The organism is Pseudarthrobacter sp. NIBRBAC000502770 (assembly GCF_006517815.1).
Taxonomy (GTDB): domain Bacteria; phylum Actinomycetota; class Actinomycetes; order Actinomycetales; family Micrococcaceae; genus Arthrobacter; species Arthrobacter niigatensis.
The window spans coordinates 2,280,266-2,507,168 of sequence record NZ_CP041198.1 but is presented as its reverse complement, the minus strand read 5'-3'; the positions used below and the strand labels follow the sequence as shown (position 1 = coordinate 2,507,168).

Genomic DNA, 226,903 nt, shown 5'->3' with positions numbered 1-226,903 from the left:
AAGGCGACGCCGCCGCAGCTGTCGGCATCGTCCGCCGCGCACTGGTGCAGCCGCTGCGCTGGATTGCCCAGAACGCCGGCTTCGATGGCTACGTTGTCACCTCCAAGGTTGCCGACCTGGAGACCAACAACGGCTTCAACGCCAAGTCCGGCGAGTACGAGGACCTGATCGCCGCGGGCGTCATCGACCCCGTCAAGGTCACCCGTGCAGCCCTCCGCAACGCGGCCTCCATCGCCGCCCTGGTTCTCACCACCGAGACCCTGGTCGTGGAGAAGCCGGCCGAAGAGGACGAGCACGCAGGCCACAGCCACTAGGGCTGCACCTTAGCGGCTTTCCGCTGAAAAGGCTGGTCCGGCATCTGCCGGGCCAGCCTTTTTCATGCCCTTCACAGGATGCCAGGCTAGGTTGCTGGGCCCACGCCGCCAGGGTCCCTGGCCGAGCGAAGCGAGGTTAGGTTGCGGCCATCTCGGACGTCTGCACTTCTCCTCCGCGTTCGTACACCAGCGAGACCGCCCCTTTCGGGAAGCTGCGGGCCGGCTCGGCCAGCGTGAAGGTGGAGGGCACCGTTCCAGTGCCGAACAGGCGCTTTCCCTGGCCCAGGACCACCGGATACAGCCAGAAATGGAGCCGGTCCAGCACATTGGCCGCCATGAGGGACCGGATCAGTACCCCGCTGCCGAACATATGGATCTGCCCAAACCCGTCCCGTAGGCCGCCCGCGGCCGCGGCATCCGGCAGGACAGTGGTGCCGGCCCAGTCCGGGTCCGCCATTGTGCCGGAGACAACGAACTTGGGGACCCGGTTGAGGGCATCGGCTATGTCACCGGACTGGTGGGGCCAGTAGGACGCAAAGATGTCGTAGGTCTTCCGGCCGAGGAGGAGGGCATCCATCCGGCTGATCTCGTCCGCTATCGAGGCGCCGGCCTCGTCGTCGGACACCGGCGCCTGCCAGCCGCCGAACGCGAATTCGCCTTCAGGGTCTTCTTCACGGCCGCCCGGCGCCTGGTACACGCCGTCGAGGGTGATGAACAGGTTTGCCACGATGATCCCCACGCGCACATTGTGGACCCGCGCCTGCACGCTGTCCAGTACTCCGATCCAGGGTGCCGGTGCAGTGCCCGTGGCAGGATGGTGCCATGCTGCTCCTTGAGCTCGTGGAAACCACTAAAGCCGTCGCATCAACCCGGTCCCGGCTGGCAAAGGTGGACGCCCTGGCCCACCTGCTGCGCCGGCTGGAACCGGCGGAGATTCCGACGGCGGTGGGCTTGCTCAGTGCCAAGCCCCGCCAGGGCCGGGTTGGGGTTGGCTGGAGCGCCGTGGCTGCGGCCAAGGCGGAACCGGCAGCGGAGCCACGCCTCACCGTGTCGGATTTCGATGCCGCGCTGGACCGGCTCCTGGCAACAGCGGGCAGCGGGTCGGGTGCGGAACGGGCCGCCATCCTCCGGATGCTCATGGCTGCCGCCACCGAACCCGAGCAGTCGTTCATCGCCGGCGTCCTGCTTGGGGAACTGCGCACCGGCGCCCTGGAAGGAGTGCTGACGGACGCCGTCGCACGCGCCTCGGACCGGCCCGTCGACGCAGTGCGGCGTGCGGCCATGCTCTCCGGCGACCTCGGCGGTACGGCGCTTCTTGCACTGACGGGCACCCCCGCGGAACTTGACACCGTCGGCCTGGTGGTGGGCCGGCCGGTGCAGCCCATGCTCGCGGCCAGCGCCGGCAGCGCGGGCGCGGCCCTTGAAGCCACCGGGGAGGCTTCGGTGGAATATAAGCTCGACGGCGCCCGCATCCAGGTGCACCGGTCCGGCAGCGACGTGCGCATCTTCACCCGCAACCTTGCCGATGTAACGCACCGCCTGCCCGAGGTGGTGGACCTGGTCCGCGGGTTGCCGGTACAGGACATTATCCTCGATGGCGAAACCCTCGCCCTGGATGAAGAGGGCGCCCCGCGGCCCTTCCAGGAAACCATGTCCCGCTTTGGCGCAGGCGCAGTCCGGGAGACGCTGCTGCACCCCTGGTTCTTCGACGTGCTGCACATCGACGGCCGTGACCTGCTGGATGAACCGCTGGCCACCCGCATCGACATCCTCAACCGCGTGGCCCCTGCACACCGGATCCCGGGGGAGGTCACCGCCGACCCCGCCGTCGCCGAGCGCGTTTCGCAGGATGCGCTGGCCGCGGGCCATGAGGGCGTGGTGGTGAAGGCGATCGACTCGGTCTACGCCGCCGGCCGGCGCGGATCCAATTGGGTGAAAGTAAAGCCGGTGCATACCTACGACCTGGTGGTGCTTGCCTGCGAATGGGGCTCGGGACGCCGGACAGGGATGCTGTCCAACCTGCACCTCGGGGCATTGGATCCCGGCGGCGACTTCGGCGAACCCGGCGGCTACGTGATGGTGGGCAAGACGTTCAAGGGCCTTACCGATGAACTGCTGCGCTGGCAGACGGCCAGGTTCCAGGAAACTGAGGTGCGGCGCACCGCCGGCACCGTATGGGTTGAGCCGAAGACCGTCGTCGAAATAGCCATTGACGGCGTGCAGCAGTCGCCGCGCTACCCGGGCGGGATCGCCTTGAGGTTTGCCCGGGTCAAGCGCTACCGGGAGGACAAGGCCCCGGCCGAAGCGGACACCATCCAGACCCTCCGCTCCCTGCTGCGCCCGTAGTCGAAAGGAACCGTTGTCCGTCAGTTGCGGCTTCTGCTGCCCTGGCGCAGTAGGGTCCGGGCCTCACCATCCGGCAGGCGCTTGGAGATCATGCGGTAGAAGAGCAGGACGGCAACGGCGGCCACCACGATGCCTACAAGGTTGAGCAGCAGTTGGAGCGCGGAGCCTGCAGCCTTCGGGTATTCGCCCAGTACCAAAGCTACCGCCACGTATCCGGCCGCCGGCACGGTGGTCACGGAGATGAAGACACCGATCAGGGCGGCCGAGCGGCGGCCGATGATGGACAGCATCCCGGCGATTCCGGCCAGGATGGCAACGATCAACGAATACGGGCCGGGGTGGTAGATGAACTCCACTGCCGAGCCTTTGTCCAGGGCATCGCGCGGAAAGAGGCCCAGCGGGATCGACAGCCACGCCGTCAGTGCGGCCAGCAGCATCGCAACCGGGAAGCCCACGGCCAGGGCTACTGCGGCACGGCGGCCAAGCCTCCACTTTCGGGTGGCGATCGAAACCGCGAGGGCGGCCAGTGGCCCGAACTCAGGACCCACTGCCATGGCGCCCACAATGGCAATGGGGGAGTCGGTCACAATACCGATTCCGGCGAGTTGGGTTGCCAGGACCAGGAAGGCAAGGAAGTTCCAGGTCAAACGGGAGTCCTCGCCGGTCTGCCGGGTGACGTCCTCCCAGATCACGGCGTCTGCGCCCTCACCCGGGGCGGCGCGCTCAGCCTGGTCGGCGTTCCGGGACAGCACGAATTCGGGTGTGGACATGGAAATGGACCCAACATCGCGGACCTTCAGGATGCTGAGCTTCTCCAGAAGTTCCTCCACTGATTCCCGGGCGACCAGGACTTCAATGACATCGCCCTCTGGCACCACGGAGGCACCCCGGACCACAGTGACCTCTGCCGTTCCACGCTGGTCGCGGCAGGTCTGCACGGTCACGTCGGACAGCTCCCCGGGCACACAAATCCGCAGCTGGACAACCACGCCCGCTCCCTTCCACGACTGGGCCCAGCATAGTCTGAACCGGCGGCGTGATTGGCTGTTGGACAGCGCGTTGGCTAGGCTTGATGCTTTGGCTGGCGGCTGTTGTGAGGGGTTCTAGTGTCCGTAACGGAAGCCCCGAAGGCACCCGGATCCGGCCCCGCTGAACGCCCGCGGAAGCCCACTTTCCGTCCGGAGGTCCAGGGGCTCCGGGCGCTGGCTGTCCTGATGGTGGTGGCCTACCACGTGTGGCTGGGCCGGGTGTCCGGCGGAGTCGATGTCTTCCTGCTCATCTCGGCCTTCCTGCTCACGTTGTCGTTCGTCCGGAAAGCCCAGTCAGGCAAACCCTTCAAGCTGCCGGCGCACTGGCTGCACCTGTTAAAGCGGCTGCTGCCAGCCGCCGTCGTGGTGATCCTCGGCGTGCTCGCCGGCACCTGGCTGATCCTGCCGCAGGGCCGCTGGCCGCAGGTACTGGACCAGGCCTGGGCGTCCCTGCTGTACAGCCAGAACTGGCTCCTGGCGGACTTATCTGTGGACTATTACGCGCAGGACCACGCCGGTGCCAGCCCGCTGCAGCACTTCTGGTCCCTGTCCATCCAAGGGCAGGTCTTCATCCTGTGGCCGCTGGTCTTTGCCGCCGCGGCAGCCGTTCTGGCCGGGCTGCGCAGGGTATCCCGCCTGCAAGGGCTGACGTACCGCGGCCTGCTGGCCGTGGTTTTCGGTGCAGTCTTCGCGGTGTCACTGGCCTACTCCGTTGGCCAGACAGCCACCAACCAGGCCTACGCCTACTTCGACACCCGTGCCCGGCTCTGGGAGTTTGCACTGGGCTCCCTGCTGGCGCTGGCGCTGCCGTACCTGCGGCCCGGACGCATGGTGCGCATTGCCCTGGGCTGGGCCGGACTGGCCGCGATGATTTCCTGCGGACTGGTGCTGACCGTTGACCGGTCCTTCCCGGGGTACGTGGCACTGTGGCCTACGCTTGCGGCCGCCGCGATCATCGTCGCCGGGCAGACCGGCAGCCCTTTCGGCGTTGACCGCCTGCTCAGCAGCCGGGCCGCCGTGGCCCTGGGCGACAACTCCTATGCCCTTTATCTGTGGCACTGGCCCGTCCTGGTGCTGGCGCTCGCAGCCACCGGCGTCGAAGCGCCGAACCTCATGCAGGGCCTCGGCATCGTTGGAGCCGCCATCGTCCTCGCCGTCCTGACCACGCGCTTCGTGGAAAAGCCGTTGCGGGACTGGCACTGGCCCAAGCTCCGAACGTGGCGGACCGCCGTCGTCGTTGTTGCCTGTGGCGCTGTCCTGGCCGGGCCCGTCGCGGTCTGGCAGACATCACTCACCGCTGAGGAAAGTGCGACGGCGGCACAACCGAGGGAGCTCACGCCCGGGGCGCTGGCGCTCACCCCGGAGAACGAAGACTCGCCCGCGCCGAGAGCCCGCACCATCCCCGGGCCCACGGCCCTGGACAACGATTGGGCCGGCATCGACTCGCCCTGCACCGGTGCCAACGCCACGGCCGACCCCATCCTGGAGGGCTGCCGGCAGGAGCTTCCGGAGGAACCGGCCACCCGGCGCATCGTGGTCCTGGGCGACTCCCACGCCCAGCAGTACCTCGCCGCCCTGGCGCCGGTGGCAGCGGCCCGTGGCTGGGAACTGGTAACGCTGCTGATGCCTGCCTGCCGCTTCGGAGCCGAATCGGACGCCAGGAACGCCGAATGCAACGCCTACAACCGCGCCAGCTCCGCCTACGTCCTGGAACACCGGCCGGACGCCGTGTTCACCGTGGCGTCGCTGACCCACGAGGACGCCCCGTTCGAAACTGAGGTTCCGGGATACCTCGATGGTGTGAAGCCGTTCGCGGATGCGGGAATCGAGATCGTGGGCATTCGGGACAACCCGCGCTTCACCTTCAATATGCCGCAGTGCGCCCAACGGAACGGGGCTGGCGCACCGGCTTGCAACCCGCCGTTGGCCGAGTCCCTGGTGGAGCCGTCGCCGCTGGAAAACTACCGCGGCAAGCTTCCGGGGCTTCACCTGATGGACATGAGCGACTTCATCTGCGCACGGGGCGTCTGCCCGGCCGTGGTGGGGAACGTGTACGTCTACAAGGATGACAACCACCTCACCAGGACCTATGTCGAGTCCATGATTCCCATGTTCGAACAGCGGCTGCTGGCTGCCACCGGCTGGAGCTGAGCCATCCGGGCTGCCGGGCCGCGGGTGGGGTTGCTCACATTGTCGGCGTGGAATAGGGGGATCGGCGCCGAGGTTCTAATATTTACTCAACACTTTCTGCCCCCGGAACGCCGCCTTGCGCGGTGCTCCCGCAGGATCGTCTGCACAGGCCAGTTCCGTAATCACGGGCTGGTCATCGGCTGCAACCCCTACCCGTGACCCAGCAACCAAGGTAAGAGGCGCACTCATGACCGAGCCCGAACACAATCCCTTTGGCTTCATCGGCCTGACCTACGACGACGTCCTGCTCCTGCCGGGGCACACGGACGTCATCCCGTCCGAGGCCGACACGTCCTCGCGGATTTCCAAGCGGATCACGGTCCAGACCCCGCTGCTCTCCGCGGCCATGGACACGGTCACGGAATCCCGGATGGCCATCGCCATGGCCCGCCAGGGCGGCCTGGGCGTGGTGCACCGCAACCTGTCCATCGCCGACCAGGCGGACCAGGTTGACCGGGTGAAGCGGAGCGAGTCCGGGATGATCACCAACCCGCTGACCATCCGGCCCGAGGCAACGCTGCGCGAGCTCGATGATCTCTGCGCCCACTACCGCGTGTCCGGCCTTCCCGTGGTGGATGAGGACAACCGGCTGCTGGGCATCGTCACCAACCGCGATACCCGCTTTGTGCCGGAGTCCGATTTCCCGCTGCGGCTGGTCAGCGACGTCATGACCAAGATGCCCCTGGTCACCGGGCATGTAGGCATCAGCCGCGAGGAAGCCTCGCACAAGCTGGCTACCAACAAGATCGAGAAGCTCCCGCTCGTGGACGAGCAGGGCCGGCTCAAGGGCCTGATCACCACCAAGGACTTCACCAAGGCCGAGCAGTACCCCCTTGCCACCAAGGACGATGAGGGCCGCCTCCGCGTGGGTGCCGCGATCGGCTTCTTCGGCGACGGCTGGGAGCGCGCCATGACCCTGGTGGACGCCGGCGTCGACGCCCTGTTCGTGGACACCGCGAACGGCCACTCCCAGGGTGTCCTGGACATGATCCGCAGGCTGAAGTCCGACCCCGTCGCCGCCCACGTGGACATCATCGGCGGCCAGGCCGCCACCCGCGAAGGCGCCCAGGCCCTGATCGACGCCGGTGCCGACGGCATCAAGGTGGGCGTTGGTCCCGGGTCCATCTGCACCACCCGCGTCGTGGCCGGTGTCGGCGTCCCCCAGATCACGGCCATCTACGAATCCGCCAAGGCTGCCATTCCGGCAGGCGTTCCGCTGATCGCCGACGGCGGCCTGCAGTACTCCGGCGACATCGGCAAAGCCCTGGTGGCCGGAGCCGACACCGTGATGCTGGGTTCGCTCCTGGCAGGCTGCGACGAGTCCCCTGGCGACCTGATCTTCGTCAACGGCAAGCAGTTCAAGTCCTACCGTGGAATGGGTTCCCTGGGCGCCATGCAGTCGCGCGGCAAGAACACGTCCTACTCCAAGGACCGCTACTTCCAGGCTGACGTCTCCGGTGACGACAAGTTGATCCCTGAAGGCATCGAAGGCCGCGTGGCGTACCGTGGTCCGCTGTCCTCCGTGGCGTACCAGCTGGTGGGCGGCCTGCGCCAGACCATGTTCTACACCGGTGCACCCACAGTCCCCGAGCTGAAGGTCCGGGGCAAGTTCGTTCGGATCACCTCCGCCGGGCTGAAGGAATCGCACCCGCACGATATCCAGATGACCGTCGAGGCGCCGAACTACGGCTCGCGCTAGACACAGGACTGAATAGAGGAGGCAAGGTTTTTGACCTTGCCTCCTCTTCTTTTCCTCCGCGGAGCCCTTCTCGTCCTTGAATGTCGGACCCCCGCTGGATGATGTGGGTATGGGAATCGGCGGTGGTGTTGCGGTGGCGTTGGAGGGTGTTCGTGCCTCTGTTGCTGCCCTGGATGCGCTGGAGCGGGAGGACGCTTCCCTGGGATTTGGTTTGGATGTTGATGCCGGTGTCGGTGCTGGTGTGGATGTTTTGCAGCGGCGGTATGAGATCCGGTTGGAGCGGCTGGAGCTTACGTCCCGGCTGGAGGCGCAGCTTGCAGGGATGAAGGCACGGGACGCCGCCGACGCCGCCGGGTTCCAGGAGGCGATGACCCCGCCGGACGCCTCGGTCCAGGACCGCACGTACGCGCAGATGTCGGTGGTGGAGGAGATCGCAGGGGTCCTCACCATCAGCTCCGCCGCAGCCGGGGCGCTGGTGGAGCAGTCCCGCCGGATCTGTTCCCTACCGCCGGTGTTCCAGGCCCTGTCCACCGGGGCCATGTCCTGGCAGCACGCCCGCGTCGTCGCGGACGAGACCGAGGGCCTTGACGCTGTCGGGGCTGCCGGGCTGGTGGCGCACTTCTTCGACCCCGCCACGTCCGAGCCGGCCCGGGGTGCCGCGCCCGGTGAACTGGTCCCGTCCCGGTTCCGGGCCAAGATCCGGGGCTGGCGGGAACGCCACCACCCCGAATCGATCCAAAAGCGCCATGCGAAAGGGGTGGCTGACCGTCGGATGGAATACACCCCGGACCGGGACGGCATGGCCTGGGTCTCCCTCTACCTTCCCGGCGATACCGCGTGCGCGATCTGGAACCGGACCACCGCGACCGCCCGCGGCCTCCAGGGCCCCAACGAACCCCGCACGCTTACGCAACTCCGCCCCGACATCGCCGCATCCCTGTTGCTGGGGGCTGGAACCGCCACCGACCTTGCTGAAATTCCCACCCCACGGGCCGACGTGCTGGTCACCGTGCCCGTGTTCTCGCTCCTCGGCCTCACTGACGAACCCGCAGTGCTGGATGGTTTGGGGCCGATCCCGGCATCGATGGCACGGAAACTCGTCGCCGGTGGGGCGGAGTCGTTCTACCGGGTCCTCGTCGACCCGCGGGACGGGGCGCCCCTGGAGATCGGCAGGAAGAACTACCGGCTCACGGGGGCCATCAAACGCTGGATCAGGCTGCGCGATGCCCAATGCACGTTCCCCGGCTGCACCAACCGCACCCCCGACAACGAAACCGACCACCTCACCGCGTGGCAAGACGGTGGCACCACCAACGTCAGCAACCTGGCCCAGCTCTGCCGCAAGCATCATCGGCTCAAACATCACAGCCAATGGACCCCGGGCCCGGCCACGAGCAAGGACCCACCGGGCTGGACCTCACCCACCGGGCGCTTCTACAACCCGGAACACCAGGATTCAGAACCAACCCACTGGCCACCAGGAAGCCTGCCAGGGCAAAGAAGCATTCTGGAGGAAGCACTCGTGCTGCGTCTCGCTGGCTAGCGGCCGTCTTTCATGTCCAGTCCGGCGCTAGGCTGATTCCATGTCCCAACCGCGCCATCCGGCGGAACTGGCCCCTAAACGCGACCCGCAAAAGCGGCTGGCGCTGCGTCCCTATGCCAAGGCCGTGGCCCAGGTTCTCCGGGTGAGTTTCCGCGCCTCCCCGGGCGCGGTGGTCATGAAAGTGCTTGGCTCGCTGATTTCGGCCGTGCTGCCGCTGGTCACCACCTACTTCGCGTCCCTCACCACCACGGCTTTGGCGGCAGCCTACGCGGGCGACGCCGCGGCGGGGCGCCTTGCGATCGTCTACGTCGTCGTCACTGCCGCGCTGGGTCTCTTCTGGGGCGCCTTCAACAGCATCGACCGGTATATCCAGCAGTTGATGAGCTTCAAGGTGGGGGCCATCGTCGGTGACCAGATGTACGAACGCTTCCTTGCCCTCGAGTTCTGGCGGTACGACGACAAGGAGACAGTGGACCTCTACGACCGTGCCAAACGGTTTTCGGATTCGTATGCGCGCGTCCTGGACCGCATCGCAGCAATCTTCACCCAGTTGATCTCAGTCATCCTGGCCATCGGCGCCCTGCTGCTGGTCAGCTGGTGGATCGCCGTCATCGTCCTGGTGGCCATCGTCCCCAGCGTGTACCTGCAGTTCAAGCTGTCCAGGGAGCAGATCGCGCACTGGAACACGCAGGTTGATTCACGCCGCCAGCGCCGCATGATCGAGACCAACCTCCTCCGGCCGCAGCACATTGCCGAAATGCGGCTTTACGGCATCGTCAGTTTCCTCATGGACCTTCGCTCGCGCCTTCGTGATGCGGACGAGCGTCGCCGGCTGGACTACCAGCGCCGGTACATTCCCAGGCAGTTGGCTGCGGACGCCCTGCAGTACGGTGCCGAGGTGGTGTCCTTGATTTGGGTGGTGGGGCAGATCATTGCCCGCGCAGCCCCGGTGGGCCAGTTCCTCTACGTACAGCAGATCGTCAGCCGTGCATTGTCCACGGCCAATAACCTGGTGTCCTCGCTCAGCTCCATTGACGAAGACCTCGCGAACCTGAAGGACTACGAGCTGTTCATGGCGATGCCCGTGCACTCTGAGCATGCCCCGCCGCTGCTGGAAGCCCCGCGGGAAATTGAGCTGAAGGACATCCGCTTCACCTACACCGGAAGCGACATCGAAGTCATCCGGGGCATCAGCCTCACTATCCGGCGGGGCCAGCACATCGCCATCGTGGGTGAGAACGGGGCCGGGAAGTCGACGCTGATCCGCATCCTCGCCGGGCTCTACCGGCCTGACTCCGGCCAGGTCCTGCTCGGCGGCGTGGACCTCGCCGCCGTCGACGTCACCTCCTGGCACCGGCACTTGGCCGTGCTCAGCCAGGAGTTCCTCAAGTATGAGTTCGCCACGGCGGCCGAGAACATCTACTTCGGGGACGTCGACTCGGCCCGGGATGATGAACGCATCCGCAGGGCGGCCTCGGACGCGGAGGCCCTGGAATTCATCAACAGGTTGCCCAACGGCCTGGACAACCACGTCAGCAACTGGATGGAGGATCCACGGGGGCGGAAGGGGAGCGGCCTTTCGGGAGGCCAGTGGCAGCGCCTTGCCATGGCCAGGAACTTCTACCGGGACGCGTCCTTCATGGTGATGGACGAGCCCACCTCCGCCATCGACGCCCTCGCCGAGCACCGCATCTTCACCCGGCTCTTTGCGGACCGCAGCAGCACCATCATCGCTATCAGCCACCGGCTCGCCACCATCGAGAAGGCGGACGTCGTGTACATGCTGGAGGACGGGGAAGTGGTGGAGCAGGGCACGCACAAGGAGTTGGTTGCCCTGCGCGGCCGCTACTTCAGGATGTTCGAATCGCAGCTGACGGTCGATGAACCTGAAGAAGTCTGACGCGGCTGCCCGTCATGCCTCCACAACTGTGGTTCGGACACGGGCAAGGCTTGGCCGCGGCGGCACGCTGCTGAAGCCGAACGTGACGGCGGGCCGGATGGGAGCCAGCGCCCCGGCGTCGGATCCTTCCCAGCTGACGACGGCGGAGGTCACGTGGTGCAGGTCAGTCACCCCGTAGAACTCAGCCCTGCCGCTGCCGGCAGTGCCGTACGTGCGGGCGCCGGGTGCCGCGAGGGCGGCGAGCGGATTGACCGCGGCGAGCCACCGGGGATGGACCGCAAGGCGCCGGGGCACTGCCCGCAGCGCTGTTCCGAGAAGGGTACGCGGTCCGGTGGCAGCCCGGATGGCCAGCGGGCCGGCGTCGACCGTCAACACCTGTCCGGCGAGCGAGGCGTGAACCTCCCCGACCTGTACCTCGTCAAAGCTGTATGTGGCCGATATGAAGCCAGCCACTTCGGGTGAGGGAGCCAGCAGCATCCGGTGCCCCGAAGGCTGCTGCACCATGACATCGGCAAATGAACCAAAGGGGGAGTCCTGCCAGATGCCCACGACGGTGCGCAGCCCGGAGGCAGTGCCAATCCCGGCGATGTGCCCGTCGAAAATCCAGCGTGCGCCCATCACGCCACTCTAATGGGAGGCCAGGACGGGTCCGCCTTCGATGGCAACGCTCCAACCGGCAGCGCTACCCGGACGGACACAGCCGGGCCAGTTCACCGAAGCCGCTGGGATAACCTAGAGCAGTGACTTATGAGATCGAGATCGGCCGTGGCAAGCGTGGGCGTCGTGCCTACTCCCTGGATGACATTGCAATCGTCCCCAACCGTCGCACCCGCGACCCCAAGGACGTCTCCGTCTCCTGGCAGATCGACGCCTATCAGTTCGAGATGCCGGTGATCGCCGCGCCGATGGACTCGGCCATGTCCCCGGCCACCGCAATCGCCCTCGGCAAGCTGGGCGGCCTTGGCGTGCTGGACCTGGAAGGCCTCTGGACCCGGTACGAGGATCCGCAGTCGGTCCTGGACGAAATTGCGGCGCTGGAGGACGAAACCAACAGCCCCGCCGTGACCGGGCGCATGCAGGAGCTTTACCGGGCCCCCATCCAGCCGGAGCTCATCACCTCCCGCCTGGCTGAGATCCGCGAGGCCGGCGTCACCGTTGCCGGGTCACTGACACCGCAGCGCACCCAGGAACACTACAAGACCGTCCTGGCGGCCGGCGTCGATATCTTCGTCATCCGCGGCACCACCGTGTCCGCCGAGCACGTCTCCAAGGACCACGAGCCGCTGAACCTCAAGCAGTTCATCTACGAACTCGACGTCCCGGTGATCGTGGGCGGCGCAGCAGGCTACACCCCGGCGCTGCACCTCATGCGCACCGGCGCCGCAGGCGTCCTGGTCGGCTTCGGCGGCGGCGCCACCACCACCACCCGCCGCGCCCTGGGCATCCACTCGCCCATGGCCTCCGCCATCTCCGACGTCGCAGCCGCCCGCCGCGACTACATGGACGAGTCCGGCGGCCGCTACGTCCACGTCATTGCCGACGGCGGGATGGGCACCTCGGGCGACATCGTCAAGGCAATCGCCATGGGCGCCGACGCCGTCATGCTGGGGAGTGCCTTGGCCCGGGCAGAAGAAGCACCGGGCAAGGGATGGCACTGGGGCCAGGAAGCGCACCACACCGAACTGCCCCGCGGAGACCGCGCCAACGTGGGCACCGTCGGCCCGCTGCAGGAGGTCCTCTTTGGGCCCGGCCACCACACCAACGGCACGTCCAACCTCATTGGCGCCCTGCGGCGCTCCATGGCCACCACCGGATATTCCGACCTGAAGGAATTCCAGCGGGTCGACGTCGTGGTGTCGCCTTACGCCGGCAACTAAGGCTCCGCGGCAGGGCGGGCGCTGGCCCGCCCTGCCCAAGCACGCCACGAGCAAGTAGTGTGGGTTTACTACCGGCACTAGAGGCACTGGAGGCGTTCAATGAAGAGTGTTCCTGCAAACGGCGGGGTCCTTGGCCCCGAAGCCAGGGAAGCATCCATCCAGCGGCTGCGCGCCACCACGGAACCCGGCCAGGAACTCGACATCCTGATTGTGGGCGGCGGCATCGTCGGCACGGGAGCCGCCCTTGACGCCGTGACCCGGGGGTTGAGCGTCGGCATCGTCGAGGCAAGCGACTGGGCTGCGGGGACGTCATCCCGGTCTTCAAAACTTATCCACGGTGGCTTGCGCTACCTGGAAATGCTGGACTTTGCCCTGGTCAAGGAGGCCCTGCAGGAACGCGGGCTGCTCCTCTCCGAGATTGCCCCCCACCTGGCCCGGCCGGTGCCGTTCCTGTATCCGCTGACCAAACCCTTCATCGAGCGGCCCTATGTTGGTGCCGGCATCGCCCTCTATGACGCCATGTCCATCTCCAGTGGGCACAGCCGCGGCGTCCCGTTCCACAAGCACCTGAGCAGGCGGGGCACCCTGCGCGCCGCGCCCAGCCTGAAGGACGACGCATTCGTGGGGTCCATCCGGTACTACGACGGGCAGGTGGACGACGCCAAATACTGCGCCAACCTGGTCCGCACTGCTGCCTACTACGGCGCCCATGCCGTGAACCAGATGAAAGTGGTGGACTTCCTCCGCGAAGGCGAGCGGGTGGTCGGTGCCAAAGTGGAAAACCGCGAAGACGGGAGCCAGTTCAGCATCCGCGCCAAACAGGTCATCAATGCCACCGGCGTATGGACCGACGAAACCCAGGCCATGGTCACCGACCGCGGCCAGCTGAAGGTCCGCGCCTCCAAGGGCATCCACCTTGTGGTGCCCCGCGACCGCTTCCAGTCCACGGTTGGCCTGATCCTGCGCACCGAGAAATCGGTCCTGTTCGTCATCCCGTGGGGACGGCACTGGATCATCGGCACCACCGACACGGACTGGCACCTGGACAAGGCCCACCCTGCCGCTTCCAGCAAGGACATCGACTACGTCCTGGAACACGTCAACCAGGTGCTGAAACGGCCCCTGACCAGGGAAGACGTCGAAGGAGTCTACGCGGGGCTGCGGCCCCTGCTGGCCGGCGAAAACGACTCCACCGCCAAGCTCTCCCGCGAACACGTCGTGGCGCACCCCGTCCCCGGGCTGGTGGTGGTTGCCGGTGGAAAATGGACCACTTACCGGGTCATGGCCAAAGATGCCGTCGACGAGGCCACCCGCACCATGGATGAGCGGGTCCCGCCGAGCTGCACCGAGACCATCCCGTTGCTGGGTGCCAGCGGTTTCCGGGCGGCCTGGAACCGCCGGAACCGCACCGCGGAGGAATCCGGTGTCCACGTGGCGCGGATCGAGCACCTGCTCAACCGGTACGGCTCCATGACGCCTGAGGTCCTGGCCATTATTGAGCAGAACCCGGAGCTGGCGGAGCCACTCCCCGGCGCCGACGATTACTTGCAGGCAGAGGCGGTCTACGCCGCAAGCCATGAAGGTGCCCGCCATGTCCAGGACGTCCTCACCCGCCGCACCAGGATCTCCATCGAATCCTGGGACCGCGGAGTGTCGGCCGCTCCCGTTGTCGCTAAACTGATGGGTGACGTCCTCGGCTGGAGTGACACGCAGCGTGAAAACGAAGTCCGCCACTACCTTGCCCGCGTGGAGGCCGAACGCCTTAGCCAGCAACAGCCGGACGACGAATCCGCAGACGCCGCCCGCCTGGGCGCGGAAGACATCGTGCCCTTGCGTTGAGGGGCCGTTCGCCCCACTGCTGACCGAAGGGATACGCCTTGGCGGAACCACTGGACCCGTATGACGCCCACCTGACCACCGCCGACATGGTGATCCTGGAAATGGAGGCGAAGGACAAGACCGACGCCACCAACCAACTGGCAGAGCGGCTCTACGCCGCCGGGCGGATCTCGGATCTTGACGGGTTCCTGAAGAACGTCAACGCCCGGGAGCATCAGCTGGCCACGGGGCTCCCGGGCGGCATCGGGCTGCCGCATGCCCGCAGCGAGTTCGTATCGCAAACCTCCATCGCCGTCGGCATTGCCAAGTACGGCCACGCGCTGGATTTCGGAGCCGCCGACGGCCCCGCCACGGTCATCCTGCTGATCGCCACCCCGGCCAGCTCGTTCTCCGACCATCTGGAAGTCCTGGCCACCCTGGCCCGGTCACTCTCCAAGGAGTCATTCCGCGAGTCGCTTCGGCGTGCCTATGACGCAGAAGTAATCGCCGAGCTCATCAACTCCAGCCTGGTGTTCTTCGACCACTAGGCGCCTCCCCGGTCCCGCCTCCGAGCCCGGACGCCCTTGGCGTTTAGTTGTTCTACAGAAGTACGAAGTACGGTTAAGACGTGTGGAAAACAGCCCTTAAGCCCCGATGGATCGCAGGCTTTATCTTCGCGATCGCTCTCTCCGGGGTCTTCGTGCTGCTGAGCCAGTGGCAGTTCGGCCGCTCCACCCAGCCCGAGGTTCCGGTCAACCCCGCCACTGAACAGGTACAGCCACTCACCACCACCCTGCAGCCGGGTGAATTCTTCCACGGCAGCGTTGCCGACCAAATGGTCACCGCGCAGGGGACGTACAGCCCGGACAAGCAGGTCCTGGTTCCCGGCAGGCTCCACGACGGCAAGACCGGCTACTGGGTCGTTTCAGCCTTCGCCGTCAAAGATGCCCCGGCCCTGGCCGGTGCAGGCGCCTCACCGCAGACCTGGATCCCGGTGGCACGCGGGTGGGTCGCGGAACCCGGGGACGCGGCAGCACCGCCGTCGGGCCTTGTTGAACTGACCGGGCGGCTGCTGCCGTCCGAAGCGCCGGTGGCCGGGAAAGCACCCAAAGCGGGGGAGGCCTCCGCCGTCTCCGTGGCGGAACTCATCAACTACTGGGAGGTGAGCAGCTATCCCGGCTTCGTCTCCGCCACCGCAGAGGTGGTGGGCGGCCAGGATGTGAGCGCCTCCGCGGTGCCAGGGAACCTCCTTCCATTGGACATCGGACCCCAGCCGCCCGCCCAGCACATCAACTGGCTCAACCTCTTCTACTCCATCGAGTGGGTTGTCTTCGCCGGCTTCGCGCTTTTCATCTGGTGGCGCCTGGTCAAGGATGACTACCACCGGGACCTCGAGGAGGCCCTTGACGACGCCGACGATGACGGGCACGACGAACAGCACCAGCTTCCACAGCAGGCCAAACAGCACCAGCAGCCTGACCAGCACCAGCAGAAGGTACAGCCATGATTGATCCGAAACCGGCCACCCCCTCATCGCAGGCCTCCGGCAAGAGCTCCGGGAAGAAACGCCGTTTCGGCGGTACCGAGGCCCAGATCCGGTCGGCCCTGAAGTTCTACAAGGTCATGGCCTACCTCACCGGCACCATGCTCCTGCTGCTGTGTGCGGAACTGGTGGCACGCTACGGCTTCGGGCAGTACCTGTTCGCCGGGGGGACCAACGCGGTGACCGGGCACCCGTTCGGCTTCGGGTTTGCCGACGCCGAACCGGCGGGGGTGCTCAACGGCATGAACGTCTCCGTCACCGTGCTGATCGTCCACGGCTGGATGTACGTTGTGTACCTGATCTCGAACTTCCGGCTCTGGTCCCTGATGCGCTGGCCGTTCCTGAAACTTGTCCTGCTGGCACTGGGCGGCGTGGTGCCGTTCCTGTCCTTCATCGTCGAAAAGAAGTTCCACGCCGAGGTGGAGGCCGAGCTGGCCGCCAACCCGCAGGCACCTCAGCGCTACTGAAACGTGCCTCGCGCCCGCCGGCCACCCGCCGTCGGACGTCTGCTCCGTCACAGCCGGGCCTCTCAAGGTGCGCCGGTGCAAGGGCGCAAAGTAGGCTATTACGGTGACTACTCCCACTGCATCCCAGACTTCCCAGAAGCCGGTGCTGGTTGTTGATTACGGTGCCCAGTACGCGCAGCTGATTGCCCGCCGCGTCAGGGAAGCGAACGTGTATTCGGAAGTGGTTCCGCATACCTGGTCCACCGAGCAGCTCCTGGCCAAGAATCCCGCCGCCATCATCCTTTCCGGCGGACCTTCCAGCGTCTATGCCGACGGCGCCCCCAGCGTGGGTGCCGACCTCTTCGAAGCGGGTGTTCCCGTCTTTGGCATCTGCTATGGCTTCCAGGCCATGGCCAACGCCCTGGGCGGCAAGGTGGACAAGACCGGGCTGCGGGAGTACGGATCCACGGAAACCACCATCCTGGGCGAGGGGCGCTCCGTGCTGGAGGGCATGCCCCAGCACCAGAAGACCTGGATGAGCCACGGCGACTCCGTCCACCGGGCGCCGGAAGGCTTCGAAGTCCTGGCCACGACGGCGGGCGCGGAAGTGGCCGCTTTCGCCAACGAGGAAAAGGGCCTCTTCGGTGTGCAGTGGCACCCTGAGGTCAAGCACTCCGCCTACGGCCAGCAGGTGCTCGAAAACTTCCTGTTCAACTGCGCCAAGATCGAACCCAACTGGACCACCGGCAACATCCTCGAAGAACAGGTGGAGCGCATCCGCCGGCAGATCGGGGATGCCCGTGTCATTTGCGGCCTCTCCGGCGGCGTCGATTCCGCCGTGGCGGCAGCCCTGGTCCAGCGCGCTGTGGGCGACCAGCTCACTTGCGTGTTTGTGGACCACGGCCTCCTGCGCGAAGGCGAAGCCGAACAGGTGGAGCGCGACTTCGTGGCCGCCACCGGCGTGAAGCTGTACGTGGCCAACGAACAGGAACGCTTCCTGTCCGCGCTGGCCGGCGTCAGCGATCCCGAGACCAAGCGCAAGATCATTGGCCGGGAGTTCATCCGCGCCTTCGAAGAAGCAGAACTGGCCATCATCGCCGAGGCCGCAGCCCACGGCGAGAAGATCAAGTTCCTGGTCCAGGGCACGCTTTACCCGGACGTCGTCGAATCCGGCGGCGGCGAAGGTGCAGCCAACATCAAGAGCCACCACAATGTGGGCGGCCTCCCTGAGGACCTGCAGTTCGAGCTCGTTGAGCCGCTGCGCGCACTGTTCAAAGATGAGGTCCGTGCCGTGGGCGCCCAGCTCGGCCTGCCGCAGGAAATTGTCGGCCGCCAGCCGTTCCCCGGCCCAGGCCTCGGCATCCGGATCGTCGGCGACATCACCAAGGAGCGGCTGGAACTGCTCCGCAAGGCCGACGCCATCGCCCGCGCCGAACTGACCGCAGCCGGGCTGGACAACGAAGTATGGCAGATGCCCGTGGTCCTGCTCGCGGAGGTCCGCAGCGTGGGCGTCATGGGCGACGGCCGCACCTACGGCCACCCCATCGTGCTCCGTCCGGTGTCCTCCGAAGACGCGATGACCGCCGACTGGTCACGCCTGCCGTACGACCTGCTGGCCCGCATCTCCAACCGGATCACCAACGAGGTTGACGGCGTCAACCGGGTGGTGCTGGACGTTACCAGCAAGCCGCCGGGAACCATCGAGTGGGAATAGCGTCCTAGTGGCCGGCCTCCGTCAGCGGAGGCCGGCCACTGCCTTTTCCCAGCGAATTCCCCGGCAATTTCCCGTGCCCCAGTGTTGCGGTCTCTCAAGTCCGGCGCCGGAGCGGCTACTCTCGAATCTATGCCGGTATGGTCCAGGGCGTCACGTGCAAACGCAGAAAAGAAGGCAGAAGTGTCAGTTGGTCAAGGCCACCCGGAAGGCTCCGAAGAGCTTCGTAAATGGCTCTCCGGGCTCAAACCCGTCACCGGCGCGGACACGATGCTGCGCTTCACCAAGACGCCGGAAGGTTCCATCGACCTCACTTCGGCGCACCCCTCAGGCCTCGCCCAGCTCATGGCCGGGCGCCGCACACGCCTGTCCACCCTGATTCGTGACCGGCAGCAGTATGTCGTGGCCGCCAGGGCGTCGCGCAACATCCGGTCCAAGATCTTCGAACTCGCCAACGACCGCGGCATCGATGCCGGGTACCTGTCCGCAGGCACCGTAGTGTGGACGTCCGCCGTCGGCGGCAAACCCCAGCGCGTCTCCGCTCCGGTCATGCTGACCGCCATCTCCCTCACGGTCCGGCCGGGAGAGGATGACTTCGAACTGCAACTCACCGAACAGGCCCAGATCAATCCCGCCCTGGTCCGGCACCTGAAAAACATCCACGGGATCGTTTTCGACGTCAATGCCGTGACCCGCCTGGCCTACAGCACCGCCCGGTTCGACCCCCAGCCCGTCCTGGACCGGCTGGCCACCCTTATCCGGCCCATCCACGGCGCCGAAACCCAGCACAACCTGCTGGTGTCCACCTTTGCCGACCTGTCCGGCAACCTGGACGACCCCTGGATCAACGATTCCAACCCCATCGTCTCCGCCCTGGCCACCGCTGCCGGAGGTGAAGTGATAGATGTTGAGGATCCGGACCCGTCCCGCTTCCCGCACCTGGACAACCGGCACCCCAAAGACGAACTGCTGCTGCTGGACGCCGATACGGACCAGCAGTACGTGGTCGACGCCGCCCGGGCGGGCGACTCCCTGGTGGTCAGCACCCCGCCGGGAACCGGCCAGACCCAGACCGCCATTAACACCATCGGCGCGCTGGTGGATGCCGGCAAGACGGTGCTGGTGGTGGGCGACCGCCGCGCCAGCCTCAATGAGGTCTCCGGACACCTGGAGTCGTTGGGACTGGAATCCATCCTGTTCCAGCTGACCGGAAACGTCACGGCCCAACAGCTGAAGGGCCAACTGGTCCGGGCAATCGTTCGCAACGAAAAGTCGTTGGAACCGCAGCTTGGAAACCTCCACACCACCCTGACCGAACACCGGCATGCCCTCATGGACCACGTGGCATCGCTCCACAACGTCCGCGAGCGGTGGGGCTGCTCGCCCTACCAGGCCATGCAGTCGCTTGCCGAACTCACCTCCATCCACCCTGCGCCGGCCACCACCGTCCGGCTCAAGCGAAGCGTCCTGGACAGCATCCGGGACCGTGAAGAACTGGCCGGCCGCCTCCGCCGCGCGGCCGAACTGGGCAGCTTCAGCAAGGCCGCCACCACCAGCCCGTGGCACGGCGCCAGGCTGCTGACCCGCAAGGAAACCGAGGAAGCCCAGGACCTGGTCCGCTCCGTGGCCAAGAGCCTTCCCGCCCTGCGCGACCGCATGGACGCCGTAGCGGAGCACGCCGAAATCCGACTGGGCGAATCCTTCGCCGAGTGGGGCGAACAGCTTGAACTGCTGGTGGCCGTCCGCGGCAGCCTGGACAAGTTCACCCCTGACATCTTCGACCGGCCGGTGACCGACCTCATCTCCGCCACGGCGCCGTCCGCCTGGCGGCGTGAGCGCGGCATTGAACTGACCGCCATGCAGCGTTCCAGGCTGCGCCGGGTGGCCAAGGAGTACGTCCGTCCGGGTGTCCACATCGCCGACCTGCACTCGTCCCTGGTGCTGGTCCAGGAACAGCGTGCCCTCTGGGCGGCCTACGCCACTACGCAGCGCCATCCCGCTGTTCCCTCAGGCCTGGCCGAGATGATTGCCATGTACCGGTCCCTTGACCAGGAGCTGGCACAGCTAGGCGAGGCACTGCGGCACACGGAGGACGGCGGGGCACTTTCCACCGTTCCCTACGCGCAGCTGATGGAGCGCCTGGAACGCCTGGTAGCGGACACCGACACGCTCAAGACGCTGCCCGAACGCACGCTCCTCATCGAGAACATGCGCGAACACGGGCTGGGTGAACTTCTTGCCGACCTCGCCGAACGGGAAGTTCCGGAACGATCCGTCGCCGCGGAGCTGGAGCTGGCCTGGTGGCAGTCCGCCCTGGAAGCGATGATCAGCGGCGACGACTATCTGGCCATGTCCGACGGCGATGCCCTCCGCCAGCTCGAGGCAGAGTACCGGCTGGCTGACAACGCGCATATTGCCAGCGGCGCCGCCCGGTTGCGGTGGGACCTCGCGGAACGGTGGCGCACAGCCATCTCTGCCCAGCCGCGCCAGGCAGCCCTCCTGCGCAGCCTGCTCAAGGACGGCCGGGTTTCCCTGGCGTCCCTGACTGCCCAGGCACCGGAGCTGATAGGCACCTTGGTTCCGGTGTGGTCGGTCAGCCCCTACCTGATGACCGGACTGCTACCGGCCGAACAGCACTTTGACGCCGTCGTCATCCTTGACGCCGAGGCCACTTCGCTGCAGGCTGTCCTGCCCTCCATTGCCCGGGCACGGCAGGTGATTGCGTTCGGCGATCCCCGCATTGCCACGCCGCGGACGTTCACGGTAGGGGTGGAGCGGCTGGCCGCCGGAGAGCCCGCCCATCACCGCGTCGAGAGCGCATTCACCGCGCTCTCTGCAGTGCTGCCGGTGTGGCGGCTCAACGTGGTGTACCGGGCAGTGGACGAGGACCTGGTCCTGCAGCTCAGCAAGAATTTTTACGACGGCGGCCTGCGACGTCTGCCCGAAGGCCAGTCAGCCACGGGCTTGGACCGGTCCCTGCTGGTGGAATACCTGCCGGACGGCACCGGCCTTCCCAGCGCTGACCACGAGGGTGTGGAGTCCGTGGTGGCGGAGGTCAACAGGGTAGTGGAGCTGGTGTTCGAACACGCCCGCCTGCGTCCGCGGACCTCCCTGGCGGTCGTTACCGCCAGCCTGCGGCACGCCGCCAGGATCGGCGAGTCCATCAGGCTGCAGCTGTCCAACCAGCCGGGCCTGGCCGGGTTCTTCGGCGCCGGCCCGGAGTCCTTCCGCGTGGTGGACCTGGAACGCGCCCAGGGCCTGGTCCGCGACCACGTCATCTTCTCGCCCGGATTCGGGCGGACCCCGCACGGCCGTGCGCTCCACAACTTTGGGCCGCTGTCCGCTGAAGGCGGCCGGGAGAAGTTCGCCCTGGCCATGACCCGGGCCCGCCGTTCCCTGCACGTGCTCACCTGCTTCCGGCCCGAAGACCTGGACCACACCCGGCTTACCCACGGCGCGGTGGACCTGTATGCGCTTTTGGACCGGGAAATCTCCGGCAATACTGACCTCGGTACCCCCGCGTCCCGTGCTGCGGCCAGTGAACAGGCACTTGGCGCGGACCCGTTGGTGGCGGACCTGGGCGACCGTTTGCGCGCCCGTGGCGCCAGGGTCTGGCACCAATACGACGGTGCCATTGACGTGGTTGCGGCCGCGGACCCCCTGAACACGATGGGCCAGGATGATTCCGACATTCCGCGGCCCGTAGCGATCGAGTCCGACGGAACTGCGCAGTACCGCACCATGAGCGTGCGTGAGCGCAGCAGGCTGCGCCCGCAACTGCTGGAACGCCTCGGCTGGCGGTACATGCCTCTGTGGACCATCGAGGTCTTCACGGACCCCTCGTCCTGCGCGGACCGCATTGCCGGCTACCTGGGCCTGGAAAAGATGGTGCTTCCGGGCCGCGCCAGCCAGTCCGTGGGGTTCCTTGACGACGACGTTGACCAGGCGCTCAATGGAATTGATTCTGCGCCGGCCGCGGGGGCTTCCTACCTGCCCCGGGATTCCGGCGCAGGACGGGACGGCGGCGGTGGACGCCAGGAGGCGGACCCCATGACTGAGGAAAAGAAGCCTGCAGACGGCAGGCCTGAGGAAAACGGCCGCGAGGAAGAGATGCGCCAGGACGAGAACGTGAACGGGCAGCCGGAAACAGCAGCTGATGGCGGAGTCCCTGCGGAGCCGGCCGCAGCCACCCCAGCGTCCCGGACGGCTCCGGGTGGTACCGGGGCGGTCCTCCCCACCAAGGCCGCGGAGGACGATGCCCGCAGCTGGGGTGACCGCGAGGAGGACCACGACGCGTGGCTGAAGGAACAGAAGCCGCCGCACTGGGGCTGACCGCCACCAAGTCACTGCGGGCCGACCAAAACAAAGAACAGCCTGCCTTGGGTGGAGGCTCCGGCCAGGCGGGATGATTGTTCGGCCGTGGCTGCCACCACGATGAGGCCATCCGTCTCCGAGGTACCCAGCCATTGTCCGCTCTGGCCGCCCTTGTTGGAGGTCCACAGTACCGGGACGGCGGACGCCAATACTTCGGAGGGACCCTGCTGGTCGAACCCGTTGGCTGATGTGAGCACCACATTGACCAGCTGGCCGGGGGAGACCAGTTGGATGGACGAAGGGTCAGCCATTCGCAGTGGCACAGCGGCAGACCCCGGCGGCGTACCTGCTAGGAGCCCAGGGCCCACCAGCTGGGCATCGGACAAAAGTTGGCCCTTCCGCATCGGCGCGGCCAGCTGCTTGCCCTTGGCGGCGGCCTCATCCTGGAGGAAGCCATCGGCGACCATGCCGGGCGGCACCTGGACCCGCGCCACGTCCGCTTCGGTCACCGCTGTCCCCGCGGCCAGGTCGCGGGCAGCGGCCAGCGCAGTAGCTGTGGAGAGCGGGGCGGGGGTGACCTGCTGGACGGCGACAGCGGCGGCTGCTGACAGCAGCAGGGCAGCGGCAAGCCTGCGGTTGCGGTTCAGCCAGGCGGCGAGCCGGGCGGCAGGCGGACGCTTCCCGGGGCTGCGGCCGACGCCGCCAGTGTTCGTTGGATACCTGATGCCGGTGCGGCCACGGCGGGGGAATAGGGGCATGCGCCCACGCTAGCTGTAGCCGCAACCGCCCGGGAGCCGGGACTGCGGCTATGTGGACAAAAGCGGCCGGCGCTGGAACGCGCCGGCCGCCGTCGAAAGAATTTGCCCGTTAGCTCGCGGCAGCTGCCGGTGCCGCCGCGGCGGGGGCGGCAGCGGGTGCGGACGGAGCCGAAGCCGGGGCGGGGGAGACGGAGCTGCCCTTGGAATCGCGGGAGTCCGTGCGGTAGAAGCCGGAGCCCTTGAAGACCACGCCAACGCTATTGAACTTCTTGCGCAACGTGCCCTGGCATTCAGGGCAGGATGTCAGGCTGCTGTCCGAAAACGACTGCACGATGTCGAAGGCGTGGCCGCAGTCCTTGCAGGCGTAAGCATATGTTGGCACTGGTGCTCCTCCTCTTGGGCAAACGAGAGGTCCCGTGCTGCCACATGGTTAACCATTAGCAGTCGCAGGGCCTGAGTGCTAATTCTATCACTGCGCCGCCGGCCGTGTGCTCAGGCCGCCCCGAACAGGGGCCGGTGCCCGGAGGGCGAAAGAACGGCCGGAACGGGCCTGTCGAACTCCTCTGCTGGGATGCTGCCGGCGGGCAGTAATTCATCGTCGTAGATAACAGCGGACAAAGGGATTTCCTTCCCGGCCGTGGCCAGGTGCCCCAGGAATTTGTCGTAGTAACCGCCGCCTTGGCCAATCCTGTTGCCGGCAAGGTCCACCGCTGTGGCCGGAATAAAAAGCACCGACGCATCGCCCGCGGTTTCGGGGCCATGGCGGTGCCCCGCAGGCTCCAAAATGGGGGCATACCTGCTGCGTTCGAAGCCGGTGTCCGGCGTCCAGAAAACCCAGCTCAGCTCCCGTGCGGGTTCGCACACCGGCAGCAGGACCTTGTGCCCGCTGCGGTACAGGGCGTTGATCAGCGGCAGGGTGGGTGGCTCCTGGCCCACGCCAAGGTAGACGCACGCAATGCCAGGGCGGCCCTCCGTTACCGATCCGGCCCACGCGTCCCCGTGGGTGGCCAGAGCCAGGCCCGCTGCTTCAAGCTGGGCCGGCGCGAGGCCTGCCCGCCTGCGGCGATGACTGGCCCGGATCCCGTCCTTGATGGCGTTCGACTCCTGCAGCATGTTGTCCTCCCTGCGTCGCCCCGTGGTCCGCAGCCTGCAGCCCGGGTGCCGGCCCGTCGCATCGGTAGTTACTGAAATACTTGACGCTGACGTTAGATTAGTCCGGTGAACACCAGTAATCCCAGAGTCCGCAAAGCCGTCATTCCCGCAGCGGGCCTGGGCACCAGGTTCCTCCCTGCCACCAAGGCTATGCCCAAGGAAATGCTTCCCGTCGTGGACAAGCCTGCCATCCAGTACGTCGTGGAGGAAGCCGTCCACGTGGGCCTCAGCGACGTGCTGATGATTACCGGCCGCAACAAGCGGGCCCTTGAGGACCACTTCGACAGGGTGCCATCCCTCGAATCGACCCTCCGGGAAAAGGGCGACACCGAAAAGCTCGCGTCCGTTCAGGCAGCGAGCCAGCTGGGCGATATCCACTACGTGCGGCAGGGCGATCCGCACGGGCTGGGGCACGCAGTGCTCCGGGCAAAGCAGCATGTGGGCAATGAAGCCTTCGCTGTCCTGCTGGGCGATGACCTCATCGACGCCCGCGACGAACTCCTCAGCACCATGATCGACGTGCAGGCCCAAACCGGAGGGTCCGTCGTCGCCCTCATCGAAGTGGAACCGTCCCAGATCAGCGCCTACGGTTGCGCCGACGTCCAGGAGATCGACGGCGGAGACTACGTTCGGGTCAACCGGTTGGTGGAGAAGCCCTCGCCCGAGGAAGCGCCGTCCAACCTTGCACTGATCGGACGCTATGTCCTGCACCCCGCCGTGTTCGAAGTCCTCGAGCACACGAAGCCCGGCCGTGGCGGCGAAATCCAGTTGACCGATGCCCTCCAGGAACTGGCCACCGGTGACGGCGAGGGGCACGGAGTGTACGGCGTGGTGTTCCGTGGCCGCCGCTACGACACCGGCGACAAGCTGAGCTACCTCAAGGCCTGCGTCCAGCTGGCCATCGACAGCGAGGACCTTGGCCCGGGCCTGCGGGAATGGCTTCCGGGCTTCACCGCCGGCCTTTCCCGGTAGCGCCGTGCGCACTGGAACCATCTGGCCGGTCACCCTTGAGTGCGGCGACCTGGTCCTGCGGCCCATCCGGTACCGCGACAAAAAAGAGTGGACCGAAGTTCGGTACCGGAACAGCGAGTGGCTGGCGCCGTGGGAGGCCTCCAACCCGGACCCGCAGGGCGGACTTCCTGACTACCGGCACATGGTGCGGTCCCTGAATATCCAGGCCGCCCAGGCCACCGCGCTTCCCTTCCTCATCACCGAGTGGAGGCAGGGTCTGCGGAGCCCGGCCATCGTGGGCCAGTTGACAGTGTCTTCGATCGTCTGGGGTTCGGCGATGATGGCTACGTTGGGCTATTGGGTGGACCAGTCCCGGGCCGGGCGCGGGATAGCCCCCACATCCGTGGCGCTGGTAACGGACCACTGCTTCCGGGCGCTCGGGCTGCACCGGATGGAAATCAACATCCGGCCCGAGAACGGCCCGAGCCTGCGGGTGGTGGAGAAGCTGGGGTTCAGGGACGAGGGCTACCGGCCCCGTTTCCTGCACATCAACGGCAAATGGGCTGACCACAGGTCGTTTGCGCTCACCTCGGAAGAGGTCCCGGAAGGCCTGCTGGGCCCGTGGCTGGCATCGCGCCGGTCATAAATCCAACGGTTTGCCTATGCGGACACGACACACCGCTGCTAATGCGGCCTGAGCAGGCATGATGCTCATACGGTTTTGAGTGTGGACTTCCCCCTTAGCAGCTCAGTGATCCTTGTGGTTGCCGTCGCGCTCTGGATTGTGTGGGTTGCCCCCTACGTCCTCCGGAACCGCCGGCAAAAGTTCCAGCCCGCCGTCGATTTCCTCGCAGACGCCCCCGCCGATGAGAGGCCGGACCCCCAGTCCGGCCTGGTCCGAAACGTCGCCGCCCAGCAGGAGAAAGCCATGGAACCCAGGAAGAGCGCCGCATCCGCTGCCGGCACTGCAAGTACTCCACCTGCGGCGCCGTTCCGCATCCGCTACGGCCGGACATCGTTGGCTCTCGTGGGGCTGCTGTCACTCGTCACCGCCTTCATCTCCGGCGTGATTCTTCTTTTCGGCATCGGTTCGCCCGCCCTTCCGCTTACCTGCACCCTGCTGACGGTTGCGTCCGTGGCACTGCTGCGCTGGCTCGCCGTCCGTGACCGCAAGGCGAAGGTGGACGCCGCCTTCCGCTCCGCGATGAGCGCCCCGGCGCGCCGTCCCGACACCGCCGAGGCAATCCCGCCGAAGCCCGAAAGCGCCCCCACACGGCGTGACAGCCCGCTTTTCGACGCCGAGGCAGGAGAGCCGAAGGCCAAGCCACTGACCGCTGTGGAGCTGCGGGAAGCAGCCCTCGCCGTCGCCATTGCGGCCGGCGACACCAGCGCAGGCGCGTCCGCACCTGCCGTTCCCTTGAACACCCCATGGGAGCCCGTAGAGGTTCCCAAGCCCGTCTATGTTGAGGCTCCCAAGGCCGAGCGTCCCGAACCGAAGCCGCTGGAGCTCCCGGAAGCACCAAAGGCAGTGGGGAAGCCCTCGCTGAAACAGGGCGCCACTTCCGCTCCGGCCGTTGAGGCAGCTGCCGCAACGGAAGCGCAGCAGCTGTCCAAAGCCCAAAGCGCCCTCAGCAACCTCGACGACGTCCTGCAGCGCCGCCGCGCATAGGGTTGCGGGGCGCCGCCCCAGCTCCCGCGCGTCAATTGGCGTTGGGCTACGAAAATTTGTAGCCTAGGGACACCGGTTCCGCACCGGCAGGCAGCAAACCTGCAGGACGCGGATTCGTCCGGGGCTATAGCTCAGTTGGTAGAGCGCTTCGTTCGCATCGAAGAGGTCAGGAGTTCGAATCTCCTTAGCTCCACAGTTTGCAAGGGTTTTTGAGCCTTGCTAGTGACCGAATAAACACTTTGGTAACACTTTCGGCCACATCCGTGCAGCAGTTCGATGCTTTGGATGAGCTTCATAGTGAACATCTTAGGTGGGATGCCGCCCTGTGGCTCCGAGTAGAGGGGGCTGGCCAGCCTCGGGTGGCCTGTTCAGGCGGAGGCGTGCATTTTGTAGGACGACAGGGGAACTTCCTCTTCCCTCCCAAACGCGCCCAGCTGAGTTGTGGATTCGTCGCTCCCTTTACGGGATGAGTCGGCCAACCGGTAACCGAGAATGGAAAACCGGCTGAGTTCGGTTTGCTTGCAATGACACCGCCAAAGAGCCGCTTGGCCCGGGGGGATCGGCCCGAAGGTCTGAGTCCCGGCTCCGGAGGGGAAGCTGAAGGCCAACGGTCTGGCACGGCACCGTCGTGCGGAGGGGCATCCTGTCCGACGTCGAGACTGCGATTGCTCGGGCCCAGGCCGCCTGCCCGATGCGGATCCAGGCCGGGGCACCGGCTCTGCCCGGGCATCGATCTGGGACGAGAACTTCAACCCGGGAATCGATCACCCGTCAGACAACCAGCCGCGGAACACTCCTCAACACGGTTCGGGTCTCGCTCGGAACCGGTGCCGGCAGGATCCGCCACAGCGGTGTGCCGATCTTGGTGGTCGCCATCCTTAGCGGCGGGGTAACCGCTCATGAGGGATACTCGTGGACTAGGCCCTGGACGCCCCCTGCAGGGACGTTAAAGCCACGTCGTGCTGACAAGTGCCTTGGGCTTTCGCGCGTCTGGGAGAGAGACAGGAGGGGCTAACGATGCGGTCATGGGACGGCGGCGTCGATAGATTTTTCGGCGTGTCTCCCGGCGTGTCCACAAGTGAGAGCAAGCTGGCCCTAGTCCTGACGTCATTCCGCTCCTAGCATCACTCGTACACCCGCGGCTGCTGGGAGCTGCCGAACCGGTGAAGAACGGCGGAAGACATGCAGTTCCCGCACCCTCCCCAGCAGCCGAGCCAAAAGCTGCCGCGCATCGGAACAAGAGCAAAGAGATGGTTCGCGAGAATGGCAGGATTGTCCGTCATCGCTGCCGCCCTGGTTGCTCCCGTGGCCGTCCTTGCACCCGCTTCTGCGGAGGCCGCAGAACCTTGCTCGAATAGCATTCAAGTTATCGGCCTGGCAGGTAGCGGTGATCTGGCCAACAACCGGGCTGCTCCATTTCTCGGCCCAACCCTCCAAAGCTTCTTCGACAATCTGAAAGCTTCGTTCGCAGGAACCTCCACCTTCATTGAGCCGCATGGCATTGACTACCAGGACATAGGATTCCCAGACTTTTTATCGAAGTCGCTATACACAGGCAGCTTTGAAGATGGCGTCACCAAAACCACCCAGTATCTGGCTTCACGCTGCAAGAGCGAAACCTATGTCCTTGCCGGGTATTCGCAAGGTGCGGACGCCATGATGGCTGTCTACGACCGGATGACCCTTGCGCAGAAGAACCGCGTCGTGGGCGTTGCGCTGTTCGGCGATCCCAACTTCAATCCCAAAGCTTCCCCTCTCGATGAGGGGACGTACTATATGCGACCGGCCGGCCACGGGATATTTGGAACGAGACCAGTCCCTACCGCAGATTTCCAGGCAAAGGCACGCAGCTACTGTCTGGTCAATGACGTGATCTGCAATTCGACTCTGACTAATCCCATTCAAGTGGTCAAGTGCGCCGCTGCCCTTCGGACTGTGCTGGGGCGGTGCTTGGGGGAACCAAGGCCTGCCCCGACCTCGCCGGGATGTCTGTGTGTGCTCTGATAATGAAGCAGATACTGACAATGGGCTGTCCGCACTTCGATTACCCAAAGGGAAGTACGGCCCAGGCTGCAGCCTTCATTCATGACCTCATCAGTCCTCCGGCAAGGTTCCCCAGCGGAACGGTCGCCGCTGGGCTGATGTCCTCCCCTCACGACGGTGGGACTGCAACCAAGCTCCAAAACGGAGACGTGCTTGTGGCAGGAGGGGACGGGGTGCTTGAATCTCCTACATCCATCGCTGAGATTTACCATCCTTCCTCGAACTCTTGGACGACGGTATCTCCGATGTCGGTAGAGAGGGGCCAGAACCACACCGCCACCTGGCTGCCGGACAACAGAGTCCTGCTCCTAGGAGGAAACCTAGGGTTTCAAGGTACGGCGGATACTGCCGAAATTTTCGATCCAGCCACCGGCAGTTGGTCACCGGCCGCCCACACCCTGAGCCCCTCGCGGAATGGTCACACTGCAGTCCTACTTTCCAGTGGTAAAGTGCTTGTCGCCGGAGGTTACGGCGATGCGGCGGCCACCGCTGAGCTTTATGACCCGTCGACCAACACATGGTCATATACGGGAGCCCTGACTACCCCGCGCTCCGGAGCTAAGGCGACGCTTTTGCACGGAGGCAAAGTGTTGCTATCCGGAGGACAACTCGCTTCTGGAGGCTTGACGGGTAGCGCCGAGATCTATGACCCTTCAAAGGGCACATGGACCGCCACAGGAAGTATGTCCATGCCCCGATGGGCCTTTACGAGCGCGATCCTTCCCGATGGCCGCATCCTTGTAGCGGGCGGACTCAACGGGTCCCAATCGTCGGGTACCACACAGGCCAGTGTCGAACTCTACGATCCCAAAAAGGGGAGCTGGACAGCCGCCCAAAGCATGGCATCGGGACGGGTGGAACCCGCTGCCGTCACCCTGCCTAACGGCCAAGTACTCATCTCAGGTGGCATCGACCCGTACGGTCACCTTCTCTCGACAGCGGAATCGTACGACCCAGCGTCGGGATTATGGCACCTCGCCGCCGTTATGACCGCTGGAAGATCGATTCATATGATGACAGTCTTGAACAGCGGGAAGGTGTTGATTGCGGGCGGTGACGGAGGACTGACAGCCGAACTCTACGGGTAGGGTTTTCTGACTTTTCAAGATCCCAGTCTCAGAAAGTCCCGTCGTACCTCATCGTGCGGCGGGGCTTTCCCGTGCCCGCGAGTCGGGCAGCGATGGTCCGGAAAAGCTGCGGCGATTGTGCCTCCCGGCTGTGTGCGGGATCAGCTGTTGCCGGTGACTTCCGCCCAATCCCCGTGGGCCTGCCGGACCACAGGGTGGTCGCGTTGCTCGCCAGTCGAAATCGTTGGCGAAGACACTGGCCTCCGTGCTGTCCGCCTCGTAAATTGTGATGCCGGTGTGCCTTCCGTGTACGCCTGCCGGTTGGCCTCCACCCTTCAACGGTATAGGCGGGATCCGCCGGCCCGGGCGCCCGGAACAGGGAGCGCAGAGCTGCTGTAAGGGCGCGGAGAACTTTTGCGACCGTTTTCGGTGCGGCTATGGCCGACCATGACCGACCACCTGGTCGGTCATAAAGATCCGTGCCAGCACTGGGAAGCAGGGCCCTTATGTACATATCCACCCTGATCACGTTCGCGGCGAAGGAGGCGTCGTTTGTCAGGCCGGTCGCGGCCCGTCCGTAGCTGCCGTTCATGCTCAGTGCCAGACCAGGGAGACGACAAACCAGATCCCCAGGGCGATCATGGCCAGCGCCATGACCTTGCCGCCGTCACCGTTCAACCAGCCCTCGATGACCCGCTTGTTGTCGTTCTTTTTCGGGGCTTTAGCCTATCCGCTCATGTCACTGAACATGCGTAGACCCGGGCCGCACGGCGGGCCGACAGACCCTTTATTTTCGGCGCCGCAGGACGTACAACAATGGGAATTGGTTGGCTGGGGCCGCCGGATGAAGGAGGGCCCGTGGGCTTGAGGGACGACGCGGAGAAGTTGATCAAGGAGGGCCGGGCTGCTGCGGCTGAGGCTGCCCGAATCTACCGCGATGAGGTGCTCGCCGGGGTGCCTAACGCTATCACCAGATGGTGCAGCGAAGCCCTCGACATGAGCGCCTTTGAGTCGTACACGGTGCTTAACGACTATTGGAAGTCAGAGGAGACTTACCAGTGGTACGTGGTGGAGGTGGAGTTCCAGCTGGAGGACATTACCTTCTATGGGTACGTGCAGGCATACGACCGCTCAACCATCGGACGCCTTGACCAAGTTCGCGTACGGAAGCCCGGAGGATTCCCGGGGCCATTTGTCACAAATAAAGAAACCCTCGCCAAGGCGCTCGAGTTTCACGAGAAGTGGTGACCCAGCGATGCTCGTCTCCGGCCGGAGAGCAGTTTTTGCGCCGGACCCATTGACCACCCGGAAGTGGCGAGCAGAACCGCATGCTAACATGCAAAGGAAGCGACGTGGGACTACGCGACGAGGCAGAGAAGATCAACGCTGAGAGGTCGGCCCAGGAAGCTGTGGCAAGGGCTGATCCCCTCGTTGCAGCCAAGGCCAGGGTCAGGGGTGCTCTCAAGAACTGGTGCGCATCAAGAGGGCTGTATCAGACCCCCGACTACGTCATAACTGATGTGTCCAAGCGATTGCAAAGCTATGGTGATGACTACCCCATTCCGTGTGTCTCCTTCTCCTTCGAGGTCGAGGGGATCGAGTTTCGAGCAGAGCTGTGGGTGCGACTCGTATCGCACGAACTGCTCGTAAGGGCTCCGGCCGCGCCAGGTGTCAGGCAGGTGCGGGGTATCCAAGATGTCGCCGCAGTCATTTGGGAAATGGAGAACCGGGGCGGGAAGGGGTCCCCTCCACAAACCTGATCAGTATTCGACGCGGAGCCGGGGAGGGAGTTTGGCGCGGCCGCCGTTGCCGACGGCGCCGCCGAGCGGGCGGCCCTTCACCGTCTCGGGCCGGACCGGTGCCGGGTGCGGGACACCGGTCCGGGCGCGTCCCATCGGGGATCCGATCAGGTGGGTGTGGTCGCCCTGGCGCATCCAGTGCGGGGTCGCGGCGAGCATCGGGGCGTTGTCCACGACGGCCATCGGGTCGAACGTGTCCCACGGGGTGAAGTCGTAGTCGGAGAGCAGGTCGCGCTGGACCCACCGGTCCGGGCCGGTGCCGGAGCCGAGGGCGAAGTCGGCGGTGAGGTTCAGGAACTCTTCGGACAGGACGTGCTCGGCCGGGAAGTATTCCTCCCAGTGCGCGATCCCTATCCGGGCGGCGGGGGAGTCCGTACCGGTGGACGGGAATTCGCGCAGGACCTTGGCCATGCGCTTGTAGATCTCGTGCCGCGGATCCGCAGAGGTGTGCCGTGACCGGTCGGGGTGCGGGGCGGCGATGAACAGAACGGTCAACCCGGAGGTCTCCAGCGGCCGGTCGTTGATCAGCTGTGCCCAGCGGCGGATCTTGTTCTCGAATCCGGTCGACGCCGAGGCGGTCAGTTCGTAGGCGATGCGCATCCCGTCGGGACGGATGAGGACGCCGTCGGCGCGGCGGTTGTCCGGATTCTTCACCGTCTTACGCAGCCCGGTGCCGGCGAGCAGGTCAACGGTGGCGAACTTCTCGCCCATGACCGCACCCAGCTGCAGGAACTCTGCCGCGCGCAGCGCCAGCTCGGCGGCAAGGACATTGTGCCGGTCGTACTGGCCGCCGGAGGACCAGGGCATGCCGCCGGTCACCGACGCCCACTCCGGCCAGGTCAGGGTCGGTGCGATGAGCTTGTCGAAGACGGCCGAGTTCGCCGGCCGGTACACGCTGTTGCGGGCCAGCCCGAACCTCGACAGCGGGTGGGAGTAGGTGCCCAGGTCCAGCAGCCCGAGGGCGAAGGACGCGGAGAGCGTGGAGTATGCCGGGTCCAGGAAGAGGGTGGAGCCGGTGAACGCGGCGACCTGTTCGGCGGTCGCGGTCCGCCAGGAATCCAGCACCGCCCAGACGGCCAGGCGATCGGCCCGGCCCCGCGGGGAGGTGAGCTGGCGCAGCGCGGTTTCCTCGTCCGGGAGCAGCTTCTTGTTCACGGCACCAACCGTCTCGTTGCGCCGGCGGGCCATCGCCTGGGTGAACCAGAGTGCTTGGGACCCGGGCGCCCACAGCTGGCCCCAGTACGGGTCCTGCCGGTTGTGGCAGGCGACCGCGGCGGCGGTGCAGGCGGACGGGACCGAGGAGGCGTGGGCGGTGGACGTGGCGGCGTGAATGGCGGCTACCATGTCGGTCCACCGGTGGTCGCGGGTGCGTAGCCCTGGGCCGCGGGGAAGGTCGCGGTGCCCATGTTGGCGACCGCGGGAGCAAAAGTCCCGGCCCGTTGGGTGTAGGTTGTGGGGTTTGTATCGATGCCGCCGGCGCGGGCAAGGCGGTAGATCAGCTGTTCCATGCCCCGGAACATGCGCAGATTTCTGGAGGACAGCCCCCTAGCACCCCGCATGGGCTATTTGGGGCGCATGCGATCGGGAAAAACACTGGGAAAACGACCCAAAACCCCGGAAGCCGGGTTTCGTGCCCCGCGGGCTCTTCTCACCTCTACACCTGAAGATTTGAGGCTCGTCATTTTGCAGGCATCATTGGTCTAGCCTGTCCATCCTTACAGTGTGCGGCTGGATTCCAAATCGGTCAGGGTTGGGGAAATTTTCTGCCAACAGGGCTGGCGCAGCCGGGTCTTCGCCTGCGGCGGGCCTTCAATGCCTGCCGGCGGCCGTCCCGGAGGTGGTGACGCCTGTGGGTTGGCGTCAGTGGGGTGGCGCCTGGCGGCGGGCCTTTAACGCGGCGGCGCCGGTGCTGCGTGCATGTCACCTGTGTTGGGGATGCTGTCCCTGCCGGGGCGGACGCCTGCCTGGCTGGCTCTGCAATGTTGGTCCAGCAGCGTGGTGGTTGGAGGCGCTCCGCGCCGGGGGAGTGCCCACAGAGTCAGCGGATTGTTCACCGTCCCGTCAGCTGAACGCATCCCGGGACCATGAAGCTTTCTGCGGCGCAGCCGCTCCCGACGAACACACCGCCAGCGAAAAGCATGACCGTACCGCCAGCTCCCCCAGGGCGAAGCCCTGCACCAGCGACACCGCCCCCAAGACAAGACACCGCCGGCCTGGAGCACCCCACCTGCGGCGTAGCCGCACGCCAGCAAGAAGCACCAACGAGAAGTCAGCGGAACGTGCCAACGGCGCGAGCAACGAGCAGGGAAACTCGACGAGGGGACGCTCCGCGTCCCAGCCAACGAAACGTGCACCGCAGCGCACCACGGACCGGTCCCGTCGTGAGCGCAGCGAACCAGGGCAAGGCCGACGCCGGGCACAAGCACCCCGGCCGGCCACGCAGGCGTCCGCGCGCGCAGCGCGCAGCGCCCGCGGCACGCGGGAGCAGGCGGCGCAGCCGCCAGGGAAACACGAAGCGGAACGATTCGCAGGGAAACATTCAGCCCCTCGGAACGGGAAGCAACCCGCTACACGAAGGGGCGAGGGGCGAGGCCCCGAGTCCTCTTAATATGCCCACACCCGGACCAGCCAGACAGAAAACCTGACCGGCACCGCGGCTATCGCCGGCCACACCGCACGGCCTGACGGCGGCGCGAGGGTGACGGGGTTTGCGCTATCGCGCGGGCTGGTCCGTCCACTGAGCTACTCTCATTGGGTCGGATCTCGGAGTGGGCCTACCGGCATCGAAGGATTCGGCAGGGACCATGAAGAGAGGGACGTGTGAGCAGGAAACACGATGAGGCGAAAGCTGCCCGCCGGGCGCAAAAACAACGTCCGACGCTGATTCCGTCCGCTCCGCAACGCCACCGTGATGACGGCTCGCCCGTGGCCGGCGAGGGCCAGGTGTACGGGACCAGGACGGGCAAGAAGTATCACAGCCAGTGGTGCGGGGTCATGGCGGCGCAGTGGCGGGACCGCCCGGGGACGCCCTCGCATCAAAGGTGAGCCCGGCTGATCTCCGGGACGACGGCTCGCCGATCGCCGGCGAAGAGCAGGTGTACCTGACCCGGTCCGGCAGGCAGTACCACACCCAGTGGTGCCCAAGCATCGAGGGCCGCTGGCGGACCAGCCCCGATCGGGTCTTCGTGTCGGCATTGACTGATGTTGGTGAGCGCACCGTCTGCCCACAGTGTGAGCACCCGGAGGCCGGCAGTGCCCTGCGTCCTCTGATCACGGTTGAGACGACCAACGTGAGGGAGGACGGCTCGCCGATTGCAGGTGAAGGCCAGGTGTACGTGACCCGGACGGGCAAGCGGTACCACCCCATTTGGTGCTCGGTCTTGGCGGGCCATTGGCGGGACAACCCGGGGAAGGTCTTCGTGTCCGCGCTGGCGGACGTTGGTGGGCGTACGAGTTGCCCCAACTGTGAGCAGACGGGGCAGCAGTCCGGATCCGGTCGGGCGGAGTGGCGGCGGCTCAATGGCGAGTTGGATCGCCTCGGCAGGGTCATTGCCCGCATCCTCGTGGCGAACGGACCGGAAGGGGGTCAACCAGTTGGGGCCACACGTGATCCGCTTTCAGGGAAACGGAGGCGGAGCTGAACAAATTGTCCTTGCGGGTCAACGGCAGGCTCCCGGATTCAGACGAGTCTCCGGACCCGTAGGCTATGCCGGCGGGGTCAGTCGATGGCGGCCATGATGGTGGCCAGGGCGTCGTCGGCGGTGGCGCCGGGAACGTTGCTGACCCGCACGCTGTAGAACTGGTCGTGCGTGCAGAGGACGGCCTCGCTCAAGACCGGGTCGTGCTGTGCGATCCATGCCGACCAGCCGTGGTCCGTGACCCAGCCCGCGGTGATCCGGGTGCTGCCGGGGCCAATGTTTCCGTCATGACATTGTTCGGTGAAGACGGCGCGGTCATCGTCGTTGTTGAGGGCCTGTGCCTCCAGGTTGACCCCTTTCAGGGGGTCAAGAATGTCCGAGGTATACCAGCAGCTGAGGGTGTTCATGGCGTCCGGCTCCGGCGGGTCAGGCCGGTACAAGGGGACGTCAGGAAACCTGGCCAGGTAGGCCTCGGCCTTGTCGCAGAACTGAGCCGAGGGCTGGCCGGTGACGGGGGTCTTGCCCGCCGGACCGGTCAAGGTTGGGCTCGGTGGTGGTCCGTGCGTGACCAAGGGCAGCCATGGCGCGCAGCCGGAGAGCCCCAGCGTGAGGACCACCAGTCCGGCGGCGACGTGACACGACTGCATGGCATCCCCCTTGCTTCAGCGATGGTTCACAGTAGCAGCCTGTCCGCCCCGGACGGGAGCCTATTTTGGGCGCGGGTACCGGCGCCGCACCCCGTAGTCGGAGGCCGCGCAGTTGTATTCGGGCAGGTCCACCGACAGGACACCGTCCACGATCACCAGGTCCTGCTCGGCCGGCACCCCAGGTTCGGGGAACCGCTTGAGCAGCGTCACCAGATGGGTCTTGGTGATGGCTCCGGGCGTGCTGATGGAGGCCTGGAGAGCGCTGTGAAGGCTTGCTGGGTTTCTCACGGCACCCATGTGTGCGGACCACCTGGGCAATGTCCCCATGTTGCCTCCGGGGTCCATGTTGTTAGAGTCATCGCGTGGGCATACGACAGCAGAGCATCCAATGGGTTCTTCAGGCAGCACAACCGGCAGCAACGACGCACATCCTGGAAGCGGCCGAGGCGCTCAAATTCAAGGCCAGCGCAACTGCAGACAAGATCCTGGTTGAGTCACCCTACTCCATTCGGGCGAACACTTTCGCCGGAAAATACACCGGAAGCGTGGTGCCCGACGGTGATGGCACTGTTGTCGTCTGGGAGATCGAGGGCCAGGGGAGCAACCAGCCGAGGAACATTGAAAAGCTTGCCGAAAAACTTCCCGCCGGCCTGCTCGTCAGTGCCGGGCCCGTCCTGGCCCCTGTCGCCGGGGCGTCGGCGGCTCCAGGTGATGCCGACTACCGGGCAAAGCACGGCATCCCGGCCGACTCCGTCCTCGCGGTCGGTGTAGCTGGCTACTGCGCCTTCGACGGTCAGTTCGTCACCATCCAGCACGTCGGCGCGCTCGGCCGTATGACGGTCGGAAAGGGTGCCAAGAGGGTTCCTCTGGCCTCGATTACGGGAGTCCAGATCAAACCGGCCGGACCTTTGGTGAATGGGTTCATCCAATTCACCCTGCCGGGCGGCAACGAGCGACGCAGCTCGTTCGGAAGACAGACCACGGATGCTGCCAGTGATGAAAACTCGATCGTCTTCAACCGCAGCCAGGAGGCGAGCTTCTTGGCTTTCCGTGACGCGGTGGAGCAGGCCATTACTGCTCGGCACAATCCAGCCACGCCTGCGACCACGGCTGCCACGGCCCCGTCTATTCTGGACCAGATCGCGCAGATGGCCAGCTTGCGTGACGCAGGAGTATTGACGGATGAGGAGTTTGAGGCCAAGAAGGCGGAGTTGCTCAAGCGCCTCTGAGCGGAGCCGGCCGTCGGAACGGTCGCCGAATTTCACGGCTCGGTGTCCGGGACGTTGTGCTTGAACACCAGGTCAGCGCCGGCGGGCGATGTCATGTGGGGTCTCCGTTGTTGATAAGTCGGACGATCTTGTCCAGCGGAACGGACAGGGGCATGCCCTGGGGTGTGCCGCGGAACGTGACCGGGATGGCGACGAGCAGGTCCCCGGTCCGGGTGCTGCGGCGCATGTTGACGGTGTCGGCGTCCTCCATGGCGGTCCAGTGCTTGCCGCCGCGGCCCTGGACGAAGGTCTGTCCGGCCTTGAGGTCCTGGGCCAGGGCGTAGTGGGGAGCGGTCGAATCAGGCATGGCACCCATGTGTGCGGCCTCCGATTAGGCGCTCCCCACGCCCTGGATGATCACTCGTAGTTGACTCGGTCAACCAGCTTGTTGTCGCCGGTAACAGTCATTTTGAGGGTGAAGGTTCTCTCTGGACGGGTCATCGGGATGCGAACGATGCTCGCCCCGTTCTCGCCGGGGGCTGAGCTGGGGTCGCCGAGCTTGCACTCAGGCGGCATTTTGCTGTTGTTGCCAAGGATCTCGCCGCCGGTCAGATCATGGGCACGCTGCTGCTCCTCCGGGGTCATGAGCTTGGCCGCTGCGGCGGTGTCCCGGGCAAGAAGGTCCTTGGCGACTTCCTTGCTGTTGGACTCAGCGGAAGGCGCACCGCATGCGGTCAGCGTCAGGACGGCGGCGGTGATGAGGATGGCGGCGGAACTGGAGTGTTTCATGGAATTCCTATTCGGTTGAGGTTGCGCGGACGGAGTGGTGGTCGGCTCAGGCATGCTGCGCCAACTTCTCCGGGCCGGGGTAGGGGTTTGCCCGGTTGGGGCCGACCCGGCCGTAGCCGGAGTGCTCGAAGTCGATGGCTTCCGCGTGGGCTTCGTCCTCGGCGCCCTGGATGTAGCCTTCGCGCCAGACGGCGGCGAAATAGCCGGCGGCGTCGGTGGCATGCCGGAGGCCGGCGAGATGCGCGGTGAGCTGCGAGGAGATGACGGCGGTCGCTGTGACCAGGGTCAGGAGGATCATGGGCCTAATGTGTACGGAGCTCGCCCGGATCCTTCCCGCACCCGATGACAGGCCCTCCCGTCGGTCCTAGAATTCACTGACCATTTCTCTCCAGACCGGACCGGGAGGTGCTCGATGGGCCTCGAGGAAGAAGCGATCGCTGCAGCGCGACGGCAAGATGCTTTAGAGAGCTAGCGATCAGATGAGCAGCGATACTGGTAACGGAAGCGCGATGCTGCTCGCGAGCAGCACTTGCTCGATCTTGCATGGCGTGAGTTGCAGAAATGGTGTGAGGGGTTGGGTCTCACTACCTGGCCGCAATCGCTGTCCTATGATTTCTCCTGGACCGGTTGGAGAATCACGAATGACGAAGAAGGCCGGGCGCTGACCTGCGAAATCGAATGGGACCTCCAAGGCCACAGGTTTGAGGGGACCATCCGGCACCTCTACACGGACAGCTACGCCGCATCAGATGAGACGCGATGGCTCCGTATCGTAGACGCGTATCGCTTTCCCAATGGTCACTTCAATGTCCGAATCTACGTGGATGGAAGTGAACCGCCAGCGGACGGGTATCCTGCAAACTCGTTGGCCGAGATAGGGCAGTCAATCATGAAGGCGCGGGATGGTGTCTGAACGGTCGTGCTGGTGCCGCTCGAACCGTAGCCCTAGGGGTTCTCCCGCATCCACTGCATTGGCTTGCGCGTTGACTCCTTCTCGTCCTTCACTGACTGTCGGTACCTTGCACTGGCCCGGGGCCAGGTTGATGTCCACGGCGACCTTGTCGGGGGAGTGGACGGTCTTCACGGCCGCTGCGGTGCCCGGCATCGGACCAGCCGGGATGGCAGCCACGGTCTGAGCGGCCCCCTCGGCCGTGTCCTGGCCCTCGGTGCTGTCCTCGTCATCACCTTGCGCTGACGGAGCCGCGGAGGCGCTCGGTGCCGGTGCGGCTGACGGGTGCTTCTGGGAGTTGGTGTAGAGGAAGCCGACGACCACCAGGAGGGCGATCAATGCAGCGGCGAAGAGGGCGAGGCGGGAGCGGGAGTAGGTCATGACCTTCATGTGTACGGCGGATCGGCAGGCCGTCCCCGGTGTCCCGGGAGCAGCCCGCTCAGTTCTACCCCGCCCGCGCCCCTGGAGCCGTGCGGCGCGCCGGTCAGGCGGCCACGGAGGTGCTCGCAGAGGTGTCGAGCTGGGCGAGCAGGGCACTGTCCGACGGCATGTGAATGGCGGTTCGCCAGGGGTTGCCCAGCGGGTCATTTCCGGCGGGGACGACGACGCTGTCCAGGACGTGCTTGCCGTTCATGTAGCGGGTCAGTTTGATGGCGATGCGCTGCCCGTCCTCCATCAGCCGGGCCTCCTGGAAGTGCCCGGTGACCAGGCGGCCGTTGTGGTCCACCGAACCGGTCTGGATGTACAGGCCGTTCAGCTGCGGGGCGAGAGCGACAAGGTTGTCGCTGGGGATGGCACGGATCTGGATGCTCATGCTGTCCCATGTGTACGGACGATGCGGCAGCGGTTCCCGGTCAAAGACCAGCACCCCTCCCCGCGGCGGCAGGAAGGGGTGCTGGTGTTCTGGTCCTAGTAGGAGATGCCGGTGCCGGAGGGGCCCCAGTGGATGACGCCGTTCTGGAAGTTGTGCGCGACGTTGCCGCCCGGTCCGGTCGGGTATTCACCGCTGGTGGCGAATCCCAGCCGCCCCGCTGGTCCGCCGGCGCCGCGGTACAGGCTGCCGATGCCGCCGAAGACGAAGGTCCCGCCGGAGGAGGGGAGCCAGCCGTGTTCAGGACAGGGGTCGTGGGAACCACCAGCTCGGGATCGTTCTTTCGCCCAAAGCCCGGCCAGCGCAGCCGGAACAGCTTGTTGGGGGAGTCGCCCGGGACGTAGAGGCGACGCGTAGGCACTGGGGGACCCTCAGCCCACTCAGGCCCGCTAGTCATTGACCGCTCCTTCTCCGTGTTCGGGGCAGGAGTCGTGGGCGTAGGCCACCGGATCGCCGGGGACGGCGACTCCAACGTCGGAGGCGCGGTGGCAGAGGCCATTGCAGCCAGGTTCGTCACCGGGAAGGTCGTCCCGGATCCCGAGCAGGTAGTCGTTCCGTGCGGCTTCCTCTTCGAGCCTGGCGATCCGGTCCTTCTTGGCCTGGAGGCTGTTCTCGAACGACGCGAGGTCTTCGCGGGCGTCATCGAGCCGGTGCAGGAGATCACTGCGGTCTGCCACGGCCATGCGGAGGAGTTGCCTTTCGACGGCCGGCGCGAAGACGTCGTCCTTGCCCGTGCGCCGCAGGTACTCGACCCTCATCCGGTTGGCGGCCTCCTCGTCGGATATGCGTTGCATCGAGGGACCCTGGACGGGAGCATTGTCGGATTTCCCCCTGAAGCTTTGAGTATCGAGGCAAGACTAGCGGCCGGCGCGGTCCAAGGCCTGGCGCGCCTCGCGCAGCGCCTGGCCTTGTGCACCGCTGAACACCGCGCCGGCAGGGCTTCGTCCAACTTCAGCGATGAGCGCTGAAACGCTGAAAACGCGTGAAATCGCTGATTTTTGCCGTTTTGGGCCGCCCGATGACCGACCTGACCGACCTGTGACCGATCAGTTGACCACCTCTACTTCCCAGTGCTGGCGCGGAAAAACGGGAATGGGCGACCTGGCGAGCATTTCGGGGGTATGCCTATAGGGGAGAAGAGGAGTACGAAGGGGAAGCAAGGGCCCTTATATGTAGTAGTAGTTAAATGATTGGTTAAGTCGCCATATATATATAAAGGGGCCTGCTTCCCAGTACTGGCGCGGATTTTTGTGGGCGACCACCTGATCGCCATGTGGTCGCCATGGTCGCCATCGGCCGTTCCTTACGGGACCCGTCGATTGTGCACGTGCCAGCGCGCTTTGCTCACCAATTCAAAATGCTCGACGCAGCCGCTGGTGATAAGTGGTTCCGTCCCCGCAGGCCAGCCCGGTAGGGCCGTCGCGGTAAGAGGGAAAGCCCGTTGCGGTGCTTTCATCTATCACCTAGGGTTTTGAACCGAGAGGCTTCAAATACCCGGCAACAGACGTCCGGGCTACGAGGCGGGGTTGCCAGCAACATTCGGTAGGACTCCATCCCAAGGGCTAGCCCCAAGGGTAAATCGTAATTTCATATGACGACCAGCACTATCCGCTGGTGTATGCCGTCCCACGCCTCACCGGGAGCATCTGTCGTTCGTCAATAGGAGTGTCGGGTTTAACCGCGCACCTCGGCGGTCAAAGGAAGCCCCGTGCATCAAAACCGCTTGGGATGGGTTGGAACCTTTCTTGGCCTTTGGCTGCGCTACGCGGAACTGCTAGGGATGTTGCCCCGCAATGTTGGGTATGTTCAAGTTCGATTGTCCTTGGGCCCACCAATTCCGTCTGTCGGCCAACTGCCGCCGCCTTTTCGTGTGGGACGTGGGCTCATACATGCATCGCGTTGGTTCCTTTGCGCTCCGCGCGGATGAACTTGGCGAGGCACGCATGTCATCAAAATGCATAGGGTAACGTCCCCTCGGGGGGCCGACATCAACTACCACGGAAGCTTCGACGAACCTTGGCCGAGGTGTCTCGCCGCCTGGGCTTCGGCCAGGACACGTGCGACCGTGGTCTTTGAAATCCCCAGGCGCGCGGCAATGGTTCGCTGGCTGAGCTTGTCCCTCTCGGCTAGTTCCCGGATGGCATGACGGTCCACTCGAGCACGTCCTTTCTGAGTGGTCCGCAGGTGGTCCTTTTGGGTGGTCCAGAGGTGATCCTTTTGGTGTTCCATAGCTGGTCCATTCGAGTTGGCCCACCGGTCCATCGTGTGGTCCTTTTCGCCGACGAGGACCATTTTCTTGGTCGCCCGACGCCGGCGCTGGGCGACCGATCCGTACACCGGGGCGACCGCCAGCTTGACCGTCGTCTCGGTGGCGAAGAGGAGGCTGATGGGCATGATCGAGGCCAGGAAGGCGCCGAACAAGACAGCGCCGTTCAGCTCGGTGACGACTCCTCCGGGTGCGAGAACGTGGGCGGCGTTCGCGGTCACGGAAACGGCCGTGAAGAAGCCGACAGCGACCCAGGAAAGGGTCGTCGATTCCCCGCGGGCCCTTTGAACACTGGCTGCCATGGCATATACTAGGATCGTGGCGTCCACCACGATGGGCACAAGCCAGCGGAGCTGCTCGGGGATGCCGGCCCACGACGCGGCTTGGATCAACCCCAGGAACGAGAGGGTGAAACTGGCTACCGCCAGCACTGCCACCAACCCCAGCGACAAAAGCATCATCGTCCCGCCGTCGGGCTCAATACGTGCGCTCACAGCTGTCCTTCCTGCTCTCTAACCACGGTCTGGCCGTCCTGGATGCCCAGTGTAGAGGTGGTCCACGACAGTGAAAGGACCAGGGAAAAGGACCAGCACCGGTTTTGAAATGGACCGCCAAATTGACCACCCCTGTGGACCAGCAAAACGAACCACCCCTGAACCACCAAAAAGGACCACCCTCCGGAGGGCATGATTCGGCACCCAGGGTGAGGCTCCCGGGCACCTCTTTCCGGCGTCGCGGGAGGGCCGCCGACAGGACACATCGGGCCATCCCAAATGCCGGTTAGAAGAAACTTTGCCCAGGTCTGCGCGTTTTTGAAATCAGCCGCACACGGACGGCATGGGCATCTCGAAAGCACACCGCCTGGCCCTCCTTCGGGCAACGTTCGCCCAGATCGCAGGCCACGGGAGGGTGAGTGGGGCTACGCCAGCCTCACCGAGATCGAGAAGCTCCGGGGACAGTTCGGCCTGCCCATCGAACGGGAGCTGGACTTCAAGCCCGGCACCCTGGCCAAGGAATGCATCCCCCAGTACGTCGCTGAGGAGGCGGAACGGAAGGCCGAAGCCGAGGCTAATGAGGCGTCGGCAGCAGCACTGGCCGCTGCGGCGGCAACGGCCGGCACTGCCCAGGCACACGAGGACGACGATGACCGGGACTTCGACTGGCCCGAGGACGAAGGTGACCCGCTCAGCCCCGAGGACCGCGAGAAGTGGGACTCCCACCACCGCTGGGCCTACATCGGCGCCATTGACCTCTCGGTACGAAAGGGTTTGAGGACCGCGACCAGGCGGAGCGGTTCGCCGGCTTCGCAGCCAACGTCTACATGGAATCAGGCTGGGACGGAATGATGGACATCCACGGCGTCATCGACGACTGGCACGCCCAGGAATACCCCAACGGCTAAAGCCTCAGAGCACCCCTGTGACTTCAAAGCTGTAGGGGATTTCTATTCATCCCCCGTATTGGTGCCCGGGGGTGATTTACCTCTTGACAAGAAAGTGCAAAAGATCAAAATTGATTCTGCGCTAGTTCTGGGGACGGACTGTCAGGTCGCTGGGGACCGATCGGGCATATGCGATAAGACCGCCATGTGCTGCTAATCGAGGCGACGATCTCGGAAATTGGTCTCCACCGTGAACTCAGGTAAAGGACCTGGACCCATGGCAACAAAATTCCGCGTGGAAGCACTGAATATCTACTGCGTCACCCCGGAGCATGGGTGGCCTACGGACAACGACCAAATATATCTGATGGGAGCCATGTCGAACGGCGATAAATCGACGCCCATACTGGTCGGTGACCCGATAAAAATTAAGAACCCGGAGGACACATTCGAGCCCTTGACGTGCAAATTGGGCGACGTCATCGACCTTACTGTTGCTGCGGCGAGCATGTTCCAGTTTGAACTGGACGTAGACGAAACAGACACCATAGGCATCGCCTTGGGCGGTTACAGTCAAAGTCTCCTACACACGTGGGCCAGCTACGAGAAGTTGGCAGGAGACATCGCTGCTGCGGCCGGCAGCGTCCTTTCTAGCGGCGATAATCCGCTCAGCAAGGCCATCGGCAGCTTTCTCCAGCAATTGCCGACCCTGATAAAGGACGTCTCCGATCTGGATAAGGATACGGTATTGGGGAGTTTGTTGGCACCGCTTCAGATGACTGACCTATTTCCTGGCAACGCCTTCTACTCAGTCCCCATGACGAACGGGGGCCACTACGTTGTGGACTTGAGGCTTACTCGAGATGACCGCGACTACAGGGCAGCCGGCAAGGTACTTCAATACCCCAGAGATACCCTCCCGGAGGGCGTGCCGGGGTCAGTCAGTTTCGTCCTGCACAACACCGGTCGACAAACTATTCCGTCTGGCAGGACTCAACTTACGACAGTAACAGTGGACACGAGTCAATCGCCGCACGCCTACAAAGAGACCGGCAACGGTTGGTTTGATCCCGTTCCGATTACAACCGACGTGCAGCCCGGGCAGGACTACAGCTACACCTTCGGCATCAAGGCACCTCCCTCTGTTGGTAGTCACGAGTTCGAACTTGCCTTGAATATCGAGGGGATCGGAATTGTGCCGCTGAATGGAGATCACTACATCTGGCTATCCTCTGGGGGATCGATGGAGGTGACCGCAAGCAGGCTGCATCCAATCCCAATTCTTCATGGAATGAGGTTCAATGTCCTTTTCTCAGCAGTGGACAGCTTCACTAAACAGATAGTGGCACCGTCCACGATTCAGGTATACGCGGACGGGAAGCTCGTAGGGGACGCGACGAAAACGTATCCGGAATCTGTGACTTTCCTAGCTAAGACTGCCGCTGTCAGCTATTTCCCGCACTATGAACTGAGAGCGGACGGATATGTTCCGGCCCCTTGGGAACCTTAACTTACAAGGTGACAGCGATGCCTGATGACACTATTCCCACAAGCGAACTTTATTCTGGAGATCCCCTTGCCGATGGCGCCACAGGAGCAAGCCCGCCGGCCAGGGAGACTACAGCGTCCGGGAGCGGAGGACCTCTGCCCGCGACAACCTTGTCCAACCTTGATAATCCCACGGGTCCACTCTCGCCCTTGAAGACATCGGAGGCAGCCGCGACAGGCGGCGTGTTCATATCCTCCGACTCGTTGACATTCCCGACGGCAGCTGCGGTGTGCGCCGCCCTAGCGAACAGTTTCGGGGTCTTCTGGGCCTCGGCGCCGCATAACGTGTGGGTTGCTCTGGGGGTTTCTGCACTGGTTGGCGCAATAATCATCGTGGTCGGATGGCCCGCCCACGGAGCCACCAGCAGACAGGTAATCGTCTATTCGGTAACCGGCATTCTCAACATCCTTTTGCTGTTCGCGAGCGTGATGGGCCTTCTGTCCATGGCCACGCAAAAAGTTCCCGGCCTACCCACTTGACGGCGAACGGCAGATTCGAGGGACCCCGGCAACACAAAGATGTCGGGGTCTTTCTTTGTGAATCTGGGGTCTACCGTCCCAGGGAAGCGGGGCGAACGACGTCCATCCATTTCAGGAACTCGGCAACGGTGCCGATCCTGGCGATGCGTTCGTGGATGGCCTTCTGGTCGTGGCCGGGGATGAACTCGCCGGCGGTCGTCATTTCTCCGCAACCGCACGCGCACAACTGGCCGGCCTCGCCATCGAACTCGGGATCGTCGAAGTAGCGGACGGGGTTGCGGGAAGCGCTGACGGGGGATTCCTTGCCGACGTATTTGTCGAAGACGGGGTGGCCCTTCTCAAGGACCTTGCCGTTGATCGTGTAGCGGTCGTCGCGTTTCTCGTTCGGGTCACCGCTGTAGATGGTGGTCCGTTCCAGGTTGTCGATCTCGATGGCCTGGATGACTGTACGGCCGAAGGAGAACAGGGCGTAGCGTTCCTTCTGGGCCCGGGCTCCGATGGCCCATTCGCCATGGTTCGCCGCGTACATCTCGTCCTGGGTCATGCCCTCTTCGTATCCGACATAGGGGCGGCCGAGCCCGTCATGCTCAGGGTTGACGGGTTTCTTGGCGGTGACGGTGATGTGCAGCATTGGTGCTCCTTGACTTTTAGGTCAATAGTTGAGGTGCCCGGGTGCTCTAAGTATTGTTCCGGCTTTCTATAGTTGTCAATGCCGGGAGGCTCAACTATCAGATGGCCGGGAAGATGAGTCTGTTCCGCCGCACACATGGAGCCCATGGAACCGACCCCCGGACTGACCTTCACCGCCATCGACTTCGAGGCTGCCAACTCCGACCGCGCCTCCGCCGGCGCTGTCGGACTGGCTGTGGTCCGGGACGGCACCATCACGCGCACCAGGTCCTGGCTGATTAGGCCGCACACCGGCATCGACTCTTTTGACCCGAATGCTGGCCGCATCCATGGCATCGACGCCCAAATAATGGCCGGGGCGCCCTCCCTGGAGGAATCCATGCACACTCTTGCGGGCATCATCGGTGACGGGCCGGTGCTGGCCCACAACATCGGCTACGGCGCCGGAGTGATGCGCAGGTCCTTCTGAGATCGCGGGGCTACCGCAGCCGCGCAACGAATTCCGCTGCACAGAGAAGCTCGCCCCGCCGCCTTCAGATTGCCCCAAGAACAAGCTGATCCAGTGGCTGAACACTTGGGCCTTCCGGGATTCGCCGCCCACAACGCAGGCGACGACGCCCTCACATGCGCCCGGATAGCCCGGGCCATCGCCCGCCAACGGGACGCCGGCATCATCCGAAAGCTGTACGCAGGCCTTGGCGTCGCCTGACACGGTTCAAGGAGGTTATGAAGCGAGTCCAGGAGCCTCAACCCAATTTGTTGGTACAGTCCTAGGCGCGAACCGGGGGCCGCCCTGGTTGAAGCGGCAGAGCGGGGCCAAACGTGACCCTGCATATACATCCGGGTTGGAAGCTAGGTTATCCGAGGAACGCAGATCAGCACAGCGGAGCCCTTGAAGCTCCTTCATGAGGATTTCGTCTCGCAGGTAGCTGAGACCCGCAAGGCGCGAAGGCTCAACAGGGAACCGCAGCAGCGCGACCGCCTCATCAACGAACACTTGGCCCCGTATAGGTCGACATTTGGTGCCTCGACCGACCAAGATGCCTTGGCCATCAGCATCCGGGGCGCGGCCATCTCTAGGTCCACCAGCCCGATCATGAACAGACTCGCGGTTCGCATTCCGTTTAAGGCCGTCCCAAGCTGGTGGTCGGCCCGGTCTACGGTGGACCAGAACCGGCGCTACGTGGGGGCGTCGGCTTCCGGGTGTCTTTTTAGGTCGGCTGGGCGTCGGAAGGCCTCACTCAGGCCGGGGCAGTCCGACAAGGCCTCGCAGCCAGATCGTCGGACGACATAAACCCTGTTCGTCGATCAAAACGACATTGGCGGCGCTACGCTATTGCGCAGCGGCTTGGGCCGCACAGGGCAAAAGGGGAGAGCATGGCGGGGGACCAGGGCATCGTTGCCCAGCTGGAGCGGGCAGCGCGCCGCCACCTGGTATGGGCGTGGCTCAACGTCGGAATCGCTGTCGTCGGAGTCGTTTTGAGTCTCTCCTCGTACAACACGGCGACCCCAGGAAGCCGGTACGTCGTGTTCGGAGGAGCAATCGGCGGCGGCATACTCTTCGCCATCGTTAACACGGTCAGATACTTCCGCGCCATGAACCTCCTTATCCGCATCGCCGAGGCGGCGGAGGGGTCCCAACCGCCTGCTACGGCGAGTCCGGCACCGCAGCCGGCGCCCAGCGCCAACCATGCCAATGGACAGAAGCTTCAGGTCTTCAACCCGCCTCCCGGTTGGCCAAAAACACCAGAGGGGTGGAGGCCGGGGCCCGGCTGGGAGCCCGACCCATCCTGGCCCGCGCCGCCCGCAGGCTGGAGTTTCCTGGTTGACCCGGACCTTCAGATGGCACCGGTCGACCTCAGTGCCGACCTGTACCTGGGAGCGCCGGCCGGCGTGACAAAGCAACGCCTCGACGACATCTCAGACCGCGCCGCTGATGCAATTGCCTGGCAAGTCAGCACGGTGGCTGGCGAGAGACGCGAGAATCCCCTGACCACCCTGGCGACGTCTCCGCAGCACGTAGGGACAGCGGTTGTGAAGGCCAAAGAAAGAATCTTCACGCGGCTTCTGGCTGAAGCGAATTCCTGGACGCAGGAGTCCCAGGGGAATATCCACCAGTGGGAAGCCGCACTGCAGCACACCCGGATGATCATGGAGCGGCGCGAAGCCTTCGAAGTCCGGGCCCACAGGAGAATTAACGCGGTTCTTTCGGCTGCCACCGCGCCGCCACAGCAGGCACCCGCAGCGCCACCACGGACGCCGGGAGCACGTCCGACGCCGGCCTATAGTCCTCCACCCCGGAAGGAAGGCCACGCCGGCCTTATCGCCCTCGCCGCCGCCCTGGTCATCCTCATAGCTGGCGGGCTCGCCGTCGGGATTTCCCAGACCGGGACGTCATCGTCCAGATCCGACACTTCGTCCGCGGTGAATCCCAGCTTTAACCCGGCTGTCGTAAAAGCCTTGGAGGGGCAGGGTGACTGGTTTCAGAGTGGCTCCTTTTACGTGAAATGGGTCCCGCACGAGCAGTACACCTGCAACCCGGGAGTGGCCTGTACGGAGATCTTGCTGGAGACCCCCCTCTACTCCGGGTGCGGGTCCGCGGAGGCCATGGTCGACCTGCTTCAGAACGGGAAGGCCATTGGCACCGCACGCGGCCGGGCGAACAACATGACCACCGGTGTGCCGCAGAGAGTCCACATCCAGGCGGCCCCGGGTTTGAATCCCGACAAGGTCCAGGTGAACCACGTGAGCTGCACCGGCTAGGACCGAACCGCCTGGCAAAAGAGAAGCACCCCACCGCCGGCGGGGTGCTTCTCCATATGATGTCCCTGCTAAGGGGCGGGAACAGGAACCGCGCCGGGCTGGAGCGTGTTCAGCTGGGTCGCGGGGGCAACCACGTTGGCCGTAACCAATGCCGTGTCAGCGGCTTCCTTGGCACCACCCCGGCTCCAGGGTCATCTCGTCCTTGGCGCTTCAGACAACTCTCCCTGATGGTCGGGCCAAAGGAGCAGCATGATTCGGACCCACGGCAGGATCGACACCACTTGGCTGCACGCCGTTGAACCGGCAGGGTGACGGGTCATCGCACCACTGGAGTGCTCGTCTCGAGCGGTGTCCAGTGCATGACGGTGTGGGCCGGGAATGTGATGGCTGACCCGCCGGCTTCGATGCCGGCTTGATGCACTGGGACAGCACCGCCTTGGGTCAAAGACGCCGGGCCTATGCCCCGGAGACGCCGGTTCGAAACCGGCGCGCCCACCGCGAAGAGAACCCAGTCACCCGGTTAGGACGCAGGAAACCGGACGACGGGGGAGACCTTGAACGGCAAGCAGGACGACCGTCCCACCGAGGAGGAACTGAAGTTCCTCGCCGAGATGGGCATGACCGAAGTTGAGCCCGGCAGGTGGGCTTCCGGCTGGCAGGGCAGCGACCCCGGCATGCAGGAATGGTTCGACAACCTGGGCAGTGAGGGCGAAGAGCAGCTGGACCTGCTGATGCGTGCCGGCCGGGTGCAGAACGAGTTCGACATGGAGCGCTCCGGCGCCTCAAGCGCCGCCAGCGTCCAGATGATCAACGCCGGCCCGCTGGCCACCACCCCGCCTCCCGTGGAGGAAGAGGAAGAACATGGCGCTGTCCTGACTGCGTTCATTGCCATCCGCAACGACGCCCAGGAAGCTTTCGACGCGCTGGACGGCCAGGCCATCGAGGCGGCCTTCAACCAGATGTACGAGAAGTACGAAACCATGCCACCCCAGGACGCCCTGGCGGCCGCGCTCCGGTCCCTGGGCATCAAATGCAAGACCATCAACCTGGACGCCATGACCGCAGGCCCTGAAGGGCCTGACCCCAGCGACTACCCCGGTTTACGCGGGGCCGTCGTCCACATCGAAGGCGGCATCCGGAGATGGATCGACCCGGCTTAGGAGGGGCTTTTTAGGTCTTCGGAGCAGTCGGTTGCGCGGCGAGACTCCGGTAGAGGTCAGAATCGAGCGTCGTATGACCCTGGTCGTCGGTGACGTACACCTCGAAAGTGAAGGTGGTGTCGTCGTGGTCCAGGGTGAACTCGATGGTGGGATTCTCAGCGGAGATCGTCCCTTCGGAGACGATTCGCCCGTACTTTTGCTCCGGTCCTGTGAGTTCGGCGCCGTGTTGGGATGGGTCACGAATGAAGTATCGGACCGTGTAAGGCGCGGAGGGCAGCGACCGCAGGGTCGGGAAGAAGGTGAAGTCCCGGGTTCCGGGCTGAATCTCTTTGGCACGCCACTGGTACGCGGTCATGGGCGGCGTGAGATGGTCGTCAAGGTCCCTTGTGCCGGTGCGGTTTGTTTGGGCGTCGGCGCTGCGCGTTAGCCCCAAGGCCTTGGACGCCGGAGCCAGCCCGAAGCCGAGGCCCAGTCCCAACCCGATGGAGACGAGGGGTATGAGGATGGCCACGAGGCGCGCGCGTCGCAGCAGCCCTGTCCGCACGGATTGCCGGTGCATCTCAAGTACGCCCGGCACAACCCCGATCATGACGGCTCTCGAATAGGGGCTGCTGACCGCACGCGCCCATGCCTCGATGAACGCGGCACAGGGCGGCAGGGCCGCCTCCGTACCGCCGACGGGGTTCCAGTAGGAAAGGCATGGCAGCGGAACGTCCCGAAGCCGGTCTCGGGTGTCCCGCACGGTAAAGGTCGGCACCATCCGGTACTGCGGACCACCTCGGCTGGGTATCCGGTGGAGGTACGGATGAAAATCTTCCAGCTGGGAGCGATCGACCCGGGATCGGATGAAGAAGGCAGTCGTTACAAAGGCCGCTTCCCTGGTGAGTGTCACCCACTCCCCGGCGTACCACAGCAGGACGGCGCCGAAGACCGCAAAGACGATCGCCGCGCCTAAAATCAAGCCCTCGACCCGGGACGAGATGATCGTGCTGTCGTACTCGTTGACCAGGATCGAACCGGCAACAGCCGCAACGGCGATCACCAGGAACCCCAGGGCCGCGGTCACGACCGCCCAGGGCCTGCGCAGCTTACGGATCCGCGCCGGCAGGCTATCCTCGCGGAACTGATCACCGTCGTTTGGAACAAACACCCCATACCCCCAAGACTTCGCTCAGCCGCCCGCAGGAAGGTGAGACGTTCAATCGGATCACAGGCGCCACACCGGTTTATCCGACCGGCGCCAGCGACATCGACGTGCTCATCGTACGGCCCGGTAAACCCGGGACGGGGAATTTTGAGCCATTCTTTGTCCATGACCTTCGGCGCCACGGTCTTGGTGGAATTCCCTCCACGCCGCGTCAGATCATTTGTGAAGGCGCGCCGCCGCGGAAGCCAAACCGATACCGCCCGCGGTGGGATCATCGGAGCATGAGCGCAACCAAAACGTCCGGCGGCCCATCCGCCCGCTTCAATACGCCCGCCCACCACTCCCGGTTGCGGGTCATCGTGATGGTCATCGTCGGTGTTGCGGTGGCAGTAGCCGTCGGCACCCTCAAGTCGTGGGCCTACGCGCCCGCCATGGGCTGGGCTGCAGCGTCCCTGACATACCTCATCTGGGTGTGGTCGGTCATCGGCCGGCTGCAGCCGGAAGCGACGGCAGCACACGCGCTGCGCGAGGATCCGGGCCGGGGTCCAGCCGACGCGCTGGTGCTGGTTGCCACCGTGGCGAGCTTCAGCGGTGTGGCACTGATCCTTCTGGATGCCGCCGACGCTCAGGGCGGTACGAAAGCAGGGATCATCGCGATGGCCCTTGGCAGCGTTGCCCTGTCCTGGTTCCTGGTCCACACACTCTTTACCCTCCGATACGCCTCCATCTACTACCGGGACAAGGCAGGGGTTGATTTCAATGAGGACAAGCAGCCCCGGTATATGGACTTCGCGTATCTCGCCTTCACCGTCGGTATGACCTACCAAGTCTCCGACACCGACCTGAAGACGGACGCGATCCGCACGACCGTGCTCCGTCAGGCGCTTCTGTCGTTCTTGCTGGGGACGATCGTCTTGGCCACCACCATCAATCTCGTTGCCGGTCTTATTCACTAACGACGAAGCGCGGCGACAGCCGCAACGGCCTCCTGAATGCTGCCCCAGCCCCGCTGTGCTGCGGCCGCAGTCGCCGGCGGCAGCGCGGTGCCCTTGTTCTGCAGGATGGCCACGAGGGTCGCGTTCACGACGTCCTCGCGCAGTTCGGCCAGCCAGGGGCCGCGGATGTTCGGCATCACCGGGACGCGGGCACGGATGGTGAGGAAGTGCCCGCCGACCAGAGCGGCAATGGTGCAGATGATGCCGGCGATGACCAGCTTCAGGACATCGGTCTGGTTGGTGGCCACGATGTAGGCCGGCGGAGCGATCAGGGCGATGACGAGTCCCAGGCGCAGGGCCAGGATCTCCCGGGCGCTGCCGCTGGCTTTCCGGCGGGCCATGAGGCCGGCCAGCTGCCTGTCGCGGACAGCCTGGGCTTTCATCCGCCACTGCCGCTGGGTGCCCAGATGCAGCTTCACAAGCGCGCGGGCCGCGGCCAGCTCCTCCGGGTTCTGCTCCCGCAGGGTTGTCACTGACGTGTCGGGCTTGTCGGCCCAGGAGCTGGCCAGGCGCTTGTCAATGGCGGCGGCCATCTCGTCGAGGCCGAGCCGGGCGGCTCCTTCGGCGGCTTCCTCGACGCGGATGGCGGTGGTTGCCGGGACGTCGGTTTCTTCGGTGCGGTGGCCGTAGCGTGGCGAGCCGTCAGCGAGGTGGTATTCGTTGCTCATAAAGATCCCCATAGGTAGTACGCCCGGAATGCTGGCCGGGCTGGGCGGCGCTGCCCGGAACTATTGTGTGGGTCCGCTCAGCGTGGTGGAAATTCGGCCGCTTTCATGACGTTCCGCCGGTGGCGGCGTCGCCTGGGCGGTCACGAAGGACCGGCGGCGTTCCCACCCACCATGTGTGCGGCTACCGCCGGAAAGGGCGCCGGGCCGGGGTTCAATCTCCGCAGAGACGGCCGTCGGGACTTGGGACGCATAGTAAAGAGTGCAGACCGGATTACGCGACAGCGCCGGGGCCGAGGGGGTCGGTCGGATAGGGCTCCCGGGACTCATACTGTCCGGCCGTGGGGGCCCGGTGCCACGGAGGGCCGGGCGGTCATGCTCGCTCCCACTGGCGTGCTGATGATGGGCCATTAGCGCCCCGGAATTGTCGCCGGCAAGGACGTCTGGTAGGAAAGAGTCCTGATCGCGGCCGCGTCCGTGACCTGGTTGTTGATCTGCCAGACGACGTTCGGGAGCCTGGGCGCCTAAGATCCCTCGTGAATTGGGAAAATTGTTACTATTGCTCTGGCTGTTTCTCCCCTGATTGCCCGTAAGATCAGCCTGTCTCATCACTCTGGCACCTTGGGGGAATACCTTTGAGCTACCCGCAATATCCGTCGCAGCAGCCCTACCAGGCACCGCAGCAGTACCCGCCCCAGCAGTCCTGGCCCAGCGGGGAACCGCCCCTGTGGGCTCCCTACTACGGCGCCCCGTTCGCGGCAGCCGTCAAGCGGTTCTTCAAGAAGTACGCCGACTTCTCCGGCCGCGCCAGCCGCAGCGAATACTGGTGGTGGACCCTGGTGTCCTCCGTTGTCGGTATCATCCTGAACATCATGGTTCAGAGTGGTGTTCACTACACCGCCTACGGCTCCACCGCGGGCCCGGGAACCTTCATCGGGGGCATCCTGGCGCTGATCTTCTTGTTGGCCACCTTCATCCCGTCGCTGGCACTGATCGTCCGACGCCTGCATGACAGCAACAAGAGCGGCTGGATGATCCTGCTCGGCCTGATCCCGTTCGCCGGCGCCATCATCCTGCTGGTGTTCATGCTGCTCGGCCCTGACCCGCACGGCCAGCAGTACGACCAGCCCACTGCATAGCGGACCCAAGGAAGAGGGGAAGGCCATACCGTCCTTCCCCTCTTTCGCGTCTCATCCCACCTGGCGACGAAGAGGCCGCCGAACCGTGACTTCTTCACTCTCGGAGGGTTGCTTTGACGCTCATCGGGCTATCCCTTATCGGGCGTCTTATGGGGGAGCGACTTAGGCGTTGGAGGACGCTGCACGCTCCCCGAAGCGGTCGGCTGCTGCTTCAAGTGCAACCAGTACAAGGCTGACCGGACACCGGCCGAGGCCGGCATGAAGTTGCTCCTGACCCCTTACGCCCCCAAGGACCGGCCCCCGGTTCTGCCTTCCTTCGACTTCGCGGAACTGATGTAGAAAAGGCCCCGGACGCCCGGGGCCTTTTCGCGTTCGTAACCTCAGGCAACCGATTTGTGACAGACGTCTGACATCAAAAGTCTGACTGGTGCCCCTGTGACTTGAGTGGAAGGTGTATCCTCACCCTTGTTGGGGGACGCTTATGCATATGGTGGCCGCCAGCATCACTCGCGGAACAGAAAGACACCATGAAGAAGAACCTCGCACTCATTGCGCTCATCGCCGTACCCCTGCTCGCCGGTTGCGGAAGCTCCACCAGCTCCTCTGCCCCGGCCGCCGGCGGCTCTAGCGCTGCCCCGGCTGCTGCCGCTGCCGAGACCAAAGCTGCGGAGCCGACGGTCGGCACCCCGTTCACGGCTGACATGGGCAACGGCAACGTCGCCAAGATCACCATCGTCTCGGCCAAGTTCGTCGACAAGGTCAGCGCCAACCAATACGCCCCCGCCGCGAAGAACGGCAAGTTCCTGCAGTTGGATGTCCTCTGGGAAACCGAGAAGGGCACCACCAGCTCGAACCCGATGTACTTTGAGGCCAAGGACGCCGACGGGCGCAAGGCTGACATGACGATCGTCGGCGACGGCATCATCGGCTCCAGCAAGGTCGCTGTCGGCGACAAGAACCGCGGCTTCGTCGACTTCGACGTAGCCCCCGGCCCCATCAAGGTGACCATCAGCAATCCGATCCTGCAGCCGGTCGCGTCCCTGACGATCACCCCGTAGGCAGGTCAACGACAGCAGCCCCGGACCGCATCGGTCCGGGGCTGCTCTGCCGCCTGGCCTGCCTGTTGGGGGAAACGGACTGTTCGCGCCTATGCAGTCGCATGACTGATTGGCTCGTCTGGGCGGCCTGCTGCAATCCCAAAACAGGTCCCGGCCTCTTGATGTTCAAAGCCCGGGATACCTCCGATCACCTGAAGGACGGCCCTATTGTTGTCCGGGGCCTTACCCGCGCTGGGAGTACTCTGCCGCAAGCGTCTGTGTTCTGCTCCGGGGGACTTACTGCCACTCGCACCGGTCACCGGTCCCCGCGAGTCTCAAGCAGCGGGACGCACCTACGCTCACACTTTTGAAATCGGGGACATGAAGCACTATCTCTCTGCCCTTTTGGCAGTAACACTCATGGCGGCCCTGACCGCCTGCGGCGGAGGATCGCCCGCAGCGCAAGTCTCATCGAGGCCTGCGGCCACTGAATCAGCGATGCCCACGCCCACACCAACGCCCAGCCACAAGACGCGGGCCGTGCCGGACGTCACCGGGAAGCAATTCGGTGAGGCGCGCAAACTGCTCTACGACGCGGATTTCTTCGGCTATCCCTGGGGCAAGGATGGAAAGAAGTGGGCAGGTATGGCCCCCGATGACGCCATCGTCACTTCCACAGTCCCGGCAGCAGGAACAGTCACTGATACCAGCGATATAAAGATCAACGTCAACACCTCGGAAGCGGAACGTCTGGCAGCGGCCAAGCTGGCCAAGCGCTATGAGTTCATCTGTGGCGGAATCTGGACCTCGTCGAATTCCGACACCTACCACTCCCTCAAGGAAGTCTGGGCAAGTAAGTCTTATTCCAACGCTGACACGTGCTCGGTGAAAATTGATGGCGATTACGTCGACTACTCCAAACCAACGTTGCTTCCGGCGGAGCAGGCCATTGTGGACATCGTCGCAGCCAACGGAGGAGACGTGAGCAGCGTGCCGGCCAAGACCTTCGACACGGAGCTTAGGCTCTGCGCCAAGCCCGCACCTGACTTTGCCACTCTGATCTGGGCGAAACCGGAATGGAAGAAGGCCCAGGCCAAGGCTGCCCTGGCGCTCTGCCCGGAAGCCCCGCATGCGGCAATGCTGCAAGAGGTCGTGAACACGGTGAAGCTCGGCGACGGAACACACGTCGTCGGCAAAGAAATGGAACCCGGGACATACCGGACCAATCCGAGTACGAAGGACTGCTACTGGTCCCGCACAACCGGCGGCGGCAACATCATCGCCAACGACTTCGTTGGATTCGCGCCTGACGGGGTCACGGTGACCGTCTATCCCGGAGAAGGCTTCGAGTCCCAGCGATGTGGAGCCTGGACGAAGATCGGGTAGTTCTCCAGCAACACAAACGCCCCGGCCCGTCACCCATGGCGGACCGGGGCTTTTCCCGTCTCCGGGGAGGCAGGGCTGCTAACACCTGCTGCCGAGTCAGCGCCCGGGTAACAGCCACGCGGGTGGGCGGCGGGTGCTCTGCTTGCCGGCACCGCTGGCGCCGTTCTTGGTGCCTCGCCAAGAAGCCATCTATACGACGCTCCTAACGCCCGACGACATGTTCTTGGAGAAGGTATCGGGCCTCGATGAGGCCAAGTCTGGGAAGTTCGCGATGAAGGTGAAGCGGGCGGCCATGCCGCAGACCCGCGCATCCGAAGCACAGGCCCCGATGCCTGCACCAGAGGCAGAGTTGGTTGTCCCTACAGTTCCGGCACCGCCGCCCCTTGGCGTGCCGGCAGGCTGGTACCGTGTGCAGAAGTCCAAGAATACTGGGACGGGCACACTTGGCCTCTCGTACCGTAAGCAGGAAGAAGCACGGGGCTATCTCAGACAGGATTCCGGGGTGGCTGGGGAGTAAGCATGCGGCATCCAGTCCCGTCATGTCTTGCCGGTTCGCTAACCGTGTCGCGCCGCAGGTGGCCGCGGCCCTGCTGGCAGACGTTTCAGGCTGAGCCGGGGTCGATCTGGCTAGAAGCCCAGGGGGATACAGCCGAAAGGCTTTGGGGGCGGAACAGGAAAGCCGTCCGGCCAGCGCGTCGCGGCGTTGCAAGTGTCCTGCAAGTTGGCTTTATCGAGGTTTCGGGCGCCTGAAAGGTTGGCACCACCGAGATCGGAGTGTGAAAAGTCTGCTCCAGTGAGATCGGCGTCGGTGAAGTCGGCCCAGGACAAGTCCATCAGGGACATGTCGGTGTGCCTGAGGTTGGCGCCGGAGAAGTCGGCTAAATCAAAGCATCTTTCCACGACTTCCTTGTCCTTACATGCAAAATTCAATCCTTTCAGGCTCATGCCTTCGAGGTCAACGCCATGGAAGGGCATACGGGTGGACCCCTGGATGTAGACGTCCCTGACGAACCGCAAATCGTCGGCGCGCTGTTGGCGGGTCGCTATATTGCTGTCCCACGAAAGCGCAACGGCCGAAAGGACGGCGCCGCTCACGAGGCCTCCGATGATGCCGGCTACGACGTCGTGCAGCAGAGTGTCTTTTCTGATCCTGTTTCGGAATCGACGCCACAATGAAAGTCGGCCTGGATCATTCATGGTTTGGCCAACTTATGCACCGACATGGCGCCGGCAATTCAAGCCCTGGGAGTTTCCAGGGGCTAGTGTGATCAGTCAACATCGACTCTGCCCTCTCACCGAGTCCCCAGCGGTATGGATCATGCTCCCACTGAAGGTCTTGGAGGTCGAGAGATTCGTAACGGCCAAACAGTCATTTTCCGGTCGGTAGGGGTGTTGCGCAGTTCCACCGGGCGGCCGACCATCTCGGAAGCCCAAGTGACTGAGCTCGAGATGATCTGCGTGACGCCGATCGCTCCAGCGGACGAGGTGACGTTCTGGTGGAAGCTGAGTTCCTGCTCAGCGAACGCCAGGGCCATCACCGGGTCCAAGCCCATGGACTGGGCGATGGCGGGGAGGACCTCAATGCCAGCTCCTAGGCGCTCGACCCTGCCGGTCCCGACGGCTGCCGCACCTGGTACGGAAGCACTCCGTCCTGTTCTCCGGCGGCGGGTCGGTGTACGCAACAAGACTCGGGATCGGCTTCCAGACCAATTCATAGACCACCGATGACGGCTATCAGCCGGTCGCACAGGAGCCTACGCGCTGACGTGGTCTGGTGGCGGCGGCCTTCTGCAGCTCATCGGCGGGCACCGCCCCGGTTTGGCCGGCCCTGTACGAGATCCCGTCCAGCTAAGCGGCGCTGAACTACGTGGCAAGCACGAATCACTCGTGACGTTCACTGATAAGGCCTCTCAGCCGCCAGCCGCCTCACCCACTCCGGGGTCTCCTTGCCCAGGCGCCGGTCGGTAACGAGCCGAAGCTGCGCTGCGGCGATTTGCATGGCGCGAGCGTCGCGATCGACGTTTTGCGGGCGTTCAGAATCCGGGCCTGCAGTCCTGCGTTTTTGTGGCTCCTTAGGAGTTGCTGAGTTCATCTCGTTCCTCGGTGACTCACCACGGCCAGTGTTTCCAATAGTTTCCCAAAAGCGTGCGCTCACCGTCCATCTTCATCTAGGGGAGCTGTGTGGGCGTTGGCGGGCCACTGGAACTCGGAGAGCTTCAATCCAACGTCTGCTCACCAATTGGGGGAACCGATGAAGCGCTCAAAGACGTCAAAGCGTCACAGTACGTGCTGCTGGACATGGAGACTGGGCGGCTCACTAAGGAGAGCGTCGGGCTTCCCGACGGCACCAGCCAGGTTCCGGATATTTACACCGGCCGTCCCATCGAGGTCATCATCGAAGCACCATACAAAGCGATCACCGCGACCTAGGACCGGATCCGGCTGAACGGAATGAACACCGGCCTGGACTTCACCGAGGTCGCCAATTTCCTCACCGCTAAGTCCCTGGATGAGTTTGCCGAGCTGATCCGGTACGGTGTGGGCAGGTACGGCGCCGACAACACTTCGACCGAGGATTGGATCGGGTCGGTCTCGGCAAGGCCGGATCAGAAGAGCAGCTTCGCGATCGGCGCCGGCACCTGGACCGGCGTTCAGGTCACCTACGACCTGCGCTACAACGGATCGAAGGACACCCAGGTCATCATCGTGCACGTCAACCCGCTCCCCCTCGACGACGGGCGGACGATGTTCGGGAGGGGACTGGGTGGAACCTGCGGAATCCTTGATTGAAAACTCTCCCGCCCAGAACCAGTGCACATGTAATCTGACCTCAACATCACTACGTCCTGGGGGATCCGATGACCGAGAATTACCCGCCCGTGCCACCTGCACCGCAGCAGCCGGACAACCAGCCCTTCGTGGCGCCCGCCCAGTTCCAAGGCCAGCCGCCGCAGTACAACCAGGGCCTACCAGCCCAGTACGGCCAGCAGCCGTACCCTCCCCAGCAGCCCTACGGTCAGCCGCAGTATGGCCAGCCGCACTACGCGCCCTACCCGCCACAGCAGTACGCTTCGCAGTGGGGCCAGGCGCCCGCCAAGCCCAAGTCGTCCGGATTCCGGATCGCGGCCGGCATCATCGGCATCGTCCTTGGATTCTTCATGCTGATTGAAGCGGGACCCGGCTTTGGCCACAACGCCTTCATCGCGCTGCTCCTGCTGATCGCGGCCCTGGGCAACGCCACCGCGGGCATCCTGCTGCTGGCCAACCAGCGTGGAACGACCCGAGGCGTACCGATCACGGCGATCAGCTTCGCGGGCTTTGCCCTGCTGTCGAGCCTCATGGCGATAGCAGTGCCCTACTACGGAGGGGCGCCGTTGCTCATCGACCTTCTGCTGGCCACTCCGGTCATCGTCCTCTTGGGGATCGGCCTGTCCAGGGAAAGCCGACCCGTCTGAGCCCGACAGCAGAAAGGCCCATATCCGCGTGATGAACCGGGGCCTTTCCGCTGCTAGAAGTTCTCCGCCACCAGCTCTGCCGTGAGGCAGGTCAACCCGGCGCTGCTCGGCGTCGAAGTCCTCCAGCAGCAATTCCGGGTGGGTCATGTAGCCTCGCGGCGTCGTCGACTTCGCCATCACGGGCCTACCGGCTCTTAACATCCGGTTCCCCCGCCCGGTGAGGAAGCCGCCGAGCTCGTAAGTCCCTTGGTTCAGGGCGCGGTTGAACACGAATCCAACGGGGACACTTGGCCGCCGTTGTCTGCGTGACATGTTCCCGTCGAATCCCGCCCGGCGGGCAGAGTTAGAGCGCATGGCGGCGCGGCGCTGGACTGGGCCTCAGCGCCCTCTGGTCGGCCGCCATAGCAACGGGTGCGTTTTCTCGGCCTATCGGGCTTTCTTTCATCCGCTCCGTGCTGCTTGGCGGTCAGCTGCCCGAGCCGATGCTTGCCTCGTAGCCGCCGAGCAGTTGATTCTGAGTGACTTCGACGGGGTCGCGATGACCGAACGTCAGCGTGTAGGTGGTCTGGTCCGACGGCACGCCGTCCACCTCCCACGATAAGGTGCAGGACTCAGGTGTCGTCGATTGCTTGCCGCCTCGGATGCGACCTTCTGCCACGACCGCTCCACCGTTGCCCGTGATTGTGACGGTGGAATCGAGTGCAAGGTCCTTGTAACCCCCGATGGGCTGGCAGTTGTCGTTGCTCTTGTCGTAGACGTTATGCAGCCCGCGCTGGATGCTCGTGGCTGACTTCACCACAAGAGTCCCTTTCGCATCGAACGGAGGGTGATGGACTGGAATTGGGGTGGCTGAGGTCTGGCTGCTGGCTGCGGTCATGGCGTTGCAGCCAGCGACGACAGCGATCAGTACTGCCCCGACCAATCCAGCGATAATCATCCCGCGCTTCTTTTCGAAGGCGGGCACGCGCTGCACATTGCACGTCCCATTGCTCCATTCACTGACTCGCCGGAACCCAGCAGACCCAATATGTCGATCTGCGTCGCGTGGAGTGTCGGCGGTCCTTGTGGCGTGAAGCACCTTCCCTGATTCATCGGTGATGATGAGAGGCCGCGTGGGTGCAGCAGAGGTTGTGTGTGAGAACCCGTCGGGACTTGGTTCGTTCAACTCACTCAAGCGCGCAAAATATGACTCTCGACTCAAAAGGTCCCCCATGTAGGAACGGAAGCCGGCACAACGCCGGCCAGCTTACTGTACTTGTTCGGCGAACGTCGCTGTCAGGCGAGGACCAACTGTGACTTGTTGACGGCGATCGGTTGGTCCAAAGGGAACGTGCGCCGACGACCTGGTGGGCGCAGTTCGCGGCCGGCGGTTCAGCCTCGACTAGGGCTCCGATGGCCAGGCCTTCCTACTGGTCGTAGTGGTCGGCTTCGACGACGGTGTATGGGCGGCTCTTCGTCAGGGATCAACGGCGTGCCGGGCTCAGACGCCAAGGCCTGGGCTGCCGGGCATGACCAGCCGGTCCGTCTGGAGCAACCCCACCCCGAGTCGGGTCTCACTGCGGAGCACGTCGAGCGGGACGAAGCGTTTCTCGCCCGCACATAGTATGGCTGGGTGACCGACGAACCCAAGCACCGTTTCCTGACACCCACCCAGGTAGCCGAAGAGCTGAACGTGAAGCCGAACCAGGTCCATGCGCTGATCAAAGCCGGTGACCTGCGCGCTTTTCAGGTCGGTGGCCGCGGCATGTGGCGCATCGGCCGGCAGGACCTTGAGGACTACATCGCCGAGGCGTACAGGCGCACCGCCGAACGGATCGCCGCCGGCGAGCTGGAGGATGCGGGGTCGGACGCCGAGGAGGCGTAGCGGAAGCACGGGGTCGTCCCTAGACTCTCGCCATGAGGAAGTGGTGGCGTGATCTGCCTCCAGGGCTGCGGGTGGCGATCATCGCCGTCGTCGTCTTTGCCTTCTACACAGGTGGCGGCTTGATCTTTGGAGAGAAGTTCATCAGCGCCCTGTTCAGTGGACTGTTCTACGCGCTTATTTTGGCCGGAGGGACCTACTTCGCCCAGAAGCGCTTCCGTAGGACCGCGGCAAGGCTCGAAGAGCATGGCCAGTCGCTGATGTTCCTGCGATACCCCAATGTCCTGCCGGGTTCCTTGAGCGGCGTCTGGCAGATGGGTGTGGCCACGCCCTCGCCAGGCCGGTTCGACTTCCAGCCGGCCGTCTACGACGAATTCATTCCCAGCGGCCGCAGCAGGGCTCTCACCGGCCTCGGGACCACCGGACTGCCGCCACGGACAGCCGGCCGCGACGACGAGAAGCAGGCCGTGCCGTTCGACTTCGAGGTCATCACCTTGGTCTCCGACGGGGGAGTCATCGAGATCGCCGCGAGTCCTGCGACGGTCAAGAAGATCCTGGAAGCCGTCGGGCCGGCATCTTCATAGGCTCCGGGAGCAAGATCCGGTCAAGCCCTTGCTCGGAGGCTTGGGTGGTGATTCAGTTCAGCCATGGCAGCAACTCCGACAGGACGGAGGGGAGAAGAACAACCCCTGTCAGCCGCGAAGCAGGCTGCTACGCGTCGGCTCCGCAGGCTGAACTATTTCTCATTGCCCGCACTGGCCGTTGCACTGGTCCTCACCTTCATCCCGAATCCGCCGTTGCCGCTACTGATCGCCAAACTGGCACTCATGGCCATCCTGGTCGTGGTCCTCGGGTTCGTGTCGATCCGATTCTCGCTCTGGCAGCGCGACGAATACTGGCGCGAGCGGGGCAGGGACCCCAAGCACCCGGAACGCTTCCCGGGGGACCCGCCGGCTGCGAAGTAGCGGCAGGCCCAGAAACCTTCTACCGGCATGACCCTTACCCGCCCAGGTCGAAGTCCAGGTCCAGGTCCTCGGGGGAGTGCAGCTCCCGCCATGTCGAGGTTACCCGGGCGCTGGGCAGCTCGGACGCGATCGGCATCCGGTCCACAGCCACCAGCTGGCCAAGGTCCAGCCCGGTGAGAGCGGCGATGTCACGGATGGGTACTTGGAATGTCCGGAATGGACCAAGCGGCGGAGCCTCGTCCGTGACGGCGGGCCTGGGCACGTCCGGCAGGTCAGCCAGCTCGGGTGTCTGGTCCACGACGTAGCCGGTTGCCGCCAGCTTCCCGCCCTGAACGAACACTGCGACCTTGAAGAACTTCAGTGGAATGTCCACGCCGCGGTATAAGGGGTCTTGGCGGCCGAAGACGGGCCCGGTGAAGACAACGATTCGCCTGCTGTTGTCGGCGGCGTTCTCCTGCAGGTAGGACTCCAGTCCCAGCCAGAGCTCGATGCCCTGGTTGAACTTCGCCGCCTGCGGGGCCGCGTTCGTGTAGTGGAACGTGTCCTCGTTTGCCTGCTCGGCCTCGGCGCGGGTATCGCCCCACACGGCGGACGCGCGGCGGACCAGGTGCCCGCGGTCAATGTCGTTGCCCACATACACCCGTTCCCCGGTCTGCTGGTCTTCCGGCAGGCGGGGATCGACGCGCCACGGGATCCCGGCCCGCGCGAGGTCCATCAGCTTCTTCCCGTCCATCGCCAGAGCGGTGACTGCGGCAAGGCGCTTGTCCGGACGCATCACGACCGAGAAGTGGGTGTAGTGCAGCAGCACGGTTTTCACACCGGCCAGTGTCGGAATCGGGACAGGGACGCCCAGGAATCCGGGGTTGTAGCCTGCCCGGCCGGCCAAGTCCCTGACAGCAGCGGCCAAGGCCTGGTCTGTCGTCAGCTCATCCATGACCGGACACTACCAGCCGCACATGACGGCGGGATGAAGTTTCGGCTACCACGGCGCAACATCTGGCAGGGGCTCCGCCTTGGTGCTTATAGTGCTCTCTTGTGTCGTACCGGGCCGAGCACGCCCCGGCCCTGGCCCGCGCGATCCTCGAAGCAGTGGGCCTGGACCCCCGGATGGTGTTCGCTGGCGATCTGCCGGAGCTGGACCCGTAGTCCTGCTAGATCCTTTATCCGCCTTGCCGGCGGCTGTTCGCCCTCATCCCTTTGACCGTCCCCGCCGCCACCCCGGAGGGACGTCGCTGAGATGGGTCACCTTGACCGTTCCGGAGGGTAGGGAACCATTGAGGCCGCCCGAGGCATTGTCATGTCCGCCGTCCGGAGGCAAGCGATGCTCCCTAGCTAAAGCGTCTCAAAGCCTTCAGCAACTTCCCGTTTTCTCTTTGCAGAGGAAGTCGGCCGCAAAGGAGAGCAGGATGGGCAACTTTGTATTGGTCCATCCAGCTTGGTTTGGTGGGTGGTGCTGGGACAAACTGGCACCCCAACTCCGCGCCTACGGACACCAGGTTACACGCCAACGCTAACGGGCCTGTCGGAGCGTGCCCATCTGGCTGGCCCGGATGTCGGGCTGCTGACAAATGTGGAGGACGTCATGGCTGTCGTGCTTTTCGATGACCTGCGCGAGTCGGATGCATTTCCTCCGGTACCGTCATCACCGCCGTGGCTGCTCGGATACCTGATCGTGTTGTCTCGCTCGTCTACTTGGACGCCTCGTACCGTCCGACGGCCAGTGCACCCGAGACCTGCTATCGCCCGAGCGGCGGGCGACCCTCGACTCGCTTGTGGAGACCGAAGGCGGCGGCTGGCTCCTCCCACGGGTTGCCCCACCTCCTTGGCTGACGATCGTGCGCGACATGTGGGGAATCACCAATGAGGCTGACCTCGAATGGGTTCTGCCTCGGCTGCGGCCTACCCCGTATCGTCACTTCACCGATCCCGTATCCCTTGCCGGCACCGACCTCAGTGCCATTGATCGGCTCTACGTTCGGTGCCCGCGCCAGCCGGCGCCTTTCGACACTTTCGCCGAGGCTGCGCGTTCGAGCAGGGTGTGGAGATATGCCGAGCTCGACGCCCCACACCTGCCCTACGTGACTCATCCCGATCTGGTCACTGACGTGCTCCTGGATACGGCGTCAAGCTAAACGGCAACCCGGTGCTGTTCCTGGACACCCGGCCGGTGGACGATCCCTTCTGCCACGATCTGCTGGGGCCTGATGACCAGGCCGGCTTCTTTACGCTGCCGGAGTGAAAGCTGTAGGGGCTAGTGGTGGTCAGCGGGTCGTAGGCCTTGAACCCAGTCCGGTGAGGACAGCTGCCGGCTTGAATCCCTTGAAGGTCAGGTAGAGCCCCAATGACAGTTCCCAGAGGAAGATGGGAAGCGTCGCAACCGCCGACAGCACGGAAACTTGGTCGTTGATTCCGAACACGGTCGTTATTGCCGAGATGAGCAGTAGCGGGGCGCCGATGAGACCCATCACCGGAATGAGGCGCGGGTACGAGCAGCAGTTAGCCCAGCAGCAGAGCATTGATGGCCGGGACCATCCCGGGTCCTATGAGGAACGTCCAGTCCCGCACGTCCACGAGTGCCCGGGCGGCGGCGATCAGGGAGCTGTGGTCTGTTCCGGAAGTTCCTGTCCGCCTCAAGGTCACCACCGCCAGGAGGCTGACGACGCAGATGGCGATAACGGCGCTTCGAACATGCGCGAGGTGACAAAGCCCAGCGCGAGGCTCTCATTTTGCCGCCTAACCACTGGGAACAGGGCCACTGTGGTGCCCACGCAGGCTGCGGCGTTGACCAGGTCGAGCAGGCGGCCCCAGACCACGCTGGTGTCATTGCCGGTGCTGGTGACGTAGTTGGGGTCGCTCAGCACCGGTCCCAGAAGGAAGACGGCGGGAATGGAGCTGGCGAATGTCACGAGGTAAAACACACCGGCCGCAAGCGCTGCTCTTCTTGCTGAATCCAAGGGTCCCCCATCTGCATTTTCCGGTCATTCAAGCGAATGGCCACAGCCTAGCCGCCCGCAGCTGAGCGCAGACAGGGGCCTGTGGACGGTTGACCTACCTGGCCGGTCCAAGCAACGGCTCCAGGATGACCTCCGCGACCAGCTCCGGCAGGTTGAAGAGGGCAAAGTGATCAGTGTCGATGTCCCGGACATCGGCGACCGCTTCGCGCGCCCAGGCTCTTTGATCTGCCCCCGTCAGGTTGTCCCGGGCGCCGAGAAGCACCGTCGTGGGGATCTCCCTCCAGGCCTCGGCCGGGACCGGATCGGTGCGGGTCTTCTTCGTGGCGTACCGGCGGGGATGCTCCTTCAAGCTTGCGCGGACCTCGTCGGCGAGCCGTCGGCCGGCGTCGTCCTCGTTGAGCCACCAGTCGCCGTCCAGGGCGAACCGGCCGTGCTCGTCCCGGAGCATGTGCTCCATCGTGTCCACATAGCTGGCATCGCGTTCATCCGGCTGGGCCTTGATGGGCGGCGAGGAAACATACACGAGCCGGGCGACGTTCGGCATGCCATGGGCGGCTAGACCTACGACGTCGGTGCCATAGGACCAGCCAACCACCACTGTCGGCGCCGGGATTGCCACGATTGCTTCGCGGACTTCGACCGCATCAGCCAGCAGCCCCGCGTCCGGGAGGCGGTGCGAAGGCAGGTCCGGTACCTCCACCTGGACATCCGGGCGCCTGCGTTCGAGCTCCCGCCTGACCCAGGTCCAGTCTTCCGGAACGCCCCATAGGCCGTGGACCAGAACGACACCCTGCGGCAACGATTCTCTGCTCATGGGTAGAATGCTGTCCCGGGAAGGGCGGCGATACAAGTGCCAAATGGACCGTTTGGGGACAACGGCTACTGAAGCGAAGCGCCGGACCGGCTGGTGCCTCCCCGCCGCACCGGGCCCTGCCGCCACCCGGGGACGTCCTCGTTCAGCTTCTGCTCCTTGGACTCGCTCAACTCCCCGGCCCGTAGTCGATGGCGGGCACGACCCTTTGACCATGAGGCCGTGACACCTTAAGGCTTCGGCGGTGACAGGCGTTCAGTCGGCGTTCAGAGATTTCGGAGCCGGAGGATCCGCGCCCGACGAATGGCAGCGAGGGCCACGGCGCTGGCCGTGAGCCTCAGGGCGTGGACCCTGTACCACCGGGTTAGCAAGGGTCGGCGTTCCTCTTCACTGAGTGGCTCAGGGCTGAAGAACAGCCTCGGGTTGAGGGCCCGGACCACGTAGGCAGGCGCTGCGGCGCCCACGGCAGAGCTGGCGGCGGCCATGACCAACGAAGTTCTGGCCCGGGGATGGTTCCATCCCGTCAGCAGCGCACCGATGGCCGCGGGCGTGTTGAGCGGGGCGAGTGGCACGTAATACCGGCCGGGGCTGCCTGCACCAAAAGGAGACCGAGACAGTTCAGGGGTCGTCTCCGACCCGGCCACCCGGTGCGGAATATTGACGAGGACCTCGTAGAGGTTGCCGAAAAACCCGTGCGCGTGGGTGAACTCTGCAACACCGAGCAGGCGATCTGCGAAGACATCTCGCCGGGATTCTCAGGTGCTTGTCATGGCGACAATCTACAGCCATCAGCTTCCGGCCGGGAGGGGTCGCTGACTGTGGCAGCAGCTCATCAGCGCGGCACTACACCAGGGGGCGGACCCCTAGGGGTTTTGTGGACAACATTGCCTCGAGACTGCGGAAGCGGCGGGGCGGTGCCTTTCGCGCGAGTGCTTCACCACTCGACGTTGAAGGACTGGATGGCAGCGTCAATCACGGCGGCAGGGCTCTCAAGCAGATCAACTGGTCGGGCACCGTCCAGATAGCCGGTGGCGGAGACCATCCAGAGAGCCAGGCTGGCTCCACTGCGGCCGGCGCCTCGAGCAACCTTCAGCAGGTCTTGCATCACGGGACGGATCGCGTGCCTCTGTCGGTCTACCTGGAAGCCTGGGTACCTGAGGCCTTCGGGTCGTTCGATGGCTAGGAGCCTGCGGGCAGGCATCTCGTCTAAAGCGAACTGTGGGCCCGCGGATGGCACGGCTAAAACTGCAGAGAGTTCGGTCTCCGTGAGTAGCCCGAACTCCGCCGCCATCTCCCGCCAAACATTCTCAGTTGCCTTCTGGGCGCGGGCGTACTGGGGAGAAGAGTCGTCACCCATGACGACCTTCACGCGTTGACGTGCGAACTTCTTCTGCGGAGAAAGACGCACCTCGGCTCATGTCTTCAAGCCCCTCGCTGATAGTCCCGAGAAGTTCGCTGTCCGAAAGCACCGCAAGGGTCTCGGAGCTGGAGCCGTAGGCTTCCATCCCTGAAGGGTTTGCCATGGGGAAATTCTTGCAGACTGGCCAGAGGGTTGGACCGCGTAACGTGATGTTGTGAAGGATATGAACTAATCAGGGAGTATCGGTGGCACCAGGAAACGATGCCCACGAGCGGTCAGTCGCTGCCCAAAGACGGTGGCAGGCCGAGCTCGCGAAGGAGACCTCAGCATCCAGGAAGTAGCGGCGCTCCTGGACCCAGGGCAGCCAGACCCCGCCCGCGTCGCTCAACTCGCTGAAGCTGGGGAGCTGCTCGGCGTCCTGCATGAAGGCGTCCTCAAATTCCCCAAGTACCAGTTCAGCGGGGCAGACATCCGCGAAGCTATCCCTGAGCTTATGGCACTGGCTAAGCACGATGCGATCCCACCATGGGATGTGGCCTACTGGATGATTTCGCCCAGCAGTCTCTTGCCGCCCAGGACCGCCCGATGGACCACCTGGACGACCCCGACGAGCTCCTAACTGCTGCGCGGTACGAGTTCGAAACAATTTGGTAGCTGCCAACAGGTTCACTAGGCAGCGAGGAATTGATCAACCCGCCGGATCTCCCCGTCGGTGAGACCTTCATAGCAGTCCGGCTGAATCAACAGGAGATCCTCCAACAGCGGATAAGCCGCCCTCAGTTCTTCCCCATAGACCACGGAGAAAGAATCATCATCGAGCCAGGCAACCCTGAAGGGAGACCTATGCTGCTCAAGGAGTTCGGCCAGCATGGGCTTCTTCCACGAAAGTCGGGAGCGGTTCCAGAAGAAGATCTCACCGGGTTCCGGGGAGTACAGGACAGGGAGCGGAGGCAGGCCGACCTGGTCGAGCAACTTCGTCTTCCAACCCCAGGAGGACAACCATTGCACGTCGGCTTCGGAGGCAGCCCACCGCTTGACCGCCTCGCCGGCCTGAACGCCACTTTTGCCGGAACCCGCGGTGGAACAGCGATGGCTGTCGTGACCTGGTCGTGCGCCGGGGTGACCTTGCGGTGCGGCAGCGGGAAGACGGTGCCGTCGACGTCGAGAAGAAGAAACGTGTGGGTCATGCCACTCCTTAGCTGCGGGCCTAAACGACGTTCTTCTCTCTGTGCTCGCTCTTTTCCAGACAAACGTGCGCGAAGACCACGTCCCGATCGTACTGGCCGACCGAGTCCGGCGAGCTTCCGAAGGTGACTGATCGTGATTCGTTGGGCAACGTTATCGTGCCAGCCCTTGGAGCCCTCGAACAGGGCGCCGTCGAGTTCCTTACGCCCAACATCGGTGAAGTTCGGCGACATTACATCCGCGTCACCACGTTGTAACCACCAATAAGCCGAGCCCACCCTTCGTTCAATCCAGTAGGCCACTCGACAACTATGGCGATGCTTTTCTCCATGGGCTCGACTTTGCCCATCACTTGCTATGGTCCCCAATACCAGTAGGTGCCATCTTCATGTATCTGAAGGGCTCATAGCTTCGATGCGAACGACAGGCGAGGTAGTCCTGAGAGTAACGACGTGGTCAGCACGGACATGGATCCAGTAGCGGGCGGAGGCGCCGACAGCACACTTTTCGAGCATGAGTAGCTCGACCGCTTCCCCGTCGCGGCGCAGCTGTGAAAACCCGGCGTCGAGATAGTCGACCAGAGGCTCGGTTGCGGCCATTAGCCGCTTCACGGTTTTGGCTGCGAAATCTAGCAGATATTCGCTGCCTGTGGCTGTCGTTACGCGGTAGAGGCCTGTGTCGTCGTTGTGTAGCTCGTTCACCATGGAGAGAGTGTAGGTCTTGCCTCTGACACAAGTTGCCCAGAATCTCAGCGTCTAAAGGGTATGGCGCTTAAGTTCTGACGTCCGCTCCCCTATGCAGCGGACTAACTCGGGTGTAGCGAATGCTTGTTTGTCTTAGTCCTGTACCACCCCTTCTGCGCCGCTTAAAAACCCTCGGCCGGGTGTCTCCGCAGGGCGTTGATTCCGGCAGGAGATCCTACGACGAGGAGACCCACTGGGAGGCCGCGGGAGATATTCAATTGGTGTGCACCAATGGAACTAGCACCGCGCGGCGGCTACCACCCCCGAGGCGCCCGCCGCCAAGCACGTGTCCTACCAGCCGGCCCGCTACGGAGACCGCTGGGCACCTGTGCTGATCGCCTGGGAAACCACCACCGAAGAGCCCCGCTTCACCAACCCCGAGTACGGCTCCACCGTCTTGGGCCTGGGCGGCAGCGAAGCGGTCAGCGTCGGCGCCATCCCCTTCCCCTACGTCAGCGGCCAGCTCGAACTGAACGGACCCGCCCTGGGCCGGATGCTCACCCGCGACGGCACCGCGGCCGCACGAGGGGTCATCGAACATGAACTCGGCCACGTCGTCGGCCTGGACCACGTCAACGACGCCACCCAGCTGATGAACCCGTCCGAAACCCCGACCGTGACCGGCTACGCAGCCGGCGACCTGTCCGGGCTGGCGATCCTCGGCGAAGGCCAATGCACCCGGGCCTGTAGTACCCCGGGCCGCTCACTCGATCGGCATGCCCGCCCAGTTGTGAGGTATCCAGTCCACGGGATAACCACACTCCTCCATGGTGAGGAGGACCGGGCCGGTGTCGTGGGGTGACCAGAACGTCCACCACACGCTGGGGTCCGTCGTGACGATCTCGACCTCCCAGATGACGGGAGGGATCAGGCGGCGCAGCCGCTTGGAGAAGACTTCTTTGACCTCGCTCCGCGGCACGATCCAGGGACCAATGCGGAACAGGTTCAAGCCGCGGGCGTGAAACTCCAGCTGCTCCGGGGTGACGACGAAACGGATCCAGGGAGGACCGGCCTGGAACCGGTAGTTGCTGTACCCGCCGCCGATGAACTCATACCGGCGTGCCGGCTGATCGTTGCCGCCCTGGTGGTGCTCCACAAATGTCAGCCTAGCCCCAGTCCCGGCGGGGGAGCGGGAGGGGTGCCGCCGCACACATAGGGTCCATGACGAACCCGACCATCACCGTCCGCCCCGGCGGCACCACCATCATCGCCAGCCACCCCGATGGCTTCCCCATGGACGGCGACGCCCTGCACGGCAGCTCCCTCGCCGACCGGGCACGGAAGATCATCGGCACTGACCCGGAGCTGCTCGACGCCGCCGTCACCTGGCTGGGCGGACCCTTGGACCCGAGCGACCCGCCCCTGACCCCGGTGCACGTCACCCGGCTCGTGGACCGGCTCTACACCGGCGGTGCTGCCCGCTTCGTCACCGACCAGGCCCTGCGTGCGGCATGAAGACGCTGAAGAAGTTCCGCCGCTACCAGCAGGCCATCGCCGCCGACGGCGTCGCCCCCATCACCTTCACCGAGTGGTACCTCGGCCGCCTGGCAGGGAAGATCGGCACCGCCACCGCCGCGATGGCGATGCACCGCGGGGACCACACCTCCTTGAACCACGCCCTGCTGTCCACCTGGGCCGGCAACCAGACCCACGGCGGTCACCTGGCCGGCGCCCTGAAGCCGTGGGAATTGAGCAAAGCGATCCGTGAAAACCGGGTCCGCATCGTCGTCGACGAACCCGCCCCGTCCACCACCCAGGCCCACTGGAAGGCACCGCCATGCAGATAGCAGTCATCCCCGCCGACCCGGCCCTGGACATCACCTTTCGTGACGTCGACAAGGACCACCGATACCTCCAAGCCCTTCAGGAGATCGTCTCCGGCGACATCGAAGTGGTGGGCCTGCACCGGTACGCCATGAACATGTACCTCAACGAAAACGGCAAGATCGAAGGCCGTCCAGCCAACCACCGTGCCACCATGCTGGCCCACTGGGCGGCGGCCGTCCGGGCTGATGACATCATCGTCGGCGACGTCGTCCTGACCGGGCCGGTCGATGCCGCCGGGGAGGACACTCCGATCGTGGCCAACCACAAGTGGTGGCTGCTCCAGCTGAACGACGAAGCCGCTCCCCGGGAAGGCCACTCATGACCCGTCACCACCGCAACATCCACCCCGCCCACGAAGCCGTCGTCGCCCGGCTGGAGGCGAAGTATGCCCACTTGGGCCTGCGCTTCTACAACGGCTTCGGCGGCTCTGTCCCGGTCCAGGCCTGGGGCCGGATCGGCCGCCGGTTCTTCTACTTCCGCTTCCGCGGCGACTGCGCTTCACTGACCATCGGGTCCCCGGACCGCCGCGGCGATGCCGCCCGTTACAAGGCCCGGCGCGTCAAGGCGCTGCGCACGCTGCGCCGCAAGGATGACTCCGGGTTCTTTGGTCTCTTCGGCGCCGAGCGGGACCTCCGCCGGGACACCGGCCAGGAGTGGTACCCGTCGATCCCGGTCCGCTACGCGGTCATCAATGACGTCACCGGGGATCGCTACGCCGGGTCCCTGGAACAGGACGAGGCCGAAGCGTTGTTCATCCGGCTGATAGAGGACCTGGTCCCGGCCCGGAGGACGCCCCGGCCCGGTCGCTATTACCGCCTGGTGCTCAAGGGCCAGCGGTCGTGGCCCATGGACTCCAGCGGCGTCATCCGGAAGCCCTCCAAGCGTCGGCCCTGAGCGGTACTCTGCGCAGACACGCAGAGAACCGAGGGGGACCCGATGGATGTCACGAGCATGGCGGTGCTATACGCAGGACCGCCGACCCTGACCGAGGCGATCAACGCGGCCGCGCTGCTGAACACTGCCCTCGGGGATGGCTTCACGGCCGACGTGCTGCAGACCATGCGCTCAGAGGACTCCATCCTGGTGAGAGCCGAGTCCGACGGCGCGCTCCTCGGCGCGGCGACCGCGCACGTCCTCGGTGACGCCGCCAGGGAACGGCTGGCCGTCCGGCTTCAGACAGCGAACTACCTTGTCGAGGGACTGGCCGGCCTGCAGGTCGGGGAACTGAAAGCCTCCGCTGTTGCCCCGCACGCCCGCCGGCGCGGCATCGGCACGGCCCTGGTCGAGGCACGGATGGACTTCCTGCGCGAGGCCGGCTGCAGCATCGTCACGGTCGCCTCCTGGATCACCCCCGCCCCGAAAAGCTCATCGCAGGGGCTGCTCGCCCGCTACGGCTTTGAACCGGTCGTGCGGATCCGCGGCTTCTGGTCGAAGGGCTCTTTCACCGAATACCCGTGCCCCGACTGCGGGCTCGCCTGCCTCTGCTCGGCCATGATCATGGTCAAGGACCTGCGTTAGCAGCAGGGCTGTGGCCAGGGCGCGTAACTCGCGCGGCCGGTGATGGATACCGCCGTCTCCGGGACCCACCCGCTCCAGGTGCCGCCGGCGGGAACCATCCCCAGCCGGCGCAGCAGCTCCGTCAGGGTTTCGGGCGGGTTTTCGGCAGAGATGGCCCAGGCACGGTCGTGGCGTTGGGCGAGCACGTCCACGAAATGCCCCTCCATGGTTCCCTGAACGACCGTGGTGTGGACGTCGGTGACCTCGGTGCGGGGAACGTTGAGTTCCCACCGCAAGGACTCGCCATAGAAGTCATCCGGTGTCCGGTGCGCCCAGTCGGGCCCCGGCGCCTCTTCCGCGCTCATCACCAGCGTCATGATCTCCGCCTCAGCATTGACCAGCTCGTACGATCGCCCGGACCAGGTTCCGTAGACGCCCGTCAACTCCAGACCAGTCAAATCCCACATCCATTGTCCTCAAAACAGGATGGGGTGCAGTCGGATTCCCGGTTTGCTCCAGGAAAATCGGGACCATCACCCCCCGTACGTGATCCCGATACCTGAATACTAGGGCTACCAGACGCGACGTGCACACAAGCCCCTGCGCATCTCACAGGTTGGCCACTATTCGCCCATTTCCCTTAGGCCCTGTAAGGGCCATCATTGATGGTGCCGGATTCGCGGATCGGAGAAGGCCATGCTGCAGATCCTGATGTGCAAACTGAATATTCGGCACGAATGGCATGTCGAGCACGCCGACGACGGCCGTCTCTACAGGCGCTGCCGGCGCTGCGGCAAAGACGACGATGAACGCACCGTCGGTGGAGGCAATTTCAGCCATTGGGCAGGAGGGTAGAGCCGGCCACGGTTCGGCGCGGGCCACGTGTCCACCACCACTGGCCCGGACAGCCCAGGCATGCTTATAGTGCTCTCTTGCCCATTTTCAGGAGGAGACCGCCATGACCGCTGAGGACTACTTCGTGCACCGGCACCGGGACACCGTGATCCCGGATGACCACCTCAAGGTGTGGAAGCCCATTCACACCTCGGACGCCTGCATCCAGATTGACCAGGCCAACGGCGTCAGCGCATCGGTGGAGTACCGGGCCGAGCATGCGCCAGCCTTGGCTCGGGCGATCCTCGAGGCAGTCGGCCTGGATCCCCGGACGGTCTTCGCCGGCGAGCTGCCGGATCTGGATCCCTAGCCCACCCCTGCTTAGCGGGTGCGGCTGTTTGCTCCGCGCCGCGGTCGGCCGTGCTGCCAGCCCGGGATGACATCGTTGAGCCGGGCTTCCTTGGACTCGTCGAGTTTGCCGGCCCGCCGGGTGATGCGCTGGGTGTGGAGCCAGATGCCCAGGGTGCGTTCCTCCCGGTCATCGGTCTTGTTGTGCAGGGGCCATTCACGCCTGGCAGCCAGGTAGGCGGCGACTTCATCGAGGCGCTGCGCCCAGCGGGCCTCATCGGCGTCGTGCTTCGTGGCCTGGTCCCGCCAGCCAGGAATCGTATCGAGGACCCGGGCGTACGCGGGGGATAGGGACCCGACGGTGGCCTCCTTGCGACGGCGCGCCAGCCACCCGGCCAACTTCGACTCCCGGGCATCCCGGCCGGCAACTGGCAACCGCTTCTCGGCGTCCCAGAACGCCAGAAGGTCGTTCAGGGTCCGCTGGCCGGCAGCTGTCAGCCGGGTCGGCGCTGGCGGCAGAGCCTTGCGATGCTCTTCGCGCAGGCCCGGGTCCTGCTTCCCGGCCAGCGTCAGTTGATACCTCACCACCGATCCGGCGACGCCCGCGCCGGCGGCGATCTTCGCAGCCGGGATACCTTGCCGGTACATCAGGACCCACTCCGGGTCGGGTGCCTGGCGTTTGGTCTGGCTCATGGTTGCGTTCCCTGCAGTGGGCTGGTCAGTTCCTGAACGTTCTCCGCCTGATGGGACATCTCATCCCCGGCGGTGGGGCCAGTCCCGGTCAGGTGTGTGCGTTTGGGCTTTGCCCTGGCCAGGGCCACCAGCAGTATCAGGGTGGTCGCCATCCATCCGAGCCCGGTGAGGAACACCAGGCCGATTGCCGCCAAGGGGTGCATGACCCCGAGTCTAGGACCGCGACCGCGGACGACCCCGCTGAAACTCCGGGGCGGCCGGCCAACAACGGAGGCGCACACAGGAAAGGGTGCGCCCCATTCGCTGAGCGCACCCGTTCATTTCCCATTCCCCAAAAGCCGTCCCCTCCGGCTGGAACCATACTAAGCCTGGTGATAGTTAGTCTGGCAAGCCTTTTTCAGCACGAAAAAGGCGCGCCCCGTTCGCTGAGCGCGCCCCTCGATGAGCAGTAATGCTTGGGTCCGATCCTGGGGACTACTCGTTCGGTTGGTGTTTTGGCGATGCCCGTGTGGATGACCAAGCGGACACTCAGAAGATGGACCACCCGGTGCGGTTGGTGAATTCGTCCAGGGCGGCGACACCCGCGACGGAATTTCCGGACTTTCCCAGTCCCGGACTCCACACGCTGATGGCGCATTTTCCTGGGACGATGGCGAGTATTCCGCCGCCGACTCCACTTTTGGCGGGCAGTCCTACCCTGTATGCGAATTCCCCGGCGGCGTCGTAGAGGCCGCAGGTCAGCATGAGCGCGTTTACCCGTTTTGCGTGTGATGCCGAGAGGACCATGTGGCCGTTGGCGTCCCTACCGTTTGAGGCGAGAAAGCGTGCGGAGACGGCGAGGTCGCGGCAGTTCATTGTGAGGGCGCAGTGCTGGATGTATTCGTGCAGAACGGTTTCGACCGGGTTGTCCAGGTTGCCGTAGCTGGACAGCAGGTGCGCGAGTGCGGCGTTGCGGTGGCCATGCGCGGCTTCAGAAGCGGCGATGTTGGGGTCCGGGTCCACGGTGCTTCCGCTTTCTGCTCGAAGCAGGTCCCTCACCGTGCTGCTGGCGTTTCCGGTGAGGGTGTGGAGGCGGTCGGTGATGACAAGAGCGCCGGCGTTGATAAACGGGTTGCGCGGGATGCCGGCTTCGTGCTCGAGCTGCAGGAGGGAGTTGAAGGCGTTTCCGGAGGGTTCCCGGAAGACGCGCCGCCATAGGTCCTCGCCATCGGCGGCGAGCACAAGCGCCAGGGTGAAGACCTTTGAGATGCTTTGGATGGAGAACGGTGTGGTCCAGTTCCCTGCGCCATAAACTTCGCCGTTGACTGTTGCCACGGCTATGCCGAATTGGCTGGGGTCAATGGCCTTCAGGCCCGGGATGTAGTCAGCTGGCGGGTACTGGCCGACGATCGGTGCAACCTTCGCCACGATGTCATCGGTTATCCGCTGGAGGTCCATCGGGGGGTCGTAATCGTTTAGTCCGCTGCGTGTTCTGCGTTCCACGAATGCTCCCTTGCGATTCGTTGATGTGCCGAGGCTTGGGCCTCGGTGGGCCGTGCGGAGGAGGGGGTTCTGCACGAGTCGAGCTATGCCTCGATTTCGTAATGAACAGTACCAAATTTATTAGAAGGGTTTCTTTTCGTAACGTTTGCGTCTATGGTCTAAGTCACATGAACTTCCGGGATTCCGGGACGGACGAAATCAGCCTCAACGGCCGAGGCCGTTGCCGGGTCCCGGGCCTGGCACTGAAAAGACAAGGAATATTGATGCGCGTTATTGACATCGCCCCCGCGGCCAGCGGATTCGCGCTGGTCCTGCATGGTGGGGCCGGTGGCCGGGATTCTGAACTGTCCCTTGAAGAGGAGGGGCAGTACTCCGAGGGCCTCGCCGGCGCCTACCGCGCCGGCCACGCCGTTCTGGCGGCCGGAGGTTCTGCGCTGGATGCCGTGTGCGCGGCTGTGGAGGAACTTGAAAACTGTGTCCTCTTCAACGCCGGGCGCGGCGCGGCGTTGACCGCTCAGGGCGAGGCCGAACTGGATGCCTCGGTCATGACCGGGGACGGCCGCGCCGGGGCCGTTGCGGTCACACGAAATGCCAAAAACCCTGTCTTCGCTGCCAGGAAGGTCCTGGAGGAGACAGCCCACGTACTCCTCGTGGCCCCCGACGAGCAGCTGCTCGCAGGGTGGGGACTTGAAACCGTAGAGCCCACTTATTTCGTGACGGAATCCCGCCGGCAGCAGCTGGCGAAAGTCCAAGCCAAGGAACTGGCCCAGTCACGCCACGGCACTGTCGGCGCCGTTGCGGTCGACAGCCAGGGGAGGGTCGCCGCCGCAACCTCCACCGGCGGCATGGTTAACCAGCACGAAGGCCGCGTCGGGGACACCCCGGTAATCGGTGCCGGTACCTACGCCCATGACGGAGTCGTCGCCGTGTCCTGCACAGGGGAGGGCGAGGCCTTCATCCAGGGCGTAGTCGCCCATGACGTGTACGCGCGGATGAACTACGCCGGGGCATCCCTGCCCGACGCAGTACGGGGAACCATCGATGCCGAACTGAACGGCCGCGGCGCCGATGGCGGGCTGATTGCGGTGGGAGCAGATGGCCGGGTGGTCGTTGCCTACAACTCCTCGGCCATGTTTGCCGCCTATGAGGAATCCGGTGAATTGGTGACCCTGACATGAAGACGATGCTGTGATCCGGGTTAAGAACGAGATTTTCGCCCGGATGGAGGAGATGGCCCCTTCCGAACGTAAAGTGGCGCGCACGCTGCTGGCTGATTACCCCAGCATCGGCCTGGCCAGTGCGAATACATTGGCCAAGGCTGCGGGGACAAGCGCGCCGACGGTGCTGCGATTGGTAGCGCGCCTGGGAATGGACAGCTATGCCGATTTCCAGAAGCACCTGCGTGACGAGATCATGCACGAGCTGAGCGCCCCGGTCCATCGTGCCGAGCGGGTCGTTGACGGCGACGAGGAGATGACCGGCTTTGGCCGCATCGTCGCCGAACGCCGGGAGCTCGTGGACCGGCTGCATTCAACAGTGGCCACCGGGGAGTTCGACCGGGCAGCCAAGCTGCTGGCGGCCGACGCACGTGCTGTCCTGATCGCCGGAGGCTACTACTCGCGATTCGTCGCCGAGATCCTCGCCCGTCAGCTCGACCAGATCATCCCGAACGTGGACTTCCTGGCCGACCCTCTGGGCTATGACATCGGCAAGCTCTACACCGCACGCAAGAACACGGTCGTCATCCTCTTCGACCTGCGCCGCTACCAGCAGCCGGCACGGCAAGTGGCAGCGCTGGCCAAGAAGGAAGGCGCGTCCCTGATCGTGATCACCGACGAGGGCCTGTCACCGAGCGCCGACGACGCCGACGTCGTGCTCGCCGTTCCAGTGGGAGGGATCCCGTTTGATTCCTTCGCACCCTTGATGGTCCTGATCGAAGCTCTTGTGGAATCTGTCCTTGTCCAGACCGGCTCCAAGGGCATCAACAGAATGAAGCTTTGGGAAGAACGATCGCTCATTCAACGCGCAGCCGCGGCACGACCCCGGCTCGAGGAGGAATCATGATGAAACCGATAAATTCCACTGTTAGTCAGGCCTCGGTCATGAGCCCGTCCCGGGACAATAACCCGGATCGGGTTCCCATGGTCAGCCTCAAAGGCGTCGACAAACACTTCGGTGCCCTGCACGTGCTGCGGAACATTGACCTGACCGTCATGGCCGGGGAAGTGATCGTCGTTGTGGGGCCTTCCGGATCGGGCAAATCCACGCTCTGCCGGACCATCAACAGGCTTGAAACCATCGACGGCGGAGAAATCCACATCGACGGGCGGACTCTCCCGGCCGAAGGCCCCGGCCTGGCCGAGCTTCGTTCCGACGTCGGAATGGTCTTCCAGTCCTTCAACCTCTTCGCCCATCGCACCATCCTGGACAACCTCACCCTCGCACCAATGAAGGTGCGCAAAATCAACCGCAAGGATGCCGAAACGGAGGCGATGCGACTGCTCGAACGCGTCGGCATCGGACAGAAAGCCCATGCCTACCCGGCTGAGCTCTCCGGCGGCCAACAACAGCGGGCAGCCATCGCCCGGGCACTGGCCATGAACCCCAAAGTCATGCTCTTTGATGAACCAACATCGGCGCTGGATCCCGAAATGGTCAACGAGGTCCTGAATGTCATGACGTCCCTTGCCGCGGAGGGCATGACCATGGTCGTGGTCACCCACGAGATGGGCTTCGCCCGTCGAGCCGCGGACCGGGTGATTTTCATGGACCAGGGCGCGATCGTCGAGCAGGACGCACCGGATGCGTTCTTCGACAGCCCGAAAACCGAACGAGCACGTTCATTCCTGGCTTCGGTCCTCTCCCACTGAGCGGTGGCTTCACCGCGCAATTCTTTCCCCTCCCTGGGGTACACCCGTCCCTCCAGCAAAACCCCTGAAAGGTACCACCATGTTCAACAATGCCGTTGTACGCCGGCGCACAGCCATCGCCGGGGCACTCCTCACCTCGGCGGCCCTTGCCCTGAGTGCCTGCTCCAGCGAACCGGTCAACATTCCCGGAGCGGCCGGTTCCATGACCTCCGCCGCCAACGATTCCACCATCAGCAGCGCGCCGGTGGCCGGAAATGATTTGATCATCCCCGGTTCCACCATGGAAAAGATCAAGCAGCGTGGCAAGCTCATTGTCGCCACCGCGCTGGACGCTCCGCTGGTTTCCCAGCAGGATCCCTCGGACCCACAGAAGGTCAACGGGCTCGACGCGGACCTTGCCAAGATGCTGGCCGTCTACATCCTGGGCAAGCCAAACGTGGAATGGGTGCCCTCGGCATCCGAAACCCGCGAAGCCCTGCTCGCCAATGGCACCGTTGACGTCGTCTTCTCCACGTACACGATCACCACCAAGCGTGCGGAGCAGGTTGACTTCGCCGGACCTTACTTCATGTCCGGGCTCGCTGTCGCCGTGAAGGCGGACAACACGACCATCAAGGGCATTGATGACCTCAACGGCAAGAACGTGATCGTGCAGACCGGAACACCGTCTGTCTCTGAGGTTCCCGCAAAGCAGCCCGGCGCAAAGCTCATGCCATTTGCCACAACCCCCGAGGGTGTCCAGGCGCTCACGCAGGGCCGTGGCGACGCCTACGTCCAGGACTACGTCCTGCTCGCCAGCCAGTCGGCAACGAACAAGGACATCAAGGTTGTCGGTGCCCCCTTCACCGCCGAGCCTTACGGCATCGGGCTGAAGCACAACGATTCCGCGTTCAAGACTTTCGTCAACAATTGGCTGAAGACGATCGAGACCAAGGGACTCTGGACCCAGGTCTGGAAGAACACGCTGGGCTCGGTCGGCGATTCACCGGCCCCGACACCGCCGGCCATCGGCTCCGTTCCCGGTTCCTGACCACGCAAAACAGGCAACAGCGCCAGTGAGAAGACCAACATGAACATTGCAATCGACAATCTCGAGCCTCTCCTGCAGGGGCTGGGACTGACCCTCCTGATGACCCTGGTCGCCGGCATCGGCTCCCTGATCCTCGGAGTGTTCGTCACCGTGGCACGCATCAGCCCCGTGCCGTCCCTGCGGGCAGCAGCCTTTGCCTACGTGCAGTTCTTTATCAACGTTCCCCTCCTGGCGCTGTTGATCCTGGCAGTTTTTGCGCTACCTGCCGCCGGGCTGATCCTTCCGGTAGTACCGACCGTGATCATCGTCCTGACCGTTTATGAAGCCGCGTACGTCTCCGAAGCCGTGCGGAGCGGGGTCAACACCGTTTCGCGCGGCCAGATTGAAGCGGCCCGGGCGCTCGGGCTCACACTGCCCCAGTCCCTTCGCTGGGTGATCGTGCCCCAGGCGTTCCGTTCCGTCGTCCAGCCACTGGGCAACATCATGATCGCCCTGGCCATGAACACGTCCCTCGCGGCCGTCGTCGGGGTTCTGGACCTGACGGCCCGCATTAACAGCATCAACCTCGTCTACGCCCAGCCCGTCCTTTTCTACACCACCGGAGGCCTCGTCTACATGGCGATTGCCCTGGTCATTGGACTGGTTACCGGCCGGATCGAACGAAAGGTGGCGATCATCCGATGAGTTTCATCTATGACGCACCGGGACCCCGCACACGCCGCAACGTCCGCATTGCCTCGGTGATCAGCGCGCTTGCGCTGGTCGCTCTTGTCGCCGCCGGATTGTGGCAGTTCGGCTCCCACGACCAGCTCAACCCCCAACGCTGGGCGCCCTTCACCCAATGGGTGGTCTGGCAGTACCTGCTCACCGGACTGCTCGGCACCCTTCAGTCGGCCGGCATCGTCGCCGTTCTTGGCTCCGTCCTCGGGACCCTTCTGGCACTGGGGCGGCTAAGCCGGCGCCGCCCGGTCCGCTGGGTCTGCATCGCCTACATAGAAGTCGCCCGGACGGTCCCGGTCCTGCTGCTCATCTACTTAATGCTGTTTGGACTTCCCCAACTCGGGATCAACGTGCCGACGTTGTGGAAGATGGTCATCCCGCTGACGTTCGTTACGGCTGCTGTCTTCGCCGAAATCGTCCGGGCAGGTATCACCAGCCTCCCTTCCGGGCAAGCCGAAGCAGCGTTGAGCCTAGGCCTGAAGCATTCCCAGACCATGCGTCTCGTTGTCCTGCCTCAAGCCCTGCGCAATGTTGCACCTTCGCTGCTGACACAGTTTGTCAGCCTGCTCAAAGACACCACACTGGGATACATCGTCGCCTACACCGAGCTGCTCTACCGCGGCCAACTGCTCACGTCGTACATCAACCAGCTGATCCCCACCTACATCGTTGTCACACTCATCTACCTGGTCGTCAGCGGCAGCCTCACCGCCCTCGCCTCACGCCTGCAGAAACGAACCACCACCAAGAGCTCGGTCCTCCCGCTCCTCCCGCCGCCCGTCCCCGTACTGGAACACGCCCACAAATGAGACATCCCGCACCCACCCCCACCGGCTGGGACGCAGTCACCCTGAGCATCACAAACCCCGCCCAGGTTGAAACAGAGCTAGCAAGCGCCGTGGACACACTGTTGCCCACCGCCCTCTCGCGGAAATGCGGGCTCATGGTCCTCCGGCACGGACCGGGACAATACACTGCCCAGGTCACGCAGGATGTCCCGTTCGGGCTCACCCGGGAACAGACGCTTTGGGACCGCGCCGACGGCACAGTCCCCAGCCGGGGCGAGGCCCTCCTCGAACCAGCAGGCAATGCCACGGCGTATCCCGAATCGCGAACCACGGGGACTGCACCATGAAGGCGAGAAGGGCCTTTCCTAGGTCACGCCCATCAGAACTCGCGGAGGCGAATGCTTCCGGCTTGGGGGGCCGCTCACCTGTCCGGCCGACCTTATCCGAGGACGCTTCTGGCGCTGGCCATGAGGGTACGCCGTACGGCAGCGGACCCGATCTCGAACAGCACGAGATCGGCAGTCGACAGGGCTCTCTGGACGGCTATAGCGGAAAAGAGTAGGGATCGCTGGAGGAATGCCTGACCTCGCCACACGGCTGGATCAGAACACCTTCCAGAAGCAGACGCACACACCATGAGGACACGAAAAAGGCGCGCCCCGTTCGCTGAGCGCGCCCTTCCCGTATAAAGCTGTCAGTCCTTGAAGGCGTCCTTGACCTTTTCGCCGGCCTGTTTCAGATCGCCCTTGGCCTGGTCGGCCTGGCCTTCCGTCCGGAGGCTTTCGTCGCCTGTTGCGGCGCCGGCCGTCTCCTTGGCCTTGCCGCCTGCCTTCTCGGCAGCGTTGTCAATCTTGTCGCCCAGTCCCATGGTGTTTCCTCCTCTGGTTGGCAGCCGTTCGCATTCGGCTGCATCCATCCTAAGCATGCTTAGGATCTGGTTGGCAAGTCTGACGAGCAGAAGCTGAGGACCTTGAAGCGGGGCCCGGCCAGGCTACTTGGCTGCCGACATGCCCGGTTCCAGGGTGTACTGCTTGGGCAGTTTCAGGCCGCGCTCGGCCAGGACGTCGCGCAGCTTGTCCGGGTAGTCGGTGATGACGCCGTCGACGTCGTCGTCCATGAGCTTGCGCATGGTCGGCTTGTCATCGACGGTCCAGGGGATGACCTGCATGCCCTTGGCGTGGGCGCGGGTCACCATGTCCGCAGTGACGTAGGGGACGTAGCCTGGGTCGGTGACGGTGCCGTTCTGGGGCGTGCCGTGGACGGGGGAGATGGCGTCGAAGCCGAGGCTGGCTGCGGCGTCCACGAGGTCCCCGCCGAAGTCATCCGCGTCGATGCCTCCGAGCCATGGCGACTTGCCCGGCTGGCCGGCCTGCAGGAAGTCCTTGTTGGTGAGGGCCACGGTGCGGATGCCGGGCTGGCGTTCCTTCACCAGGCGCAGCGAGCCCCAGTCGAAGCTTTCGATGGAGACGCGCTCTGCCATGTGGGCCTTGTTGATTTCGCGCAGCGCGACGTCGACGAACTGTTCGCGCGGGGCAGTCTGTTCCGGGGCGCCGGCCTCGACCTTGGTTTCGATGTTGAACTTGACCTGGCTGGCCCGGTAACGGTTGGCCAGGTCGAAGACCTCTGCCAGGGTCGGCATCTTGGCTCCGGGGGAGGCCTGCTGGCCGGGGAACTGGGGCAGCGTCTGGGAGCCGCAGTCCAGGCTGCGGACCTGGTCGAAGGTGAGGTCCTTGATGTACTTGCCCACATACGGGAAGGACGGGTCACCCGGGGTGACAGGCGCGGTGTCCTTGCATTTCCGGCCATCGATCTTCCGGTCGTGGGTGATGACTTCGCGGCCGTCCTTGGTGATCTGCAGGTCCATCTCCAAGGTGGACACGCCGGTCTCGATGCCCTTGGCGAAGGACGCCAAAGTCGATTCGACGGTCAGGCCGATGCCGCCGCGGTGTGCCTGCAGGTCAAAGTGGTTGTCGGTGCCGTTGGGGTTGGTGTCCGCGGCATGGGCCGGAAGGGATGTTCCCAAGGCAAGGCCGGCGGTGATGGCGGCCGCGGTCAGCAGCTTGGTGTACTTCATGGGTTCTCCAGAGTTGGGGTTGTTGTGGGGTGGAACGTGAGGGGCTTGGGCCGGGTTACGGCTTGCGGCTTGGGAGTACGAGAAGGGCGTCTCCCACGGGGCGTTCGCCGGTGGCGTCAGACGGGGAGTTCATGACCTGGCCGCCCTGGACCATGGTGGTGGATCCGCCGCCGTCCAGATTCATTGCATTGACCATGCCGAGCGACCTTGCCACGTGGGCTTCCTCGTTCAGGCTCAGGCCAAGGCTGGTGGTTTGGCGGCCGTCGGCGGTGACCAGCAGGGTCCGGCCCTGGGCGTCCACTCCGGCGAAGGTGCGGGGGTTGCGCTTGTGGACCCAGCCGTAGAAGAAGCTGTTGCTGTCGTTGGTCCGGACCATGCCGTCCCGCTTGGCCGTGACGTCCAGCTGGCCGTCCTGGACCAGGGTCGGGCCGCCGTTGACGACGTCCGTCGTCGGGGTGGTCGTCAGGGTCTTGCCGTTCTCGGTGAGTAAATCGGTGTCGACCTTGAGCTTCTTGCCCGGGACGGCCAGGGCGGCGAGCGTGTCGACGTGGGCGCCGATCGCCTGCACCGTCTGCCCGCCGGCGGGCACAGCGGCCCCGCGCGTGTGGTTGACGGCGGTGACCGTCCCTTGGGCGTCCAGGACGACCTCGAGTCCTGGGCCGGCCGGGGTGGTGGGGCCGAACTCCGGGGTGAAGGCGACGATCTCGTCCGCGTCCGTGCAGGTGAAGTCGTGCAGCGGAAGGTTGGTCGGGGTGTCATTGGTGCCGCCGCAGTTGCGGATCAGCCCGGGGACCCGGTCGATACCGTCCAGCGGAAGTTCCGCCGCGCCCGGCGCAGAGACGGCACCGTGCCAGTGCAGCCGCTGGATCGAGGTGCCGTTCTTATCCAGGACGAGGGAGGGCCGGTCGCCCACGGGCTCGCTGAGGACCTTGCCGTCGTGGACGGCTGCTCCGGCGGGGTCGCCGGGGGCGCCTGCTGCGGGGTCCATGGTGAAGAACCCGCCGTTCACGGCTGCCAAGGCCCCGGCAGCGGCGGAGAGCTGGCTTGTGGTTTCGCGGTCTTCGAGATTGGGTCCAAACGAGGAGGTGAGGTCACCCTTGAATTCCTTCGGATCAATCGTGAGCACCTGCAGGTTCCAGGGTCCGCGGTCATCCTCACTGGTGCCGGCGTCGCCGTCCCAGCCGGTGTAGATCACCGACGCTTTGTAGCCCGCGGCCTTGATCTGGTCGACCGTGGCAGCGCCGTCGGCCTTGGTTCCGAACTGGCCGACCCGGACCCGGTAGCCGAGGTCCCCGCCGGCGTCGGCGAGCTGGGGTGACTGGACGTGCTCGACACGGGCAGTGACACCAGCGGCATTGAGCTTGTCGGCAACCTTCTGGGCCTGCGCCTGGATGGACAGCGCTGAGGCCGGGGCGTCGGGGTCCGGGGATGTGGACGGGACGGCGACTTCGGCGGTCCAGAAGAAGTCCTGGTTGGGCGTGCCGCGGGTGATGGTGGTCCGGGTCAGTCCCGGGGCCAGGGTGGTCACGTTCCGCGTCTCGGGCTGATCTGCCGCTCCGAGATCGAGATGGGCGGCCGCTGACGCTGCAGCCTGCTGATCGGGTGCGGGCGCCGTGGGCGCTGCGGAGGAGGGGCCTGCCGGGGTGAGGAAAGCGAAGGGGAGGGACACGGCCAGTGCGGTGATGACCGCTCGGCGGTGACGATGATTGGGGGTGATCATGGGTATCGACCCTAAGGCCCGTGAAGTCAGAGCACGCTCCCATACACCGGGGTTCTTCAGGCCTTCGATGAGTGTTCATCAACCGTTCGAGGAACTGTGTCCAGATGTTCCGTCCCGATACCGTAACCTCGGGCAGTGCGCCCCGTTCGCGGCTCGAACGCAAGGCGCCGCGGTGAGGCCTTAGACGACCACCAGTGACGGGGGTTTCGCGCCGGCGGCCGGCAGGCTCACGGCCGCGCTCGTGCCGGTTCCCGGGCTGCTGGAGAGGCTGATCGTTCCCCGGTGGTTTTGAATGATCGATCGGGTGATGGCCAGCCCCAGGCCGGCGCCGGGAATGGTGGAGGAGTGGGCGTTCGCGGCACGGAAGAAGCGGGTGAACGCCTGGTCTAGTTCCTCTTCGCTCATGCCGACGCCGGTGTCGGTGACCTCGCAACGGAGTTCGTGACCATCGTTGCTGACCTGGACGGTGACGGCGCCCCCGCGCGGCGTGTATTTGATGGCGTTGGAGATCAGGTTGTCGACTGCCTGGGTGATGCGGGCAGGGTCGAAGTGGCCGGGGGCGGATCCATCGCTGATCAGGTTCAAGGTGATGCCGCCAGCCTTCGCCTTGGGTTCGGCCGCCTGGACGCTGTGCCGGACGACGTCGGTCAGGTCAGCGTCACGGGGTTCAATGGTCATACCGTCGGAGGCGATGGTGAGCAGGTCACCGACCAGGTGCAGGAGTCGTTCGGCGTTGCGCCTTGCCACGGTCAGGAAGAACTCCATCTCCGGATCGACGCCCTCTTCCGCCAAGCCCAGGTCCAGGTAGCCAACAATGGAGGTCAGCGGGGTCCGCAACTCGTGCGAGACGTTCGCGACGAACTGGTCCTTGGCCGAGAGTGCTTCGACCAGCGCCGTGACGTCAGTAAAGGCAAGGACCGCCCCGGAGCGCTGGCCGCCGGCGCCCTCGATCAGCCGGCATGTCGCGGAGTACGCCTTCTGGTCGGTTCCCTCGCCGGCCCAGATCAGTTCATCCGTGAACGACTCACCCCTGGCGGCGCGGAACGCAGGATGCCGCTCCATGGGAAGGGGATGCTTCCGGTCGGCGCCGTAGACAGGGCAGTCGGCGTGGTCATCGGGCGTGGGTGTGCCCGTGATGGTCCTACCCACGCGGCTGCTGAGCTGGTGGTTCATCAGGACGATGCCGCCCTGGGCGTCGAGGGCACAGACGCCAACGCTGACGGTATCCATGACAGTGCCGATGAGACGCTCACGCTCCTCGCTGGCGGCCAGCAGGTCCCGAACCTCACAGGCCTGCGCCTCCAGCTGGCGCCGCTGCAGGGAGAGGGCGTTGGCGATCGCATAGGCCGTGAGCGCGATCGCTCCGACAATAACGGGCAGGAGCACGATCCGGATGAAGTCTGGTCCGTCAAAGCCTGTGCCCAGGATGACCGGCGGAAGGACCGCGCTAAGGACCGTGAAGAGGATCGCCAGCAGGACACCGCTGCGGCGCCGGTCTGCGGCCAGCCACACCACCGGGAAGACCAGCAGAAATCCCAGAACTGCGAGGTACTGGTCTGCGGCCTCGCGGGTGATTCCGATGGCCAGGCAGTCCAGCAACGGGATGATGAGCACCGCCCGTTCGGGCACGCGCCGCCAGGGCACCAGGGCGCAGGCGGCAAGAAGGAAGAGATGGATTCCAAGGCTGTACAGAAATGGCCCCGACCAGGCCAGTTCAGGATTCAGGATCCTCGTCAGGATCGTCACCAGCATCATCGTTATCGACAACGGAAGCTGGAACAACACCGCCCGGCCCCTCGGGCCCAAGGCGCGGTAGTACGCATATAACGGCTCAAAAAGCATGGCCTCCCCTGTCCTTGCCCTGATCGCCTCTCAAAGGAAACCTACCCCGAAAGCACCCCAATCAACACCAACGCGGGGACTGAACGCCGCCCTCCGGTCTACGCCTGGCCAGTCCCGGCTGCCTGAGGCCGGCCGGTCAGCCGCCGGACAGCCAGCTCAGCGCTTTGGCCTCAGACGTGAAGTATCGGGTGGGGCGTTGGGGCTGGCGGACGCCCGTGAAGAAGCTGGCGATCACCTCGTCCACAGGGGATTCGCCGAGCAGAGCCACCCGTGAAACCGCATGCGGACGCACGAAAACATCCCTGGCCCGCGTCGAGGTGTTCCCAATGTTCCGCATATCGACCAGCAGCGGCCGGTCATGGTCCGGGCTGACCTGGTTCATCATGGTGACGGCTGAGACGGCGTCGTCCTCATCAACGTACGCGCCCGGTGCCCAGACGAGCTGCAGGATCCCGTCCGGGCGAAGGGTCAGAATCGCCTTGCCACCGGCGACTTCGACGTGGGCGCTCATACGAGGACCGGATCATTCCGGGAAACAAAGCGCATGGCCTCAACTTACAGCAGGGGCGTCCACACTTCGTGTCAGTGAAACGGCTCCCCGCCACCCGCCCGATCAGTTCCCGCGGTACGGGCTGCTCGTCCCCATGAACCTGCGCCTCGCTTCGGCGATGCCGTCGGGGGAGTGGAGCTCCTCCCAGGTCTTCTTGCGGTCTGTTTGCAGTTCTTCCGGCACTGTAGGACGCGGCGGGTGGATGCGCGGTTCAAGCGGGACGGCGGCCAGACGTTGCTTTCGCGGCTTTCCTCGCCTGGGGTCGAAGTGGCCAGCCTCGCCCGCGGCCGGCCGCGCCGCCACGCCCTTCTTCTTCAGGAGTGGGGCGCTGACGAGCGACCACTTTTCCGTTCGTAGGCATGAGATGAACATCTGGCCGATCAGCGCATCGCATTGCGGACAGACGAAGGCACTGTAGTCAGCGCCCTTCATCTTGCTGCGCCGGACTTGGATCTTGGCCTTCTCCACGTCAGCCCGGGTCTCGCGCATCCACTTGTTGAGGACCTTATGGACGTCCGGATGGTTCTCGTAGCGCTTTGCGCCGACTTCTCGCCGAATCTCCAAGGCAGGGGGAGAGGAATACTGCACACCGGCCCTGGCTGAGTCCGCGTTCCAGAGCAACATCGGGTGCTCGCAGCTCCAGCATTGAGTGAGGGTTGCCCAGACGAACGGACCATCTTCCGTGAAAACAGTGTGGACTCCGAATGCCGCCTCGGGCGAGGCGCTGTTGTTGTTCATCTCCTCGATACGCGCATTCAGGGCCTCCTGCCGTAGCCGCTCCTCTTCCCGCAGACGGGCCTCGTACTCTTCCTCACGCTTGTGCCGGGCCGCCTGGTCATCCGGGCTTCCATAGGCCCATCGGTGACCACGACGGAGCAGATTGTCGACCAGGTCGCCGAGGGTGTCTTCCTCCCGGAAGTCGCAGCGGATGTCGAGGGTCATCAGGTCGGTGGGGTCCTCCGGGACGGCTGAGCTCTTCCCGAAGCCGGTAACGACGGCTGGAATGTGGGTTCGGTTGTATTCGAGTCGACGAGGGATGATCCACATCGGGAACACGCGATCGTTGAAATACCGCTGGCTCCGCTGCTGGTATCTCTCGGGGGTCTGGGAGGAGAGCTGCACCTCGAAGGCAATGCGACGCCGCTTGTCGTCGGACTCGGCCAGGACATCGATGATCCATTCCCTCGACGGGTGCGGATACTCGACCAGCGCATGCCACCCGTCGATCGCGTTGATGCGGTCCCGAAGTGCCGTCTTCATGGCGATGTGCTGCGGGGACTCGCCGCCGTGGTCCACCTTGCACTCGGAGGTCCGGTAGTGGGCGAAGAAAAAGGTTTCACCTCGCGACTTGGCGATGGCTCTGATGCCGCACAGTGGCATCACTACCCGTTTCGCATCCTCCGACTCTTTCAATGCCGCCCAGGCCGCGGCCGAATACTCGGAAGCATCGACTCGCGCACCGTCAAGAATTGCCACAAGGCCCATGGATCCCCCAGGTCCAATGGCCAGCCATTCTGGCCCTTCACGAGGATTCCATCACACGACCCCGCGTGTCTGGCAACAGGCAGCCCGGGTCCAGTTGCGGCGTCTCACGAACTATAGGTAATAACACTAGGACTCTTACGTCTTCTGTCTCCTCCTTTCCCTGTTTGGAAACGTCTCAACACCTCGGTACGAGTTGTTGTCTCACGTTCCTTCGAGGCAACCCGGACTCCCAAAAATGTGGCAGTCATGACATGCAGCCACGCACTCTCCCACCGACCCAGTTGCCGACTACGCTCACAGCAGGACACCGTTTTTGTCCAATGGTTCTGCGAAGGTCTGGCCAATGTCGCATTCTCCACCGGTTGGCATGCGACGCCGGGGTCTGTCGATGACTGGACGCCAGTCCGTACGGGAGGGCCAGACTGGCAAGTCGCAATCCCTAACCACCAGCATTCTCAGCGACCCGCAGAGAACCATGTCCATGACCGCGGAGCCATACGAGCGGTGGGAAACCAGATGGATCAAGCAGCAGGAACCACCAGTACTTGAAACCGTCAGTTCAGCTCCATGCCGAACTGCCGTGTAAGTAGAGCCCTCTTGTAGTGGGTTTCGGCGGCGTCGACCTGCGGCCGGCGCACTTGGCGAGAAGAATTGCAGGATGCTGAACTGGAAGTGTTGCCGGTGCCGGTCATCGGCAGCTGCCAGCTCCCGGAGGGCGACGTTGCCACCATGGCCGTTCTTGGCATACTCCCTCCGGAGACCCAGGCCGCCATGTCGCGGGTGCTGATCAAGTCTTCCACGCGGAACACCGGGCGGACCTGCTACATCTCCACCCGCATCCTGGCCCCGGCCAGCCGATACGACGAAGTGGTGGACATGGTCACGGCCAGCATAGCCGCCGGGAAGCAAGGCGACCCCTGGATCCGGACACGGTGTTTGGCCCCTGCGCCACCGAAGCGCAGTACCGGAAGGTTCTGTGCCGTCGGCTTTCCCCACATGCAGCCTGCGCTTGCTGACGCAGGCGATGAGGTAGATCCCCTGGACGGAGTTGAGCGCCCTCCGCCATTGCCCAGTTGCGGTCGTCAGCGATGATGGCCTGGAGCTCCTCGTAGCTGACAGTGACGGAAAGATCCCGCGCCGGGGTTCACTTCGTTGAGGGGATACAACCCAATGCGACAATGACACCCCATAGCAAAAGCGCCCAGCCAGCGCCCGCGTGGTGAGCATGTCGAAAGCTTCGGCGGGCCATAGGATGCGGAGGGATTCAGTCAGGAGCAATTTCAGGAGCTCGATCGTATGCGGGACAAATTCAGAGGCTTCTACAGGCCATCAGCCGAGGAGCTGCAGGGTCTCTGGAACACAGCCACCATAGTCTTTGATGCAAATGTCCTGTTGGACTTCCATAGATATGAGGCAACCACCTCTGCCACATACTTAGAGCTGGCTTCCGCCTTTCAAGAGCGACTGTGGCTACCGTTCCAAGCGGCCCACGAATACCACGAGAACCGCTTAGCTGTTCGGTCCGAAACCAACGCAACTCATAAAGAGCAGATCAATCACATTGAAAGACTCGTCAACGCGATTAGCCAGTCGCCCCGGAAGTCACACCTTACTGCCGGCGACAAGCACAAGGCACTCCTGGCTGCAGCTAAAGATCTTCTTGATGAGCTCCGAGAAGAAAGCGCAAAGCTAGCCGACCGCAACGGACCGTCCGCCGAAGACGCAGTTCTAGAGAAAATCACAGAACTGTATGAGGGAAAGGTTGGAGACGAGCCGTCGCCGGATGACCTGGAGAAGCTTTATAAAGAGGGAGCCGTCCGTTTTGCCCAAGAGATTCCGCCCGGGTACAAAGACCAAGCCAAAGAGGGCACCCGTAAGTACGGTGACTTCGTTTTCTGGCGGCAGGTTTTGGATTACGCCAAGGAGCATGAGCTAGACATAATTCTCGTGACTGAGGACGCCAAAGAGGACTGGTGGGTTTCCGCTCAAGGCAAACAAATTATGCCCCGGCCTGAACTGATCAAAGAGTTTCGAGAACATTCACGCGGTAGGTCCATCCACATCTACAACGGCCTGTCCTTCTTCAACTACGCAGCAAGTCATGTCCAGTCCGTCGCCAGCCACGAAAGAATCCTATCCGCGAGGGAGGAGCTAGAGGACGTCGCGCAGCAACGCGCTGAGACACAGAACGAGGCGAATTCCAGCTACGCAGAGTGGCTATCCCCGGCGGCGTACAACCTGACGCGCGATCCGCAAGCCCGTGTTTCCCTTCCTTTTGAGGCCGCCATCCGGGCCTCCTCAGAAAGGTTACAAGCGCTGCACGCGGAGATTCGTGCACTTGAAGCCGAAGTCGTCAGACAGCGCAATCACATGATTGCTCGGGATGAAGCCGGAACTGAACCGGACGACCCGATGACAAGCGAATTGCGGCAGCGACTAGCAGAGACACGGGCTCGTCTAAATGTGCTCTACGACCAAGCGGGGTTATCAGAGATTCAGCAGCATATCCGACAGTATGCGCTGCGACCGGTCTTTGACCGGTATGAGGACAACTGAGCTCGAGCTCAAGTCCGGCTTCCCTGATTTTCGTGGACGGAGGGGCCTAAACTGAGCGGCCTGATACATGCACGGAGCCATCCAAGGCATTTGCCTCCTTCGACTGTCTGGTCGAAAAGTGAGCCATTTCGCGGGCTTGGCGTCTAGTGGCTCACTATTGGACCGTCACCGACATTCGACTAATCTTCGCCGCTGCAGGGACGGCACCCAGCCAGGCGAGACACGTGAACTCCACAGAACCTCGGGTAGAGCGTGTCGGGAGAGCATGATCGACTTACTCGACCATTAAGGGCTCGATCCAGAACGGCTTCGCAAGGGAGACAAGCCCGACGTCGTTGTCGGTGGCCCTCGGTTGGATCTGCGAGACTTAGCGCTGGTCGGCTACGTCGGCCAGGTGGTGCTCCCGATGCCAGGCGAAATAACCCTGCGATCGTTCGTTATGTGCAATGCACATGCGGCCGAGGAGCTCCTCGGCATGGTACCAAACCTGGCCGCGCCCCGGCTTGCCGGCACGCAAGGACCCGTCAGCGCCTACGACAAGGTAGCCGTTTTCAAAAAGTGCATCGCATCCGAACAAACAAGCCAGCATGGAGACATTGCGGATGTCCATGCGCTCCGCCTCGGAGCATTTGGACCGGGGTTTGATATGGGCAGCCACCAGGAATTCCTCCGGATAGGAATGTCCGCAGAGGGAGCAGTGGCTGCCATGCAGCTGCAGCTGCTGGCACCTCAGGTAGCGTTGCTCGGTCCGAACAGCGGCGAGAGTCCATTTGTCGCTGGGACCTCCCTTGTATTGCTGGGGGTCGGAAGGCCGTGCCCCGCTCAGCTCTACGTCCCCGCCGTCGCCGATTTCTAGCCCTGCCTGCCTTAGCAGTTTCAGGGCGGCATCCCGGTCGAGACGGAATACATACCCATTTTTGGACCCGCCTTTCGCGTTGACCGGGCCCTGGCCCCACGGCAGAACCCGGTAAGCGTCTTCCCGCGGGATCCGTACTTCGCAGAGAGGATCGGTGAGCACCAGAATGCCGTTCGTGCCCGCCGGCTCCTTGTACCCTCGCAGCGGAGGATAAGAAGGAACCGGCCGCGTGGCAACGATGCTGATCCCCCGGACCGCCGGCCTGTCGAAATTTAGTACAACGTCTCCGGGCCGGACATGAGGCAACGTGTCCCAGGAGGGGACGCTCTGCCCGCGGTGGCCTTTCAGGGGGGCCCACAAGGTGCCTTCGTGGAAGACGTGCCGGAAGTTTTCAGATTGGAATGCCCGCCAAAAATTTGTGGCAGGACCGACCGGGACAGTCGATACCGCGTCCCTCAGCGAATTGGTCATAACCCATTCATACCGGAAGATTCTCGTTGGGCGTCTTTAACGTGCCTCAGGGGCAGCAGAAGGGAGCCCGCAACGCACTGCTATGGGTCCCGGCGCGTCTGTACGACATGCGCGAGCTCGGGTAGTTGCAGATCATTCCTAGCGTCTCGTGAACTATACCTAAGGGCGACACCCTCGGAAGGGTCTGCGTCCATGCCGCGATACCGCCATTCGTGTCTTGCAAAGTCCGTCTCACCGCAGTGTCTTATTTAAGCCTTAAGGGTCTACGAGACAATGCGCATGAGACGTGGGACGACCGCAGGGGGCAGGCATTCCTGGGTCAGGACGGGCAGGCCGTATTGGACACCGCGATCTGCGTTGGAGGGCCTACGGGATAGTGAGCGCAATAAAAAATTTGCCTTTCGTCGAATTAGGAACTGGCGTCCGCTAAAACTGTCGACGCACCGTTAGCCCAGCCGACTTGGAGCGATTGCATGGACCGCAAAGTATTTGCAGGTTCTGGGCCTCATTGCTCCCGCCCATGGCGATCGGGATGATGTGGTCAAACTGCAGTTCAGTTGTAGCCCCGCAGGCGCGGCAGGAGCCTGCATCTCGCTGCATGACGAATACCTTCACGTCATCCGGGATAGCTTTACGGCCTGTGGCAAGTCGCGGGGCATACCTCATGGCACGTGCTGCTTGGGCTGTGTCGAGTTGTCGCTGCATGCGTTGTTCCCGCAAGACCAAAAGCGCCTCAACCTCGCTGGCGTTTAGGCCCTCGGACTCCCAATAGAACCTGTTTCTGAAGTGCCAATACCGGCGGCCGTTGATGTTAGCTATGAACATAGGGAACCCCATCTGCGCCTGCTGACGCTCAAGGAAAACCTCTTCCTTGACCTTGCCGATGGTGTAGCGCTTTTTGCCGAGGGTGATAATCACGTCACCATTGCTGGTCCAAAAGCCCCGCTGGTGATCAAGTCGGACGTTATCGGCCCTTCGCAGCATCCCCAATACCTACTTTGCTATTTGACCATGGGCTGACCCCTTGGCCGTTCTAAAGTTGCGAGCAGTCTACTAAGGATCACAAACAAGAGGAGTGCCAGCTGCCTTACCTAGGAATAACGCCGCTAATCGCCCCCAGAAGAGGCGATACGACAAGACCCCACCCCCAAGGGAACAGGGTCTTGCGTAAGGGCAGAAGGACCCAGCTATCTGATCAGCCGTGCATAGACCACGTAGTTGTCATCGAACTCACCAGTTTTAGGGTCATATCCGTCGCAGGTGATGAGGCGGAGCTCAGCGTCCTCCGTATTCCCATAAACCTTTTCCGTCGGGAATGCGGACTTCGAGTATTGTTCCCCATGATCAACTGCGAAGACGGCAACCGTGCCGTCCCTCCGGGTGATTTTTATAGTGTCACCCTTTGCAAGACTTCGTAGGCGTGCAAATACCCCCGCGCCACCGTCAGTAGCGTTGACGTGCCCATAAACCACAGCAGGACCAAGTTCGCCCGGCGTGGGTGATCCGTTGAACCATGCTGCCGGAGCTCCTGGTTCGCCCGGCGGCACTTCCAACGTTCCATCCTTCCGGAGGCCCAGACTAATGAGTTTGGACTGTTTGCCTACCGATGGGATGTCTATCGATATGGGGACGGATGCCCCCATAACAGTTGCTGTTGCCGCTGCGAGCGGTGCTGGGGGTGTTGATGGGGCAGCGGTCTCCGTTATGACTTCCCGGGCAGTGACGGCCTGGGTCGAAGCATTAGAAGCGCAGCCTGTCAAAAGTAGCAAAGTGACCGCCGCAGACGCATACCATTTGCGGCGGCCACTGGTTGAGCTAGTCATTCGAAGCGATCGACCTAAAGGCTCTAAGCCTTGACGGCCATCCGGCGGCGCGCAATCACCGTTCCGGTAGCACCAGCGGCAACGAGCCCACCGAGTGCAAGGAAGCCCATACCATTATCAGTTTCATGTGGGACACCCGTGGGAGCGGCGCCAACAGGCTTCTTGGCTACCTGAGCCTGACCCTGAACCGGAGCCTGTGCCGCGACCGGAGCCTTGGCCGGAACCGGAGTCCCCGTGAACGCAACGCCCGCCTTTTCGCATCCAATTCCATCGCCATCGCTGTCCAGGTTAGGAGCGTAGTCGGGAGATCCGGCAGGGATGTTGTATACGCCTGCAGCAGCTGCGGTGGGGCAGTTCGGGTAGGCAGTGCCAACAACGGCATTGGCCGGTGTTGCTGTCAGCGCTGAAAAGCCGATTACTGCCGCCGCTGCCAAAATCGAAGCACTCTTCTTCATTTTAAATCCCCAGTCTTTACCATTTATTAAAGAGGGCAGGCAGCCTGGGGGTAAGCAAAAGCACTGCCCCCAACGGCCGCCTTGGCCCTTCGGCTCTTGCCAAGAGATTTATATCAGATTTCAAAGGCGAGATTTACACATTACGTCCCCTAGGTCCTGAGGTCAGACGAAAGTCCTGCCGCCCGGGAGATGGCTGACCACCTGCTTTCCGCTCATTCATTCGATTGCCATAAGACCCTGGATTACAGCTCCGAGGACGGCACGGGGAGACCACGGATAAGTCGATGCACTGCGCCGGCGCCAGCATCGTCCTTGAACACGAGGAGCGACCCAACCAGATCACGCGGATCGCCGAGCGACTCGGCTTCTACGATCACAAGGCGCTGAACAAGAACTCGCCGGTCCCGCACTCTATGGACGAGTGGGTCGCGCGGCACGACGGCGGCAGGGCATGAACGAGGTCATCCCCCACATCAATGGCCTGGCCAGGAGCTGGCGTTTTGCCTAAAGATGCCGCCATGCACCTAACCCGCTGCCCGGCAGCTTCACCGAACCAAAGCGGAATAAGGGCCCGGCTCGCGAACCGGCAGATCCACCTGGCGCGGGGCCTGCTGCAGTGAGTCTGGTGACGGAAGCAATTAGCTCCTGTGAGGAGTCCAACCGCAATTAGAGTCATGCTGGTCGGTTCGAGTATTCCGCCCGGGTGAGGTGTGCGGTGTAGGGCCGTGAGGCTGCAGGTCCCGTGCGTGCTGGTCGGTTCCAGTCTTCCGCCCGGGTGAGGTGTGCGGTGTAGGGCCGTGAGGCTGCAGGTCCCGTGCGTGCTGGTCGGTTCCAGTCTTCCGCCCGGGTGAGGTGTGCGGTGTAGGGCCGTGAGGCTGCAGGTCCCGTGCGTGCTGGTCGGTTCCAGTCTTCCGCCCGGGTGAGGTGTGCGGTGTAGGGCCGTGAGGCTGCAGGTCCCGTGCGTGCTGGTCCGTTCCAGCGTTCCACCCGGGTGAGTATGTACTTCGAACATACCTGCTAGATAAGAAGACCACAATTCTTCGTTTGGGCAGATTCGAGCCCGGCTGGGGGACAGCGCAACATCATTACGATCCTGCTGCTCGATTGGGAGAAATGCGACCGAAACTGTCCCGCCGAAGTCCAGCTTCAGGCAGGTGGCTGGCCGCCTCTCGATTGACGTCCAGGAAGCGTACGCGTTCGAGTGCGGTGGGGGTGAAGGGCCGTCGCCGGACCGGGGGTGCTGTGCGGGGTTAAATGCGTGGCTGCTCATGCCCTGTTGTGTGCGGCCGGCGCCCTGGTGCGCAGTTTTCGCCCGAATAAGGCCATGGCCATCGTGACCGACCACTGACCGACCCAATGACCACCCCTGCTTCCCAGTGCTGGCGCGGGTTTTGGGGAAATGGCGACCAAACCGACCACGGGGAAGTATGCCTATAGGAGAGAAAGCATGTAACAGGGAAGTACAAGGATCCCTATGTGTAGTAGTAGTTAAATGGTTGGTTAAGTCGCCATATATATATAAAGGGGCCTCCTTCCCAGTGCTGGCGCGGATTTTTATGGGCGACCAGGTGGTCGCCATCCGTTGCCCATGGTCGCCCATTGCAGGCCGAAGCCGGCAAAAACGGCCCCGAAGCGTGTTTTCCGGTCAATTCCGCTACCGCGGCTCCGGGGACGCTTCCGGGCGCATTCAGTGAAAAAGCGGAAATTTCCGAGTCAGCGGCTTAGCGCGAGGACCACAACGAGGACGGTCAGGGCGGCCAGAACAGCCAGAATCACGTATCCAAGCCACTTTGGACGGCCGCGGTGGGGGTTGATGTCGATGTACGGCACGGCCGCTAATCCTCCGTTTCGGGCCTGGAACCGCTCCTGCGGCGGCCCGGCGAGAAGGCGAACAGGGCCATGAGCGCCATCACCAGGAGGGTGAGAACCATGAGTGCGAGCCCGAGGGCATAGCGGAGGGGATCCATGAAAAAGGGTGCTTTCGGTCAGACAACCTGCTGCGCCAAGGCCGTTCGGTGTTCCGGCTGCCGTGAGTGGCCAGCGCCAGCTCCGGTTCAAGGTGGGTGACGGCGGTGAAGCGGCCGGTCGCGGCGCGCGGTGCTGGTGGGCAATGGAGGTGCTCATGCTTTATGTGCGGCGCTAGGCTCAGGGGCATGACGGAGAAACTCACCATCGGCGGCCTGGAAATCAGCGTCAAAGACGCCCGGGCACTGGCCCGGGAGTACATGAACGACTACGGCAACTGGTCTTATCCCGCCTACGACAGCTATCCCGGAAACTGTGACCCGGACACAGTTGGGCCGCAGGACGCAGCGGCCGCCGGACTGTTGAACGCCGGGCAGAACGCCCTTACCGCCCAATACTCCTTCCTGTCGCTGATCCCGGTAATCAACCCGCTTATGCGCAGTGAACACCTCGCCGGCACCTTGGACGAGGCCGGTGAAAAGACGTTGACGGCCATCGCCGACCTGTTCGGGGTGCTGGATGGTCGATCCACGCCGCAGCTGCAGCTCGTGAAGCTGGCCAAGATCCTGCACCTGAAGCGCCCCGGCCTGTTACCGCTGTACGACGACCACATCTGGCGCGCCTACGGAAAGCTTGGGACACCGAAGATGACGCACACGAAGGGCAGGAGCAACAGGCAGTTCATGCTCGATTGGCTGCCCCTGATCCAGGACGATCTCAGGACCGGACTGCGGCACTGGCAGGGCATTGCCCGGCTCGCCCCGGCCGACGGTCCGGCCGTGACGCCGCTGCGGGCATTGGACATGGTGGCGTGGCGGCTCGTCGAGAAGGTCGAGCCGCGGCGCCCGGCGCCGGCACTCCTGGCATGACACAGAGCCCCGCAACTGCGGTCCCTTACCAGTGTTCTAGGAGTCGTCCGGGCCGTTGCGGATCCAGCTGCGCATCGCGTCCAGGGCGATTGAGGTTCTGCGCCCACTCCAATGCTATTCATCCCTCATCTTGCCCCCGGAGTATGTCGCGGAGCTCTGATGGGGACAGCGCGATATGGGACGGGCCCAGGAGGGGTACGTAAATGCCAAAGCGGCGGACCGCTTGGCTTGAGGCCGCATCCTTGAGGTCGTCTTCGGTGTTGGCGGGACGCTAGCTGGGCACCGTTACAGTCGATAACGAGCGAGGGACAAGATCGGAGCTCGTCGAGGGCCCTGGCCCGTAATGTGTTGAATGTGAAAACTCTGGTCCTGCTCGACGTAAACGGAACTGTCCTCCCGACTCTGGACAGGACCGCGATACGACGCCGTGGCTTGCGCGAGTTTGACGTTGTTATTCCACCTTTCACGCCAACAACCGTGAGTGCGCGGCCCTACGTCCTTGAGGCGCTCAATTCTTGGTACAGGCAGGGCACCGAGATCCAATGGCTGAGTTCTTGGGGGTGGAAAGCCAGATACCTTGCTCAGGCACTGGGGCTTCCTGAGTTCGACGTATTTTATGAACCTACCCCAGCCGACGTCTTCATGTATGGGCGATCAGGATGGCCTTGGAAGAGGTTTGCCATCGCTGATACCGCGGAAGACGCGTGGCAGGCGCCGGTTCGCATCATCTGGATTGACGATGAGCCCCAGACCGGCCGGACCGAAGACCTTGAATTCTTCCTGTCTGAAGGCTTGCATCCGAACGTGGCAGAGGTGAAGCTCATTCGACCGAGCGGGGAGTTTGGTCTGACGCGTAAAGAGCTTCGCCTTGCTGCGTCACTCCTAGATGTTGAGCCCCCTGAGTATGGGGCCCGTAGAAGCCCCACAGCCAGTAAAGCCACATGAATCACGACGAGGCCTTAGCCTTTTGCCAAGGCTGCTGAGGAAGGCTGGATGAAGCAGCTTTGTAATGGCTCGTACACCCTCAGGGAGGCCGAATCACTCGCGTGTACCCCGGACCTTCAACCTCCGAAGCTCCAGGACCTTATCCGCGACGGGAATGTGCTCGCCTTCAGCTATTCCGGCGTTCAGTGGCTCCCGAAATACCAGTTCGTCGACTTCCAAGTACTCCCCGTCATCGCGGAGCTCCTGAAAATTGCCAGGGACGCAGGAGCCACCGACCGGGACCTTGCACTGTGGCTCCTAAGTCCCTCCACCCTTCTAAGGCCCGGCCCTCCGGCTGCACATTTGGATAATGCGGCTGCAGTCGTGCAAGCAGCTCACGTACATTTCCAAGCGCTGTGGTGACGACGAAGATTTGAGTCCCTCGGTGAACGTTCCGAGCTTCGTGAGGTGCCGCAGACTGGGAGATGCCGGTGCTGCCGACGGGTTTGACGGATTCGCATGGTGGACACCGAGACGGCGATCTTTGTCTTTGCCCGAACGTCAGCTCACAAGCCTTATACAAGTCACAGGCGATGTCGTCCTCAGAGTCGGGACGTCCGGCCTGACCTGGATCCAGAACAGTGCCGGTAATCCAATTCGGCAGATCTCGAGCATGAGCAGATCCAGATTTTCCCCGTCGCGACGCAGCTGGGACGGGGCGACGGACTGAAAGCCTTCTGCCGGGACGGCTACGGCGGGCAGGCGCGCGATTTTACGCTCGTCGAGAAGCGAGACCAGATAGACGCTTCCCGTTGCCGTTGTGACCTCGAATCGTCCTCGGTCACCCTCACTAATTTGCCTCATGGAATGGACCTTACTGAGGTGCTCTGACACCGAATGGCCGGACGGCAGCGGTTGCTCGGATCGAGATGTAAAGCCGTGGCGAGGGAGTGATTCGAGGAGTGCCGAGAATCTCATTACTCAGCAAGTCCTTTTCCCAAGAGCGAGAAGATGTGCCCTGGGTGAGCCCGACCGGCAAAAGATTTCACGGCCCAGCTAAACTCTCGGAGCCCCTAAACCTGGTGCTGTCGCTCGTATTCGACCTCCTCTGCTGACGTGCGACACACCCCCAAGCAGACCCCCGCTACCCATCCGTGGCCGATACTCGCAAACGAAAGTGTTAACCAGGCCGGTACATCACGCTCGCCAAGTAACCGCTGCTGTCAGGAGCTTCTTGGCGCTCTCGAAGGTAGGACCGAATGGTCACCGCTGTTCGCTTGTGTCCCAGTTGCTGCGCTGCCTGGTCAATGGAAACGGTCTCTCCGATAAATGTGCCAACCGAGCGGCGAAAAGTATGGGGGGTTATGGCTTCAACAGCACAGGATTCCCGCCGCTCCTGTTTCCTTCCGCCCCGCTCATCGTCCTCAGGAATGTCGTAGGTAATGTCCAGTTCTTCCCGGACTTTGCGCCACCTGCGGCGGAAGTTATTCTGCTGCATCCAGGCACCACCACGCGCCGGAAAAATCGCCAGCTTTGGGTTGGTTTTCAACTGACTTGCTCTTCTAACCCGGAGCATGCGCGCGACCTCCGGACTGATGCGCAGATCGAGAATTTTGTCGCCCGTCTTGCGGTAGTCGTGGCGCAACATCCCCTGACCCTTGATGCAGCCGACCTGACCGTTTATCTGGACCCAATATGAACCGTCATCCGGGGCGTCGATCCAGACGTCGTTCCACGTGAGGGCCAGGAGCTCAGAGATGCGCACCCCGGTTGCGAGGAGGAGCTCGATGCCGTCAGGAATGTCCATGTTCGGGGGAGGCCCAGGACGTTTCACTGTCAGCTGATGTTCGCCGTGTTTTCGAACAGCCCTCAAAACACTCGCCATATCGTGCTTTTCGATGATTTGCACCGGCTTCTTACGGGGCTTAGGGAGCGCAGCGACCTGTTTCACGGGATTACCCGGGATCAGGCCCCTCCCGGCACACCACTCCAAAATATTGGATAGCACCGCACGGTTATGTTCGGCCTTCGCGAAGTAGCGGCCACCGTTGATGATTCCGTGAAGGAAGTCCGCACACGCCCGAACGTCGAGATCCTGCAACCGGAGTTCGCCCAGTGCTGGGATGATGTCAGTCCGCGCCATCCGCGCATACTCGTATGCCGTGCTGACCCTCAGGTCCTTGCCGCCCATTTCGATATACGAAATCCACTCCTCAATAGCATCGGCAAACTTGATGTTTTCTTTCTGTCGACGCTTTTTCTTGACCTCTTGCGCGGCGGCCTCTTCTTGTGCTTTGTCTTCGGCTGCCATCGCTTTGAACAGCTCGAGAAGGGCGTTCTCGGCCTTGCGGCCAGTCGAACCGCTCCGAAACCGCTGTTTCGATTCGCCGGCCAACGTCTTGTAGCGACCGTTCGCCTTCCAACGTCCGTCAGCTCCCAGCTTTGCTGGCGGAATCTTTCCCCAGGATCCTGGGGGTGTAGCAAAGTTGGCCACTATGCCACCACCGGGAGTACGCGCTGCAGGGCCAACCACTCTGCCAAGTCCTCGACGGCATAGACCACTGCACCGTCCTCTTGTCGGTAGTACACAGGTCCCTTGCGCTTGGCCGCCCAGTTGGCCAGCGTGCCCGTGGACCGTCGAAGATATTGCGCAGCTTCGCTGCGAGTCAGGAGTCGCGCCGGGACCGTCAGGTCGAGACCTGTCGTTTCATTGTTCTTGTTCACGGTGATCTCTATGCGTTCAGCGCCCCGACAGCCGGCACTTTCTGCAAGGCTGCCGGAATAACACTTTGCGTAACACTTTGCCAGTGAACCGACGTGAACGTCGCATGAGTCAACGTGAACAGGAGTGAAGCTTAATCCGCAGGTTTTGGGGCCTCCCGACGGTTTTGTGAATGACCGTGGCTCCGCGTTATCCGGAGTTCGCATCGAAGAGGTCAGGAGTTCGAATCTCCTTAGCTCCACTGTTTGTCAGCGGTGATGGACCGTGGCGGTGTCCCAGCCCGGCGAAGTCTCAGGACCAGAATTGGGATGCCTGGGCAGTGTCCTCTGCGATTTCCAGGGCTTCAGCCACCTTGCCGCCGGAGATGGTGAAGACGATGACCGACCGCTGGTCCAGCGACCTGCCATCGCGCTCGGCGTGGTTGGACTGCACTCCGACCGTGTATCTGTCGCCAGCGGCAACATCATCCAGGGTGAGCTTGAGCGACCCCTGGGACCGGGAGAACAGCTCACCGAAGTAGGCCAGGATCTCCCCGACGCCCTTCTTGTCTCCCGAAAGGCCGCCGGTTCCGCTGGTATGCCAGACGGCGTCATCGGTGAACAGCCCCCTGAGCGTGTCCATATCGCCCGCGATGAATGCTTCATAGCCGCGCCGCACCAGTGCGACGTCCTCCTGTGTTCCCATTTCACACACCTCTGTTATCGTTGTGGGAATTTGGCGAGGCCACGTTAAGCCCGCGGCGGGACCTTGTCGAGAGGCGAACGGCCCGTGAGATCGGACAACCTCCTGCGCAAAACGCGGCGCCTGATGAGGGGCAGGGGAAATTTGGCGGCCTAGAGTGGGTCCATGGGAATCATCATCGGCCTTCTGGTCATCTGGCTCATCCTGTCCATCGTCGGCTTCGTCGTCAAAGGCCTCATCTGGCTCGCCATCATCGGGCTGGTCCTGTTCGTCGCCACCGGCGTCTGGGGCTGGCTGAAGCGCAAAACGAACGCCTGAGCAACATCCGCCTGCCGGACCGGGAACTTTCAGTCCGGCACGCGGGTGGCCCGGGCGGCCAAAAGACCCTAGCCCGCCGGCGGCAGGCCGCACCATGCTTTCCCCATGAGCCGCAGAGAATCCGCATCCGGTCCCGGGGAGTTTCTTCCGCCCGTACGCAGGAACATTGCCGCCAACCGTGCCCTGCACCCTGACCGCCCCTGGATCCGGGCCGTCCGCATCGCCGTCGGGATTTTCGTGCTCGCAGCGCTGGTCCAGAAGACCTTTGACGCCACCCTTCCCGGTAACGATGTGGATGTTGCCCAGCTGTTCTCGGAGTTCACCGTGCAGGGGAACCTTGCCTTAGGGCTCGTTTTGATCCTTTCGGGTGTCCGGCCACGGAGCCGGCTGCCACTGTGGTGGGACCACCTTTTCGGCGCTCTGGTCCTGTACCTGGTGATGACGGGGATTATCTACGTTGTGCTGGTGGCTCCGCCGGGTGAGCCTTGGTGGAGCTGGGACCTGTACTGGCCCCAAATGGTCCACCACCGCCTTGCTCCGCTGGTGACCGCGCTCGATTGGCTCCTGGTCACCAGGACCGTGCGCGGGACGTGGTGGCGGCCCTTGGCATGGCTGGGCTACCCCGTGGCCTTCCTGGCGTTCTCCTGGATCCGCGGGGGTCTCGACGGGTGGTACGTCTACGATTTCCTGGATCCAACGCTCGACGGCGGGTGGGCGACGGTGTTTGTTTCCACCGCACAGGTGCTGGTTGCGTTCCTGGTTGTTGCTGCCATCGTCCACGCCGCGGGCAACGCCCGGGTTGCCCTGGCCGCGGGCCGGCCGGCCCGGGCAAAGAGCGTCCGGGGCGCCGGAGTGGCCGCCTGAGCGGCGCCGGTTAGACCCCGGGCTGGAGGTTCCGGCACCGGGACATCCGGCCCTAGATCCAGCCCTTCTTCTTGAAGATTCCGTACATGAGGGCCCCGGCCGCAACCATGAGGATCAACGCGTAGGGATAGCCCGCGGCCCAGTGGAGTTCGGGCATGTTGTCGAAGTTCATCCCGTAGATGCCGGCGACGAAGGACGGCGCAAACAGGATTGCTGCCCAGGATGAGATCTTCTTGACCTGTTCGTTCTGCTCGGCGCTGGCCTCGTTCTGCCGGTTGGCGGTCAGGGTTCCGTCCAGGGTCAGGGCGTTCTGCAGCAAGTCCCGGAACGAGTCGGCCCGGGAGATTACCCGCTCCACGTGGTCCTCAACGTCGCGCAGGTTGTGCCGCAGTTCGGTTTCCACCCCGTACTTCTCGAAGCCTTTCTTCAGTTGGTCCAGCATCTCCGGCAGGGGATGGATGGCACGCTGGAACTGGATTACTTCCCGCGCCAGTTCGTAAATCCGGCGCGACACCGAGGAATCGCCGCTGAACAGTTGGTCCTCGATCTCGTCAATATCGTTTTCCAGTCCGGCCACCACCGGAGCGTAGTCGTCCACCACACGGTCCAGCAGGGCGTACAGAACCGCTTCCGGCCCGTGCTGGAGCAGGTCCGGCCGTGCCTCAAGCCGCTGCCGCACCCGGGCCACGCCTGCCGTTTCCGCGTGCCGGACGGTCACGACGAAGTTCTTCCCGGTGAAGACGTGCAGCTCGCCGAACTCCACCGTCTCATCCACGTCCAGGTACCTTGCGGGCCGCAGGACGGTGAAGAGGTTGTCGTCGTACCGTTCAAGCTTGGGGCGCTGGTGGGCCGACACGGCGTCCTCCACTGCCAGGGCGTGAAGCCCGAATTCGTTGGCGACGGCGGTCATCTCTTCCGCGGTGGGCCGGTACAGCCCGATCCAGGCCATACCTCCGTGCCTGGCGAGGGTCTCGAAGGTCTGTTCAAGGCTTTCGGGCTCCGCGTGGCGGACGCCGTTGACGTAGACGGCGTTATCGATGATGGTCATTCAGGAAATCCTAGCCGGGGCGGCGGCACTGCTAAGACCGCTGATGAGGGGTTCGGTCCGGTACGGGATGTGGGTGTGCAGGGCCAGGACGGTTTCTGTCCGGATGACCCCCTTGATCCTCAGGACCTGCCGCAGGGAGGACTGCAGGTTGTGGGTATCGGTGGCTACCACCCGGCACCAGACGTCCCCGCGGCCGGAAATTTCGTGGACTTCCAGAACCTGCGGAATGAGGCGCAGCGCCCCCACGACGCCGTCGAGCTCGCGGTGGGAAACTTCGATGGTCACGAACGCCACGACGTCGTAACCCACTGCCTCAAGGTCAACCTCGCGGCCGCCCGGCCGCAGTACGCCGGCGCGGAGGAGGCGCCGCACACGCGACTGCGCCGTGTTGCGGGCGATGCCCAGGGAATCGCTGAGCTCTCCGATCTGGATCCGGGGATCCCTGATGAGCGCCAGCAGAATCCTCAAATCGGTGGGGTCTAATTTGTTCAAGAACGTCACTCTCCATCACCCAAGGATGCCCATGTTGATTATTTTGCTCAATTATCCACCTGTTATTGGATGAATTACTCAGCACTGCCGCACTCTTGAACCAACACAGTTGTATCCGCGCCGGGCTCCCAAAAGGACCACCCGCCGCGGCGGACCCCTAAGGCGGCACAAATGACGGTCTTCAGCGAATTGCGCATGCGTCCGGCGACAGCCATGCCCCGCGGATGGAATGCCTCCACCACTGCGCGGCTGGTGATCTCCGGGGCGGTGATCTTCATGCTCCTGGTGGGCGCCAACCTTGCCACCCCGCTGTACCCGCTGCTGCAGGCCAACCTGGGACTGTCCAGCCTGGAGGTGACCGCAGCGTTCGCCAGCTATGTCCTGGCGCTGGTGGGAACACTGCTCCTGGCGGGGCACTGGTCGGACCACATCGGCCGCCGGGCGGCCCTCCTGGTCGCCGTGCTGACGGGACTGGCGGGCGGCTGGATCTTTGCCGAAGCCCACTCGTTGGCCGCACTGTGCGCCGGCCGGGCACTTCAGGGCGCGGCAGTTGCGCTTGCCACGGGAGCCAGCGCGGCCGCCCTGCGGGAGTTGCTTCCGTCCCGGCCGGAGTGGGCTTCGCGCTTTACGCTGCTGGCCTCGTCCGGGGGAGTGGCGGCGGGACCCGTGATCGGCGGCCTGCTGTCGCTGCTTCCCGGCCCCACCACGGCACCTTATGCCGTCCATTCCCTGCTGATGGCCGGGCTGCTGGTGCCGCTGTACCTGATCCGTGCCCGCCCGGCCATCATGGTTCCCGCGGTGTCCCGGCCGCTGCATGCCCTGGCGCCCCGCCGGCCCTCCGTGTCGCGGCAGGCGAGGGGCCCCTTTTGGCTGGCATCCGGCGTCGGCTTCCTCAGCTTCGCCGTGTTCGGCTTCTCACTCTCACTGGCCCCGGGTTATTTCGCACAGGTCCTGGGCACCGACTCCCGGCCACTGATCGGCGTCCTCGCGGGCCTGCCGCTCGGTGCGTCGGCCCTTAGCCAGTTGGTGACCGTGCACGGCCGGCGGACGGTACCGGCTGGCCTGGCGGTCCTGGGCGTCTCTGTCATGCTGTTGGGTGCCGCAGGGGCCTGGCACAGTCCCATGATGCTGGTCAGCGCCGCCGTCGCCGCCGGGGTGGGGCAGGGGCTGGCGTTCCGGACCGTCTTCAACGATGTGGCGGCCCGCGTGGAACCGGCCCGCCATGCGCAGATCATCAGCACCGTCTATGTGATCACCTACCTGGGAAGCGCAGTCCCCGTCCTGGGGCTGGGCTGGGCCAGCGCGGCGTTTGGGATGGCAGCGGCCGTGCAGGGCTTCGTCCTGCTCTGCGGCGGGGCGGCCTTGGGACTTGCCGCCGTGACGCTGGTGCAATCGGCACGGCGGAAGGTTTCCTGAACGGCCCCGGCCGCCCCGGGTGCTAGTCCGGAAGCGGTCCGTGGTTGCCCTGGATGTGTTCGAAGACGAGAGTGGTTTCGGTGTGGCCCACCACGGGGTCGGTGGCCAGGTTGTCCAGGACCCAGTCCCGCAGGTCTTCGGTGCTCCCGACGGCGATGTGCAGCAGGTAGTCGACCGAACCTGAGGTGTGGAATGTGGAAAGGACTGCGGGCAGGTGCGGCACCCGGGCGGTGAAGCGGTCGATCTGGTCGCGGTCGTGGGCGCGGAGCCGAACAGCCACCAGTGCCTGCACGGACCTCCCGATGGCTGACAGGCTCAGCTTCGCCTCGTAACCCTGGACGATGCCACGCTCCGAAAGGGCACGGGTGCGCATCAGGGCTGTGGAGGGGGCGATCCCCACCATCTCGGCGAGCTGTTTGTTCGAAATCCTGGCATCCGCCACCAGGGCCGCGAGGAGACGCTCGTCGATGGCGTCCAGCGGCTCCAGGTGCGCCCCGGGCCTGGTGTTCCTTGCATTCGTACTCACTGCGGTTCCTTCCAAGCGGTCCTAGTTCATCCTAGACCGCAGAATCGCCGCGAGCTGCGCAGCAGGAGCGCGTCCTGCCGAACATCCTGACACCCCGGGGGCTGCTCGTAACCGGTTAATTCGCCGGCAGGTTACGGCGTCAGGGTGTGCTCTGTCCCGGGATGGACGACGGCGACAGTTGCCGCAGTCAGGCACGCCAGGACCATGACCGCTCCCGCAAGGGCGTTCCACCCCCAGGCCTGGAAGACCAGGCCGCCGGCCCAGCCCAGCAGGCTGGAGCCGAGGTAGTAGGCAAGGTTGTACAGTGACGCCGCCTGCGCCCGTCCGGTCCTGGCGATGGCGCCCGTCCAGCCGGAGCCGATGCTGTGGGCGGCAAAGAAGCCGCCGGTAAACACCACAAGCCCGGCCAGGATCAGGACCAGGGACTGGGTGAGGGTCAGGGCAAGTCCTGCCAGGGCAAGCGCCAGTCCTGCCAGCAGCACGTTCCGGCGGCCGTACCTGGTGGTCATGCCCGCGGCCCAGCGGGAGGAGAAGGTGCCGGACAGGTAGGCCAGGAAGATCAGGCTGATGACCGTGGCCGGAAGCCCAAACGGTGCACCGGACAACCGGAAGCCCAGGTAGTTGTAGACGGCCACGAATCCGCCCATCATCAGGAAGGCCTGCGCGTACAGGGCCAGCAGCCTGACGTTCCGCAAGTGTCCGCCGAGAGTCCGGACCGCACTGCGGAAGCCGGAGGCCTGGGCCGGGAGGAACCCCCGGGCCCGCGGTACCAGGACAAGGAAGGCGACGGCGGCAACCGTCGCCAGGAGGGACACGGCCAGGGCTGCCGACCGCCACCCCCAGATCTCCCCGACCGGCCCCGCGACCAGCCGCCCGGACAGTCCTCCCAGTGTGGTGCCGGCGACATAGCTTCCCGCGGCAACGGCTGCGTGGGCTTTGCTGACTTCCTCGTTGAGGTAGGCAATGGCGATGGCGGGAATGCCGCCCAGGGCCATTCCCTCGAGGAGCCGCAGCGCCAGCAGCATGGTGAAGCTGCTGGCCATCGGCACCAGCAGGCCCAGGACGGTGGCCGCGGTGATACCCCACATCATCGCCTTGACCCGGCCGATCCTGTCCGCCAGGAAGGACCACGGGATCACCGTGGCAGCCAGGCCGACGGTCGCGAGCGAAATGGTGAGGGCGGCCTCGGCCGCCGTGATGCGCAGGTCCGCGGCCAGGAGGGGGAGGACCGCCTGGGTGGAATAGAGCTGGGCAAAGGTGGCCACGCCCGCGCAGGACAGGCCGGCAAGGATCCGCCCGTACGCCCTGGATCCCTTGGCGTGGCCGGTCCAGAGAGGCGACGCATCAGTTCCGGCGCTTGCGTTCTGAGGCATCCAGCCAGCGTAGTCCCGGTAGATGAATGCCTCCAATGCATGCTTTATGCCAAAGTGATAGCAAATATTGATTGTTTTTGCCTGGAAGGAACTGCCGATGGAGCCGGACCGGAAACAACTGGCGCAGTTGCTCCCGCTGCTGCCGGTGCTTGCAGAGCTGGGCCGGACCGAGCACGTGACGGAAACGGCGGAACTGCTCGGAGTACCCCAGTCAACGGTGAGCCGGGCGCTGGCGAGGGCCAGCGCCGCCGTCGGCACCGACCTCCTGGTCAGGGACGGACGCGGTGTCCGTCTGACTCCTGCCGCCCGCACACTGCTGCCCTACATCGAGCAGGCGCTCGCAGAGTTCCAGGCCGGACTGGACCTGGTGCGCAATGAATCCGAGGTGGTCAGGGGCACAATATCGGTGTCTTTCCAGCACACCTTTGGCGAGGCCACCCTGCCGCTGCTGATCAGTGCCTTCCGGGCACGGCATCCCGGGACTGGATTCCGCCTCAGCCAGGGGGCCCGCGACACCTGCCTGGATGAGTTGTCAGCGGGGGAGGCGGACCTCGCCCTCACGGCACCCGTTGCGCCCCCGGGCAAGAACCTGGACTCCGCACCCCTGTACCGCGAGCCGCTGCGCCTGGTGGTGCATCACGCCCATCCGCTCGCCCGGCAGCGGATGGCCCGGCTGGCCGACATCCGAACGGAACCCGTCGTGGTGCTCGGGCCCGGCTACGGGCTGCGTTCCCTCACGGATGCACTTTTCCGCGAGGCCGGCTTCCGCCCGCGGATCGCCTTCGAAAGCCAGGATTCCCATACCGTCCGGGGGCTGGTTTCCGCGGGCCTTGGCGTCAGTATCCTCCCGCCCGGCGGCGATCCCCCCGGCCGGAATCCGCGTCCTGAAACGGGGGACCTGGGGTGGGTGGAACTTCCGCTGGACTCGCCGCTCGCCTTCCGGGAAGTCGGCGTGAGCTGGCGCCGCCGGAAACCGGAGAGCGAACCGGTCCCTGCCCGGCTTTTCCGGGAGATGGTGGTGGGGCAGGGCGCCGGATTGCTGGCCGGGCTGGTCACCAGGGCAGGACGCTGAGCGGAGAAAGCGCCCGACGGCGGCGGGCTGGCTTCCGGGGCCCAGGGCCAGGGCACCAAACAGCACGAGGCAAGTACCCTTGTGACGTGACAAACACCCAGAAGCCCCCTGCCGCTCCGTTTGACCAAGCGGCAGGTTCCCCGGCCAGTCCATTGCACGGCATCACGATCGGGCTGGACATCGGCGGCACCAAAACGCACGGTATCCGTTTCGAGGACGGTGTCCCCGTGGCCGACGAATCGGCCGGAAGCTCGAACGTCCAGAATGTCAGCCGGGAGCAGGCCGCACGCAACCTCGCGGACCTTTTCGCCAGGATCGGCGGAGGACCCGTGGACCGGGTGTACGCGGGATCCGGCGGAATCGATACCGACGAGGACGCCGCCGCCCTCGCCGCGCTGATCCAGCCCCTTGCCCCCGAAGCACGTGTCACCGTTGTCCATGACTCCCGCCTCCTGCTGGCCGCGGGACGCGCCACCACGGGCGTGGCGGTCATTGCGGGCACCGGCTCGGCCGCCTGGGGACGCAATGCCGACGGCGGTGAGGCCAGGGCCGGCGGCTGGGGCTACCTGCTGGGGGATGAAGGCAGCGGCTACTGGCTGGGCAGGGAAGCGGTGCGGCACAGCCTGCGCAGGATGAACCAGGGGCTGCCCGTCGACCAGCTCACGGAGGCACTCCTGGTGTCCTGCGGGCTGGACCATCCCAACAAGCTCATCGCCTTGTTCCACTCACCGGACACCGGGAGGCGCTTCTGGGCGCAGCAGGCCAGGCACGTCGTGGAAGCCGCGGCTGCCGGGCACCGGGACAGCGCAACGTTGTTGGACCAGGCCGGGCAGGACCTCGCTGCCTTGGCCGGCCAGGTGCTGGGCCTCTTGAAGATCAAAGGTCCGGTGATCCTGGGCGGCGGGCTGGGCATGAATGTGGCACCCCTGCAGGAGTCCTTCCGCCGGCACCTCGCCGAAACCGGGGTCACGGACGTCAGGGTGCTGGATCAGGAACCGGTATTCGGAGTGCTGCAGTTGGTGGCAGAACCCGCTTAGCCCACCGAACGCTTCCTCGGCGTCAGCCGGACGCCAGGGAGCGGGGGAGCCGGGATGCGTCCGGCTTCCGCCCGGGCATCCGGTCCGTGTCCCGGGACCAGGCCGTAGCGGGCCGCTGCTGTTTCAGCGTCCGGCAGGCCGGCCTGCGCCTCCCAGTCGTCCCTCGCCTTTTCCACTTCATCATGCGTGCGGCCCACAAAGTTCCACCACATCAGCAGTTCCTCGGCGAACGGCTCACCGCCAATCAGCAGGAACCTCGTACCGGGCAGTGCCGCCACCTTCAATTCGCTGCGGCCGGTGCCGAGGTAGCCCAGCGGCCCCGCCGGCAGGTCCTGCCCATCCACCGCCAGGCCGCCGTCGAGCACCAGGATGCCGTGCTCAAAGCCGGGGTTCAACGGCAGCTCCGTCTCCCCTTCGCACGAAATGTCCGCGCCGACGATCGGCGAAAACACTGTTGCGGGGGAGGCCACTCCGGCAAACTCGCCCACCATGACCGTTGCCGTATAGCCCGGTCCGGCGGCGCGTGGCAGCTCGCGGTGCTGTTCAAATGCCGGTTCCCGGTGCCGGTAAAGGTCAGGAAGGGCCACCCACAGCTGCAGGCCCCGTTGCACCGGCAACTCCCCGGCGTCGGCAGGAAGCACAGCGAACTCGGAGTGCGAGACGCCGTGGCCGGCTGTCATGATGTTCAGCTCCCCGGGGCGCACCACCACGTCGCTGCCCACGCTGTCCCGGTGGCGGATATGCCCCGCCAGCGGCCACGTGACCGTCTGCAGCCCGATGTGGGGGTGGGGAAGGACGGACATCGCCGTCCGGTCCGGGCCGAAACTGTCCAGGAAGCACCAGGCCCCGATCGTGGGAAGACCGCGCTGGGGCAGCGTGCGCTTGACGTTCATGGCGCGGACCCCGCCCAGGGGTACTTCGCGTTCGGGCCACAGCTGCAGGCAGGGGCCGGACATCCCTCCTTCCGGGGCGGGCGGGCAAACTTCCTGCTGGGGCGAAACTTCCAAGTTGGTCACGCCTCCACTGTAGGCCCGGCCACGGCGCCCCGACAGGAGCCGCCGGACGGCCGGATCCCGGGAAACCCATCCATCCCTGCCGGGGTACCGAATGGTTACAGTAGGGATTCCTTTGCGCGGATTAGGGCCCCAGCTGCTGAAGCCTGACCCCGTTTGGGTTACCGTAACTATCAGCGTGCTTATGGCAGTGTCGCGGTGCTGGGAACAGCCCGTCCAAGAGAACAGGTAAGTCCGCACCATGGACCAGGCGATGATCGAGTTCCAGAGCGTTACCAAGCAGTATCCGGGTGGCCAGCCGGCGGTGGACGGGTTGTCCATGTCCATTGCCAAAGGGTCCGTCACCGTTTTCGTTGGCCCATCCGGCTGCGGGAAGACAACATCGCTCAGGATGATTAACCGGATGGTGGAGCCCACGTCCGGGACCATCACCGTGGACGGCCGCGATGTCACCTCCGAACCGGCTGCGGAACTTCGGCGGTCCATGGGCTACGTGATGCAGTCGGCCGGACTGCTGCCGCACCGCTCCGTCCTGGATAACATTGCCACCGTCCCGCGGCTGAACGGGGTCTCAAAAGCGGAAGCCCGCAAGCGCGCCAGGGAACTCCTGGACGTGGTGGGCCTGGCGGCGTCCCTGGGCGGGCGCTACCCGTCACAGCTTTCCGGCGGCCAGCAGCAGCGCGTCGGCGTGGCGCGCGCACTCGCCGCAGATCCGCCCGTGCTCCTCATGGACGAGCCGTTCAGCGCGGTGGACCCCGTGGTCCGCGACGAACTCCAGCAGGAACTGCTCCGGCTGCAAAAGGACCTGGCCAAAACCATCGTCTTCGTGACCCACGACATTGACGAAGCCACCATCCTCGGCGACAAGGTGGCCGTCTTCGCCACCGGCGGCAAGCTGGCCCAGTACGCCTCGCCGGAGGAAATCCTGCGGGCGCCGGCAAACCAGTTCGTGGCGTCCTTCGTGGGGCGCGACCGCGGCTTCCGCCACCTCGGCTTTGCCCCGTCCGACGGTGTGGCCATCCACCCGGTGCCAACGATCATCAGGGCTTCCGGAGGATATGAGTCGGATTCCAGCGCTGCCGGCGGCTGGCAGCTGGTGGTGGACGCGGACAAGCGCCCGCTGGGCTGGTCGGCGCCGGGGACCGAAACCGAACTCGTTCCCGGCGGTTCCCTGTTCCGTCCCGGAGACAGCCTCCGCCGCGCCCTGGACTCTGCCCTCTCCTCGCCGTCCGGACTTGGCGTTGCCGTGGATGCCGACGGCGTAGTGCTGGGCGTGGTCCGCGGCGGCGAGGTCCTGGCACTGATCGAAGAAGCACGCCAGGTGCGGCAGGCTGCCCTCTGATGGATTGGTTCCTGGCCAACACCGGCATGATCCTGGAGCGCGGCGGACAGCACTTGGTGCTGGCACTCGTTCCCATGGTCCTGGGGCTGATCATTTCGATCCCGCTTGCGCAGTTGGCCCGGCGGAACAATGCCCTCCGCTCCGTGGTGCTGACGGCCTCCTCCCTGCTGTACACGATTCCGTCGCTGGCGCTGTTCATCATCCTTCCCACCATCCTCGGGACCCGGATCCTGGACCCACTCAACGTGGTGGTGGCCCTGACCATCTATGCCGTTGCGCTGCTGGTGCGCGCGGCCCTGGACGCCTTCGATTCCGTGGACGCGGACATCAGCCAGGCTGCGCAGGCCATGGGCTTCAAACCGCTGGCCCGGTTCCTGCAGGTGGACCTCCCGCTCTCCCTCCCCGTCATGTTCGCCGGCCTCCGGGTGGTATCCGTCAGCAACATCTCGCTGGTCAGCGTTGCGGCCCTCCTGGGTGTCGGCAACCTGGGCATGCTCTTCACAGACGGTCTCCAGCGGGACTTCGTCACCGAGGTGGTGGTGGGCATCATCGCCATCCTGGTCCTGGCGCTGCTGATGGACGCGGTTCTGGTCCTGCTGGAACGCATCCTCACCCCGTGGGAGCGGGCAGGGAAGCCGCAGGGCCACGGGACACAAGGCCACGGGACACAGGGCGTCCCCGCCGGAGCACCCGAAGCCGATGGCGCTGCTTCCACAGTTGGTGAAGCAGCATGAGCAACGTGTTCGCCGATACCTTCGCCTGGCTCGCAGACCCGCTGCACTGGTCCGGGAGCATGGGCATACCCGCCAGGCTGGGGGAGCACCTGCAATACACCGGCCTGGTCATGCTGATCGCTACCGCCATTGCAGTACCCGTCGGGATGTTCGTCGGCCACACAGGGAGGGGCCGGGTGGCCGTGGTCGCGCTCGCGGGCGCCCTGCGTGCCCTGCCCACCCTGGGCCTGCTGATCCTGTTCGTGCTGCTGGCCGGCATCGGGCTGATGCCACCCATCTGGGCCTTGGTGATCCTCACGGTCCCGCCACTCCTGGCCGGAACCTACGCGGGCATCTCCAGCGTGGACCGCAACGTTGTGGATGCTGCCAGGGCCATGGGCATGACCGAACTGCAGGTCCTGTTCCGGGCGGAACTGCCCAACGCCCTCACCGTCATGTTCGGCGGCTTCCGGACCGGCGTGCTGCAGGTGATAGCCACCGTCTCGGTGGTTGCCTACATCAACCTCGGCGGCCTGGGCCGGTATCTGTTTGACGGACTTGTCCTCAGCGATTTCCCGCAAATGCTGGGAGGTTCCCTCCTCATCGCCGTGCTGGCCATCGCCGTAGACCTCGTCCTGTCCCTGTTCCAGAGGCTGTTCCTGACACCAGGGGCCTCGAAGCTGTCCTTCCGCAGCCAGGAGGCTGCGGTTGATCTCACAGACCCCGTTGTTGCGGAGACTGTTGTACAAGGAGGTAAGTCATGAAAAATAGCCGTCCCCAGCGCCTCGGCAGGCGGGCGTTCACCGGCCTTGCCGCCGGGCTTGGCCTGGCCGTGGCGCTGTCCGCCTGCGGTGGATCGTCCGATCCCCTGAAAAACGCGCCCGCGTCCAGTGCGGGCGCTTCCGGGGGAGCCACCTCCCTGGTGGTGGGCTCCGCCGACTTCCCGGAAAGCCAGATCATCGCTGAACTGTACGCCGGCGCCTTGAACGCCAACGGAATCACCGCCACCACCAAGCCGAACATCGGCTCCCGGGAGGTCTACTTCAAGGCTGTCCAGGACGGTTCGGTGGATGTGGTGCCGGATTACAGCGGCAACCTGCTGCTCTACGTCAACAAGCAGGCCACCGAAGTCTCCGCCGGCGACATCGCCAAGGCGCTGCCGGGCAAGCTTCCGGATGGCCTCGGCGTCCTGGACGTTTCCAAGGCCGAAGACAAGGACGCCATGGTGGTCACCAAGGCAACGGCCGAGAAGTACCAGCTGAAGTCCATTGAGGACCTGGCCAAGGTCTGCAGCCAGATTGTCGTCGGCGCCCCGGCAACCTTCGCCGAGCGCGCCTACGGACTGCCCGGGCTGAAGAAGAACTACAACTGCGAACCCAAGAAGCTGGAGCCCTTCAGCGACGGCGGCGGCCCGGTGACGCTCAAGGCCCTCCTGGAGGACCAGGTGCAGGTGGCCGACATCTACACCACCACTCCGTCCATCGCGGACAACGACCTCGTGGTGCTGGATGATCCCAAGAACAACTTCATCGCCCAGCAGGTCCTGCCGCTGTACAACAAGGCCAAGATGACGGATAAGGCCAAGCAGGCACTGAATTCGGTGTCCAGCATCCTTACCACCGATGACCTGATCAACCTCAACCGGGCTGTCAGCGGCAGCCAGAAGCAGGACGCCAAGACCGCAGCTGCCGCCTGGCTGAAGGACAAGGGCATCGTTAAGTAGGGCCCCGTTCCCTGCCCGGGCGGGCAGGAACACACTGGTGACAACGACGGCGGCTGCCGGACTTTCGAAGGTCCGGCAGCCGCCGTCGGCCATGTGGCGGATGTCTCAACGGCCATTCATCCTTCCTGTGGCATATTTGAGGGATGGCAGAATTCAGGCAGTCCACGAAGCTCAATAACGTCCTTTACGACATCCGTGGACCGATCCTCGAAGCCGCCCAACAGATGGAGGCGGAGGGCCACCGGATCCTCAAGCTGAACATCGGAAACCCGGCACCGTTTGGATTCGAAGCGCCGGACGCCATCCTGGTGGACATGATCCGCCACCTGCCCCACGCCCAGGGCTACAGCGACTCCCGCGGCATTTTCTCGGCCCGCACCGCGGTCTCGCAGTACTACCAGACCCGCGGCATCCAGAACATCCACGTTGATGACATCTACCTGGGCAACGGCGTCAGCGAGCTGATCACCATGTCCCTGATGGCGCTGCTCGATTCAGGCGACGAAGTGCTCATCCCCACACCGGATTACCCGCTCTGGACGGCGTCCGTAGCGCTTGCCGGCGGCAAACCGGTGCACTACCTCTGCGATGAAGAGTCCGGCTGGCAGCCCGACTTGGAGGACATGGAAGCGAAGATCACGCCCCGCACCAAGGGGATCGTGGTCATCAACCCCAACAACCCCACCGGCGCCGTCTACCCCGAGAAGACCCTGAAACGGATCGTGGCCCTCGCCGAGAAGCACGGCCTCGTGATCTTTGCCGACGAGATCTACGAAAAGATCCTGTACGAGGACGCTGTCCACGTAAACCTCGCCGGGCTGACCGGCGACGACGTCCTGTGCCTGACCTTCAGCGGGTTGTCCAAGGCGTACCGGGTCTGCGGCTACCGGGCAGGCTGGATGGCCATTTCAGGACCCAAGAAGGATGCCTCCGACTACCTTGAAGGCATCAACCTGCTGGCCAACATGCGCCTGTGCGCCAATGTCCCGGCCCAGCACGCCATCCAGACGGCACTGGGCGGATACCAGAGCATCAACGACCTCATCCTCCCGGGCGGCCGGCTGCTCGAGCAGCGCAACAAGGCCTACGACATGCTCAACGCCATTCCCGGCGTCAGCACTCAGCAGGCGAAAGGCGCCCTGTACCTCTTCCCCCGGCTGGACCCCGAGGTTTACCACATCCGGGATGACGAGAAGTTTGTCCTTGACCTCCTGAGGGAACAGAAGATCCTGGTCTCCCACGGCCGGGCCTTCAACTGGGTGCGCCCGGACCACTTCCGCATGGTGACACTGCCCAACGTGAAGGACATCGAAGAAGCCATTGGGCGCATGGGGGACTTCCTAAGCAGGTACCAAGGGAACTAGCCTGTGCTCACGGGCCACCGGGCCCGTGTATCCCCTGCGGAGAGGAACCCCATGGCCCGCGTCGTTGGCTTCGACCAGCATCCCTCTGACACGCTGCGCGTTGGAAAGGGATTTTCCCTGGCCTCGGTTGACCCGGATGCCACCCCTGGCTACAGCGGCAACAAGGCTGACGGTGAAGCGTTGCTGGCTGAGTTGGACGGAAAGCTCTCCGAGATGCAGGAACAGCTGTTCGCCGAATCACGGGCCGGCGGAAAGAAACGGATCCTCCTGGTCCTGCAGGCGATGGACACGGCGGGCAAAGGTGGAATCGTCAACCACGTCATGGCCACCATGGACCCGCAGGGTGTCCAGTTCAAGGCGTTCAAGGCCCCTACCGAGCAGGAGAAGTCCTACGACTTCCTGTGGCGTATCGAGAAGGAGGTCCCCGCAGCCGGCATGGTGGGGATCTTCGACCGCTCACACTACGAGGACGTCCTCATCCACCGCGTCCATAACTGGGCCACCCCGGAAGAAATCAGCCGGCGCTACCGGGCCATCAATGAATTCGAGGCCCGGCAAACCGACGCCGGCACGAAGATCATCAAGGTGATGCTCAATATCAGCAAGGATGAGCAGAGGTCCCGGCTGCTGGCCCGCCTGGACAACCCTGCCAAGCACTGGAAATACAGCAGCGGCGACCTGAAGGAGCGCGCCTTTTGGGATGACTACATGGCTGCCTACCAGGCTGCTTTCGACGAGACCAGCTCAGCCATTGCGCCCTGGTACGTGGTGCCGGCCAACAAGAAGTGGTTCGCCCGTATCGCTGTGCAGCAGCTGGTGATGTCGGCGCTGTCCGATTTTCGGCTGGAGTGGCCCAAGGCTGAATTCGACGTTGACATCGAAAGGGAACTCGTCGCCCGTTCGTGACTCGACGGCCTGGGGCCCGGGCAGTATGTTCGGCTTTGCAGCCTGCTTACAGCGGCTGGTCGCGGGCAGCGGCCAGCCGCTTCCGTGCTCCCTCGAGCCACTCCTCGCACCGCGCGGCCAATGCCTCGCCTCGCTCCCACAGCGCCAGGGATTCCTCCAGGCTTGCGCCCCCCGCTTCAAGCCGGCCCACCACGGCGATGAGCTGCTCCCGGGCGTCCTCGTAGCTCAGGGCTGCGACGTCTGATTCGGGCTTCTGTTCAGTCATGCGTTTTCTTCCACTTCCTGGTGCTGGTCGGGGTTTCCCGGGTGCAGTGCCCCGGTGGGCTGCGCGGGTCCGTCGGACGTGGCGCCGAAGCGGCCCTCCGCCACGCGGATGGACAGGGCGGCGCCTGCCGGCGCTTCGTCGGGCCTGCGCACCACGGCGTGGCCGGCTTCGGCGATCCGGGCGGCCTGGTTCCCGGCGAGTTCGACGACGGCGTACCCCCGGTCCAGGGTTTTCTGCGGCGAGAGGGCGCGCACCTGGGCCTTCAGGTGCTGGAGCTGGTCCGCTGCCCGCACCACCGTGGAGTTCACGGCAGCGGAGGAACGCCGCAGCAGGCGCTCGATTTCCTCCGCCCGGACGGAGACCATGCCCTCCGGCGCCGCCATGACTGGCCGGGAATGCAGTGCCGCCAGCCGGTCCGACTCCCGGTCTATCATCCGGTCCATGGAGCGCCGCAACTGTTCGCGTGCCTGGCGCACGCCGGCGAGCTCCTCGGAGACCTCAGGAACGATCCGCTTGGCCGCATCCGTGGGGGTTGAGGCGCGGAGGTCGGCAACGTAGTCCAGCAGGGGGCGGTCCGCCTCGTGGCCAATGGCGCTCACCACCGGTGTTTCGGCCGCGGCCACCGCGCGGATGAGGTCCTCGCTGTTGAAGGGCAGGAGATCTTCGAGCGCCCCGCCGCCGCGCGCGATAACGATCACATCGACCTCCGGCCGGGCATCCAGTTCCCGCAGGGCGCGGACCACCTGGGCCACGGCCGTGTTGCCCTGGACGGCAACCTCGCGGATCTCGAACTCCACGGCCGGCCACCGCAGTGCCGCGTTGCGGAGGATGTCCTTCTTGGCGTCCGAGTCCCGTCCCGTGATCAGGCCAATCCGGTGAGGCAGCAGGGGCAGCCGCTTCTTGCGGGAGTCGGCGAACAGGCCCTCCGCCGCGAGGGCTTGGCGCAGCCGCTCAATGCGGGCCAGCAGGTCACCCAGGCCGACCGGCCGGATATCCCTGACCTGCATGTTCAGCCGACCGGTTTTCAGCCAGAATTCCGGCTTCAGCAGGGCCACGACCCGTGAACCCCGGTCAAGGGGAAGGTTCTGCCGTTCCAGGACTTTGGTCCAGACCGAAGCGGGAAGGGACACCTCGGCATCCACATCGCGAAGCGTGATGTAGGCGTTGCTGCCGCGCCGGTTCAGCTCAATGACCTGCCCTTCGACCCACGCCGACGGGGTCCGGTCGATGTGGGCCTTCAGCTTCTGCGAGAGCAGTTGCAGCGGCCACGGGTTGTCCGGACTGGTTTCCGCCGCGGTGGCTGGCAGGGTAGTGGGTGCAGTGCCTGGAAGGGAGGCCTGGTCAGACATGCGGACGCCGTTGGGAGGCTGGTGCTGCGGGCATGCGGTCCTTTATCTGTTGGTGGCGGTCAATCAACCTTATCCGTAAGGTCTAGCACCGGGTGCTGACAGGGACAGCCCCGCCACCCTGCCTAGGATGGGTTGAGTCCCCCAACCCCGAAGGACCTGTTGTGCGCACTTTCGTTTCCGTCCTGGCCACCGTGCTGGGCATCCTCCTGGCTGCCGTTGCCGTTCCCGCCATCTGGGTTGACCGCAATATCGTCCAGGAAGATGGATTTGTCCGTCTTGCTGCTCCGCTCGGCAAGGACCCGGAATTCCAACGGAAGCTGGCCACGGCGGCGGTGGGGACGATCGATACCGGGTCTGTTCCCGGTTTCCTCTCGGGACTGGTGGAACCGATGCTCGAGAAAGCAGCGGAGTCCCTGACCCAGCTTCCCGGCTATCCGGCAGCGTGGGAGGAGACCCTTCGCAGGAGCCACCGCCTCAGCTTCGCCGACCCCGCCGCGGCGTCGCAGGGCGGAGCGTCGGCCTCGTCGCTGACCCTCGACGTCGCCCCCTTGGTAGCCCTCGGCGCAGAGGAGATCAGCCGGGCCACAAGGCTTCCCCTCAACCCCCCGGAACAGACGCTGATTAATGTGGGCCAGCCCGCGCAGCGGGAATGGACCGAACGGCTGGCCACCTATGCGCCGATGGGCTACGTCCTGGCCATCGGCTCGGCCGTGGCATTCCTGCTGGCGCTCGTGGCGGCACGCCGCCGCTGGACCGTGCTGCTGGCCTCAGGGGTTGGCGGCCTGGCGGTTGCAGGGCTGTGGGGGCTTGGCTTGCAGCTGGGCTCGGCCCGTGCCCAGGCCACCGACACCGGTAACGCGATAGCCAACATGTTCCGCGACGAGTTCCTTGCCGCCGCCGGTGCAGACTTCCAGGCATGGATCACAACCACCGCCGTTACCGGCGGCGTCCTGGTGGCAGCCGGCATTGTGACGTTGTTCGCATCCCGGAAACGGGTTGGGGCCAGCCGGTAGCATGGAGGCATGACCACCTCGGCTGTATCCCTTTCGATGCCATCCATTCCGCGCAGGCGCCGCTCCCCGGAGGAAGTAGCAGCTGCGGCCCCCGTGAACGGCACCAAGAAGGTACTGCTGGCTGCTCCGCGCGGTTACTGCGCCGGTGTTGACCGTGCCGTGATCGCCGTCGAGAAGGCGCTGGAACACTACGGTCCGCCCGTATACGTCCGCAAGCAAATCGTCCACAACGTCCACGTGGTCAGCTCGCTGGAGGAGAAGGGCGCCATCTTCGTGGACGAAACCGATGAGGTGCCCGAGGGCGCCCTGGTGATCTTCTCCGCCCACGGCGTTTCCCCGGCAGTCGTCGAATCTGCCGAAACCCGGGGCCTGCGCACGATTGATGCCACGTGCCCCCTGGTTACCAAGGTGCACAAGGAAGCCGTCCGCTTCGCCAAGGACGATTTCGATATCCTCCTGATCGGCCACGACGGCCACGAGGAAGTGGAAGGCACCTCAGGGGAAGCGCCGGAGCACATCCAGATCATCAACGGCCCGCACGAAGTGGACCAGGTCACCGTCCGGGACCCCGAGAAGGTCATCTGGCTTTCGCAGACCACGCTGAGTGTGGACGAGACCATGGAAACCGTGCGGCTGCTCAAGGAACGGTTCCCCACCCTGCAGGATCCGCCCAGCGACGACATCTGCTATGCCACCACCAACCGCCAGGTGGCCATCAAGAAGATCGCGCCGAAGGCCGACCTGGTGATCGTGGTGGGGTCGGCCAACTCATCCAACTCCGTCCGGCTGGTGGAGGTGGCGCTTGAATACGGCGCCAAAGCGTCCTACCGGGTGGACTTCGCCAACGAGGTGGACGAAGCCTGGTTCGAAGGAGTGGCCACCGTGGGAGTTACCTCCGGAGCCTCCGTTCCCGAGGTCCTGGTGCAGGACGTGCTGCGGTTGCTCGCCGACTACGGATATGGCGCCGTGGAGGAAGTAGTCACGGCTGAGGAAGACCTCCTCTTCTCGCTGCCCAAGGAGCTCCGGGCCACCTTGAAGCAGGCCGGTGACGTCAGCCGTGCCCTGGGCGGACGCCGGCCCCGCAGCTAACCGCCACCATATTTCCAAAGGAATGGGCCGGGCAGCATCTTGCTGCCCGACCCATTCTGCATCCGGCGGCCGTGTCAGGCTGCTTCACCGTCGCCCTGCAGCTCGGGTGCCACCAGCGCCCGCGGCTGCACCTCCACCAAGGGGGGTGCAACCAGGCCTGTTTCCTCCAGGCTGTTGAGTTTCCGCGCGGTGGGCAGGACCCTGGCTTCCAGCGTCCCCACCATGGCGTTGTAGCGGTCCACGGACGTCTTCAGCGAGGATCCGAGCTTGGTGACGTTCTCGCCCAGCGTGCCCATCCGGTCGTACAGCTGCCGCGCGAGTTCGAACAGCTCGCGCGCACTGTCCGTCAGGACGTCCTGCCGCCACGTGAAGGCGACGGACTTCAGCACGGCCAGCAGGGTGCTCGGCGAGGCGAGGACGACGTTGCGGGACAGCGCGTGGTCCAGGAGCCCGGCGTCAGCTGTCAGCGCCGCCGCCAGGATGGACTCGGCCGGGATGAAGCAGACCACCAGTTCCGGCGAGTTCCCCGGGATGTCCCAGTACTTTTTGGTACCGAGCGCGTCCACGTGCGCCCTGAGGGCCTTGGCGTGTGCGGCCAGGAGGGCCTGCCTGTTGCGGCCGTCGTTCGCCGACTGCGGACCAGCCGGGCCCAGGCGAGGGTCCACCGAGCCCAGCTCCTGTGCCTCAAGGTAGGAGGACAGCGGAACCTTGGCGTCCACCACCAGCTGCTTGTCGCCCGGCAGCTGCACTACCAGGTCCGGCCGCACCGCCGAGTCGTGGCCCGCACTGTGGACCTGCTCCACGAAGTCGACGTGGCGCAGCATACCGGCGGCCTCCACCACGCGCCGGAGCTGCACCTCGCCCCACTGGCCCCTGGCGCTGTTGGACCGCAGCGCCGACTCCAGGGCATGGGTGGAGCGAATGAGCTGCTCGTCGGAAAGCCGGGCCTCCTGCAGTTGCTGGGCCAGTTGGCCGTACTGCTCCACCCTGTCCCGCTCCAGCAATGCGACCTGCTGCTGAACGGCGGACAGCTTCTCCGCCACGGGCGCCAGGGCACGCAGCACACTTCCATCCTGTGTCCTGGCCTCGCCCAGCTCGCGGTTCTGTGCCGCCAAAAGCCGCCGCTCGGCGTCCGCCGCTGCCAGCTGCGCGGTGACCTCCGAAAGGCGGGACGAGACCTGGTCAAAGTCCGCCTCCAGCGCGTGCGAGTTCCGGCGCAATGAGAAATAAGTGGCTGCAGCGCCGGCAAGCGCACCCAGCAGCAGCATGAAGAGGGCCAGAATCAAGGCAAAAGCATCCATGGCTTCACTGTTGCATGGGGCTCTGACAATCACGGGCAGTGACATCCCCGGGTACTGGCCCGCAGGGTCCGGCGGGTAGAATCAATGCTCGTGGCTCTTACTATTGGCATCGTCGGACTGCCCAACGTCGGCAAATCAACCCTCTTCAACGCGCTCACCCGCAACCAGGTCCTGGCCGCGAACTACCCGTTCGCCACCATCGAACCCAATGTCGGCGTCGTGAACCTCCCGGACCCCAGGCTGCAGAAGCTCGCCGGGATCTTCGGCTCGCAGCGCGTCCTGCCCGCCGCCGTTTCCTTTGTCGACATCGCCGGCATCGTCAAGGGCGCATCCGAGGGGGAGGGGCTGGGCAACCAGTTCCTGGCCAATATCCGCGAGGCTGAAGCCATTGCCGAGGTTGTCCGGGTTTTCGACGACCCCGATGTGGTCCACGTTGACGGCAAGGTGGATCCCCGCTCCGACATGGAGACCATCAACACCGAGCTGATCCTTGCCGATCTGCAGACCATCGAGAAAGCCATTCCGCGGATCGAAAAAGAAGTCAAGATCAAGAAGCGGGAAGCCGCAGAGCTCGCCGCCATCAAGGCCGCCCAGGCGGTGCTTGAGCGGGGCGATACCATCTACTCCTCCATCAAGAGCGACAAGCTCGAGATGGAGCACCTCAAGGAGCTGGGCCTGCTTACTGCCAAGCCCTTCATCTACGTGTTCAATGCCGACGAAGGTATCCTGGGCAGCCCGGAAAAGCAGGAAGAGCTGCGCGCCATGGTGGCCCCGGCCGATTGCATCTTCCTCGACGCCAAGCTCGAAGCCGACCTCGTGGAGCTGGACGAGGAAGAAGCCCGCGAGATGCTCGAGATGAACGGCCAGGACGAATCAGGCCTGGACCAGCTGGCGCGTGTCGGCTTCCACACCCTGGGCCTGCAGACCTACCTCACCGCGGGCCCTAAGGAAGCGCGCGCCTGGACCATCCGGCAGGGGGACACGGCACCGCAGGCGGCCGGCGTCATCCACTCCGACTTCCAGCGGGGCTTCATCAAGGCCGAAGTAGTCTCCTTCGAGGACCTTGTGGACGCCGGGTCCATGGCTGAGGCAAAGTCACGCGGCAAGGTCCGGATCGAAGGCAAGGAATACGTCATGGCGGACGGCGACGTGGTGGAGTTCCGCTTCAACGTCTAGCGCCGCATCGTCAATCAGGCAGGGTGCCGCGGTCCAGTTGCGGCACCCTGCCTTAGGGTTGCGGTATGACTGCCGGCCCGCTCCTGCGCCTCGTCCTGCCCCATCAGCTCTTTGAGCAGCAGCGGGATGGTACGGACCCGGACACGGTCTTTGTGCTCATCGAGCACGACCTCTACTTCCGCCAATACCGGTTCCATTCACACAAGCTGGTCCTGCACCGGGCGTCGATGGCTGGTTTTGCCCGCCGCCTGCGCGCACTTGGGCACGACGTGGTTGTCCTCTACAGCGACCCAGCGCGGATATCCCGTGTCCAGCTGGCGGACCTTATCCGGCAGCGGCGCCCCCGGGGAGTGTCCTGGTTTGACGTCGTCGATGACTGGCTCGCGAAGGACCTGGAAGCCGGCCTTGAGGACGGCGGTTACAGGATGCGCAGCCAGGACGTGCTTGAGACACCGAATTTCCTGACGTCGCGGGCGCAGTTGGACGACTGGTTCGCGGAGAATCCGGCCCGTATGCATGACTTCTACATCTGGCAGCGACGGCGGTTGGACATCCTGGTGGACAACGGCGCTCCGGTCGGCGGAAAGTGGTCGTTCGACGCGGACAACCGCAGGAAGCTTCCCCGCGGCTATACCCCACCCACTGTCGGCAGGTTCAGGGGGCACCCCGTGCTCCAGGAGGAGGGGACGTTCAACCTGGATGCGCTGGCATCGCCGGGCAGCGGGCAGGGAAAGGACGCCGGCTCCGACGCCGCGGGGGACGTCGAAACCGCCATCGCCTGGGTCGCCACGGAGTTTCCGGATGCCCCTGGAGACCCCCACCTCTTCGCCTGGCCCACCACCGCGGAAGAGGCCCAAAGGCACCTGCAGGAGTTTGTCGAAGAACGCCTCGCGGGCTTCGGCCCCTACGAAGATGCGATCTCCGCAGCGCATCCATTCGTCAACCACGGCCTGCTGACGCCCGGGCTCAACATCGGCCTTCTGAACCCGGGCGATATCCTGCAGGCGGTTCTGGGCGGTGCGGATGAAAATACCCCGCTCGCCTCCCTTGAGGGCTTTGTGCGCCAGGTCATTGGCTGGCGGGAGTACATGCGCGCCACGTACCGGCTGCGCGGCCGCCGGATGCGCACTGCCAACCTGCTCAACCACCGGAACCAGCTGGGACCCGGCTGGTGGGATGCAACTACTGGCTTGCCGCCCGTGGACCTGGTGATATCCCGCGTACTGGCCACGGGGTATGCGCACCACATCGAACGGCTCATGGTGCTGGGCAACGCCATGTCCCTGCTCCGGATCCATCCTGACGACGTCTACGAGTGGTTCATGGAAATGTTCGTCGATGCCTACGACTGGGTGATGGTGCCCAACGTCTACGCCATGAGCCAATTCGCCGCAGGGGCGGACATCACCACAAAGCCCTATGTGTCAGGCAGCAACTACTTGCGGAAAATGTCCGACCTGCCGCCGGGGGAGTGGATGCCTGACTGGGATGCGCTGTACTGGGCCTTCATCCAGGACCACCGGCCGGTTTTCGAGCGGAACCCGCGCTCGCGGATGATCGTTTCCCTTCTTGACCGGATGGAGCCCGGCGTGCGGGAGGGCCACCGGCGTAGGGCCTGCGGGCTGCTTAACCGGCCCGGGGCGGACAGGTTGTTGCAGGGGCCCCCTCCTGCATCCGGAGGGGGTGCGGATCCGGGTACCGGGCCGCAGCACCAAGTATCCTGAGTATGCAGGGCGTGATCGCAGCGGCCCCAGTCCCCTCCGGAGAGGGAAAAACCACAAGGAGGCGGCATGCCGGTCAGGCGCCTGATGCAGTTGCTCACCGCGGCGTTGGCGGCAGCCCTGGTCCTGTCCGGGTGTTCTGGCGGCAGCGCCCCGTCCGTGGTGGTGGGGGAGGCGAAGCGCGGCGGCAGCGTCACCGTGGCAGAAGTCAATGCGTTCTCCTCGTTCAACCCCTACAGCGCCGGCGGCAATACCGACATCAACTCCAAGATCGGTGCCATCACGCACTCCGGCTTCTACTACCTGGACGACAGCTCCAAAGTGGTCCGCAATGACAAGTTCGGGCACTTCGAGAAGGTCTCGGACCAGCCCCTCAAGGTGAAGTACACGGTCAACGAGGGCGTGAAGTGGTCAGACGGGGCCCCGATCGGCGCGGCAGACCTCCTGCTGGCCTGGGCTGCAGGATCGGGGTATTTCGACGACGTCGATCCTGTTGCCGGCAAGGGCACCAAATACTTTTCCGTCGCCTCGGACACCACGGGCCTGGCGGGCACCCTGTTCCCCGACATCGGTTCGGACGGCCGGTCCATCACCATTGAGTACGCCGCGCCCTACGCTGACTGGGAAGTGGCGTTCGACGTCGGACTCCCAGCCCACGTCGTTGCTGCAAAAAGTGGACTCAACGACGAAAAAGACCTGGTCAATCTCCTCAAGGACACGCCGCGGGGCAACCCGGAAAAGCCGGCCTCCAACCCGGCCCTCAAGAAGGTCAGTGACTTCTGGAACACCGGGTTCGACGCGAAATCCATTCCCGATGACCCCGCGCTGTACCTCTCCAGCGGCCCCTACATTGTCCGCGACATCGTGCCGGGTGTCTCCATGAAACTGGTCCGGAACCGGGACTACGTGTGGGGCGCCGAACCCTGGCTCGATGAAATCAACGTCAGGTTCACAGGGGCCGTGCCGGCAGCAGTCGACGCCCTGCGCAGCGGCCAGGCAGACATCATCTCGCCCCAGCCTTCGGCCTCAACGGACAGCCTCCTCAGCGGACTCTCCAGCCAGGGCATCACCGTTCAACGCTACAAGCAGTCCGGCTATGACCACCTTGATTTGAACTTCACCGGGACGTTCTCCGACAAGGATGTCAGGGAGGCCTTCCTGAAGACTGTGCCGCGGCAGGCGATCGTGGATGCGGTGGTGGGAACCCAGGACACCAAGCCGCTGGATTCGCAGGTGTTCCTCCCCGGCCAGCCGAAGTACGACGACACCGTGAAGAACAACGGGTCCGCCGACTACGCCGAGGTGGACATCGATGGGGCAAAGAAGCTCCTGAAGGGCGCCTCTCCCAGCATCCGCATCCTCTACAACCGCGACAACCCGAACCGGGCCAGGGCATTCGGCTTGATCCGCGATTCAGCCGCGCTGGCGGGATTCAAGGTGGTCGACGGCGGACTGGCAAGCGCCGACTGGCCCGCGGCGTTGAGCCGGGGCGGCTTTGAGGCCGCCCTCTCAGGGTGGATCGGGACCGAGGTAGGCGTCAGCAGGGTGCCACAGATTTTCCGCACCGGGGCAGGCAGCAACTTCACGGGATATTCCGACGGCGACGCGGACAAGATCATGGAACAACTCGCCGCCACGACGGATCTCGGTAAGCAGGACGAGCTCCTGGCCGAGATCGACAAGCACGTGTGGGAGGACGCCTACGGGCTGCCGCTCTACCAAACCCTGGGTACCACGGCCTTCAGCTCCAGGGTGGCCGGAGTGAAGACGAGCCCTGGACCGCTGGGCGTCTGGTGGAACGTGTGGGACTGGCGGCTGTCCCAGTAAGCGCGCCTGGCGTGGGCTCCTTTGGCGCCCGCGGCGCCGATTCGCCGTCCGGCCTACCGCCGAGTAGCATGTGACGTGCCTAACTATCCACACCTGACGGGGGCATTGCACTGCCCCGGTCACGGTTTGGCAACGGAGTACCAATATCTGGACTGCGTGCGGTTAGGCTAACTCGTATTGTGTAGGTTCCGTCACAGCGGTGAGCTGCTTCGGCCTGCGGGGAAGCACAAGATTCCCCTATACATCTCTCCCACAACTCATAGGAGGCGGAATGCGTTTTACGCGCACTTCCAAAGCACTGGGCATCGTGGCGGTCGCCGCGCTTGCCCTGACCGGGTGCGGCGCCGGCGGCGGCGGCGGCACTGACGGATCCAGCAACGCAGCCGGCGATCCGAACAAGGTCATCACCGCCTACAGCAACGAGCCACAAAACCCGTTGCTGCCGGCAAACACCGGAGAGGTTTATGGCGGCCGCGTCGTCAACCTGCTCTTCGAAGGTCTCCGCAGCTACGACGCGAACGGCAAGGCAGTCAATGCGCTGGCCGAATCCATCGAGTCTCCCGACGCGCAGAACTGGACCATCAAGGTCAAGCAGGGCCAGAAGTTCACCAACGGTGAGGCCATCACGGCCAAGACCTTCGTCGACTCCTGGAACTTCGCCGCCAACTCGAAGAACCTGCAGCAGAACGGCTTCTTCTTTGAGTCAATCGAGGGCTACCCGGAAGTATCCGCGGTAACGTCCTCGACAGGTGCGGACGGCAAGAAGACCACCACTCCCGCGCCGACCGCCGACACGATGTCGGGCCTGAAGGCGACGGATGACTCGACCATCACGGTCAAGCTCGCCCAGCCTGAGGCCGACTGGTCCCTGCGCCTCGGTTACTCCGCCTTCTACCCCATGCCCTCCGCAGCACTGAAGGACCCCAAGTCCTACGGTGAGAACCCCGTGGGCAACGGTCCCTACAAGTTCGAGAAGCAGGGCTCCTGGGTCCACGACCAGTCCATCTCCCTGGTCAAGAACGCCGACTACAACGGCACCCGCCCCGCCAAGAACGGTGGCGTGACGTTCAAGTTCTACACCGATCCGGGCCCCGCTTACACGGACCTGCAGTCGGACAACCTGGACATCACCGACGTCCTGCCGTCCAACGCCCTGAAGACCTACGTCAACGACTTCCCGGACCGCAATGCCACCAAGGCTGTTGCCACCGACTCCACGCTGAACATCCCGGGTTACAACCCGAACTTCCAGGGTGAAGCCGGCAAGCTGCGCCGCCAGGCACTGTCCTACGCCATCAACCGCGAGGAAATCGCCAAGGTGGTCTTCAACGGCACCCGTACCCCGGCCAAGGCATTCGCGCCGCCGGTCATCGACGGTTTCAAGGAAGGCCTCAAGGGCAGCGAAGTCCTGAAGTTCGACGCCGCCAAGGCAAAGGACCTGTGGGACCAGGCCAACAAGATCAAGCCGTACGACGACTCCAAGCCGCTCCAGATTGCCTCCAACACCGACGGCGGCAACAAGGAATGGATCGACGCCGTAACCAACGGCTTCAAGAACAACCTCGGCATCCAGGCTGAAATCCAGCCCTTCGCCAAGTTCGCCGAAGTCCTGAACCTGCGCAAGTCCCAGCAGCTCCCGGGCCTGACCCGCTCCGGTTGGCAGGGTGACTACCCGTCGCTCTACAACTTCCTGGGTCCGGTTTGGGCCACTGACGCTCCGTCGAACTACGAGAAGTACTCGAACCCCGAGTTCGACAAGCTCCTCAAGGAAGGCCTTGCCAGCAAGACCACCGACGAGGCAAACGCCAAGTTCAACCAGGCGCAGGAGATCCTGTTCCAGGACCTGCCCGGCCTGCCGCTGTGGGACCAGGCACGTCCGATCGTGTGGAGCAACAACATCACGAAAGCCGAAACTGGCTGGAACGGTGAAATTCTCTACTACGGCATCACCGCCAAGTAGTCCCAGATCTAACTTGCCGTAAGGCTGATGGGGGTTCCGGTCACGTCCGGGCCCCCATTGGCTTGCAAGCGGCAGGAAGGCATTCATGAACGCGTTTTCCCCTTTACCGGAAGGCAGGTGATCCTGTGATCCGGTTCATCCTGCGCCGACTCCTCCAGGTGATCCCTGTTTTCCTCGGCACTACCCTCTTGGTGTACTACATGGTGTTCGCCCTGCCGGGCGATCCCATCGCGGCGCTGTTCGGCGACCGCCAGCCCCCGCAGTCAGTCATCGACACCCTGCGCACCCAGTACAACCTGGACCAACCCTTCTGGGTCCAGTACGGACTGTTCCTCAAAAACCTCTTCACGTTCAACCTGGGCAATGACTTCACGGGGCAGCCGATTGCAGCCAGCCTCGCCCGCGTCTTCCCGGTGACGGCGATGCTCGCCATTGAGGCACTGGCCATCCAAGCAATCTTCGGCGTTGCCTTCGGCGTCTTCGCCGGCCTGCGCCGTGGTGGCTGGTTCGACTCCACTGTCCTGGTCGCCTCGCTGGTGGTCATCGCAGTCCCCACCTTCGTCCTGGGCTTCGTCTTCCAGCTCGTGTTCGGCGTGCAGCTTGGCTGGGCAAAACCGACCGTGGGCGCCAACGCCAACTGGGTCACCCTGCTGTTGCCGGCGGTGGTCCTTGGACTCGTGTCCTTCGCCTATGTCCTTCGCCTGACCCGTGCATCGGTCAGCGAGAACATGAACGCCGACTACGTGCGGACAGCCACCGCCAAGGGCCTTTCCCGGCCGCGGGTAGTGGTGGCGCACATCCTGCGCAACTCACTGATCCCGGTAGTGACCTACCTGGGCGCCAACCTTGGCGGCCTCATGGGCGGTGCCATTGTTACTGAAGGCATCTTCAACGTTCCCGGAGTCGGCAACAAGCTCTACCAGGCTGTCCTCCGCAGTGAAGGCCCCACCATCGTCTCCATCGTCAGCGTGCTGGTGTTGGTGTTCGTGGTGGCCAACCTGCTTGTCGATCTTTTGTACGCCTGGCTTGACCCGAGGATCCGCTATGACCAGTAATAACAGCCACTTCGTGGCTCCCATTGATGAGACCCCGCTGCAGGCCACTGACGCCGTGAAGGCGGACCAAGCCCCGCTCAGCCTGTGGGCCGATGCCTGGCGCAAGCTCCGGCGTCGTCCGCTGTTCATCATCTCGGCACTGCTCATCCTTGCCCTGATTGTGGTTGCGCTGTTCCCGGGCCTGTTCACATCGACGCCCCCCAACGAGGGCTGTGAGCTGGCCAATTCCGAAGGCGCCCCCACGGCCGGGCACCCGTTCGGCTTCACTTTCCAGGGCTGCGACGTCTACTCCAGGGTTATCCACGGCACGCAGGCCTCGCTTTCCGTAGGCCTGCTTTCCGTCCTCTGCGTGCTGGTGATCGGTGTGACACTCGGTGCCCTCGCCGGCTACTACGGTGGCTGGGTCGACGCCGTCCTCGCACGCCTGGGTGACATCTTCTTCGCCCTGCCGCTGGTCCTGGGTGCCTTGGTGATCACGCAGCTGCCCCTTTTCCGGGAGAACAAGAGCGTGTGGACCGTGGTGTTCGTCATTTCGCTCCTGGCGTGGCCGCAGATGGCCCGCATCACCCGCGGAGCCGTCATCGAAGTTCGCAACGCGGACTTCGTCACAGCTGCCCGCGCGCTGGGGGTCTCCAAGTTCGGCGCACTGATCCGCCACGTCCTGCCCAACGCTTTGGCTCCGATCATCGTCCTGGCGACGCTGGAACTGGGCGTGTTCATCGTGGCCGAAGCCACCCTGTCCTTCCTGGGTATCGGTCTGCCCCAGAGCATCATGTCCTGGGGCAATGACATTGCCGGCGCGCAGGCATCGATCAGGACCCGGCCGGAAATCATGCTCTACCCGGCCGCGGCGCTGTCCATTACGGTGTTGAGCTTCATCATGCTCGGTGACGCCGTGCGTGACGCCCTGGACCCGAAGAGCCGCCAGCGATGAGAGATAACAAGATGACCAGTGCAGACGTCCGTATTGATGAATCCGGTGCCGCCGGTGTAAGGCCGCTGCTGGAGATCCGCGACCTTGCCATCACCTTCAAGACCGGCAGCGGCGAGGTCAAGGCAGTGCGTGATGCGCACCTGACCATCATGCCCGGCGAAACCGTAGCCATCGTGGGCGAGTCGGGCTCCGGCAAGTCCACCACCGCCCTGGCCGCCATCGGCCTGCTGCCCAACAACGGCAAGGTGTCCGGCGGCCAGATCCTGCTCGACGGCGAGGACATCGCCCATGCGAGCGAGCAACGCATGATCGAGCTGCGCGGCAACACCATCGGCATGGTTCCGCAGGACCCGATGTCCAACCTGAATCCCGTGTGGAAGATCGGTTACCAGGTCCGGGAAACACTGCGGGCGAACGGCCGGCCCAGCGGTCCGGACGATATCGCCAAAGTGCTGTCCCAGGCGGGACTTCCGGACGCGAAGCGCCGGGCCGGCCAGTACCCGCACGAGTTCTCCGGCGGTATGCGCCAGCGTGCACTGATCGCCATTGGCCTCTCCTGCCAGCCGCGCCTGCTGATTGCGGACGAGCCGACGTCGGCCCTCGACGTCACTGTCCAGCGGCAGATCCTGGACCACTTGGAGACCATGACCAAGGACCTGGGCACGTCGGTGCTGCTGATCACCCACGACCTTGGCCTGGCCGCCGAGCGTGCCGACAAGGTCGTGGTCATGTACCAGGGCCGCGTCGTTGAGGCGGGCCCGTCACTGGAACTGTTGCGCAATCCCCAGCACCCGTACACCAAGCGGCTCGTCGAGTCGGCGCCTTCCCTTGCCAGCCGCCGCATCCAGGTGGCCAAGGAACAGGGCGTGGAGACGTCGGACCTGCTGGCACCTGCCGCCGAAACGGTGAGGCCGGAGACCTTCCTGCAGATCCAGGACCTGCGGAAGGTCTACAAGCTCCGCTCGGGGCTGGGCAAGGCGACGGACTTCGCAGCCGTCGACGGCGTGAGCTTCGACGTCCGGCGCGGCACCACGACGGCGATCGTGGGGGAGTCCGGATCCGGCAAGTCCACAGTGGCCAAGATGGTGCTCCAGCTGGAAAAGCCGACGGACGGGAGGATCCTGTTCGACGGCGTCGACACGTCGGCACTGAAGCCCGGCGAACTGTTCAAGTTCCGCCGGCGGGTCCAGCCGATTTTCCAGGACCCGTACGGCTCGCTCGATCCGATGTACAACATCTTCCGCACCATCGAGGAGCCATTGCGGGTCCACAAGATCGGGGACCAGGCCAGCCGGGAGAAGAAGGTCCGGACGCTGCTGGACCAGGTGGCACTGCCACAGTCCGCCATGCAGCGCTATCCCAACGAGCTGTCAGGCGGGCAGCGGCAGCGTGTTGCCATTGCCCGGGCACTGGCGCTGGACCCCGAGGTCATCATCTGTGATGAGGCTGTCTCCGCCCTCGACGTCCTGGTTCAGGCGCAAGTGCTGAACCTGCTCGCCGACCTCCAGGCCAACCTTGGGCTGACCTACCTGTTCATCACCCACGACCTCGCAGTGGTGCGGCAAATTGCCGACCATGTGTGCGTCATGGAAAAGGGGCGCCTGGTGGAAACGGGATCCACGGACGATGTCTTCGAGTCGCCCCAGCAGGAATACACGAAGGCCCTGCTCAACGCCATCCCCGGTGCGAAGCTCATGCTTCCGCCCGAGGTGGCATAGCTGGAGTCCTTCTTCGGAATGGCTGGAGCCGGGACCTTCGGGTCCCGGCTCTTCCCATGTGCGCAGAAGACGGAAACGCTGCGGATGTCAGTCCTGGAACATGCTGCCCGCTTCGGGCACGGCAGCGAGGGCTCCTTGGGCCGGCGAAGGATTGCGGCCAAGTCCAAGTTCCCGGAGCCTGGCTGCGAGGATTCCGCCAAGGGCGCGGCGGCCATCAGAGTTCATGTGCACCGCATCGGCGAGGTCTTTCGCCAGCCCGTACCTGGTGAGCCAGTCGCCTGCAGAGATGAACGGCAGTCCGTTGGCTCCCGCCACGGCACCCAACACGGCGTCAACCTCGCTCCGGCGGCCGCCGCCGTCGTTCGCTCCGCGCGCCAAGGTGCCGATCATCGCGAGCCGTGTGCCGGGATAGCGGGTCCGGAGTTCAGTGACCAGCCGTTCGGCATTCCGGGCGATCTGTGCGTTGCTTGCCCCGCCGGCGGCATCGTTGCCGCCACCTTCGACCACAATCAATGCGGGAGTGCCGGAGGGGAGAAGCCAGTCTCCGCGCTGCAGGGCGTCTATGTAGTTTCCCGTGGCACCGTTCGCCGCGACGTAGCCCGTGCCGCCGCGGCCGCAAAAGTACACGTTGTACCCGGCGGCAGCGAGGCCCAGGCGCGGCCAGCCGTCAACGGGTTCCGCCTGCGAGTCCCCGATCAGCAGGACGGTGCCGGCGACGTCGGGCACAACCGCTTCCAGCCGTCCGTTGCCTGTATTCAGGACGCGGGCCGTGGCTGCCACGGCAGGTTCGGCGCTGCCGGTCCGGCCGCCGGATACCTGGCCTGCGGCCGCCCGTGACAGGGCTGTACCGGGAACAGCGTCGTCCCCGGTGTTGCCCACGATTCCCGATACCGCCACGAGCGCGGAGACCGCGGCGCAGGCAGCCCAGGCGAAACCACGCAGGGTGCTTGCCTTTGCAGGGGGCATCGTTGTCTCCGGCGTGCTCAATGGATGGGCTGTGTCACAGACATCATGCCATGCACCGGGATCCTGGAGTGAACTTGGTCACACCCATTGCGGCGCCGTGGCTGATACTGGCTCAATCGGCGGCAGCCTGTCCCGCCGGAATTTAGGCCAACAAATAACTCAGCGGCTAGAATAGAGGAAGGCGCCCTGTGCCAAGGGCCTTGTCCGTCGTGCGTTCCAGTTGGAAATGTCGCGATACAACAGCTGACTCCACTGAATCGAGCCTTTACGCATGTCTGAAACCACCACCAACACTGCGGTAGCCACTGCATCGCGCAGTGACCTCCGCAACGTCGCGATCGTGGCCCACGTTGACCACGGCAAGACCACCCTGGTCGACGCCATGCTCAAGCAGACCAACTCCTTCGCCGAGCACAACCACGTCGAGGACCGGGTCATGGACTCCGGCGACCTGGAGCGCGAAAAGGGCATCACCATCCTGGCCAAGAACACCACGGTGGCCTACAACGGTCCCTCCTCCAACGGCGAGACCATCACCATCAACGTCATCGACACCCCCGGCCACGCCGACTTCGGCGGCGAGGTGGAGCGCGGCCTATCCATGGTGGACGGCGTCGTGCTCCTCGTCGACTCTTCCGAGGGCCCGCTGCCCCAGACCCGCTTCGTGCTGCGCAAGGCGCTGGCCGCGCACCTCCCGGTGATCCTCCTGGTCAACAAGACCGACCGCCCCGACGCCCGCATTGACGAAGTTGTCCACGAGTCCATGGACCTGCTCCTGGGCCTGGCTTCCGACCTCGCCGATGAAGTGCCGGACCTGGACCTGGACAAGGTCCTGGAAGTTCCCGTTGTGTACGCCGCCGCAAAGGTTGGCCGCGCGTCCCTCGAGCAGCCGGCCAACGGCTCCGCACCGGACAACGAGGACCTCGAGCCGCTCTTCAAGACCATCATCGAGCACATCCCGGCGCCGACGTACAACCCTGAGGGCGTCCTGCAGGCCCACGTCACCAACCTGGACGCTTCCCCGTTCCTGGGCCGCCTCGCGCTGCTCCGCATCTACAACGGCACCCTCCGCAAGGGCCAGCAGGTTGCCTGGGCCCGCCAGAACGGTGAGCTGAAGACCGTCAAGATCACCGAACTGCTCGCCACCAAGGCACTGGAGCGCGTTCCGGCCGAGTCCGCCGGACCCGGCGAGATCGTGGCCGTCGCCGGTATCGAGGACATCACCATCGGTGAAACCCTCACCGACGTCGAGAACCCCCAGCCGCTGCCGCTGATCACCGTGGACGATCCCGCGATCTCCATGACCATTGGTATCAACACCTCCCCGCTGGCCGGCAAGGTCAAGGGCGCCAAGGTCACCGCCCGCCAGGTCAAGGACCGGCTGGACAAGGAACTGATCGGTAACGTCTCCATCAAGGTCCTCCCGACCGAGCGTCCCGACGCCTGGGAAGTCCAGGGCCGTGGCGAGCTCGCGCTGGCTATCCTGGTCGAGCAGATGCGCCGCGAGGGCTTTGAACTGACCGTCGGGAAGCCCCAGGTTGTCACCAAGACCATCGACGGCAAGATCCACGAGCCGATGGAGCACATGACCATCGACGTGCCGGAAGAGTACCTCGGCGCCGTCACCCAGCTCATGGCTGCCCGCAAGGGGCGGATGACCAACATGGCCAACCACGGCACCGGCTGGTGCCGCATGGAGTTCATCGTTCCGGCCCGTGGCCTGATCGGGTTCCGCACCCGGTTCCTGACCGACACCCGCGGTGCAGGCATCGCAGCTTCCATCTCAGAAGGCTACGAGCCGTGGGCCGGCCCCATCGAGTACCGCACCAACGGTTCCATGATTGCCGACCGCGCCGGTGTGGTTACCCCGTTCGCCATGATCAACCTGCAGGAACGCGGCTCCTTCTTCGTGAAGCCCACCTCCGAGGTCTACGAAGGCATGATCGTGGGCGAGAACTCCCGCGCCGACGACATGGACGTGAACATCACCAAGGAAAAGAAGCTCACCAACATGCGTGCCGCTTCCTCCGACACCTTTGAGAACCTGACCCCGCCGCGCGAACTCACCCTTGAAGAGTCGCTGGAATTCGCCCGCGAGGATGAGTGCGTCGAGGTGACCCCGGAAGCCATCCGCATCCGCAAGGTCATCCTGGATACCAACGAGCGTGCCAAGGCCAACCGCGCCCGCGCCAAGGCCTAGTAACTCCGCAGGTCTGCAGAACGCCACCGGCATTTGCCGGTGGCGTTCTGCGTTAAGCCGGGCGGCGCGGCCAAACCAGGCCTCGATGCGCAGGAACGGCGTGGGCGCACTGAGCGCCTGCTTCCGCGCCCGGGTCCGTTCTCCACATAGCCGTTTCCACCACCTGCGGATGCTCCCCGCCAGGCGCAGGCTTCAGACATGCGAACTATTTCTGAAGCGCTGGCTGGCCTGGGCGGCACTGCCGGGACCCGGGAGTTACTACTGGCAGGCGTCTCCCGCCGACGTCTGGAAGCCGGACTATCAGAGGGGTCCGTCCAAAGGATTGCCCGTGGAGTATTCGCCCTTCCGGATGCTGACCCCGTGCTCATCCATGCGGCGCGCCATCACGCCGCACCTGGTTGCGTCACGGCCGCAGTGGCTTCCGGGTTGTGGGTGATCAAGGTTCCGGATAGGCCGCATCTTGCCGCCCGCCATGGCAGGCCAATAGCCGGCTGTGTGGTACACCGCAGCGACCTTCCGTTGACGCCTCTGGACGTCGTCTGCCAGTCTCTCCGCTGTCTGCCGGCTCTTCAGGGCCTGACTATCGCGGAGTCCGCCGTCAAGAAAGGCCACATCCAACTCGCGGAGCTGCGGGCGCGGTTTCCGGCCGCCCGTGAAAAGGCCCTGCTGAACCTGGTTGGCAGAATCCGACCCCAGTCCGGCTCCATCATCGAAACCATCGCCCGGTATCTGCTTGAAGAAGCGGGGCTTACAGTCGAGTTGCAGGTGCACATTCCTGGAATGGGCCACCTGGATCTCCTTGTTGATGGTCTGCTGGGGATTGAGGCGGACGGCTATGCCCACCACAGCAGCCGGGAGGCCTACCGGGAAGACAGGCGGCGCTGGAATGTCACCGTCATCGGGGGTGTCCCAACCCTTCGGGTGACGTTCGAGATGCTGGTCCGCGACCCCGCGGAGTTCGTCCGGATGGTGGAGCTGGCCCTGGCCACGTACCGCCGGGCGCGGTGAAGGACCGGGTCATGGCGCAGGGACAGTCCCGGCGCAGCGAGGCCTAGGCGGGGCGCGCGGGGCGGCGCGGGGGAGCGGGCGGGACTTCCTTCGCGGCCACCACGAGCTCCAGGGGAATGACGACGTCGGCCCGGCGGGTGCGGACGGTGCAGGAACCGGCGTCGCAAGCCAGCAGGTGGCCCAGCGCATCCGTCAGGCCGCCATCGATCCGGTAGCGCACCACCACCCGGGTTCCGGGGCCGGCCGCGGTCAGGAAGCGGACGGGGGCGGACGCTGGCAGACTCACCAGTTCATACTAGGCCGCCGGCTAGGTTAGCGGGAAAGGGCTGGGAGATAATAGGCTCAGATGTCAAGAGTCCGGCCGTGCTGCCGGATGCAAGAGCCGGCGGGCAAGCCGGAACCCAACGTGGAGAGGCCAGGGACGTGACGTACGTAATCGCGCAGCCGTGTGTGGATGTTAAGGACAAGGCATGCATTGAGGAGTGCCCGGTCGACTGCATCTATGAAGGCGAGCGTTCGCTGTACATCCATCCGGACGAATGCGTCGACTGCGGCGCCTGCGAGCCGGTTTGCCCGGTGGAGGCCATCTACTACGAGGATGACACTCCCGAGGAATGGGCCGACTACTACAAGGCCAACGTCGAATTCTTCGACGACCTCGGCTCCCCGGGCGGGGCGGCAAAGATCGGCAACACGGGCAAGGACCACCCGATGATCGCCGCCCTGCCGCCGCAGAACCAAGACCACTGACGCGGACGGGAACGTGACCGCAGCAGTGAATTCGTTTGGCCTGAACCTGCCCGACTACCCGTGGGAGGCTATGGCCCCCTACGTGGCCAAGGCCTCGGAACACCCGGGCGGGGCAGTCAACCTCTCCATCGGCACGCCCGTGGATCCCACCCCGCAGTTGGTCCAGGACGCACTGAAGGCCGCTGCCAACGCTCCGGGATATCCCACTGTCCATGGCACGCCGGCGCTGCGGGAAGCCATCGCGGGCTGGTTCGAACGCCGGCGCGGAGTGGCGGGCCTGGACCCTAAAAACATCATGCCTACGGTGGGTTCCAAGGAACTCGTTGCGTGGCTGCCGCTGCTGCTGGGCCTTAAGCCCGGAGACGTCGTCGTACGTCCCAAGGTGGCCTACCCCACGTACGATATCGGTGCCACCCTGGCCGGGGTCACTTCGGTGGCCACGGACAATCTGGACGAGCTTGACGACGCCACACGTGCACGCGTGCGGCTCATCTGGGTCAATTCCCCGGGCAACCCGACGGGCAGCGTCCGCGATGCGGAGTCCCTGAAGGCCCTGGTGGTCCAGGCCCGTGAAATCGGAGCCGTGGTGGCATCGGACGAATGCTACGCAGAGCTCGGCTGGGGCGACTGGGACGTCCAGCGCGGCGGCCGGCGCGTCCCCAGTATCCTTGATCCCCACGTTGCCGGCGGCTCGCACCAGGGCCTGCTGGCCGTGTACTCGCTGAGCAAGCAGTCCAACCTGGCGGGCTACCGCGCAGCCTTCGTTGCCGGTGATCCGGACCTGATGCCCAACCTGGTCAACAGCCGCAAGCACGCGGGGATGATCGTTCCCTACCCCGTCCAGGAGGCCATGCGGGTGGCGCTGGGCGATGACACCCATGTCGAGGCCCAGAAGGACCTGTACCGGGGCCGGCGCGAACGCCTGGTGCCCGCGCTGCTGGACTTCGGCCTGGAGATCAAGGAGTCCGATGCCGGCCTGTACCTGTGGTCGACGGCGGGAGAGGACACGTGGGCTACGGTGGCCCGCCTGGCCGAACGGGGCATCGTGGTTGGCCCGGGCGTCTTCTACGGTGACGCGGGCAACGGCTATGTCCGCGTGGCCCTGACCGGATCCGACGAGCGGATCGATGCCGCTGTTGCACGGCTGGCCTGATCCGGCTCCCAGGCACCCCGTAATAATCGTGTGACTCGCCCCACATTCGGTGCATTTTAGGCCGGATGGGAAGCCTGCGGATTAGTGACACCCGCCAAGGAGCGGTACTTTTTAAGTTGACGATCAATGGTGGCTTTCTACAAGAAGGCAGCCCGGGTGTTGGAACCTGTCTCCTCAGGCTCAGTGCACGGCTCACCTGATGTTGGATCAAGCTTTCGACAGAGGCCGAAGACGCCTCATGAAGGGGACTCCATGACTGAGACCAACAATGCTGCGACCCTGCTCCACGCAGGTGGCGAGCTGAAGCTCCCGCGCATCCAGGTTGTTGAAGGGAACGAAGGTTACGACGTCTCCAAGCTGCTCAAGCAGACCGGTGCCGTGACCTTTGACCCCGGCTTCATGAACACCGCAGCAACCACGTCCGCCATCACCTACATCGACGGCGATGCGGGCATCCTGCGCTACCGCGGATACCCCATCGAGCAGCTGGCGCAGCACTCCAGCTTCCTCGAGGTGTCCTACCTGCTGATCTACGGCAACCTTCCCACGCCCACTGAGCTGGACGAGTTCGACCAGAAGATCCGGCGCCACACCCTGCTGCACGAGGAGCTCAAGGGCTTCTTCGGCGGCTTCCCCCGCGACGCGCACCCCATGCCGGTGCTGTCCTCGGCCGTGTCCGCGCTGTCCACTTTCTACCAGGACTCCCTGGACCCGTTCAACGCCGAGCAGGTGGAGGTCTCCACCATCCGCCTGATGGCCAAGCTGCCGGTCATCGCCGCCTACGCGCACAAGAAGTCCATCGGCCAGCCCATGCTGTACCCGGACAACTCCATGAACCTGGTGGAGAACTTCCTGCGCCTTAGCTTCGGCCTCCCCGCGGAGCAGTACGAACTGGACCCGGTCATCGTCAAGGCGCTGGACCTGCTCCTCATCCTGCACGCGGACCACGAGCAGAACTGCTCCACCTCCACCGTGCGCCTGGTGGGCTCCTCCAATGCCAACCTCTTCGCCTCCGTTTCGGCCGGCATCAACGCCCTCTTCGGCCCTGCCCACGGTGGCGCCAACGAGGCCGTGCTGAAGATGCTCCGCCAGATCCAGGCCGAGGGCCTCAAGCCCGAGGACTACATGGAGAAGGTCAAGAACAAGGAAGACGGCGTCCGCCTCATGGGCTTCGGACACCGCGTCTACAAGAACTACGATCCGCGCGCCAAGATCGTCAAGGCCACGGCCCACGAGATCCTCAGCAAGCTCGGCGGCAACGACGAACTGCTGGACATCGCCATGCGCCTGGAAGAGAAGGCGCTCAGCGATGACTACTTCATCCAGCGCAAGCTCTACCCGAACGTGGACTTCTACACCGGCCTGATCTACAAGGCCATGGGCTTCCCCGAGAAGATGTTCACCGTCCTGTTCGCCATCGGCCGACTGCCGGGCTGGATTGCCCAGTGGCGCGAAATGATCAGCGACCCGAATACCAAGATCGGCCGCCCGCGCCAGCTGTACATCGGCGAGCCGGAGCGCGACTACCCCGCACGCTGATTCCCGGTCAGCCAGGGACAGCAACGTCAATAACGACGGCGGCCGCCCACCTTTCCAAGGTGGGCGGCCGCTTCGCGTTGTGCCACATTCAAGGGGACTACGAGGCGTAGCCCTGGGGGTTGTTCTTCTGCCAGCGCCAGTGGTCCTCGCACATCTGGTCCACGGTCTTCGTGGTCGACCAGCTCAGGTCTGCCAGGGCCGAGGTGGCATCGGCCCAGAAGGCCGGCAGGTCCCCCGCGCGGCGGCCGGTGATCTCGTAGGGGATGGGCTGGCCCACTGCCTTTTCGAAGGAGCGCAGGACCTCCAGGACGGAGGAACCCTTGCCGGATCCGAGGTTCCAGCGGAAAACACCGGTGCGGTCCGCGATGTGGTTCAGTGCGGCCACGTGTCCTTCGGCCAGGTCCACCACGTGGATGTAGTCGCGCAGGCAGGTGCCGTCCGGGGTGTCGTAGTCGCCGCCGAAGACCATAAGCTTCTCGCGCCGGCCCACGGCCACCTGGGCAATGAACGGGACAAGGTTGTTCGGAATGCCTTGCGGGTCTTCACCGATGCGGCCCGAGGGGTGCGCGCCTACCGGGTTGAAGTAGCGCAGCAGGGCTATGTGCCACTGTGGGTCGGCTGCGCCGAGGTCGGAGAGGATGTCCTCGATCTGTTCCTTGGTGCGCCCGTAAGGGTTGTTCGCGCCGATTTCCATCTTTTCCACATACGGAATGGGGTTGTGTTCCCCGTAGACGGTGGCTGACGAGCTGAAGACGATGGACCGGACGCTGTGCCTGTCCATGACGCGGACCAGGTTCAGCGTGCCCACCAGGTTGTTGTAGTAGTACTTCAGCGGCTCCTGCACTGATTCACCCACGGCCTTGAGGCCTGCGAAGTGGATGACGGCTTCAATGCCGCTCCCGGCGAAGACTTTTTCGACGGCGGCCTCGTCCACCAGGTCAACGTTGTGGAACTCCGCGGTCTTGCCGCTGAGTTCGGCTACGCGGCGCAGCGACTCCTCGCTGGAATTGACCAGGTTGTCGATGACGACCACGTCGTGGCCGGCTTCCTGCAGGGACAGAACAGTATGGGAACCGATGTAACCGGTGCCCCCTGTGACCAAGATTTTCATGCCTCAACGCTATCCCACCCGCAGCGTTGCCCGCCGCTATGTGGCGGACGGCGGGTGGGCCGTGACGGGACAGAAAAAGCACAAGTGTGCTACTAAGGATGGTGCCCAAAATTGTAGACGCCGGTGCCCGTCGGCAGGACGTAGTGCAGGCGGTTCTCCGCATCATCGCCGTGGACGGGCTTGAACGGGCGTCGCTGCGCGAAGTGGCGGACGAGGCCGGGCTGGCCGTCGGCTCGGTCCGGCACTACTTCGAGGGCAGTGAGGAGCTCCTGGCCTTCGCCTTCGGCACCGTGGTGGACCGCGTCGTCGGCAGGCTGGAGGGCCTGCTGCCGGCCGTGCTCGGAGCCGGCAAGGCCAGCCCTGGCCAGCGCGAGGCCGTTTTAACCCTTCTGGGTGGAATGCTTCCGCTGGATGAGGTGACAGCGGTGGAAGCCTGCGCATGGCTGGCCTTCAAGAACGCCGCACGCATCCGGCCCTTCCTGGTGGCGGAAGCGGACCGCAGCCACCGCGAAGTGGCGGCCATCGTGGGCGCATTGGTGGCAAGCCTGCTCCCGGACGATGAACCGCAGGAGAACCTCGTCCTGGAGGCGGAGCGGCTGCTGGCCACGCTGGACGGGCTGTGCATGCATGCGCTCCTGCAGCCTGCCTGGATGACGGCGCAGATGTGCCGCGACGTGCTCGAGCGCCATCTGGACGGGCTGGCACGCTGAGCGACCAAAGCCCGTCCGGCACTACCGCGAACTGGCTGCGGGAATAGACTGGGAGCCGGGTAGGCCGGGCCGGAATATGGCGCCCGGGACCGGGAGGCCAGGAAAGGACTTTGGATGCAGCACGCAGGCGGTTCAGGGTGGCAGATCACCACCGACACATCCGGACCGATGATGATTGCTCTTTACGTCCGGGACGCTGCCGGCCTGAACGGAGCGGGGCGCCCCATGCTGTCCCATGCATCACCCAAAGTCCGTTCAGCGGACCACAGCCACCTGACCGCGGATGTCGGCGGGCTCGGGGCACTGAAGACCGAGTGGGAGGCCTGGTGGGAGCAGCTGCTCAAGGCCCACCCGCACACCTCCCCGGAACTTTCGCCGCCGGATTTCGAAGCCTTCGGCAACTCCCCGGCCCTCCAGCGGGTCCTGCAGGCCCACTTTGGCTCTGCCCTCACCTGGGCCCGGGAGCGGAGGAGCGAGTATGCCGAGCTCGAAGCGGAGCGGGTGGCCAGCGGAATTGACCAGCTGATCGGGGACATGGTGGACGACAGGCTGATGGAAGTGGGGCGGGACTCCCGGGATTTCACGCTGACCATCATCGAGTTGCCGCTGGACGAACAACGGGCGTGGTACCTGGAACCGGACAAGATGATCATGAGCCACGAGCTGATGGGGCAGCCTGAGCTGTTCCGCAGCTATGTCCAGCCGGTGCTGGAAATCCTTGTCTGACACGCGGCCGGCGGGCCGACGGCGGCCCTTACGTGCCGGCGTCGTCCTTCCGCACCGTAATGCGCACCTGCCCGTCCTGGACACCCGCCGCCTGCCACCCGTCGCCGCCTGGCCGGTCCCAGGTGCGGCCGGCTACTTCCACCCTGGTCACGGCCAGGTCCTTGGCGTTGGCAACTGCCCACGCGGCAACCGACCACCCCAGTGCCCCGCCGGCGTCCACCACCAGGGTGTCGCCGTCCACCTGCGCATCGACGCCGCCGTAGGCCTGGTCCAGGTCAGTCACCACAGTGGCCGAGTTGCCACCGGCCGTGGGGGAGCGAAGCGTGCACTGTACGCCAGCCGGGGTCTGGCCGGTCAGTCCGGAAGCGAACGCCCGGCCCATCTCTTCGTGCTGGGCATAGGCCTTGGGGTAGGCGGACCGCTGGACCTGCTGGGCAGCGTCGGTGATGTCCAGCGTCTCGTAGCCCGGGATCTTCACCAGTGCGTCATAGAAGGCGTTGACCGCGTAGTAGGGGTCCATGATCTGGGCCTCGGTGCCCCAGCCCTGGGACGGCCGCTGCTGGAAGAGTCCGCGCGAGTCCGGGCCGGCCTGGTCGCCGTGACCGATGTTGCGCAGCTTGGACTCCTGCATGGCAGTGGCCAGGGCGATGGTGGCGGCGCGCGCGGGGAGGCCCCGCCGGACGGCTGCCGCTGTGATCAGGGCGGCGTTGGCCGCCTGGTCCGGCGCCAGTTCCCCCGTCCGGTCGCCGGCTGTGGCAGTGCAGCGTTCCGACACGAGGGTCTCGGAACGCTGCACGAAGTACGCCGCCGTGTAGATGCCTCCCGCAGCCAGCGCAAGGGTGAGGAGCAGCACCGCGAGGCGGCGCAGGCCGCGCCTGCGTGCCACGGACATGGGTGCCACGAAAGTACTAGTTGGCGTGCAGGGCGTCGTTCAGTTCCACGGTCTGGCCCTTGCGGGGGAGTGCCTCCACCGCGCCCGTGGTGGAGTTGCGGCGGAACAGGAGGTTGGGGACGCCGGAGAGTTCGGCGGCCTTGACGATCCTGGTGGTGTCCTCGCCCACCTCGTCCTTGGGGCCCGGCACGCGGACCCGGGTTCCTGCCGTGACGTAGAGGCCAGCCTCGACGACGGAATCATCACCGATGCTGATGCCGACGCCGGAGTTCGCCCCGAGCAGGACCCGCTCGCCGATGGTGATCTTTTCCTTGCCGCCGCCGGACAGGGTTCCCATGATGGAGGCGCCGCCGCCGACGTCGCTCCCGTCCCCGGTCACGACGCCCGCGGAAATGCGCCCCTCCACCATGGACGTGCCCAGGGTTCCGGCGTTGAAGTTTACGAAGCCCTCGTGCATGACGGTGGTGCCGGCGGCGAGGTGCGCACCCAGGCGGACCCTGTCGGCGTCGGCAATCCTGACGCCGCTGGGTACCACGTAGTCCACCATGCGCGGGAACTTGTCGATGCCGTAGACGGTGACGGCGCCCCGGCGGCGCAGCCGGGCGCGGGTCAGTTCGAAGCCCTCGACTGCGGCGGGACCGAAGTTGGTCCATACGACGTTGGGGAGCTTACCGAAGATGCCATCCAGGTTGATGGTGTTGGGCCTAACCAGGCGGTGCGAGAGAAGGTGCAGCCGGAGGTAGGCGTCTGCGGTGTCGGCAGGGGCTTCGTCGAGGTTGATCTGGACGAAGACCACCTTCTGCTCGGTGCCGCGGTCCTGGTCTGCGCCGTTCTCAGCGATGGCAGTCAGGGCGTCGTCGGCATTTTCCACCGAGCGGAGGTCCTCGGCGGCAACACCGAGTGCCGGTGCGGGAAACCAGACGTCCAGGACAGTATCCGCGCCGCCGGCGGTGGCGACGGTGGCCACGCCAAAGCCATGGGCGGAACGGTCGTCAGCGTTGGGAGTCAGGGTTTCGGGCACGGCGGAGGAAGCGGTCTCAGTCATGTGCCCCAGTCTATCGAGGGCGGGGCTGGCGGTTCGAACTAGACTGGCTTCGTGACTGCTGAAACCGCCCCCGAATCTTCCGTATCCACCCTTGACCTGCACCAGGACGTGGCGCTGCTGACCGCGGCACTGATGGATATCAACAGCGTGTCGGGCAACGAGAAGCGGCTCGCGGACGCCGTCGAAGCCGCTCTGCGGGAGATTCCCCAGCTGACCGTGGTCCGGGACGGCGACGCCATCATTGCCCGCACGGAGCTGGGCCACAGCGAACGGGTCATCCTCGCCGGGCACCTGGATACGGTTCCGTTGCCCCTGGCGGAAGGTTCCAGGGGCACCGTCCCCTCCAGCTGGGAGTCAGGTGTTCCGGGTGAAGGGATCCTCTATGGGCGCGGTGCCACGGACATGAAGGGCGGCGTGGCGGTCCAGCTGGCGCTGGCAGCGGGAATGTTCGACGACGGCGCGCACCCAAAACGGGACGTCACCTTCGTGTTCTACGACCATGAGGAAGTGGAGGCGGTAAAGAGCGGGCTAGGACGCCTGGTCCGGAACCACGGCGACCTGCTGCAGGGGGACTTTGCCATCCTGCTGGAGCCAACGGACGGCACCGTGGAGGGCGGCTGCAACGGAACCAGCCGGTTCGAAGCCAGTACTGCAGGGGAGGCCGCCCACTCTGCCCGGGCGTGGATGGGCAGCAACGCCATCCACGCCGCCGCCCCCATCCTGGCGCGCCTCGCCGCCTACGAGCCACGGACCATCAACGTTGACGGGCTTGATTACCGGGAAAGCCTCAATGCGGTGAAGATCAACGGCGGCACGGCCGGCAATGTCATTCCGGACCGCTGCGTGGTGGAGATCAACTACCGGTTCGCCCCGGACAAGACCCCGGACCAGGCGGAAGCGCATGTCCGGGAGCTCCTGGAAGGCTTCGACGTGGTGCGCACCGATGCCGCCGCCGGTGCGCGTCCCGGACTGCAGCACCCGGCTGCCGCATCCTTCGTTGCCGCTGTGGGTGCGGAGCCCAAACCCAAATACGGCTGGACCGACGTCGCGCGGTTCAGCGAACTGGGGATCCCGGCAGTGAACTTCGGCCCGGGCGACGCCCTGCTGGCCCACAAGGACAACGAGCACGTTTCCGCCGATGCCATCCGAACCTGCCTGCGCGCCCTGGAGCAGTGGCTCGCCGGCTAAGCCGGCCGGCTGGCGGCGAAGAAAGCCGGCAAACGGAAAGGGCCCGGAACCTGACGGTTCCGGGCCCTTTCACGCCGGCAATGCCGACGGGTGGCTAAACCTCGGCGGGAACAGCCGCCGCAGGTATGACTGCTGCGCCGGGCTTGCGGGAGAGCCTGCGCTCCAGCCATTTTGCGACAGCGGCCAGGATCAGGCACATACCCACATAGAGCACGGCGGCCACGATGGCTGCCGGGATAATCGGGGAACCGTACTGGATCTGGCTGCCGAAGTACTTTGCCTGGAAGAGGATCTCGTTGTACGTGACGATGAACCCCAGGGCGGTGTCCTTCAGGATGACCACCAGCTGGGAGATGATGACCGGAAGCATGGACCGGACGGCCTGCGGCAGCAGGATGCTGGTCATGACTTTGCTCTTGGGCAGGCCAATGGCATAACCGGCCTCGCTTTGGCCCCGGGGCAGGGACTCGATGCCGGCCCGGAACACCTCGGCGAGCACGGAACCGTTGTACAGCACCAGCCCTGCGACCACGGCAGTGAAGGGCGTAATTCCCTGGACACCGATGGTCGGCAGGCCGTAGTAGAAGATCATCATGAGGATCAGCAGCGGAACCGCGCGGAACAGCTCGGTGAAGCCGTAGCACGGAGCGCTGATCCAGCGGCGGTCCGACAAGCGGCCAAACGCCAGGAGGATGCCGAGGACCAGGCTGAGGACTGCCGCAGTGCCGAAGGCGGCCAACGTGGCACCTACGGACTGGGCAATGGTCTGCTGCACCAGCGGAAAGGTGAACAGCTGCCACTTCTTCGCCTCGAACTGGCCGCTTTCCGCGAAGCGGAGCAGGACGAAACCGACGATCAGCAGGATCACGATGGCGGTGGCGACGCCGAAGATCCGGTACCGGGCTCGTGCCTTGGGGCCGGGGGCGTCAAAAAGGATTGAACTCATCGTGCAACCTTCCACTTCTGTTCAAGCTTTCGCTGCAGGGCGGAAAGGATGAACACGAGGATGATGAACACCAGCGCCACCCACAGGAGGCCGGTCATGGCCGGCTCGCCGCGTTCGGAGAGGTTCGCCCGGATGGCCCCGGCTTCAAAGACGGAGAAGCCGGCGGCGACGGTGGTGTTCTTGAGCAGGGCGATGAAAACGCTGAACATCGGTGGGATGACAGCGCGGAAGGCCTGCGGCAGGATCACGAGGGTCAGCGTCTGGGTGAAGGGGAGCCCGATGGCGCGGGCTGCTTCCGCCTGTCCGACCGGGACGGTGTTGATACCGGAACGGACAGCTTCCGCCACGTAGGTGGCGGTATACAGGCTCAGTCCGATGATGGCGGCGGTCGTAAAGTCGATCGGCACCAGGCCCAGCTTCGGGTAGCCGAGGGCGAAGAAGAAGAGGACCAGCGTCAGCGGGGTGTTGCGCACGACGTTGACGTAGAGCGTCGCGGTGGCACGCATGGCGGGTACGGGGGAGACGCGGAGCGCGGCAACGACGGTACCGAGGATCAGGGCGAAAATTGCCGAGAAGAAGAAAAGTATTAGCGTGTTGCGGAATCCCGTGATGAAGAGATCCGAATTGTTCAGCAGCGTATTCACAGAATCGTCGCTTTCGACAGTTGAAGAGGGGGCGGCTGCATGGCCGCCCCCTCAACTTTGGTTTAGTAGTTCTCTACCTTGGGCTGTTCGACCTTCGTGCCCGACTGGCCCAGCGTCTGGTCGTAGATCTTCTGCCACACCGAGTTACCGTCGGTGAACGTCTTGTTCATGAACTGACGCAGCGCGGTGTCACCCTTCTTCAGGCCGACGCCGTACTTTTCAGTGGTGAACGGCTGGCCCACTACCTTCAGGCTGTCCGGTTCCTGGGCAGCGTAGCCGAGCAGGATGGCCTGGTCGGTGGTGACAGCGTCAACCTGGCCGCTCTTGAGCGCCTCGACGCACTGCGAGTAGGTATCAAACTCGGTGGTCTTGGTGTTCGGGAAGTTTGCCTTGATGTTCTGGATCGGCGTGGAACCGGTGGCCGAGCAGACGTTCTTGCCCGTGAGGTCCTTCTCGCTGTTGATGCTGGAGTTGTCCTTCTTGACCAGCAGGCCCTGCCCGGTGACGAAGTAGGGTCCGGCGAAGTCGATCAGCTGCTTGCGCTTGTCCGTGATGGAGTAGGTGCCCACGTAGTAGTCGATGTCACCGTTCGTGATCGCCGACTCGCGGTTGGCGGACGGGATCGGCTTGAACTCGATCTTGTCCTTGCTCATGCCCAGCGATGCTGCCATCCACTTGGCAATCTCGATATCGAAGCCCGTGTATTCACCGGTGGCCGCGTCTTTGAAGCCAAGGCCCGGCTGGTCCTGCTTGACGCCGATGCGGACCTTGCCGCTGGACTTGATGGCGTCGTAGGTCGGGCTGCCGGTGAGCGTGACGTTGTCAGCAACCTTGTAGGGAGCCTCATCAGTACCGGAGGAAGCAGTTCCGCCGCCGCCTGAGCCGCCGCAGGCGCTGAGGGACAGGGCCAGCGCCGCAGTCGCCGCGACAAGCAGCGGCTTCTTCCGGGTAAAGAAGTTTTTCATGGGGATACCTTTCATTGAGCGGCCGCGCTGGGGCAGCCGGTGCGGTGTGCTAGTGGGTCAGGAGCTTGGACAGGAAGTCCTTGGCGCGGCTGCTCTTCGGGTTGGTAAAGAACTCCTCCGGCGTCTCGTCCTCCACGATCTGCCCGTCGGCCATGAACACCACGCGGTCCGCGGCCTTGCGGGCGAAGCCCATCTCGTGAGTGACGACGATCATGGTCATGCCTTCCTTGGCCAGCTGGACCATGACATCGAGGACCTCGTTGATCATTTCGGGGTCCAGCGCTGAGGTCGGCTCGTCGAAGAGCATGACTTTCGGCTTCATGGCCAGTGCGCGCGCGATGGCGACGCGCTGCTGCTGGCCACCGGAGAGCTGGGCAGGAAGCTTCGGTGCCTGCTGCCCGACGCCCACGCGCTCCAGCAGCGCCATGGCATCTTTTTCGGCCTCAGCCTTGGAAGCGCCCTTGACCTTGATCGGTCCGAGGGTGACGTTCTCCAGGATGGTCTTGTGCGCAAACAGGTTGAACGACTGAAACACCATCCCGACGTCGGCCCGGAGCTTCGCCAGGGCCTTGCCCTCGGCGGGAAGTTCCTTGCCATCGATGGTGATGGAGCCGTCGTCGATTGTTTCCAGGCGGTTGATGGCCCGGCAGAGGGTGGACTTACCGGAGCCGGAGGGCCCGATGACCACAACAACCTCGCCCTTGCGGACCTGGAGGTTGATGTCCTTCAGAACGTGCAGCTGGCCGTAATGCTTATTTACGGCGTTCAGGGAGACGAGAGCATCGCCGGGCACATGAGTAGTCATAGAAAGAATCTAGCGAACAACAGTGGGTTATGACGCCAATCACCCCAAGTTCCTGCTGATCGTGATTCAAGAGATACCTCATGTTGGAGGTTAGCCTAGGGGAATGAGCATCAATGCAGATCCGGCCAAGAATTCCCAGCCGCGCCGTAAGGGGCCCCTTGAGCTGCGGCGCAAGCAAGCGGCAGTGGACATGTCGGACCAGCACCTGCTCGATACGAAGGGCCCTGGGCAGTTCGTCCACACCGATCCCTGGCGGGTCCTGCGGATCCAGAGCGAATTCGTCGAAGGCTTCGGTGCGCTTGCAGACATTGGAAAAGCGGTCAGCGTCTTCGGTTCGGCGCGTACCAAGCCGGGAAGCCTCTACTACGAAATGGGCGTCCAGGTGGGGCGCAAGCTCGCCGAGGCCGGGGTTGCGGTGATCACCGGCGGCGGCCCGGGTTCCATGGAGGCGGCCAACCGGGGAACGGTGGAGGGCAACGGGGTGTCGGTGGGCCTGGGCATCGAGCTGCCGTTCGAACAGGGCCTGAACCAGTGGGTGGACCTGGGCATCAACTTCCGCTACTTCTTCGCCCGCAAGACCATGTTCGTCAAATATGCGCAGGGGTTCATCGTCCTGCCCGGTGGGCTGGGCACGCTGGATGAACTGTTCGAGGCCATGGTCCTCGTCCAGACGCGGAAGGTCACGTCCTTCCCCATCGTCCTCCTCGGCGTCGACTTCTGGGGACCGATGATCGACTGGATCAGGGGCACCCTGGTGGCTGAAGGAATGGTCTCCGAAAAGGACCTGGACCTGATCCAGCTGGTGGATGACCCGGCAGAGGCTGTGGACCGGGTCCTTCACGGCGCCGTGACCCCGTCGCTGAACGGCGAACAGCGGCCGGAGTAGCCGCGGCGCGGCTTGGCCGCGCGGGTCTGGCACGATGGGACCGTGAGCTTCTTTCTGGTTTTCCTCGCCGTCGTGCTGGTCGCGGCTGTTCTTTGGGCCGGCCTGGGACGGCGCTCCCGCAAGTCGGGCGCCACGACGCTGCCGGCCCTGTTGAGCGGATTGGACGAGCCGCCGGCAAACCTTCCGCCGGTGCTCCTGCCGCAGCGCGCCGTTCCGGAGGATGTGACCCGGCTCCGGTTCTCCCTGGGCCTGCGCGGCTACCGGATGGACCAGGTGGACCAGGTCCTCGACGAACTGCGGGACCAGTTGGCCGCACGGGATGCGGAACTGGCGGCGCTGCGCGGGCGGCTGGACGCAGGCGAACGGCACGTAGGGGAGGCGTCCGACGACGGCGCCCCGGTCCCGGCCATGGCACCGGAAGAGCCCGGTGCGGAAGGGGATGGGAACCGGGCAGCCCAGGAGGGTGCTGCCCCGGTCAAGGGCGGCCAGTGAGCACCGTGGCCCGCCGCAACCCGCTGGCCTCCGCCGGTACTGTGGCCCACCGGGCTGCTGCCGCCGTCCGCCGTTGGCCGTGGTGGCTCCAGGTCACCGCACTGTACGGCGGCTCCCGGCTGGCCTCCGCCTGCATCTTCATGGCCGCAGCACTCCACCAGGGACCCAACCCGTGGTTCCCGCCAAAACCGGACTACTGGAACTTCATCAATATTTGGGATGCCCGCTGGTACGGCCAGGTCATCGCCAGCGGCTACCCGTCAATCCTTCCCACGGACGCAGCCGGCAACGTCCAGGAAAACACCTGGGCGTTTTACCCGCTCTTTCCTTCCCTGGCGGGCGGACTCAGCCGGCTCACCGGGATGGAGCCTGCCGCTGCGCTCACCTTGGTTGCCATGCTGGCCGGGTGGGCGGCGGCCCTTGTGGTTTACGCACTGTTCCGGCACAAAGCCTCCCACGCCCCGGCCATGTGGGGTGTTGCGTTCTTTTCGGTTTTTCCCGTTTCCGCCGTCCTGCAGGTCCCTTACGCCGAGCCGCTGTCCCTCCTGCTGCTCGCGTGGGCCCTCCTGCTGGTGGTCCGGCGCCAGTACCTGTGGGCTGTTCCGGCGGTGTTCCTGCTGGGCCTGTCCAGGCCTATCGGTGTCCCGTTCGCAGCCATGGTGGGGCTGCTCCTGGTCTTCCATGCCGCCGCGTACGTCCGTAGCGGGCGGCGCCAGGACGCTTCCGGCGAGGCACATTCCGTCCGGGACCTCGCCGCACTCGCTGGACTGACCGCCGTCGCCGGGCTGTCCGCTTTTGCCTGGCCGGCCGCAGCGTGGTTGGCGACCGGCGACCTTCAGGCCTACACCAAGACGGAAACCGTGTGGCGGGGCCAGGACCTGGTTCCGTTCAAGCCCTGGTTCGATGCCGGCGTCGAACTTTTCGGTCCCGTCCTGGGTGTTGTTGCCCCGCTCGTCTTCGTGGCGCTGTTCGCAGTGATGCTGTATCTGCCGCCAGTGCTGCGGCTCGGCGTCGAACTTCGGCTCTGGTGCGCCTGCTACATGGGCTACCTGCTGGCGTTCCTGCACCCACAGACCAGCACCTTCAGGATGCTGCTGCCACTGTTTCCGCTGGCCCTGGGCGCTGTGTTCCTGTCCCGTTCCAGGGCGTACCGGGGGACGGTGGTGGCCATGTTCCTGCTGCTGCAGATCGTCTGGATCGTATGGTTGTGGGCCTGGGCGCAACTGCCCGGCGGAGGGGATTATCCGCCGTAGCGAAAACGGGCTTTAATGCAGGTCAGGGCGGGAATGACACGTTGACGGAAATGTCCATCGATTAGCTACGTGCGGGTAATTCCGCGATAATGATAGGTAAGCAAGGACATAAGCATTCAGAAAACGCGCAGCATTGGCGGTGTGCCAACCACCCCGCCACAGCGGCCTGATCGACATGCGGACGCAGCCCGCCCGGGCTGATTAGTCCTGGGACAAAATGGAGGGGAATTCCTCATGGCGGCTATGAAACCACGCACCGGAGACGGCCCAATGGAAGTCACCAAGGAGGGCCGAAGCCTGATCATGCGGGTCCCGCTCGAAGGCGGCGGGCGCCTGGTGGTCGAATTGAACGCTGCCGAAGCAGCCAACCTCAAGGAATGCCTGGTAGGCGTTACCGAATAGTCGTGCCGGTCAGGGTGCGCAGCCCGCGGGCTGCGCACCCTGACCTTTATGCAGGAACTACTTCTTGACCGCGACCAGCAGGCCGTCGCCTGTGGGGAGCATGGCGGATGCCAGCCTGTCGTCGTCGCGGATTGCCTTGCCCACCTGCCGCAGGGTCACCGTGTTGGGCTCGCGGCCGGCAGGGTTGGCTACCTTGTCCTTGTCCAGCGCATCGTTGATCACCAGCAACCCTGAGCGCTTGAGCAGCCGGATGGCCTGTTCCACGTAGCCCGGCAGGCCCGGCTTGTCCGCATCGATGAAGACAAGGTCGTAGGCGCCGTCCGTAAGCCGTGGCAGGACGTCGCCCGCCCGGCCGGAAATGGTCCGGGTCCGGTTGGCGGGGCTGCCGGCCTCCGCAAACGCTTCGCGGGCAGCCCGCAGGTGCTCCACGTCCACATCGATGGTGGTCAGGACGGCGTGCGCGCCGAGGCCGCGCAGCAGGCAGACGCCCGAGACGCCGGCGCCGGTGCCGATCTCCACGACGGTCTGGGCTTTCGAGGCAGCGGCCAATACCGTGAGGACAGCGCCCACTCCGGGGCTGATGGCGCTGACCCCCAGTTCAAAGGAACGTTCCCGCGCCCGAAGCATTACCTCATCCTCAGCGGGCAGATCTTCTGCATAGGACCAGCTGCTGGACTTGTCGGCGCTCATGAATAATCGCTTTCTGGGCGTAAAGGGAATGTCCCCCCAAGCCTACTGTGTCCGGCCCTGCCGGAACGGAAAGCAGCCGTTGCGCCGAACGCTGAAGTTTGCAGGTAATCAGGAAATTCCCAGCCAAGTTTGACATGATTGATTTCCGCTCATCCAAAAGGTGACCGGCGCCGAATCAGAGATGTCAACAGTATCCGGGCGTTAGCATTCCACGAGGGGAGTGGACGATGTCATCTTCAGTAGTGGCACCTGTCCCTGCAGTAAACAATCCCGACGATGAGTGGGTCCGTCCCACCTGGGAAGAAGTGGTCACCAACCACTCTGCGAAGGTATACCGGCTGGCCTACCGCCTGACCGGAAACAAGTACGACGCCGAGGACCTCACCCAGGAGGTCTTTGTCCGCGTGTTCCGTTCGCTGGAGAACTTCAAGCCCGGAACCCTTGATGGGTGGCTGCACCGCATCACCACCAACCTGTTCCTTGACCAGGCCCGGCGCAGGACCCGCATCCGTTTCGACGCCCTGGCAGAGGACGCGGAGTCCCGCCTGCCCGGCCGTGAGCCGGGACCGGAGCAAAGCTTCGAGCTGAACAACCTGGACCTGGACGTACAGGCTGCCCTGGAAGAGCTGCCGCCGGACTTCCGTGCCGCCGTGGTCCTGTGCGACCTCGAGGGGCTCTCCTACGACGAGGTAGCCGAGGCGCTGGGCGTCAAGCTGGGCACCGTCAGGTCCCGCATCCACCGTGGCAGGACCATGCTCCGCGAGAAGCTGGCCCACCGTGATCCACGCCCGCAGCAGTCCCGCCGCAAGCTTTCGATGCCGCGCATCGCCGGCATCCTCTGATCGGCACATGAGGTCCCAGTTTCCTTTTGGCGGCAGGCATCAGCGCACCGGCAGCCACCTCGAGGCCTGCCAGGAGTGTGCCGCCACCCTGCGCCGGGAACGGCAATACTTGGAGCGCCTCCGCGATGCTCCCATCCCGCCCGCCAGCCAGGACCTGACCGCCCGGCTGCTGGCCCGCACCCACGAACTGGCCGCCCAGCCGCCCGCGCCGGTACCCCAAGGCGGCACCTCGCGCCTCGCCGCGCGGGCGCTGGCCCTGACCGCGGGCGGAACCATGGCGGCCGCCGGGGTGCTGGCCGTCGGTGCGTTCACCGCAGCGGGGGACCCCACCGCCAGCGAACAGGCCGGGCCCGAGGCTGCTTTCTCGCACGTTTCGTCCCAAACTCCCGCTGATGGCAGGACTTTGAGTGCCGCCCAGCTCGCCACCCTCCGTTCCGAGGGTTGGGCTTGTCCGGACCTCCAGGCCATGGGATTCCACCTGGAAGCCGCGCGGGCACTGGTGGTTGACGGGGAACCTGCAGTGGAACTGCAGCTCACTGACGGCGCCCATCACGCCACGGTCACGGAACAGCACCCCGCCAGCCAGGGCACAGGTCCGGCGCACGCGTGGGCCACGTCCCCGGCGTCCGCCACCTACCGGGCTGCAGGCCTGACCATCACCTACCGCTCCGACCTGCCCGCGGATAAGGCCGGCGACGCCATGCCGATCCTCGAACGGCTTGCCGATTCCGCCATGGAGGGGGTCGCGGCATCCGTCCCGGAGCAGCCCGACGGCCAGGCTGCGGAACCCCTGGATGCACGGCTGGAGCGCGGAATCAACAAGATCGCGGCCCTGTTCACCCAATGACACGGACTGTTCACCCGTCCGCCGGATGGGAATCGTCACTCGCAGCCCGGAGAGGGTAATCTTCCTAAAGTGTTTGGAATCAACGGCCCGGAGTTCATTCTTCTGCTGATCATCGGTGTGCTGGTGATCGGCCCCAAGCGGCTGCCGGAATATACGCAGAAGCTGGCCAACCTGGTCAAGGAAGTCCGCCGGATGGCCAACGGTGCCCGGGAACAAATCAAGGAAGAAGTGGGCATCGACATCGACGATGTCGACTGGAAGAAATACGATCCCCGCCAGTACGATCCCCGCCGCATCATCAAGGAAGCACTGCTCGACGACGACACCAAACCGGTCAGCGCAGGCGCTCCCGCCGCCGTGGCTGCCGTCGCCGGCGCCGCAGCCGCGGCTGATGCCTCACCAAAGCGCCCGGAAAGGGTAGTGCAGAGGCTCGCCCCCGGCGAGGCCGCGCCGTTCGATACCGAAGCCACCTAGGCAGGTCAGCGGGGCTGCAGCCCCAGCTTCATCCCGGCAAGGCCTCGCGGTGCTGTGGCAAGCCGGCCGGCGATCCCGGCCAGGGCGGAAGCCGCCGCGGTCCCGGGCCTGCCAAGGACAACCGGAACCCCTGCATCCCCGCCCTCGCGCAATTGAATGTCCAGGGGAATCTGTCCCAGCAGCGGAACGTCCGCCCCCACGGTGGCGCTGAGCCGTTCCGTGAGTACCGTCCCGCCGCCGCTTCCGAAGAGCTCCATCCGGCCGCCGTCGGGCATCTCCAGGTAGGACATGTTCTCGATGACACCGGCAATTTTCTGCCCCGTCTGGGTGGCGATGGCGCCGGCCCGTTCGGCGACGTCGGCTGCGGCTGCCTGGGGCGTGGTAACCACCAGGATTTCGGCCTTGGGCAGCAGTTGGGCCACGGAGATGGCGATGTCACCGGTACCCGGCGGGAGGTCCAGGAAGAGGGCGTCCAGGTCCCCGAAGTAGACGTCCGTGAGAAACTGCTCCAAGGCCCGGTGCAGCATGGGTCCGCGCCATGCCACCGGCTGGTTGCCGGTGACGAACATGCCGATAGAGATGACCTTTACCCCGTACGCAACGGGGGGAAGGATCATGTCGTCCACCTGGGTGGGTTTTTGCGTGATTCCCAGAAGGGCTGGAACGGAGAAACCGTAGACGTCAGCGTCCACGATTCCCACCCGGAGGCCCCGGGCGGCCAGGGCGGTGGCCAGGTTGACCGTCACCGAGGACTTGCCCACGCCGCCCTTGCCGCTGGCCACCGCGTAGACCTTGGTCAAGGAATCAGGCTCGTTGAAGGGAATCCTGCGCTGGCCGCCCGGGCCACGCAGTTTCTCCTTGAGGGCGTCACGCTGGGTCTGGTCCATCACCTTGAGCTGGACGTCGACGGCGGTCACGCCGGGCACCGACGACAGGGCCTTCTGGGAATCGGCAGTAATGGTGTCCCGCAGCGGGCACCCCGCAATGGTGAGCAGGACTGCCACGGTGACCTTGCCGTCGTCGGCCACCTGGACGGAATCCACCATGCCCAGTTCGGTGATGGGGCGCCGGAGTTCGGGGTCGATCACTGTGGCAAGGGCGGCGTTGACTGCCCCAGCCAACGCCGTGCGGGCAATGGGTTCGCTCATGAACGGTCCTGTGTGGAGTGGCCGGGCTTGATCCGGGGGATCTGCTGGGTGCGCGGGTTGCGCTGCCGGTCCCGCTGTTCGCGGAGTTTGTCCTTCAACTTGTCACGGGGGGATTCGTGCGAACCGGGGCCCGTGTCATCGTGGGTCCGCAGTTCCTCTTGTGCTTCAAGGAGGTCTTCCAGGAGTGAGCGCAGCTCGGCCCTGACATAGTCGCGGGTGGCCACCTCGCGCAGCGCGATCCGCAGGGAGGCCAGCTCCCGGGTCAGGTACTCGGTATCGGACAGGTTCCGCTCGGCCCGCTGGCGGTCCTGCTGCAGCGAGACGCGGTCGCGGTCATCCTGCCGGTTCTGCGCAAGCAGCAGCAGGGGAGCGGCGTAGGAGGCCTGCAGCGAGAGCATCAGGGTCAGGAGGGTGAAACCCAGGTCCCGCGAATCGAACTGCCACTCCACCGGCGCCCAGGTGTTCCAGCCCAACCAGAAGATGCAGAAGACGGTCATGTAGACCAGGAACTGCGGCGTGCCCATGAACCGGGCAAAGCCCTCGGTGGCATGGCCGAACGCGTCTGGATCGGGCTTGAACTTGGGCAGGATCCGCTGGCGCGCGCTTAGGGGCGTATCGAGACTGCCTTTTGATTCCGCAGTGGCCAGGTTCCGCTGGTTGGGGTTCTTCGGAGCGCTGTTATCAGCCAATACGGCCACCGAGCTTTCTTATCGGGGCTTCGCCGTCGTGGGCGCGCCAGTCGTCCGGCAACAAGTGATCCAATACGTCATCAACAGTCACCGCCCCACAAGCCGGCCGGCGTCATTGACCACGGGGAGGGAGTTCAGGTTATAGGTAGCCAAGGTCCGGGCCACTTCGCTGATGTGGGCCTGGTCCGACAGCGGTTCGAGATTCTTGTCCACCAGGTTTCCCAGTGCCTCGAACGGCGGGAAGCGCAGCAGTTGCTGGATGTGCACCACGCCCAGGAACCGGCCTGTCGGCGTTTCGAGTGGCGGCCGGGCAATGAAGATGGACGACGCCAGGGCCGGGGAAAGCTCCTCCCGGCGGACGTGGGCGAGGGCCTCGGCAACCGTGGCTTCCGGGGGAAGGATGACCGGTACCGGCGTCATCAGGCCGCCGGCAGTGTCCTCGTCGTACTCAAGGAGGCGCCGGACGTCCTCGGCGCCCTCGGGCTCCATGAGCTGGAGCAGTTCCTCGGCCTGGGCGGAGGGGAGTTCACCGAGAAGGTCGGCGGCGTCGTCGGGATCCATCTCCTCAAGGACGTCAGCGGCGCGCTGGACATCCAGGGCGGAGAGGATCTCCACCTGGTCGTCCTCCGGCAGTTCCTGGAGGACGTCTGCCAGCCGTTCGTCCTGCAGCTCGCTGGCCACCTCGAACCGGCGCTTGTCGCTCATCTCCTGCAGGGCTTCGGCGAAGTCGGCGGGTTTGAGGTCCTCGTGGTTGGCCACGAACTGGGTGGCTGCCTGTGGCTCGGTGCGCGGTCCCTGCTGGGCGTCCGCCCAGTCGATGATCAGCGTTTCGTTGCGGCGCAGCCGGCTCAAGGGCGAGAGGGAGTGTCCGCGCCGGACAAAGAGCTTGCTGACGAACCAGTCGCGGGACCGGTGCTGGTCGATGGCGATGTCCTCGATGGTGGCGTCGCCGCTGCCGTCACGGAGGGTGACCCGCCGGTCGAACATTTCGGCCACCACCAGGGTTTCCGCCCCGCGCTGCTCAAAGCGGCGCAGGTTCACCAGGCCGGTGCAGATAACCTGGGTCTGGTCGATCGAGGTAATGCGGGTCATGGGCACGAAGACCCGCTTCTTTCCCGGCACTTCCACCACGATGCCCACCACGTGCGGGGCTCCCTGGGTCCCCCGCGACAGCACAACAACATCGCGCAGCCGGCCCAGCCGGTCGCCCAGCGGGTCGAAGACGTCGAGGCCAAGAAGGCGTGCCACGAAGACGCGGGTAGGTGTTGTGCTCACCACTACAGGCTACCGAGTCTGCTCTCTTTTAGCTGAATTTACAGGCGGCACCCACCTTCATGGGCAAGAATGGTTTTATGTCGAACATTTTTGGTGGTCCCAAGCCCGGCGCCGCGAGCGGACCCGATGATGCCCGGGCTGTTCCCACCGGCGACACCGTTGGCTCCTACACGTCCTACCTCGACGCCCAGAAGGCGGTCGATTACCTGGCGGACCAGCAGTTCCCGGTCCAGATGGTGTCCATCGTGGGCAACGAACTGAAGATGGTGGAACGTGTCACGGGGCGCCTGAGCTACCCGCGGGTGGCGCTCTCCGGGGCCCTGAGCGGCATGTGGTTCGGCTTGTTCGTGGGCGTCATGCTCTCCTTCTTCGCCTCATCGCAGGCCTACTTCTCGATCATGACGTCGGTGCTGATGGGCGCGGCGTTCTTCATGCTCTTCGGCATCGTCACCTACGCCATGCAGCGCGGCAAGCGGGACTTCACCTCCACCAGCCAGGTGGTGGCCACCAGCTATGACGTGATCGTGGCCCCCGAGGCAGCCCACGAGGCCCGGCGCCTCCTGCAGCAGCTGCCCATGTCCCGTTCCGACGCAGCATCCGGCCACGGCCCGTACACGCAGCACGACTACCACAACCAGCCATACCAGCAGCAGCACCACCAGCAGCAGGGACAGGGCCCGGCCCGTCCCACCGGCTGGAACGATCCCTACGGCCAGAGGTCCTCCGGCCCGTCAGCCCAGGGCGGACCGGCCCAGGAAGGCCACGGGTACCCGGAGGACGGCAGCCAGCAGCAGAGCGGCCAGCAGCCGCCGCAGCACTACGACGGCGGCCAGCAGCACGCCGCCCAGCAGCCGGTCCGTTCCGCGGTCCGCTACCCGGACCTGCCCGACGGCCGCCCGCAGTACGGCGTCCGCGTTCCCCAGGGGCCGGCCGGGGGTCAGCCGGGAATGGAAGACGCCGCGGAACGCCCTGCTGAACACCCGGCAGGAGACCACGCGCAGGACGGTAGCGGGCATCCGTCTGATACCGGCTATGGTGCCCAGGGCGGCCAGCACCGGGGCGACGACCGCCAGTAACCGCGGTCCGGTGCGTCCGGGACCACGGGTCCACGCGCCGCACGGGAGAAACCGGTACGCACACAAAGAGTGGGGCCGCTGGAATGAATCCGGCGGCCCCGCTCTTTCGTGCCTGGGTGTTGCCTAGGCTTCTTCGGTCCGGTAGATCCCGGCCATCCAGTCCTCCACATCCTCCGCATTGCGTGGAAGGGCGGCGCTGAGGTTGACGGGGCCGTCGGCGGCCATGAGGATGTCGTCCTCGATCCTGACACCGATGCCGCGGTATTCCTCCGGGATGGCCAGGTCCTCCTTCTTGAAGTACAGGCCCGGTTCGATGGTGAACACCATGCCCTCGGTGAGGACGCCGTCGAGGTAGAGTTCCCGCTTGGCCTGGGCGCAGTCGTGGACGTCGAGGCCCAGGTGGTGGCTGGTGCCGTGCGGCATCCAGCGGCGGTGCTGCTGGCCCTCGGGGCTGATTGCCTCCTCCACGCTGACAGGCAGGATGCCCCATTCGGCGAGGCGTTCTGCCAGGACCGTGGTGGCCGCTGTGTGGATGTCGCGGAACTTGGTCCCGGGCTGCGCGGCTGCGAATCCGGCGTCGGCGGCGTCGAGGACCGCCTGGTAGACCTTGCGCTGGATCCCGCTGAAGGTGCCGCTGGCCGGAAGCGTCCGGGTGATGTCCGCCGTGTAGAGCGAGTCGGCCTCGACGCCGGCGTCCAGGAGCAGCAGTTCGCCGGCGTGGATGCGCCCCGTGTTGCGGGTCCAGTGCAGCACGGTGGCGTTGTTGCCGGATGCGGCGATGGTGTCATAGCCCAGTTCGTTGCCCACCTCACGGGCACGGGCGAAGAAGGCACCCTCCACCACGCGTTCGCCGCGGGCATGCGTGAGGGCCCGGGGCAGGGCCTTGACCACCTCTTCGAATCCCTCGACCGTGGCGGACACGGCGATCTTCATCTGCTCGATTTCCCACTCATCCTTGAGCAGGCGCAGTTCGGAGAGGGCTTCGCTGAGCTTCTCGTCCAGGGCATCGAGCACTTCAAGGTCCAGGTTCTCGGGATCCTTGGCCGTGTTGTACCGGGCCGTGTCCACCAGTGCGTCGATGTTTTCGTCAACCTTGCGGACCAGGCGGATGGAGATTCCGCCGATCTCCGGGGCGCCAACGTCCTTGGTGATTGCCGTTTCCAACTGGTCGATGTGGGCGGTGGCCAGTCCAAGCCGGGCCTCGAATTCTTCGAGGGTGGGACGGGCCCCGATCCAGAACTCACCGGAGCGCGAGTCCGCGTAGAACTGTTCGGTGTCCCGGCCGGCCAGCGGCCGGAAGTACAGCGTCGCGCGGTGGTTCGCGCCGTCGTCGCCCGTTCCTTCTTCCACCGGTTCCAGGATCAGGACTGCGTCCGGTTCGTGGTCCAGGCCGAGGCCGGTCAGGTGCGCGAAGCCGGAGTGCGGGCGGAAGCGGTAGTCGCAGTCGTTGGAGCGGACCTTGAGCGGCCCCGCGGGGATGACCAGCCGTTCGCCCTTGAACTGGGCCGAGATGGCCTTGCGCCGGTTTGCGGCGTAGGGGGCGACGGCATCGCGCTGGGGGAGCTCCTGGGTGGCGGGTGCCCAGTTGCTGGCCATGAAGGCCTTGAAGGCGTTGGAACTGGGCCGCTGGGAGCGGTTGTTGACGCGGTCCTCCAGCGGCTGGGAAGCAGAGTTTTGGGTGTTTTCGGCATCGTTCACGGCACCATCGTCTCACCAGCGTCCCGGCTATGCGAACGGGCCTCCCCGGTCTCCCGTCCCGGGTCCACTACGCTGGATAAGTGAGGATTGACCTGCATGCCCACTCCAACGTCTCCGACGGCACCGAGACCCCGGCCGATGTCATGGCCTCTGCTGCCCGCGCGGGACTGGACGTGGTAGCTCTGACGGACCACGATTCAACGGCAGGCTGGGCGGAAGCCGCCGCGGCCGCAGCCACCTGCGGAGTGGCCCTGGTACCGGGCATGGAAGTCTCCTGCCGGACGGAGGAAGGCATCAGCGTCCACCTCCTGAGCTACCTGCACGACCCCACCCATCCCGGGCTCCTCGAGGAAATCACCAAGGCCAAGGACTCCCGCCTGACCCGCGCCGAACGGATGGTCACCATCCTCGCCGAGGACTACCCGCTCACCTGGGACGACGTAATCCACCATGTAGCGCCCGGCGCCACCCTCGGCCGCCCGCACATCGCCGACGCCCTCGTTGCCGCGGGTGTGGTGGAGGACCGTTCCGAGGCGTTCGCCTCCATCCTCACCTCCCGGTCCCGCTACTTCATCCCGCACTACGCCCCGGACCCGGCCACCGCCGTCGACCTTGTCCGTGCCGCCGGCGGCGTGCCGGTGTTTGCCCATCCCGTGGCCTCCGCCCGGGGGCGGATCGTAGGGGAGCGGACCTACCGGGAGATGATCGACGCCGGCCTGGCCGGCCTGGAGATCGACCACCGGGACAATCCGGAAGAGGGCCGGGACTTCCTGCGCAGGCTCGCTGCCAGGCATGGCCTGTTGATCACCGGTTCCTCCGACTACCACGGCACCGGCAAGCCCAACCTGCTCGGCGAAAACCTCACGGCCCCGGACATGCTGGCGCGGATCGAGGAACAGGGCACGGGAACCGCCGTCGTCCGGCCTTAGGGGCGCAGTCCGCGCTAACCGGCGGGCAGGAATGAGGTGAGCGTGGCGTGCGCACCCAGCCGCTTGGCCATGATGTCGATGGCCGGCTGGTTCTGGTCGACGCACACGAACTTCCGGCCGAGCTTGGCCGCAACCGCCCCCAGCGTGCCGGAGCCGGCGAAAAAGTCCAGGCACCAGTCCCCGGGACGCGACGAAGCGGCGACGACGCGGCGGACCAGGCCCTCGGGTTTCTGCGTCGGGTAGCCGGTCTTTTCCTTGCCGGTGGGCGAGACGATGGTGTGCCACCAGACGTCGGTGGGCAGCTTTCCCAGTTCGCGTTTGGCTGGAGTTACCAGGCCGGGCGCCATGTACGGTTCGCGGTCCACCTCGGCGCTGTCGAAGTGGTACTTCGCGGGGTTCTTGACGTACACCAGGATGTTGTCATGCTTGGTGGGCCACCGGTTCTTGGCCCGGGCTCCGTAGTCATACGCCCAGATGATTTCGTTCAGGAAGCACTCCCTGCCGAAGATGGCGTCCAGCATCACCTTGGCATAGTGCACCTCGCGGTAGTCCAGGTGCAGGTACAGGGTGCCGTCGTCGGCCAGCAGCCGCCACGCCTCCACCAGCCGGGGTTCCAGGAAGGACCAGTAGTCGCTGAACGCGTCATCGTAGCGGTGCAGGGCGCCCTTGATCGTGTCGTAGGAGCGGCCCTTGAAGCCCACCCGGTCCCCGCTGCCGCCGGCGTTAACCACCATCCGGGTTTCCTGGCGCTGCTGCGGCCGGCCCGTGTTGAAGGGCGGATCCACGTAGATCAGCGTGAAGGCGCCGTCCGGCAGTGTGGGGAGGTACGCCGCGTTGTCCGCGTGCACCACCAGGCTGCCGCCGTCCGGCGCCCAAACAGTGTCACTCATCAGGGCGGTTAGGCCTCGGAGGCGCCGGGGCGGCTGCTGTTGTCCGCGCCGGCCACCACTTCGCCGTTGCGGCGGCGGGTGCGCGTGCGGGTGCGGCGGGCGCGGTTCGGCTTTTCGCCGTCGGCTGCGGGTGCGGCGGCCTCGCCGGCAGGCGTGGCCTCCGGAGTCGAGGTACGACGACGGCGCTCGCCTGAGCGTCCAGCGGAGTCACTGCTCCGGCCGCCTTCGCGGCTGCCGCCCTTGCCGGCGTCGGCCTTTCCACGGGCCCGTCCGTCCCGGTCGCGTGACCGGCCGGCGTCGCGGCTGCTGCGGCTGTTCTTCTTGCCGGTTTCGCCGAGGTCTTCGAGTACTTCGGCGTCAACCCCGGCCAGAGTGCGCTTGTCGCGGGGCAGGCGGCCCTTGGTGCCCTCGGGGATGTCAAGATCGGTGAACAGGTGCGGCGAGGACGAATAGGTTTCCACGGGTTCGGGAACATTCAGGCCCAGGGCCTTGTTGATCAGGGCCCAGCGGGGAACGTCGTCCCAGTCAACAAAGGTCACGGCCGTGCCCTTGTTGCCGGCGCGGCCGGTGCGGCCCACCCGGTGCAGGTAGATCTTCTCGTCTTCCACGCACTGGTAGTTGATCACGTGGGTGACGTCATCGACGTCGATGCCGCGGGCAGCCACGTCCGTGGCCACCAGGACATCGACCTTGTTGTTGCGGAACGCGCGCAGCGCCTGCTCGCGGGCTCCCTGGCCCAGGTCGCCGTGGATGGCGGCGGCAGCGAACCCGCGGTCCACCAGTTCCTCGGCAACCTTGGCAGCGGTGCGCTTGGTCTTGGTGAAGATGATGGTCCGTCCGCGGCCACGGGCCTGCAGGATGCGTGCCACCACTTCGGCCTTGTCCATGCTGTGTGCCCGGTAAATGAGCTGGCGGATGTCCCGCTTGGTCAGGCCCTCATCCTCCGGATCGGCTGCCCGGATGTGGGTGGGCTGGGTCATGTAGCGGCGCGCCATGGCGATGACCGGGCCGGGCATGGTGGCCGAGAACAGGAGCGTCTGGCGGACTGCGGGCGTGCCGGCGATGAGGGTCTCAACGTCCGGCAGGAAGCCGAGGTCCAGCATTTCGTCGGCTTCGTCGAGGACCACGAGCTTCACGTTCTTCAGGCTCAGGTGCTTCTGCTTATAGAGGTCGATCAGTCGTCCGGGGGTGCCCACCACTACCTCGACACCCTGCTTGAGGGCGTCGACCTGGGGCTCGTACGCGCGGCCACCATAAATAGTGGTGATTCTTGCATTGCGTTTGCGGGACGCCGTCTGAAGGTCGCTGGCCACCTGCACGGCAAGCTCGCGGGTCGGAACGATCACCAGCGCCTGCGGGGCTCCGGGGACGGCCAGCGTGGCGTATCCGGGATCGTCCTGGCCCATGACGCGCTGCAGGGCGGGAATGCCGAACCCGAGGGTCTTGCCGGTGCCGGTCTTGGCCTGTCCGATGATGTCATGCCCGGCCAGGGCCACCGGCAGGGTCATGGCCTGGATGGGGAACGGGTGGGTGATGCCGGCATCAGCCAGCGATTCGACGATGTCGGCGCGGACGTTGTAGTCGGCGAAGGACTTCTCCGCGATCTCGTGCGGCTTTTCGTCCGAGACGATGGTTTCTTCCGGCTCGATGGTTTCCGTGCCGGACTCATCGCTCAGAAGCTGGTGGGTATGCAATTCACTCACAGGGGAGTTTCCTTATTCATTTAGGCAATGGCGCTGCCTGCTCAACGGGCCGGCCAGGGCTGGCCGTTCCGGAGCACGCTCAGGCGCGCAAGCGATTCCAGTGGAAGCCGATCGCGGGCTATCTAATGCTGGCACTGGTGACCAACGGGTACTTCTCAAGATCGCGTAGGGGCGGGCTTGTTGGTTTCAAATCAAGGAAATCAACGACCGGGCATCCAGTTCTACCCCTCCAGTCTAGCCGTAAGGGCACAAAAACACGGTTTCGGACCGCCTGGGGGGCCGCCTGCCGTTCAGGAAACGAGCTCGAAGTGGATCTGCCGGGTGGTGATATCGGAGGAAACCAGCCGTACCCGGACCTTGGTGCCGGACTCCAGCTCCCCGGCGCACCGAGCGGTCACCGCCGGTTCGGCAATCTGGATAACCCCGAACTGCCGTTCCCATTTCCATTCTTGCCATTCCCGTTGCCGTTCCCGTTCTGCGGCTTGGATCCGGAGATGACGATCGCATCGAATTCCTGCCCGATGTGGTTCAGCAGCAGTGCCGCTTCCACGGTATCCAGGGCCAGGCGCTCCATCCTTGACGCCAGCTGGTCCGATCCCGCCATGATGCCCGGAAGCAGGGGCAGGGCTTCGCGCGCCCAGCCGGGAACATCGCCGCCGTTGCTCAGGGCCTCGCAGATGACCAGCACGAACCGGTCCACCAGGCGGCGCAGCGGCGCCGTGGTGTGGGCGTAGGCGGCGCCGATGGCGGACTGGATACCGTCTTCGGGGACCGTCCCGTCAAAGGCGGTGTAGGACGCGCCGCGGAACAGCATCCCGGCCGAATGCATGATGGCCAGCTGGCGCGGGTCGGTGGGATCGAGCGACCGCAGGTATTCGCCGTAGCTGACCTGCCCGTCCCACGGCCTGCCCAGCACTTCGGTCTGCAGCCGGAAGTGCCGCAGCGACCGCTCGTCAGGTGCGGGCATGGTGCGCAGGATGCCCACCTTGCCCTCAAGCATGAGCTGCGCGGCTGCCATTCCGGTCATCAACGAAATCTGCGCGTTCCAGTCCTCGACGGGAAGCTGCGGGACGGCGTCAATCCGGTAGCCGCCGTCCGGCAGCTGGACGATTTCCTGCTCGGGCATGTTCAGGCTGGCGCCCTCCCGTGCCCGTTCCAGCGCCACGCGTTTCAGCCCCACCTCGCGGAGCAGCCGGAGGACGGGTGGGGCGGTCCCGGCGTCGAGGTCGGCCTGGGCACCTTTGTAGCTGAGCTTGTCGCGGCTGCGGACCCGCGCCCGCCGGACGCCGACGGTAATCACGGACGCTTCGCCGTCGAGCGTGAAGTCCCAGACGAAAGCCGAGCACTCCTGGCCGGGCAGCAGGCTGCCGGCCCCCTCGCTGATCACCTCCGGATGCAGCGGGATCCGGCCGTCCGGAGCGTAGAACGTCTGTCCGCGGCGCCGGGTCTCGGCGTCCAGCGGCCCGCCCGGTGCAACGAATGCGGGGACGTCGGCGATGGCATACATGACGCGGTAGCCGGTGCCGTCCGGTTCGATGAAGACTGCCTGGTCCAGGTCCGTGGAGGACGCCGGATCGATAGTCACGAACTCGACGGCGGTCAGGTCGTAGGACGGCAGCTTCAGCGCCGCGACGGCGGCCCGGGCGTCTTCCACCGCGTCGGCAGGATACGGCCCGGGCAGCTCAAGTTCGGTCCGCAGCAGGCCCAGCGCCTCTTCCAAGGCGTTCCTGTGGTCACGGACGTTAGGGGCCAACCGATGATGCGACACAAAATTCAGCGTAGCGCCAAGTCCCGGGATTAAGCAGTCTCAGCCGTCCAGCGCGCCGAGGAGCGAGGCAGCGGCTGCCGCGGGGTCGGCGGCCTCGGTGATGGCGCGGACCACCACGATCCGGCGTGCACCGGCCGCCACCACCTCGCGGACGTTTCCGTGGTCGATGCCGCCGATGGCAAACCACGGCACCGGATCCCCGGCCTGCCCGGAGGCATCGGCGGCGTACTTCACCAGTTCAGGCCCGACGGCGGCCCTGCCGGGTTTGGTGGGTGTGGCCCATACCGGCCCAACGCAGAAGTAGTCCAGCCCGGACGGGCCGCCGGTTGCAGCGAGGGCGGCGTCGACCTGGCCCGTGGTGTGGCTGGAGAGGCCGATGGCGGCGTTGCCGTTGACCAGCGTGCGCGCCGCAGCCAGCGGAAGGTCCTTTTGGCCGATGTGGAACACCGGTGCCCCGGACAGCACGGCAATATCGGCGCGGTCATTGACGGCCCACAGCCGGCCATGGCGTACCGCGGTCTCCTTCAACGCCGCCAGGAGGTCCAGTTCCTCGGCGGCCTCGATGGTCTTGTCCCGCAGCTGGATGATGTCCACGCCGCCGGCAAACGCGGCGTCCACAAACTCCGCGAAGTCGCCGTGCGCAGTGCGTGCATCGGTGCACAGGTACAGGCGGGCCGCCTTCAGGGCGTCGTTGTGGCCGGCGTTGGCAACTTCGGCTATGCCGGCCGGGGCTGCTGGAGCGTGGGGGCCTGCGGGCAGGGAGGAAGCGGACACATTCATGCCTGCAAGCCTAGTTCCTCTAAACTGGCCTGGTACTGCGGGAGCCCGCGGCAGCTGTCACAAAGCGCCGGGCTGAGAGGGCGTCAGAGCCGACCGCTTGACCTGATCCGGTTAATGCCGGCGTAGGGAAGGAACCGTATGAGCACCCCCGTTGACCATCGTGCCGGGCCGTCCAGTGCCCCCCGTTCCTCGGTCCGCGCGGACGTCGCCGTCATCGGCGGCGGAGTGGTGGGCCATGGCATCGCCTGGGAGGCGCAGCGCTCCGGCCGCTCCGTGGCCCTGATCGATGACGCGCCCGGAAGCGGCGCCAGCTGGGCCGCCGCAGGAATGCTGGCCCCCGTCAGCGAACTGCACTACCAGGAGGAGGACCTCCTGGAACTGATGCTTGACGCTTCCTCCCGCTGGCCCGGTTTCGCCGCAGCCATCGCAGGAGCCACCTCCGGTTCCGGATACCTGACGACGCCGACACTCGCCGTGGGTGCCGACGCCGCGGACCGCCGCGCGCTGATGGACCTCCGCGCCGTACAGCAGGCCAACGGACTTGCCGTGGAACCACTCACCGTACGGGACGCCCGCAAACGCGAGCCACTCCTCAGCCCCGCGATAGCCTGCGCCCTTGACACGCCTGCGGACCACCAGGTCGATCCCCGCCGCCTGCTGGCTGCCCTCCGGCAGGCCCTCGCCGGTGCCGTCCGCGGGAAGCCTGGCCTGGCGGTGGCAGGGGCAGTGGAAGGGTATGCCGTGCCGGACCGGGCCGGCGGCCTGCTGTGGGAGGGCGGAAGCGTCGTCGGCGCCAGCCTGGCTGGCGGCGGCACCGTCCTGGCAACGGAAACGATCGTGGCCAACGGGCTGCAGGCAGGGGACCTGGGCGGCCTGCCCGACGGCCTCGACCTGCCCCTGCGCCCCGTACACGGAGACATCCTCCGCCTCGCCGTTCCGCAGCACCTCCAGCCCCTTGTGACGTCCACGGTGCGCGGGCTGGTGCACGGTGTCCCCGTCTATATCGTTCCCCGGCAGGACGGGACCGTGGTCATCGGAGCCACCCAGCGCGAGGACGCGCTGTCCGATGCCGTCAGCGCCGGGGGCGTCTATCAGCTGCTGCGCGATGCCCAGGCGCTGGTGCCCGCCGTCGCCGAACTGGAGCTGCTGGAGTGCACCGCAAGGGCCCGGCCCGGAACCCCCGACAACGCGCCGCTGCTGGGCCGCGTTCCGGCGACCCCCGGATCTGCAGGCGACAAGGCCGGGCACGTCCCCGGACTCATCATCGCCACCGGGTTCTTCCGGCACGGGGTGCTGCTCACTCCCGCTGCCGCAGCCATCTGCGCCGGGTTGCTGGACGGGCATGCCGACCCGCGCTGGGCGCCCTTCAGTCCGGAGCGGTTCTCGCGTCCGGCCGCCGCCCGCACAAACCACCACACCAAGGAGACAGTGTGAACATCACCCTGAACGGAAACACCCACACGGTGGCGGACGGCACCTCCATCACCACGCTCGTCAGCCAGGTCACCGGACGCCCGCTGGCACCGAACGGCCAGGCGACCGACGGCGGGAAGCTGGGGGTCGCCGTCGCCCATAATGCCCAGGTGGTGCCGCGGAGCCAATGGTTCGCCACGGCGCTCGCCGAGGGCGACGACATTGAACTTGTCACAGCAGTACAGGGAGGCTGACACCATGACCGAAACAGGCACCATCAACCCGGCCGGGAATCCCGGGGCCGCCGACGGCCTGGTGATTGACGGCGTCGCCCTTGGATCCCGGCTGATCATGGGCACCGGCGGGGCACCCAGCCTGGACGGCCTGGGCGCTGCACTCCTGGCATCCGGCACCGCCCTGACCACCGTGGCCATGCGCCGGTACTCCACTGCGGAGACCGGCTCGTTGTTCCAGCTGTTAGTGGACCACGGGATCCGGGTGCTGCCCAACACCGCAGGCTGCTTCACGGCCAGGGATGCCGTCCTGACGGCGGAGCTTGCGCGGGAGGCCCTGGAGACCGACTGGGTGAAGCTGGAAGTTATTGCCGATGAGCAGACCCTGCTGCCCGATGCTGTCGAACTGGTGGAAGCCACGGAGCAGCTGGTTAACCGGGGGTTCAAGGTCTTCGCCTACACCAACGATGACCCCGTACTGGCGTTGCGGCTGGAGAACCTTGGCGCCACCGCCGTCATGCCGCTCGGAGCCCCGATTGGGACAGGCCTGGGAATCCTGAACCCGCACAATATCGAGCTCATCGTGTCCCGTGCCTCGGTGCCGGTGGTGCTGGACGCCGGCATTGGCACGGCATCGGACGCGGCGCTGGCCATGGAGCTGGGCTGCGACGCTGTGCTGCTGGCCACGGCGGTGACGCGGGCGCAGAACCCTGCACTCATGGGCGAGGCGTTCAAGCATGCAGTGCTCGCCGGCAGGATGGCCCGGGCAGCCGGGCGCATCCCGCGACGGGAGCATGCCTTGGCCTCGTCGGCGATGGAAGGCAGGGCGGAGTTCCTCTGAAACCCGGAACATACGCGTGTGGCCACCACCCTGCAGGGTGGTGGCCACACGCGCATGTCCTAACTTGCGGGCGGTCAGCGCCGCAGGATGACAGTGAGGCGTTCCGTATCGCGGCGGGCGCGCGTGCGGCCCAGGTAGACGACAGCGGCGATGGCAGCGGCGACGCCCAGGACCATCGGCAGGACCCAGGGAAGCCACGTGGTTCCCGGAAGGTAGCCGAAGCCCGCGGTCATCAGGATGATCCAGGCCAGCGCCGCAACACCCACGGCAACACCGGCAGGCAAGGCCGCGCCGTATTTGGAGTGCCGCTTGTCATTGGCCCAGACAACGAAGCCCGCAGCGACGGTTGCCAGCACCACGATGGTCAGCGAAAGCATGGATCTCCTTGAAGAACGGGGGGCCTGCAGCAGGCCCGGACTAGAACTGCCCGAAACCTACGCGCCGGACCTCCTCGGCACCGATTTCCACGTAAGCCAATGCGTTGCCTGGAACAATGATCAGGCGTCCTTTGTCATCCTTCAGGCGCAGTTCGCTGCCCCCATTGATGGCTTCGCCAACCACCTTGGCCACGGTCTCCGCATCCTGGGTTGATTCCAGCACGATTTCGCGGCCAACGTTCTGAACGCCGATCTTAATCTCCAAGGGGGCCTCCCAGCCTGTGAAAGTTCTCGTGTTTCTACGAGGTGTTGTCTTATTTGTAGTCTAGGACTCTTTGGGGAAGCGAGAGATTCCGCGCCAAGCTAAACGGTAGATGAGGTCGCTGGCCACATCGAGGTCCAGGTTGCCGTCCGTTTCCAGCCAGTACCGGGCGCTGACCTGCGCCATTCCGGCCAGGCCCCGGCCCAGCAGCTGGGCTTCCAGGTGGGGGAGCTTGGTGTCCTCCGCAATGACCCTGGCAATGGCGTCGGCGAAGGTCCGGTTGAAGGTTTCCAGCCTGGAGCTGACATCGGTGTCGTTGATCAGGTCTGATTCGAACACCAGGCGGTGGGCCTGGTCGTCATTGGCGATGAAGTGGAAGTAGGCGCGCATGACGGCCTGGACGCGTTCATCATTGTCCGTGGTGGAGTTCAGGGCGCCCAGCATCAGTTCGGTGAGCGAGGCCAGGTGGCTTTCCAGCAGCGCGAGGTAGAGTTCGCGCTTCGACGGAAAGTGCTGGTACAGCACCGGTTTGCTCACGTGGGCGGTTTCTGCGATCTCATCCATCGCAGCGCCGTGGTAGCCGTTGGCTACGAACACCTCTTGGGCCGCAGCAAGGAGTTGTGCGCGGCGCTCATCCCGGGGCAGCCGGGCGGACCGCTGGCCTGCGGGGCGGGAGGGAGCTTGCGGTTCGGCGGCGGTCGGGCGGTCTGCCCGTGCTTCAGGGACCACAGTTGTCCTTCTTTCCATTGCAGTTACCCTTCACTTTACTGCGGGGTAATATGACCCGGCGGTATCCCGGGGCATACATTGAAGTATGGCTTCGTCTTTCACCGCAAATGTTGCGTCACCCTCCCTGGATCCGCTGGTGGAACCGGCCGCCGACCTCACGGCCGCCGAGGTCGAAAGATACTCCCGGCACCTGATCATTCCCGAGATCGGCGCCCTCGGGCAGCGGCGGCTCAAGAACGCCAAGGTGCTGGTGATCGGCGCCGGCGGATTGGGAGCACCCGCGCTGCTCTACCTCGCCGCGGCGGGGGTGGGAACCATCGGCATCATCGACGACGACGTCGTGGACCTGAGCAACCTGCAGCGCCAGGTGATCCACGGCGTCAGCGATGTGGGCCGTCCCAAGATCGAATCGGCGCGCGACGCCATTGCCGGGCTGAACCCGCTGGTGGACGTCCGGCTGCACAACGTGCGCCTGGACTCGTCCAACGCCCTGGAACTGTTTAGCGGCTACGACCTCATTCTCGACGGTGCCGACAACTTCGCCACCCGCTACCTGGTGAACGACGCCGCCGCCATCCTTGGCAAGCCCTATGTGTGGGGCTCCATCTTCCGCTTTGACGGCCAGGTCAGCGTGTTTTGGGAGAAGCATGGACCCACGTACCGGGACCTGTACCCCGAGGCCCCGCCTGCCGGTTCCGTCCCGTCCTGTGGCGAGGGCGGGGTCTTTGGCATGCTGTGCGCCGCCGTGGGATCGCTCATGGTGACCGAAGCCGTGAAGCTGATTACCGGCGTCGGGCGCTCTTTGCTGGGCCGCGTGGCCCTCTTTGACGCCCTCGGCGGGAGCTGGCGCGAGATCCGGGTAGCGAAGGACCCGGCCGCCGAACCCATCACCGAACTCACCGACTACGAGGCCTTCTGCGGCATCGCCCCGGCCTCCCCGTCGGACACCGAACACACGGTCACGGCCACCCAGCTGGCCACCATGCTGGCCTCGCGCCAAGCCGGGCTCAAGGACTTTGAACTGGTGGACGTCCGGGAATCGGGGGAGTACGACATCGTCCGGATCGACGGGGCAAAACTGATCCCGCAGGGACGTATCCTGGCCGGCGAGGCCTGGGACGAACTTCCGCAGGACCGGGATATCGTGTTCCACTGCAAGGCCGGTACGCGGTCCGCCAGCGTGCTGGCGGCCGCCCGGGCAGCCGGGTATCAGCGGGTCAGCCATCTCGACGGCGGGATCCTGGCCTGGGTGCGGGAGGTGGAACCCGAAAAGCCGGTCTACTGACCCGGACGCCCCATCACCTTTAGCGGCTTTTTGAGAAACGCCCCATCACTTCCCTGAAGAAAGTGATGGGGCGTTTCCGATTTAGGGGCAAATGGTGATGGGGCGTCGGGGAAAGCACTCAGGCGGTTTCGCGGCCCTTGTGGTCCACCGGGCACTCGGCGGCCGGCGCGGTGGCGGCGGGCTGCTCGACGGTGATGCCGTACAGTGCCTCCAGGGCCGCCACGTAGTTGTCCTGCTGGCCGTTCGCCGCGAGTTCGCGGGCGCGGACCGTGGGGACGTGCAGCAACTGCTTGACCATGCGGCGCAGCGCGAACTCGACTTCTTCGGCGGCAGCGGTGCACCCGTGCCGGGCACGGACCTTTTCCATCTCCGCGTCCAGCACACTCATGGTGTGGCGCCGCAGGGCAACGATGGCGGAGTCCACCGAGCGGGCTTCGCGCTCCTGCTCGAAGGCCTTGGCCGCGCCCTTGACGATGCCGCTGGCCTGGGTCAGGGATTCCGCCTGCTCCTGCGGGGCGGCCAGGCGCACAGATTCCAGCGTCAGCAGTTCAACGCCATCCAGTTCGCCGACGGCGGGATCGAAGTCGTGGGTGAGCGCCAGGTCGATGGCGATCAGGGGCTGCGGCGACTCCGCGCGGACCTGGGCCAGTTCATCGGCCTCGACCCGGGTGTCCGAGCCGCTGCAGCCGATCATGACGTCGGCAGCGGCCACCGCGGGGCGCAGGGACTCCGCGTCCAGGGCGGCACCTCCGCGGGAAGCCACGAACCCTTCGGCCCGGCCGGAGGAGGAGAAAACGGAGATGTCAGTGCAGCCGCGCTCACGCAGCAGGGCCATGGTGGCGCCTGCATACGCGCCGGTTCCGAACAGGACAACTTTCTTGGTTGACCAGTCCGGGTTTTCGGAAAGGTCAGTGGCCAGGTCCAGTGCCACCGAAACGATGGACAGGCCCCGCGAACCCAGGGCAGTCTGCGCGCCCACATCCTTGGCGGTTTTGGACGCGGCCTGGAACAGCCGGACGAGTCCGGCACTGGCAGTACCGTCGTGCTGTGCGGTGATGAGGGCGCGGCGAACCTGCCCGGCGATCTCGCGCTCACCGACGACGGCGGAGTCCAGCCCCGCGCTGACGGCAAACAGGTGCTGGGTCACCTCAGGCCCGGTGCGGGTGCTGAAGGAGCGGGACACGAGCGGCTCCGCCAGTCCGCTGGCCTCGCTGATCCGCGAGACGAGGGCGGCCCGGGCCGCTTCAACATCGTTCGGATTCGCGGCCTCGCCATAGATTTCATAACGGTTGCACGTGGCCAGGACCACCGCGCCGGCGACGGCGGGTGATTCAGTGAGCGCGGAAGCGGCAATCCCGGAGGAACCGTTGCTCAACTGAGCAACGGTTTCAAGATCGATGTCGGCGTGTGTAGCCACCAATGAAAAAAGAACCACAGCAGACCAATCATAGCTTTTTCGTTACCCGGTAGAACAACCATGGGAAAGGATAGTCGCCACAGTGGGACGTGTTCCCCGCCACCTCCCGCTTTTCCGGGGCTTCAGCGACAGGTTGTCGTTATCTTTTGCGGCTCTTTTTGGGCACAATCAAAGGCATGACTCCTAGCCCTGCCGTCTCCGCTGCCGGCGCCCTCGCCGCAGACCATCCCCTGATGGACGGCCGCACAGCAGACTCTCCGCTGATCACGGCCTACCGCGGCGGCAAGCCGTCCCGCCGTCCCGTGTGGTTCATGCGGCAGGCCGGCCGCTCGCTGCCCGAATACCTTAAGGTGCGCGAGGGAATCGCCATGTTGGACTCCTGCCTCCGGCCGGAGTTGGCCTCCGAGATCACGCTCCAGCCCGTCCGCCGGCATGACGTGGACGCCGGAATCTTCTTTTCGGACATTGTCATCCCCTTGAAGCTTGCCGGCGTGGGCGTGGACATTGTTCCCGGGGTGGGGCCGGTCCTTGATAAGCCCGTGCGCAGTGCCGCCGATGTCGCGGCCCTGCCGCAGCTGACCTGGGAAGCCCTGGAACCCATCCGCGAAGCAGTCCGCCTCACGGTGGCCGAACTGGGCAAGACACCACTGATCGGTTTCGCCGGGGCGCCGTTCACCCTGGCCGCCTACATGGTGGAAGGCAAGCCGTCCCGCGACCACCTGGGCCCGCGGACCATGATGCATGCTGATCCGGAAACCTGGACCGCGCTGGCCAACTGGGCCGCCGACGCCTCCGGCATGTTCCTCCAGGCGCAGCTGGAGGCCGGGGCCTCCGCCGCCCAGCTCTTCGACTCCTGGGCGGGTTCGCTGGGACTGGCCGACTACACCAAATACGTTGCGCCGGCGTCGGCCCGGGCCCTGGACCACGTGCGCCACCTGGGTGCCCCGCTCATCCACTTCGGCACCGGCACGTCCGAACTCCTCGTGGCCATGCGGGACGTGGGAGTGGACGTGGTGGGCGTTGACTACCGGCTCCCGCTGGACGAAGCAAACCGCCGGCTCGGCGGGACGGTGCCCCTGCAGGGAAACATCGACCCCGCGCTGCTGGAAGCACCCTGGGACATCCTGGAAGCGCACGTCCGCGAGGTCATCGCCGCCGGCTCCGCCGCACCCGGCCACGTCCTGAACCTGGGGCACGGCGTACCCCCCGGGACGGACCCTGACGTCCTCACCCGGGTAGTGGAGCTCATCCACTCCATCTCTCCGGCGTAACCCGTGCGCGGCTCCCCGGCAACACCCGGCAAGGCGCTGGTGGTGGGCGGCGGGATCTCCGGGCTGCTCTCCGCCCGGGAACTCGCAGCAGCCGGACATGAAGTGACCGTCCTGGAAGCCGGGACGGCGTGGGGCGGCTGCGTGGGCAGCCATACGGTGGCCGGGCTCACTCTGGACAGCGGCGCCGAGTCCTTCGCCACCAGGTCCGACGCCGTCGCCCGGCTCTGCGCGGAACTGGGCCTTGGCGGGAAGATCGTTCCCCCGCGCCCCGGAGGTGCCTGGGTGCAGCTGCCGGATGGGCCCCGCGAGCTGCCCCGGACCGGCGTCCTGGGCATTCCCGCCAATCCCTGGGACCCTGAGGTACGGCGCACCCTGGGCATCCTCGGCTCGCTGCGCGCCTCCGTGGACCGCCTCCTGCCTGCCTCCGTCGGCGCCGGGGCCGGTGTCACCAGCGTCGCCGCGCTGGTCCGGGCCCGGATGGGGTCGCGGGTGCTGGAACGCCTGGTCTCCCCGGTAGTAGGCGGCGTCCACTCCGCCGATCCCGGCCTGCTCGACGTCGACATGGTGGCCCCCGGCCTCCGTGCCGGATTGCGGCAACACGGTTCCCTCGCTGCCGCGGTCTCGGCGCAGCGGCGCCGTGCGGGCACACCCGGGCACCCGCAGCAGCCCGGCCAGCCCGCAAAAGCCGGGTCCGCCGTCGCCGGCCTCGAAGGCGGCATGCACACCCTGGTGGATGCCTTGGTGGCGGATCTTCTGCGCCGTGGTGTGGTCCTTTTGCCGGACACTGCCGCGACGACGGTCTCCCGCACTCCTGGCGGCTGGCGGGTCGACGCCGGCGGGGCGGCCTTCAGTGCCGCACTGCTGGTCATGGCAGTGGAGGGACCGGCCGCCGTCGAACTGCTGGAACATGCCGTCCCTGCAATTTCTGGAAAAAAGCCTGCCTCCGGGCCGGACGTCAAGCTGGTGACACTGGTCCTGGACAATCCGGACCTTGACGGGCGGCCGCGTGGAACGGGGATCCTGGTGGCCCCGCAAACGCCGGGGATCGATGCCAAGGCGCTCACGCATGCCACCGGAAAATGGGATTGGCTGGCTGCCGCTGCCGGGACCGGGCGCCATGTGGTGCGCCTTTCCTACGGCCGGGTGGACGGAGCGTCCGTGCAGGCCTCCGGCCCGCAATCGGATGATGAGCTGTTCGCGGCCGCCTTGCGCGACGCTTCCGCCCTGTTGGGCGTCCGCATCGCGGGGGAGGACATAAGGGGCTGGGATGTGGTCCGCTGGCGCGGAGCCCTGCCGTTCGCCGCCGTCGGGCACCGTGCCCGGGCAGCGGACATCCGGCGGTCCTGCAGCGCTGCCGGCGGCCTGGCCGTCGTGGGCGGATGGGTGGCCGGGAACGGCCTGGCCGCTGTGGTGGCCGACACACGTGAGCAAATCGCCCAACTCACTGCCGCCTGAGCATTCCTGCTGGTCAGCGCTCCGAGCCGGGCCCGCGGCACCCGCGCCGCGCCCGGTACGGCGTCCCGTTCAGTTTCCAATCGGCCAAGCCTTCTGGTTAGGGTCGATGACTATGGTTCAACACAGGTCCGAGCTTTCAATGTCCCGGACCGGTATCCATGGGGGACTCCGGCGCGGCACCGCAGCAGCGGCCGTCGGAGCGGTACTGGTTCTTTCCACCGGCGTCCAGGCGTCCTTGGCGGACGACGCGGTCCCGCCTCCGCAAGACCTGGCATCACAAGGCGGAGCCTGGCATCGAGGGCAGAGTACAGGCGAACCGACCGCCCCGGCCACGGCAACCCCGGCACCCCGGACAGCTTCGACGCTGCTCCCGTTGCCCGCTTCGCTGCTTCCGACGATTGCCGCGACCCTGTCCGCAGGCTCGACTTCCACTGCCACGCCCGCTCCGACGGACTCCGGGACGCCCCTGGCACCCCGGCCACAGACCACAGCCGCGGCCACCGGTTCCCCGGCTCCCGGCAGGTCCGGGTCCCCCGCGGCGTCCGGGCCGGCAGCTGCCCCTGGAACCGGTCCTTCGACAGCGGTGGGCGGCTCCGCTCCGGCGGCCGTTGCCACGTCCGCTGCAACAGCGCCCGGAGCAGCCGGGGGAGGTCCTGCCCCGCTGTCCGGGACGCAGGCCACGGTGCCGGGGTCCGGTGCAGCGTCCGCCGGCGGCGCCGCGGCGGCCGACGCCACCGGGACCGGCGAGGCTGGCCCTGTGGGGGACGACGCGCCGGCCGCCGGCCCGGTTTCCACGCCGGGCCCCGTCCTGCCAACGTCGCTGTCCATCAACGCGCGCCAGTCCCAGCCCACGCGGGCGCCGCAGGCCGCCGGAGCACCGGAAGGACCGGGACAGGCAGTTTCCTCCACCGGTCCGCTGCCCGGCGTGCCCGATGCCATGGTGTGGCTGGGCGCCGGACTGGTTGGCGTAGGTGCCGCCGCAGGGCTGGTATTCCTCCGCATGCGCCGCCCCTAAGGGCGGCCTGTCCGTTGGCCTGACGTGCTCCGGAAGGTGACTTTAATCACTTCTACGAGCTGTAGAACTCTTCGGTTTCGCCTTGGGGGCAGGGAAGGGGCAAACTTGTAACCATGAGCCACACTTCTGCCGAATCTGTCACTAAAACCGAAGAATCAGCCGAGCAGTTCTTTACCCTCTGGACGGTATTCAAGCGGTCGGAGTCAGTGGTCCGCAGTGCCGATGCCGCCGCCGACTTCGAAGCGCTGCTGGAGCGTCTCGCCGCCGCCGGTGTCACGCACCGGGGCAGCTACGACGTCTCGGCCATGCGCGCCGACGCCGACGTCATGGTGTGGCTCCATGGACCCAAGCCGGAGGCGCTGCAGCAGGCCATCCGCGACATCCGCCGCAGCACCCTCTTCGCCGGCACGGAGATCGTCTGGTCTGCCATGGGTGTCCACCGCGAAGCGGAATTCGCCAAGAACCACACCCCCGCCTACTCCCGCGGCGTCGCACCGGCCGAGTGGCTGTGCGTGTACCCGTTCGTCCGGTCCTACGAGTGGTACATCCTGCCGGAGGCCGAGCGCGGCAAGATGCTCCGCGACCATGGACTGCTGGGACGGGACTTCCCGCAGGTCATTTCCAACACCGTTTCCTCCTTCGCCCTGGGCGACTGGGAATGGATCCTGGGCCTGGAAGCGCCGGAACTGGTGGACCTCGTGGACCTGATGCGCCACCTCCGCGCCACCGAGGCGCGCAACCACGTGCGGGAGGAAGTGCCGTTCTATACCGGACGCCGCATCTCCGCAGACGAGGTTGCCGAGGTCCTCGCATGAGCCCCGAGCAGCAGGCCGCCACCGCCATCAACCCGGTGACCGAGGCCGGACGCATGGCCCCCAAAAACTACGACGCCGTCCTGCTGGCCTCCTTCGGCGGACCGGAAGGCCAGGATGACGTCATCCCGTTCCTCCGCAACGTCACCCGCGGCCGGGGCATCCCGGACGAGCGGCTGGAGGAAGTCTCGCACCACTACCGTGCCAACGGCGGCATCAGCCCCATCAACCAGCAGAACCGCGAGCTGAAGGCAGCGCTGGAAGCTGAGCTGGCTGCCCGCGGCATCGAGCTGCCCGTGCTGTGGGGCAACCGCAACTGGGCACCGTACATCCCGCAGACCCTGCAGGAAGCGTACGACGCCGGGCACCGCCGGGTGCTCATGCTCACCACCAGTGCCTACTCCTGCTACTCCAGCTGCCGCCAGTACCGCGAGGACATCGGCATGGCGCTGACCGAAACCGGCCTGGACGGCAAACTGGAAGTGGACAAGGTCCGCCAGTACTTCGACCACCCGGGCTTCGTGGAGCCGTTCGTCGAAGGAACCGCCGCCGGCCTGGCCGAGGTCCGCGCCAAGCTTGCCGAAGCGGGCACCCCGGATGCGCCCATCCATATCCTGTTCGCCACCCACTCCATCCCCACCCGGGACGCCGAGGCGGCGGGCCGCTCCGAGGGGGAGCCGCGCGTGTTCGAGGAAGGCTCCGCCTACGTGGCCCAGCACCTCGCCAACGCGGCCGCCGTCATTGAGCGGGTCGGGAAGGAATCCGGGCTGACCGCACCGTGGTCCCTGGTGTACCAGTCCCGCTCCGGCGCTCCGCACGTGCCGTGGCTGGAACCGGACATCAACGATGCCATCGGGGAACTGGCCGGCCAGGGCGTCAAGGGCATCGTCATCGTCCCGCTCGGCTTCGTCAGCGACCACATGGAAGTTGTCTGGGACCTGGATACCGAAGCGATGGAAACCTGCGCCAACCTGGGCCTGGCCGCCACCCGCGTCCCCACGCCCGGTACGCACCGTAAGTTCGTTGACGGCCTGGTGGACCTCATCTGCGAGCGGACGGTGGCCAACAACATCAGCGACCGCCCCGCCCTGACGGATCTTGGTCCCTGGTACGACGTCTGCCGGCCGGGATGCTGCGCCAACTTTCGCGGCGAAAAGCCCACCATCGCGGCGGCTGACACCACTGTGGGCACCGGCCATGATCCGTACCCGTCCGGCGGTGCCGCGGAAACGGCCCAGCTGTGACGGTCCGGATCGGAACACGCGCCAGCAAACTGGCGCTTACCCAGACCCAGCAGACCGCGGACCAGCTGGCCGCCGTCGGCGGTTTTCCGGTGGAACTGGTGCACGTCCGCACCGACGGTGACGTCCTGACGGGGTCGCTGTCCCAGATGGGCGGCACGGGCGTCTTTGTCGCTGCCCTGCGCGATGCACTGCTGCGCGACGAGTGCGACGTTGCCGTGCACTCGCTCAAGGACCTTCCTACCGGGGCCGCGGTAGGGCTCAGCCTTGCCGCCACTCCGCGCCGCGTGGACGTCCGCGACGTCCTGTGCGCCCGCGACGGACTCAAGCTGGCAGACCTGCCGGCCGGGGCCCGCATCGGCACCGGTTCGCCGCGGCGCGCAGCCCAGTTGCGGGCCGCCCGCGCTGACCTGGACATCGTGGACATCCGCGGCAACGTGGACACCCGCCTGGGCCGGGTTCCCGGGCTGCCCGGCAACTCCACCGACCAGGTGGTGCCCGGAAAATCCTGCGACCTGGATGCCGTGGTGCTCGCGGCTGCCGGCCTGGAGAGGATCGGCCGGCTGGATGTGGTGTCCGAATACCTGGAAACCGACGTGATGCTGCCCGCAGCGGGTCAGGGATCGCTGGCCATCGAATGCCGAACGGCGGACGCTCCTGCGAAACCGGGGCCGGGCGGAGTCCTGGCCCAGGCTCTTGCCGCGCTGGATGATCCTGACACCCGCCTGGCCGTCACCGCCGAACGCGCCCTGCTGGCCCGGCTCGAAGCGGGCTGCGCAGCGCCCGTTGGGGCCTACGCCTACCGCAAGGGCAGCATGCTGCACCTTGAAGCAGTGGTGTGCGCCGTGGACGGCACCGCCACCGTGCGGGACAAGCGGGCCACCGACGGGCTGACGGAGGTGGGAGCAACCCTGCTGGGCATCGAACTGGCTGAGCTGCTCCTTGCCGCGGGAGCCGCCGACATCGCCGACCTGCAGGCATCCTGACCTGGCGATGACGCAGCCTTCAAGCGGCACCACGCCCCGGACTCCGCTTGGCGGCGTCCGGGTCCTGGTGACGCGCAGCCCTGAACGTTCGGCTGCCCTGGTGGAGGCCCTGGCAGCAGCCGGCGCGGAACCTGTGCTGCTGCCGCTCATCGACTTTGAACGGGCGCCTGACCAGCACATGCTGGATGTTGCCTGTGACGCGCTCGCAGCTGCCGCCTTTGACTGGCTGGTGGTCAGCAGCGCCACCACCGTCCACGTCCTGATGGAAAAAGCGGCAGAGCGTGGCCTGCGCCTGGGCCAGCTGGTACCGCCAGGGACGCGGATCGCCGCCGTCGGTCCCGCAACGCGGCGGCTCCTTGAGACCGGCGGCCTCACCGTGGCACTGACCCCGCCCGGAGAACAGTCGGCCGCCGGGCTGCTCGCCGTCTGGCCGGGAGGAGGCAGGATCCTGCTGCCACAGGCGGATATCGCCGCCGGCACCCTCTCGGAAGGCCTGGCAGCCGCAGGCGGCACTGTTACCGCCGTGACCGCCTACCGCACTGTCGACTATCCGGCGGCAGCGGAACGGCGGCTTTCCATGCAGGCGGAGGACGGCGACGCCGGTCCGCAGCCGTCGTCGTACTCCCTCCTGGCACCGCAAACCGCCGCCGCGGACATCGCCGGCGGACGCCTTCACGCCGTGATCGCGGCCTCCCCGAGCGCCGTGCGCCGGATCGCCGCGCTGGGGCCTCTGGGCGGGTGCCGGCTGGTGGCCATAGGACGGTCGACGGCGGAACAGGCCGCCGCCCTGGACCTCGACGTTGCGGCGGTGGCGGCTGAGCCGACGCCGGAGGGCCTGGTAGCGGCCGTGGCCAAGGCGCTCAGCCCGCCCTGACGGTGACAGGCACGCTTCCCCAAATGCTTCACAACCAATGCGAAGGACAGGACCCATGACTTTCCCCACCCAACGCCCCCGCCGCCTGCGCACCACCCCCGCCATGCGCCGGATGACCGCCGAAACGCGCCTTTCACCGGCCGAACTCATCCTTCCGGCCTTCATCAGGGAAGGACTCACCGAGCCCAACCCCATCACGTCCATGCCCGGCGTGGTCCAGCACACCACCGACACGCTGAAACGGGCCGCGGCCGAGGCCGTTGAACTTGGGCTGGGCGGAATCATGCTCTTCGGCATTCCTGAAACACGCGATCCTGAAGGCTCGGCTTCCCTTGACCCGGACGGCGTGCTGAACAAGGCCATCCGCGACGTCCGCGCCGAAGTGGGCGACGACCTGGTGATCATGAGTGACGTCTGCCTGGACGAATTCACCGACCACGGCCACTGCGGGGTGCTCGACGCCGACGGTTACGTGGACAACGACCGCACCGTTGAGATCTACGCCAGGATGGCAGTGGCGCAAGCTGAGGCCGGCGCGCACATGCTGGGCCCCTCCGGGATGATGGACGGCCAGATCGCCGCCATCCGCGCAGCACTGGATGAGGCCGGACACGTCAACACTTCCGTCATCGCCTACGCCGCGAAGTACGCCTCCGCGTTCTACGGTCCTTTCCGCGAAGCGGTGGACTCCCAGCTCACGGGTGACCGGCGGACCTACCAGATGGATGCCGGGAACCGCACCGAAGCGCTGCGCGAGGTGGAACTGGACCTGGACGAAGGTGCCGACATCATCATGGTCAAGCCCGCCATGAGCTACCTGGACATCGTGGCAGACGTGGCCGCCATGAGCCCGGTGCCCGTGTCCGCTTATCAAATCTCCGGCGAATACGCGATGATCGAAGCCGCCGCCGCCAACGGGTGGATCGACCGCCGGTCGGCTATCACCGAATCCGTGCTGGGCATCCGCCGGGCCGGAGCGCACACGGTGCTCACCTACTGGGCCACCGAACTGGCCGGCTGGCTGAAGGAAACCCGGTGACCGACCCGTCCGGCTCTCCCACCGCACCCGTGGGGAAAGACCGCATCCTCCTCGGCCTGAACACCTTCGGCGACGTCGGTGAGGCCCCCGACGGCAGCCCGCAGCCGCATGCCCAGGTCCTGCGCCAGCTGCTGGAACAGGCTGAACTGGCTGACGCCGTCGGCCTCCATGCCTTCGGCGTGGGGGAGCACCACCGCAAGGACTACGCCGTGTCCGCGCCGGAGGTCTTCCTTGCCGCTGCCGCCGCCCGCACGTCCCGCATCCGCCTGGGCTCCGCGGTGACGGTGCTGAGCTCGGACGATCCCATCAGGGTGTTCCAGCGCTTCGCCACCGTGGACGCAATCTCCAACGGCCGGGCGGAAGTCATGCTGGGGCGCGGATCCTTCATTGAGTCCTTCCCGCTGTTCGGACTGGACCTGGCGGACTACGAAGTCCTGTTCGAGGAAAAACTTGACCTGTTCGACAAGGTCCGCGCACAGCAGCCCGTGCACTGGGAAGGCCGCACCCGCCCGGCCCTCGCCGGCCTGAGCGTCTACCCGCCCCTGGAGCACCACCTGCTGCCCACCTGGATCGGCGTGGGCGGCACCCCGGAATCTGTCCTCCGGTGTGCCCAATACGGGTATCCGATCATCTTCGCCATCATCGGCGGCCAGCCGCGGGGCTTCCGGCCCCTGGCCGACCTCTACCGGGAAGCGATGGGCAAATACGGGCACCCGATGCAGCAGATGGCCACCCACTCGCCCGGCCATGTTGCCGATACGGACGAACAGGCACGGGAAGAGCTCTATCCCCACTGGCTGGCACTCCGGAACAGGCTTGGAGCCGAGCGTGGCTGGGGTCCGGCCGGCCGCGGTGAGTTCGATGCACTCTGTTCCACAGAAGGCGCACTCTACGTCGGATCACCGGAAACCGTGGCCCAAAAAATTGTCCGGCTGAAGCGGAACCTGGGGGTTGACCGTTTTGACCTCAAATACAGCAACGGGCCTCTGCCGCACACGGCCATGATGCGCTCGATCGAACTGATGGGCACGGCGGTGGCGCCCCGCGTGGCCGAGCTGCTCGCCGGCTGACCCTGCCAAGGGGGCCCTTGCGGCTAACTTGAGCTTTCCCGCTTACTGAGAGAATAGGAACCATGACTTCCAGCAATCCTCGCAATGAGGCACTCTTCGACCGCGCCCGCCAGCTGATGCCGGGCGGCGTCAACTCGCCGGTGCGGGCTTTTGGCTCCGTGGGCGGGACCCCGCGCTTCATGGTCTCCGCCAAGGGACCGTACCTGACGGATGCCGACGGCAAGGAATACGTGGACCTGGTCTGCTCCTGGGGACCTGCCCTGCTCGGACACGCCCATCCGGCCGTGCTGGAGGCCGTGCATGCCGCCGTCGACCGGGGACTCTCCTTTGGCGCGTCCACCCCGGACGAGGCAAACCTGGCGGAGATCGTCCAGGAGCGCGTCCCTGCCGTCGAACGCCTCCGGATGGTGTCCACCGGAACCGAAGCCACCATGACCGCTGTCCGGCTGGCCCGCGGGTTCACCGGCCGCAACCTGATCATCAAATTCGCCGGCTGCTACCACGGCCACCTTGACGGACTCCTGGCCGCGGCCGGCTCCGGGCTGGCAACCCTGGCCCTGCCCGGGTCCGCCGGTGTCACCGAAGCGACCGCGGCGGAGACGCTGGTGCTGCCCTACAATGACCTCGCGGCCGTCAAGGAAGCCTTCGCTGTCCACGGCCCCAATATTGCCGCCGTCATCACCGAAGCAGCGCCGGCGAACATGGGCGTCGTCACCCCCGGCGAGGGATTCAACCACGGACTTTCGCAGATCACGCGGGAGCACGGCGCGCTCCTCATCGTCGACGAGGTCCTGACCGGATTCCGCACCGGCTACTCCGGCTACTGGGGCCTTACCGGCGGTGCACCGGATGCCGAGGAACCATGGACCCCTGACCTGCTCACCTTTGGCAAGGTCATCGGCGGCGGGATGCCGACGGCGGCCCTCGGCGGCCGCGCCGACGTCATGGACTACCTCGCGCCCACCGGCCCGGTCTACCAGGCCGGAACCCTGTCCGGAAACCCGGTGGCCATGGCTGCCGGCGTGGCAACACTGACCCATGCGACCCGCGACGTCTACTCCTTCATCGACGTCCGCTCGCTGGAACTGTCCTCGGCCCTCTCCAGCGCCCTGGACGCCGCAGGGGTGGACCACTCCATCCAGTTCGCCGGGAACCTCTTCTCGGTAGCCTTCGGCACCTCGGCCAACGGCGTCCACAACTACGCGGACGCCCAGGCACAGGAAGCCTTCCGCTATGCGCCGTTCTTCCACTCGATGCTGGACTCCGGGGTCTACCTGCCGCCGTCGGTCTTCGAGGCCTGGTTCCTGTCGGCCGCGCACGACGACGACGCCATGAACCGGATTTACGACGCACTGCCTGCCGCGGCCCAGGCGGCCGCAGCCGCCCAGGGCTAGCGCCGCCGCGGGCGACAGGCGCGTCCCGCCGTCGCCATCTCGCGGAAGACAAAAAGAAATCCCCGGCTGCAGGCTGCAGCCGGGGATTTCTTTATGCCGTGGGCGTTACAGGACATCCGAGAGGAAGCCCTTGAGCCGGTCGGTCTTTGGCTCGGTGAACAGCTGCTCGGGCGGCCCGGACTCCACCACAACACCGGCGTCCATGAATGTCACGGCATCGGAGACGTTGCGGGAGAAGCCCATTTCGTGGGTCACCACCACCATGGTCATGCCGCCCTTGGCGAGGTCCGCCATCAAGGCCAGGACGCCCTTGACCAGCTCGGGGTCCAAGGCAGAGGTGGCCTCGTCGAAGAACATCACCTCGGGCTTCATGGCCAGCGCACGGGCGATGGCCACGCGCTGCTGCTGGCCGCCGGAGAGGTTGGCGGGCCGGGAATCAGCCTTGTGCTTCAACCCGACAAGGTCCAACTGCTCCAGGGCCTCGGCCTGCGCTTCCTCCTTGGAGAGCTTGCGCAGTTTCCGCAGGGCAAGGGAGACGTTTTCCACCACCGTTTTGTGCGGGAACAGGTTGAACTGCTGGAACACCATCCCGATCCGGCGCCGGAGTTCATCCGGGTTGTCCTTCAGGACAGAACGCCCGTCCAAGAGGATGTCCCCTGGTCGGGTTCGATCAGCCGGTTCATGACCCGCAGCAGGGTGGACTTGCCCGAACCTGACGGGCCGATGACCGACGCGGTAGTGCCCTGGGGTACGTGCAGGTCGATGCCCCGCAGGACGTGGTTGCTGCCGAAGGAAAGGTGGATGTTCCTGGCGCTCAGTGTGCCGGATGCGAACTCGCTCATGCCTGGGCTCCCTTTCCAACGACGGCTGCGGCCTCGTCCGGTTCTTTCTTTTCGGGCCGGCCGGTGCGGAGGCGCCGGTCGATCCAGTTCACGAAGTGGGTCAGCGGGACGGTCAATGCCAGGTAGAACACCGCCGCAGCGACGTAGGGCGACAAGTTGCCGCTGGTGGACGCCGCGTCCTTGCCGATCTGGAAGATCTCGCGTTCGCTGGCCAGCAGCCCGAGCATGAAGACCAGGGAGGACTCCTTGATCAGGGCGATGAACTGGTTGACCAGGGCCGGAAGCACCCGCCGGACGCCCTGGGGTACTACTACCAGGCGCATGGCCGGGCCGTAGCCGAACCCCAGGGCACGGGTTGCTTCGAGCTGGCCCTTGTCCACGCTCTGGATGCCGGAGCGGAAGATCTCGCCGATGTAGGCGGCCGACATCAGGGACAGCGCGGCAATCGCCATCGGGTACGGGCTGGTGGATCCGGTCCATTGCCGGACGATCGGCCCGAATCCGAGCCCAATCACCAGGATGGTGAGGATGGGCGGCAGCCCGCGGAGCACATCCGTGTAGATGCGAGCCACCCAGCGGGCCCCGGCGTTCCGGGAAATCCCCATCAGGGCAAGCAGCATGCCAAGTACTGTTCCGATGACGCCGGACGAAACAGCCAAAACGAGCGTATTCGGAAGCCCGACGGCGAACATTTTGGGCAGGACGGCGCCGATCGCCTTCCAGTCAAGGAAGGTATCGGAGAGCAGTTTGAGGATATCCATGGAACGCCCGGGTTACTTCGCGGGAACCTGGACGGCTTTGCTGCCCGGCTTCCAGCCCTGCGGGGTCTGCTCCTTGGCGGTGGGCCGGTCCGTGTACCACTGGGCGGTGAGCTTGGTCCACGTACCGTCAGCAATGACGGCATCCAGGCCCGCGTTCAGGGCGTCAATCAGCGGCTTGTTGTCCTTGTTCACTGCGTACGCGGTGAAGTTCTGGGTGTTAACAACCTTTTCGGCGATCTTGGTGTTATCGCCGTCCTTCACCTGGCCGGTGGCCTGCTGCGAGGGTGCCACCCAGGCGTCGACCTGGCCGGACTTCACGTTGGCATAGACAGTGTTGTAATCCGGGAAACGGACCGGTTCAAGGCCGAGGGTGTTGGTGACGTAGTCGTCCTGAACGGTGCCCTGGACCACGCCGATGCGCACGCCGTCCTTGAGGTCGGCGAAGCCCTTGACCTTGGAATCGTTCTTGGTGACCACAGCCATGTAGCCGAAGTCATAGCCGTTCGTGAAGCCGACCGTCTCACGGCGCTTGTCCGTGGTGGAAATCGAGGAGGATCCGACGTCGAACTGCTTATTGGCCACCTGGGACAACAGGGCCGAGAAATCGGTGGAGGCGAATTCGACCTTGAGGCCCAGCTTGTCGCCAATGGCGCGCAGCAGTTCGTTGTCGTAGCCGGTGAACTTGCCGGAGGGGTCGATGAAGATGTTGGGCGGTGCGTCCGAAAGGGTGCCCACGCGCAGGGTGCCCTCGGTGATGAGGCCGAGCTTGGTCTTGTCGATCTTGTCGATCGGCGTCACGTCCGCAGTGGTGTACTTGTCCAGCGTCTGCTGGTCGCTGCCCTGCAGGGCATCGGTGGGGGTGCCGCTGGGCTGGGAAGATCCGCCACCGCAGGCTGCGAGGGAAACCGCGAGGGCCAGCGCAACGGGAGCGGTAGTGAGCCACTTCATCGCTTTGATTTTCATCAGGTTGTCACTTTCATATGAGGCATACGTCGACCGGGCCGCAAGGCAGCGCTGTGGCGCCTGGCACCTGCCCGGCGCTGGTCCAGCAGTCCGGGGCAGGGGTGACCGCAAAACTTTATTGTCTCACCCGGGTAAATACTGGAAGTGGAATGAACAATGCGGAGGCTCTGATGATTGCTGCCGAATTTAATTCCGCTTCAGCGGCACAGCGGCACGCAGCTGAAGGGTGCTTAGGTCCCGCGGGCGAAGGATGCCACCTGCAATATCCCGACGTTTGTTAACCGGCGTGACTGTGACATGCCTCCCAAAAAGGGAGTGCGCCGGGGGTTAACCTAGAAGCCCCCTGTGGTGGCGTCCTGGGGAGGGAGCACCGGCCAGTCTCCTTCAATGACGGCGGCCGGCTTCGTCTTGCGCAGGTACTCCTGGAAATCGGACGCCTGGCTCACCGCCCAGTCCACCTGCAGCTGGTGCAGTTGGCTTGCCGGCATCATCAGCTTGGGGAACTTGCCCGCCATCGCGTCCAGCACCCTGAGGGTAGCCAGGGCATCGGCCGCGGAGGTGTGTGCATTGTCCAGGACCACACCGTACTCCTCGCACAATGCAGTCAATGTCCGCTTGCCCTTCCGGTAGCGGTCAACCTGTTTGTTCATGATGTACGGATCCAGGACCGGGAAGCGGGACAGCTGCGGAATCCCGTACCGTGCGGACTCGGCAGCAAGGACCGTGAAGTCGTAGCTGGCGTTGAAAGCGATGACCGGAGTCCCGGAATCGAACAGGCCCTGCAGCACGGCAGCGACCTCCCGTGTGACCTCGTGGGCGGGACGCCCATCACGCCTGGCCTGTTCGGTGGTGATCCCGTGGACGTCACTTGCCTCTGCCGGAATCTCTACCCCCGGATCGGCCAGCCACTCATGCTCCTTAATGACCTCGCCCTGGTGGTCCACCACGGTGATCGAGGCCGTGACGATTCTCGCTGCGCGGGAATTACGGCCCGTGGTTTCCAGATCGAAGGCGGCGCGGGGGAGGCTGTTCCAGGAACTCATGCTTCAACGCTAAGGGGGCCCACCGACAATTCCGTGGAGCGCCACTGCGGCTAGATTGGATCAATGCGGAATGAGTACGTCCAAGCTGTCCTGGCCGTCGTGAGGCTGGTGCCGGCAGGGACGGCCGTATCCTACGGCGACGTGGCCGAGCTTCTTGGCTCGGGCGGCCCGCGCCAGGTCGGGTCCGTGATGAGCCATCATGGCGGCGGCGCCCCGTGGTGGCGGGTCCTGAAGGCCAGCGGCCATGCGCCCCCCGGACACGAGGCCGAGGCCCTGCTCCTCTACCTCGAAGAAGGCACTCCACTGGTTGGCGATCACGAGTCGTTCCTCCGTACCGGAGAGGGGCGGTGGCGGGTGGATCTGGCCGCCGCCCGCTGGGCACCGACCGACAGTGATTTTGACAATATCGATGCAGTTGCAGAGGACCTGGAGCGTCGGCTCCACCGGTTGTCGGTACCTGATGATGGAATGGTTTTGTGACCGTAACAATCCCTTTGACCGGACCCTGGGACCCGCACTGGCAGGAGCCGGAGGCTGGCCGGGAGCCTGGGTTCCCCACTCCTGGACACACCGACGGCGGCGCCCTGCCGGCCCCTCCCGCGCTTCGGCTCCTGCCGCCACGTCGGATGCACGCCGGGTTGCTTCGGCTTACACCGGACCAGCAGGCGGCGGTCGACGTTACCCAAGGATCCGGACCGGTCCTGGTCCCGGGTGCACCGGGCACGGGAAAGACCACAGTGCTCGTTGAAGCCGCTGTCCAGCGGGTCTTCCGCGACGGCGTCGATCCCGAACGCATGCTGATCCTCGCGCCCACCCGCCTTGCTGCCGATTTCCTGCGGGACAGTTTTACTGCCCGGCTGGACCGGAGCCTGAGCACTACACCGGCCAGGACCTGGGCCTCGTACGCATTCGACCTGATCCGCCGAGCCAAGGCTGAAGGCGTCATATCCCTGCCCAGGCCGCCCCGCCTGCTGTCGGGCCCGGAGCAGGACCTCATCATCAAGGAACTCCTCGAGGGCCACAGGCTGCCGGGCCTGGAGCTGCCGTGGCCCAGCGATCTGGACGGCGCCCTCGACACCAGGGGCTTCCGCCAGGAGGTGCGGCAACTCTTTGACCGCATTATCGAATCTGGCCGCACGGCGGAGGACCTTGCAAACTTGGCGGATGCCTGCGGCCGGCCAGACTGGAAAGCCGCGGCAGCGCTCTACGCCGAATACCGTGACGTTCTTGACCTGCGGATGCCTGAGGCCTTCGACCCCGCCGGAATCATTACAGCCGCCCGGCAGATCTTCCAGGACGCGCCGGAATTCCTCGCTGCCGAACGCGCAAGGCTGCAGGTGGTCCTGGTGGACGATATCCAGGAAGCAAACCCCGCCATCTTTGAGTTGCTGGCCGATATTGCGGCAGGCAAGGACTGCTACGTGACGGCGTCGCCGGACACGGTGGTCCAGGGATTCAGGGGAGCCCGGCCGGATCTTGTGGCTGAACTGCCCCGGCTGCTGGCCACGCAGAACACCATCATCGAGCGTCCGCTGGGGTATGCGCACGGACTGTCGCCCGCGGTGGCGGAGGCCTGGCTCAACGTCGCCGGCCGCATCTCCCAACGGGCCGGGGGCCAGCTGGCGCGCCGGCTCACGGAGCCCGCACAAGCCGGCCTCTCCGGCAGCGTGGAGGCGCACCTGGTTCCTACACCGGTGCATGAGCTGCGGTACGTCGCCCAGCGGATCCTGGACCAGCACATAAACCACAACCGTGATCTGGCAGACATGGCTGTCATCGTGCGCAATGGCGGCCAGGTCAGCGAACTGCAGCGCTACTTGTCCGGCCAGGGGATTCCCGTCCGGGTACCCGTGGCGGAATCGGCGGTCCGCGACGAAGTAGCCGTACGCCCGCTCCTGGACGCCTTCGCCATCGCCCTGGACCCGGAGCTTCTGACACCCGAAGCGGCGGTATCCCTTCTTACCTCACGGATCGGAGGCGCCACCTCCATCGAACTGCGCAGGCTCCGGCAATCACTGCGGCGCGAGGAATTGCTGGGCGGCGGGGGCCGGGCCAGTGATGCGCTGCTGGTCCAGGCCCTGCTTGAGCCGGGTGCGCTGGGCGCGTTGGGGATCGAAGGGCGCGCTGCACGGCGCACGGCGCGGATGATCCACGCGGGGCGGGAGGCGGCTGGAATGCCGGGTGCCAACGCAGAATCGGTACTGTGGGCGCTCTGGGACTCGACAGGGCTTTCGGCGGCCTGGACACGGACGGCCTTGTTGGGGGGTCCGCACGGGGCACGGGCTGACCGCGACCTTGACGCCATGATGGCGCTGTTCCATACGGCCGAACGCTACGTGGACCAGATGCCCGGCGCCGGCCCCGAACAGTTCCTCGAGTACCTCCTCAACCAGGAGCTTCCCATGGATACCCTGGCCGCCCGTGCCCAGCTCGAGGACGCAGTGGAGCTAATGACGCCGGCCAGTGCGGCGGGCCGGGAATGGCCCGTGGTGATCATTGCGGGCCTGCAGGAAGGGGTGTGGCCCAACACGAGGCTCCGTGGTGAGCTGCTCGGCAGCACCCTGTATGCGGACGCCGTGGAGCACGGTCCGGAGTACGCCCTCCAGCGCGACCCCCTTAGCCGGCTGCGGGATATCCGCTATGACGAGTTGCGCAGTTTCTCCACGGCCGTGTCCAGGGCACGCGAACTGCTGGTCTGTACCGCGGTCTCGTCGGAGGACCACCAGCCGTCGTCATTCCTGGATTTCGTTGCACCGCTGGGACCGGACGAAGGCGGCCGGGCTTTCACCCAGGTGGAACGGCCCATGACGCTGCGGGCCCTGGTTGCCGAGCTTCGGCAGCATGCCCAGCTCGACGGCGGGACGCCGCAGGCTGCGGAAGCGGCGAGGGTCCTGGCCCATCTCGCCGCGGCCGAGCCAGCCGTTGCCGGAGCGCACCCGGACAGCTGGTGGGGCCTGGCCCCGCTGACCTCCGCCGACGCGGTGGTCCCGCCCGGGGGCACGGTGTCCGTATCGCCGTCAAAGGTCGAGACGGTGCAGAAGTCGCCGTTGGACTGGTTCGTCCAGGCAGCCGGAGGGGAGCCTGCCACCGACTTCGCCCGGAGCCTGGGGACCCTGGTGCACGGAATCGCCCAGGACATGCCGGACGCGGCAGGATCCGAGTACGTCGCCGAACTGGTGCGGCGGTGGCCGGCGCTCGGTATGAAGGACAACTGGGAGGGGCGCCTGGACTTCCAGCGAGCCGAAGTGATGGTGCGGAAGTTGGCGCACTATGTGCTCTCCATGAGGGGTGAGGGCCGCAGCCTGCTGGGCGTCGAACAGGACTTTGAAGTGGCCCTCGGCGCCGTGGCGGTGGATGACGCTGCACCGCGGGAAGCGGTACTCCGCGGCCAGGTGGACCGCTTGGAAATCGATGGCGAAGGCCGTCTGGTGGTGGTTGACCTCAAGACCGGAAAACGGCAGCCCGGCAAGGACGAACTGTCCCGCCACCCGCAGCTGGGCGCCTACCAGGCTGCTGTCCTTGCCGGCGGGTTCAACGCCGCCTCCGGGGGCGGGCAGGGACTGTCCGGCGGCGCCGTGCTGGCGCAGCTTGGGACCGGGGCGAAGAGCCCGGCCATCCAGCAGCAGGAACCACTCAACCCCGAGGAGAACTGGGCCATGGACATGGTCAAGGAGGCTGCCGCCGTCATGGGCGGAAGCGAATTCATCGCGCGCCATGACCCCGCCAAAGGCAGTCACGGCGGCCACGGCTGCCGGCTCCCCGAGGTGTGCCCGCTGTGCGTGCGTGGTCGGCAGGTGACCGAATGAGCGGGCTGCCGGCTGCCGTCGCGGTCGCCGCTCCGGCCGTGCGTTTCAGCCCCGGGGAACTCTCCGCGCTGCTTGGCGAGAAGAACACCCCCACGCCCGAGCAATCCGCCATCATTTCGTCCCCCTTGGCGCCCCGGCTGGTCATTGCGGGCGCTGGCTCGGGTAAAACCGCCACCATGGCGGACCGGGTGGTGTGGCTGGTGGCCAACGGTTGGGTCACCCCCGAGGAAGTCCTGGGCGTGACGTTCACCCGCAAGGCAGCCGGCGAACTCGCCAGCCGGATCCGGTCAAAGCTCCTGGCGCTGCAGCGTATTGCTGCCAAGGACAGCGCGCATGAGGTCTTTCCGGAGGGCTTGCTCAGCAGCGAGGCCCTGGAGCCCAAGGTGTCCACCTACCATTCGTTTGCCAGTGGCGTCGTGTCCGACTATGGGCTGCGGCTTGGCGTGGAGCGGGACGTTGTTCTGCTCGGCGGTGCGCAGGCCTGGCAGCTGGCCAGCGAAGTGGTTGAAGCGTACGACGGCGAATACCAGCACTTCCGGGCCGCTAAATCCACCCTGGTGAAGGCCGTGATCCAGCTGGCCGGGGAATGCGCAGAGCACCTCCAGGAGCCCGAGGATGTGGAGGCGTGGCTGATGGCCCGCCTGTCCGAGTTCGAATCCCTGCCCTACCTGGCCGACAAGAAGAAGAGCACGCCAAAGGCAGCATTGGACCTTGGCGGGATGTTGCGGACCAGGGCAAGCGTTGCCGACATGGTGGGCCGCTACGCCGCGGCCAAACGGGCGCGCGGGGCACTGGATTTCGGTGACCTGGTTGCCCTTGCCGCCAAGGTGGCGCAGGACGTGCCGCTGGCGGCCCAGATGGAGCGGCAACGGTACAAGGTGGTTCTCCTTGACGAATTCCAGGACACCTCGTACGCCCAGTTGGTGCTCTTTTCCCGGCTGTTCGGCGGCGGCCACGCCGTGACGGCTGTCGGAGATCCCAATCAGTCCATTTACGGGTTCCGTGGTGCTTCGGCAGGGCAGTTGTTTCATTTCGTCCGCGAGTTCCCGATGCGCACCGGAGCGGCGGAGGAAGAAGGCGGCTGGGCGCCCGCGCCAACCTCGTACCTGACCACGGCCTGGCGTAATGGCCGGTCCATCCTTGCAGCAGCCAATGTCATGTCGCAGTCCCTGGGCCGGGCGGCGGCCTCCAACGGGCCAGCCGGAAGCAGGACGCCCGCTGCCGAAGTCCCTCCACTGCGGCCGAGTCCCCATGCAGTGGACGGAACAGTAGTGCTGGGGCGTTTCGCCAGCGATGTCGAAGAAGCTGCTGCGCTGGCCGACGACGTCCTGAGGTACCGGCTGACTGACTTCGAGCTGAATCCCGATGGCACGGCCGAACCGCCGGCGCTTGCCGTACTGTGCCGCAGGCGCGCCCAGATGGAGCCGGTCCGGCGTCAGTTCGAAGCCCGGGGGATTCCCTACGAAATCGTGGGCCTCGGGGGGCTTCTGGACACCCCGGAGATAGTGGACCTTGTAGCCACCCTGCGCGTCCTTGCCGATCCGGGCCGCTCCGATGCCCTCATGCGGCTGATCGCAGGCGCCCGGTGGCGCATCGGCCCGGCCGACCTTATGGCCCTGCGCGACTGGTCGAGCCAGCTCGCACGGAGCCGCGGAAGGGCCCCGCAGGGGTTCGAGCCCGACGTCCAGGACAACGGCGGCGAGGCAGAGGAACCGGTCCTCGAAGGGGACCTGACCGACGCCGCCAGCCTGGTGGAGGCACTTGATTTCCTGCCACGGGAAGGGTGGACCTCATCCAATGGCCGCACCCTCAGCATGGAGGCCCGCAGCAGGCTGGCGAAATTGTCGCTCGAGTTAAGGCAACTCCGCGGCTACCTGGGGGACGACCTCACAACGCTTCTGGGGGAGGTGGAACGGGCCATGCTGCTGGATATCGAAGTGGCGGCCCGGCCCGGAATCAGCATCCACCAGGCGCGCCGCAACCTCGATGCTTTCCAGGATGCGGCCGCCGGGTTCCTCCGCACCTCGCAGCGGGTGGACATCCTCGCCTTCCTGTCTTGGCTTGAGGCGGCGTCGGCGGAAGAGAACGGGTTGGAAGCGCCGGCCAGCGACGTAAACCGCGAAGCCGTCCAGTTGCTGACGGTGCACGCTTCCAAAGGCCTCGAGTGGGACGTTGTGTTTGTCCCGGGCATGAACGCGGGAGCGTTTCCCAGCGACCGGGACTCGCGCTGGAGCAGCGGGTCCGCCGCGCTTCCGTGGCCCCTCCGCGGTGACCGCGCAGACCTGCCGCAGTGGGACCTCGACCAGCCGGACCAGAAAGGCTGGCTGGATGCCGAGAAGGAATACAAGGCCGGCGTCCAGGCCCACGGGGAATCGGAGGAACGCCGGCTGGCTTACGTGGCCTACACCAGGGCCAAGCATGTCCTGTGGGTCTCCAGTGCCGCCTGGGTGGGATCGCGGGCCGGACGCGCGGAGATGTCTCCGTTCCTCGCAGAGCTGGAAGCCCTGACGCAGCCAGCTGATGGCGGGCAACCGAGCGCAGTCGTCCACAAGCTGTCGCTCGACGAGGCTGCTTTGCCGCTCCAGAGCCCGCTGACGCTGGAAACTGAAGAAGCCCGCTGGCCCTACGATCCCCTGGAGGGACCCGTGGACCCGCGGACCGGTGAACGCCTTCGGTTGGCCCGCGGGCGCAGGACAGCCATGGAAGCTGCGGCCCAGCGGGTGCTCGGAATACTGGACACCGGTGATACCCAGACCGATCGGGGCGGCGGTGCAGCAGAGGGGAACAGCCCAGGGACGGACGGCAGTCCGCTGCCCGGACTTACGGGGGCAGCGGCAGGTTGGGCCCACGAAGCTTCGCTGCTGCTGGAGCGCAGGGCAAGGAGGTCAAGCGGCCAGGACGTGCACCTGCCCACCCACATTTCAGCTTCCACGCTGGTTGACCTCGGGGACGACCCCCAGGCGGTCCTTGGCAGGCTGCGCCGTCCGGTACCACGCGAACCCGGCATGTCGGCCCGGAAGGGCACGGCTTTCCACGCCTGGGTAGAGGAATATTTCGGCCGGGCCGGGATGCTGGACCTCGGCGAAGCGCCTGGCTCGGACGACCACATCGACGCTGCCTACGACCTGGACCAGATGGTGGCCACCTTCAAGGCTTCCCCCTGGGCTGACCGGTCACCGGCCTTCGTGGAGGTCCCCGTGGAAACCCGGGTGGGGGAAGTGGTGGTGCGTGGCCGGGTTGACGCTGTGTTCCAGGATGCCGACGGGCGCTGGGACCTGGTGGACTGGAAGACCGGACGCCGGCCGTCCGCCGCGCAGCTGAAGATCCGGTCGGTACAGCTGGCGGTCTACCGGCTCGCGTGGGCACGCCTCAAGGATGTTCCGCTGAAAGAAGTGCGGGCCGCATTCTTCTACGTTGCCGACAACGCCGTGGTGCGGCCGCACGACCTTGGGACGGCGGCCGAGCTGGAAGGAATCGTCGCCGCTGCGCTTGCCAAACCTTGAGCCGGCCCGGCCGTCAGGGGAACCCCTGATGGCGGCCGGGCGGGCCGCCCGGTCCTGTCAGCCCCGGTTGGCGTTGATGACCGAGATGGCAGCCGTGGACGTGTCGTCCGGACCCTTGGTTTCGCCAGGCCGGGATTCCCCGCCGGCAACTTCCGCCGGGGCTGGCTCCACGGGGATGGGCGTCACGTGCACGGCGGGCTCTGCCGCCATGGCAGGCAGTGTCTGCGGACCGGGCTTGTCCCCTGCTGCCGGTTTGGCGGGTAGCGGGATGACGGTCACGGCGGGGCTGACAGCAGAACTGCCGCCCTGGGGTGCGGGGGCGGTTGCCCCGGTTCCAGGCTGCGCCGGCGCGGGCACCGCGGTACCGGCGGGCGTGTCCTTGGCCGGGAGCGGTTCGACGCTGATCGGCTGGCCCCCGAATTCGGCGATGTCGCCGGCAAGGCTCTCCAGCATGTCTTCGGCCTCGCGGACCATGTCCTGGTCCCCGGCCGCAAGCCCCTTGACCAGGTATTGTGCCAGGGCAAACTCGGCAGACAGTGCGGCCCGGCGCAGCAAGTGCTGGTCCGGCACGTCGCGGCGGCTGGAGGTGTAGGACTTCAGGACAGCGTCAATGAAGTCCTGTTCGTTGGAGGCCACCAGCCAGGCGAAGTCGTCTGCCGGGTCGCCGATGCGAAGGTCTGTCCAGCCGGTTACTGCGGTAACCCGTCCCGATTCGACCAGCAGGTTGTCTTCGTGCAGGTCGCCGTGGACCACGCACGGGTTGAACCGCCAGAGGGACACGTCCTCCATGGCATGTTCCCAGCGGCGCAGCAGTGCGGCGGGAATCTTGCCCGTGGTTGCTGCCTGGTCCAGTTCGTTCAGCCGCCGTTGGCGGAACTCGTTGGGGGTGTAGCTGGGCAGGTCGGCATTGCTGACCAGGGACCGGGGGAGGTCGTGGACCGCGGCCAGCGCGGAGCCGATTTCGCGGGCGAGCCCGGCCGGTCCGGACGTCAGCTCCTCGACGCTGCGAGTGCTCCCGGACAGGTGTGAGTAGACGAAGGTGGTAAGGCTTCCCAGCCGGACGCTGCCGGCGACGGTGGGCATCAGGAACGGCAGTTCCGCCCGGACGGCAGGAGCAAAGGCGCGGAGCACCAGGAACTCCGTTTCCAGCCGTGCACTGGCTTCGGCGTGCCGCGGCGACCGGACCCGCCAGCGCTTGCCTTCCGAATCAAGGAGCAGGGCCGAATCGAAGTCCGCGGGGTCATCCGGCGCGGAGCTAACAGCTGTCGGGGTCAGCCCAGGGACTGCCGCGGTTGCAATCGCCGCCAGTTCAATCGGTTTTCTTCTCACCGTTCCACGGTAGATTGCGCGCCGTCCCAGACGGCGGTCTGGCCGCGGCGAGTCTCCAGATAGCTGCAATTAGGGGGTACCCGCAGTACGAACGAGCCCAGCCCTGAATGTGAAATGTCGGTGGCAGTCAGTACGGTGGAAGCATGAGCCACACGGAGTCCGTCCTACCCGTCCACCAGGCTGTGCCGGCCCCGCTGCCGGCGAACCACCTCGTGGACACCCTGCTCCCGGTGAGGCCGGCACTGGTGGACCGCGGGTCCGCCGCACGCATCAGGCCCGGGATGATCGATGACCTGCTGGCCGGGACAGACGCGGTGGCGGCAGTACTTTCAAGGCGGCAGGGCCTGGTGCGTGGGAGCAACCTCGTCCTGGTCAACGCCAGGGAGCTCCTGGACCGGCTCCAAGAGGCAGGATCAGCTCCGGAACTGGTGGTGTACCTGGGATCCGCACTGCCTGCCGCGGACATCCCGGCCGGGACCGAACTGCTGCTGTTTGTCCTGCCTGCACCTCCGGAGCCCGGCACCGCCGGCATTCCCGCGGATGCGTCCTGGGCAGGCTTCCGGGAAGTCGCCGGGGGCCTGACCACCACTTCCACAGCCTTGTTCGTTGAAGCCAGCGCGATAGCCAACTGGCACTCAGCCCATACGCATTGTCCCCGCTGCGGAACGCCCACCGATGTTGAAGCCGGCGGCTGGGTACGCCGGTGCCCGGCGGACAATTCTGAGCACTATCCCCGGACTGATCCCGCCATCATCGTCACCGTCGTCGGCCCGGACGGCCGGCTGCTCCTTGGCGGCGGCGGCCCCGTGGATGCCCGGAACTACTCCACGCTGGCCGGGTTCGTGGAGCCGGGGGAGTCCCTGGAGGAAGCCGTAGTCCGCGAAATCCACGAAGAGGTTGGTGTCCGGGTGACCGGCTGCCAGTACCTCGGCTCCCAGTCGTGGCCGTTCCCGGCCTCCCTTATGCTTGGATTTACCGCCGTCACCGAGGACGCCCAGGCAACGCCCGACGGCGTGGAGGTCACCAGGGCCCGCTGGTTCAGCCGCGATGAGCTCCAGGCAGCGGTGCTTAGTGGCGAGATCACGATTTCCAGCAGGCTCTCCATTGCCCGCTCCCTGATTGAGCACTGGTACGGCGGCCGGATCCAGGACCTGGCCGGCGCCTAAGTTATTCATCCACCAGACTCCAGCACGCGGTAGTCGAGAAATAAAGCAGCAGAAGTGACTACAGAACATTTTGACGGAGCAGCCTCCCTGGAGGACCGGATCCTTGGCGGGCTCGATGCCGAACAGCGTGAGGTGGCCAGTACGCTGGGCGGCCCGTTGTGCGTGCTGGCCGGCGCGGGGACCGGAAAGACCCGTGCCATCACCCACCGCATTGCCTATGGCGTGCACTCCGGTGTGTACAGCCCGCAGCGCCTGCTCGCGGTGACGTTCACTGCCCGGGCGGCGGCGGAGATGCGCAGCCGCCTGCGGGATCTGGGTGCGGGAAACGTGCAGGCCCGCACTTTCCACGCCGCGGCGCTGCGGCAGCTGCAGTTCTTCTGGCCCCAGGCCGTCGGCGGCACCCTGCCGAACTTGCTGGACCACAAGGCCCAGCTGCTTGCCGAGGCCGCCCGGCGGCTCCGGCTCAGCACGGACCGGGCTTCAATCCGGGATCTTGCCTCCGAGATCGAATGGGCCAAAGTCTCGATGTTGACCCCGGCCAATTACCTCGAAAACGCCCAGGGGAGGGGAGCACCCGGGGGATTCGACCTCACTGCCGTGGCCCGCGTTTTCCAGTCGTACGAGGACGTCAAGACGGACCGCAACGTGATCGACTTCGAGGACGTCCTGCTGATCACGGTGGGCATCCTGCAGGAGGACGAGAAGGTCGCTGCCACGGTCCGGGAACAGTACCGCCACTTCGTGGTGGATGAGTACCAGGACGTTTCCCCGCTCCAGCAGCGCCTCCTGGAGCTCTGGTTGGGCGGCCGTGACGAATTGTGCGTGGTGGGTGATGCCAGCCAGACCATCTACTCCTTTACCGGCGCATCGCCCAGGCACCTGCTGGACTTCAAGGCCCGTTATCCGCAGGCCAACGTGGTCAAGCTCGTCCGGGACTACCGGTCCACCCCGCAGGTGGTGAAACTGGCCAACGACCTGCTGGCGGGACGGCGCAGTGGCGGGCCCGCCGCCGACGCCGCCTGGGCCGCCCCCCTTCAGCTCGTGGCGCAGCGCCCCGCCGGTCCGGTGCCCCAGTTCACCGAATGCACGGATGACGAGGCAGAGGCCGCCACGGTGGCCCAGAAGATCAAGGCGCTCCTCGACGCCGGGACGCCGGCGAGCGAAGTAGCGGTCCTTTTCCGCACCAACGGCCAGTCCGAGGCCTACGAACAGGCGCTGGCTGCGGCAGGAATCGGCTACCAGCTCCGGGGCGGCGAACGCTTTTTCGCCCGCAAGGAGGTCCGGGACGCCATCCTCCAGCTCCGCGCAGCCACCCGGGCTGTTTCCGAAACCGACGCGCCGGAACCCCTGGGCCAGCTGGTGCGGGACATCGTCTCCTCCCTGGGCTACACGGATTCCGCTCCGCACAGCGGCGGGGCCTTGCGCGAGCGGTGGGAATCCCTGGCGGCGCTGGTGGCGCTCGCCGACGAACTCGTCCAAAACCGCGGCCCCCAGTTCGGCCTGGCGGACTTCGTCAACGAGCTCCAGGAACGCTCCCTGGCCCAGCATGCGCCGACAGTCCAGGGCGTTACCCTGGCGTCCCTCCACGCAGCCAAGGGCCTGGAATGGGATGCGGTCTTCCTGGTGGGGCTCAGCGAAGGCCTGATGCCCATCTCCTTTGCGGATTCACCCGAATCCGTGGATGAGGAACGGCGACTGCTCTATGTCGGCATCACCCGCGCCCGTGAACACCTCTATCTCTCCTGGAGCACAGCAAGGACTCCCGGCGGCCGCGCCAACCGGAAGCCGTCCCGGTTCCTGGACGGACTGCGGCCTGACTCGGTGGCCAGTTCAAGTGTCCGCGGGAAGGGTGCCCCGCCCCGCCGGAAGGCTGCCGCGCCTGCCGTATGCCGCGTGTGCGGCACCATGCTCGCCACCGGGGCCGAGCGCAAAGTGGGCCGCTGCAACGCGTGTCCGCCCAGCTACGAGGAACAGACCTTCGACGCGCTGCGGAACTGGCGCCGCGACGTCGCCCAGTCCGCGGACGTCCCCGCGTTCGTCGTGTTCACCGACGCCACCCTTACTGCGATTGCCGAGGCCCGGCCGGCCTCGCTGGAGGAACTGGCAGCCCTTGCCGGCGTCGGCCCCTCCAAGCTGGAAAAGTACGGCGAGGACGTCCTCCGGGTCCTGGTCGAAAGCTCCGTCCTGTGAGCCGGGACACACCGGCCGGCAGCGGCACGCAGCAGCCAGTACCACAGGTCACACCCGACGGCGTCCCCGTGGAGGTGCGGCGCTCCGCCCGGCGGACGCGGACGGTGGCTGCCTTCTGGGAGGACGGAACGGCGGTGGTCGCCATACCTGCCCGCTTTACCGCAGCCCAGGAACGGGAGTGGGTGCAGCGCATGCTGGCGAAGCTGCACAAGCAGGGGGAGCGGCGCGCTGCAGCGGGGCGCCGCCGCCCCGCGGGTGACGATGATCTTGCCGCCCACGCCGCTCGGCTGTCGGCACAGTACCTCGGCGGCCGGCCAGTTCCCACATCCGTGCGCTGGGTCAGCAACCAGAACTCCCGGTGGGGCTCGGCTACGCCCGCTGACGGGACTATCCGGCTGTCGGACAAACTGCGGCCCATGCCGCAGTGGGTTATCGACTACGTGCTGCTGCACGAACTGGCCCATCTCCTGGTGGCCTCCCACAACGCGGCGTTCTGGGAGCTGCTGGAGGCATACCCGGAAACCCGGCGGGCCAAAGCATTCCTTGAGGGTGTTTCCTTCGCCACGGCCCGGGGCCTGGGCAGGGACGGCTCGGCAGGCAGCGGCGACGCCGACTAGTCCAAGTCCGGACCATCGAGCGGACTTAAACGCCCCGGCGGGCCAGGACCTTCCTGGCCCGCCGGGGCGTTCATCTGCTGCTATCCATCAGCTTTTGGGGTGGCCGGTTTCGCCGTCGTCGTCCTTCCCGCCGGCGTCCCCGGCGTCCTTGGCGGCGTCCCCGGTGTCCGGGGCGCCGCCCTCTTCGGCGGAGGTATCGTCAAACCCGCCACTGAGCAGTTTCTGCAGCGCGTCATCCACTTCGCTGTCGCTGGCTTCGGCGAGCTTGCGGCGTGAGCTGAAGCCCTTGGGATCGTCCAGGTCCTCGGCGGTGGGCAGGAGGTCGGGGTGGTGCCAAATGGCGTCGCGGCCCTCGATGCCGCGTTCGTCCTTCAGTGTGGCCCACAAGGTGGCGGCATCGCGCAGCCTCCTTGGCCGCAGCTCCAGCCCCACCAGGGAAGCGAAGGCGTGCTCCGCCGGGCCGCCGGTTGCCCTGCGGCGCCGTACGGTCTCCCGCAGCGCACCGGCTGCTGGCAGCACCTTCTCGGTGGCCGCCGCAGTCAGTTCGTCCACCCAGCCCTCCACCAGGGCCAGCGCCGTCTCGAGCTTCTCCAGGGCCTGTTCCTGCGCGGGGGTCCGCTGCGGCATGAAGACACCCTGGGACAGGGCTTCCTGGATGCCCTCGGGGTTGCTCGGATCAAGGTCGCGGGCCAGTTCCTCGATGCGCGAGGTGTCGATGTGGATGCCGCGGGCGTAAGCCTCGATGGCGCCCAGCAGGTGTCCGCGCAGCCAGGGAACCTGCACGAAGAGCCGCGCGTGGGCTGCTTCCCGCACAGCCAGGAACAGGCGGATGTCGTTCTCCGGCAGGGACAGGCCCTCGCCGAAGGCCGCAACGTTTGCTGGCAGCAGCGCCATCTCGAGGTCGGCGAGCGGGACACCGATATCGGTGGAGCTCACTACGTCCTTGGACAGGGCACCTATGGCCTGGCCCAGCTGCATGCCGAAGATCGCGCCGCCCATGTTCTGCAGCATGGAGGAGGCGCCGCCCATCATGGACTTCATCTCCTCCGGCATCTGCTCCGTCATGGCGGAAGAGAGGGCGTTGGCGATGCTGTTGGCCACGGGTTCGGTCAACCGCTTCCAGGTGCCCAGGGTAGCCTCCACCCATTCCGCCCGCGACCAGGCTTTGCCGATCAGGCCGGTGGCGGGCAGGTCGGTGACCGGGTCCAGCCACAGTTCGGCAAGGCGAAGGGCCTCGTCCACGTCCCGGGACTGCTGCGCCGAAACCGACGGGTCGGAGGTTCCGGCGGCCACGCGCCGGGCGTTGTCGTGGGCCAGGGTCCAGTTCACGGGGCCCTCTGATGGGGCGCTCATCATGGCCTGCACCTGGGAGAACATCTGGGCCAGCAGGTTGGGGTCGTCCGGCAGGCCGGCAGCCTTGGCCAGCTCGGAGGGGTCGAAGTTTTCCATCCCCTTGCCGCCCATGAGGTTCTGCAGCATTTCGGTCAACGGATCCTTGGGGGTGTCGTCGCCGTTGGACGGATTGAGTGGGTTGGAGGTCATGGTCCCGCCGATCGATGGTGTGACTGTTGATCAACCTTCACGGTACCCCGGTGGGGGTCGGCTGTCTGCCGCCCGCCGCCGTCGTTCGCTCTAGGCAAAGCACCCCGGCGTGCCTCCACCGCGTACTGTTGGTGGGTGACTACAACCCGTGGCGGCCACCCCTCCGAGGACCACGTTCCAGGCCTTTCCCCGTTCTCCAGCGCCGGCACGGCGGGTGAAGGCCACAGTCCCGGGGAGGACGACGGCGGCCGCCCCCGCAGACGGCTGTCCACGATGATGGTTGCCGGGCTGGCGGCGTTGGGGCTGGGAATAGCGGTGGGCACACTTCCAGTGCCGTACGTCATCGAATCGCCGGGGCCTACCTACAACACGCTGGGGCAAAGCCAGGGGCATCCCGTGATCAACGTCAGCGGCCACGAAACCTATCCCGCTGCCGGGAACCTGGACCTGACAACGGTGTACGTCGACGGCGGACCCACCGGATCCGTAAGCATCCTCAACGCCTTCTCCGCATGGCTGGACAGCTCCAAGGCCGTCTACCCGGTGGAACTGATCTACCCCACGGGAACCACCAAGGAGGAGGCCCAGGAGCAGAGCGCCGTGGCCATGGCCACGTCCCAGGAGAACGCCGTGGCCTCCGCCCTGAACGAACTCAAGATTCCTTTCGGCCAGCAGCTGCAGGCCGCGGGGCTGTCCAAGGACTCCGCATCCGCGGGAAAGATCCAGCAGGGGGACATCCTCAAGTCCATCAACGGCAAGGACATCACCTCGCTCGCCGTCATCCAGGATGAACTGGCTGCGGGGAAGGGAGCCCCGGCCGCGGTGACGGTGGAACGCGCCGGCCAGCCTGTCGCCCTTGAGGTGACACCCAAAGACAATGGCCAGGGCCGCTTCATTCTCGGCGTCATGCTGAAGTACTTGTTCAGCTTCCCGTTCCAGGTGCAGATCTCGCTGGACAAGGTGGGCGGCCCCAGCGCCGGCCTGATGTTTTCACTGGGGATTATCGATACGGTGACGCCGGGCGACCTCACCGGCGGCAAGCACATCGCCGGCACGGGCACCATATCGCCGGACGGAACGGTGGGCCCCATTGGCGGCATCGGGCAGAAGATGCGGGGCGCGCGGTCCTCCGGTGCCACCCTCTTCCTGGCGCCCGCCGGCAACTGCGACGAGGTGGCCGGCCACATCCCGGGCGGCCTCCAAGTGGTGCGCGTGGAGAACCTCGGGGAGGCCCGGCACGCCGTGGAACTTGCCGGGAGCGGGCAGGACACATCCGCCCTCCCGGCGTGCACGGGCAAATAGGCCGCCTGCGCCATGCATAGACTGGGCCCAAACAGTTTCGACAGGAACTAAGCTTTACCGCCACTCGTGGCACTGATGACGGACGAAACCAGCAGTTTGACCGGTACCGTACGTCGCTCGCACGCTTCGAATGTCTCGACGACCAGCTATGAGGTACCCAGTTTGTCCCGTCCCGCCAGCACCACGTCCACAGGAAGGCCCCCATCGCGACGGGGAGCCCTGACGCCCACCCTCATCGTCGTCGCCCTGGTGGTAGTGGGCTTCATTTTCTTCGCCAACGTCTGGACCGACGTCCTCTGGTACCGGCAACTGGGCTTCATCCAGGTTTTCATCACCGAAAACCTCGCCAAGATCGCCACCTTCGTGGCCGGCTTCGCCATCATGTTCGCGGCGGTGTTCTTCTCCATCCGCATCGCCTACAACGCCCGCCCCGTCTACGCCCCGGACTCTGAGGTCCGGGACAACCTCAACCGCTACCAGGCCCAGCTGGAGCCGGTCCGCAGGATCGTGATGGTGGGCCTGCCGGTCCTCTTCGGACTCTTTGCGGGCAGCGCAGCCGCCAGCCAGTGGCAGAAAGTCCTGCTCTTCTTTAACCAGGTCGGCTTCGGGCAGACCGATCCGCAGTTCAAGATGGACATCAGCTTCTACCTGATGACCCTGCCTTTCCTTGGCTTCGTCACAGGGTTCCTGATCAGCGTCGTGGTGATCGCAGGCATCGCCGGCATCCTCACCCACTACCTCTACGGCAGCATCCGGCTGATGGAGCGCGGCGTGTTCACCAGCCGCGCGGCCCAGATCCACATCGCTGTTACCGGAGCCGCGTTCCTGGTGCTCCTGGGCGTCAACTTCTGGCTGGACCGTTATTCGTCCGTGCAGAGCAACGGCGGCCGCTGGGCCGGCGCCCTCTACACCGATGTCAACGCCGTCATCCCCACCAAGGCCATCCTCGCCGTCGCGGCCGCCCTGGTAGCCATCCTCTTTATCGTTGCCGCCGTTATTGGCCGCTGGCGCCTGCCGGTGATCGGTACCGCCATGCTGATCATCACCTCCATCCTGGCCGGCGGTGTCTACCCGTGGGTGATCCAGCAGTTCCAGGTCCGGCCTTCTGAGCAGACACTGGAAAGCCAGTACATCCAGCGCAACATCGAGAACACCCGCAAGGCCTACGGCCTGGACGCCATCCAGGAAACCCGGTACGACGCCACCAACAACGCCACCACTGGTGCCCTCGCGCCGGATGCGCAGACCACGGCCAACATCCGGCTCCTGGACCCGAACCTGATTTCCGACGCGTTCGCGCAGCTGGAACAGTACCGCCCGTACTACCAGTTCCCCAAGGCCCTGAACGTGGACCGCTACGAGGTGGACGGAAAGATCCAGGACACCGTGATCGCGGTGCGGGAACTGAACCCCGCCAACGTGGCCACCAACCAGCAGGGCTGGCTGAACCAGCACGTGGTGTACACCCACGGCTACGGGGTGGTGGCGGCCAAGGGCAACAAGTTCACCGTCGACGGCAAGCCGGAATTCCTCCAGTCCGGCATTCCCTCCACCGGCGTGCTGGGCAACGACACCACCTACGAACCGCGGATCTACTTCGGTGAGTCGTCTCCTGAGTATTCAATCGTGGGCGCGCCCGACGGCGCCACGCCGCGCGAGCAGGACCGCCCCTCCGGCAAGGAAGGGGAGGGTGAGACCCAATACACGTTCAAGGGCAACGGCGGCCCGAACGTTGGCTCGTTCTTCAACAAGATCCTCTACGCCATCAAGTTCCAGTCTTCGGACCTGCTGCTCTCCGATGGCGTGAACCCGGAGTCGCAGATCCTCTACGACCGCAGCCCCCGGGAGCGGGTCCAGAAGGTGGCCCCGTACCTGACGGTTGACGGCGGCGCCTACCCGGCGCTGGTGGACGGCCGTGTGAAGTGGATCGTGGACGGCTACACCACCAGCCAGTACTTCCCCTACTCGCAGCAGAAGCAGTTGTCGGATGCCACCGCCGATTCGCAGACGAGCTCCGGCCGCGCCGTGGCCCTGCCCAACAGCACGGTGAACTACATCCGCAACTCGGTCAAGGCCACCGTGGACGCCTACGACGGCTCGGTCACCCTTTATGCCTGGGACGACACGGACCCGGTCCTCAAGGCGTGGCAGAAGGTCTTCCCCTCATCGCTGAAGCCATACTCGGAGATGTCTGGCGCACTGATGAGCCACGTCCGCTACCCGGAGGACCTGTTCAAGGTCCAGCGGGAGCTCCTGGGGCAGTACCACGTCACGGATCCCACCAGCTTCTACAAGAACAACGACGTCTGGAGCACGCCGGCTGACCCCACCGTGTCGACGGACGTCAAGCAGCCGCCGTTCTACATGTCGCTGCAGATGCCGGACCAGCAAAAGCCGGCATTCCAGCTGACGTCGTCCTTCATCCCGCAGATCGTGAACGGCAATGCCCGCAACGTCCTGTACGGGTTCCTCGCCGCGGATTCGGATGCCGGCAACCAGGCCGGCGTTAAGGCTGACGGCTATGGAAAGCTGCGGCTGCTCCAGATCCCGCCGGAAACACAGGTGCCCGGTCCGGGACAGGCGCAAAACAAGTTCAACTCCGACCCCACCGTCTCCCAGGCACTCAACCTGCTGCGGCAGGGTGCGTCCGACGTGCTGAACGGCAACCTGCTCACCTTGCCGGTGGGCGGCGGCATCCTCTACGTCCAGCCGGTCTACCTCAAGTCGACCGGTGAGACGTCATACCCCACCTTGCAGCGCGTGCTGGTGGCCTTCGGTGACAAGGTGGGCTTCGCGCCAACCCTCGACGCGGCCCTCAAGCAGCTTTTCGGCGGTGATTCGGGAGCAGCCGCGGGAGACTCCGCCAACAACGGCCAAACACCGGCCGGCCCGTCTGCCCCTGCAACCCCCGCGGAGGCGGATGCCAAGGCCCAGCTGAAGGCGGCGTTGGACGAGGCAAACTCCGCTATCCAGGCAGGCCAGACGGCGCTGGCTGCGGGTGACTTCGCCGCATACGGCGACGCGCAGAAGAAGGTTTCGGCTGCGCTGAAGAAGGCGATGGATGCCGAGGCGAAGATCCCGGCCACCGCTCCTGCGGCCAGCCCGGCTCCTTCGCCTTCCGGGTCGCCTTCTGCGTCGCCGTCCCCGTCGGCAGGGCAGTAGTACGACGACGGCCCCACGGCATCCGGTCCGGCAGGACCGGGCGCCGTGGCGGCGTGTTGGACGTCACGCCGCCACGATTTGGCCTGCGGTTCACCTCCCGGTAAAGTAGATTCTGCGACGCGGGGTGGAGCAGTTCGGTAGCTCGCTGGGCTCATAACCCAGAGGTCACAGGTTCAAATCCTGTCCCCGCAACTGAGGAAAGGCCCGGATATTGGAAACAACGTCCGGGCCTTTTGCTTTCCCGCTGCAGTGGTATTTCCCGGACGTGGATGGCGGGCCTGTGGTCGGAGGCGCCGCCAAAGTAGGGTAGTGTTGATCAAGCGACGCGGGGTGGAGCAGTTCGGTAGCTCGCTGGGCTCATAACCCAGAGGTCACAGGTTCAAATCCTGTCCCCGCAACTTGTGAAGGCCCCGGCCGGCAGTTATGAACTGCTCCCCGGAAGTTGGACTGAAAATTCAGTTTCGACTTCCGGGGAGCAGTTTTGCGTTCAAGTAGTTCTTTGTCGGCCGATCAGCGCGCGACGGCTGTAGCGTGGTTTGAGAAAGGCCTTGCATATACGGCGACAGCCACCATGCTGGGTGTGTCTCGTGAGTCTAGTGGGCCTATTAAGAGGCTGTATCGGCGGTGGAGGATTCATGGCCAAGGTGCGCTGGTGACCAAGCCTGCTCAGTCATACACGTTCGAATTCAAGCTCGCTTTGGTGCAACGGTTCCTTGCTGGTGAGACTGCACCGGCCTTGGCGGAAGAGGCCGGCTTATCTTCGGCCGTGCTTCTCAAGTCGTGGGTGCGTACCTACCGTCGTGAAGGCGTGGACGCCTTACGCCCCAAGCCCAAGGGCAGGCCCCGGAAGCCCGACTCCCCACCGCCGGCTGAGGTATCCGAGTTGGAAAAATTGCGGCGGGAGAACGAACGCCTGCGGGCCCAAGTCGCGTATCTGGGAAAATTGCGAGCCTTGAGGGCTCCAAAACAAAGGTGAAGGTCCAGGCCCTCATCGCCCTCAAGGCTGACTTCCCGCTGCCGATTCTTCTTCAGGTCTCGGGCCTTCCCCGATCCACGTTTTTCTATCACCAAGCGCGCCTTCAAGCCCCTGACCCCCAAGGGGAGCTCAAGTCTTCCATCGCGGAGATCTTTAAGAAAAACCATGGGCGCTACGGGCACCGGCGCGTTCACAGAGAACTGCTCAACCTTGGCTGGACCGTTGCAAAAAAGACCGTGCTGAAGGTGATGCGGGCACTCGGTCTGCTCTGCAAGGTCCGGCGCAGGAAGCGCTACAGCTCCTACCAAGGCGAGCAAGGCATGATCGCGCCGAACCTCCTGAACAGGAAATTCGATGCCACTGCACCCAACCAGAAGTGGGTCACTGACGTGACAGAGTTCAGTGTCGGAGACCGCAAGCTCTACCTCTCGCCTGTCATGGACCTCTTCGACCGCCAGATTATTTCCCACAGCATCAGCACATCGCCGAACTTGGATCTAACTAACAACTCCCTGCGCGCAGCCTTGGAATGCTTGGAGCCTGGGCAGCAGCCACTCGTGCATTCGGACCAGGGTTTCCAGTATCAGCACGTATCGTGGCGCACCCTTTTGGCGAACGCCGGCGCGGTTCAATCAATGTCCCGCAAGGCCAACTGCTACGACAACGCCGTGATGGAAAACTTCTTCGGACACCTCAAGGAAGAACTCTTCCACCGTGTCCGCTTCCTCAACATTGAAGTCCTAACGGCAGCACTGCACGAATACATCTACTGGTACAACACTAAGAGGATTTCAACCAAGCTCAACGGCCAGAGCCCGATTCAATACCGTTTGACGGCCCTCGCGGCTTAGGCCCTCATCCGTTACTCAGGCGGCGACTGCAATCCGTCATTGCCGGTCCTGCGCTTATTTAGCCACTGCTCGCGGTAGATGTCTGTCTCCCGCTTATGCTTCTGGCCTTGGTTCGCAGCCCAGCCAACAGCGAAATAGATGAGGACAAAAGCGGGCGCAAGTTGCCAGCCCATAGTCAACCCGGCTACCACGCCGACAAGGATGCCGCTTGCGATCCACAGCACTAGCCTAGGTTTGCTCCGAGGTTGATAGCCGCCAGCCATGGCTCAGGCTAACCCTGATTGCGCTCAAGTGACAGGCGTACGTCCCACTGAAAAACCTGATCCACGACGTTCCATCGGATGACGATGGGGGCCGTTGGTCCATCTCCACGCAAAGAAGGCCCCGTCCTTGGTGGGACGGAGCCTTCTTCAAAAAGCCAAGCCGATCGCTGACCGCTAAAGTAGAACGTCAGCCATTTAAGAGTCCAACTTTCGGGGACCAGTTCATTATGCCGGCCGGGGCCTTTCCTTTTCCTTGGAAGCGGCCAGTTCCTAGTATTCTCTTTCGAAGGGTCCGCGATCTGCGGGCAGCCCCCAGTCATTCCTGAGAGGTATGTTGTTCGATGGCCACACCCACCAAGAAGCCCGGCTCCGCGACGGGTAAGCGGTCCCGGCTTTACTGGATGGTTCCCGCCGTCCTTGTGGCACTGGTCTTGGTGGTCCTGGTCGCCAGGCTGATCGTGGGGCTGCCGGCCGTGGCATCCTTCCTCGCAGACTATCCGGGCCAGTCCCAGCTGCCGGACAACGCGCCCGTGGGCTTCCCGGCATGGCTGGCGTGGCAGCACTTCCTTAACGCGTTCTTCCTGCTCCTGATCATCCGTACCGGGTGGCAGGTGCGGACCACCACGCGCCCCAGCGGTCACTGGACCCGGAACAACAAGGGCCTGATCCGTACCAGGAACGCTCCTACCAAGATCAGCCTCGAGCTCTGGTTTCACCTGACCCTGGATGCGCTCTGGATCCTTAATGGGCTCGTGTTCGCGGTCCTGCTCTTCGCCAGCGGCCAGTGGATGCGCATAGTCCCCACCAGCTGGGATGTCTTCCCCAATGCCGTGTCCGCCGCGCTGCAGTACGCGTCGCTGGACTGGCCCACCGAGGACGGGTGGATCAACTACAACGCGCTGCAGCTCCTTACGTACTTCGCCACTGTCTTCATCGCCGCGCCACTGGCGTTCATCACCGGGCTGCGGATGTCGTCGGCGTGGCCCAAAAAGGCGCCGGCCCTGAACAAGGCCTACCCGATCGAGTGGGCCCGCGCGGTCCATTTCCCGGTGATGGTCTACTTTGTGGCGTTCATCGTGGTCCACGTCTTCCTGGTGCTTGCCACGGGTGCGCTGCGGAACCTGAACCACATGTACGGGGGGAGCGACGACGACGGCTGGTTCGGGTTCTGGGTCTTTGCCGCGTCCGTGGCGGTCATGGTGGCAGCCTGGTTCCTGGCCCGGCCGATCTTCCTGCGGCCCATCGCCTCCCTGATGGGCAAAGTCAGCCGCTGACGCGGATCCGGCGCGGTCAGGCGTTCTTGATCGTCTGGTAGGCGTCCAGGGCCCGCTCCCGGGATTCCGGCAGGTCCACGAGCGGCTGGGGGTAGCCGTCGGTGTCCGCTGCCCATGGTTCGTGGATTTCCTTGCCTTTGAGTTCCCGGAGTTCGGGGATGAAGGCCCGCAGGTAGCGGCCGTCGGCGTCGAACTTCTTGCTTTGGGTCACCGGGTTGAAGATCCGGTAGTACGGTGAGGCGTCCGCGCCCGAGCCCGCCACCCACTGCCAGTTGGCGGGGTTGTTCGCAGCGTCGGCGTCAACCAGGGTGTCCCAGAACCATTCCTCCCCGATCCTCCAGTCGGTCAGCAGGTTCTTGACCAGGAATGAAGCGGCGGCCATCCTCACCCGGTTGTGCATCCAACCTGTCTGCCAGAGTTGCCGCATGCCGGCGTCCACCAGGGGGTAGCCGGTGTTTCCCTGCTGCCACGCGGTGAGCTCCTGACGGTTGGGGGAGGCCCACGGGAAGTTGTCGAAGGCGGGCCGGAAGTTCCGGGTGGCCAGGTCGGGGTTGTGGTACAGCAGGTGCCAGTTGAACTCCCGCCAGCCCAGTTCGGCCCGGTAGGTACCTACGTCCGAGGGCACCTTGCGTGGATGACGGCGCCGGATCTCCCGCCACACGCGGAACGGGCTCACCTCACCGAAGCGCAGATGCGGTGACAGCCGGCTGGTGCCCTCGGTTCCAGGCAGGTTCCGGCCTGTGCCGTATTCCTCGATGGGACCGTCAAGGAAGTCCTCAAGCCGGTCCAGGGCCCCTTTTTCGCCGGGTATCCACGTGGCGGCAAGTCCGGCGCTCCAATCGGGTTTGGATGGCAGGAGCTCCCAGCTGCTGAGAGTCTCGCTGCCCGGCAGGCCTTTCCCGGCAGGCGCAGGACCAGGCAACCCGTCCGGTGCCTCGTGGGGGTCACGGATGTCCTGGGATGCCAGGCACGCCCGCCAGAAGGGCGAATAGACCTTGTAGGGCCCGCCCGCCCCTGTCTTCACCGTCCAGGGCTCGAAGAGGAGGTTCGCCTGGTAACTGGCGGCCTCGATCCCGTTCCCGGCCGCCCAGTCCTTGAGCCCGGCGTCGACAGTGCGTTCGGGTTGCCCGTAGCGGCGGTTCCAGAAGATGTGGCTGGCCTGCGTCCGGACGGCAAGGTCCTTGATGACGTCCGCGGCCCGACCACGCCGGAGGACCAGCCGGGATCCCTTGCTTTCAAGATCTGCGGCCAGTGCGGCCAGGGAGTGGTGCAGCCACCAGCGCGCAGCCCCGCCAAGGGGCCGCACGCCGTCGGATTCCTCGTCCAGGATGTAGGCCACCGTCAGTGGTGCGCCCCGGCGGGCGGCCTCTGCCATTGCAGGGTTGTCGTCCAGTCGCAGGTCATCGCGCAGCCAGACCAGGGATGTGCCATCGGAAGAAGTCATGGCACCACGCTACACACAGCGGACGCAGCAATGGCCGGGACCCCGGTCCCGGCCATTGCCGTCATTCCGCCGAAGCGCTGCTCCGGACTTCAGAGTTTGTCGAAGTCGGCTTCGTCGACGGTGGATCCGGTCGATGCGGGGCTCGCGGCGCCAAGAGCCGGCTTGGAGTTTCCGGCCTTGAGGGCCGCCAGCCGGGCTTCGATTTCCGTCTGCTCGCCCAGGTCCTCGAGTTGGTTGAACTGGGCGTCCAAACTGGAGGCTGCAAGCTCCTGCTGTCCGCGGACCTTGGCTTCTTCGCGGCGGATCTTTTCCTCGAAGCGGCCAACCTCGCTGGTGGGGTCCATGATGTCGATGCTCTTGATGGCGTCATGGACCTGGGACTGCGCCGCTGCAGTCTTGGACCTGGCAACGAGCTCGTTGCGCTTGCTGGTCAGCTGGTTGAGCTTGTTCTTCATCTGCTCAAGGCCGGTCTTCAGCTTGTCCACCACTTCCCGCTGGGAGGCAATGCTGGGCTCGGCACCCTTGGCTTCGCTTTCGGCCGCCATCTGGCGCTGCAGCGCAACCTTGGCCAGGTTGTCGAACTTCTCGGCGTCGGCTACGTCGCCGGCCGCACGGAATTCGTCTGCCTTGCGCGAGGCGGCAAGTGCCTTGTTTCCCCAATCGTGGGCGTTCTTGACGTCCTCATTGTAGTCGTCTTCCAGCATCCGGAGGTTGCCGATGGTCTGCGCCACGGCCGACTCGGCTTCCGCGATGTTGTTGGTGTAGTCGCGGACCATCTGGTCCAGCATCTTCTGCGGATCTTCGGCGTTGTCCAGCAAGGAGTTGATGTTCGCCTTTGCCAGCTGCGCGATCCGGCCGAAAATGGACTGTTTAACCATGGTGTTTGCCTTTCGTCCTGCTCTGTGTTGACCACTGGAACCGGTGCACAGTGGTGTCCTGCGTCTGTCCGCCAGCCGGGATCTTCCGGCGTGTCCGGCGGAAGTCTCTAGAAACTGCCGGAGTCGCCGCCGCCGAAATCGCCGCCGCCGAATCCACCTGAGTCCCCGCCCCAGCCGCCACCGCCGCCGCCGTCACCCCAGCCGCCGCCACCGCCCCAGCCTCCGTGGCCCCCGTTGAGGATGGAGTTGATCAGGATGCCGCCCAGGATGGCGCCGCCCAGTCCGCCGCCGCCTCCGCCGCCGAACATGCCGCCGCGGCCGAAGCCCTGGTTGGCGTACCCGTCGAAGTGGTCCACATCGGCCTGCGCCAGTTGCGCGGCCTGCGCTGCCAGGGCATGTGCCTGCTGTGCGTAGGTGAGCGCCGTCACCGGATCGGTGCGGGAGATGGACAGCGCGTAGTCGAGGTTCCGCTGGGACTCAGCCAGCCGGGTGCGTGCCTCGGTGCCCACGCCGCCGCGCCGGGCCGTGATGTAGTCGGAGGTGGCGCTGATCTGGGCCTGTGCCGACATGATGGTCTGCTGCAGGGATGCCTGCGCACGCCGGGCCTGTTCCTGCTGGTCACGGATTCCGGTAAGGGCCTGGTCCAAGGATTGGTGGGCGGTTTCAACCCGCTGCAGGGTGGCAATGGGGTCGATCCGTCCGCCCTGGATTTCGGACTTCACCTGCGCCAGGGCGGCCTCCACCGCGGCTACCGGACCAGCCAGCTCAGGATGGGCGCCGGACTGGATAATGGCCTTTGCCTGGGCCAGGTCCTGGGATGTGTCCACGACGGCCGCTTCGATTCCGTTCCGTGCTTTATCAAGGTTGGCGGCCACTTTCGCGATCGCTTCCAGCAGGACGTTGGTTTGGTGCAGGCTTTCCTCGGCCGCGCGGACGGCCACGGCGGCCAGGCTTCCTTCCCCTCACTGAGCTTCTGCTGGGCGGTTTCGGAAGCGTTCTGCACGAAGGCCAGCCGTTCCTTGGCCTGCACGATGTTGTCCGAGACCTGGGCCAGCGCGCTGTCCGCGTACTTGGCCCGCATTTCCTGCAGGGAGTTTTCGGCGCTGGAGATCCTGCCGTCGGCCTCGCGGGCCCCGGCGTTGACGGCTGCCCGGGCCTGGGGCGCGTTCTTCTCCAGCTCGCGCAGGGAATCGAAATCGGCCTTCTGCTCCTGGAGGGATTCGAGGGCGGCCTCGGAGCGGCGGATGATCTCGCCCAGCCAGGTCCGTTGCTGTTCCTCCGTATCCGGAATGTGGTCGTCGAGCTGCTGCTGCAGCTTGAAGGATTCCGTCATGTGGGCTTTAGCTTCGTCCAGGGCCTTGGTGAAGTTTCCGACGGCGGAATCCCCGTACTGCGCCTGCGCGAAGCCGAGTTCCTGCTCGCTGGATTTGATGGCGTCATCCGCTTCGATCAGCAGGGAACCGCTCTTGCGGCGCAATTCCTCGACGCTGAGCGATGCCAGCGGGTCCAGCTCGGCGCCCTGCGGGCCGTAGCTTCCGCTGGATGCCGCCTGCCCTGCGGCCTTCTTCCGGCGGTTGCGGTAAAACAGGTAGGCGCCGCCACCGGCGACCACCACGCCTGCCCCCACCAGGATGCCGGCGCCGGCACCGCCATCCGATGAGACACTGCCGCTTCCGCCGCCGGCGGCATCGCCTACAGCGGCAGCGGTGTCAATGGCCGCCTGGGCGTAGTCCTTCTTGCCGCCGGCGAGGTTGGCTACCACCGCATTCTGGGTGATGTTGCTGCGCTTGGAGTAGATGGCGCTGGCCGAGTTGGGGGAGAAGTAGTACTTGCCCTGGTCGGTAGCGATGGCGAGGATGACGTCCGCCTTGCCCATGCCCTTGGAGGTGGCCACGGCCTGGCTCCAGGCGGTGGGATCAGAAGGGTTCTCGAACGACTTCACGGTGACAACGTAAAGGTTGTACTTGTGGTCCTTCAGCAGCTTCTGGATGGCATCCTGGACCTCACCCTTCCGGCTGCCCAAAACGTTGGCATTGTCAACGATGTTGGTTCCGGGGGAAATGGTTACCGGGTCTTCGGCCCAGGCAGCACCGGCGGGGACCGCAAGCAGCCCGGCAAGGCCGATCACGGCGAGGATACGTTTGAACTTTGACCGCATGTGCAACCCTTCAGCACGCCTGACACCGATTCGGGACGAATCAGTCGTCGAATCCAGCAGCGCCCCCACGCTTGGTGTGAAGCCGCAGGTCGCTGTGGCAATTCATTTTGATTCTATGGTGCACCCCACAGCCAGTCCATGCGGCCGAATATGCCGCCAGCGAAACGGTGAGCGGGTCCGCTTGGCGTTCAGGAAGCTTTCAGCAAACATCCGAGCTTGTTCCAGCGGGACGGGTCATAGTTAATGGCAGACGAGGATGAAAGGAAGTCCCATGACTGAGAATCAAACCCCAGGACCGGTCCCGGAGGACAACCAGGGGAGCAGCCGGAGCCCTTGGCAGCAGCAGGTCCCGCAGCAGCCCGGAAACCGCCCGGCCAGCACTCAGCATGGGAGCGCTGGCGCTGCCGGCGAGGGCCAGGACCGCGGATACGGCGCCGGTGACCAGCGGTACGGCCAGGCGGGCGGCCCAAACGGCGCCGCACCCCAGGACAGCGCCGCGCCGCAGAACAACACGGAACGGCTGGACCGGCCTGAAGCTAACGGCAACCATACCCAGGAACTGCCGGGAGCCCCGCGGCCCGTCTACCCGCAGAGGCAGCCTTTCTACGGCCAGTCCGGACAGTACGGCCAGCAGCAGCACCAGTACGGCCAGCCCATGCACGGCACGGGCCATGGTGCGCCCAACGGCAGCGTAGGCCTGGCTCCCAACCCCCAGGATGCGCCGCGCCGGAAGGCCAGCTTTGGTGTAGGAACCCTCGTGGCAAGCATCCTCGCAGCAGGCCTCGTAGGTGGCGGCGTGGCAACGGTGGGCTCCGGTGAACTGTTCGGACACACTGGCTCCAGCGCCTCAACCGTGGGCAGCAGCAACCAGCCCGGCACGGTCATCGTCAACAACAAGGACGACGTGAACGCTATTACGGCAGCTGCCGTGAAGGCCTCACCGAGCGTCGTCACCATCAGCGCCACGAGCGGCGGCTCAGGGGGTACCGGTTCGGGCATCGTCCTGGACGACCAGGGGCACATCCTGACCAACACGCACGTAGTGACCCTCGACGGCCAGACCGCGAACGCCACCCTGGAAATCCGCACCAGCGATGGGAAGGTCCTGCCCGCGAAGCTGGTGGGCACCGACCCGCTGTCCGACCTCGCCGTGATAAAGGTGGATGACACGTCAGGCCTCACCCCTGCCACCCTGGGGGACTCCTCCAAGCTCAACGTGGGTGATACGGCCATCGCCATCGGTTCCCCGCTCGGCCTGACGGGTACGGTGACGGACGGCATCGTCTCCACCCTGAACCGCACCATCAGCGTCGCTTCGTCGGCTGCCCCGCAGGGCGGCGACAACAGCCAGGGCGGTGACCAGGGCTTCCAGTTCGCCCCTCCGGGCGGCGGCCAGAGCCAGCAAAGCGCCGGCCAGGGATCCATCGCCATCAACGTGATCCAGACTGATGCGGCCATCAACCCCGGGAACTCCGGCGGCGCCCTGGTAAACAGCAAGGGCGAGATCATTGGCGTCAACGTGGCCATCGCCTCCGCAGGGTCCGGCACATCAACGTCCCAAAGCGGCAATATTGGCGTCGGGTTCAGCATCCCCATCAACAACGCCAAGCGGGTGGCCCAGGAGATCATTGACACGGGCAAGGCCTCCCACGGCCAGCTGGGTGTCAGCGTCAAGCCCAAGACATCCTCCGGCGCAAACTCCGAGTTCTCGGTGGGCGCCGACGTCGCCACCGTGGATGCCAACTCACCGGCCGGGAAGGCCGGCATCAAGGCGGGTGACGTGATCACCAAGTTCAACGACCTCACCATCGGCGAACCCAACCAGTTGACCGCGGCCGTCCGCGAACAGCCGGCGGGATCCAAGGTGAAGATCACCGTGCAGCGCGGCGGCAGCGAGCAGACTTTCGATGTCACGCTAGGTGCGGCCGCCAGCTAAGGCAGGACACCACCAACGCAAGCGATGACGACGGCGGCGTCCCCACCAAAGGGGGCGCCGCCGTCGTTCTGCTGCCCCGGCAAATTGCCTGACACAGGCGTTAACGGAAGGGGGCGCGGGACGCCGCCGATATGGTTAGCTAGGGTTTACCCGCCTGCCGGGCATATCGCGGCCACGTCCCACCCGGCTGGCTGTCCACAAGCATGGAAGGCTGCTGCAGAAACAGTGGAAGAGACATTGAAGATCGTAGTCCTGGTCAAACATGTACCGGACGCCCAGTTCGACCGCCACCTCAACGGGGAGGGGAACACCGCGGACCGCGACGAAAGCATTCTTTCCGAGCTTGACGAGTACGCGCTTGAGGCCGCACTCCAGCTCACCGAAGCAAGGGGCGGAAGCAAGGCGGGCAACCAGGTCATCGCCCTCAGCATGGGCCCTGCCGGAGCTGTCAACGCAGTCAAGAAGTCCCTGCAGATGGGTGCCACCGAGGGCGTGCACCTCACGGACGACGCCCTGGCCGGCTCGGATGCCGCAGCCACCTCGCTTGCGCTCGCCGCCGCCGTCCGCCACCTGGGCGGGGTGGACCTGGTCCTCACCGGTATGGCCTCCACAGACGGAGAGACCTCCCTGGTGCCGGCACAGCTGGCCGAGCGGCTGGGGCTACCCCAGGTGACGTTCGCTTCCACGCTCGAGGTCGACGGCGGCCGGCTGGTTGCCCGCCGCGATGCAGACACCACGTCCGAAACGGTAGAGGCGCCGCTGCCCGCCGTCGTCTCCGTCACGGACCAGATCAACGAACCCCGGTACCCCAACTTCAAGGGCATCATCGCCGCCAAGCGCAAGAGCATCACCACGCTCTCCCTCGCAGACATCGGCGTGGACCCCGCCCAGGTTGGCTTTGCAGGGTCCTGGACCACCGTCACCAGCGCCGAAGAGCGGCCGCCGAGGACAGCCGGCACCATCATCACCGACGAGGGCGACGCCGGCATCAAGCTGGTTGACTTCCTGGCCGCCCAGAAGCTGCTCTAAGAGGGACACCGACATGGCAAATGTACTTGTATTCATCGACAACCCCGGCGCCTCGCTCAAGAAGAGCAGCCTCGAACTGCTGACCCTGGCCCGTTCCCTGGGCGAGAGCACCGTGGCACTCAACGGAGACCTGTCCGACGCCGCCGCCGCCACGTTCGGCGAGTACGGGGTGGGGGCCATCCTGCGCCCGGCAACTGACAACCTGGATGACTTCCTGGTGGCGCCCAAAGCCGCCTACCTGGCCGCCGCTGCCGAAAGCACCGGCGCCGGCATTGTGCTCCTGGACAACTCACCGGAAGGCAAGGAAATTGCGGCACGGCTGGGCATCCGACTGAACGCCGGCGTCATCACCGACGTCGTCGCCGTGGATCCGGACGGCACCGCACACAAGTCCGTCCTGGCCGGCTCCTACACCACCGCCTGCAGGGCCACGACGCCCGTTTCCGTGCTGACCCTCAAGGCCAACAACGTGGTACCGGAACCCGCCCCCGCACCCACCACGCCCGAAACGGTATCCGTGGAGGTACCGGCGGTAGCCGCCGCCGCCCGCATCACTGCCCGCGAGCAGAAGGTGGCCAGCGGCCGCCCGGACCTCACCGATGCCCGCATCGTGGTGGCCGGCGGACGCGGCATGGACGGCGACTTCGGTCCGGTCGAGGAACTGGCTGATGCCTTGGGAGCTGCGGTGGGTGCATCGCGTGCGGCCACGGACGCCGGCTGGATCAGCCACGACGCCCAGGTGGGACAGACCGGCAAGACGGTTTCTCCGCAGCTGTACATCTCGGCAGGCATCTCCGGTGCCATCCAGCAGAAGGCCGGCATGCAGACCTCCAAGGTCATCGTTGCCATCAACAAGGACGCCGAGTCCCCGGTCTTCGAGATCGCCGATTTCGGGATCATAGGCGACGTGTTCGATGTCCTCCCGCAGGCCGCCGCCGAGATCAAGAAGCGAAAAGGCTGAATCGTTGACAGCCTCCCACGATCAGGCGCAGAGCCCGTTCAACCCGGACATCCACCGGGTTGGGCGGGTGCTCTGTTTCGCGGCCCATCCTGACGACATCGACTTCGGCGCTGCGGGTACTGTCGCCGCGTGGACCGCTGCCGGCGTACAGGTGAGCTACTGCATCATGACCGACGGCGACGCCGGCGGCTTTGATCCGGCCCACCGCGCGGACATTATCGCCATGCGCGACGCGGAGCAGCGGCGGGCCGCGGAGCTGGTAGGCGTCACCGACATCCACTACCTCCACCAGCGTGACGGGTACCTCGAACCGTCGCACGAGGTGATGAAAGGGGTAGTGCGGCTGATCCGCGAAATCCGTCCCGACGTCGTCCTTGCCATGCACCCGGAACGGAACTGGGAGCGGATCCAAAAAAGCCATCCCGACCACCTGGCCGTGGGGGAGGCGGTAACCCGCGCGGTGTACCCGGCCCTCGAGAATCCCTTTGCCTACCCTGAACTGGCAGAAGCAGGCCTGGAAGCGTACAAGCTGCCATGGCTCTGGCTCTACGCCGGCCCCGGGGAACGGGAGAACCACTTCGTCGACGTCACCGACCAGGTGGACGCGAAGCTGGCCGCCATCCATGTCCATGTCAGCCAGCACCCGGACGTGGCCGCCATGGAGGACACCGTCCGCCGGGGCATGCACCTGAACGCCGTGAGGGCCGGCTTCCCCGAGGGGCGCAGCGCCGAGGCTTTCCACGTGGTGGCAATCAACGGACCCGGTACCATCGCGGGATTCTGAACCACGCAAAAAGTGCCCCGCTCCTTTGGTGCAAAGGAGCGGGGCACGGTGCGTTGAAAAAGGGTGCTATGCGCCCAGCGGAGCCGCTGCGACCGTCGGCAGGGTGGGGGCCTTGGAGCCACCCGCGGGCTCGACGGTGATGCCCAGCGATGCCGCGGAGTGGATGCCCTGGACCACGGCGGGCTTGGACAGGGCCTGCTCATCCATCAACCCCTGCGAAACCGGCGCGGAGCCGTCCTTGGGGATCAGCCACATCTGGTAGACCTTGCCGGCCGGGGGAGCGGGCACGCCGCTCATCTTGACCACGGCTGCGTCCTCGGACGCTGAGATCAGCAGGGTGGCCTTGCCCCCGCCTGCCACATTTACGGACGCTTCGCGGAGGTCGTTGGCCCTTGCCACCTGGTTGACGGGATCGTTCTGGTCAGCCAGGTATGAGCCCACACCCACACCGCCCAAGGCAATCGCTGCTGCCGCCGCCACGCCGATCAGCCAGCGCCGCGTGCCGGACGGGCCCCGCCGTTCCTCGCGGCGCTTGCGGGCCTGCGCGAGTTCGTCGAGTGGCCGCTGCTGCGGAGCAGGGGCCGCGCCTACGGCCGGCGCCTGCGCGTCTCCGCCGGAGAGTCCGTCCTGGCCCGGTGATTGGGCCGGAAGCTGGGCGATGATCCGCTGGAAGAGGTCCGACGGCGGTTCCTCCTCCGCACGGAAAGTGCGGACCAGTGCCTCCCGGGACTGCCGGACGCGCTCAAGGAAGGCCCGGCGCTCGGTCTCCGGGGCGGTGGCGATGTAGCTGTCAATGGCCTCGCGTTCCTGCTCCGTCACCGCATCGAGGGCGTAGAGCTCAGCGAGGTCCACGGCATGCCCGGACGCAAGGTCCATGGCCACGGTGTCCCCGAAGGCCCGCGAACGGCCATCACGGTTTTCATCCATTCCACTCAACTCAACTCACCCCCAGACAGGTCTTCAAACGGATCAGTCCATCGCGGATGCGGGACTTAATGGTGGGAACTGCGGCATTGAGCCGTTCGGCGACTTCCCGGTAGGTCAGGCCGCCGTAGTAGGCCAGGCGCACGGACTCCTGCTGTGTTTCGGTCAGCGTTCCCAGGCAGCGGACCACGGCTTCGGCCTCCAGCCGGCTGCCCACTTCGTCGGACACGGTGTCGTGGTCGATTTCCTGCGTGCTGGCACCGTACCTGGCTTCCCTGTCCGTGGCGGACTGCGACGACCGGACCTTGTCCACGGCCCGGCGGTGGGCGATGGTCATCAGCCAGGACAGGGGGCTTCCCGCCTGTGGATCGAACTTTGCTGCGTTCTGCCAGACCTGAAGGAAGACTTCCTGCGTGGTGTCTTCACTGAGCTCGGGATCGATCAGGACGCGGCGGGCCATGCCGAAGACCCTGCGGGACGTGAGCTGGTAGAACTCGGCGAACGCCGCCTGGTCTCCGCGGGCGGTGCCTGCCAGAAGGGCAGAGAGGCGCTGGCTGAGGTCTGCAGGTGGGTCAGTCACCGCGGCGGAGCCTTCGGAGTTCGGCGCGTTGGGAGTTTCCATTACGTCCAAGCATAAGTCCCGGGGCGTCATATCCTCAGCAGTGCCGTGCCGGATGCGGTGGTCGGGCCTGGAAGCTGCCTTCAGTAGAGTCACCTGCCGCTCCTTTGGTCCGCTCGAATGTCTTCAAAAGTCATTCGGCGCCGCGGACAGGCCGGATGGGCAGGCCGGAAAGTTTTTCATTCCGGGGCCGCCCGGCACTCCGGCCCTGGACGGAATTCTAGATTTTGGCGCCGGCGAAGCCCTGCTGGCGCCAGGCCTCGTACACCGCAATGGATGCGGCATTGGCGAGGTTCAGGGAACGCAGGGCCGGGAGCATGGGCAGGCGGACCGTGGCGGACACGTGCGGATCCGTTTTCAGCTCCGCCGGCAGGCCCACAGATTCGCGGCCAAACATGAGGACATCGCCCGGACGGTAGGCGACCTCCGTGTAGCTGGTGGTGCCGTCCGACGTAAACGCGTAGACGCGTTCGGGCTGCAGGTGCTCCCACGCGTCCTCGATGCTCTTGTGGACGGTGACGACGGCGAGGTCGTGGTAGTCGAGGCCGGCGCGGCGCAGCTTGGCGTCGGAGAAGTCAAAGCCCAGGGGTTCCACCAAGTGAAGTTCGGCGCCGGTAATGGCGGCAAGGCGGATGGCGTTGCCGGTATTGCCGGGGATTTCTGGTTCATGGAAAAGGATGCGGAACACCTCCCCATCCTAGCCACCCGGCCTCAGTGCATGCCGCGCAGCAGCCTGGCCAGGACCGGGATGTTCACGGTATTGGGGGCCGGCCCGGACGCCAGGAATTCCTTCAGCCCGCGCACCATGCCCGCCGCGTTGACGATCTGGACGGTTTCCAGCGCTCCAGCGGGGCGGCGGTGGTGGTCGATCACCGGTTCGTGGAGGTTGCCGTCGGGGCTGTGCACTACCGTCCAGCCAGTGACGTTGAGCTCGGGAAAAATGTCCTGCATGGCCCAGACCACCCGGGCCAGCTGCGGGGGTGCCACCGCCCGGCCACCGTGGTTGAGGGTCCGGCCGTCCCAGGCGTAGGCGCCCTTGGGCAGGAGCATCGAGTTGACCAGGGCCAGCCGGTAGCCGGAAAGGACGGCATGGTCGATGTGGCTGTTGTCCGCCGGTGACTGCAGCCCGTTGATCAGCCGTGCCGCAGGGATGGCCGGAAGCACCTGCCGGGTCAGCAGCTGGACGGTGCGCATTTCCCGCTGGATACGGGCCTCCGCGCCGAAGATTCCCCGCTTTCGGGGCATCCCGTGCACTTGCTGCCGGGCCTGCGCCAGGGGGATAAGGGGAACGTCGGTTCCTTCGTAGGGCGGAACGTAGACGGGCGCGTCCCCTGCCGTGTTCCGGCCGTTGTCGGGCCTGCGGACCGTGGCGGACGCCCGGCTGCCGGCGGCCGGCGCGTCAAAGTGGGCGCCGGCGTCGAACGCACCCTCACGCGCCGTGCCCGCGCCATAGGAACGGTCGTAGGCCTTCCTGCGCTGCGGGTCGATCAGGGTCTCATAGGCGGCGGTTACCCGGCGGAAGGTTGCGGCATCACCGCCGTGGTCCGGGTGCGCCGTCCTGGCCGCGCGCCGGTAGGCCACCTTGATTTCTTTCTCGGTGGCGGTGACGGCCACCCGAAGGACCTGGTAATGGGAGCTGCTGCTCTCGGTCAAGCAATCTTCCTTCTCTTGGTGCCCGGCTTTCCGATTCCCGGCCGGAAAGCGGAGTGCCCGCCCAGTCTAGCCAGCATGGACGGTGCGCCTGCGGTGACAACGAACAGGCCGGGCCTGCCGGTTCCCGGGAGACCGGAGTCTAGACTCGTGCCAGCGTGGTGCGGACACGGGCCGGAGGGGATGTAACGGAGTGGAGATGGACATGCCGACGACGGCGGAGCGGGCCGTCAGGGGACGGCGCGGGGGAGTGCCTCTTGCCATTGGCTTCGTGGGAGCCTTGCTTCTGGGCGGGTGCAGCGTGGACGTCCGGGATCCCTCGGCCACCCCGGCGCCGGCCAGTACGCCGGTCCTGGCCACTCCGACCATTACTCCGGGCCATGATGCCGCCGCGGTGGCAGCGCGTGACATGCCTTTCGCTGCCGGCGGCGACCTGGCTCCCGGGACGGCCGTGGGGATTTCCGATGACCTCAAGGGCGCACCAGGGTGGCGGATGGTGAAGGACAACGTGGCGGGCGGCAGCGAATACGCCAAGGCCGATGGCTGCGTGGTTGCCGCCCGGACCAGCACAGGCCAGGCCCCGCTGGTCCGTGGAGATGACAGGGAATCCACCGTTGCCCTGTTCCAGTACCTGGATGCGGCCATCCAGCCTTCTTACCTCAAGACGGCAACCTTGAAGTGGGGCGGCACGCCGGAAGCTCCGGGCCGGAACGTGGAAGTACTGGCGCTGGAGCAGGCCGTTCCCGGCGGCCGTTCCACGGAGGTGCTGGCACGGCTTTTTGGTACTGCCGGTTCGTCGGCCTACCTCTCCGTATCCTGTCCGGATGCGGCAACCCTGGATGCTGCCCGCCAGGACGTTGTCCGCTACCTGCCGCTGGTGCCTCCGGCCCCGTGAGTACCGACAGGTCCTGAAACAGGAAACCGCCGGCGGCTGGAGGGCTCAGCTGCCGGCGGATCCATGGGGCTGCGGTGTCCGCTCGCCTGGCAATGCTGCCGGAATCACGCAGCGGTCCGGGCCGCCCCCACTGACAGCCGGTTCAGGGCCAGGGCGCCGACCAGCAAGCCGAAATCACGCAGGGCAACGTCGTAGAAACTTCCCAGCAGGAGCAGGTTGACGATGATCCCTGCCAGCCACGCGGCCACGATCACCGAGCCGTACTTGGGGCGCACCGCCACTGCCAGGCCTGCGATGACTTCCACCACTCCCACGATGTACATGAAGGTCTGCGGCTGCAGCGGGACGATGGCCGTGGCCTGGGGTGCCAGGTACATGGTCCAGTGCGTGAGGATGTTGGTGAATTTGTCCAGGCCGAAAAGGATCGGTGCCACGGTGAACACAGTTCGCAGCAGCAGGAACGCCTGCCGAGCCGGCGGCACTGTCGATGGCGCATGCTGGGCCCTCATTGCGGATGCTGATTTCATGATGCTCTCCTTCTAAAAGTAGGTATGCCAATTTTAGAAACTACACGGTCTATAATCAAGAGATCTTGACTTTGGAATTGGAGACACCATGTACCGACTTCCTTGGGCGGACAGGGTCGCGGCGGTTGCATCGCTGACGGATGCCAAGAGGCTGCAGCTTTTCGAACTGGTCGCCGCATCTGCCCGTCCCGTGGGGCGCGACGAAGTGGCTGAAGCCGCAGGAATGGCGCGCAGCACCGCTTCCTTCCATCTGGACAGGCTGGTCCAGGACGGCCTGTTGGCCGTGGAATTCCACAAGCCTGCGGGCAGGACGGGACCGGGGTCGGGACGCCCCGCCAAGATGTACCGGCCGGTTGGAAGTGAGGTGGGAGCCTCCGTGCCGGACCGGAACTACGACCTTGCCGGGGAGCTGATGGCTGCGGCAATCGAGGACACCCAGTCCCAAGGTCTGGCAGTGGGGGAGTCGTTGCGCGCCGTCGCCTTCCGGAAAGGCCGGGAACTGGCAGCAGGTGCCGCAGGCTTGGAGGAGTTCCTGGCGGAAACGGGATACCAACCAGAGCCGGACGGGGAGGGGGGATACCTGCTGCCCAACTGCCCCTTCCACCGGCTGTCGCGGGCCCATGCGGCAGTGGTATGCGACATGAACGGTGCTTTCCTGCGCGGTGCAGCGGTGGGCTGCGGCGCTGCCGAGGAGCGTATTGTCCCTGTGCCGGGCCACTGCTGCGCGCGGATTACCGGCGGCAGGTGACCGCTCCACGCCGGAGGAACACCAGCTTGCCGCGATAGAATTTGAGAATGCCCGCCTACCTCGACCATGCCGCCACCACGCCCCTTTCGGGGGCCGCGCTCGCCGCCTTGACGCGTGAGCTGGCGCGGACCGGCAATCCTTCGTCGTTGCACGGATCCGGACGCCGGGCGCGCCGTGCCGTCGAGGACGCACGGGAAGCCATTGCCGCGGCGGCAGGGGCTCATCCCTCGGAGGTCATCTTCACATCCGGAGGCACCGAGGCGGACAACCTTGCCGTGAAGGGCATGTACTGGTCCCGGGTGGCAGAAGACCCGAAGCGCCGGCGCATCCTCTGCTCCGCCGTCGAACACCATGCAGTGCTGGACACCGTTGAATGGCTGGAACGCCACGAAGGCGCCGACGTGGTGTGGCTGCCCGTGGACGGCGAGGGAGTGGTGGACCCCGGGGTCCTCGAAGCCGAGCTGTCCCGCGATCCCGGCACCGTGGCGCTGGTGACCGTCATGTGGGCCAACAACGAGGTGGGCACCGTCCAGCCGATCGGGCGCATCGTGGAACTGGCGCACGCTGCGGGCGTGCCGGTTCACTCCGATGCGGTCCAGGCGTTCGGCTCGGTGCCGGTGCACTTCAAGGATTCGGGACTCGACGCCATGTCGATATC

The 226,903-nt window shown here is 65.3% G+C and carries 219 protein-coding genes, 3 tRNA genes, 6 pseudogenes and 1 riboswitch (2 of these 229 cut by a window edge); of the genes and pseudogenes, 130 read left to right on the top strand and 98 right to left on the bottom strand.

The window, feature by feature from the left end:
- Positions 1–314 carry the 3' end of a chaperonin GroEL gene (gene groL / locus NIBR502770_RS12010; protein ID WP_141159829.1) on the top strand. Its footprint begins 1,297 nt before the window's first position, so the window shows 314 of its 1,611 coding nt (coding positions 1,298–1,611); its start codon lies off the left edge, out of view; the stop codon is at positions 312–314.
- 136 nt (positions 315–450) lie between these two features.
- On the opposite strand, the gene NIBR502770_RS12005 is transcribed toward groL, so the two are convergent.
- A complete protein-coding gene (locus NIBR502770_RS12005) occupies positions 451–1,053 on the bottom strand; it encodes a dihydrofolate reductase family protein (RefSeq protein ID WP_141182082.1) in 603 nt (200 codons plus the stop codon).
- An 83-nt stretch (positions 1,054–1,136) separates the two neighbouring features.
- Here NIBR502770_RS12005 and NIBR502770_RS12000 point away from each other — a divergent pair, with 83 nt between their 5' ends.
- Positions 1,137–2,660 carry an ATP-dependent DNA ligase gene (locus NIBR502770_RS12000; RefSeq protein ID WP_141182081.1) on the top strand — a complete coding sequence of 508 codons (1,524 nt, stop codon included), beginning with the start codon at positions 1,137–1,139 and terminating at the stop codon, positions 2,658–2,660.
- 20 nt (positions 2,661–2,680) lie between these two features.
- Here NIBR502770_RS12000 and NIBR502770_RS11995 read toward each other — a convergent pair whose 3' ends face one another.
- Positions 2,681–3,649 carry a DUF389 domain-containing protein gene (locus NIBR502770_RS11995; RefSeq protein WP_141182080.1) on the bottom strand — a complete coding sequence of 323 codons (969 nt, stop codon included), beginning with the start codon at positions 3,647–3,649 and terminating at the stop codon, positions 2,681–2,683.
- Between the two features lie 117 nt (positions 3,650–3,766).
- Between NIBR502770_RS11995 and NIBR502770_RS11990 the strand changes: the two genes are divergently transcribed.
- The 4 genes from NIBR502770_RS11990 (at position 3,767) to NIBR502770_RS11975 (ending at position 11,020) form a co-directional block, all read left to right on the top strand.
- Complete coding sequence (locus NIBR502770_RS11990; protein WP_141182079.1) at positions 3,767–5,839, top strand: acyltransferase family protein; 2,073 nt, start codon at positions 3,767–3,769, stop codon at positions 5,837–5,839.
- 226 nt (positions 5,840–6,065) lie between these two features.
- A complete protein-coding gene (guaB, locus tag NIBR502770_RS11985; protein ID WP_141159834.1) occupies positions 6,066–7,577 on the top strand; it encodes an IMP dehydrogenase in 1,512 nt (503 codons plus the stop codon).
- A 109-nt stretch (positions 7,578–7,686) separates the two neighbouring features.
- Positions 7,687–9,120: an HNH endonuclease signature motif containing protein gene (locus NIBR502770_RS11980; RefSeq protein WP_246857257.1), complete on the top strand. Its 1,434-nt coding sequence runs from the start codon at positions 7,687–7,689 to the stop codon at positions 9,118–9,120.
- 40 nt (positions 9,121–9,160) lie between these two features.
- Entirely contained in the window at positions 9,161–11,020 is a 1,860-nt protein-coding gene (locus NIBR502770_RS11975) for an ABC transporter ATP-binding protein (protein WP_141182078.1), read from the top strand.
- Positions 11,021–11,032: 12 nt separating this feature from the next.
- On the opposite strand, the gene NIBR502770_RS11970 is transcribed toward NIBR502770_RS11975, so the two are convergent.
- On the bottom strand, positions 11,033–11,638 hold the full coding sequence (locus NIBR502770_RS11970; protein ID WP_141159837.1) for a hypothetical protein: 606 nt from the start codon (positions 11,636–11,638) through the stop codon (positions 11,033–11,035).
- Between the two features lie 122 nt (positions 11,639–11,760).
- Here NIBR502770_RS11970 and NIBR502770_RS11965 point away from each other — a divergent pair, with 122 nt between their 5' ends.
- From NIBR502770_RS11965 to NIBR502770_RS11935, 7 genes are all read left to right on the top strand, one after another.
- A complete protein-coding gene (locus NIBR502770_RS11965; RefSeq protein ID WP_141182077.1) occupies positions 11,761–12,897 on the top strand; it encodes a GuaB3 family IMP dehydrogenase-related protein in 1,137 nt (378 codons plus the stop codon).
- A 99-nt stretch (positions 12,898–12,996) separates the two neighbouring features.
- Positions 12,997–14,736, top strand: a complete 1,740-nt coding sequence (locus NIBR502770_RS11960; RefSeq protein ID WP_141182076.1) for a glycerol-3-phosphate dehydrogenase/oxidase — start codon at positions 12,997–12,999, stop codon at positions 14,734–14,736.
- A gap of 38 nt (positions 14,737–14,774) precedes the next feature.
- Positions 14,775–15,263, top strand: a complete 489-nt coding sequence (locus NIBR502770_RS11955; RefSeq protein WP_141159840.1) for a PTS sugar transporter subunit IIA — start codon at positions 14,775–14,777, stop codon at positions 15,261–15,263.
- An 80-nt stretch (positions 15,264–15,343) separates the two neighbouring features.
- The gene (locus NIBR502770_RS11950) at positions 15,344–16,222 is read left to right on the top strand and encodes an SURF1 family protein (RefSeq protein ID WP_141159841.1); all 879 of its coding nucleotides are present in this window, start codon (positions 15,344–15,346) and stop codon (positions 16,220–16,222) included.
- Positions 16,219–16,725 (top strand): DUF3817 domain-containing protein, encoded by a 507-nt coding sequence (locus NIBR502770_RS11945; RefSeq protein ID WP_141182075.1) that lies wholly within the window; start codon positions 16,219–16,221, stop codon positions 16,723–16,725. The genes NIBR502770_RS11950 and NIBR502770_RS11945 overlap by 4 nt, the downstream gene beginning before the upstream one ends.
- 103 nt (positions 16,726–16,828) lie before the next feature.
- A complete protein-coding gene (gene guaA, locus NIBR502770_RS11940) occupies positions 16,829–18,418 on the top strand; it encodes a glutamine-hydrolyzing GMP synthase (protein ID WP_141159843.1) in 1,590 nt (529 codons plus the stop codon).
- Between the two features lie 129 nt (positions 18,419–18,547).
- Positions 18,548–22,747: a DUF4011 domain-containing protein gene (locus NIBR502770_RS11935; RefSeq protein WP_141182074.1), complete on the top strand. Its 4,200-nt coding sequence runs from the start codon at positions 18,548–18,550 to the stop codon at positions 22,745–22,747.
- An 11-nt stretch (positions 22,748–22,758) separates the two neighbouring features.
- Here NIBR502770_RS11935 and NIBR502770_RS11930 read toward each other — a convergent pair whose 3' ends face one another.
- The 3 genes from NIBR502770_RS11930 to NIBR502770_RS11920 all read right to left on the bottom strand — a co-directional run bounded on the left by NIBR502770_RS11930 (position 22,759) and on the right by NIBR502770_RS11920 (position 24,600).
- Positions 22,759–23,487 carry an RcpC/CpaB family pilus assembly protein gene (locus NIBR502770_RS11930; protein ID WP_141182073.1) on the bottom strand — a complete coding sequence of 243 codons (729 nt, stop codon included), beginning with the start codon at positions 23,485–23,487 and terminating at the stop codon, positions 22,759–22,761.
- A gap of 109 nt (positions 23,488–23,596) precedes the next feature.
- Positions 23,597–23,869 carry an FmdB family zinc ribbon protein gene (locus tag NIBR502770_RS11925; protein WP_141159846.1) on the bottom strand — a complete coding sequence of 91 codons (273 nt, stop codon included), beginning with the start codon at positions 23,867–23,869 and terminating at the stop codon, positions 23,597–23,599.
- Positions 23,870–23,979: 110 nt separating this feature from the next.
- Positions 23,980–24,600, bottom strand: coding sequence for a 5-formyltetrahydrofolate cyclo-ligase (locus NIBR502770_RS11920; RefSeq protein WP_141182072.1), 621 nt, complete (start codon positions 24,598–24,600; stop codon positions 23,980–23,982).
- Positions 24,601–24,705: 105 nt separating this feature from the next.
- Here NIBR502770_RS11920 and galU point away from each other — a divergent pair, with 105 nt between their 5' ends.
- The 8 genes from galU to NIBR502770_RS11880 all read left to right on the top strand — a co-directional run bounded on the left by galU (position 24,706) and on the right by NIBR502770_RS11880 (position 32,129).
- Entirely contained in the window at positions 24,706–25,611 is a 906-nt protein-coding gene (galU, locus tag NIBR502770_RS11915; protein WP_141182071.1) for a UTP--glucose-1-phosphate uridylyltransferase GalU, read from the top strand.
- A gap of 4 nt (positions 25,612–25,615) precedes the next feature.
- On the top strand, positions 25,616–26,236 hold the full coding sequence (locus NIBR502770_RS11910; protein ID WP_141159849.1) for a GNAT family N-acetyltransferase: 621 nt from the start codon (positions 25,616–25,618) through the stop codon (positions 26,234–26,236).
- Between the two features lie 81 nt (positions 26,237–26,317).
- Complete coding sequence (locus NIBR502770_RS11905) at positions 26,318–27,259, top strand: hypothetical protein (RefSeq protein WP_246857256.1); 942 nt, start codon at positions 26,318–26,320, stop codon at positions 27,257–27,259.
- Positions 27,260–27,379: 120 nt separating this feature from the next.
- Positions 27,380–27,452 (top strand) — tRNA-Ala (locus NIBR502770_RS11900).
- 1,079 nt (positions 27,453–28,531) lie between these two features.
- A complete protein-coding gene (locus NIBR502770_RS11895) occupies positions 28,532–29,263 on the top strand; it encodes a cutinase family protein (protein ID WP_210418858.1) in 732 nt (243 codons plus the stop codon).
- Between the two features lie 2 nt (positions 29,264–29,265).
- A complete protein-coding gene (locus NIBR502770_RS11890) occupies positions 29,266–30,390 on the top strand; it encodes a kelch motif-containing protein (RefSeq protein ID WP_168223163.1) in 1,125 nt (374 codons plus the stop codon).
- A gap of 837 nt (positions 30,391–31,227) precedes the next feature.
- Positions 31,228–31,617 carry a hypothetical protein gene (locus NIBR502770_RS11885; protein ID WP_141182068.1) on the top strand — a complete coding sequence of 130 codons (390 nt, stop codon included), beginning with the start codon at positions 31,228–31,230 and terminating at the stop codon, positions 31,615–31,617.
- A 104-nt stretch (positions 31,618–31,721) separates the two neighbouring features.
- Positions 31,722–32,129 (top strand): hypothetical protein, encoded by a 408-nt coding sequence (locus NIBR502770_RS11880; RefSeq protein ID WP_141182067.1) that lies wholly within the window; start codon positions 31,722–31,724, stop codon positions 32,127–32,129.
- On the opposite strand, the gene NIBR502770_RS11875 is transcribed toward NIBR502770_RS11880, so the two are convergent.
- From NIBR502770_RS11875 to NIBR502770_RS11860, 4 genes are all read right to left on the bottom strand, one after another.
- Positions 32,130–33,512, bottom strand: a complete 1,383-nt coding sequence (locus NIBR502770_RS11875) for a hypothetical protein (protein ID WP_141182066.1) — start codon at positions 33,510–33,512, stop codon at positions 32,130–32,132. It lies immediately after the preceding gene.
- Positions 33,506–33,688 (bottom strand): hypothetical protein, encoded by a 183-nt coding sequence (locus NIBR502770_RS11870; protein WP_141182065.1) that lies wholly within the window; start codon positions 33,686–33,688, stop codon positions 33,506–33,508. Before NIBR502770_RS11870 ends, NIBR502770_RS11875 begins: the two co-directional genes overlap by 7 nt.
- Positions 33,689–35,886: 2,198 nt before the next feature.
- A complete protein-coding gene (locus tag NIBR502770_RS11865) occupies positions 35,887–36,453 on the bottom strand; it encodes a hypothetical protein (RefSeq protein ID WP_141182064.1) in 567 nt (188 codons plus the stop codon).
- Positions 36,454–36,513: 60 nt separating this feature from the next.
- Positions 36,514–36,741, bottom strand: coding sequence for a hypothetical protein (locus NIBR502770_RS11860; protein WP_141182063.1), 228 nt, complete (start codon positions 36,739–36,741; stop codon positions 36,514–36,516).
- A 74-nt stretch (positions 36,742–36,815) separates the two neighbouring features.
- Between NIBR502770_RS11860 and NIBR502770_RS11855 the strand changes: the two genes are divergently transcribed.
- Complete coding sequence (locus NIBR502770_RS11855) at positions 36,816–37,682, top strand: DUF4429 domain-containing protein (RefSeq protein ID WP_246857255.1); 867 nt, start codon at positions 36,816–36,818, stop codon at positions 37,680–37,682.
- 91 nt (positions 37,683–37,773) lie between these two features.
- Here NIBR502770_RS11855 and NIBR502770_RS11850 read toward each other — a convergent pair whose 3' ends face one another.
- The 8 genes from NIBR502770_RS11850 to NIBR502770_RS11820 form a co-directional block, all read right to left on the bottom strand.
- Entirely contained in the window at positions 37,774–38,028 is a 255-nt protein-coding gene (locus NIBR502770_RS11850) for a hypothetical protein (protein WP_141182062.1), read from the bottom strand.
- Between the two features lie 50 nt (positions 38,029–38,078).
- Positions 38,079–38,450, bottom strand: coding sequence for a hypothetical protein (locus tag NIBR502770_RS11845; protein ID WP_141182061.1), 372 nt, complete (start codon positions 38,448–38,450; stop codon positions 38,079–38,081).
- Between the two features lie 46 nt (positions 38,451–38,496).
- Entirely contained in the window at positions 38,497–38,748 is a 252-nt protein-coding gene (locus NIBR502770_RS11840; protein WP_246857254.1) for a hypothetical protein, read from the bottom strand.
- A gap of 585 nt (positions 38,749–39,333) precedes the next feature.
- Positions 39,334–39,780 (bottom strand): hypothetical protein, encoded by a 447-nt coding sequence (locus tag NIBR502770_RS11835; RefSeq protein ID WP_141182060.1) that lies wholly within the window; start codon positions 39,778–39,780, stop codon positions 39,334–39,336.
- A 103-nt stretch (positions 39,781–39,883) separates the two neighbouring features.
- Entirely contained in the window at positions 39,884–40,213 is a 330-nt protein-coding gene (locus tag NIBR502770_RS11830; protein WP_141182059.1) for a hypothetical protein, read from the bottom strand.
- 95 nt (positions 40,214–40,308) lie between these two features.
- Positions 40,309–40,422: a hypothetical protein gene (locus NIBR502770_RS21875; protein ID WP_371416519.1), complete on the bottom strand. Its 114-nt coding sequence runs from the start codon at positions 40,420–40,422 to the stop codon at positions 40,309–40,311.
- Between the two features lie 237 nt (positions 40,423–40,659).
- On the bottom strand, positions 40,660–41,064 hold the full coding sequence (locus NIBR502770_RS11825; RefSeq protein WP_210418857.1) for a hypothetical protein: 405 nt from the start codon (positions 41,062–41,064) through the stop codon (positions 40,660–40,662).
- A 1,198-nt stretch (positions 41,065–42,262) separates the two neighbouring features.
- Entirely contained in the window at positions 42,263–43,030 is a 768-nt protein-coding gene (locus NIBR502770_RS11820) for a DUF2637 domain-containing protein (protein WP_246857253.1), read from the bottom strand.
- A 318-nt stretch (positions 43,031–43,348) separates the two neighbouring features.
- Between NIBR502770_RS11820 and NIBR502770_RS21355 the strand changes: the two genes are divergently transcribed.
- Together NIBR502770_RS21355 and NIBR502770_RS11810 are read left to right on the top strand one after the other, a co-directional pair.
- Positions 43,349–43,882, top strand: coding sequence for a DUF2958 domain-containing protein (locus tag NIBR502770_RS21355; protein WP_210418856.1), 534 nt, complete (start codon positions 43,349–43,351; stop codon positions 43,880–43,882).
- A gap of 312 nt (positions 43,883–44,194) precedes the next feature.
- The gene (locus NIBR502770_RS11810; RefSeq protein WP_141182058.1) at positions 44,195–45,427 is read left to right on the top strand and encodes a hypothetical protein; all 1,233 of its coding nucleotides are present in this window, start codon (positions 44,195–44,197) and stop codon (positions 45,425–45,427) included.
- A gap of 588 nt (positions 45,428–46,015) precedes the next feature.
- Here the strand turns inward: NIBR502770_RS11810 and NIBR502770_RS11805 are convergent.
- Positions 46,016–46,576: a hypothetical protein gene (locus tag NIBR502770_RS11805; RefSeq protein ID WP_141182057.1), complete on the bottom strand. Its 561-nt coding sequence runs from the start codon at positions 46,574–46,576 to the stop codon at positions 46,016–46,018.
- A 144-nt stretch (positions 46,577–46,720) separates the two neighbouring features.
- On the opposite strand from NIBR502770_RS11805, the gene NIBR502770_RS11800 reads away from it, so the two are divergent.
- The 4 genes from NIBR502770_RS11800 to NIBR502770_RS11790 all read left to right on the top strand — a co-directional run bounded on the left by NIBR502770_RS11800 (position 46,721) and on the right by NIBR502770_RS11790 (position 50,498).
- On the top strand, positions 46,721–47,044 hold the full coding sequence (locus NIBR502770_RS11800) for a hypothetical protein (protein ID WP_141182056.1): 324 nt from the start codon (positions 46,721–46,723) through the stop codon (positions 47,042–47,044).
- A 93-nt stretch (positions 47,045–47,137) separates the two neighbouring features.
- A complete protein-coding gene (locus tag NIBR502770_RS21200) occupies positions 47,138–47,284 on the top strand; it encodes a hypothetical protein (protein WP_168223162.1) in 147 nt (48 codons plus the stop codon).
- 668 nt (positions 47,285–47,952) lie between these two features.
- Entirely contained in the window at positions 47,953–49,338 is a 1,386-nt protein-coding gene (locus NIBR502770_RS21350; protein ID WP_210418855.1) for a hypothetical protein, read from the top strand.
- A gap of 554 nt (positions 49,339–49,892) precedes the next feature.
- Positions 49,893–50,498, top strand: coding sequence for a hypothetical protein (locus NIBR502770_RS11790; RefSeq protein WP_141182055.1), 606 nt, complete (start codon positions 49,893–49,895; stop codon positions 50,496–50,498).
- A gap of 10 nt (positions 50,499–50,508) precedes the next feature.
- Here the strand turns inward: NIBR502770_RS11790 and NIBR502770_RS11785 are convergent, their stop codons facing one another.
- Positions 50,509–51,648 carry a hypothetical protein gene (locus NIBR502770_RS11785; protein ID WP_141182054.1) on the bottom strand — a complete coding sequence of 380 codons (1,140 nt, stop codon included), beginning with the start codon at positions 51,646–51,648 and terminating at the stop codon, positions 50,509–50,511.
- Between the two features lie 278 nt (positions 51,649–51,926).
- On the opposite strand from NIBR502770_RS11785, the gene NIBR502770_RS11780 reads away from it, so the two are divergent.
- Positions 51,927–52,601 carry a DUF1345 domain-containing protein gene (locus tag NIBR502770_RS11780; protein ID WP_141182053.1) on the top strand — a complete coding sequence of 225 codons (675 nt, stop codon included), beginning with the start codon at positions 51,927–51,929 and terminating at the stop codon, positions 52,599–52,601.
- Here NIBR502770_RS11780 and NIBR502770_RS11775 read toward each other — a convergent pair.
- Positions 52,598–53,308, bottom strand: coding sequence for a hypothetical protein (locus tag NIBR502770_RS11775; protein ID WP_141182052.1), 711 nt, complete (start codon positions 53,306–53,308; stop codon positions 52,598–52,600). The two genes, NIBR502770_RS11780 and NIBR502770_RS11775, sit on opposite strands and share 4 nt — an antisense overlap.
- A gap of 632 nt (positions 53,309–53,940) precedes the next feature.
- Between NIBR502770_RS11775 and NIBR502770_RS11770 the strand changes: the two genes are divergently transcribed.
- The 3 genes from NIBR502770_RS11770 to NIBR502770_RS11755 all read left to right on the top strand — a co-directional run bounded on the left by NIBR502770_RS11770 (position 53,941) and on the right by NIBR502770_RS11755 (position 56,867).
- A complete protein-coding gene (locus tag NIBR502770_RS11770) occupies positions 53,941–54,444 on the top strand; it encodes a DUF805 domain-containing protein (protein WP_141182051.1) in 504 nt (167 codons plus the stop codon).
- Between the two features lie 527 nt (positions 54,445–54,971).
- Positions 54,972–55,502: a DUF4352 domain-containing protein gene (locus tag NIBR502770_RS11760; protein WP_141182050.1), complete on the top strand. Its 531-nt coding sequence runs from the start codon at positions 54,972–54,974 to the stop codon at positions 55,500–55,502.
- Between the two features lie 360 nt (positions 55,503–55,862).
- Entirely contained in the window at positions 55,863–56,867 is a 1,005-nt protein-coding gene (locus NIBR502770_RS11755; RefSeq protein ID WP_210418854.1) for a PASTA domain-containing protein, read from the top strand.
- A gap of 627 nt (positions 56,868–57,494) precedes the next feature.
- On the opposite strand, the gene NIBR502770_RS11750 is transcribed toward NIBR502770_RS11755, so the two are convergent.
- Both NIBR502770_RS11750 and NIBR502770_RS21870 read right to left on the bottom strand, forming a co-directional pair.
- Entirely contained in the window at positions 57,495–57,962 is a 468-nt protein-coding gene (locus NIBR502770_RS11750; RefSeq protein ID WP_210418853.1) for a pentapeptide repeat-containing protein, read from the bottom strand.
- 221 nt (positions 57,963–58,183) lie between these two features.
- Positions 58,184–58,402, bottom strand: a complete 219-nt coding sequence (locus tag NIBR502770_RS21870; RefSeq protein WP_168223161.1) for a transglycosylase SLT domain-containing protein — start codon at positions 58,400–58,402, stop codon at positions 58,184–58,186.
- Between the two features lie 646 nt (positions 58,403–59,048).
- On the opposite strand from NIBR502770_RS21870, the gene NIBR502770_RS11735 reads away from it, so the two are divergent.
- The 3 genes from NIBR502770_RS11735 to NIBR502770_RS11725 all read left to right on the top strand — a co-directional run bounded on the left by NIBR502770_RS11735 (position 59,049) and on the right by NIBR502770_RS11725 (position 60,322).
- Entirely contained in the window at positions 59,049–59,297 is a 249-nt protein-coding gene (locus NIBR502770_RS11735) for a hypothetical protein (protein ID WP_141182045.1), read from the top strand.
- A gap of 21 nt (positions 59,298–59,318) precedes the next feature.
- Entirely contained in the window at positions 59,319–59,657 is a 339-nt protein-coding gene (locus NIBR502770_RS11730; RefSeq protein ID WP_141182044.1) for a hypothetical protein, read from the top strand.
- A 68-nt stretch (positions 59,658–59,725) separates the two neighbouring features.
- On the top strand, positions 59,726–60,322 hold the full coding sequence (locus NIBR502770_RS11725; RefSeq protein WP_141182043.1) for a hypothetical protein: 597 nt from the start codon (positions 59,726–59,728) through the stop codon (positions 60,320–60,322).
- Positions 60,323–60,788: 466 nt separating this feature from the next.
- On the opposite strand, the gene NIBR502770_RS11720 is transcribed toward NIBR502770_RS11725, so the two are convergent.
- Positions 60,789–61,286: a hypothetical protein gene (locus tag NIBR502770_RS11720; RefSeq protein ID WP_141182042.1), complete on the bottom strand. Its 498-nt coding sequence runs from the start codon at positions 61,284–61,286 to the stop codon at positions 60,789–60,791.
- A 648-nt stretch (positions 61,287–61,934) separates the two neighbouring features.
- Here NIBR502770_RS11720 and NIBR502770_RS11715 point away from each other — a divergent pair.
- The 3 genes from NIBR502770_RS11715 (at position 61,935) to NIBR502770_RS11705 (ending at position 63,148) form a co-directional block, all read left to right on the top strand.
- Positions 61,935–62,186 carry a helix-turn-helix domain-containing protein gene (locus tag NIBR502770_RS11715; protein WP_141182041.1) on the top strand — a complete coding sequence of 84 codons (252 nt, stop codon included), beginning with the start codon at positions 61,935–61,937 and terminating at the stop codon, positions 62,184–62,186.
- Between the two features lie 32 nt (positions 62,187–62,218).
- Positions 62,219–62,767: a hypothetical protein gene (locus tag NIBR502770_RS11710; RefSeq protein ID WP_141182040.1), complete on the top strand. Its 549-nt coding sequence runs from the start codon at positions 62,219–62,221 to the stop codon at positions 62,765–62,767.
- 162 nt (positions 62,768–62,929) lie between these two features.
- Complete coding sequence (locus tag NIBR502770_RS11705; RefSeq protein WP_246857252.1) at positions 62,930–63,148, top strand: hypothetical protein; 219 nt, start codon at positions 62,930–62,932, stop codon at positions 63,146–63,148.
- Positions 63,149–63,182: 34 nt separating this feature from the next.
- Here the strand turns inward: NIBR502770_RS11705 and NIBR502770_RS11700 are convergent, their stop codons facing one another.
- Positions 63,183–64,082: a DNA/RNA non-specific endonuclease gene (locus NIBR502770_RS11700; RefSeq protein ID WP_141182039.1), complete on the bottom strand. Its 900-nt coding sequence runs from the start codon at positions 64,080–64,082 to the stop codon at positions 63,183–63,185.
- A 910-nt stretch (positions 64,083–64,992) separates the two neighbouring features.
- On the opposite strand from NIBR502770_RS11700, the gene NIBR502770_RS11695 reads away from it, so the two are divergent.
- Positions 64,993–65,280: a hypothetical protein gene (locus NIBR502770_RS11695; protein ID WP_210418852.1), complete on the top strand. Its 288-nt coding sequence runs from the start codon at positions 64,993–64,995 to the stop codon at positions 65,278–65,280.
- A 129-nt stretch (positions 65,281–65,409) separates the two neighbouring features.
- Here NIBR502770_RS11695 and NIBR502770_RS21525 read toward each other — a convergent pair whose 3' ends face one another.
- The 7 genes and pseudogenes from NIBR502770_RS21525 to NIBR502770_RS11665 form a co-directional block, all read right to left on the bottom strand.
- Positions 65,410–65,664 (bottom strand): DUF4386 family protein, encoded by a 255-nt coding sequence (locus tag NIBR502770_RS21525; RefSeq protein WP_256371913.1) that lies wholly within the window; start codon positions 65,662–65,664, stop codon positions 65,410–65,412.
- A pseudogene (locus NIBR502770_RS21865) lies at positions 65,645–66,054 on the bottom strand (DUF4386 domain-containing protein). Before NIBR502770_RS21865 ends, NIBR502770_RS21525 begins: the two are co-directional and overlap by 20 nt.
- Before the next feature lie 142 nt (positions 66,055–66,196).
- Positions 66,197–66,916 carry an alpha/beta hydrolase gene (locus NIBR502770_RS11685; protein ID WP_168223160.1) on the bottom strand — a complete coding sequence of 240 codons (720 nt, stop codon included), beginning with the start codon at positions 66,914–66,916 and terminating at the stop codon, positions 66,197–66,199.
- Between the two features lie 263 nt (positions 66,917–67,179).
- Positions 67,180–67,485 carry a hypothetical protein gene (locus tag NIBR502770_RS11680; RefSeq protein WP_141182036.1) on the bottom strand — a complete coding sequence of 102 codons (306 nt, stop codon included), beginning with the start codon at positions 67,483–67,485 and terminating at the stop codon, positions 67,180–67,182.
- 362 nt (positions 67,486–67,847) lie between these two features.
- Positions 67,848–68,282: a hypothetical protein gene (locus tag NIBR502770_RS11675; RefSeq protein WP_141182035.1), complete on the bottom strand. Its 435-nt coding sequence runs from the start codon at positions 68,280–68,282 to the stop codon at positions 67,848–67,850.
- A 223-nt stretch (positions 68,283–68,505) separates the two neighbouring features.
- Positions 68,506–68,697 carry a hypothetical protein gene (locus NIBR502770_RS11670; RefSeq protein WP_141182034.1) on the bottom strand — a complete coding sequence of 64 codons (192 nt, stop codon included), beginning with the start codon at positions 68,695–68,697 and terminating at the stop codon, positions 68,506–68,508.
- Between the two features lie 245 nt (positions 68,698–68,942).
- Positions 68,943–69,245, bottom strand: a complete 303-nt coding sequence (locus tag NIBR502770_RS11665) for a hypothetical protein (RefSeq protein ID WP_141182033.1) — start codon at positions 69,243–69,245, stop codon at positions 68,943–68,945.
- Between the two features lie 338 nt (positions 69,246–69,583).
- On the opposite strand from NIBR502770_RS11665, the gene NIBR502770_RS21665 reads away from it, so the two are divergent.
- Positions 69,584–69,715: a hypothetical protein gene (locus NIBR502770_RS21665; RefSeq protein WP_256371912.1), complete on the top strand. Its 132-nt coding sequence runs from the start codon at positions 69,584–69,586 to the stop codon at positions 69,713–69,715.
- Positions 69,716–69,844: 129 nt separating this feature from the next.
- Here NIBR502770_RS21665 and NIBR502770_RS11660 read toward each other — a convergent pair whose 3' ends face one another.
- The gene (locus tag NIBR502770_RS11660; RefSeq protein WP_141182032.1) at positions 69,845–70,162 is read right to left on the bottom strand and encodes a hypothetical protein; all 318 of its coding nucleotides are present in this window, start codon (positions 70,160–70,162) and stop codon (positions 69,845–69,847) included.
- 325 nt (positions 70,163–70,487) lie between these two features.
- On the opposite strand from NIBR502770_RS11660, the gene NIBR502770_RS11655 reads away from it, so the two are divergent.
- Positions 70,488–71,003 carry a hypothetical protein gene (locus tag NIBR502770_RS11655; RefSeq protein WP_141182031.1) on the top strand — a complete coding sequence of 172 codons (516 nt, stop codon included), beginning with the start codon at positions 70,488–70,490 and terminating at the stop codon, positions 71,001–71,003.
- Here NIBR502770_RS11655 and NIBR502770_RS11650 read toward each other — a convergent pair.
- Entirely contained in the window at positions 70,905–71,297 is a 393-nt protein-coding gene (locus tag NIBR502770_RS11650; RefSeq protein ID WP_141182030.1) for a hypothetical protein, read from the bottom strand. The two genes, NIBR502770_RS11655 and NIBR502770_RS11650, sit on opposite strands and share 99 nt — an antisense overlap.
- A gap of 65 nt (positions 71,298–71,362) precedes the next feature.
- On the opposite strand from NIBR502770_RS11650, the gene NIBR502770_RS11645 reads away from it, so the two are divergent.
- The 5 genes from NIBR502770_RS11645 to NIBR502770_RS11625 are packed head-to-tail and all read left to right on the top strand — an operon-like array spanning position 71,363 to position 73,546.
- Positions 71,363–71,656, top strand: a complete 294-nt coding sequence (locus NIBR502770_RS11645) for a hypothetical protein (protein WP_141182029.1) — start codon at positions 71,363–71,365, stop codon at positions 71,654–71,656.
- Positions 71,653–71,988: a hypothetical protein gene (locus tag NIBR502770_RS11640; protein WP_141182028.1), complete on the top strand. Its 336-nt coding sequence runs from the start codon at positions 71,653–71,655 to the stop codon at positions 71,986–71,988. Before NIBR502770_RS11645 ends, NIBR502770_RS11640 begins: the two co-directional genes overlap by 4 nt.
- Positions 71,979–72,350, top strand: coding sequence for a DUF3846 domain-containing protein (locus NIBR502770_RS11635; RefSeq protein ID WP_141182027.1), 372 nt, complete (start codon positions 71,979–71,981; stop codon positions 72,348–72,350). Before NIBR502770_RS11640 ends, NIBR502770_RS11635 begins: the two co-directional genes overlap by 10 nt.
- Positions 72,347–72,922: a hypothetical protein gene (locus tag NIBR502770_RS11630; RefSeq protein WP_141182026.1), complete on the top strand. Its 576-nt coding sequence runs from the start codon at positions 72,347–72,349 to the stop codon at positions 72,920–72,922. Before NIBR502770_RS11635 ends, NIBR502770_RS11630 begins: the two co-directional genes overlap by 4 nt.
- Before the next feature lie 57 nt (positions 72,923–72,979).
- Positions 72,980–73,546: a GNAT family N-acetyltransferase gene (locus tag NIBR502770_RS11625; protein ID WP_168223158.1), complete on the top strand. Its 567-nt coding sequence runs from the start codon at positions 72,980–72,982 to the stop codon at positions 73,544–73,546.
- Here NIBR502770_RS11625 and NIBR502770_RS11620 read toward each other — a convergent pair.
- Both NIBR502770_RS11620 and NIBR502770_RS21190 read right to left on the bottom strand, forming a co-directional pair.
- Positions 73,543–73,992, bottom strand: coding sequence for a hypothetical protein (locus NIBR502770_RS11620; RefSeq protein WP_141182024.1), 450 nt, complete (start codon positions 73,990–73,992; stop codon positions 73,543–73,545). The two genes, NIBR502770_RS11625 and NIBR502770_RS11620, sit on opposite strands and share 4 nt — an antisense overlap.
- A gap of 142 nt (positions 73,993–74,134) precedes the next feature.
- A complete protein-coding gene (locus NIBR502770_RS21190) occupies positions 74,135–74,365 on the bottom strand; it encodes a hypothetical protein (RefSeq protein ID WP_168223157.1) in 231 nt (76 codons plus the stop codon).
- 118 nt (positions 74,366–74,483) lie between these two features.
- On the opposite strand from NIBR502770_RS21190, the gene NIBR502770_RS11615 reads away from it, so the two are divergent.
- Positions 74,484–74,729 carry a hypothetical protein gene (locus NIBR502770_RS11615; protein ID WP_141182023.1) on the top strand — a complete coding sequence of 82 codons (246 nt, stop codon included), beginning with the start codon at positions 74,484–74,486 and terminating at the stop codon, positions 74,727–74,729.
- Positions 74,730–74,740: 11 nt separating this feature from the next.
- Here the strand turns inward: NIBR502770_RS11615 and NIBR502770_RS11610 are convergent, their stop codons facing one another.
- The 3 genes from NIBR502770_RS11610 to NIBR502770_RS11600 form a co-directional block, all read right to left on the bottom strand.
- On the bottom strand, positions 74,741–75,400 hold the full coding sequence (locus tag NIBR502770_RS11610; protein ID WP_141182022.1) for a helicase associated domain-containing protein: 660 nt from the start codon (positions 75,398–75,400) through the stop codon (positions 74,741–74,743).
- Positions 75,397–75,603, bottom strand: a complete 207-nt coding sequence (locus NIBR502770_RS11605) for a hypothetical protein (RefSeq protein ID WP_141182021.1) — start codon at positions 75,601–75,603, stop codon at positions 75,397–75,399. The genes NIBR502770_RS11610 and NIBR502770_RS11605 overlap by 4 nt, the downstream gene beginning before the upstream one ends.
- A 325-nt stretch (positions 75,604–75,928) precedes the next feature.
- A complete protein-coding gene (locus NIBR502770_RS11600) occupies positions 75,929–76,837 on the bottom strand; it encodes a glutaminase (protein WP_141183403.1) in 909 nt (302 codons plus the stop codon).
- Between the two features lie 308 nt (positions 76,838–77,145).
- On the opposite strand from NIBR502770_RS11600, the gene NIBR502770_RS11595 reads away from it, so the two are divergent.
- From NIBR502770_RS11595 to NIBR502770_RS11565, 7 genes are all read left to right on the top strand, one after another.
- Positions 77,146–78,060, top strand: a complete 915-nt coding sequence (locus NIBR502770_RS11595) for an isoaspartyl peptidase/L-asparaginase family protein (protein WP_141182020.1) — start codon at positions 77,146–77,148, stop codon at positions 78,058–78,060.
- A gap of 10 nt (positions 78,061–78,070) precedes the next feature.
- Entirely contained in the window at positions 78,071–78,946 is an 876-nt protein-coding gene (locus NIBR502770_RS11590) for a MurR/RpiR family transcriptional regulator (RefSeq protein WP_141182019.1), read from the top strand.
- 77 nt (positions 78,947–79,023) lie between these two features.
- Entirely contained in the window at positions 79,024–79,752 is a 729-nt protein-coding gene (locus tag NIBR502770_RS11585) for an amino acid ABC transporter ATP-binding protein (protein ID WP_141183402.1), read from the top strand.
- A 79-nt stretch (positions 79,753–79,831) separates the two neighbouring features.
- Positions 79,832–80,782 carry a glutamate ABC transporter substrate-binding protein gene (locus NIBR502770_RS11580; protein ID WP_141182018.1) on the top strand — a complete coding sequence of 317 codons (951 nt, stop codon included), beginning with the start codon at positions 79,832–79,834 and terminating at the stop codon, positions 80,780–80,782.
- A gap of 39 nt (positions 80,783–80,821) precedes the next feature.
- On the top strand, positions 80,822–81,466 hold the full coding sequence (locus tag NIBR502770_RS11575; RefSeq protein WP_141182017.1) for an amino acid ABC transporter permease: 645 nt from the start codon (positions 80,822–80,824) through the stop codon (positions 81,464–81,466).
- Positions 81,463–82,311: an amino acid ABC transporter permease gene (locus NIBR502770_RS11570; protein WP_141182016.1), complete on the top strand. Its 849-nt coding sequence runs from the start codon at positions 81,463–81,465 to the stop codon at positions 82,309–82,311. Before NIBR502770_RS11575 ends, NIBR502770_RS11570 begins: the two co-directional genes overlap by 4 nt.
- A complete protein-coding gene (locus NIBR502770_RS11565; protein WP_141182015.1) occupies positions 82,308–82,637 on the top strand; it encodes a hypothetical protein in 330 nt (109 codons plus the stop codon). The genes NIBR502770_RS11570 and NIBR502770_RS11565 overlap by 4 nt, the downstream gene beginning before the upstream one ends.
- Positions 82,638–82,984: 347 nt before the next feature.
- On the opposite strand, the gene NIBR502770_RS11560 is transcribed toward NIBR502770_RS11565, so the two are convergent.
- The 6 genes from NIBR502770_RS11560 to NIBR502770_RS11535 all read right to left on the bottom strand — a co-directional run bounded on the left by NIBR502770_RS11560 (position 82,985) and on the right by NIBR502770_RS11535 (position 89,952).
- On the bottom strand, positions 82,985–83,158 hold the full coding sequence (locus NIBR502770_RS11560) for a CsbD family protein (protein WP_141182014.1): 174 nt from the start codon (positions 83,156–83,158) through the stop codon (positions 82,985–82,987).
- Between the two features lie 123 nt (positions 83,159–83,281).
- Positions 83,282–84,364: a glycerophosphodiester phosphodiesterase family protein gene (locus NIBR502770_RS11555; RefSeq protein ID WP_141182013.1), complete on the bottom strand. Its 1,083-nt coding sequence runs from the start codon at positions 84,362–84,364 to the stop codon at positions 83,282–83,284.
- Between the two features lie 55 nt (positions 84,365–84,419).
- Positions 84,420–86,084, bottom strand: coding sequence for a phosphodiester glycosidase family protein (locus NIBR502770_RS11550; protein ID WP_141182012.1), 1,665 nt, complete (start codon positions 86,082–86,084; stop codon positions 84,420–84,422).
- A 180-nt stretch (positions 86,085–86,264) separates the two neighbouring features.
- On the bottom strand, positions 86,265–87,836 hold the full coding sequence (locus NIBR502770_RS11545) for a HAMP domain-containing sensor histidine kinase (RefSeq protein ID WP_246857489.1): 1,572 nt from the start codon (positions 87,834–87,836) through the stop codon (positions 86,265–86,267).
- Positions 87,837–88,062: 226 nt separating this feature from the next.
- Complete coding sequence (locus NIBR502770_RS11540) at positions 88,063–88,437, bottom strand: STAS/SEC14 domain-containing protein (RefSeq protein WP_141182010.1); 375 nt, start codon at positions 88,435–88,437, stop codon at positions 88,063–88,065.
- A gap of 102 nt (positions 88,438–88,539) precedes the next feature.
- Entirely contained in the window at positions 88,540–89,952 is a 1,413-nt protein-coding gene (locus NIBR502770_RS11535; protein ID WP_210418851.1) for a competence protein CoiA family protein, read from the bottom strand.
- Positions 89,953–90,690: 738 nt separating this feature from the next.
- On the opposite strand from NIBR502770_RS11535, the gene NIBR502770_RS21510 reads away from it, so the two are divergent.
- The gene (locus tag NIBR502770_RS21510; RefSeq protein ID WP_371416518.1) at positions 90,691–91,053 is read left to right on the top strand and encodes an aldehyde dehydrogenase family protein; all 363 of its coding nucleotides are present in this window, start codon (positions 90,691–90,693) and stop codon (positions 91,051–91,053) included.
- Positions 91,054–91,257: 204 nt separating this feature from the next.
- Positions 91,258–92,517, top strand: a complete 1,260-nt coding sequence (locus NIBR502770_RS11525; RefSeq protein WP_141182008.1) for a PIN-like domain-containing protein — start codon at positions 91,258–91,260, stop codon at positions 92,515–92,517.
- Between the two features lie 367 nt (positions 92,518–92,884).
- Here the strand turns inward: NIBR502770_RS11525 and NIBR502770_RS11520 are convergent, their stop codons facing one another.
- From NIBR502770_RS11520 to NIBR502770_RS21860, 4 genes are all read right to left on the bottom strand, one after another.
- Positions 92,885–93,844, bottom strand: coding sequence for an HNH endonuclease (locus NIBR502770_RS11520; RefSeq protein WP_141182007.1), 960 nt, complete (start codon positions 93,842–93,844; stop codon positions 92,885–92,887).
- 426 nt (positions 93,845–94,270) lie between these two features.
- Positions 94,271–94,762 carry an HNH endonuclease gene (locus NIBR502770_RS21345; protein WP_210418850.1) on the bottom strand — a complete coding sequence of 164 codons (492 nt, stop codon included), beginning with the start codon at positions 94,760–94,762 and terminating at the stop codon, positions 94,271–94,273.
- Between the two features lie 269 nt (positions 94,763–95,031).
- Complete coding sequence (locus NIBR502770_RS11510) at positions 95,032–95,487, bottom strand: class F sortase (protein ID WP_246857248.1); 456 nt, start codon at positions 95,485–95,487, stop codon at positions 95,032–95,034.
- A 203-nt stretch (positions 95,488–95,690) separates the two neighbouring features.
- Entirely contained in the window at positions 95,691–96,122 is a 432-nt protein-coding gene (locus NIBR502770_RS21860; RefSeq protein ID WP_210418849.1) for an excalibur calcium-binding domain-containing protein, read from the bottom strand.
- Between the two features lie 284 nt (positions 96,123–96,406).
- Between NIBR502770_RS21860 and NIBR502770_RS21185 the strand changes: the two genes are divergently transcribed.
- Entirely contained in the window at positions 96,407–96,577 is a 171-nt protein-coding gene (locus NIBR502770_RS21185; protein WP_168223156.1) for a hypothetical protein, read from the top strand.
- Between the two features lie 1,380 nt (positions 96,578–97,957).
- On the opposite strand, the gene NIBR502770_RS21660 is transcribed toward NIBR502770_RS21185, so the two are convergent.
- Positions 97,958–98,089: a hypothetical protein gene (locus NIBR502770_RS21660; protein WP_256371911.1), complete on the bottom strand. Its 132-nt coding sequence runs from the start codon at positions 98,087–98,089 to the stop codon at positions 97,958–97,960.
- A gap of 186 nt (positions 98,090–98,275) precedes the next feature.
- Between NIBR502770_RS21660 and NIBR502770_RS11500 the strand changes: the two genes are divergently transcribed.
- The gene (locus NIBR502770_RS11500) at positions 98,276–98,956 is read left to right on the top strand and encodes a DUF6308 family protein (protein ID WP_141182005.1); all 681 of its coding nucleotides are present in this window, start codon (positions 98,276–98,278) and stop codon (positions 98,954–98,956) included.
- A gap of 2,104 nt (positions 98,957–101,060) precedes the next feature.
- Here NIBR502770_RS11500 and NIBR502770_RS11490 read toward each other — a convergent pair.
- The 3 genes from NIBR502770_RS11490 to NIBR502770_RS11480 all read right to left on the bottom strand — a co-directional run bounded on the left by NIBR502770_RS11490 (position 101,061) and on the right by NIBR502770_RS11480 (position 103,286).
- Positions 101,061–102,374 carry a tyrosine-type recombinase/integrase gene (locus NIBR502770_RS11490; RefSeq protein ID WP_141182003.1) on the bottom strand — a complete coding sequence of 438 codons (1,314 nt, stop codon included), beginning with the start codon at positions 102,372–102,374 and terminating at the stop codon, positions 101,061–101,063.
- Positions 102,374–102,604, bottom strand: coding sequence for a helix-turn-helix domain-containing protein (locus NIBR502770_RS11485; protein ID WP_141182002.1), 231 nt, complete (start codon positions 102,602–102,604; stop codon positions 102,374–102,376). Before NIBR502770_RS11485 ends, NIBR502770_RS11490 begins: the two co-directional genes overlap by 1 nt.
- Before the next feature lie 289 nt (positions 102,605–102,893).
- Entirely contained in the window at positions 102,894–103,286 is a 393-nt protein-coding gene (locus NIBR502770_RS11480) for a nuclear transport factor 2 family protein (protein WP_168223155.1), read from the bottom strand.
- Between the two features lie 162 nt (positions 103,287–103,448).
- Between NIBR502770_RS11480 and NIBR502770_RS11475 the strand changes: the two genes are divergently transcribed.
- Both NIBR502770_RS11475 and NIBR502770_RS11470 read left to right on the top strand, forming a co-directional pair.
- Positions 103,449–103,601 (top strand): LPXTG cell wall anchor domain-containing protein, encoded by a 153-nt coding sequence (locus tag NIBR502770_RS11475; protein WP_141159851.1) that lies wholly within the window; start codon positions 103,449–103,451, stop codon positions 103,599–103,601.
- 105 nt (positions 103,602–103,706) lie between these two features.
- Positions 103,707–104,465 (top strand): Pr6Pr family membrane protein, encoded by a 759-nt coding sequence (locus tag NIBR502770_RS11470; protein WP_141182001.1) that lies wholly within the window; start codon positions 103,707–103,709, stop codon positions 104,463–104,465.
- Between the two features lie 52 nt (positions 104,466–104,517).
- Here NIBR502770_RS11470 and corA read toward each other — a convergent pair whose 3' ends face one another.
- Both corA and NIBR502770_RS11460 read right to left on the bottom strand, forming a co-directional pair.
- The gene (gene corA / locus NIBR502770_RS11465) at positions 104,518–105,513 is read right to left on the bottom strand and encodes a magnesium/cobalt transporter CorA (RefSeq protein WP_141159853.1); all 996 of its coding nucleotides are present in this window, start codon (positions 105,511–105,513) and stop codon (positions 104,518–104,520) included.
- The gene (locus NIBR502770_RS11460; protein ID WP_210411212.1) at positions 105,514–106,005 is read right to left on the bottom strand and encodes an Lrp/AsnC family transcriptional regulator; all 492 of its coding nucleotides are present in this window, start codon (positions 106,003–106,005) and stop codon (positions 105,514–105,516) included. It abuts the gene before it with no gap.
- Positions 106,006–106,176: 171 nt separating this feature from the next.
- Here NIBR502770_RS11460 and NIBR502770_RS11455 point away from each other — a divergent pair, with 171 nt between their 5' ends.
- On the top strand, positions 106,177–107,421 hold the full coding sequence (locus tag NIBR502770_RS11455; RefSeq protein WP_141182000.1) for an MFS transporter: 1,245 nt from the start codon (positions 106,177–106,179) through the stop codon (positions 107,419–107,421).
- 22 nt (positions 107,422–107,443) lie between these two features.
- On the opposite strand, the gene NIBR502770_RS11450 is transcribed toward NIBR502770_RS11455, so the two are convergent.
- A complete protein-coding gene (locus tag NIBR502770_RS11450; RefSeq protein ID WP_026265760.1) occupies positions 107,444–107,947 on the bottom strand; it encodes an Lrp/AsnC family transcriptional regulator in 504 nt (167 codons plus the stop codon).
- A gap of 131 nt (positions 107,948–108,078) precedes the next feature.
- A complete protein-coding gene (locus NIBR502770_RS11445) occupies positions 108,079–109,320 on the bottom strand; it encodes an MFS transporter (RefSeq protein WP_141181999.1) in 1,242 nt (413 codons plus the stop codon).
- Between the two features lie 97 nt (positions 109,321–109,417).
- Here NIBR502770_RS11445 and NIBR502770_RS11440 point away from each other — a divergent pair, with 97 nt between their 5' ends.
- Both NIBR502770_RS11440 and NIBR502770_RS11435 read left to right on the top strand, forming a co-directional pair.
- Complete coding sequence (locus NIBR502770_RS11440) at positions 109,418–110,392, top strand: LysR family transcriptional regulator (RefSeq protein ID WP_141181998.1); 975 nt, start codon at positions 109,418–109,420, stop codon at positions 110,390–110,392.
- 86 nt (positions 110,393–110,478) lie between these two features.
- The gene (locus tag NIBR502770_RS11435; protein WP_141181997.1) at positions 110,479–111,429 is read left to right on the top strand and encodes an N-acetylglucosamine kinase; all 951 of its coding nucleotides are present in this window, start codon (positions 110,479–110,481) and stop codon (positions 111,427–111,429) included.
- Here the strand turns inward: NIBR502770_RS11435 and NIBR502770_RS11430 are convergent.
- Complete coding sequence (locus tag NIBR502770_RS11430) at positions 111,426–112,445, bottom strand: pirin family protein (protein ID WP_141181996.1); 1,020 nt, start codon at positions 112,443–112,445, stop codon at positions 111,426–111,428. The two genes, NIBR502770_RS11435 and NIBR502770_RS11430, sit on opposite strands and share 4 nt — an antisense overlap.
- Positions 112,446–112,683: 238 nt before the next feature.
- Between NIBR502770_RS11430 and NIBR502770_RS11425 the strand changes: the two genes are divergently transcribed.
- The 6 genes from NIBR502770_RS11425 (at position 112,684) to NIBR502770_RS11400 (ending at position 118,490) form a co-directional block, all read left to right on the top strand.
- The gene (locus NIBR502770_RS11425; protein WP_141181995.1) at positions 112,684–113,784 is read left to right on the top strand and encodes an ABC transporter ATP-binding protein; all 1,101 of its coding nucleotides are present in this window, start codon (positions 112,684–112,686) and stop codon (positions 113,782–113,784) included.
- Positions 113,784–114,518 (top strand): ABC transporter permease, encoded by a 735-nt coding sequence (locus NIBR502770_RS11420; RefSeq protein ID WP_141159861.1) that lies wholly within the window; start codon positions 113,784–113,786, stop codon positions 114,516–114,518. Before NIBR502770_RS11425 ends, NIBR502770_RS11420 begins: the two co-directional genes overlap by 1 nt.
- Positions 114,515–115,261, top strand: coding sequence for an ABC transporter permease (locus NIBR502770_RS11415; protein ID WP_141181994.1), 747 nt, complete (start codon positions 114,515–114,517; stop codon positions 115,259–115,261). Before NIBR502770_RS11420 ends, NIBR502770_RS11415 begins: the two co-directional genes overlap by 4 nt.
- Positions 115,258–116,220, top strand: coding sequence for an ABC transporter substrate-binding protein (locus NIBR502770_RS11410; protein ID WP_141181993.1), 963 nt, complete (start codon positions 115,258–115,260; stop codon positions 116,218–116,220). Before NIBR502770_RS11415 ends, NIBR502770_RS11410 begins: the two co-directional genes overlap by 4 nt.
- A gap of 143 nt (positions 116,221–116,363) precedes the next feature.
- Positions 116,364–117,584: a pyridoxal phosphate-dependent aminotransferase gene (locus NIBR502770_RS11405; protein ID WP_141181992.1), complete on the top strand. Its 1,221-nt coding sequence runs from the start codon at positions 116,364–116,366 to the stop codon at positions 117,582–117,584.
- A 51-nt stretch (positions 117,585–117,635) separates the two neighbouring features.
- The gene (locus tag NIBR502770_RS11400; protein WP_141181991.1) at positions 117,636–118,490 is read left to right on the top strand and encodes a polyphosphate kinase 2 family protein; all 855 of its coding nucleotides are present in this window, start codon (positions 117,636–117,638) and stop codon (positions 118,488–118,490) included.
- Between the two features lie 46 nt (positions 118,491–118,536).
- Here the strand turns inward: NIBR502770_RS11400 and NIBR502770_RS11395 are convergent, their stop codons facing one another.
- Positions 118,537–118,755, bottom strand: coding sequence for an exodeoxyribonuclease VII small subunit (locus NIBR502770_RS11395; RefSeq protein WP_141159866.1), 219 nt, complete (start codon positions 118,753–118,755; stop codon positions 118,537–118,539).
- Positions 118,752–120,104: an exodeoxyribonuclease VII large subunit gene (gene xseA, locus NIBR502770_RS11390; RefSeq protein ID WP_141181990.1), complete on the bottom strand. Its 1,353-nt coding sequence runs from the start codon at positions 120,102–120,104 to the stop codon at positions 118,752–118,754. The genes NIBR502770_RS11395 and xseA overlap by 4 nt, the downstream gene beginning before the upstream one ends.
- A gap of 161 nt (positions 120,105–120,265) precedes the next feature.
- Between xseA and NIBR502770_RS11385 the strand changes: the two genes are divergently transcribed.
- Positions 120,266–121,117, top strand: a complete 852-nt coding sequence (locus NIBR502770_RS11385; RefSeq protein WP_141181989.1) for a hypothetical protein — start codon at positions 120,266–120,268, stop codon at positions 121,115–121,117.
- 9 nt (positions 121,118–121,126) lie between these two features.
- Positions 121,127–122,206: a 4-hydroxy-3-methylbut-2-enyl diphosphate reductase gene (locus tag NIBR502770_RS11380; protein ID WP_141159869.1), complete on the top strand. Its 1,080-nt coding sequence runs from the start codon at positions 121,127–121,129 to the stop codon at positions 122,204–122,206.
- A 74-nt stretch (positions 122,207–122,280) separates the two neighbouring features.
- On the opposite strand, the gene NIBR502770_RS11375 is transcribed toward NIBR502770_RS11380, so the two are convergent.
- Complete coding sequence (locus NIBR502770_RS11375; RefSeq protein ID WP_141159870.1) at positions 122,281–123,507, bottom strand: DNA recombination protein RmuC; 1,227 nt, start codon at positions 123,505–123,507, stop codon at positions 122,281–122,283.
- Between the two features lie 90 nt (positions 123,508–123,597).
- On the opposite strand from NIBR502770_RS11375, the gene ychF reads away from it, so the two are divergent.
- From ychF to NIBR502770_RS11340, 7 genes are all read left to right on the top strand, one after another.
- Positions 123,598–124,683, top strand: coding sequence for a redox-regulated ATPase YchF (gene ychF, locus NIBR502770_RS11370; protein ID WP_141159871.1), 1,086 nt, complete (start codon positions 123,598–123,600; stop codon positions 124,681–124,683).
- A 65-nt stretch (positions 124,684–124,748) separates the two neighbouring features.
- Positions 124,749–126,407, top strand: coding sequence for a cryptochrome/photolyase family protein (locus NIBR502770_RS11365; protein WP_141181988.1), 1,659 nt, complete (start codon positions 124,749–124,751; stop codon positions 126,405–126,407).
- 66 nt (positions 126,408–126,473) lie between these two features.
- Complete coding sequence (locus NIBR502770_RS11360; RefSeq protein WP_141181987.1) at positions 126,474–128,231, top strand: ABC transporter family substrate-binding protein; 1,758 nt, start codon at positions 126,474–126,476, stop codon at positions 128,229–128,231.
- Positions 128,232–128,502: 271 nt separating this feature from the next.
- Entirely contained in the window at positions 128,503–130,191 is a 1,689-nt protein-coding gene (locus NIBR502770_RS11355) for an ABC transporter substrate-binding protein (RefSeq protein WP_141159874.1), read from the top strand.
- Between the two features lie 125 nt (positions 130,192–130,316).
- Positions 130,317–131,246: an ABC transporter permease gene (locus NIBR502770_RS11350; protein WP_141181986.1), complete on the top strand. Its 930-nt coding sequence runs from the start codon at positions 130,317–130,319 to the stop codon at positions 131,244–131,246.
- Complete coding sequence (locus NIBR502770_RS11345; protein ID WP_141159876.1) at positions 131,236–132,180, top strand: ABC transporter permease; 945 nt, start codon at positions 131,236–131,238, stop codon at positions 132,178–132,180. Before NIBR502770_RS11350 ends, NIBR502770_RS11345 begins: the two co-directional genes overlap by 11 nt.
- 11 nt (positions 132,181–132,191) lie before the next feature.
- Positions 132,192–133,898 carry an ABC transporter ATP-binding protein gene (locus NIBR502770_RS11340; protein WP_141181985.1) on the top strand — a complete coding sequence of 569 codons (1,707 nt, stop codon included), beginning with the start codon at positions 132,192–132,194 and terminating at the stop codon, positions 133,896–133,898.
- 87 nt (positions 133,899–133,985) lie between these two features.
- Here the strand turns inward: NIBR502770_RS11340 and NIBR502770_RS11335 are convergent, their stop codons facing one another.
- Entirely contained in the window at positions 133,986–134,864 is an 879-nt protein-coding gene (locus NIBR502770_RS11335; protein WP_141181984.1) for an SGNH/GDSL hydrolase family protein, read from the bottom strand.
- 271 nt (positions 134,865–135,135) lie between these two features.
- On the opposite strand from NIBR502770_RS11335, the gene typA reads away from it, so the two are divergent.
- The 3 genes and pseudogenes from typA (at position 135,136) to NIBR502770_RS11325 (ending at position 138,072) form a co-directional block, all read left to right on the top strand.
- On the top strand, positions 135,136–137,064 hold the full coding sequence (typA, locus tag NIBR502770_RS11330) for a translational GTPase TypA (protein ID WP_141159879.1): 1,929 nt from the start codon (positions 135,136–135,138) through the stop codon (positions 137,062–137,064).
- Positions 137,065–137,262: 198 nt separating this feature from the next.
- A pseudogene (locus tag NIBR502770_RS21855) lies at positions 137,263–137,400 on the top strand (hypothetical protein); the annotation flags it as partial.
- 159 nt (positions 137,401–137,559) lie between these two features.
- Positions 137,560–138,072 (top strand): hypothetical protein, encoded by a 513-nt coding sequence (locus tag NIBR502770_RS11325; protein ID WP_141181983.1) that lies wholly within the window; start codon positions 137,560–137,562, stop codon positions 138,070–138,072.
- Positions 138,073–138,115: 43 nt separating this feature from the next.
- On the opposite strand, the gene NIBR502770_RS11320 is transcribed toward NIBR502770_RS11325, so the two are convergent.
- The gene (locus tag NIBR502770_RS11320; protein ID WP_141159881.1) at positions 138,116–138,358 is read right to left on the bottom strand and encodes a hypothetical protein; all 243 of its coding nucleotides are present in this window, start codon (positions 138,356–138,358) and stop codon (positions 138,116–138,118) included.
- Positions 138,359–138,495: 137 nt separating this feature from the next.
- Between NIBR502770_RS11320 and fdxA the strand changes: the two genes are divergently transcribed.
- The 3 genes from fdxA to NIBR502770_RS11305 all read left to right on the top strand — a co-directional run bounded on the left by fdxA (position 138,496) and on the right by NIBR502770_RS11305 (position 141,514).
- Positions 138,496–138,822: a ferredoxin gene (gene fdxA / locus NIBR502770_RS11315; RefSeq protein ID WP_013601705.1), complete on the top strand. Its 327-nt coding sequence runs from the start codon at positions 138,496–138,498 to the stop codon at positions 138,820–138,822.
- A gap of 13 nt (positions 138,823–138,835) precedes the next feature.
- Positions 138,836–139,975, top strand: a complete 1,140-nt coding sequence (gene dapC / locus NIBR502770_RS11310) for a succinyldiaminopimelate transaminase (RefSeq protein ID WP_141159882.1) — start codon at positions 138,836–138,838, stop codon at positions 139,973–139,975.
- 252 nt (positions 139,976–140,227) lie between these two features.
- Positions 140,228–141,514 carry a citrate synthase gene (locus tag NIBR502770_RS11305; RefSeq protein ID WP_056334606.1) on the top strand — a complete coding sequence of 429 codons (1,287 nt, stop codon included), beginning with the start codon at positions 140,228–140,230 and terminating at the stop codon, positions 141,512–141,514.
- Positions 141,515–141,611: 97 nt separating this feature from the next.
- Here NIBR502770_RS11305 and galE read toward each other — a convergent pair whose 3' ends face one another.
- On the bottom strand, positions 141,612–142,625 hold the full coding sequence (galE, locus tag NIBR502770_RS11300) for a UDP-glucose 4-epimerase GalE (RefSeq protein ID WP_141181982.1): 1,014 nt from the start codon (positions 142,623–142,625) through the stop codon (positions 141,612–141,614).
- A 101-nt stretch (positions 142,626–142,726) separates the two neighbouring features.
- On the opposite strand from galE, the gene NIBR502770_RS11295 reads away from it, so the two are divergent.
- Positions 142,727–143,335, top strand: coding sequence for a TetR/AcrR family transcriptional regulator (locus NIBR502770_RS11295; protein WP_168223154.1), 609 nt, complete (start codon positions 142,727–142,729; stop codon positions 143,333–143,335).
- A 114-nt stretch (positions 143,336–143,449) separates the two neighbouring features.
- Entirely contained in the window at positions 143,450–144,061 is a 612-nt protein-coding gene (locus tag NIBR502770_RS11290) for a hypothetical protein (RefSeq protein WP_141159886.1), read from the top strand.
- A 28-nt stretch (positions 144,062–144,089) separates the two neighbouring features.
- Here the strand turns inward: NIBR502770_RS11290 and NIBR502770_RS11285 are convergent, their stop codons facing one another.
- Positions 144,090–144,953 (bottom strand): hypothetical protein, encoded by an 864-nt coding sequence (locus tag NIBR502770_RS11285; protein ID WP_141183399.1) that lies wholly within the window; start codon positions 144,951–144,953, stop codon positions 144,090–144,092.
- Between the two features lie 16 nt (positions 144,954–144,969).
- The gene (gene dapD, locus NIBR502770_RS11280; RefSeq protein WP_141181981.1) at positions 144,970–145,998 is read right to left on the bottom strand and encodes a 2,3,4,5-tetrahydropyridine-2,6-dicarboxylate N-succinyltransferase; all 1,029 of its coding nucleotides are present in this window, start codon (positions 145,996–145,998) and stop codon (positions 144,970–144,972) included.
- A 51-nt stretch (positions 145,999–146,049) separates the two neighbouring features.
- Between dapD and dapE the strand changes: the two genes are divergently transcribed.
- Positions 146,050–147,186 (top strand): succinyl-diaminopimelate desuccinylase, encoded by a 1,137-nt coding sequence (gene dapE / locus NIBR502770_RS11275; RefSeq protein WP_141181980.1) that lies wholly within the window; start codon positions 146,050–146,052, stop codon positions 147,184–147,186.
- 94 nt (positions 147,187–147,280) lie between these two features.
- Here dapE and NIBR502770_RS11270 read toward each other — a convergent pair whose 3' ends face one another.
- The 4 genes from NIBR502770_RS11270 to NIBR502770_RS11255 form a co-directional block, all read right to left on the bottom strand.
- The gene (locus NIBR502770_RS11270; RefSeq protein WP_141181979.1) at positions 147,281–148,132 is read right to left on the bottom strand and encodes an amino acid ABC transporter permease; all 852 of its coding nucleotides are present in this window, start codon (positions 148,130–148,132) and stop codon (positions 147,281–147,283) included.
- On the bottom strand, positions 148,129–148,776 hold the full coding sequence (locus tag NIBR502770_RS11265) for an amino acid ABC transporter permease (protein WP_141181978.1): 648 nt from the start codon (positions 148,774–148,776) through the stop codon (positions 148,129–148,131). Before NIBR502770_RS11265 ends, NIBR502770_RS11270 begins: the two co-directional genes overlap by 4 nt.
- Before the next feature lie 62 nt (positions 148,777–148,838).
- Positions 148,839–149,741, bottom strand: coding sequence for a glutamate ABC transporter substrate-binding protein (locus NIBR502770_RS11260; RefSeq protein ID WP_141181977.1), 903 nt, complete (start codon positions 149,739–149,741; stop codon positions 148,839–148,841).
- Positions 149,742–149,790: 49 nt separating this feature from the next.
- A complete protein-coding gene (locus NIBR502770_RS11255; RefSeq protein ID WP_141181976.1) occupies positions 149,791–150,546 on the bottom strand; it encodes an amino acid ABC transporter ATP-binding protein in 756 nt (251 codons plus the stop codon).
- A 103-nt stretch (positions 150,547–150,649) separates the two neighbouring features.
- On the opposite strand from NIBR502770_RS11255, the gene NIBR502770_RS11250 reads away from it, so the two are divergent.
- The 4 genes from NIBR502770_RS11250 (at position 150,650) to NIBR502770_RS11235 (ending at position 153,579) form a co-directional block, all read left to right on the top strand.
- Complete coding sequence (locus NIBR502770_RS11250; protein WP_141181975.1) at positions 150,650–151,432, top strand: TIGR00730 family Rossman fold protein; 783 nt, start codon at positions 150,650–150,652, stop codon at positions 151,430–151,432.
- A 42-nt stretch (positions 151,433–151,474) separates the two neighbouring features.
- Positions 151,475–151,924 (top strand): DivIVA domain-containing protein, encoded by a 450-nt coding sequence (locus tag NIBR502770_RS11245; protein WP_141181974.1) that lies wholly within the window; start codon positions 151,475–151,477, stop codon positions 151,922–151,924.
- The gene (locus NIBR502770_RS11240) at positions 151,921–153,177 is read left to right on the top strand and encodes a hypothetical protein (RefSeq protein WP_141181973.1); all 1,257 of its coding nucleotides are present in this window, start codon (positions 151,921–151,923) and stop codon (positions 153,175–153,177) included. The genes NIBR502770_RS11245 and NIBR502770_RS11240 overlap by 4 nt, the downstream gene beginning before the upstream one ends.
- A 234-nt stretch (positions 153,178–153,411) precedes the next feature.
- Positions 153,412–153,579, top strand: a complete 168-nt coding sequence (locus NIBR502770_RS11235) for a DUF3117 domain-containing protein (protein WP_009357720.1) — start codon at positions 153,412–153,414, stop codon at positions 153,577–153,579.
- 57 nt (positions 153,580–153,636) lie between these two features.
- Here the strand turns inward: NIBR502770_RS11235 and NIBR502770_RS11230 are convergent, their stop codons facing one another.
- A complete protein-coding gene (locus NIBR502770_RS11230; RefSeq protein ID WP_141159894.1) occupies positions 153,637–154,269 on the bottom strand; it encodes an O-methyltransferase in 633 nt (210 codons plus the stop codon).
- A gap of 227 nt (positions 154,270–154,496) precedes the next feature.
- Between NIBR502770_RS11230 and sigE the strand changes: the two genes are divergently transcribed.
- The 3 genes from sigE to NIBR502770_RS11215 all read left to right on the top strand — a co-directional run bounded on the left by sigE (position 154,497) and on the right by NIBR502770_RS11215 (position 156,432).
- The gene (gene sigE / locus NIBR502770_RS11225) at positions 154,497–155,111 is read left to right on the top strand and encodes an RNA polymerase sigma factor SigE (protein WP_141159895.1); all 615 of its coding nucleotides are present in this window, start codon (positions 154,497–154,499) and stop codon (positions 155,109–155,111) included.
- Positions 155,112–155,118: 7 nt separating this feature from the next.
- Positions 155,119–155,958 (top strand): anti-sigma factor, encoded by an 840-nt coding sequence (locus NIBR502770_RS11220; RefSeq protein ID WP_141181972.1) that lies wholly within the window; start codon positions 155,119–155,121, stop codon positions 155,956–155,958.
- Positions 155,959–156,027: 69 nt separating this feature from the next.
- Positions 156,028–156,432 carry a Sec-independent protein translocase TatB gene (locus NIBR502770_RS11215; protein ID WP_141159897.1) on the top strand — a complete coding sequence of 135 codons (405 nt, stop codon included), beginning with the start codon at positions 156,028–156,030 and terminating at the stop codon, positions 156,430–156,432.
- A 5-nt stretch (positions 156,433–156,437) separates the two neighbouring features.
- Here the strand turns inward: NIBR502770_RS11215 and NIBR502770_RS11210 are convergent, their stop codons facing one another.
- The 3 genes and pseudogenes from NIBR502770_RS11210 to NIBR502770_RS11200 form a co-directional block, all read right to left on the bottom strand.
- Entirely contained in the window at positions 156,438–157,580 is a 1,143-nt protein-coding gene (locus NIBR502770_RS11210; protein WP_141181971.1) for an Mrp/NBP35 family ATP-binding protein, read from the bottom strand.
- Positions 157,577–158,278, bottom strand: a complete 702-nt coding sequence (locus tag NIBR502770_RS11205; protein ID WP_141181970.1) for a DUF1003 domain-containing protein — start codon at positions 158,276–158,278, stop codon at positions 157,577–157,579. Before NIBR502770_RS11205 ends, NIBR502770_RS11210 begins: the two co-directional genes overlap by 4 nt.
- Positions 158,262–159,544: pseudogene (locus NIBR502770_RS11200) on the bottom strand (magnesium transporter MgtE N-terminal domain-containing protein). Before NIBR502770_RS11200 ends, NIBR502770_RS11205 begins: the two are co-directional and overlap by 17 nt.
- Before the next feature lie 77 nt (positions 159,545–159,621).
- Here NIBR502770_RS11200 and NIBR502770_RS11195 point away from each other — a divergent pair.
- Complete coding sequence (locus NIBR502770_RS11195; RefSeq protein WP_141181969.1) at positions 159,622–160,620, top strand: general stress protein; 999 nt, start codon at positions 159,622–159,624, stop codon at positions 160,618–160,620.
- Positions 160,621–160,743: 123 nt separating this feature from the next.
- Here the strand turns inward: NIBR502770_RS11195 and NIBR502770_RS11190 are convergent, their stop codons facing one another.
- On the bottom strand, positions 160,744–162,318 hold the full coding sequence (locus tag NIBR502770_RS11190; protein ID WP_141181968.1) for an aminopeptidase P family protein: 1,575 nt from the start codon (positions 162,316–162,318) through the stop codon (positions 160,744–160,746).
- Positions 162,319–162,398: 80 nt separating this feature from the next.
- Here NIBR502770_RS11190 and NIBR502770_RS11185 point away from each other — a divergent pair, with 80 nt between their 5' ends.
- Entirely contained in the window at positions 162,399–163,247 is an 849-nt protein-coding gene (locus NIBR502770_RS11185; RefSeq protein WP_141159903.1) for a PHP domain-containing protein, read from the top strand.
- A gap of 14 nt (positions 163,248–163,261) precedes the next feature.
- On the opposite strand, the gene NIBR502770_RS11180 is transcribed toward NIBR502770_RS11185, so the two are convergent.
- From NIBR502770_RS11180 to thiE, 4 genes and pseudogenes are all read right to left on the bottom strand, one after another.
- Positions 163,262–164,137, bottom strand: coding sequence for a site-specific DNA-methyltransferase (locus NIBR502770_RS11180; RefSeq protein WP_141181967.1), 876 nt, complete (start codon positions 164,135–164,137; stop codon positions 163,262–163,264).
- Between the two features lie 8 nt (positions 164,138–164,145).
- Positions 164,146–165,840: a DEAD/DEAH box helicase gene (locus tag NIBR502770_RS11175; RefSeq protein WP_141181966.1), complete on the bottom strand. Its 1,695-nt coding sequence runs from the start codon at positions 165,838–165,840 to the stop codon at positions 164,146–164,148.
- 290 nt (positions 165,841–166,130) lie between these two features.
- Positions 166,131–167,608, bottom strand: a pseudogene (locus tag NIBR502770_RS11170) (RNB domain-containing ribonuclease).
- Between the two features lie 39 nt (positions 167,609–167,647).
- A complete protein-coding gene (thiE, locus tag NIBR502770_RS11165; RefSeq protein WP_141159907.1) occupies positions 167,648–168,388 on the bottom strand; it encodes a thiamine phosphate synthase in 741 nt (246 codons plus the stop codon).
- A 27-nt stretch (positions 168,389–168,415) separates the two neighbouring features.
- Positions 168,416–168,534: riboswitch (TPP riboswitch) on the top strand.
- On the opposite strand from thiE, the gene thiO reads away from it, so the two are divergent.
- The 3 genes from thiO to NIBR502770_RS11150 all read left to right on the top strand — a co-directional run bounded on the left by thiO (position 168,527) and on the right by NIBR502770_RS11150 (position 170,875).
- Positions 168,527–169,822, top strand: coding sequence for a glycine oxidase ThiO (gene thiO, locus NIBR502770_RS11160; protein ID WP_141181965.1), 1,296 nt, complete (start codon positions 168,527–168,529; stop codon positions 169,820–169,822). (Overlaps the previous riboswitch by 8 nt.)
- Positions 169,819–170,055, top strand: a complete 237-nt coding sequence (gene thiS / locus NIBR502770_RS11155) for a sulfur carrier protein ThiS (RefSeq protein ID WP_141159909.1) — start codon at positions 169,819–169,821, stop codon at positions 170,053–170,055. The genes thiO and thiS overlap by 4 nt, the downstream gene beginning before the upstream one ends.
- 4 nt (positions 170,056–170,059) lie before the next feature.
- A complete protein-coding gene (locus tag NIBR502770_RS11150) occupies positions 170,060–170,875 on the top strand; it encodes a thiazole synthase (RefSeq protein WP_141159910.1) in 816 nt (271 codons plus the stop codon).
- A gap of 74 nt (positions 170,876–170,949) precedes the next feature.
- Here NIBR502770_RS11150 and NIBR502770_RS11145 read toward each other — a convergent pair whose 3' ends face one another.
- Genes NIBR502770_RS11145 through NIBR502770_RS11135 form a run of 3 tightly spaced genes read right to left on the bottom strand, consistent with a single transcriptional unit; the run spans position 170,950 to position 172,243 of the window.
- Positions 170,950–171,252, bottom strand: a complete 303-nt coding sequence (locus NIBR502770_RS11145; protein WP_141159911.1) for a hypothetical protein — start codon at positions 171,250–171,252, stop codon at positions 170,950–170,952.
- Positions 171,253–171,292: 40 nt separating this feature from the next.
- Positions 171,293–171,517, bottom strand: a complete 225-nt coding sequence (locus NIBR502770_RS11140; protein WP_141181964.1) for a DUF3107 domain-containing protein — start codon at positions 171,515–171,517, stop codon at positions 171,293–171,295.
- Between the two features lie 60 nt (positions 171,518–171,577).
- A complete protein-coding gene (locus NIBR502770_RS11135; RefSeq protein WP_141159913.1) occupies positions 171,578–172,243 on the bottom strand; it encodes a TetR/AcrR family transcriptional regulator in 666 nt (221 codons plus the stop codon).
- An 85-nt stretch (positions 172,244–172,328) separates the two neighbouring features.
- On the opposite strand from NIBR502770_RS11135, the gene moeB reads away from it, so the two are divergent.
- Entirely contained in the window at positions 172,329–173,528 is a 1,200-nt protein-coding gene (gene moeB / locus NIBR502770_RS11130; protein ID WP_141159914.1) for a molybdopterin-synthase adenylyltransferase MoeB, read from the top strand.
- Positions 173,529–173,646: 118 nt separating this feature from the next.
- Here the strand turns inward: moeB and NIBR502770_RS11125 are convergent, their stop codons facing one another.
- Positions 173,647–174,963 carry a glutamyl-tRNA reductase gene (locus NIBR502770_RS11125; protein WP_141181963.1) on the bottom strand — a complete coding sequence of 439 codons (1,317 nt, stop codon included), beginning with the start codon at positions 174,961–174,963 and terminating at the stop codon, positions 173,647–173,649.
- 158 nt (positions 174,964–175,121) lie between these two features.
- Here NIBR502770_RS11125 and hemE point away from each other — a divergent pair, with 158 nt between their 5' ends.
- The 10 genes from hemE (at position 175,122) to hemL (ending at position 186,102) form a co-directional block, all read left to right on the top strand.
- Positions 175,122–176,216: a uroporphyrinogen decarboxylase gene (gene hemE, locus NIBR502770_RS11120; RefSeq protein ID WP_141181962.1), complete on the top strand. Its 1,095-nt coding sequence runs from the start codon at positions 175,122–175,124 to the stop codon at positions 176,214–176,216.
- A 3-nt stretch (positions 176,217–176,219) separates the two neighbouring features.
- Entirely contained in the window at positions 176,220–177,671 is a 1,452-nt protein-coding gene (gene hemG, locus NIBR502770_RS11115) for a protoporphyrinogen oxidase (protein WP_141181961.1), read from the top strand.
- 139 nt (positions 177,672–177,810) lie between these two features.
- On the top strand, positions 177,811–178,686 hold the full coding sequence (locus NIBR502770_RS11110; protein WP_141181960.1) for a hypothetical protein: 876 nt from the start codon (positions 177,811–177,813) through the stop codon (positions 178,684–178,686).
- A 113-nt stretch (positions 178,687–178,799) separates the two neighbouring features.
- Positions 178,800–179,501 carry a hydrogen peroxide-dependent heme synthase gene (gene hemQ / locus NIBR502770_RS11105; RefSeq protein WP_141181959.1) on the top strand — a complete coding sequence of 234 codons (702 nt, stop codon included), beginning with the start codon at positions 178,800–178,802 and terminating at the stop codon, positions 179,499–179,501.
- A complete protein-coding gene (locus NIBR502770_RS11100) occupies positions 179,498–180,742 on the top strand; it encodes a ferrochelatase (protein WP_141181958.1) in 1,245 nt (414 codons plus the stop codon). The genes hemQ and NIBR502770_RS11100 overlap by 4 nt, the downstream gene beginning before the upstream one ends.
- Positions 180,739–181,725 (top strand): hydroxymethylbilane synthase, encoded by a 987-nt coding sequence (gene hemC, locus NIBR502770_RS11095; protein WP_141159921.1) that lies wholly within the window; start codon positions 180,739–180,741, stop codon positions 181,723–181,725. Before NIBR502770_RS11100 ends, hemC begins: the two co-directional genes overlap by 4 nt.
- A 7-nt stretch (positions 181,726–181,732) precedes the next feature.
- The gene (locus tag NIBR502770_RS11090; protein ID WP_141159922.1) at positions 181,733–182,599 is read left to right on the top strand and encodes a uroporphyrinogen-III synthase; all 867 of its coding nucleotides are present in this window, start codon (positions 181,733–181,735) and stop codon (positions 182,597–182,599) included.
- A gap of 55 nt (positions 182,600–182,654) precedes the next feature.
- A complete protein-coding gene (hemB, locus tag NIBR502770_RS11085) occupies positions 182,655–183,638 on the top strand; it encodes a porphobilinogen synthase (RefSeq protein ID WP_141181957.1) in 984 nt (327 codons plus the stop codon).
- Positions 183,635–184,708: an LLM class flavin-dependent oxidoreductase gene (locus NIBR502770_RS11080; protein ID WP_141181956.1), complete on the top strand. Its 1,074-nt coding sequence runs from the start codon at positions 183,635–183,637 to the stop codon at positions 184,706–184,708. The genes hemB and NIBR502770_RS11080 overlap by 4 nt, the downstream gene beginning before the upstream one ends.
- Positions 184,709–184,770: 62 nt before the next feature.
- Positions 184,771–186,102 (top strand): glutamate-1-semialdehyde 2,1-aminomutase, encoded by a 1,332-nt coding sequence (hemL, locus tag NIBR502770_RS11075; RefSeq protein ID WP_141159925.1) that lies wholly within the window; start codon positions 184,771–184,773, stop codon positions 186,100–186,102.
- Between the two features lie 105 nt (positions 186,103–186,207).
- On the opposite strand, the pseudogene NIBR502770_RS11070 reads toward hemL, so the two are convergent.
- The 4 genes and pseudogenes from NIBR502770_RS11070 to NIBR502770_RS11055 all read right to left on the bottom strand — a co-directional run bounded on the left by NIBR502770_RS11070 (position 186,208) and on the right by NIBR502770_RS11055 (position 189,711).
- A pseudogene (locus NIBR502770_RS11070) lies at positions 186,208–186,944 on the bottom strand (amino acid ABC transporter ATP-binding protein).
- Entirely contained in the window at positions 186,941–187,705 is a 765-nt protein-coding gene (locus NIBR502770_RS11065; protein WP_141159927.1) for an amino acid ABC transporter permease, read from the bottom strand. The pseudogene NIBR502770_RS11070 and the gene NIBR502770_RS11065 overlap by 4 nt, the downstream one beginning before the upstream one ends.
- 12 nt (positions 187,706–187,717) lie before the next feature.
- Entirely contained in the window at positions 187,718–188,668 is a 951-nt protein-coding gene (locus NIBR502770_RS11060) for an ABC transporter substrate-binding protein (RefSeq protein ID WP_141181955.1), read from the bottom strand.
- A 332-nt stretch (positions 188,669–189,000) separates the two neighbouring features.
- On the bottom strand, positions 189,001–189,711 hold the full coding sequence (locus tag NIBR502770_RS11055) for a 3'-5' exonuclease (protein ID WP_141181954.1): 711 nt from the start codon (positions 189,709–189,711) through the stop codon (positions 189,001–189,003).
- A 63-nt stretch (positions 189,712–189,774) separates the two neighbouring features.
- On the opposite strand from NIBR502770_RS11055, the gene NIBR502770_RS11050 reads away from it, so the two are divergent.
- The 3 genes from NIBR502770_RS11050 to NIBR502770_RS11040 are packed head-to-tail and all read left to right on the top strand — an operon-like array spanning position 189,775 to position 197,020.
- Positions 189,775–190,191: an MGMT family protein gene (locus tag NIBR502770_RS11050; protein ID WP_141159930.1), complete on the top strand. Its 417-nt coding sequence runs from the start codon at positions 189,775–189,777 to the stop codon at positions 190,189–190,191.
- Positions 190,188–193,517 (top strand): ATP-dependent DNA helicase, encoded by a 3,330-nt coding sequence (locus NIBR502770_RS11045; RefSeq protein WP_246857247.1) that lies wholly within the window; start codon positions 190,188–190,190, stop codon positions 193,515–193,517. Before NIBR502770_RS11050 ends, NIBR502770_RS11045 begins: the two co-directional genes overlap by 4 nt.
- The gene (locus tag NIBR502770_RS11040; protein ID WP_141181953.1) at positions 193,514–197,020 is read left to right on the top strand and encodes a UvrD-helicase domain-containing protein; all 3,507 of its coding nucleotides are present in this window, start codon (positions 193,514–193,516) and stop codon (positions 197,018–197,020) included. Before NIBR502770_RS11045 ends, NIBR502770_RS11040 begins: the two co-directional genes overlap by 4 nt.
- A 57-nt stretch (positions 197,021–197,077) precedes the next feature.
- Here the strand turns inward: NIBR502770_RS11040 and NIBR502770_RS11035 are convergent, their stop codons facing one another.
- Positions 197,078–198,349 carry a macrolide 2'-phosphotransferase gene (locus tag NIBR502770_RS11035; protein ID WP_141181952.1) on the bottom strand — a complete coding sequence of 424 codons (1,272 nt, stop codon included), beginning with the start codon at positions 198,347–198,349 and terminating at the stop codon, positions 197,078–197,080.
- A gap of 143 nt (positions 198,350–198,492) precedes the next feature.
- On the opposite strand from NIBR502770_RS11035, the gene nudC reads away from it, so the two are divergent.
- The 3 genes from nudC to NIBR502770_RS21850 are packed head-to-tail and all read left to right on the top strand — an operon-like array spanning position 198,493 to position 202,322.
- A complete protein-coding gene (nudC, locus tag NIBR502770_RS11030) occupies positions 198,493–199,515 on the top strand; it encodes an NAD(+) diphosphatase (protein WP_141181951.1) in 1,023 nt (340 codons plus the stop codon).
- Between the two features lie 54 nt (positions 199,516–199,569).
- Entirely contained in the window at positions 199,570–201,705 is a 2,136-nt protein-coding gene (locus NIBR502770_RS11025) for an ATP-dependent helicase (RefSeq protein ID WP_141181950.1), read from the top strand.
- Positions 201,702–202,322, top strand: a complete 621-nt coding sequence (locus NIBR502770_RS21850; RefSeq protein ID WP_141181949.1) for a M48 family metallopeptidase — start codon at positions 201,702–201,704, stop codon at positions 202,320–202,322. Before NIBR502770_RS11025 ends, NIBR502770_RS21850 begins: the two co-directional genes overlap by 4 nt.
- A gap of 87 nt (positions 202,323–202,409) precedes the next feature.
- Here NIBR502770_RS21850 and NIBR502770_RS11015 read toward each other — a convergent pair whose 3' ends face one another.
- A complete protein-coding gene (locus NIBR502770_RS11015; RefSeq protein ID WP_141181948.1) occupies positions 202,410–203,864 on the bottom strand; it encodes a zinc-dependent metalloprotease in 1,455 nt (484 codons plus the stop codon).
- 135 nt (positions 203,865–203,999) lie between these two features.
- Between NIBR502770_RS11015 and NIBR502770_RS11010 the strand changes: the two genes are divergently transcribed.
- The 6 genes from NIBR502770_RS11010 (at position 204,000) to NIBR502770_RS10990 (ending at position 210,155) form a co-directional block, all read left to right on the top strand.
- A complete protein-coding gene (locus NIBR502770_RS11010; RefSeq protein ID WP_371416458.1) occupies positions 204,000–205,166 on the top strand; it encodes a PDZ domain-containing protein in 1,167 nt (388 codons plus the stop codon).
- 162 nt (positions 205,167–205,328) lie between these two features.
- The gene (locus NIBR502770_RS11005; protein WP_210411408.1) at positions 205,329–208,328 is read left to right on the top strand and encodes a UPF0182 family protein; all 3,000 of its coding nucleotides are present in this window, start codon (positions 205,329–205,331) and stop codon (positions 208,326–208,328) included.
- A gap of 118 nt (positions 208,329–208,446) precedes the next feature.
- A tRNA-Met gene (locus NIBR502770_RS11000) sits at positions 208,447–208,520 on the top strand.
- A 132-nt stretch (positions 208,521–208,652) separates the two neighbouring features.
- A tRNA-Met gene (locus NIBR502770_RS10995) sits at positions 208,653–208,726 on the top strand.
- A gap of 173 nt (positions 208,727–208,899) precedes the next feature.
- Entirely contained in the window at positions 208,900–209,304 is a 405-nt protein-coding gene (locus NIBR502770_RS21845; protein WP_371416512.1) for a helix-turn-helix domain-containing protein, read from the top strand.
- Positions 209,301–210,155 (top strand): IS3 family transposase, encoded by an 855-nt coding sequence (locus tag NIBR502770_RS10990; RefSeq protein ID WP_371416457.1) that lies wholly within the window; start codon positions 209,301–209,303, stop codon positions 210,153–210,155. The genes NIBR502770_RS21845 and NIBR502770_RS10990 overlap by 4 nt, the downstream gene beginning before the upstream one ends.
- A gap of 11 nt (positions 210,156–210,166) precedes the next feature.
- Here NIBR502770_RS10990 and NIBR502770_RS10985 read toward each other — a convergent pair whose 3' ends face one another.
- Positions 210,167–210,379, bottom strand: coding sequence for a hypothetical protein (locus NIBR502770_RS10985; RefSeq protein ID WP_141181037.1), 213 nt, complete (start codon positions 210,377–210,379; stop codon positions 210,167–210,169).
- A 380-nt stretch (positions 210,380–210,759) separates the two neighbouring features.
- On the opposite strand from NIBR502770_RS10985, the gene NIBR502770_RS10980 reads away from it, so the two are divergent.
- Complete coding sequence (locus NIBR502770_RS10980) at positions 210,760–211,692, top strand: cytochrome b/b6 domain-containing protein (protein ID WP_141181947.1); 933 nt, start codon at positions 210,760–210,762, stop codon at positions 211,690–211,692.
- A gap of 16 nt (positions 211,693–211,708) precedes the next feature.
- Here NIBR502770_RS10980 and NIBR502770_RS10975 read toward each other — a convergent pair whose 3' ends face one another.
- From NIBR502770_RS10975 to NIBR502770_RS10965, 3 genes and pseudogenes are all read right to left on the bottom strand, one after another.
- Positions 211,709–213,136 carry a deoxyribodipyrimidine photo-lyase gene (locus NIBR502770_RS10975; protein WP_141181946.1) on the bottom strand — a complete coding sequence of 476 codons (1,428 nt, stop codon included), beginning with the start codon at positions 213,134–213,136 and terminating at the stop codon, positions 211,709–211,711.
- A gap of 89 nt (positions 213,137–213,225) precedes the next feature.
- On the bottom strand, positions 213,226–214,014 hold the full coding sequence (locus NIBR502770_RS10970) for a PspA/IM30 family protein (protein ID WP_141159938.1): 789 nt from the start codon (positions 214,012–214,014) through the stop codon (positions 213,226–213,228).
- Positions 214,015–214,121: 107 nt separating this feature from the next.
- A pseudogene (locus tag NIBR502770_RS10965) lies at positions 214,122–216,172 on the bottom strand (TPM domain-containing protein).
- A 271-nt stretch (positions 216,173–216,443) separates the two neighbouring features.
- On the opposite strand from NIBR502770_RS10965, the gene NIBR502770_RS10960 reads away from it, so the two are divergent.
- The 4 genes from NIBR502770_RS10960 (at position 216,444) to NIBR502770_RS10945 (ending at position 220,882) form a co-directional block, all read left to right on the top strand.
- A complete protein-coding gene (locus NIBR502770_RS10960) occupies positions 216,444–218,108 on the top strand; it encodes a S1C family serine protease (protein WP_141181945.1) in 1,665 nt (554 codons plus the stop codon).
- Between the two features lie 237 nt (positions 218,109–218,345).
- Positions 218,346–219,137, top strand: coding sequence for an electron transfer flavoprotein subunit beta/FixA family protein (locus NIBR502770_RS10955; protein ID WP_141181944.1), 792 nt, complete (start codon positions 218,346–218,348; stop codon positions 219,135–219,137).
- A gap of 13 nt (positions 219,138–219,150) precedes the next feature.
- Positions 219,151–220,098 carry an electron transfer flavoprotein subunit alpha/FixB family protein gene (locus NIBR502770_RS10950; RefSeq protein ID WP_141159942.1) on the top strand — a complete coding sequence of 316 codons (948 nt, stop codon included), beginning with the start codon at positions 219,151–219,153 and terminating at the stop codon, positions 220,096–220,098.
- A 4-nt stretch (positions 220,099–220,102) separates the two neighbouring features.
- Positions 220,103–220,882 carry a PIG-L deacetylase family protein gene (locus NIBR502770_RS10945; RefSeq protein WP_141181943.1) on the top strand — a complete coding sequence of 260 codons (780 nt, stop codon included), beginning with the start codon at positions 220,103–220,105 and terminating at the stop codon, positions 220,880–220,882.
- A gap of 66 nt (positions 220,883–220,948) precedes the next feature.
- Here NIBR502770_RS10945 and NIBR502770_RS10940 read toward each other — a convergent pair whose 3' ends face one another.
- The 4 genes from NIBR502770_RS10940 to NIBR502770_RS10925 all read right to left on the bottom strand — a co-directional run bounded on the left by NIBR502770_RS10940 (position 220,949) and on the right by NIBR502770_RS10925 (position 224,078).
- The gene (locus NIBR502770_RS10940; protein ID WP_141181942.1) at positions 220,949–221,809 is read right to left on the bottom strand and encodes an anti-sigma factor domain-containing protein; all 861 of its coding nucleotides are present in this window, start codon (positions 221,807–221,809) and stop codon (positions 220,949–220,951) included.
- 10 nt (positions 221,810–221,819) lie between these two features.
- Entirely contained in the window at positions 221,820–222,428 is a 609-nt protein-coding gene (locus NIBR502770_RS10935; RefSeq protein WP_141159945.1) for a sigma-70 family RNA polymerase sigma factor, read from the bottom strand.
- Between the two features lie 217 nt (positions 222,429–222,645).
- Positions 222,646–223,113: a tRNA (cytidine(34)-2'-O)-methyltransferase gene (locus tag NIBR502770_RS10930; RefSeq protein ID WP_141159946.1), complete on the bottom strand. Its 468-nt coding sequence runs from the start codon at positions 223,111–223,113 to the stop codon at positions 222,646–222,648.
- Between the two features lie 23 nt (positions 223,114–223,136).
- On the bottom strand, positions 223,137–224,078 hold the full coding sequence (locus tag NIBR502770_RS10925; protein ID WP_141181941.1) for a J domain-containing protein: 942 nt from the start codon (positions 224,076–224,078) through the stop codon (positions 223,137–223,139).
- 196 nt (positions 224,079–224,274) lie between these two features.
- On the opposite strand from NIBR502770_RS10925, the gene NIBR502770_RS10920 reads away from it, so the two are divergent.
- Positions 224,275–224,970, top strand: coding sequence for a hypothetical protein (locus NIBR502770_RS10920; protein WP_168223153.1), 696 nt, complete (start codon positions 224,275–224,277; stop codon positions 224,968–224,970).
- 104 nt (positions 224,971–225,074) lie between these two features.
- Here the strand turns inward: NIBR502770_RS10920 and NIBR502770_RS10915 are convergent, their stop codons facing one another.
- Positions 225,075–225,497: a hypothetical protein gene (locus tag NIBR502770_RS10915; protein ID WP_141181940.1), complete on the bottom strand. Its 423-nt coding sequence runs from the start codon at positions 225,495–225,497 to the stop codon at positions 225,075–225,077.
- A gap of 88 nt (positions 225,498–225,585) precedes the next feature.
- Between NIBR502770_RS10915 and NIBR502770_RS10910 the strand changes: the two genes are divergently transcribed.
- Together NIBR502770_RS10910 and NIBR502770_RS10905 are read left to right on the top strand one after the other, a co-directional pair.
- Complete coding sequence (locus NIBR502770_RS10910; protein ID WP_141181939.1) at positions 225,586–226,245, top strand: metalloregulator ArsR/SmtB family transcription factor; 660 nt, start codon at positions 225,586–225,588, stop codon at positions 226,243–226,245.
- Between the two features lie 47 nt (positions 226,246–226,292).
- Positions 226,293–226,903 carry the beginning of a cysteine desulfurase family protein gene (locus tag NIBR502770_RS10905; protein ID WP_141181938.1) on the top strand. 619 nt of this gene lie beyond the right edge of the window, so the window shows 611 of its 1,230 coding nt (coding positions 1–611); it begins with the start codon at positions 226,293–226,295; its stop codon lies beyond the right edge, outside the window.

Bases quoted from the DNA above. Each gene is read 5' to 3' on its own strand.
- NIBR502770_RS11775 (WP_141182052.1), bottom strand. From the start codon at position 53,308: ATGAGCAACGAATACCACCTCGCTGACGGCTCGCCACGCTACGGCCAC.
- NIBR502770_RS11555 (WP_141182013.1), bottom strand. From the start codon at position 84,364: ATGAAGTACACCAAGCTGCTGACCGCGGCCGCCATCACCGCCGGCCTT.
- xseA (WP_141181990.1), bottom strand. From the start codon at position 120,104: ATGTCTGACCAGGCCTCCCTTCCAGGCACTGCACCCACTACCCTGCCA.
- NIBR502770_RS11780 (WP_141182053.1), top strand. From the start codon at position 51,927: ATGAGCGCAACCAAAACGTCCGGCGGCCCATCCGCCCGCTTCAATACG.
- NIBR502770_RS11565 (WP_141182015.1), top strand. From the start codon at position 82,308: ATGAGACATCCCGCACCCACCCCCACCGGCTGGGACGCAGTCACCCTG.
- NIBR502770_RS11040 (WP_141181953.1), top strand. From the start codon at position 193,514: ATGAGCGGGCTGCCGGCTGCCGTCGCGGTCGCCGCTCCGGCCGTGCGT.
- NIBR502770_RS11055 (WP_141181954.1), bottom strand. From the start codon at position 189,711: ATGAGTTCCTGGAACAGCCTCCCCCGCGCCGCCTTCGATCTGGAAACC.
- NIBR502770_RS11480 (WP_168223155.1), bottom strand. From the start codon at position 103,286: ATGGGAACACAGGAGGACGTCGCACTGGTGCGGCGCGGCTATGAAGCA.
- NIBR502770_RS11180 (WP_141181967.1), bottom strand. From the start codon at position 164,137: ATGAGTGACACTGTTTGGGCGCCGGACGGCGGCAGCCTGGTGGTGCAC.
- NIBR502770_RS11525 (WP_141182008.1), top strand. From the start codon at position 91,258: ATGCGGGACAAATTCAGAGGCTTCTACAGGCCATCAGCCGAGGAGCTG.
- NIBR502770_RS21660 (WP_256371911.1), bottom strand. From the start codon at position 98,089: ATGGATCCCCTCCGCTATGCCCTCGGGCTCGCACTCATGGTTCTCACC.
- NIBR502770_RS11960 (WP_141182076.1), top strand. From the start codon at position 12,997: ATGAAGAGTGTTCCTGCAAACGGCGGGGTCCTTGGCCCCGAAGCCAGG.
- NIBR502770_RS11560 (WP_141182014.1), bottom strand. From the start codon at position 83,158: ATGGGACTGGGCGACAAGATTGACAACGCTGCCGAGAAGGCAGGCGGC.
- NIBR502770_RS11670 (WP_141182034.1), bottom strand. From the start codon at position 68,697: ATGCAGGACGCCGAGCAGCTCCCCAGCTTCAGCGAGTTGAGCGACGCG.
- NIBR502770_RS11110 (WP_141181960.1), top strand. From the start codon at position 177,811: ATGTCCCGGACCGGTATCCATGGGGGACTCCGGCGCGGCACCGCAGCA.
- NIBR502770_RS11540 (WP_141182010.1), bottom strand. From the start codon at position 88,437: ATGAGCGCCCACGTCGAAGTCGCCGGTGGCAAGGCGATTCTGACCCTT.
- NIBR502770_RS11635 (WP_141182027.1), top strand. From the start codon at position 71,979: ATGCAGATAGCAGTCATCCCCGCCGACCCGGCCCTGGACATCACCTTT.
- NIBR502770_RS11060 (WP_141181955.1), bottom strand. From the start codon at position 188,668: ATGAAAATCAAAGCGATGAAGTGGCTCACTACCGCTCCCGTTGCGCTG.
- NIBR502770_RS11760 (WP_141182050.1), top strand. From the start codon at position 54,972: ATGAAGAAGAACCTCGCACTCATTGCGCTCATCGCCGTACCCCTGCTC.
- NIBR502770_RS11630 (WP_141182026.1), top strand. From the start codon at position 72,347: ATGACCCGTCACCACCGCAACATCCACCCCGCCCACGAAGCCGTCGTC.
- NIBR502770_RS11470 (WP_141182001.1), top strand. From the start codon at position 103,707: ATGAGCCGCAGAGAATCCGCATCCGGTCCCGGGGAGTTTCTTCCGCCC.
- sigE (WP_141159895.1), top strand. From the start codon at position 154,497: ATGTCATCTTCAGTAGTGGCACCTGTCCCTGCAGTAAACAATCCCGAC.
- thiE (WP_141159907.1), bottom strand. From the start codon at position 168,388: ATGAATGTGTCCGCTTCCTCCCTGCCCGCAGGCCCCCACGCTCCAGCA.
- NIBR502770_RS11365 (WP_141181988.1), top strand. From the start codon at position 124,749: ATGACTGCCGGCCCGCTCCTGCGCCTCGTCCTGCCCCATCAGCTCTTT.
- NIBR502770_RS11970 (WP_141159837.1), bottom strand. From the start codon at position 11,638: ATGGGCGCACGCTGGATTTTCGACGGGCACATCGCCGGGATTGGCACT.
- hemL (WP_141159925.1), top strand. From the start codon at position 184,771: ATGACTTCCAGCAATCCTCGCAATGAGGCACTCTTCGACCGCGCCCGC.
- NIBR502770_RS10950 (WP_141159942.1), top strand. From the start codon at position 219,151: ATGGCAAATGTACTTGTATTCATCGACAACCCCGGCGCCTCGCTCAAG.
- NIBR502770_RS11100 (WP_141181958.1), top strand. From the start codon at position 179,498: ATGAGCCCCGAGCAGCAGGCCGCCACCGCCATCAACCCGGTGACCGAG.
- NIBR502770_RS11445 (WP_141181999.1), bottom strand. From the start codon at position 109,320: ATGCCTCAGAACGCAAGCGCCGGAACTGATGCGTCGCCTCTCTGGACC.
- NIBR502770_RS11550 (WP_141182012.1), bottom strand. From the start codon at position 86,084: ATGATCACCCCCAATCATCGTCACCGCCGAGCGGTCATCACCGCACTG.
- NIBR502770_RS11570 (WP_141182016.1), top strand. From the start codon at position 81,463: ATGAGTTTCATCTATGACGCACCGGGACCCCGCACACGCCGCAACGTC.
- NIBR502770_RS11825 (WP_210418857.1), bottom strand. From the start codon at position 41,064: ATGCAACGCATATCCGACGAGGAGGCCGCCAACCGGATGAGGGTCGAG.
- dapD (WP_141181981.1), bottom strand. From the start codon at position 145,998: ATGACTGAGACCGCTTCCTCCGCCGTGCCCGAAACCCTGACTCCCAAC.
- NIBR502770_RS11150 (WP_141159910.1), top strand. From the start codon at position 170,060: ATGACCGAAACAGGCACCATCAACCCGGCCGGGAATCCCGGGGCCGCC.
- NIBR502770_RS11405 (WP_141181992.1), top strand. From the start codon at position 116,364: ATGGCAGAATTCAGGCAGTCCACGAAGCTCAATAACGTCCTTTACGAC.
- NIBR502770_RS21510 (WP_371416518.1), top strand. From the start codon at position 90,691: ATGGCCGTTCTTGGCATACTCCCTCCGGAGACCCAGGCCGCCATGTCG.
- NIBR502770_RS11980 (WP_246857257.1), top strand. From the start codon at position 7,687: ATGGGAATCGGCGGTGGTGTTGCGGTGGCGTTGGAGGGTGTTCGTGCC.
- typA (WP_141159879.1), top strand. From the start codon at position 135,136: ATGTCTGAAACCACCACCAACACTGCGGTAGCCACTGCATCGCGCAGT.
- hemQ (WP_141181959.1), top strand. From the start codon at position 178,800: ATGAGCCACACTTCTGCCGAATCTGTCACTAAAACCGAAGAATCAGCC.
- NIBR502770_RS11340 (WP_141181985.1), top strand. From the start codon at position 132,192: ATGACCAGTGCAGACGTCCGTATTGATGAATCCGGTGCCGCCGGTGTA.
- NIBR502770_RS21860 (WP_210418849.1), bottom strand. From the start codon at position 96,122: ATGAAGAAGAGTGCTTCGATTTTGGCAGCGGCGGCAGTAATCGGCTTT.
- NIBR502770_RS11475 (WP_141159851.1), top strand. From the start codon at position 103,449: ATGGGAATCATCATCGGCCTTCTGGTCATCTGGCTCATCCTGTCCATC.
- NIBR502770_RS11355 (WP_141159874.1), top strand. From the start codon at position 128,503: ATGCGTTTTACGCGCACTTCCAAAGCACTGGGCATCGTGGCGGTCGCC.
- NIBR502770_RS11420 (WP_141159861.1), top strand. From the start codon at position 113,784: ATGGATTGGTTCCTGGCCAACACCGGCATGATCCTGGAGCGCGGCGGA.
- NIBR502770_RS11685 (WP_168223160.1), bottom strand. From the start codon at position 66,916: ATGAGCAGAGAATCGTTGCCGCAGGGTGTCGTTCTGGTCCACGGCCTA.
- NIBR502770_RS11620 (WP_141182024.1), bottom strand. From the start codon at position 73,992: ATGTGGGATTTGACTGGTCTGGAGTTGACGGGCGTCTACGGAACCTGG.
- NIBR502770_RS12000 (WP_141182081.1), top strand. From the start codon at position 1,137: ATGCTGCTCCTTGAGCTCGTGGAAACCACTAAAGCCGTCGCATCAACC.
- NIBR502770_RS21190 (WP_168223157.1), bottom strand. From the start codon at position 74,365: ATGGCTGAAATTGCCTCCACCGACGGTGCGTTCATCGTCGTCTTTGCC.
- NIBR502770_RS11595 (WP_141182020.1), top strand. From the start codon at position 77,146: ATGCGCGTTATTGACATCGCCCCCGCGGCCAGCGGATTCGCGCTGGTC.
- NIBR502770_RS10915 (WP_141181940.1), bottom strand. From the start codon at position 225,497: ATGAAATCAGCATCCGCAATGAGGGCCCAGCATGCGCCATCGACAGTG.
- NIBR502770_RS10920 (WP_168223153.1), top strand. From the start codon at position 224,275: ATGGACATGCCGACGACGGCGGAGCGGGCCGTCAGGGGACGGCGCGGG.
- NIBR502770_RS11400 (WP_141181991.1), top strand. From the start codon at position 117,636: ATGGCCCGCGTCGTTGGCTTCGACCAGCATCCCTCTGACACGCTGCGC.
- NIBR502770_RS11425 (WP_141181995.1), top strand. From the start codon at position 112,684: ATGGACCAGGCGATGATCGAGTTCCAGAGCGTTACCAAGCAGTATCCG.
- NIBR502770_RS11375 (WP_141159870.1), bottom strand. From the start codon at position 123,507: ATGGATGCTTTTGCCTTGATTCTGGCCCTCTTCATGCTGCTGCTGGGT.
- NIBR502770_RS21185 (WP_168223156.1), top strand. From the start codon at position 96,407: ATGCACTGCGCCGGCGCCAGCATCGTCCTTGAACACGAGGAGCGACCC.
- NIBR502770_RS11305 (WP_056334606.1), top strand. From the start codon at position 140,228: ATGACTGAGACCAACAATGCTGCGACCCTGCTCCACGCAGGTGGCGAG.
- NIBR502770_RS11865 (WP_141182064.1), bottom strand. From the start codon at position 36,453: ATGCAGTCGTGTCACGTCGCCGCCGGACTGGTGGTCCTCACGCTGGGG.
- NIBR502770_RS11830 (WP_141182059.1), bottom strand. From the start codon at position 40,213: ATGAGCATCCAGATCCGTGCCATCCCCAGCGACAACCTTGTCGCTCTC.
- NIBR502770_RS11710 (WP_141182040.1), top strand. From the start codon at position 62,219: ATGAGGAAGTGGTGGCGTGATCTGCCTCCAGGGCTGCGGGTGGCGATC.
- NIBR502770_RS10970 (WP_141159938.1), bottom strand. From the start codon at position 214,014: ATGGTTAAACAGTCCATTTTCGGCCGGATCGCGCAGCTGGCAAAGGCG.
- guaB (WP_141159834.1), top strand. From the start codon at position 6,066: ATGACCGAGCCCGAACACAATCCCTTTGGCTTCATCGGCCTGACCTAC.
- NIBR502770_RS11870 (WP_141182065.1), bottom strand. From the start codon at position 33,688: ATGTTCCGGGGCATGGAACAGCTGATCTACCGCCTTGCCCGCGCCGGC.
- NIBR502770_RS11415 (WP_141181994.1), top strand. From the start codon at position 114,515: ATGAGCAACGTGTTCGCCGATACCTTCGCCTGGCTCGCAGACCCGCTG.
- NIBR502770_RS11625 (WP_168223158.1), top strand. From the start codon at position 72,980: ATGGCGGTGCTATACGCAGGACCGCCGACCCTGACCGAGGCGATCAAC.
- NIBR502770_RS11840 (WP_246857254.1), bottom strand. From the start codon at position 38,748: ATGATCCTCCTGACCCTGGTCACAGCGACCGCCGTCATCTCCTCGCAG.
- NIBR502770_RS11805 (WP_141182057.1), bottom strand. From the start codon at position 46,576: ATGCTGCACATCACCGTCACCGCCAAGAAACCCGTCAACCCTGAGCAT.
- NIBR502770_RS11645 (WP_141182029.1), top strand. From the start codon at position 71,363: ATGACGAACCCGACCATCACCGTCCGCCCCGGCGGCACCACCATCATC.
- NIBR502770_RS11935 (WP_141182074.1), top strand. From the start codon at position 18,548: ATGCCGGTATGGTCCAGGGCGTCACGTGCAAACGCAGAAAAGAAGGCA.
- NIBR502770_RS21845 (WP_371416512.1), top strand. From the start codon at position 208,900: ATGCTGGGTGTGTCTCGTGAGTCTAGTGGGCCTATTAAGAGGCTGTAT.
- NIBR502770_RS11875 (WP_141182066.1), bottom strand. From the start codon at position 33,512: ATGGTAGCCGCCATTCACGCCGCCACGTCCACCGCCCACGCCTCCTCG.
- thiO (WP_141181965.1), top strand. From the start codon at position 168,527: ATGAGCACCCCCGTTGACCATCGTGCCGGGCCGTCCAGTGCCCCCCGT.
- NIBR502770_RS11335 (WP_141181984.1), bottom strand. From the start codon at position 134,864: ATGCCCCCTGCAAAGGCAAGCACCCTGCGTGGTTTCGCCTGGGCTGCC.
- NIBR502770_RS11890 (WP_168223163.1), top strand. From the start codon at position 29,266: ATGAAGCAGATACTGACAATGGGCTGTCCGCACTTCGATTACCCAAAG.
- NIBR502770_RS11235 (WP_009357720.1), top strand. From the start codon at position 153,412: ATGGCGGCTATGAAACCACGCACCGGAGACGGCCCAATGGAAGTCACC.
- NIBR502770_RS11615 (WP_141182023.1), top strand. From the start codon at position 74,484: ATGACCGCTGAGGACTACTTCGTGCACCGGCACCGGGACACCGTGATC.
- NIBR502770_RS11065 (WP_141159927.1), bottom strand. From the start codon at position 187,705: ATGGATATCCTCAAACTGCTCTCCGATACCTTCCTTGACTGGAAGGCG.
- NIBR502770_RS10935 (WP_141159945.1), bottom strand. From the start codon at position 222,428: ATGGAAACTCCCAACGCGCCGAACTCCGAAGGCTCCGCCGCGGTGACT.
- NIBR502770_RS11600 (WP_141183403.1), bottom strand. From the start codon at position 76,837: ATGGACCTCCAGCGGATAACCGATGACATCGTGGCGAAGGTTGCACCG.
- NIBR502770_RS11605 (WP_141182021.1), bottom strand. From the start codon at position 75,603: ATGCACCCCTTGGCGGCAATCGGCCTGGTGTTCCTCACCGGGCTCGGA.
- NIBR502770_RS11380 (WP_141159869.1), top strand. From the start codon at position 121,127: ATGACCACCTCGGCTGTATCCCTTTCGATGCCATCCATTCCGCGCAGG.
- NIBR502770_RS11610 (WP_141182022.1), bottom strand. From the start codon at position 75,400: ATGAGCCAGACCAAACGCCAGGCACCCGACCCGGAGTGGGTCCTGATG.
- NIBR502770_RS11700 (WP_141182039.1), bottom strand. From the start codon at position 64,082: ATGGATGAGCTGACGACAGACCAGGCCTTGGCCGCTGCTGTCAGGGAC.
- hemB (WP_141181957.1), top strand. From the start codon at position 182,655: ATGACTTTCCCCACCCAACGCCCCCGCCGCCTGCGCACCACCCCCGCC.
- moeB (WP_141159914.1), top strand. From the start codon at position 172,329: ATGGCTTCGTCTTTCACCGCAAATGTTGCGTCACCCTCCCTGGATCCG.
- NIBR502770_RS11920 (WP_141182072.1), bottom strand. From the start codon at position 24,600: ATGCTGCAGGAGTCGAACGCCATCAAGGACGGGATCCGGGCCAGTCAT.
- NIBR502770_RS11755 (WP_210418854.1), top strand. From the start codon at position 55,863: ATGAAGCACTATCTCTCTGCCCTTTTGGCAGTAACACTCATGGCGGCC.
- NIBR502770_RS11660 (WP_141182032.1), bottom strand. From the start codon at position 70,162: ATGGTGAACGAGCTACACAACGACGACACAGGCCTCTACCGCGTAACG.
- NIBR502770_RS11930 (WP_141182073.1), bottom strand. From the start codon at position 23,487: ATGCCCCTATTCCCCCGCCGTGGCCGCACCGGCATCAGGTATCCAACG.
- NIBR502770_RS11195 (WP_141181969.1), top strand. From the start codon at position 159,622: ATGTCGAACATTTTTGGTGGTCCCAAGCCCGGCGCCGCGAGCGGACCC.
- NIBR502770_RS11640 (WP_141182028.1), top strand. From the start codon at position 71,653: ATGAAGACGCTGAAGAAGTTCCGCCGCTACCAGCAGGCCATCGCCGCC.
- NIBR502770_RS11585 (WP_141183402.1), top strand. From the start codon at position 79,024: ATGGTCAGCCTCAAAGGCGTCGACAAACACTTCGGTGCCCTGCACGTG.
- NIBR502770_RS11345 (WP_141159876.1), top strand. From the start codon at position 131,236: ATGACCAGTAATAACAGCCACTTCGTGGCTCCCATTGATGAGACCCCG.
- NIBR502770_RS11410 (WP_141181993.1), top strand. From the start codon at position 115,258: ATGAAAAATAGCCGTCCCCAGCGCCTCGGCAGGCGGGCGTTCACCGGC.
- NIBR502770_RS11270 (WP_141181979.1), bottom strand. From the start codon at position 148,132: ATGAGTTCAATCCTTTTTGACGCCCCCGGCCCCAAGGCACGAGCCCGG.
- NIBR502770_RS11440 (WP_141181998.1), top strand. From the start codon at position 109,418: ATGGAGCCGGACCGGAAACAACTGGCGCAGTTGCTCCCGCTGCTGCCG.
- NIBR502770_RS11545 (WP_246857489.1), bottom strand. From the start codon at position 87,836: ATGCTGGTGACGATCCTGACGAGGATCCTGAATCCTGAACTGGCCTGG.
- NIBR502770_RS11575 (WP_141182017.1), top strand. From the start codon at position 80,822: ATGAACATTGCAATCGACAATCTCGAGCCTCTCCTGCAGGGGCTGGGA.
- NIBR502770_RS11255 (WP_141181976.1), bottom strand. From the start codon at position 150,546: ATGACTACTCATGTGCCCGGCGATGCTCTCGTCTCCCTGAACGCCGTA.
- NIBR502770_RS10960 (WP_141181945.1), top strand. From the start codon at position 216,444: ATGACTGAGAATCAAACCCCAGGACCGGTCCCGGAGGACAACCAGGGG.
- NIBR502770_RS11510 (WP_246857248.1), bottom strand. From the start codon at position 95,487: ATGGGGGCATCCGTCCCCATATCGATAGACATCCCATCGGTAGGCAAA.
- NIBR502770_RS11220 (WP_141181972.1), top strand. From the start codon at position 155,119: ATGAGGTCCCAGTTTCCTTTTGGCGGCAGGCATCAGCGCACCGGCAGC.
- NIBR502770_RS11500 (WP_141182005.1), top strand. From the start codon at position 98,276: ATGACGGAGAAACTCACCATCGGCGGCCTGGAAATCAGCGTCAAAGAC.
- NIBR502770_RS11395 (WP_141159866.1), bottom strand. From the start codon at position 118,755: ATGACTGAACAGAAGCCCGAATCAGACGTCGCAGCCCTGAGCTACGAG.
- NIBR502770_RS11015 (WP_141181948.1), bottom strand. From the start codon at position 203,864: ATGACCTCCAACCCACTCAATCCGTCCAACGGCGACGACACCCCCAAG.
- NIBR502770_RS11230 (WP_141159894.1), bottom strand. From the start codon at position 154,269: ATGAGCGCCGACAAGTCCAGCAGCTGGTCCTATGCAGAAGATCTGCCC.
- NIBR502770_RS11360 (WP_141181987.1), top strand. From the start codon at position 126,474: ATGCCGGTCAGGCGCCTGATGCAGTTGCTCACCGCGGCGTTGGCGGCA.
- hemE (WP_141181962.1), top strand. From the start codon at position 175,122: ATGACTCCTAGCCCTGCCGTCTCCGCTGCCGGCGCCCTCGCCGCAGAC.
- NIBR502770_RS11455 (WP_141182000.1), top strand. From the start codon at position 106,177: ATGACGGTCTTCAGCGAATTGCGCATGCGTCCGGCGACAGCCATGCCC.
- NIBR502770_RS21350 (WP_210418855.1), top strand. From the start codon at position 47,953: ATGGCGGGGGACCAGGGCATCGTTGCCCAGCTGGAGCGGGCAGCGCGC.
- NIBR502770_RS10980 (WP_141181947.1), top strand. From the start codon at position 210,760: ATGGCCACACCCACCAAGAAGCCCGGCTCCGCGACGGGTAAGCGGTCC.
- NIBR502770_RS11695 (WP_210418852.1), top strand. From the start codon at position 64,993: ATGTGGGGAATCACCAATGAGGCTGACCTCGAATGGGTTCTGCCTCGG.
- NIBR502770_RS11850 (WP_141182062.1), bottom strand. From the start codon at position 38,028: ATGCCTGATTCGACCGCTCCCCACTACGCCCTGGCCCAGGACCTCAAG.
- NIBR502770_RS11725 (WP_141182043.1), top strand. From the start codon at position 59,726: ATGACCGAGAATTACCCGCCCGTGCCACCTGCACCGCAGCAGCCGGAC.
- NIBR502770_RS10975 (WP_141181946.1), bottom strand. From the start codon at position 213,136: ATGACTTCTTCCGATGGCACATCCCTGGTCTGGCTGCGCGATGACCTG.
- NIBR502770_RS11210 (WP_141181971.1), bottom strand. From the start codon at position 157,580: ATGAGCGAACCCATTGCCCGCACGGCGTTGGCTGGGGCAGTCAACGCC.
- corA (WP_141159853.1), bottom strand. From the start codon at position 105,513: ATGACCATCATCGATAACGCCGTCTACGTCAACGGCGTCCGCCACGCG.
- NIBR502770_RS11250 (WP_141181975.1), top strand. From the start codon at position 150,650: ATGAGCATCAATGCAGATCCGGCCAAGAATTCCCAGCCGCGCCGTAAG.
- NIBR502770_RS11520 (WP_141182007.1), bottom strand. From the start codon at position 93,844: ATGACCAATTCGCTGAGGGACGCGGTATCGACTGTCCCGGTCGGTCCT.
- NIBR502770_RS11260 (WP_141181977.1), bottom strand. From the start codon at position 149,741: ATGAAAAACTTCTTTACCCGGAAGAAGCCGCTGCTTGTCGCGGCGACT.
- NIBR502770_RS11290 (WP_141159886.1), top strand. From the start codon at position 143,450: ATGCAGCACGCAGGCGGTTCAGGGTGGCAGATCACCACCGACACATCC.
- NIBR502770_RS11580 (WP_141182018.1), top strand. From the start codon at position 79,832: ATGTTCAACAATGCCGTTGTACGCCGGCGCACAGCCATCGCCGGGGCA.
- NIBR502770_RS21870 (WP_168223161.1), bottom strand. From the start codon at position 58,402: ATGGCCCTGGCGTTCGCTGAGCAGGAACTCAGCTTCCACCAGAACGTC.
- NIBR502770_RS11975 (WP_141182078.1), top strand. From the start codon at position 9,161: ATGTCCCAACCGCGCCATCCGGCGGAACTGGCCCCTAAACGCGACCCG.
- NIBR502770_RS11050 (WP_141159930.1), top strand. From the start codon at position 189,775: ATGCGGAATGAGTACGTCCAAGCTGTCCTGGCCGTCGTGAGGCTGGTG.
- NIBR502770_RS11145 (WP_141159911.1), bottom strand. From the start codon at position 171,252: ATGCTTTCGCTGACCATCGTGGTGCTGGCAACCGTCGCTGCGGGCTTC.
- galE (WP_141181982.1), bottom strand. From the start codon at position 142,625: ATGAAAATCTTGGTCACAGGGGGCACCGGTTACATCGGTTCCCATACT.
- NIBR502770_RS11090 (WP_141159922.1), top strand. From the start codon at position 181,733: ATGACGCAGCCTTCAAGCGGCACCACGCCCCGGACTCCGCTTGGCGGC.
- NIBR502770_RS10910 (WP_141181939.1), top strand. From the start codon at position 225,586: ATGTACCGACTTCCTTGGGCGGACAGGGTCGCGGCGGTTGCATCGCTG.
- NIBR502770_RS11945 (WP_141182075.1), top strand. From the start codon at position 16,219: ATGATTGATCCGAAACCGGCCACCCCCTCATCGCAGGCCTCCGGCAAG.
- NIBR502770_RS11835 (WP_141182060.1), bottom strand. From the start codon at position 39,780: ATGACCTACTCCCGCTCCCGCCTCGCCCTCTTCGCCGCTGCATTGATC.
- nudC (WP_141181951.1), top strand. From the start codon at position 198,493: ATGAGCCACACGGAGTCCGTCCTACCCGTCCACCAGGCTGTGCCGGCC.
- NIBR502770_RS10940 (WP_141181942.1), bottom strand. From the start codon at position 221,809: ATGGATGAAAACCGTGATGGCCGTTCGCGGGCCTTCGGGGACACCGTG.
- NIBR502770_RS11800 (WP_141182056.1), top strand. From the start codon at position 46,721: ATGGAACCGACCCCCGGACTGACCTTCACCGCCATCGACTTCGAGGCT.
- NIBR502770_RS11845 (WP_141182061.1), bottom strand. From the start codon at position 38,450: ATGAAACACTCCAGTTCCGCCGCCATCCTCATCACCGCCGCCGTCCTG.
- NIBR502770_RS11285 (WP_141183399.1), bottom strand. From the start codon at position 144,953: ATGTCCGTGGCACGCAGGCGCGGCCTGCGCCGCCTCGCGGTGCTGCTC.
- NIBR502770_RS21525 (WP_256371913.1), bottom strand. From the start codon at position 65,664: ATGCTCTGCTGCTGGGCTAACTGCTGCTCGTACCCGCGCCTCATTCCG.
- NIBR502770_RS11810 (WP_141182058.1), top strand. From the start codon at position 44,195: ATGGCAACAAAATTCCGCGTGGAAGCACTGAATATCTACTGCGTCACC.
- NIBR502770_RS11730 (WP_141182044.1), top strand. From the start codon at position 59,319: ATGAACACCGGCCTGGACTTCACCGAGGTCGCCAATTTCCTCACCGCT.